Source organism: Pseudomonas sp. NPDC077408 (assembly GCF_050269105.1).
Taxonomy (GTDB): domain Bacteria; phylum Pseudomonadota; class Gammaproteobacteria; order Pseudomonadales; family Pseudomonadaceae; genus Stutzerimonas.
The window spans coordinates 725167-955852 of the sequence record NZ_JBNNHS010000001.1; the positions used below are offsets into that span (position 1 = coordinate 725167).

At 58.7% G+C, this 230686-nt stretch carries 203 protein-coding genes, 3 tRNA genes and 2 pseudogenes (2 of these 208 running past the window's edge); 103 read left to right on the forward strand and 105 right to left on the reverse strand.

What is annotated here, in order from left to right; genetic code table 11:
- From mshL to ACQKEK_RS03745, 12 genes are all read left to right on the forward strand, one after another.
- Window positions 1-1237, forward strand: partial view of a pilus (MSHA type) biogenesis protein MshL gene (mshL, locus tag ACQKEK_RS03690; protein WP_046161867.1) — the 3' portion only. 362 nt of this gene lie to the left of the window's left edge; 1237 of the gene's 1599 nt are visible here — the last part of the coding sequence; its start codon lies beyond the left edge, outside the window; its stop codon occupies window positions 1235-1237.
- Window positions 1238-1245: 8 nt separating this feature from the next.
- A complete protein-coding gene (locus ACQKEK_RS03695) occupies window positions 1246-2178 on the forward strand; it encodes an ExeA family protein (RefSeq protein ID WP_499141075.1) in 933 nt (310 codons plus the stop codon).
- On the forward strand, window positions 2175-3581 hold the full coding sequence (locus tag ACQKEK_RS03700) for a tetratricopeptide repeat protein (RefSeq protein WP_499141077.1): 1407 nt from the start codon (window positions 2175-2177) through the stop codon (window positions 3579-3581). Before ACQKEK_RS03695 ends, ACQKEK_RS03700 begins: the two co-directional genes overlap by 4 nt.
- Window positions 3578-5302, forward strand: a complete 1725-nt coding sequence (locus ACQKEK_RS03705) for a GspE/PulE family protein (protein ID WP_499141078.1) — start codon at window positions 3578-3580, stop codon at window positions 5300-5302. Before ACQKEK_RS03700 ends, ACQKEK_RS03705 begins: the two co-directional genes overlap by 4 nt.
- A 318-nt stretch (window positions 5303-5620) precedes the next feature.
- Window positions 5621-6859 carry a type II secretion system F family protein gene (locus ACQKEK_RS03710; RefSeq protein WP_499141353.1) on the forward strand — a complete coding sequence of 413 codons (1239 nt, stop codon included), beginning with the start codon at window positions 5621-5623 and terminating at the stop codon, window positions 6857-6859.
- Between the two features lie 165 nt (window positions 6860-7024).
- Entirely contained in the window at window positions 7025-7528 is a 504-nt protein-coding gene (locus tag ACQKEK_RS03715; RefSeq protein WP_499141079.1) for a type II secretion system protein, read from the forward strand.
- A 25-nt stretch (window positions 7529-7553) separates the two neighbouring features.
- Window positions 7554-8000, forward strand: a complete 447-nt coding sequence (locus tag ACQKEK_RS03720) for a type II secretion system protein (RefSeq protein WP_064482018.1) — start codon at window positions 7554-7556, stop codon at window positions 7998-8000.
- A gap of 126 nt (window positions 8001-8126) precedes the next feature.
- Window positions 8127-8573 carry a pilus assembly FimT family protein gene (locus ACQKEK_RS03725; protein ID WP_499141080.1) on the forward strand — a complete coding sequence of 149 codons (447 nt, stop codon included), beginning with the start codon at window positions 8127-8129 and terminating at the stop codon, window positions 8571-8573.
- The gene (locus ACQKEK_RS03730; RefSeq protein ID WP_499141081.1) at window positions 8570-9043 is read left to right on the forward strand and encodes a prepilin-type N-terminal cleavage/methylation domain-containing protein; all 474 of its coding nucleotides are present in this window, start codon (window positions 8570-8572) and stop codon (window positions 9041-9043) included. Before ACQKEK_RS03725 ends, ACQKEK_RS03730 begins: the two co-directional genes overlap by 4 nt.
- The gene (locus ACQKEK_RS03735; RefSeq protein ID WP_499141082.1) at window positions 9034-9915 is read left to right on the forward strand and encodes a PilW family protein; all 882 of its coding nucleotides are present in this window, start codon (window positions 9034-9036) and stop codon (window positions 9913-9915) included. The genes ACQKEK_RS03730 and ACQKEK_RS03735 overlap by 10 nt, the downstream gene beginning before the upstream one ends.
- Window positions 9905-10333, forward strand: coding sequence for a pilus assembly PilX family protein (locus ACQKEK_RS03740; RefSeq protein ID WP_499141083.1), 429 nt, complete (start codon window positions 9905-9907; stop codon window positions 10331-10333). The genes ACQKEK_RS03735 and ACQKEK_RS03740 overlap by 11 nt, the downstream gene beginning before the upstream one ends.
- Window positions 10333-14730 carry a LamG-like jellyroll fold domain-containing protein gene (locus ACQKEK_RS03745; protein ID WP_499141084.1) on the forward strand — a complete coding sequence of 1466 codons (4398 nt, stop codon included), beginning with the start codon at window positions 10333-10335 and terminating at the stop codon, window positions 14728-14730. The genes ACQKEK_RS03740 and ACQKEK_RS03745 overlap by 1 nt, the downstream gene beginning before the upstream one ends.
- A 366-nt stretch (window positions 14731-15096) precedes the next feature.
- On the opposite strand, the gene ACQKEK_RS03750 is transcribed toward ACQKEK_RS03745, so the two are convergent.
- The 8 genes from ACQKEK_RS03750 to ACQKEK_RS03785 all read right to left on the reverse strand — a co-directional run bounded on the left by ACQKEK_RS03750 (window position 15097) and on the right by ACQKEK_RS03785 (window position 21455).
- Window positions 15097-15498: an META domain-containing protein gene (locus ACQKEK_RS03750; protein WP_499141085.1), complete on the reverse strand. Its 402-nt coding sequence runs from the start codon at window positions 15496-15498 to the stop codon at window positions 15097-15099.
- Complete coding sequence (locus ACQKEK_RS03755; protein WP_499141087.1) at window positions 15495-15932, reverse strand: hypothetical protein; 438 nt, start codon at window positions 15930-15932, stop codon at window positions 15495-15497. Before ACQKEK_RS03755 ends, ACQKEK_RS03750 begins: the two co-directional genes overlap by 4 nt.
- A gap of 396 nt (window positions 15933-16328) precedes the next feature.
- Window positions 16329-17126 carry a dienelactone hydrolase family protein gene (locus tag ACQKEK_RS03760; protein ID WP_499141088.1) on the reverse strand — a complete coding sequence of 266 codons (798 nt, stop codon included), beginning with the start codon at window positions 17124-17126 and terminating at the stop codon, window positions 16329-16331.
- 222 nt (window positions 17127-17348) lie between these two features.
- Window positions 17349-17945, reverse strand: a complete 597-nt coding sequence (locus ACQKEK_RS03765) for a cytochrome c3 family protein (RefSeq protein WP_045428556.1) — start codon at window positions 17943-17945, stop codon at window positions 17349-17351.
- Between the two features lie 10 nt (window positions 17946-17955).
- A complete protein-coding gene (locus ACQKEK_RS03770) occupies window positions 17956-18438 on the reverse strand; it encodes a nitrate reductase cytochrome c-type subunit (protein WP_499141089.1) in 483 nt (160 codons plus the stop codon).
- Window positions 18439-18449: 11 nt separating this feature from the next.
- Window positions 18450-20954 carry a nitrate reductase catalytic subunit NapA gene (gene napA, locus ACQKEK_RS03775; protein ID WP_045428552.1) on the reverse strand — a complete coding sequence of 835 codons (2505 nt, stop codon included), beginning with the start codon at window positions 20952-20954 and terminating at the stop codon, window positions 18450-18452.
- Complete coding sequence (locus tag ACQKEK_RS03780; protein WP_045428550.1) at window positions 20951-21211, reverse strand: chaperone NapD; 261 nt, start codon at window positions 21209-21211, stop codon at window positions 20951-20953. The genes napA and ACQKEK_RS03780 overlap by 4 nt, the downstream gene beginning before the upstream one ends.
- Window positions 21212-21284: 73 nt before the next feature.
- Window positions 21285-21455 carry a nitrate reductase gene (locus ACQKEK_RS03785; protein WP_081262905.1) on the reverse strand — a complete coding sequence of 57 codons (171 nt, stop codon included), beginning with the start codon at window positions 21453-21455 and terminating at the stop codon, window positions 21285-21287.
- Between the two features lie 286 nt (window positions 21456-21741).
- Between ACQKEK_RS03785 and ACQKEK_RS03790 the strand changes: the two genes are divergently transcribed.
- Window positions 21742-22926: an MFS transporter gene (locus ACQKEK_RS03790; RefSeq protein WP_499141090.1), complete on the forward strand. Its 1185-nt coding sequence runs from the start codon at window positions 21742-21744 to the stop codon at window positions 22924-22926.
- Between the two features lie 16 nt (window positions 22927-22942).
- On the opposite strand, the gene ACQKEK_RS03795 is transcribed toward ACQKEK_RS03790, so the two are convergent.
- The 4 genes from ACQKEK_RS03795 to ACQKEK_RS03810 form a co-directional block, all read right to left on the reverse strand.
- Window positions 22943-23437: a SprT family zinc-dependent metalloprotease gene (locus ACQKEK_RS03795; protein ID WP_499141091.1), complete on the reverse strand. Its 495-nt coding sequence runs from the start codon at window positions 23435-23437 to the stop codon at window positions 22943-22945.
- A 55-nt stretch (window positions 23438-23492) separates the two neighbouring features.
- Window positions 23493-24158 carry a Yip1 family protein gene (locus ACQKEK_RS03800; RefSeq protein ID WP_045428544.1) on the reverse strand — a complete coding sequence of 222 codons (666 nt, stop codon included), beginning with the start codon at window positions 24156-24158 and terminating at the stop codon, window positions 23493-23495.
- A 140-nt stretch (window positions 24159-24298) separates the two neighbouring features.
- Window positions 24299-24898 carry a Yip1 family protein gene (locus ACQKEK_RS03805; RefSeq protein ID WP_045428541.1) on the reverse strand — a complete coding sequence of 200 codons (600 nt, stop codon included), beginning with the start codon at window positions 24896-24898 and terminating at the stop codon, window positions 24299-24301.
- 138 nt (window positions 24899-25036) lie between these two features.
- Window positions 25037-25666: a DNA-J related domain-containing protein gene (locus ACQKEK_RS03810; RefSeq protein ID WP_499141092.1), complete on the reverse strand. Its 630-nt coding sequence runs from the start codon at window positions 25664-25666 to the stop codon at window positions 25037-25039.
- Window positions 25667-25778: 112 nt separating this feature from the next.
- On the opposite strand from ACQKEK_RS03810, the gene ttcA reads away from it, so the two are divergent.
- Window positions 25779-26603, forward strand: a complete 825-nt coding sequence (gene ttcA / locus ACQKEK_RS03815) for a tRNA 2-thiocytidine(32) synthetase TtcA (RefSeq protein ID WP_064482797.1) — start codon at window positions 25779-25781, stop codon at window positions 26601-26603.
- A 205-nt stretch (window positions 26604-26808) separates the two neighbouring features.
- Here ttcA and ACQKEK_RS03820 read toward each other — a convergent pair whose 3' ends face one another.
- On the reverse strand, window positions 26809-28158 hold the full coding sequence (locus tag ACQKEK_RS03820; RefSeq protein ID WP_499141093.1) for a class II 3-deoxy-7-phosphoheptulonate synthase: 1350 nt from the start codon (window positions 28156-28158) through the stop codon (window positions 26809-26811).
- A gap of 117 nt (window positions 28159-28275) precedes the next feature.
- On the opposite strand from ACQKEK_RS03820, the gene ACQKEK_RS03825 reads away from it, so the two are divergent.
- Both ACQKEK_RS03825 and ACQKEK_RS03830 read left to right on the forward strand, forming a co-directional pair.
- Complete coding sequence (locus ACQKEK_RS03825) at window positions 28276-29025, forward strand: spermidine synthase (protein WP_499141094.1); 750 nt, start codon at window positions 28276-28278, stop codon at window positions 29023-29025.
- Window positions 29026-29647: 622 nt separating this feature from the next.
- The gene (locus tag ACQKEK_RS03830) at window positions 29648-31309 is read left to right on the forward strand and encodes a DEAD/DEAH box helicase (RefSeq protein ID WP_128119312.1); all 1662 of its coding nucleotides are present in this window, start codon (window positions 29648-29650) and stop codon (window positions 31307-31309) included.
- Window positions 31310-31770: 461 nt separating this feature from the next.
- Here the strand turns inward: ACQKEK_RS03830 and ACQKEK_RS03835 are convergent, their stop codons facing one another.
- Window positions 31771-32217, reverse strand: coding sequence for an REP-associated tyrosine transposase (locus ACQKEK_RS03835; protein ID WP_499141095.1), 447 nt, complete (start codon window positions 32215-32217; stop codon window positions 31771-31773).
- A 526-nt stretch (window positions 32218-32743) separates the two neighbouring features.
- On the opposite strand from ACQKEK_RS03835, the gene ihfB reads away from it, so the two are divergent.
- From ihfB to ACQKEK_RS03955, 24 genes are all read left to right on the forward strand, one after another.
- A complete protein-coding gene (gene ihfB / locus ACQKEK_RS03840) occupies window positions 32744-33028 on the forward strand; it encodes an integration host factor subunit beta (protein ID WP_019340642.1) in 285 nt (94 codons plus the stop codon).
- A gap of 186 nt (window positions 33029-33214) precedes the next feature.
- Complete coding sequence (locus tag ACQKEK_RS03845; protein WP_499141096.1) at window positions 33215-34684, forward strand: MBL fold metallo-hydrolase RNA specificity domain-containing protein; 1470 nt, start codon at window positions 33215-33217, stop codon at window positions 34682-34684.
- 33 nt (window positions 34685-34717) lie between these two features.
- Window positions 34718-35851 carry a non-hydrolyzing UDP-N-acetylglucosamine 2-epimerase gene (gene wecB / locus ACQKEK_RS03850; RefSeq protein WP_499141097.1) on the forward strand — a complete coding sequence of 378 codons (1134 nt, stop codon included), beginning with the start codon at window positions 34718-34720 and terminating at the stop codon, window positions 35849-35851.
- Window positions 35852-37120: a UDP-N-acetyl-D-mannosamine dehydrogenase gene (gene wecC, locus ACQKEK_RS03855; RefSeq protein ID WP_499141098.1), complete on the forward strand. Its 1269-nt coding sequence runs from the start codon at window positions 35852-35854 to the stop codon at window positions 37118-37120.
- Window positions 37121-37162: 42 nt separating this feature from the next.
- Window positions 37163-38467 (forward strand): nucleotide sugar dehydrogenase, encoded by a 1305-nt coding sequence (locus ACQKEK_RS03860; protein WP_499141099.1) that lies wholly within the window; start codon window positions 37163-37165, stop codon window positions 38465-38467.
- A 15-nt stretch (window positions 38468-38482) separates the two neighbouring features.
- Entirely contained in the window at window positions 38483-39481 is a 999-nt protein-coding gene (gene pseB / locus ACQKEK_RS03865; RefSeq protein WP_499141100.1) for a UDP-N-acetylglucosamine 4,6-dehydratase (inverting), read from the forward strand.
- Window positions 39482-39484: 3 nt separating this feature from the next.
- Window positions 39485-40645 carry a UDP-4-amino-4,6-dideoxy-N-acetyl-beta-L-altrosamine transaminase gene (gene pseC, locus ACQKEK_RS03870; protein WP_499141101.1) on the forward strand — a complete coding sequence of 387 codons (1161 nt, stop codon included), beginning with the start codon at window positions 39485-39487 and terminating at the stop codon, window positions 40643-40645.
- On the forward strand, window positions 40642-41337 hold the full coding sequence (gene pseF / locus ACQKEK_RS03875; protein ID WP_499141102.1) for a pseudaminic acid cytidylyltransferase: 696 nt from the start codon (window positions 40642-40644) through the stop codon (window positions 41335-41337). The genes pseC and pseF overlap by 4 nt, the downstream gene beginning before the upstream one ends.
- A 4-nt stretch (window positions 41338-41341) precedes the next feature.
- Window positions 41342-42466: a UDP-2,4-diacetamido-2,4,6-trideoxy-beta-L-altropyranose hydrolase gene (pseG, locus tag ACQKEK_RS03880; protein WP_499141103.1), complete on the forward strand. Its 1125-nt coding sequence runs from the start codon at window positions 41342-41344 to the stop codon at window positions 42464-42466.
- On the forward strand, window positions 42453-42968 hold the full coding sequence (pseH, locus tag ACQKEK_RS03885) for a UDP-4-amino-4,6-dideoxy-N-acetyl-beta-L-altrosamine N-acetyltransferase (RefSeq protein ID WP_499141105.1): 516 nt from the start codon (window positions 42453-42455) through the stop codon (window positions 42966-42968). Before pseG ends, pseH begins: the two co-directional genes overlap by 14 nt.
- Before the next feature lie 11 nt (window positions 42969-42979).
- Complete coding sequence (gene pseI / locus ACQKEK_RS03890; protein WP_499141106.1) at window positions 42980-44035, forward strand: pseudaminic acid synthase; 1056 nt, start codon at window positions 42980-42982, stop codon at window positions 44033-44035.
- A 32-nt stretch (window positions 44036-44067) separates the two neighbouring features.
- Window positions 44068-45183 (forward strand): polysaccharide pyruvyl transferase family protein, encoded by a 1116-nt coding sequence (locus ACQKEK_RS03895; protein ID WP_499141108.1) that lies wholly within the window; start codon window positions 44068-44070, stop codon window positions 45181-45183.
- A 17-nt stretch (window positions 45184-45200) separates the two neighbouring features.
- On the forward strand, window positions 45201-47504 hold the full coding sequence (locus ACQKEK_RS03900; protein WP_499141109.1) for a hypothetical protein: 2304 nt from the start codon (window positions 45201-45203) through the stop codon (window positions 47502-47504).
- Entirely contained in the window at window positions 47501-49099 is a 1599-nt protein-coding gene (locus ACQKEK_RS03905) for a hypothetical protein (protein ID WP_499141110.1), read from the forward strand. The genes ACQKEK_RS03900 and ACQKEK_RS03905 overlap by 4 nt, the downstream gene beginning before the upstream one ends.
- On the forward strand, window positions 49096-50370 hold the full coding sequence (locus ACQKEK_RS03910; RefSeq protein ID WP_499141111.1) for a hypothetical protein: 1275 nt from the start codon (window positions 49096-49098) through the stop codon (window positions 50368-50370). The genes ACQKEK_RS03905 and ACQKEK_RS03910 overlap by 4 nt, the downstream gene beginning before the upstream one ends.
- Before the next feature lie 12 nt (window positions 50371-50382).
- Window positions 50383-51498: a glycosyltransferase family protein gene (locus ACQKEK_RS03915; protein WP_499141113.1), complete on the forward strand. Its 1116-nt coding sequence runs from the start codon at window positions 50383-50385 to the stop codon at window positions 51496-51498.
- A 30-nt stretch (window positions 51499-51528) separates the two neighbouring features.
- Window positions 51529-53247, forward strand: coding sequence for a hypothetical protein (locus ACQKEK_RS03920; RefSeq protein ID WP_499141114.1), 1719 nt, complete (start codon window positions 51529-51531; stop codon window positions 53245-53247).
- A 278-nt stretch (window positions 53248-53525) separates the two neighbouring features.
- Entirely contained in the window at window positions 53526-54632 is a 1107-nt protein-coding gene (locus ACQKEK_RS03925; RefSeq protein ID WP_499141115.1) for a hypothetical protein, read from the forward strand.
- Complete coding sequence (cysC, locus tag ACQKEK_RS03930) at window positions 54562-55098, forward strand: adenylyl-sulfate kinase (RefSeq protein WP_332822988.1); 537 nt, start codon at window positions 54562-54564, stop codon at window positions 55096-55098. Before ACQKEK_RS03925 ends, cysC begins: the two co-directional genes overlap by 71 nt.
- 198 nt (window positions 55099-55296) lie before the next feature.
- Window positions 55297-56568 carry a glycosyltransferase family 4 protein gene (locus tag ACQKEK_RS03935; protein WP_499141116.1) on the forward strand — a complete coding sequence of 424 codons (1272 nt, stop codon included), beginning with the start codon at window positions 55297-55299 and terminating at the stop codon, window positions 56566-56568.
- 12 nt (window positions 56569-56580) lie between these two features.
- A complete protein-coding gene (locus tag ACQKEK_RS03940; RefSeq protein WP_499141118.1) occupies window positions 56581-57771 on the forward strand; it encodes a glycosyltransferase family 4 protein in 1191 nt (396 codons plus the stop codon).
- Window positions 57771-58745, forward strand: a complete 975-nt coding sequence (locus tag ACQKEK_RS03945) for a UDP-glucose 4-epimerase family protein (protein ID WP_499141120.1) — start codon at window positions 57771-57773, stop codon at window positions 58743-58745. The genes ACQKEK_RS03940 and ACQKEK_RS03945 overlap by 1 nt, the downstream gene beginning before the upstream one ends.
- A 141-nt stretch (window positions 58746-58886) precedes the next feature.
- Window positions 58887-59918, forward strand: a complete 1032-nt coding sequence (locus ACQKEK_RS03950) for an MraY family glycosyltransferase (protein ID WP_499141121.1) — start codon at window positions 58887-58889, stop codon at window positions 59916-59918.
- 75 nt (window positions 59919-59993) lie between these two features.
- Window positions 59994-61997: a polysaccharide biosynthesis protein gene (locus ACQKEK_RS03955; RefSeq protein WP_499141354.1), complete on the forward strand. Its 2004-nt coding sequence runs from the start codon at window positions 59994-59996 to the stop codon at window positions 61995-61997.
- Window positions 61998-62347: 350 nt separating this feature from the next.
- Here the strand turns inward: ACQKEK_RS03955 and ACQKEK_RS03960 are convergent, their stop codons facing one another.
- From ACQKEK_RS03960 to ACQKEK_RS03970, 3 genes are all read right to left on the reverse strand, one after another.
- Window positions 62348-62530, reverse strand: coding sequence for a hypothetical protein (locus ACQKEK_RS03960; protein ID WP_499141123.1), 183 nt, complete (start codon window positions 62528-62530; stop codon window positions 62348-62350).
- A 165-nt stretch (window positions 62531-62695) separates the two neighbouring features.
- Window positions 62696-63898: a CaiB/BaiF CoA transferase family protein gene (locus tag ACQKEK_RS03965; protein ID WP_499141124.1), complete on the reverse strand. Its 1203-nt coding sequence runs from the start codon at window positions 63896-63898 to the stop codon at window positions 62696-62698.
- Between the two features lie 373 nt (window positions 63899-64271).
- Entirely contained in the window at window positions 64272-65612 is a 1341-nt protein-coding gene (locus ACQKEK_RS03970) for a DUF2254 domain-containing protein (RefSeq protein WP_499141125.1), read from the reverse strand.
- A 244-nt stretch (window positions 65613-65856) separates the two neighbouring features.
- On the opposite strand from ACQKEK_RS03970, the gene acs reads away from it, so the two are divergent.
- Window positions 65857-67815 carry an acetate--CoA ligase gene (gene acs, locus ACQKEK_RS03975; protein ID WP_499141126.1) on the forward strand — a complete coding sequence of 653 codons (1959 nt, stop codon included), beginning with the start codon at window positions 65857-65859 and terminating at the stop codon, window positions 67813-67815.
- A gap of 45 nt (window positions 67816-67860) precedes the next feature.
- On the opposite strand, the gene ACQKEK_RS03980 is transcribed toward acs, so the two are convergent.
- The 3 genes from ACQKEK_RS03980 to ACQKEK_RS03990 form a co-directional block, all read right to left on the reverse strand.
- Window positions 67861-68982 (reverse strand): mechanosensitive ion channel family protein, encoded by a 1122-nt coding sequence (locus ACQKEK_RS03980; protein WP_499141127.1) that lies wholly within the window; start codon window positions 68980-68982, stop codon window positions 67861-67863.
- 135 nt (window positions 68983-69117) lie between these two features.
- Window positions 69118-69486 (reverse strand): rhodanese-like domain-containing protein, encoded by a 369-nt coding sequence (locus tag ACQKEK_RS03985; RefSeq protein WP_499141129.1) that lies wholly within the window; start codon window positions 69484-69486, stop codon window positions 69118-69120.
- A 700-nt stretch (window positions 69487-70186) separates the two neighbouring features.
- Window positions 70187-70276: transfer RNA gene (locus ACQKEK_RS03990), tRNA-Ser, on the reverse strand.
- A gap of 224 nt (window positions 70277-70500) precedes the next feature.
- Between ACQKEK_RS03990 and ACQKEK_RS03995 the strand changes: the two genes are divergently transcribed.
- From ACQKEK_RS03995 to ACQKEK_RS04015, 5 genes are all read left to right on the forward strand, one after another.
- Window positions 70501-71805, forward strand: coding sequence for an HD-GYP domain-containing protein (locus ACQKEK_RS03995; protein WP_499141131.1), 1305 nt, complete (start codon window positions 70501-70503; stop codon window positions 71803-71805).
- Window positions 71806-71935: 130 nt separating this feature from the next.
- Window positions 71936-72631: a crotonase/enoyl-CoA hydratase family protein gene (locus tag ACQKEK_RS04000; RefSeq protein WP_499141133.1), complete on the forward strand. Its 696-nt coding sequence runs from the start codon at window positions 71936-71938 to the stop codon at window positions 72629-72631.
- 118 nt (window positions 72632-72749) lie between these two features.
- A complete protein-coding gene (locus tag ACQKEK_RS04005; protein WP_499141135.1) occupies window positions 72750-73970 on the forward strand; it encodes an aspartate aminotransferase family protein in 1221 nt (406 codons plus the stop codon).
- Window positions 73971-74038: 68 nt separating this feature from the next.
- Window positions 74039-74326 (forward strand): topoisomerase II, encoded by a 288-nt coding sequence (locus ACQKEK_RS04010; protein WP_073301579.1) that lies wholly within the window; start codon window positions 74039-74041, stop codon window positions 74324-74326.
- A 10-nt stretch (window positions 74327-74336) separates the two neighbouring features.
- Window positions 74337-75329 carry a succinylglutamate desuccinylase gene (locus ACQKEK_RS04015; protein ID WP_499141356.1) on the forward strand — a complete coding sequence of 331 codons (993 nt, stop codon included), beginning with the start codon at window positions 74337-74339 and terminating at the stop codon, window positions 75327-75329.
- A gap of 637 nt (window positions 75330-75966) precedes the next feature.
- On the opposite strand, the gene ACQKEK_RS04020 is transcribed toward ACQKEK_RS04015, so the two are convergent.
- Both ACQKEK_RS04020 and ACQKEK_RS04025 read right to left on the reverse strand, forming a co-directional pair.
- Complete coding sequence (locus tag ACQKEK_RS04020; RefSeq protein WP_128120505.1) at window positions 75967-76329, reverse strand: YgaP-like transmembrane domain; 363 nt, start codon at window positions 76327-76329, stop codon at window positions 75967-75969.
- A 134-nt stretch (window positions 76330-76463) separates the two neighbouring features.
- Window positions 76464-78497: a S9 family peptidase gene (locus ACQKEK_RS04025; RefSeq protein ID WP_499141136.1), complete on the reverse strand. Its 2034-nt coding sequence runs from the start codon at window positions 78495-78497 to the stop codon at window positions 76464-76466.
- Between the two features lie 449 nt (window positions 78498-78946).
- Between ACQKEK_RS04025 and fadB the strand changes: the two genes are divergently transcribed.
- The 5 genes from fadB (at window position 78947) to ACQKEK_RS04050 (ending at window position 86106) form a co-directional block, all read left to right on the forward strand.
- Window positions 78947-81094 carry a fatty acid oxidation complex subunit alpha FadB gene (gene fadB / locus ACQKEK_RS04030; protein ID WP_045428432.1) on the forward strand — a complete coding sequence of 716 codons (2148 nt, stop codon included), beginning with the start codon at window positions 78947-78949 and terminating at the stop codon, window positions 81092-81094.
- 17 nt (window positions 81095-81111) lie between these two features.
- Complete coding sequence (gene fadA, locus ACQKEK_RS04035; protein WP_073301589.1) at window positions 81112-82287, forward strand: acetyl-CoA C-acyltransferase FadA; 1176 nt, start codon at window positions 81112-81114, stop codon at window positions 82285-82287.
- Between the two features lie 80 nt (window positions 82288-82367).
- Window positions 82368-82595, forward strand: coding sequence for a DUF1653 domain-containing protein (locus tag ACQKEK_RS04040; protein WP_499141358.1), 228 nt, complete (start codon window positions 82368-82370; stop codon window positions 82593-82595).
- A gap of 303 nt (window positions 82596-82898) precedes the next feature.
- The gene (gene topA, locus ACQKEK_RS04045) at window positions 82899-85511 is read left to right on the forward strand and encodes a type I DNA topoisomerase (RefSeq protein ID WP_499141138.1); all 2613 of its coding nucleotides are present in this window, start codon (window positions 82899-82901) and stop codon (window positions 85509-85511) included.
- Window positions 85512-85587: 76 nt separating this feature from the next.
- Window positions 85588-86106: a DUF6586 family protein gene (locus ACQKEK_RS04050; RefSeq protein ID WP_499141139.1), complete on the forward strand. Its 519-nt coding sequence runs from the start codon at window positions 85588-85590 to the stop codon at window positions 86104-86106.
- Between the two features lie 37 nt (window positions 86107-86143).
- On the opposite strand, the gene ACQKEK_RS04055 is transcribed toward ACQKEK_RS04050, so the two are convergent.
- Window positions 86144-86983 (reverse strand): DMT family transporter, encoded by an 840-nt coding sequence (locus ACQKEK_RS04055; RefSeq protein ID WP_499141140.1) that lies wholly within the window; start codon window positions 86981-86983, stop codon window positions 86144-86146.
- 177 nt (window positions 86984-87160) lie between these two features.
- Here ACQKEK_RS04055 and ACQKEK_RS04060 point away from each other — a divergent pair, with 177 nt between their 5' ends.
- Window positions 87161-87397: a hypothetical protein gene (locus ACQKEK_RS04060; RefSeq protein WP_045428419.1), complete on the forward strand. Its 237-nt coding sequence runs from the start codon at window positions 87161-87163 to the stop codon at window positions 87395-87397.
- A gap of 76 nt (window positions 87398-87473) precedes the next feature.
- Here the strand turns inward: ACQKEK_RS04060 and sulA are convergent, their stop codons facing one another.
- Together sulA and lexA are read right to left on the reverse strand one after the other, a co-directional pair.
- Entirely contained in the window at window positions 87474-87953 is a 480-nt protein-coding gene (gene sulA, locus ACQKEK_RS04065) for an SOS-induced cell division inhibitor SulA (RefSeq protein ID WP_046163814.1), read from the reverse strand.
- Between the two features lie 10 nt (window positions 87954-87963).
- Window positions 87964-88572, reverse strand: a complete 609-nt coding sequence (lexA, locus tag ACQKEK_RS04070; protein ID WP_499141142.1) for a transcriptional repressor LexA — start codon at window positions 88570-88572, stop codon at window positions 87964-87966.
- A gap of 197 nt (window positions 88573-88769) precedes the next feature.
- Between lexA and ACQKEK_RS04075 the strand changes: the two genes are divergently transcribed.
- The 8 genes from ACQKEK_RS04075 to ACQKEK_RS04110 all read left to right on the forward strand — a co-directional run bounded on the left by ACQKEK_RS04075 (window position 88770) and on the right by ACQKEK_RS04110 (window position 95769).
- The gene (locus ACQKEK_RS04075) at window positions 88770-89477 is read left to right on the forward strand and encodes a TetR/AcrR family transcriptional regulator (RefSeq protein ID WP_128120513.1); all 708 of its coding nucleotides are present in this window, start codon (window positions 88770-88772) and stop codon (window positions 89475-89477) included.
- A gap of 39 nt (window positions 89478-89516) precedes the next feature.
- Entirely contained in the window at window positions 89517-90041 is a 525-nt protein-coding gene (locus ACQKEK_RS04080) for a L,D-transpeptidase family protein (protein WP_499141144.1), read from the forward strand.
- A 16-nt stretch (window positions 90042-90057) separates the two neighbouring features.
- The gene (gene nagZ / locus ACQKEK_RS04085) at window positions 90058-91056 is read left to right on the forward strand and encodes a beta-N-acetylhexosaminidase (RefSeq protein ID WP_128120515.1); all 999 of its coding nucleotides are present in this window, start codon (window positions 90058-90060) and stop codon (window positions 91054-91056) included.
- A 14-nt stretch (window positions 91057-91070) separates the two neighbouring features.
- Window positions 91071-91808: an S-methyl-5'-thioinosine phosphorylase gene (locus tag ACQKEK_RS04090; RefSeq protein WP_499141145.1), complete on the forward strand. Its 738-nt coding sequence runs from the start codon at window positions 91071-91073 to the stop codon at window positions 91806-91808.
- A gap of 187 nt (window positions 91809-91995) precedes the next feature.
- Window positions 91996-92493: an LEA/WHy family protein gene (locus ACQKEK_RS04095; protein ID WP_045428403.1), complete on the forward strand. Its 498-nt coding sequence runs from the start codon at window positions 91996-91998 to the stop codon at window positions 92491-92493.
- Window positions 92494-92501: 8 nt separating this feature from the next.
- Entirely contained in the window at window positions 92502-92699 is a 198-nt protein-coding gene (locus ACQKEK_RS04100) for an SEC-C metal-binding domain-containing protein (RefSeq protein WP_045428401.1), read from the forward strand.
- 7 nt (window positions 92700-92706) lie between these two features.
- Window positions 92707-93171, forward strand: a complete 465-nt coding sequence (locus ACQKEK_RS04105) for a DUF2489 domain-containing protein (protein ID WP_499141146.1) — start codon at window positions 92707-92709, stop codon at window positions 93169-93171.
- A gap of 60 nt (window positions 93172-93231) precedes the next feature.
- Complete coding sequence (locus tag ACQKEK_RS04110; RefSeq protein ID WP_499141147.1) at window positions 93232-95769, forward strand: penicillin acylase family protein; 2538 nt, start codon at window positions 93232-93234, stop codon at window positions 95767-95769.
- A gap of 42 nt (window positions 95770-95811) precedes the next feature.
- Here ACQKEK_RS04110 and ACQKEK_RS04115 read toward each other — a convergent pair whose 3' ends face one another.
- Both ACQKEK_RS04115 and tsaA read right to left on the reverse strand, forming a co-directional pair.
- The gene (locus tag ACQKEK_RS04115; RefSeq protein ID WP_499141148.1) at window positions 95812-96411 is read right to left on the reverse strand and encodes a DJ-1/PfpI family protein; all 600 of its coding nucleotides are present in this window, start codon (window positions 96409-96411) and stop codon (window positions 95812-95814) included.
- Between the two features lie 95 nt (window positions 96412-96506).
- Window positions 96507-97205: a tRNA (N6-threonylcarbamoyladenosine(37)-N6)-methyltransferase TrmO gene (gene tsaA / locus ACQKEK_RS04120; protein WP_499141149.1), complete on the reverse strand. Its 699-nt coding sequence runs from the start codon at window positions 97203-97205 to the stop codon at window positions 96507-96509.
- Window positions 97206-97620: 415 nt separating this feature from the next.
- Between tsaA and betT the strand changes: the two genes are divergently transcribed.
- The 3 genes from betT to betA all read left to right on the forward strand — a co-directional run bounded on the left by betT (window position 97621) and on the right by betA (window position 102988).
- On the forward strand, window positions 97621-99687 hold the full coding sequence (betT, locus tag ACQKEK_RS04125; protein ID WP_499141150.1) for a choline BCCT transporter BetT: 2067 nt from the start codon (window positions 97621-97623) through the stop codon (window positions 99685-99687).
- A 96-nt stretch (window positions 99688-99783) separates the two neighbouring features.
- Entirely contained in the window at window positions 99784-101256 is a 1473-nt protein-coding gene (gene betB, locus ACQKEK_RS04130) for a betaine-aldehyde dehydrogenase (protein ID WP_499141151.1), read from the forward strand.
- A 55-nt stretch (window positions 101257-101311) separates the two neighbouring features.
- Window positions 101312-102988, forward strand: a complete 1677-nt coding sequence (betA, locus tag ACQKEK_RS04135) for a choline dehydrogenase (protein ID WP_499141152.1) — start codon at window positions 101312-101314, stop codon at window positions 102986-102988.
- Between the two features lie 118 nt (window positions 102989-103106).
- Here betA and ACQKEK_RS04140 read toward each other — a convergent pair whose 3' ends face one another.
- From ACQKEK_RS04140 to ACQKEK_RS04150, 3 genes are all read right to left on the reverse strand, one after another.
- Window positions 103107-104081 carry a 2-oxoglutarate and iron-dependent oxygenase domain-containing protein gene (locus ACQKEK_RS04140; protein WP_499141153.1) on the reverse strand — a complete coding sequence of 325 codons (975 nt, stop codon included), beginning with the start codon at window positions 104079-104081 and terminating at the stop codon, window positions 103107-103109.
- A 153-nt stretch (window positions 104082-104234) separates the two neighbouring features.
- Window positions 104235-105326 carry a BMP family ABC transporter substrate-binding protein gene (locus tag ACQKEK_RS04145; protein ID WP_127838959.1) on the reverse strand — a complete coding sequence of 364 codons (1092 nt, stop codon included), beginning with the start codon at window positions 105324-105326 and terminating at the stop codon, window positions 104235-104237.
- A gap of 266 nt (window positions 105327-105592) precedes the next feature.
- Window positions 105593-106273 carry an SDR family oxidoreductase gene (locus ACQKEK_RS04150; protein ID WP_499141155.1) on the reverse strand — a complete coding sequence of 227 codons (681 nt, stop codon included), beginning with the start codon at window positions 106271-106273 and terminating at the stop codon, window positions 105593-105595.
- A gap of 201 nt (window positions 106274-106474) precedes the next feature.
- On the opposite strand from ACQKEK_RS04150, the gene ACQKEK_RS04155 reads away from it, so the two are divergent.
- Window positions 106475-109189 carry a cation-transporting P-type ATPase gene (locus tag ACQKEK_RS04155; protein ID WP_499141157.1) on the forward strand — a complete coding sequence of 905 codons (2715 nt, stop codon included), beginning with the start codon at window positions 106475-106477 and terminating at the stop codon, window positions 109187-109189.
- Between the two features lie 84 nt (window positions 109190-109273).
- On the opposite strand, the gene ACQKEK_RS04160 is transcribed toward ACQKEK_RS04155, so the two are convergent.
- The 16 genes from ACQKEK_RS04160 to ACQKEK_RS04235 all read right to left on the reverse strand — a co-directional run bounded on the left by ACQKEK_RS04160 (window position 109274) and on the right by ACQKEK_RS04235 (window position 125867).
- A complete protein-coding gene (locus tag ACQKEK_RS04160) occupies window positions 109274-110200 on the reverse strand; it encodes an ABC transporter permease (protein WP_045428370.1) in 927 nt (308 codons plus the stop codon).
- A 55-nt stretch (window positions 110201-110255) separates the two neighbouring features.
- On the reverse strand, window positions 110256-111362 hold the full coding sequence (locus ACQKEK_RS04165) for an ABC transporter permease (protein WP_499141158.1): 1107 nt from the start codon (window positions 111360-111362) through the stop codon (window positions 110256-110258).
- Between the two features lie 10 nt (window positions 111363-111372).
- Window positions 111373-112917: an ABC transporter ATP-binding protein gene (locus ACQKEK_RS04170; protein ID WP_499141159.1), complete on the reverse strand. Its 1545-nt coding sequence runs from the start codon at window positions 112915-112917 to the stop codon at window positions 111373-111375.
- 243 nt (window positions 112918-113160) lie between these two features.
- On the reverse strand, window positions 113161-113616 hold the full coding sequence (locus tag ACQKEK_RS04175; protein WP_499141160.1) for a carboxymuconolactone decarboxylase family protein: 456 nt from the start codon (window positions 113614-113616) through the stop codon (window positions 113161-113163).
- Window positions 113617-113626: 10 nt separating this feature from the next.
- Window positions 113627-114364: an SDR family oxidoreductase gene (locus tag ACQKEK_RS04180; protein WP_499141161.1), complete on the reverse strand. Its 738-nt coding sequence runs from the start codon at window positions 114362-114364 to the stop codon at window positions 113627-113629.
- Between the two features lie 125 nt (window positions 114365-114489).
- Window positions 114490-114960: a nucleoside deaminase gene (locus ACQKEK_RS04185; RefSeq protein WP_255959209.1), complete on the reverse strand. Its 471-nt coding sequence runs from the start codon at window positions 114958-114960 to the stop codon at window positions 114490-114492.
- Window positions 114961-115037: 77 nt separating this feature from the next.
- Window positions 115038-115811: an ABC transporter permease gene (locus tag ACQKEK_RS04190; protein WP_241509152.1), complete on the reverse strand. Its 774-nt coding sequence runs from the start codon at window positions 115809-115811 to the stop codon at window positions 115038-115040.
- Window positions 115801-116601: an ABC transporter ATP-binding protein gene (locus ACQKEK_RS04195; protein WP_128120532.1), complete on the reverse strand. Its 801-nt coding sequence runs from the start codon at window positions 116599-116601 to the stop codon at window positions 115801-115803. Before ACQKEK_RS04195 ends, ACQKEK_RS04190 begins: the two co-directional genes overlap by 11 nt.
- 4 nt (window positions 116602-116605) lie before the next feature.
- Window positions 116606-117586 (reverse strand): ABC transporter substrate-binding protein, encoded by a 981-nt coding sequence (locus tag ACQKEK_RS04200; protein WP_499141162.1) that lies wholly within the window; start codon window positions 117584-117586, stop codon window positions 116606-116608.
- Between the two features lie 40 nt (window positions 117587-117626).
- Window positions 117627-118388, reverse strand: coding sequence for an alpha/beta fold hydrolase (locus ACQKEK_RS04205; RefSeq protein WP_499141163.1), 762 nt, complete (start codon window positions 118386-118388; stop codon window positions 117627-117629).
- Window positions 118381-119361, reverse strand: a complete 981-nt coding sequence (locus ACQKEK_RS04210) for an isopenicillin N synthase family dioxygenase (protein WP_499141164.1) — start codon at window positions 119359-119361, stop codon at window positions 118381-118383. The genes ACQKEK_RS04205 and ACQKEK_RS04210 overlap by 8 nt, the downstream gene beginning before the upstream one ends.
- 379 nt (window positions 119362-119740) lie before the next feature.
- Window positions 119741-120685, reverse strand: coding sequence for a LysR family transcriptional regulator (locus ACQKEK_RS04215; RefSeq protein WP_499141165.1), 945 nt, complete (start codon window positions 120683-120685; stop codon window positions 119741-119743).
- Window positions 120686-120727: 42 nt separating this feature from the next.
- The gene (locus ACQKEK_RS04220; RefSeq protein WP_499141166.1) at window positions 120728-121393 is read right to left on the reverse strand and encodes a TetR/AcrR family transcriptional regulator; all 666 of its coding nucleotides are present in this window, start codon (window positions 121391-121393) and stop codon (window positions 120728-120730) included.
- Window positions 121394-121618: 225 nt separating this feature from the next.
- Complete coding sequence (locus ACQKEK_RS04225; RefSeq protein WP_499141168.1) at window positions 121619-122425, reverse strand: outer membrane protein OmpK; 807 nt, start codon at window positions 122423-122425, stop codon at window positions 121619-121621.
- 392 nt (window positions 122426-122817) lie between these two features.
- Window positions 122818-124140 carry a 30S ribosomal protein S12 methylthiotransferase RimO gene (rimO, locus tag ACQKEK_RS04230; protein ID WP_499141169.1) on the reverse strand — a complete coding sequence of 441 codons (1323 nt, stop codon included), beginning with the start codon at window positions 124138-124140 and terminating at the stop codon, window positions 122818-122820.
- A 122-nt stretch (window positions 124141-124262) separates the two neighbouring features.
- The gene (locus ACQKEK_RS04235; RefSeq protein ID WP_499141171.1) at window positions 124263-125867 is read right to left on the reverse strand and encodes a sensor domain-containing diguanylate cyclase; all 1605 of its coding nucleotides are present in this window, start codon (window positions 125865-125867) and stop codon (window positions 124263-124265) included.
- Window positions 125868-126159: 292 nt separating this feature from the next.
- Between ACQKEK_RS04235 and ACQKEK_RS04240 the strand changes: the two genes are divergently transcribed.
- Window positions 126160-127638: an ATPase domain-containing protein gene (locus ACQKEK_RS04240; protein ID WP_499141172.1), complete on the forward strand. Its 1479-nt coding sequence runs from the start codon at window positions 126160-126162 to the stop codon at window positions 127636-127638.
- Window positions 127631-128041 carry a response regulator gene (locus ACQKEK_RS04245; protein ID WP_499141173.1) on the forward strand — a complete coding sequence of 137 codons (411 nt, stop codon included), beginning with the start codon at window positions 127631-127633 and terminating at the stop codon, window positions 128039-128041. Before ACQKEK_RS04240 ends, ACQKEK_RS04245 begins: the two co-directional genes overlap by 8 nt.
- A gap of 24 nt (window positions 128042-128065) precedes the next feature.
- Here the strand turns inward: ACQKEK_RS04245 and ACQKEK_RS04250 are convergent, their stop codons facing one another.
- From ACQKEK_RS04250 to ACQKEK_RS04330, 17 genes are all read right to left on the reverse strand, one after another.
- The gene (locus ACQKEK_RS04250; RefSeq protein ID WP_499141174.1) at window positions 128066-129136 is read right to left on the reverse strand and encodes an acyltransferase family protein; all 1071 of its coding nucleotides are present in this window, start codon (window positions 129134-129136) and stop codon (window positions 128066-128068) included.
- 45 nt (window positions 129137-129181) lie between these two features.
- Entirely contained in the window at window positions 129182-130180 is a 999-nt protein-coding gene (locus ACQKEK_RS04255) for a glycosyltransferase (RefSeq protein WP_499141175.1), read from the reverse strand.
- 124 nt (window positions 130181-130304) lie between these two features.
- Window positions 130305-130526, reverse strand: a complete 222-nt coding sequence (locus ACQKEK_RS04260; RefSeq protein ID WP_128120544.1) for a hypothetical protein — start codon at window positions 130524-130526, stop codon at window positions 130305-130307.
- A gap of 384 nt (window positions 130527-130910) precedes the next feature.
- Entirely contained in the window at window positions 130911-132128 is a 1218-nt protein-coding gene (locus tag ACQKEK_RS04265; protein ID WP_499141177.1) for a glycosyltransferase family 4 protein, read from the reverse strand.
- A 153-nt stretch (window positions 132129-132281) separates the two neighbouring features.
- The gene (locus ACQKEK_RS04270; protein ID WP_499141178.1) at window positions 132282-133400 is read right to left on the reverse strand and encodes a glycosyltransferase family 4 protein; all 1119 of its coding nucleotides are present in this window, start codon (window positions 133398-133400) and stop codon (window positions 132282-132284) included.
- A 16-nt stretch (window positions 133401-133416) separates the two neighbouring features.
- Window positions 133417-134754: a hypothetical protein gene (locus ACQKEK_RS04275; protein WP_499141179.1), complete on the reverse strand. Its 1338-nt coding sequence runs from the start codon at window positions 134752-134754 to the stop codon at window positions 133417-133419.
- Window positions 134751-136070, reverse strand: a complete 1320-nt coding sequence (locus ACQKEK_RS04280; protein WP_499141180.1) for a hypothetical protein — start codon at window positions 136068-136070, stop codon at window positions 134751-134753. The genes ACQKEK_RS04275 and ACQKEK_RS04280 overlap by 4 nt, the downstream gene beginning before the upstream one ends.
- A complete protein-coding gene (locus ACQKEK_RS04285) occupies window positions 136015-137274 on the reverse strand; it encodes a glycosyltransferase family 4 protein (RefSeq protein WP_499141182.1) in 1260 nt (419 codons plus the stop codon). Before ACQKEK_RS04285 ends, ACQKEK_RS04280 begins: the two co-directional genes overlap by 56 nt.
- A gap of 21 nt (window positions 137275-137295) precedes the next feature.
- A complete protein-coding gene (rfaH, locus tag ACQKEK_RS04290; protein WP_499141183.1) occupies window positions 137296-137820 on the reverse strand; it encodes a transcription/translation regulatory transformer protein RfaH in 525 nt (174 codons plus the stop codon).
- A 47-nt stretch (window positions 137821-137867) separates the two neighbouring features.
- Window positions 137868-138611, reverse strand: a complete 744-nt coding sequence (locus tag ACQKEK_RS04295) for a WbqC family protein (protein ID WP_128120551.1) — start codon at window positions 138609-138611, stop codon at window positions 137868-137870.
- Between the two features lie 20 nt (window positions 138612-138631).
- Window positions 138632-140842 (reverse strand): polysaccharide biosynthesis tyrosine autokinase, encoded by a 2211-nt coding sequence (locus ACQKEK_RS04300; RefSeq protein WP_128120552.1) that lies wholly within the window; start codon window positions 140840-140842, stop codon window positions 138632-138634.
- A gap of 64 nt (window positions 140843-140906) precedes the next feature.
- The gene (locus tag ACQKEK_RS04305) at window positions 140907-141836 is read right to left on the reverse strand and encodes a glycosyltransferase family 2 protein (protein ID WP_499141185.1); all 930 of its coding nucleotides are present in this window, start codon (window positions 141834-141836) and stop codon (window positions 140907-140909) included.
- Window position 141837: 1 nt separating this feature from the next.
- Entirely contained in the window at window positions 141838-143364 is a 1527-nt protein-coding gene (locus tag ACQKEK_RS04310) for a lipopolysaccharide biosynthesis protein (RefSeq protein ID WP_499141186.1), read from the reverse strand.
- A gap of 22 nt (window positions 143365-143386) precedes the next feature.
- The gene (locus ACQKEK_RS04315) at window positions 143387-144568 is read right to left on the reverse strand and encodes a DegT/DnrJ/EryC1/StrS family aminotransferase (RefSeq protein ID WP_499141187.1); all 1182 of its coding nucleotides are present in this window, start codon (window positions 144566-144568) and stop codon (window positions 143387-143389) included.
- A 60-nt stretch (window positions 144569-144628) separates the two neighbouring features.
- Entirely contained in the window at window positions 144629-145402 is a 774-nt protein-coding gene (locus ACQKEK_RS04320; RefSeq protein ID WP_499141188.1) for a hypothetical protein, read from the reverse strand.
- 750 nt (window positions 145403-146152) lie between these two features.
- Window positions 146153-146229 (reverse strand) — tRNA-Met (locus ACQKEK_RS04325).
- 182 nt (window positions 146230-146411) lie between these two features.
- A tRNA-Met gene (locus tag ACQKEK_RS04330) sits at window positions 146412-146488 on the reverse strand.
- Window positions 146489-146899: 411 nt separating this feature from the next.
- Between ACQKEK_RS04330 and ACQKEK_RS04335 the strand changes: the two genes are divergently transcribed.
- On the forward strand, window positions 146900-147211 hold the full coding sequence (locus ACQKEK_RS04335; RefSeq protein WP_499141189.1) for a hypothetical protein: 312 nt from the start codon (window positions 146900-146902) through the stop codon (window positions 147209-147211).
- A gap of 309 nt (window positions 147212-147520) precedes the next feature.
- Here ACQKEK_RS04335 and ACQKEK_RS04340 read toward each other — a convergent pair.
- Window positions 147521-148276, reverse strand: a pseudogene (locus ACQKEK_RS04340) (EAL domain-containing protein); the annotation flags it as partial.
- Window positions 148277-148371: 95 nt separating this feature from the next.
- Window positions 148372-150468 (reverse strand): carboxy terminal-processing peptidase, encoded by a 2097-nt coding sequence (locus tag ACQKEK_RS04345; RefSeq protein ID WP_499141191.1) that lies wholly within the window; start codon window positions 150466-150468, stop codon window positions 148372-148374.
- 295 nt (window positions 150469-150763) lie between these two features.
- Between ACQKEK_RS04345 and ACQKEK_RS04350 the strand changes: the two genes are divergently transcribed.
- A complete protein-coding gene (locus ACQKEK_RS04350; RefSeq protein ID WP_499141192.1) occupies window positions 150764-151726 on the forward strand; it encodes an NAD(P)H-quinone oxidoreductase in 963 nt (320 codons plus the stop codon).
- Window positions 151727-151758: 32 nt separating this feature from the next.
- On the opposite strand, the gene ACQKEK_RS04355 is transcribed toward ACQKEK_RS04350, so the two are convergent.
- From ACQKEK_RS04355 to minC, 5 genes are all read right to left on the reverse strand, one after another.
- On the reverse strand, window positions 151759-153048 hold the full coding sequence (locus ACQKEK_RS04355) for a M18 family aminopeptidase (protein WP_499141193.1): 1290 nt from the start codon (window positions 153046-153048) through the stop codon (window positions 151759-151761).
- A gap of 83 nt (window positions 153049-153131) precedes the next feature.
- The gene (locus ACQKEK_RS04360; protein ID WP_499141194.1) at window positions 153132-153767 is read right to left on the reverse strand and encodes an RluA family pseudouridine synthase; all 636 of its coding nucleotides are present in this window, start codon (window positions 153765-153767) and stop codon (window positions 153132-153134) included.
- A gap of 84 nt (window positions 153768-153851) precedes the next feature.
- Complete coding sequence (gene minE / locus ACQKEK_RS04365) at window positions 153852-154109, reverse strand: cell division topological specificity factor MinE (RefSeq protein ID WP_019341568.1); 258 nt, start codon at window positions 154107-154109, stop codon at window positions 153852-153854.
- Window positions 154106-154921 (reverse strand): septum site-determining protein MinD, encoded by an 816-nt coding sequence (minD, locus tag ACQKEK_RS04370; RefSeq protein WP_128120563.1) that lies wholly within the window; start codon window positions 154919-154921, stop codon window positions 154106-154108. The genes minE and minD overlap by 4 nt, the downstream gene beginning before the upstream one ends.
- A gap of 91 nt (window positions 154922-155012) precedes the next feature.
- The gene (gene minC, locus ACQKEK_RS04375; protein ID WP_499141196.1) at window positions 155013-155744 is read right to left on the reverse strand and encodes a septum site-determining protein MinC; all 732 of its coding nucleotides are present in this window, start codon (window positions 155742-155744) and stop codon (window positions 155013-155015) included.
- A 159-nt stretch (window positions 155745-155903) separates the two neighbouring features.
- Here minC and ACQKEK_RS04380 point away from each other — a divergent pair, with 159 nt between their 5' ends.
- Window positions 155904-156854 carry a lipid A biosynthesis lauroyl acyltransferase gene (locus ACQKEK_RS04380; RefSeq protein ID WP_499141197.1) on the forward strand — a complete coding sequence of 317 codons (951 nt, stop codon included), beginning with the start codon at window positions 155904-155906 and terminating at the stop codon, window positions 156852-156854.
- On the opposite strand, the gene ACQKEK_RS04385 is transcribed toward ACQKEK_RS04380, so the two are convergent.
- From ACQKEK_RS04385 to ACQKEK_RS04400, 4 genes are all read right to left on the reverse strand, one after another.
- Window positions 156844-157689 (reverse strand): pirin family protein, encoded by an 846-nt coding sequence (locus ACQKEK_RS04385; protein ID WP_499141199.1) that lies wholly within the window; start codon window positions 157687-157689, stop codon window positions 156844-156846. The two genes, ACQKEK_RS04380 and ACQKEK_RS04385, sit on opposite strands and share 11 nt — an antisense overlap.
- A 91-nt stretch (window positions 157690-157780) precedes the next feature.
- Window positions 157781-158524: an MlaA family lipoprotein gene (locus tag ACQKEK_RS04390; protein WP_101153055.1), complete on the reverse strand. Its 744-nt coding sequence runs from the start codon at window positions 158522-158524 to the stop codon at window positions 157781-157783.
- Between the two features lie 19 nt (window positions 158525-158543).
- Window positions 158544-159836 carry an alpha/beta fold hydrolase family protein gene (locus tag ACQKEK_RS04395; RefSeq protein ID WP_128120566.1) on the reverse strand — a complete coding sequence of 431 codons (1293 nt, stop codon included), beginning with the start codon at window positions 159834-159836 and terminating at the stop codon, window positions 158544-158546.
- A gap of 434 nt (window positions 159837-160270) precedes the next feature.
- Window positions 160271-160498, reverse strand: a complete 228-nt coding sequence (locus ACQKEK_RS04400; RefSeq protein WP_128120567.1) for a DUF2061 domain-containing protein — start codon at window positions 160496-160498, stop codon at window positions 160271-160273.
- Window positions 160499-160766: 268 nt separating this feature from the next.
- Between ACQKEK_RS04400 and ACQKEK_RS04405 the strand changes: the two genes are divergently transcribed.
- From ACQKEK_RS04405 to ACQKEK_RS04425, 5 genes are all read left to right on the forward strand, one after another.
- The gene (locus ACQKEK_RS04405) at window positions 160767-161081 is read left to right on the forward strand and encodes a DUF485 domain-containing protein (protein WP_128120568.1); all 315 of its coding nucleotides are present in this window, start codon (window positions 160767-160769) and stop codon (window positions 161079-161081) included.
- Entirely contained in the window at window positions 161081-162736 is a 1656-nt protein-coding gene (locus ACQKEK_RS04410; protein WP_499141201.1) for a cation acetate symporter, read from the forward strand. The genes ACQKEK_RS04405 and ACQKEK_RS04410 overlap by 1 nt, the downstream gene beginning before the upstream one ends.
- 193 nt (window positions 162737-162929) lie before the next feature.
- Window positions 162930-163736 carry an SDR family oxidoreductase gene (locus ACQKEK_RS04415; RefSeq protein ID WP_499141202.1) on the forward strand — a complete coding sequence of 269 codons (807 nt, stop codon included), beginning with the start codon at window positions 162930-162932 and terminating at the stop codon, window positions 163734-163736.
- A gap of 108 nt (window positions 163737-163844) precedes the next feature.
- Entirely contained in the window at window positions 163845-164990 is a 1146-nt protein-coding gene (locus ACQKEK_RS04420; protein ID WP_499141360.1) for an MFS transporter, read from the forward strand.
- A gap of 131 nt (window positions 164991-165121) precedes the next feature.
- Window positions 165122-165544 (forward strand): hypothetical protein, encoded by a 423-nt coding sequence (locus tag ACQKEK_RS04425; protein WP_046163764.1) that lies wholly within the window; start codon window positions 165122-165124, stop codon window positions 165542-165544.
- Window positions 165545-165547: 3 nt separating this feature from the next.
- Here ACQKEK_RS04425 and ACQKEK_RS04430 read toward each other — a convergent pair whose 3' ends face one another.
- The 5 genes from ACQKEK_RS04430 to ACQKEK_RS04450 all read right to left on the reverse strand — a co-directional run bounded on the left by ACQKEK_RS04430 (window position 165548) and on the right by ACQKEK_RS04450 (window position 173634).
- Window positions 165548-165778: a YheU family protein gene (locus ACQKEK_RS04430; protein WP_046163763.1), complete on the reverse strand. Its 231-nt coding sequence runs from the start codon at window positions 165776-165778 to the stop codon at window positions 165548-165550.
- Between the two features lie 10 nt (window positions 165779-165788).
- Window positions 165789-168554 carry a hybrid sensor histidine kinase/response regulator gene (locus ACQKEK_RS04435; protein ID WP_499141203.1) on the reverse strand — a complete coding sequence of 922 codons (2766 nt, stop codon included), beginning with the start codon at window positions 168552-168554 and terminating at the stop codon, window positions 165789-165791.
- Window positions 168555-168741: 187 nt separating this feature from the next.
- Window positions 168742-169941, reverse strand: coding sequence for an osmoprotectant NAGGN system M42 family peptidase (locus ACQKEK_RS04440; protein WP_045428247.1), 1200 nt, complete (start codon window positions 169939-169941; stop codon window positions 168742-168744).
- A 142-nt stretch (window positions 169942-170083) separates the two neighbouring features.
- A complete protein-coding gene (gene ngg / locus ACQKEK_RS04445; RefSeq protein WP_499141204.1) occupies window positions 170084-171826 on the reverse strand; it encodes an N-acetylglutaminylglutamine synthetase in 1743 nt (580 codons plus the stop codon).
- Between the two features lie 83 nt (window positions 171827-171909).
- Complete coding sequence (locus ACQKEK_RS04450) at window positions 171910-173634, reverse strand: N-acetylglutaminylglutamine amidotransferase (protein WP_499141362.1); 1725 nt, start codon at window positions 173632-173634, stop codon at window positions 171910-171912.
- Between ACQKEK_RS04450 and ACQKEK_RS04455 the strand changes: the two genes are divergently transcribed.
- Window positions 173563-173721, forward strand: a complete 159-nt coding sequence (locus ACQKEK_RS04455; RefSeq protein WP_241509164.1) for a hypothetical protein — start codon at window positions 173563-173565, stop codon at window positions 173719-173721. The genes ACQKEK_RS04450 and ACQKEK_RS04455 overlap by 72 nt on opposite strands.
- Before the next feature lie 182 nt (window positions 173722-173903).
- Complete coding sequence (locus tag ACQKEK_RS04460) at window positions 173904-174377, forward strand: MarR family winged helix-turn-helix transcriptional regulator (RefSeq protein ID WP_499141205.1); 474 nt, start codon at window positions 173904-173906, stop codon at window positions 174375-174377.
- A gap of 28 nt (window positions 174378-174405) precedes the next feature.
- Here the strand turns inward: ACQKEK_RS04460 and ACQKEK_RS04465 are convergent, their stop codons facing one another.
- Window positions 174406-175260 carry a LysR substrate-binding domain-containing protein gene (locus ACQKEK_RS04465; RefSeq protein ID WP_045428240.1) on the reverse strand — a complete coding sequence of 285 codons (855 nt, stop codon included), beginning with the start codon at window positions 175258-175260 and terminating at the stop codon, window positions 174406-174408.
- A gap of 95 nt (window positions 175261-175355) precedes the next feature.
- Here ACQKEK_RS04465 and ACQKEK_RS04470 point away from each other — a divergent pair, with 95 nt between their 5' ends.
- Window positions 175356-175595 carry a DUF1127 domain-containing protein gene (locus ACQKEK_RS04470; protein ID WP_499141207.1) on the forward strand — a complete coding sequence of 80 codons (240 nt, stop codon included), beginning with the start codon at window positions 175356-175358 and terminating at the stop codon, window positions 175593-175595.
- A gap of 52 nt (window positions 175596-175647) precedes the next feature.
- Here the strand turns inward: ACQKEK_RS04470 and mnmC are convergent, their stop codons facing one another.
- A complete protein-coding gene (mnmC, locus tag ACQKEK_RS04475; RefSeq protein WP_499141209.1) occupies window positions 175648-177621 on the reverse strand; it encodes a bifunctional tRNA (5-methylaminomethyl-2-thiouridine)(34)-methyltransferase MnmC2/FAD-dependent 5-carboxymethylaminomethyl-2-thiouridine(34) oxidoreductase MnmC1 in 1974 nt (657 codons plus the stop codon).
- Window positions 177622-177803: 182 nt separating this feature from the next.
- On the opposite strand from mnmC, the gene pap reads away from it, so the two are divergent.
- Together pap and ACQKEK_RS04485 are read left to right on the forward strand one after the other, a co-directional pair.
- Window positions 177804-179285: a polyphosphate:AMP phosphotransferase gene (gene pap / locus ACQKEK_RS04480; protein ID WP_499141211.1), complete on the forward strand. Its 1482-nt coding sequence runs from the start codon at window positions 177804-177806 to the stop codon at window positions 179283-179285.
- Between the two features lie 138 nt (window positions 179286-179423).
- A complete protein-coding gene (locus ACQKEK_RS04485; RefSeq protein WP_128120578.1) occupies window positions 179424-180608 on the forward strand; it encodes a thiolase family protein in 1185 nt (394 codons plus the stop codon).
- 297 nt (window positions 180609-180905) lie between these two features.
- On the opposite strand, the gene ACQKEK_RS04490 is transcribed toward ACQKEK_RS04485, so the two are convergent.
- Window positions 180906-182297, reverse strand: a complete 1392-nt coding sequence (locus ACQKEK_RS04490; protein WP_499141213.1) for a class II fumarate hydratase — start codon at window positions 182295-182297, stop codon at window positions 180906-180908.
- 148 nt (window positions 182298-182445) lie between these two features.
- Between ACQKEK_RS04490 and ACQKEK_RS04495 the strand changes: the two genes are divergently transcribed.
- From ACQKEK_RS04495 to ACQKEK_RS04530, 8 genes and pseudogenes are all read left to right on the forward strand, one after another.
- A complete protein-coding gene (locus tag ACQKEK_RS04495) occupies window positions 182446-182955 on the forward strand; it encodes a DUF2059 domain-containing protein (protein ID WP_499141215.1) in 510 nt (169 codons plus the stop codon).
- Window positions 182956-182969: 14 nt separating this feature from the next.
- Window positions 182970-183269, forward strand: coding sequence for a BolA family protein (locus ACQKEK_RS04500; protein WP_463307394.1), 300 nt, complete (start codon window positions 182970-182972; stop codon window positions 183267-183269).
- A gap of 274 nt (window positions 183270-183543) precedes the next feature.
- Window positions 183544-184479 (forward strand): oxygen-dependent tRNA uridine(34) hydroxylase TrhO, encoded by a 936-nt coding sequence (gene trhO, locus ACQKEK_RS04505; protein WP_499141217.1) that lies wholly within the window; start codon window positions 183544-183546, stop codon window positions 184477-184479.
- A gap of 58 nt (window positions 184480-184537) precedes the next feature.
- Window positions 184538-185170 carry a DsbA family protein gene (locus tag ACQKEK_RS04510; RefSeq protein ID WP_499141219.1) on the forward strand — a complete coding sequence of 211 codons (633 nt, stop codon included), beginning with the start codon at window positions 184538-184540 and terminating at the stop codon, window positions 185168-185170.
- Window positions 185163-186944, forward strand: a complete 1782-nt coding sequence (locus tag ACQKEK_RS04515; RefSeq protein WP_499141221.1) for an ABC transporter ATP-binding protein — start codon at window positions 185163-185165, stop codon at window positions 186942-186944. The genes ACQKEK_RS04510 and ACQKEK_RS04515 overlap by 8 nt, the downstream gene beginning before the upstream one ends.
- Before the next feature lie 301 nt (window positions 186945-187245).
- A pseudogene (locus ACQKEK_RS04520) lies at window positions 187246-188196 on the forward strand (HAMP domain-containing protein); the annotation flags it as partial.
- Between the two features lie 144 nt (window positions 188197-188340).
- The gene (locus ACQKEK_RS04525) at window positions 188341-189054 is read left to right on the forward strand and encodes a methyl-accepting chemotaxis protein (RefSeq protein ID WP_499141363.1); all 714 of its coding nucleotides are present in this window, start codon (window positions 188341-188343) and stop codon (window positions 189052-189054) included.
- 181 nt (window positions 189055-189235) lie between these two features.
- On the forward strand, window positions 189236-190564 hold the full coding sequence (locus ACQKEK_RS04530) for an APC family permease (protein ID WP_499141223.1): 1329 nt from the start codon (window positions 189236-189238) through the stop codon (window positions 190562-190564).
- Here ACQKEK_RS04530 and ACQKEK_RS04535 read toward each other — a convergent pair.
- A complete protein-coding gene (locus ACQKEK_RS04535; protein ID WP_499141225.1) occupies window positions 190551-191591 on the reverse strand; it encodes a metal-dependent hydrolase in 1041 nt (346 codons plus the stop codon). The genes ACQKEK_RS04530 and ACQKEK_RS04535 overlap by 14 nt on opposite strands.
- Window positions 191592-191727: 136 nt before the next feature.
- Between ACQKEK_RS04535 and arfB the strand changes: the two genes are divergently transcribed.
- Entirely contained in the window at window positions 191728-192141 is a 414-nt protein-coding gene (gene arfB, locus ACQKEK_RS04540; RefSeq protein WP_045428199.1) for an alternative ribosome rescue aminoacyl-tRNA hydrolase ArfB, read from the forward strand.
- A 132-nt stretch (window positions 192142-192273) separates the two neighbouring features.
- Here arfB and ACQKEK_RS04545 read toward each other — a convergent pair whose 3' ends face one another.
- The 3 genes from ACQKEK_RS04545 to ACQKEK_RS04555 form a co-directional block, all read right to left on the reverse strand.
- Window positions 192274-193584: an MFS transporter gene (locus ACQKEK_RS04545; protein WP_499141227.1), complete on the reverse strand. Its 1311-nt coding sequence runs from the start codon at window positions 193582-193584 to the stop codon at window positions 192274-192276.
- Window positions 193585-194420: 836 nt separating this feature from the next.
- Window positions 194421-194828, reverse strand: a complete 408-nt coding sequence (locus ACQKEK_RS04550) for a PA2817 family protein (protein WP_499141229.1) — start codon at window positions 194826-194828, stop codon at window positions 194421-194423.
- A 291-nt stretch (window positions 194829-195119) separates the two neighbouring features.
- A complete protein-coding gene (locus ACQKEK_RS04555; RefSeq protein ID WP_499141231.1) occupies window positions 195120-197567 on the reverse strand; it encodes an acyl-CoA dehydrogenase in 2448 nt (815 codons plus the stop codon).
- A 259-nt stretch (window positions 197568-197826) separates the two neighbouring features.
- Here ACQKEK_RS04555 and ACQKEK_RS04560 point away from each other — a divergent pair, with 259 nt between their 5' ends.
- The 3 genes from ACQKEK_RS04560 (at window position 197827) to queF (ending at window position 200471) form a co-directional block, all read left to right on the forward strand.
- The gene (locus ACQKEK_RS04560; protein WP_045428189.1) at window positions 197827-198759 is read left to right on the forward strand and encodes an ABC transporter ATP-binding protein; all 933 of its coding nucleotides are present in this window, start codon (window positions 197827-197829) and stop codon (window positions 198757-198759) included.
- The gene (locus tag ACQKEK_RS04565; RefSeq protein WP_128120591.1) at window positions 198756-199535 is read left to right on the forward strand and encodes an ABC transporter permease; all 780 of its coding nucleotides are present in this window, start codon (window positions 198756-198758) and stop codon (window positions 199533-199535) included. The genes ACQKEK_RS04560 and ACQKEK_RS04565 overlap by 4 nt, the downstream gene beginning before the upstream one ends.
- 105 nt (window positions 199536-199640) lie before the next feature.
- Complete coding sequence (queF, locus tag ACQKEK_RS04570; protein ID WP_499141234.1) at window positions 199641-200471, forward strand: NADPH-dependent 7-cyano-7-deazaguanine reductase QueF; 831 nt, start codon at window positions 199641-199643, stop codon at window positions 200469-200471.
- A 58-nt stretch (window positions 200472-200529) separates the two neighbouring features.
- Here queF and ACQKEK_RS04575 read toward each other — a convergent pair whose 3' ends face one another.
- The gene (locus tag ACQKEK_RS04575) at window positions 200530-200799 is read right to left on the reverse strand and encodes a DUF4404 family protein (RefSeq protein ID WP_499141236.1); all 270 of its coding nucleotides are present in this window, start codon (window positions 200797-200799) and stop codon (window positions 200530-200532) included.
- Window positions 200800-201087: 288 nt separating this feature from the next.
- On the opposite strand from ACQKEK_RS04575, the gene ACQKEK_RS04580 reads away from it, so the two are divergent.
- Window positions 201088-201726 carry an MlaA family lipoprotein gene (locus tag ACQKEK_RS04580; protein ID WP_499141365.1) on the forward strand — a complete coding sequence of 213 codons (639 nt, stop codon included), beginning with the start codon at window positions 201088-201090 and terminating at the stop codon, window positions 201724-201726.
- An 89-nt stretch (window positions 201727-201815) separates the two neighbouring features.
- Here ACQKEK_RS04580 and ACQKEK_RS04585 read toward each other — a convergent pair whose 3' ends face one another.
- Window positions 201816-202115 carry a PilZ domain-containing protein gene (locus ACQKEK_RS04585; RefSeq protein ID WP_499167539.1) on the reverse strand — a complete coding sequence of 100 codons (300 nt, stop codon included), beginning with the start codon at window positions 202113-202115 and terminating at the stop codon, window positions 201816-201818.
- Window positions 202116-202319: 204 nt separating this feature from the next.
- On the opposite strand from ACQKEK_RS04585, the gene rssB reads away from it, so the two are divergent.
- The gene (gene rssB / locus ACQKEK_RS04590) at window positions 202320-203504 is read left to right on the forward strand and encodes a two-component system response regulator RssB (RefSeq protein ID WP_499141238.1); all 1185 of its coding nucleotides are present in this window, start codon (window positions 202320-202322) and stop codon (window positions 203502-203504) included.
- Entirely contained in the window at window positions 203501-203983 is a 483-nt protein-coding gene (gene rssC / locus ACQKEK_RS04595; RefSeq protein WP_216706855.1) for an anti-sigma factor antagonist RssC, read from the forward strand. The genes rssB and rssC overlap by 4 nt, the downstream gene beginning before the upstream one ends.
- Window position 203984: 1 nt before the next feature.
- Here rssC and tal read toward each other — a convergent pair whose 3' ends face one another.
- Window positions 203985-204911, reverse strand: coding sequence for a transaldolase (gene tal / locus ACQKEK_RS04600; RefSeq protein ID WP_499141241.1), 927 nt, complete (start codon window positions 204909-204911; stop codon window positions 203985-203987).
- A 123-nt stretch (window positions 204912-205034) separates the two neighbouring features.
- The gene (dusA, locus tag ACQKEK_RS04605) at window positions 205035-206036 is read right to left on the reverse strand and encodes a tRNA dihydrouridine(20/20a) synthase DusA (RefSeq protein WP_499141243.1); all 1002 of its coding nucleotides are present in this window, start codon (window positions 206034-206036) and stop codon (window positions 205035-205037) included.
- Window positions 206037-206358: 322 nt separating this feature from the next.
- Between dusA and ACQKEK_RS04610 the strand changes: the two genes are divergently transcribed.
- Complete coding sequence (locus tag ACQKEK_RS04610; RefSeq protein WP_499141245.1) at window positions 206359-206562, forward strand: hypothetical protein; 204 nt, start codon at window positions 206359-206361, stop codon at window positions 206560-206562.
- A gap of 118 nt (window positions 206563-206680) precedes the next feature.
- On the opposite strand, the gene ACQKEK_RS04615 is transcribed toward ACQKEK_RS04610, so the two are convergent.
- The 11 genes from ACQKEK_RS04615 to ACQKEK_RS04665 form a co-directional block, all read right to left on the reverse strand.
- Complete coding sequence (locus ACQKEK_RS04615; protein WP_128120599.1) at window positions 206681-207769, reverse strand: polysaccharide biosynthesis/export family protein; 1089 nt, start codon at window positions 207767-207769, stop codon at window positions 206681-206683.
- Window positions 207770-208340: 571 nt separating this feature from the next.
- Entirely contained in the window at window positions 208341-209264 is a 924-nt protein-coding gene (locus ACQKEK_RS04620) for a GDP-mannose 4,6-dehydratase (protein ID WP_499141247.1), read from the reverse strand.
- 285 nt (window positions 209265-209549) lie between these two features.
- Window positions 209550-210581, reverse strand: coding sequence for a GDP-mannose 4,6-dehydratase (gene gmd / locus ACQKEK_RS04625; RefSeq protein ID WP_045428146.1), 1032 nt, complete (start codon window positions 210579-210581; stop codon window positions 209550-209552).
- 160 nt (window positions 210582-210741) lie between these two features.
- Entirely contained in the window at window positions 210742-211503 is a 762-nt protein-coding gene (locus tag ACQKEK_RS04630; RefSeq protein ID WP_499141249.1) for a WecB/TagA/CpsF family glycosyltransferase, read from the reverse strand.
- Window positions 211493-212377: a glycosyltransferase family 2 protein gene (locus ACQKEK_RS04635; protein WP_499141251.1), complete on the reverse strand. Its 885-nt coding sequence runs from the start codon at window positions 212375-212377 to the stop codon at window positions 211493-211495. Before ACQKEK_RS04635 ends, ACQKEK_RS04630 begins: the two co-directional genes overlap by 11 nt.
- Window positions 212337-213593, reverse strand: a complete 1257-nt coding sequence (locus ACQKEK_RS04640) for a hypothetical protein (RefSeq protein ID WP_499141253.1) — start codon at window positions 213591-213593, stop codon at window positions 212337-212339. The genes ACQKEK_RS04635 and ACQKEK_RS04640 overlap by 41 nt, the downstream gene beginning before the upstream one ends.
- A 69-nt stretch (window positions 213594-213662) precedes the next feature.
- Window positions 213663-213905 carry a hypothetical protein gene (locus ACQKEK_RS04645; protein WP_499141255.1) on the reverse strand — a complete coding sequence of 81 codons (243 nt, stop codon included), beginning with the start codon at window positions 213903-213905 and terminating at the stop codon, window positions 213663-213665.
- A gap of 12 nt (window positions 213906-213917) precedes the next feature.
- On the reverse strand, window positions 213918-214976 hold the full coding sequence (locus ACQKEK_RS04650) for a glycoside hydrolase family 5 protein (protein ID WP_499141257.1): 1059 nt from the start codon (window positions 214974-214976) through the stop codon (window positions 213918-213920).
- A 158-nt stretch (window positions 214977-215134) separates the two neighbouring features.
- The gene (locus tag ACQKEK_RS04655) at window positions 215135-217345 is read right to left on the reverse strand and encodes a polysaccharide biosynthesis tyrosine autokinase (protein WP_128120604.1); all 2211 of its coding nucleotides are present in this window, start codon (window positions 217343-217345) and stop codon (window positions 215135-215137) included.
- Between the two features lie 15 nt (window positions 217346-217360).
- Window positions 217361-217798 (reverse strand): low molecular weight protein-tyrosine-phosphatase, encoded by a 438-nt coding sequence (locus ACQKEK_RS04660; protein WP_046164225.1) that lies wholly within the window; start codon window positions 217796-217798, stop codon window positions 217361-217363.
- A gap of 159 nt (window positions 217799-217957) precedes the next feature.
- Entirely contained in the window at window positions 217958-219394 is a 1437-nt protein-coding gene (locus ACQKEK_RS04665; RefSeq protein ID WP_128120606.1) for an undecaprenyl-phosphate glucose phosphotransferase, read from the reverse strand.
- Between the two features lie 375 nt (window positions 219395-219769).
- On the opposite strand from ACQKEK_RS04665, the gene yegS reads away from it, so the two are divergent.
- From yegS to ACQKEK_RS04680, 3 genes are all read left to right on the forward strand, one after another.
- On the forward strand, window positions 219770-220699 hold the full coding sequence (gene yegS / locus ACQKEK_RS04670) for a lipid kinase YegS (protein WP_499141260.1): 930 nt from the start codon (window positions 219770-219772) through the stop codon (window positions 220697-220699).
- A 125-nt stretch (window positions 220700-220824) separates the two neighbouring features.
- Window positions 220825-221757, forward strand: a complete 933-nt coding sequence (locus ACQKEK_RS04675; RefSeq protein ID WP_064482137.1) for a chemotaxis protein CheV — start codon at window positions 220825-220827, stop codon at window positions 221755-221757.
- A 26-nt stretch (window positions 221758-221783) separates the two neighbouring features.
- Complete coding sequence (locus tag ACQKEK_RS04680; protein ID WP_499141262.1) at window positions 221784-222587, forward strand: MOSC domain-containing protein; 804 nt, start codon at window positions 221784-221786, stop codon at window positions 222585-222587.
- Window positions 222588-222693: 106 nt separating this feature from the next.
- On the opposite strand, the gene ACQKEK_RS04685 is transcribed toward ACQKEK_RS04680, so the two are convergent.
- Window positions 222694-224625, reverse strand: a complete 1932-nt coding sequence (locus ACQKEK_RS04685; RefSeq protein WP_499141264.1) for a transglycosylase SLT domain-containing protein — start codon at window positions 224623-224625, stop codon at window positions 222694-222696.
- A 276-nt stretch (window positions 224626-224901) separates the two neighbouring features.
- Here ACQKEK_RS04685 and ACQKEK_RS04690 point away from each other — a divergent pair, with 276 nt between their 5' ends.
- Together ACQKEK_RS04690 and ACQKEK_RS04695 are read left to right on the forward strand one after the other, a co-directional pair.
- Window positions 224902-226818: an ATP-binding cassette domain-containing protein gene (locus ACQKEK_RS04690; protein WP_499141266.1), complete on the forward strand. Its 1917-nt coding sequence runs from the start codon at window positions 224902-224904 to the stop codon at window positions 226816-226818.
- A gap of 127 nt (window positions 226819-226945) precedes the next feature.
- Window positions 226946-227638, forward strand: coding sequence for a DUF6901 family protein (locus ACQKEK_RS04695; protein ID WP_499141268.1), 693 nt, complete (start codon window positions 226946-226948; stop codon window positions 227636-227638).
- Between the two features lie 27 nt (window positions 227639-227665).
- Here the strand turns inward: ACQKEK_RS04695 and ACQKEK_RS04700 are convergent, their stop codons facing one another.
- On the reverse strand, window positions 227666-228106 hold the full coding sequence (locus tag ACQKEK_RS04700; RefSeq protein WP_019341630.1) for a universal stress protein: 441 nt from the start codon (window positions 228104-228106) through the stop codon (window positions 227666-227668).
- A 208-nt stretch (window positions 228107-228314) separates the two neighbouring features.
- On the opposite strand from ACQKEK_RS04700, the gene ACQKEK_RS04705 reads away from it, so the two are divergent.
- Genes ACQKEK_RS04705 through ACQKEK_RS04715 form a run of 3 tightly spaced genes read left to right on the forward strand, consistent with a single transcriptional unit; the run spans window position 228315 to window position 230146 of the window.
- Entirely contained in the window at window positions 228315-228779 is a 465-nt protein-coding gene (locus ACQKEK_RS04705) for an MFS transporter (protein WP_499141270.1), read from the forward strand.
- A gap of 51 nt (window positions 228780-228830) precedes the next feature.
- Entirely contained in the window at window positions 228831-229607 is a 777-nt protein-coding gene (locus ACQKEK_RS04710) for a class II glutamine amidotransferase (RefSeq protein WP_499141272.1), read from the forward strand.
- On the forward strand, window positions 229607-230146 hold the full coding sequence (locus tag ACQKEK_RS04715) for a DUF2937 family protein (protein WP_499141274.1): 540 nt from the start codon (window positions 229607-229609) through the stop codon (window positions 230144-230146). Before ACQKEK_RS04710 ends, ACQKEK_RS04715 begins: the two co-directional genes overlap by 1 nt.
- Here ACQKEK_RS04715 and ACQKEK_RS04720 read toward each other — a convergent pair.
- Window positions 230121-230651, reverse strand: a complete 531-nt coding sequence (locus ACQKEK_RS04720) for a hypothetical protein (protein WP_499141276.1) — start codon at window positions 230649-230651, stop codon at window positions 230121-230123. The genes ACQKEK_RS04715 and ACQKEK_RS04720 overlap by 26 nt on opposite strands.
- Before the next feature lie 34 nt (window positions 230652-230685).
- On the reverse strand, window position 230686 holds a 1-nt sliver of the coding sequence (locus ACQKEK_RS04725) for a vWA domain-containing protein (RefSeq protein WP_064482145.1). It continues 1178 nt past the right edge of the window; just 1 of its 1179 coding nucleotides falls inside the window; its start codon lies beyond the right edge, outside the window — the gene reads right to left on this strand; its stop codon straddles the right edge of the window (only 1 of its three bases is visible, at window position 230686).

The window sequence follows — 230686 nt, forward strand, 5'->3', positions numbered from 1 at the left end:
AACCCTGGCGGCGGTTCGGGATAGCTACGGCTATGACTACCAGCGTACCGCCTACGGCTATCAGATCCAGCCGAACGAGGCGATTACCCGCACGTACGATCTCGACTATCTGAACGTCCAGCGCCAGGGTATGACCGACACCCGCGTAAGCTCGGGCCAGGTCACCAGCAGCGATAGCACCGGCGTCGGCGCGGCGGGCACCACGACCAGCAGTACCTCCTCGACGGTGAATGCCAGCCAGTTGTTGACCACCAGCAACGTGGACTTCTGGAGCGAAGTGCGAGCCGTGATCGAGATGATGATCGGCGGCGAAGAAGGCAATCAGGTCGTCGTGAATCCGCAAAGCGGATTGCTTGTGGTGCGAGCCTCCAGCGCGGATCAGCAGGCTGTAGAGCGCTTTCTGATCCTGGCGCAGCGCAACCTGCAACGTCAGGTCATCCTCGAAACCAAGATCCTCGAAGTGAATCTGTCCGATGGCTTTCAGTCCGGCATCAACTGGGCTCAGCTCGGCAGCATGGGCAATGCCGATTTCAGCCTTGGCGTGCAGGGCGACGCGCTGAGCGGGCCGAACAGCGTCGGCGGTGTGTTCAGTGCTGCGGTGCAGGTCGGTGATTTCAGCGGCGTGCTGCAACTGCTGGAGACCCAAGGCGAGGTACGTGTGCTGTCCAGCCCACGGATTTCGACACTGAACAACCAGAAAGCGGTCATCAAGGTCGGCACGGACGAGTTCTTCGTAACCGATGTTTCGACCACCACGACGTCGCTCGTGGGCGGCACCACTGCACCGGATCTGGACATCACCCTGACTCCGTTCTTCTCCGGCATATCGCTGGATGTCACCCCGCAGATCGATGAGAACGGCCAGGTCACGCTGCACGTGCGGCCGACCGTCAGCCGCGTGCAGGACCAGAACAAGACCATCCAGCTGGGCGGCTCGGACAATGTCTTCAATCTGCCGCTGGCGCTCTCGACTACACGTCAGTCCGATTCCATCGTGCGTGCCCGCAGCGGTCAGGTGGTGGTCATCGGCGGCCTGCTGGAAAACCGCAACACCAATACCGATGCAAACATCCCCTGGGCCTCGAAGCTGCCGATAGTGGGCACGCTGTTTCAGCAACAACGCAAAGCCTTGCTGCAGACCGAGCTGGTGATCCTCATGCGGCCACAAGTGGTGGACGATCAGGTCTGGTTGGATGATCTGCGTAAATCCGCCGAATCCTTCCGGTCGACCAGGTAACCGCCGGTATGTACGAAGCATTTTTCGGCCTGCGCGAGAAGCCATTCGCGCTGACACCGAACACAGGCTTCATGGTTCAGCTGGCGCCGTATCAGGCCTGCCTCAATCTGCTGCGCGTGGCGCTGGGTGAGGGCGAGGGCTTCATCAAGGTCACCGGGGAAGTGGGCACCGGCAAGACACTACTCTGTCGCGCGCTGCTCAACGAACTGGACGCCGCTCTCTATCAGGTCGCCTGGTTGCCGAATCCGACGTTGACGCCAATGGCCTTGCGCCAGGCGCTGGCGCACGAACTGCACATTGCCGAGGCGAGCGAGCTGGACAACCACGGCTTGCTCAACGCCCTCCACGCACGCTTGATCGAGCTGGCCGCGCAGGGCAAGAGCACCGTTCTGCTGATCGACGAAGCCCAGGCGCTGCCGACTGCGACGCTGGAAGCCTTGCGCCTGTTGACCAACCTCGAGACCGAACACGACAAGCTGTTGCAGGTGGTGCTGTTCGGTCAGCCGGAACTGGACGCGACCCTGGCCCGCGAAGACTTTCGTCAGCTGCGTCAGCGCATCACCTTTTCCTACAGCCTGCGCCCGCTGGATGTGAGCGATGCTACGCGCTACCTGCAGGAACGCCTGGCCGTGGCGGGTTATCGGGGCGAGCCGCTGTTCAAGGCTGCGGCGGTACGTTTGCTCGTGCGAGGCAGCGGCGGAATTCCGAGGTTGCTCAACATCCTGGCGAACAAATGCCTGATGGTGGCGTTCGGTGAAGGGGCACGTCAGGTCCTGACTCGGCATGTCCGCCGGGCGTTGGACGATACCGAAGGTACGAAGCCGTTCTGGCGAAACACCTCACGTCTTTTCGGCTGGAAGATGACCGCTGGGTGCCTGTCGCTGGCACTGATCGCCGGTGCCTGGCAATGGCTGGCGCAACTCACCGAGGTGCTGCCGTGAGCCTGGTCAACGACATGCTGCGGGATCTTGAGGCGCGCCGCGCGGCGCCGGCCGAACGTGAGCAGCTGGGTAGCCTTTATGCCGTGGACGAAGCCGCTGCGAAACGGCGTGAGGGCTATGAGCGCTTGCGCCGCGGGTTGCTGATCGTTGCCGCAATCGGGGTGCTGGCCGTTGCGCTGTTCCTGCTCTCCGGGCGCCTGCAACCGGCCGCGCAGCCCATGTCTGCGGCGCCCGTCGTTGTCCCGCCACCGGTCGAAGAAGTTGTGCCGATTCCAGAGCCTGTCGCGCTGACGCGACTGCTGGAGGTGTTGCCACAGAACGATGGGCGGCGTTTCGTCCTGCAGCTGCTACTCGATCGATCCGTCAGCTACCAGCGAATCGATACGAACGGCTCGGTCAGCTTCCGCCTCAGCGATGTGCAGTTCAAGGGCGAGGCCCGCACCGGGCGCATCGAGAAAGAAGGGCAGACGCTGTCTTGGCGCGTCGAGGCGCAGGACGGCAACGTTAATGTGCTGATCATCGGTTTCGGTGATCAGTTGAACGTGGCTGATCGCCTCGAAACGATCGGTGATCGCTCGCAGCTATGGTTGGACGTGTCGTTTGGCAGTGCGGCTGATGCCGATCCGCAGACCGAATCTATGCCGGTTGCCGAGTCGCCGGGTATGGACGAGGCGCAGTTGCCGGACTGGGTGACCCGGGACGTCGAGCCGGCTGAGACGCTCAACGAGTCGACCCGCGCCAAAACGAAACTTGAGCCCAAGGCCGTGCCCCGCGCTGCGGTTGCCGCAGAGCCCGTTGTGCCAGCAGGCGCTGGAAATATCACGATCGGTGCGCATCAGCCCGATGCACTGGCGCAGGCCCGCGACGCGCTGAGTCGGGGTGATCACCTATCGGCTATTCGGCAGCTGCAGGCACTGCACCAGGCACAACCGGATAGCGCGGAGATCAGCCGCTGGCTGGCTCGTGCCTACCTCAGCGCCGGCGATACCACCGCGTTGCTGAAATGGCTGCCGGCTCAGTTGCAGGCCCGCCCGTTCGATGCCGAGCTGCGTGAGTTGCTCGCGCGCGGCCAGTTGCAACTCGGCGATCAAGGCGCAGCCATCGCAACGTTGCAGCAGAACGCGCCGGCACTGCAGCGCAACACCGCGTATCACGCCTTGCTCGCTGCGCTGTACCAACAGGTCGGCGAGTGGTCCGCAAGCGCTGCGACCTACCGTCAGCTAATCGCTATTCAACCAGGGCAGGGCGCATGGCAGCTCGGCCTGGCCATCGCGCTGGAACAACTCGATCAGCCGGCACAGGCCGGTCGGCATTATCGCCAGGCATTGCAAGGGCAGGGCCTGGATGAAAGCGCGCGTCAGTTCGCCACTGAACGTGCCGGTTCCCTCGGAGGGACGCAATGACTCAGGACATCCGCCAGCGCAAGATTCGCCTCGGCGACCTCCTGGTCCAGGCCGGGCTGATCAGTGACGCTCAGTTGCAGCTCGCATTGCAGGACCAGAAGCGGACCGGCTCCAAGCTCGGTCGCACGGTACTGGATCTCGGTTTTATCGATGAAGGACGCCTGCTTCGGGCGCTTTCCGAGCAGTTGCAGATCCCCTTCGTCGAGCTCAAACACTACAAGTTCGACAATCAGCTGACCCAGAGCCTGCCCGAGGCAATGGCACGGCGTTTCCGCGTCATCGTGCTGTCGCGCCAGGCTGAGGGGCTGCTGGTCGGCATGACCGATCCGCTCGACCTCTTCGCCCAGGACGAAATGGAGCGTTTGCTGGGCAAGCGGGTATTCCCAGCGGTAGTCCGTGAAAGCGAGCTGCTGGGCGCCCTCGATCAGCTCTACCGACGCACTAGCGAAATCGCCTCGCTGGCCGGTGAGCTGGAAGGCGAACTGCAAGACAGCGATTTCGACTTGTCGCGCCTCGGTGCTGAGAGCAACAGCGACGCGCCTGTGGTGCGGCTGTTGCAGACGCTGTTCGAAGATGCCGTGCAGATGAAAGCTTCCGACATTCACATCGAACCCGACGAAGGCGTGGTGCGGATCCGTCAGCGTATCGACGGTGTACTCAACGAGCAGGTGATGAAAGAGCATCGCGTTGCTTCGGCGCTGGTCATGCGTTTGAAGATCATGTCCGGCCTGGACATCTCGGAGAAACGTTTGCCGCAGGATGGTCGCTTCAACATCCGGGTGAAGGGCCGCAACATTGATGTGCGTGTGTCGACGATGCCGGTGCAGTTCGGCGAATCGGTGGTGATGCGCCTGCTCGACCAGAGCGGGGCGATGTTTCAGCTCGACGGCACCGGCATGCCGGCGGCGATGCTCGAGCGCTTCCGTCGTCTGCTGCAACGTCCCCACGGCATGGTGCTGGTCACCGGGCCGACCGGCTCGGGTAAAACCACCACGCTCTATGCGGGACTTTCCGAGCTGAACAGCCCGGAGAAGAAAATCATCACCGTGGAAGATCCGGTGGAATACCGCCTGCCGCGGGTCAATCAGGTTCAGGTCAATGCCAAGATCGAGCTGACCTTCGCGCGCGTGCTGCGAGCCGCGCTGCGTCAGGACCCGGACATCGTGCTGGTCGGCGAGATCCGTGACCAGGAGACCGCCGAGATCGGCCTGCGTGCAGCGCTGACCGGTCACCTGGTGCTGTCGACGTTGCACACCAACGATGCCCTGACATCGGCCATGCGCCTGATCGACATGGGCGTGGAACCCTTCCTCGTCGCCACGGCGCTGAACGCGGTGCTGGCCCAGCGCCTCATTCGTCGCGTCTGTGAAAACTGCCAGGAAGAGCACCAGCCGGATCCGCGTCAGCTGGTCTGGCTGGAAACGCTGCACGGCGGGTCGCTGGCCGACAAGCGTTTCCGTCGCGGCAGCGGCTGCCACCAGTGCCACAACAGTGGTTACAGCGGCCGGATCGGTGTCTATGAGTTGCTCGAACTCGACGAACCGATGATCGCCGCGCTGCGTCGTGGTGATCCGCAAGGCTTCGCCGAAGCCGCGCGCAAGCAACCGCATTACCGGCCGCTGGCTGAATGTGCATTGGATTACGCCATTGCTGGCATCACCAGCGTCGATGAAGTGCTCAAGGTGTGCGCCACCCTGGTGGATGACGAGGTGACGGTGTGAACGCCCAGGCTGCGCCACGCCGCGCCGCTCCGGTAGGAGCCAGCTTGCTGGCGATCCGCAGCTGCTCGGACACCAGCGCCTATACCAATCCCGCCGAATGGGTTAGCGACCAACGCCCCAGTGGCGGGTCGCGTTCTCCCGGTGCCCCCAATCGCCGCGAGGGCGCGCCTCCTACAGGGTTCGGTGTGCACCGGCTGCTCTGGTGGGAGGCCCGACCTCGGGGCGATGCTTTTGGCGTCGCAGGGCGGTTGGAACCCGCGCGGCCATTGTTCATGTGCAGAATCGCGCCGGCCGGTGGCGACAGGGGGGGGCGTGCCTATGCCTAGCTTCCGCTACACCGGCCGCAACGCCCAAGGCGTCAAAGTTAGCGGCGCGCTCGAGGGTGCCAGCGCCGATACCGTCGCGGGCGAATTGCTGTCACGGCAAATCACCCCGCTGACAATCGAAGCCGGCGAGGCTCAAGCAGGCAGCGGTGATGCGTTGGCCATGCTGCGCGAAAAGCTCCGGCGCAAACGCGTCGATCTCGATGAGCTGATCATCTTCAGCCGCCAAATGTTCAGCCTGAGCAAGGCCGGTGTGCCGATCATCCGCGCTATCGGCGGTCTGGCAGAGTCGAACCGAAACCTGTTCTTCCGGCAGATCCTGCAGGACGTGCGCGCCAGCCTGGAGAGCGGTCAATCCATGGCCGTAGCGCTGAATGCCCATCCCAAAGTGTTCAACAACCTGTTCGTCAGCATGGTCAGTGTTGGCGAAAACACCGGCCAGCTCGACCAGGCCTTCAAACAGCTGTCGGCCTACCTCGAGCTGGAGCGCGAAACCCGCAAGCGCATCAAGCAGGCGACCCGTTATCCCATCTTTGTCATGGTCGCCATGGGCGTCGCGCTCGCAGTGATCAACCTACTGGTGATCCCGGCTTTCGCTAAGGTCTTCGCCCAGTTCCATGCCCAGTTGCCGTGGGCCACCCGCGTGCTGATCGGCACCTCCAATTTCATGCGCGATTATTGGTGGCTGTTGCTACTGGGCATCGTTGGCGGGCTCTACGCCTTCTTCAAATGGATCGAGACCGATGCCGGACGGCTCCAATGGGACCGCATCAAACTGCGCCTGCCCATTGTCGGCGGCATCTTCGAACGCATCGCCCTGGCGCGCTTCACCCGTACCTTCGCGATGATGTACCGCGCCGGCGTGCCGTTGCTGCAGACCCTCTCGATCAACAGCGCCAGCGTCGGCAACCAGCATATCGGCCAGGCGATTCTCGGCATCCGCGAAAGCGTCGAACGCGGCGAAGCGCTGACTCGCTCGGCCCACAACTCCGGCCTGTTCACCCCGCTTGTGCTGCAGATGATGGCCGTCGGTGAAGAAACCGGCGCGTTGGACGACCTCTTTATCGAAGTGGCTGATTTCTACGAACAGGAAGTCGACTACGACCTCAAGCAATTGGCCGACGCCATCGAGCCGATTCTTATCGTCTGCATGGGCGTGATGGTGCTGGTGCTGGCGCTCGGTGTGTTTTTGCCGATGTGGGAACTGGGCAGTGCGGCGCAGGGGAGGGGGTGAGACAACTGGCCGAAAGCTTGCTAAGGCCATGCACCGGCGGGTTTACCGTCAATCACTTGGCGTGACGTGCAAAAGAACGCTGACAGCTCAGGGAAGACGTGTCGGCACAGACAAAACGGTTCGGCTACGGAAAGGCCGCGTTGACCGGCAAAACGAGGAGCAGCAATGAGCAGGAACAAGGGTTTCACGATGATCGAGCTGGTGGTGGTAATCGCCATCCTCGGTATCCTGGCGGCGGTTGCGCTGCCGCGTTTTATCGATGTCGCAGATGATGCTCATGAGGCGTCCGTGCGAGGCGTCGGCGGTGCGCTGGCATCTGCCGTCATGCTCGCGCGTGCACAGTGGGAAGTTAACCGGGGCAAGGGCATAACGTCGAACGATAACGTTGTGGGCTTTGGCGCTGGCAACGTCGACGTCAATACCAGTGGCTGGCCGGTAGGTATCGATGGCGGTAACACCCTTGGTTCGGTTGCCGACTGTCAGGCGCTCTGGATCAACTTGCTGCAAGGGTCAGCGCCGACCATCACGGGAACTTCGCCGAACTACGTTGCCACAATGGCCGGCGGCACCGGTCAGGCCTGCACCTACACCTACCAGGGCCAAGACAAGAACGACACGATCGTTTACGACTCGGTGCTCGGTACGGTCGTCACCACTTTCAAACCGTAATACCAACTGCCTCGGGGGCATAGAAATGAAGAAACAACAAAGTGGTTTTACCATGATTGAACTGATTATGGTGATTGTAATTCTGGGGATCCTGGCGGCGTTTGCTTTGCCGAAGTTTGTCGACCTTGGGGGAGATGCCCGTGCGGCTACATTGCAGGCAGCCTACGGCTCGATGAAGTCGGCGTCAGCTATGGCCCATTCGTCTTGGTTGGCAAAGAATGGTAGTACCGATGTTGTCTCCGTGGAGGGCACGGATTACACAATGGCTAACGGGTACCCTGCCGCGGCAGATATCGCAGTGCTTGCTGGCATGTCAGTCGGAACGACATCCGATTTTGAACAGGTTGGAACCACGGGTGCTGTTTACAAGCCACGAGGAGCAACTTCCGATACTACTTGTATCGTGACCTATGTCGCGGCTACAGATACCGCCGCGCCACAGATTTCCATCGTTGCTTCGGACTGCAACTAAGTTCAGCGGCATATCAGGCTCAGTCGAGCAGCGAAACCGTGATACCGACATTCGTTGGAAGTTCCGGTAGTTGCTTTCACTCGCCCTGCGTGACCGATACCGTACTAGATTGCGCTTTGAGCTTCCATGACTGATCAGCATGGCTTCACCCTAGTAGAGCTGATACTGACGTTAGTCATAATCGGCATCCTCGCCGCTGTGGTGGGGCCGCGCTTCTTCGATCGAAAAGTGTTTGACGAGCGCCTTTTCTTCGAAGAAACGGTCTCGGCTGTGCGCTATGCGCAGAAGCTGGCGTTGGCCAGTGGCTGCCTGACCCAGGTCAGTCTTGACGATAAAAACGGCTACCGCTTGCGTCGAGCGGCCAACTGCGCGTCCGGTGAATACGTCGCTGAGGTGCAGGGGCCGGACGGCCAGATTCCATTCGCCAATACCGAGGTGCCAGCAGGCGTTTCGGTGTCGGCGACCAATTTTCCGGTGGTGTTCGACTCGCTGGGGCGTCCCTCCAGCGCGGCGAGTGCCACCATCGGTGCGTTCAGCTTCAGCGTGACCGCCGAAACCGGGCTGGTGCAATGAAGCGCCAGCAGGGTATGACGCTGATCGAGCTGGTGATCAGCATCGTGATCATCGGTATCGCAGCCGCAGCGCTGTTCACTGCCATGGCCTCGATAACGGCACGTTCTGCCGATCCGCTGCTGCGCCAGCAGAGCCTGGCGATTGCCGAGGCATATCTGGAAGAAATCGAGTTGCAGGCGTTTACCACGCAAGCGAACGCCGCGTGCAGCCCGGTGCGTGCCTGTTTCAACGACGTTCGCGACTACGCGGGGTTGTCCGAGGCGCCGCATGATGCCGTCGGTACCGCGATTGCTGACTTGGCAGCCTATGACGTTGCCGTTTCGGTGAACGGCCCAGATGCCTGGAGCGGCGTTCAGGCGCTACGCATTGACGTCACCGTAACGGACCCGGCCGGCGCCCCATTGCAGCTGAGTGGCTACCGTACGTGCTACGGCGAAACGGACCCATCGGGGGCGAGCCTATGCCCCTAAAGTTGCGCGGATTCACCCTGGTGGAGCTGGTTATGGTCATCGCATTGGCCGGGCTGGTGGCTGTGATGATTTCAACGGTGGTGGGTCGGCCAATGGAAAGCTTCACGGCGCAGAGTCGTCGTGCCGAGCTAGTAGACCTTGGTGCTGGCGCTATGCAGCGTATGGTGCGCGATGTGCGGCTCGCAGTGCCCAACTCGCTGCGGGTTGCAGCGGACGGCCAAGCCTTCGAGTTGCTGCTAATTCATAGCGCGGCGCGCTACAGGCCCAATCGCAACGACAGCGACGGTTTGCGCTTTGGCGAGGCCGCGACCAATTGCGGGAGCACCACAGCTGATAGTTCCTGTGATTCCGTGCAGGTCCTGACGCCTTCGCTCGATCTGTCCGGTGCACGCTGGCTGGTGCTCTACAACGTTGGCGCGCAATCGGGCACGACTCCCGTCGTAGGGGCAAATCTCTGGGCGGGCGGGAACCCCGGCGTGATTACGCCGACCGGCACGACCTTTACGCTGCGCAGCGGTGCGCCGACGAACGAGTCTCTCATCGCCCTCGGCAACCTGCCCACCGGTGGCTTTCGTTTCGCCTTCGCTTCGCCGCAGCGACGCCTGTATCTGGCTGAGCGTGTGGTGGGTTATCGCTGCCAGAATGGGCAGTTGATGCGCTACAGCTATAACCAACTGCTGGCGAGCCTGCCTTCGTCACCGCCGCCCGGGTCCGTGCCCCAATTACTTGCCAGTGATGTCAGCCAGTGCGAGTTCAGCTACCGAGCCGGCACAGCGCAGCGCGGTGGACTGCTGAGCCTCTCGCTTGGCATGACCCAGGCTGGCGAAACCCTTCGGTTGAATCAGCAGGTCCATGTAAACAATGTCCCTTGATCGCCCCTTCCCTGGACGCTCGGCCGGCTTCGGGCTGGTCGCGGCGCTGTTTCTGATGGTGATCGTAACTCTGATCATCCTAACGATGGCTCGACTGTCGACAGCCCAACACGGGACTATTAGCCTCGCCATTCAACAGACTCGTGCCTATCAGGCAGCTAACGCAGGACTCGAGTGGGGAATAGCGCGAGCGCTCGAAACCGGCGTTTGCGATCCGAACGCCTCTCCGCCGCTTAATGGCAGTGGTCTTGATGACTTCTTCCTGCGCGTCGAATGCGACTGGGACGATTACCCGGAAGCCGACGGAGGAAGCATTACCCTGTATCGCCTCGTTGCGACGGCACAAAACGGACAGCCTGGCGCGAAGCCGGACTACGCCTACCGACAACTGAGTGCCGTGGTGGAAAGGAAGCCCTGATGAAGAGAGCCGTGCGTAACGTCTTGCTCGCCTTTTTCGCCCTGGTTTGCTCTGGGCTGGCTTGGAGCGCGGACCTGGGAATCTGCTCGGAGAACTTCCCTGATGGCGTGCAGAGTCACAGCCGTGGTCAGATCTCTTTTGACGGCTTCGCCCAATTGCAAGGTAGTCCTGATGGTTTGCTACATGCCGGGACAATCTATCGACATTGGCTTTGGTCGTTGTTAGCACCAACCTGTTCGACGATGCAGTGCCAAGCCAGCGGCACTAACGGCCCGTCGCAGTCGGCAGGCAGTTTCCCAAGTTTCGTTGGTCAGAAGAACGTGCTTGTTAGTCCAAACCGGGTAGAGCGGCTGGACGCTGATTCGAGCAATCGCTATGGAGCCTGGGATATTAAGAGGCGTGGGCGTTTGGCTATCAGCAGCAACGGCCAAAAATTTTATATCGAAGAGGTGCGGATGGCGGATGACGCCATCCTTGAACTTTCGGCTGGCGATTATTGGATCGGGTCGATCAATACCGGCAAGGCTTCGCAGATCCAGGTCGTTGGCAACGGAAGGGTACGACTGTTCGTTCGTGACTCGGCTAGCTTTGGCGAACGCTCATTGCTCAATTCGCCCGCGAACGAGAGCACCGGGGCTCCGAGCAAGCTTTTCTTCTACGGCTACAAGAATGTCGGTTTTGGCACTAACTCGACCATTAGCGGTTATTTATACAGTGAGCAAAACGTCACTCTTGGGGACACATCATCGCTCTACGGCGCCGTGACAGCTGCGAACATTTCACTAGGTTCGAATGCGACCGTTGTGTATATGGCACCAACTGGTAGCTGTGCCAAGCCCACTGAGCTTCGGTTGAGCTGGTTGCTCGATGAAGGGAGCTGGACCGGGGCGCTCGGTGAGGTCAAGGATGCATCAGGAAACGGACTTGCGGGTCGGTCAGTTAACGGTGCCATGACTGACTTTGCCGAGCCTGCGTTAAAAGAGGTGGGTAATCTTGGTACCTGTGGATATGGGCGCTTCCGATCTGCTTCACAACAGTATGTTCAAACGCCCCACAATGATCTGTTGACTCTGCAAGATAGTTTCACGATCGGGTTATGGGTTAAGCCCAGAAGCCTTCCTCCTACTGATCTCATGTCGATCCTTTCAAAAGACGAGAACTACGAATTTCATCTGAACCCCGACGGTACGGTGAACTGGTGGTGGCGGACCACCGGGCCGACTTCAGCGGTCCATTTCAACAGCAACAAAGCGCTAAAAGTCGGGGAGTGGAGTCATGTTCTGATCCGTTACACGCCTGGTGATCAGCGGATTTTCATTAACGGTGCCGAGGCTGGGAGAGCGAAGTTTTCTGGAACACCGGTGGCCAACACCGATCCGTTGCAACTGGGGTGGGACCAGTTGGCTGGCCGCTATTTCAACGGTGAACTGGATGAGCTCCGCATTTATGACGGCGCTCTCAGCGATAGGGAGGTTGCCGCGTTGGCAGCGGAACGACACGCTTGCTCGCGTCGGCTCCAATGCTTCGGCGATACCTTCGATGACGCGCTCAGTAACGATTGGGTAGCTTCCAGCCGTGGCAGGACGGCCTTCACGCCAGCTGTTTACGACGAGCGCCTCCGGTTGACCAGTAACGCTACTAACGTAGCTACGGCCACAGCTCTGCAAAAGCTCTTCCCCGCACAGGGAAACTTCATCCAGGTCGAGTTCGATTATTACGCTTACAACGGCACCGGTGCCGATGGCATAGCGGTCATCTTGTCCGATGCTACTCAGACCCCTCAGCCGGGTGGATTCGGGGGCTCACTAGGGTATGCGCAACTCAACGACAACGCGAATAAGGTCAGCGGTTTTGCGGGCGGATGGCTCGGGATCGCTCTAGACGAGTACGGTAACTTCTCTACCCGGGGCGAAGGGCGCGAGGGGGGGCGAACCGACCGGATACCAGACTCAGTAAGCATGCGGGGCGCGGGCAATGGGCTCGTTGGCTATCGTTACCTGGCCGGCACGGAAAGCTCGCTCCGCCTGGGCGTTGACGATGCGAGGAGTAAAAGTGCAGCGCCCGGGCATCGGTATAGGATTACTGTCGATGCACGGAATGAAGGCCAGGCACTAGTTACGGTAGAACGCAAAACGGACTCAGGATTCGAAGTGCTGCCCAACCTGAACAAGTACAACGTTATGGCTAGTGTCAACGGCCAGCCGCCGATGCCAGATCGGTTCTTCCTGTCCTTTACAGGCTCCACTGGCGCGTCGACCAACATCCACGAAATCGACAACCTGAATGTCTGTGCGACTGAAATCGAGGCCATCGGCCAGCAGATTCATCATTTCGACTTGCGCTATTCCCCAACTTCGCTGACCTGCAATCCGCAAGACGTGACGGTGACTGCCTGCCTGAATGCTGACTGCTCACAGGTCTACATCGACGCTGTAACGGCGACTCTTACCGCCGAAGATGCAGTATGGAAGGGCGGTAACCAGCTGAGTTTTTCCGGCGGGACTGCAAAAGCTATGGTTCAAGTAACCCGCCCTGGGGATGCGACAATTGGGGTCGGCGGATCCACGCCCCCGGCTCTGTCCTTCGGCGAAACCACCTGCTCCACGGGTGGGTGCAAACTGGTAGGCGTGGAGAGCGGATTTATCGTCGACGTACCAACACTCATCGCCAACCGTCCTCAATCCAATGTCTGGTTACGTGCAGTGAAGGCCGATGCAAAGGACCCGCAAAAGTGCGTGGCTGGGTTTGGCGGCGGGAGCAAAAGTATCGGCTTTAATGCCACCTACGATTCGCCGAGTACCGGCAGCCGGGCGGTTAGCATCAACGACACGCCAATCAGTACGACGCCAACTGGTTCGGCAGCCGAGTTCACGCCGCTGACGTTGACTTTCAATGACGAGGCCACAGCCCCTTTGACAGTCAGCTATTCCGATGCGGGGCGGATAAACTTCAACGTCCGGTATGCGCCCACCGAGGGAGATGAGCGCGGGCTGGTCATGGTGGCGGCAGATCAGTTCGTCAGCAAACCTTACGGAATCCACATCGAGACCGATATCGACAAGCGCCCAGCGAACAAGCGCTGCAATGGAGCCACGATAGATGAATGTCGAGAAGTCTTCGTCGCCGCAGGAGAGCCGTTTCCGGTGCGCTTCAGGGCGGTCGGGTGGGACGGCTCTGATAGCGAGCCGCGGACTGCACAAGCGCTGGCGGATAACATCACCACACCTAACTTTGTACTGAGTGCCGCGAGCGGTGCTGTCAGGTTGGAGCATACGCTGATGGCGCCAGCCGACGGCGATCTCGGGGCTCTTGGCGTGACGTCCTATAACCATGCACCAGGCGAAATGACTACTGTGGAGGCACAAAGCATTTCCGAGGTTGGGATCTTCCAGCTCACTGCCAGTCCGAACCGAGGCGTCAGTTACCTCGGTGAGTCCGTCGAAGGGGGAGTCAGCAACTTCATTGGTCGTCTTATCCCGGCTCGTCTTGGGGTAGTTGCGGCTGCCAGTCTTACTCCAAGTTGCGGCGCGTTCAGCTATCAGGGGCAACCTATCGACTTCGCCTCGGGTCTTGAGCCGCAGGTAACGGTGACTGGTTACAACAGCGCCGGGTCGGTCACGAAAAACTATGATCGCGAACCGTTCTGGCGGCTGGGCTCGCCGACTCGTGAGGCCTATCGATCAATCGTCGGCAAGAACGCGCTGGATGATCGTCTGATAACGTTGGGTTCTCCAGATGAGGTAATCGAAGGTATCAACGACGGTAATGGTTCACGGAAGTTTCGTTGGTCCGGCGAGCAGCTTATCTACGAACCGGGTGGCGCGCCTTCGCCAGATGATCTTCCCTTCGTTGCTGTCGTGGAACAGACACTCCCGGCAGCAGGCCTAACGGATCTGGATGGAGCCTGTCACTCAACAGCTGGCTTTGGTTGCCAGTCATACACTTACGAATTTACGCAGAGTCCTGGCAGCGAAATACGACTTGGCCGGCTATCACTCGGCAACGCTCACGGTTCGGAGCTGCAGGGACTGGATATGCCGGTAACTATCGAAACTTGGCAGGCACTTGGGACGGTCCTCGGCTTCCGGCCGGAGGACGATCAATGCACAGTTTCTGCAACGGTAGGCGAGCCGTCGCTGCAGGCATTCAATGGTGGTCTTTCGCAGGGGGAAACTTCGGCGACGGTGAGCATACTGCCTGGCGGCAAAGGTGCCTTGGGGCTGAGCGCGCCGGGGCAGGGCAATCAAGGTGGCGTTAAGGTTGCACTTCCATTCATGCCTGAATGGCTCAAGTACGACTGGGCCGGGAAAGGGAGGGAATCTGCAACCGGGCTGGCAAGCTTTGGCATCTACCGCGGCTCACCACCGCTTATCTTCCGCCGCGAACTGTATCGCTAGCAACGCCGAAGGGCCGCTATTGCCGCCCTTCGGCTGAGAGATAAAAGAGGGGAATCCCTGGCCTGCCTGTACCAGGGTCCCCAAAACTGGTTACCTGGGTTATTGCAGAGGGCGTGCCAATTCCGCCAACTATGGCAGCGGTCTCAACCGGTCACACACAGAACCAGTCCCGAGGTTTTGCTGAGTGCCCTAGGTTGCAGTGGCTATGCGGGTTTCAGTTGGGTTTGCCGGGTCTGGATGAAAGCGCCTCGAGCGGTACGCCTGATTCCTGATGCGGGTCGTGGGCTATACGATGCTGGCTACGGCTGAGGCTTTACGCGTGCTGAAGGGGCACACCATAGCTGGCGTGCCCATCTTTGGCGCAGCTCAGTTCTGTTCCGGCCAAACTCGCAGGGGAGCGCCTTCGGTGGGCCAGAAGCGCAGTTGGTCGATCTTGGATACGTCCCAACGTTCGATTTGCGAGAGCAGTTCGAGGAAGTGCTGTTCCTGCTTCATGATGTGTTCGGCGCACATCTTGCGCGTGCTGCCGATTTCGCTGAAGCGCAGCTGCTGGCCGTCGAGCTGGTAGCTGGCGAACCAGTGGTTACAACCGGCGTTGCCGTAGGCGCGGTCTTCGCTGAAGGTCAGCGACACAGGGTTACGGCCTACCACGGGCTCGTCACCGATCCACTCGGCGATATAGGTGACTTCGTTCTGCAGGGTTAAGGGTTCGACCGAGCAACCGGTTACGGACAAGAAGAACAAGCCGGCCAGGATAGTTTTTTTCATGACTTTGCCCTCTGGCAGGCTGGGCAGAGGTGTCGGCCGGTGTCGTTCGTCCAGCCCAGTTCGACGATCCGTGCCTCGGCTGCTGGCGCGCGCGCGGCTTCGCCCTTGGCGGCGTCTACGGCGAACTCGAAATCCAGTTGCTTACCGCAACCGTCGCAGTCGACCTGCCAGTTGATGATCGCCAGCTCCTTGAACACCGGTCCGTTCGCCACGGCCATCCACTGGCCTGGCGGGTTGATCAGGTGGCGAACCTTGTCGACGGTCAGGCGCTGGGAGAGGTCTCGGCTGCCTTTAAGCGTGACGATAAGGACGTCGCCTGAGCGAACATTGCCACCGTTGCCGGTGACCTGGTAACGGCCCGGCGCCAAGGCTCGGCATTCGGTCAGGGTGTGTCCGGGGTTGAGCAGTGTATAGCGAAAATCGTGTTCGGCCATGACTCGCGATCGATTCGGAATGGGGGGAGTTGCGGTGGGCCGTAATGCTAGCACGGGAGCCGGGCAGAGGCTGCTCTGGGAGGCGGAACACCGGAAGAAGTAAAAGAAGCCAGCGGCTTGCGCGGGGTGCTTGGATGGCGGTGTTCGCCAGCCGTCACCCCAGCCTCTCCCCAAACGGGAGAGGACGGACCGTTAGACAGCTACGGTTGTTGACGGGGGCCACGAAGGGCGCCCGTCAACGTGAAGCATCAACGAACCCAAGCCACCAAGCGGTTCCTTACGCCACAGCACCAAAACACGCCTGCTTATCTAGCGTGTTCATGGCGTTTCGAACATCCCGGGCAACAGAAGCATCCAGCCCCTTCGCAACCATGGCCGGCGTATCAAGCCATTGGGTTAAGGGCGGCTGCTGTCGAACGTTTCGTCGAGGAAGCGTTGCATGTCATTCCATGAGCGCTCGTCGGCGGCTTTGTTGTAGGCCACATCGACGCCTTTTTCCTGAAACTTGTCAGCCCCTGGATTGGTGAAGCCGTGTTTGGCGTCTGGCAGGTTGACGAATTGATAGTCGGCGCCGGCCTTGACCATTTCGGCGCTCAGGGCGGCGACGTCTTCGGCACTGACCATACTGTCGGCGCTGCCGTGTTCGACCAGTACGCGCGCTTTGACGCTCCCCGGCGCTGCGCGGGTTTCGGTGGCCAAGGCGCCGTGAAAGCTGACAACGCCTTCGAGTGGTACGCCCTGGCGGGCCATGTCCAACACGACCTTGCCGCCGAAGCAGTAGCCAACGGCGGCGAGTTTGGCGGCGTCGGTCTGCTGTTGCTGTTTGAGCAGATCCACACCGGCGTTGAAGCGGGCTTTGGCTGCGTCGGCGTCGGCCAGCGCGGCTTTCATGAAGCTCATCGCATCCTTCGGATGCTCGGTGTTCTTGCCCTCGCCATACATATCGATTGCCAGGGCGCTGTAACCCAGTCCGGCCAGGTCACGGGCGCGGCTTTTGGCGTAGTCATTGAGGCCCCACCATTCATGGACCACCACGACTCCTGGGCGCTGGCCTTCGATAGCGTCGTCGTAGGCGTAGTAGCCAACCATCTTGGTGCCGTCGGCGGCGGTGTAGGGGATTTCCTGAGTCTGGATCTCAGCGTGAGCGACGGCGCTGACTGCCATCAGGGCTGCACCGAACAGTTGATAACGCATGGTGGACTCCTTGTTGTCGTTGGTATCGAGACGTTCCGATAATTAGCCGGAGTTCGACACAGGTGCAACAAGGTTGTTCAGCGGGTAAAGCGCGGGCAGGAGCCGGAAGCGTTTCGGGGGGGATGTGAATCAAGGCGGTCTGGGTACCTGAGCCCGTCCCTGGGCCCAGGTCTATCGAAGATTATTCGGCGCTGCCCATCAGGATCAGCGCCGCCCGGACAGTTACCAGCCCGGCACGCCGTGCATGTCTGGCAGTCGGTGGGCGATGCCCTTGTGACAGTCGATGCAGGTCGCTTCGCCTTTGCCTAGTGCTTTGGAGTGGAACTCGGCGGCGCGTTTGCTCTGGCGAGTGAAATCCATGAACTCGTAGTTGTGGCAGTTGCGGCACTCTAACGAGTCATTGGCCTTCAGACGACGCCATTCACGCTCGGCCATTTCCCGGCGCATGCCGAGGAATTTTTCCCGCGTGCTGATGGTGCCGAAGATCTTTCCCCAGACCTCTTTCGAAGCCTGCATTTTGCGCGCGATTTTGTCTGTCCATTCGTGTGGCACGTGGCAATCTGGACAGGTCGCGCGGACGCCGGAGCGGTTGGTGTAGTGGATGGTGTCCTTGATCTCCATGTATACGTTGTCTTCCATCTCGTGACAGGAAATGCAGAAGGCTTCGGTATTGGTCGCCTCCAGCGCGGTATTGAACCCGCCCCAGAAGATGATGCCAGCAAGAAACCCCCCGAGCGTCAGGACGCCCAGGCTGTAGTGCACGCTTGGGCGGCGCAGAACGGTCCAGTAGCGCTTGAGGAACGACAGTATCGACTTCATCCAGGCGTCCTCACTGTTCGTTCTGCTGGTTTTCGTGATAGAGCAGGTCGTCGATGTTCTCGAAGTCGTTCTCTACCAGCGGTTTCACGTCGTGCTGCACCACATGGCACTGGGTGCAAAAGTAGCGACGCGGGGCAACAGCGCCGAGCGTCTGGCTATCGCGGTCGGTGAAGTGGGTGATGCTGATCATTGGCGCTTGAGTACGAGCACTGTTGGCACGGCTGTGGCAGGACAAGCACTTGTTGCCGTTTATATCGACCTGATAACCGCGAATGGTGTGCGGAATAGTCGGTGGCTGCTCCGGATAGTTGCGCTCGCGCTTCAGATCCTTGTTTTCCTCATCCTTGAGCGGAGGCGGGGTGAACTCCTGGGTGATGGTGCCGCCCGGCCGGCGACCATCCGGGGCGGGCGCATCCAGTGGGTAATCGGGCCCGGCTGCGACGGCCACGCCAAATACCGCGAGGAGCATCAAAGGCAGTAAACGAAATTTCATGGTGACTCTCCTCAGGCGATGCTGACCACTTCGATCTTCACGGCACACTTCTTGAAGTCGGTTTGCTTGGAGATCGGGTCGGTAGCGTCGAGGGTGACCTTGTTGATCAGTTTGTTGGCATCGAAGAAGGGCACGAAGATCAGCCCCTTCGGTGGCTTGTTGCGGCCTCGGGTTTCGATGCGAGCCTGCATTTCACCGCGTCGACTGATGACCTTGACCACGCTGCCGCGGCGGGCCTTGAGCTCGCGCGCATCGTCCGGATGCATGTACACCAGCGCATCTGGCACAGCCTGGTGTAGCTCGTCGACACGCTGGGTCATGCTGCCGGTGTGCCAATGCTCCAGCACGCGGCCGGTACTGAGCCAGAACGGATATTCTTCATCCGGCATCTCTGCAGGTGCCTCATAAGGCAGTGCGAAGATGATCGCCCGCTTGTCCGGATAACCGTAGAACTGTACCTCTGAGCCTTTCTCGACATAGGGGTCATGGCCTTCACGGTAACGCCAGAGGGTCTCCTTGCCGTCTACAACCGGCCAGCGCAGGCCGCGCTCCTGATGGTAACGGTCGAAATCGGCGAGGTCGTGACCATGACCGCGACCAAACTGGGCGTATTCCTCGAACAGGCCTTTCTGAACGTAGAAGCCATAGTCCTCCGACTCTTGGTTCCGGTAGCCTTCTTCGATATCCGAAACGGGGAAGGTGTCGACCTGGCCGTTTTTGAAAAGCACTTCGAACAGCGTCTTGCCCTTCAGCTCCGGTGATTTGGCCAGCAACTCGGCAGGCCAGACTTCATCGGTGGTAAAGCGTTTGGAGAATTCCATCAATTGCCAGAGATCCGAGCGCGCTTCACCTGGCGGGCTGACCAGCTGGTGCCAGAAATGGGTGCGACGCTCGGCATTGCCGTAGGCACCTTCCTTCTCCACCCACATCGCAGCGGGAAGGATGAGGTCTGCAGCCTGGGCCGAGACCGTGGGATACACGTCAGAAACAACGATGAAGGTTTCCGGGTTGCGCCAACCGGGCAGTACCTCCTGCATGATGTTGGGGCCGGCCTGCATGTTGTTCGTCGCCTGGGTCCAGTAGACCCTCAGGCCACCGTCCTTGAGCTCGCGGCTTTGTTGCACGGCATGGAAGCCGGGCTTTTCCGGGATGGTGCCTTCGGGCAGTTTCCAGATCTTCTCGGTGACGGCCCGATGCTTGGGGTTGGTGACGACCATGTCCGCAGGCAAACGGTGCGAAAAAGTGCCGACCTCGCGTGCCGTGCCGCAGGCCGATGGTTGCCCGGTAAGCGAGAAGGGGCTGTTGCCGGGTTCGCTGATTTTCCCGGTAAGCAGATGAATGTTATAGATCATGTTGTTCGCCCAGACCCCGCGGGTGTGCTGGTTGAAACCCATGGTCCAGAACGACATCACTTTTGTTTTCGGATCGGCATAGAGTTCCGCCAGCATCTGCAGGCGCTCTTCCGGAACACCTGATTCGCGAGCCGCGCGCTCCAGGGTGTATGGCTTGAGGAATTCGGCATAGTCTTCAAAGCTGATGTCGGTCCAGCCGCCTGCCGCAGCGGCATTCTCGGCCTTCATCTCCCGTGGATCGGTTGCTCGTAGGCCATAGCCGATGTTGGTGTTGCCCTTGGCGAACTTGGTGTGATTCTTGATGAAGTCCTGATTGACCGCGCCACTCTCGATGATGTGGTTGGCGATGTAGTTGAGGATCACCAGGTCGGTCTGCGGCGTGAACACCATCGGTATGTCCGCAAGATCGAAGCTGCGGTGCTCGAAGGTCGACATCACAGCGACTTTCACATGCGGCGCGCTAAGGCGGCGGTCGGTCACGCGGGTCCAGAGCACGGGATGCATCTCGGCCATGTTCGAGCCCCAAAGCACGAATGCGTCCGCGGCTTCGATATCGTCGTAGCAGCCCATGGGCTCGTCCATGCCAAAGGTGCGCATGAAGCCGACAGCGGCAGACGCCATGCAGTGCCGCGCGTTCGGGTCGAGGTTGTTGGAACGAAAACCTGCCTTCATCAGCTTGCTGGCCGCATAGCCTTCCCACACGGTCCACTGGCCGGAACCGAACATGCCTACGGCAGTGGGGCCGTGGTCCTTCATCGCGGTCTTGTATTTCTCTTCCATGATGTCGAAGGCCTGCTCCCAACTTACAGGTTGAAACTCGCCCTGTTTGTCGTACTTGCCATCCTTCATCCGCAACAGCGGCTCAGTCAGACGGTCGGAGCCGTACATGATCTTCGACAGAAAATAGCCTTTGACGCAGTTGATACCGCGATTGACCTCGGCCTTGACATCGCCATGCGTGGCGACCACGCGGTCGCCGCTGGTGGCGACCATCACGCCGCAGCCGGTGCCACAGAACCGGCACGGCGCCTTGTGCCACTTGAGCGCCGTCGCCTGCGGATCAGTAACGAGATTGCTAGCACTGGTAGCGATAGGCATGCCAGCCACGCTGGCTGCGATGGCCGCGGCGTTGGCTTTGGCGAATTGACGTCGTGTGAGGCTCATTCAGGCTCTCCTTCGGGGCTGAGGAGTTCGTGGTAAATCAGGGCAGCGTTGAGGACGCCAGGCAGTTGTTGGATGTGGCTGATGGTGTCGAGAATGCGGCTTTCATGCTCCGCCTCAAGAACCACCACTACTTTTCCGGCGGCGCTTTCCTGATGAAGCTCCGTGCCGGGCAATAGCAGCAGGTTCTGTTTCACCGCATCGAGTAGTTCGGGGCGGCAGTGCACGAGCAGGCTCGCGATATGCAAGGCATTGGTCATTTTTTCTTATGAAGCTCCGCCTGCCCTGAAACGAGCAAGCAATGAATGGAGGGGGTCTTCCGATCTCGAGCAATCAGCTCGGCGGGCCGGGTGGGCCAAAGAACAGCTGGCTTATCCAGACGATGAAGCCATAGCCGGATACGGTCAGGACGCTTAGAAGGGGAAACAGGAAAACCAGCAGAAAGACAAATAGCCGTGTTTCTTCCGGCTTTCCCACAGGTGCGGGGTCGGTATGGTGCGGCACTACGTTCACCTTTAATCCGAGTGGCGTAGTGGGAGTCTAGTAAGCGTTCCCAGCTTAATCAAAGTCAGCTGTCTATTTGACTAAGGGCTATAGGGGCTAAAACCACTTATATTGATCTGGCGCAATGAACTGGCTCGTGCTGGATGTGTTTCGTCCATCGCGCCGATAGCCGATTGCCTGGGTACGAGGCTCTGGGACGGTATGCAGGCAGCTTGCTGATACCTAGGTTGTGCTAGCCTGTGAGGCTTTTTTGGGCCCGTGTTGCGCGGGCGTAGAGATTGTTTTCATGTCTTGTGACTCGCTTGATTCCCACCTGAAACGCGGCACGACCGCATACCGCCGAGCAACGCTGGCCCTGTTCTGCGCAGGGTTCGCAACCTTTGCCATGCTCTATTGCGTACAGCCATTGCTGCCGCTGTTGGCCTCGCATTTCTCCGTGTCGGCCGCCACCAGCAGCTTGGCCCTGTCATTGACCACGCTGTCACTGGCGTTCTGCCTGTTGATTTCAGGCGGCTTGGCAGAAAGCTGGGGGCGCAAGCGGGTCATGGCGCTAGCGCTTATGCTGGCTGGGCTGCTTGGTCTTGCCTGTGCAATGGTCGAATCCTGGACCCTGTTGCTTGTATTGCGGGCGTTGTTGGGGCTTGCACTCAGTGGCTTGCCGGCTTTAGCGATGGCCTACGTGGGGGAGGAGTTCGATCCTGAGTCGTTGCCTGCGGCGATGGGGTTGTATATCGGCGGAACGGCCCTCGGTGGCCTCCTGGGCAGACTGTTGTCGGGCCTGCTGAGCGATCTTGGCGGTTGGCAACTGGCGCTGGGCGGAATTGCCGGTTTAGGTCTGGTGGCGTTGGGGGCCTTCGTCTGGCTGCTTCCAGCGTCCCGCCATTTCAAGCCGCAACCGCTGTCTCTGCGCGGACTGCTGAGCAACTTTGCTGAGCATCTGAGCAACCCGATCCTGCGCAATCTTTTCCTTCAGGCATTTCTGCTGATGGGCGGCTTCGTCGCGTTGTTCAACTACATCGGCTTTCGTCTGGCCGGCGCGCCGTTCGGCCTTTCCTCAACGGTTATCGGTCTGCTGTTCACTGTTTACCTGGCCGGCATATTCAGTGCGGGTTGGGCCGGGCGGCTGGTGCCACGCCTGGGTGCGAGAAGCGTACTGCAAGGCGGTATCGCGCTGATGCTGTTAGGCGTAGGGCTGTGTTCGACGCCCTGGCTGATAGCAATCGTGATTGGGCTGGCGTTATTCACCTTGGGCTTCTTTGCTGCACATGCCGTGGCCAGCGGGCAGGTCGGCGTGCATGCCAAGGGCGCCAAGGCGCAGGCGTCGGCGCTCTACCTGTGTGCCTATTATCTCGGGTCGAGTGTGGTCGGCTACGCCGCCGGCTACGTATGGGAGCATGCGGGATGGCTGCCTTTGATGGCGGTGCTCGCTGCGCTGTTCGTGATCGCAGCCTGGCGCGCCAGACGGCTATAACGCGGCGGCCAGTCGGTCAGTCGATTCGCTGCTCGCCACTGAAGTCCAGGGTGGCGCGGCAGGTGCGGCAGAAGTAGCGACGGCCTTTGCGGACCAATGCGTGGCGCTGGGCGGTAAAGGGAAAATCTCGCTCGGGACAGGCACACCGGTAGATGTAAGCACTCGTCTGACGCCGGGTGATCTCGTAGCTGTGGCAGCGATCAGGGGTCAGCTCGTATACGCCGCGCATGATCAATTGCCACTCTTCACCATGGGGGCGAATCCGGCCGCCGAACATCTGGTGAGCGACCAAATGCGCCACCTCGTGAGCCACGGTCTGCTTGAGGAAGTGCTCGCGGTTTTCCTGATACAGCTGCGGGTTGAAGCGCAGCAGGTTGGTGTTCAGATGCGCAACGCCGGCTTTCTGCCCGCGCAATTTGAAGCTGACTTTCGGGCGTTCGAAGCGCTTGTTGAAAAAAGCCTCGGCCTGTTCATAGCAGGCCTCGACTCGGGCGTGTAGCTGGTCGGGCATAGGGGCCTCCGAAGAAGCCCCGAATTATGCCGCAATCCGCCAGGCTGACAATCGTTCAGAGACCGCCGGGCTCCTCCTGAGGTCGTTCTTCCTGGGTGCCGTAGCTCTGGTTCGCTTGCACGGTGCGTTCGTAATTGGGTTGCAGAAATTGAGACCAGAACAGAATCATGGATACCAACACCGTCACCATCACCAGCAGCGCCACACCCCAGATCGAACTGGCATAGAGAAAGCTTTGCGAGCTGCGCTGGCGCATGAAGGCTGGTAGGCCAGTGAATAACAGGTAAGTGGAGTAGATGCCTGCTATGAGCAGAACGATCGCTGCGAACCAGCGATTCGGGTATAGCCCGGTCACGCCGGCGAGCAGGAACGGGGTGATGACGTAAGCGATGAAACCAATGCACTGGTTCAGATTCGGGCGTACTTCAAACGCGCGCGCCATCCACCTTACGAAAAACCCCATGATCACTGTGCCGACGATGATGGTGATGTACAGCAACAGGCACAGCTGAAAAGCGCTGGCAAAATCGAGTCGGACACGTTCGGCGTCCACCAGGCTCCATCCTACAAAGGTGACACCTATGAACAGGCATACGGCAGGAATCAGCGCCAGCAGCAGCAAATGCATCAGGTAATGCAGGCTGTGGGCGTCTTCCTTCTGACGGATCGTTTCCCAGGCGCGGTCGGGCCGGGTGAACAAGCTGATGAATTCTGGGGTCATGGGGGCCTCCTAATGCCGATGCTTGAGCGCAGGTCTTGCTGGTATAGACGCTCAAGCGCGACAGGGATTCAACGCCACCATGTCGCAGGCAAAAACGGGCCGACGCGGAGGTCACCGCGTCGGCCCGTATCGTGGCAAGGCTAGCGTACGTAGATCGGGCCAACCCCCATGCCCCACATGATCACTGACAGCGCGAGGATCGCCACCAGCACAACCAGCCCGACAGCCAACACTGAACTCGAGAACAGGAAGCCCTCGTCGGAAGGGATGTTCATGAATGTTGGTAGGCCAACGTAGAGCAGGTAGGTCGTGTAGCAAATTGCCGCCGTGCCCACGATCATGCCCAGCCAGATGTGTGGATAGAGCGCGGCCAGGCCGCCGACGAACAGTGGCGTGGCGGTATATGCAGCGAACACGATGCACTGCACCAGCGTCGGGTTTGCGTCATAGGTGCGTGACATCCAGTGGATAAAAGCGCCCATCACGGCCACACCACACAACATGGCGAGGTAGGACAGCAAAGTGAGTTGCAATGCACTGCTTTCGGTGAGCTTTACCGCCTCGCCACCGCCAATGCTCCAACCGACCTGGGTGGTTCCGATGAACGCCGATATCGCCGGTATCGCTGCGAGTACCAACACCTCTCCCAAGTGCAAATGCCCGACCTCACGCTCCTCTCCAGTGATTTCCTGCCATTCCTGGCCCGGGTGTGCAAACAGTCCCCAAACGTGATTGATCATGCCAGCGTCTCCTCAGTTTTGGAGGGTCGCTTCGCCTGGCTTTCCGTCGGTGTGACGGGCGTGCGACCTTAAGTCGCAGTATAGGGAGCGGACGGTACGGCGCACTGGGCTCGATTAGAGCAATTGGAAGCTATGAACCTATCGGTAATAGCGTTGCAGTATTTCCATCGCCAGATTGATTGACTGGAGACGGGTCGTACTGCCGCCACGGTCGGGGTGGTGAATGCTGACTAACTGGCGATAGCGCCGTTTAATGGTTTGCAGGCTGAGCGAAGAGGTCTCCTGGTCCAGCTCGAACAGCTCCAAGGCTGCGCGTTTCTGCTCCGGATCCCAAGTTTCGTTGCGTTCGCCAAGGTAATCGCCGCGCATACGCGACCAGAAGCTCGCCAACAGGCGTTCCACTTCCTGTTCGTCGGTGTCGCGCAGATTGCTCATGTCCAGGTAGTAGTCGCGCAACGGATCGTTCTCGGCGACTCCGCTGGCCCCAGGCACATAGGGTTGAAGTTGCACGTTTAACGGCGAAATCTGGAGGTTGTAGCGGCTCTCGCCCCAGAGTTGGTCGCGCAACTGGTAGAGAGCGTTGAATACCAGGAAATGGGTGCGAAACAGCACCAGCTTGTCGAGTAGCGGCAGGTTGGGGATATGGGTGCTGTGCCGGGCCTTGAGTTGTTGAATCAGCTGGTATTCGCTGCAACCTTCCGGTTGTTCGCGCAGCAGCACGAATATTTGCTCGGCCAGGTCCATTTCGGGTTCGAGATCATCGTTCATGTCGCAAAGCCTAGCACAAGGCCAGCGTTACAAACGGCTGGATGGATGGGGTGGGGCGCCGGTGCATTTTGCGCGTAAAATGCGCGCCTTTCGCATCTCACCGGACTCTGAAATGGGCAACCTCTCGGTCAACCAGAACAAACTGCAGAAGCGTCTGCGTCGCCTCGCCGGCGAGGCAGTCACTGATTTCAACATGATCGAGGAAGGCGACAAGGTGATGGTTTGCCTGTCTGGCGGCAAAGACAGCTACACGATGCTCGACGTCTTGCTGTATCTGCAGAAAGTGGCTCCGGTCAAATTCGAAATTGTCGCCGTCAACATGGACCAAAAGCAGCCGGGCTTTCCCGAGCACGTGCTGCCCGAGTACCTGAAGTCCATTGGCGTCGACTATCACATCGTCGAGAAGGACACCTATTCGGTCGTCAAAGAAAAAATTCCGGAAGGCAAGACCACCTGCTCGCTGTGTTCGCGTCTGCGTCGCGGCACGCTCTACACCTTCGCCGACGAGATCGGTGCAACCAAGATGGCGCTCGGTCACCATCGCGACGACATCCTCGAGACGTTCTTCCTCAACATGTTTTACGGCGGCACGCTCAAAGCCATGCCGCCCAAGCTGCTGTCTGACGACGGCCGCAATGTGGTGATCCGGCCGCTGGCCTATTGCAGCGAGGCAGACATCGAAGCCTATTCGCAGATGAAGGGGTTTCCGATCATCCCCTGCAACCTCTGCGGTTCGCAGGAAAATCTGCAGCGCCAGGTGGTCAAGGAAATGCTGCAGGAATGGGAGCGCAAATCGCCCGGTCGTACCGAGATCATGTTTCGCGCCTTGCAGAACGTGGTGCCCTCGCAGTTGGCCGACCGCAACCTGTTCGACTTCACCAGCCTGCGCATCGACAACGACGCGACGCCGCGCTTCCTCGATGTGATGAGTTTGTAGCGGCAGCCGTAGGCCACAACCATAAATCGCATACGAACGCTGTAGGGTGGGCTTCAGCCCACCACGCCAGTTGTAACTTGGTAACGGTCGGATAGCGCTCCGCTTCAGCTCCGTACTTCTGACACCAGCGATTTACGCTGTCGTTTGAAGTGAGGTATGCCCCGGCTCGCCAACCGAGCCAGGGCTTAACCCATCGCAGCTGGTATCAGCTCGGCCGAACCTGCTTCAGCGTTTCAGCGATCATGAACGCCATTTCCAGCGACTGGTCGGCGTTGAGCCGGGGATCGCAGTGGGTGTGGTAGCGGTCGGAAAGCCCGTCCTCGGTAATAGGGCGCGACCCGCCGATGCACTCGGTGACGTTCTGCCCAGTCATTTCGATATGAATGCCGCCGGGGTAGCTGCCTTCGGCGCGGTGCACGTCGAAGAACTGCCGCACCTCGGCCAGCACCTTGGCGAAATCGCGGGTCTTGTAACCGCTGGACGCTTTCATGGTGTTGCCGTGCATCGGGTCGGAGCTCCACAGCACCTGACGACCTTCCTGTTGCACGGCCTGGATCAGGCGCGGCAAGCCTTCCTCTACCTTGTCGGCGCCCATGCGCACGATAAGATTCAAACGACCCGGATCGTTCTCAGGATTGAGGATGTCGAGCAGGCGGATCAGCTCGTCGCTGGCCATGCTCGGTCCAACTTTCACGCCGATCGGGTTGCCCACGCCGCGCAGGAATTCAACGTGTGCCCCATCCAGCTGCCGCGTGCGGTCGCCAATCCAGAGCATATGGGCAGAGCAGTCGTACCAGCCGCCGCTGAGGCTGTCCTGGCGCACGAATGCCTGTTCGTAGTTCAGCAGCAGCGCCTCGTGGGCAGTGAAGAAGCTGGTTTCGCGCAATTGCGGCGCGTTGTCCATACCGCATGCGCGCATGAACCGTAGCGCCTGGTCGATCCGTGCGCCTAGCTGGTGATATTTCTCAGCCATCTGCGAGTTGGCGATGAAATCCAGATTCCACTGATGCACCTGATGCAAGTCGGCAAAACCACCTTGGGCGAAGGCGCGTAAGAGGTTCAGGCTGGAGGTCGATTGGTGATAAGCCTGCAGCAGCCGCTCCGGGTCCGGCACGCGGCTTTTTTCATCGAAACCGATGCCGTTGACGATGTCGCCGCGGTACGCCGGCAGGGTGACGCCATCGATAGTCTCGTCGCCGGATGAGCGTGGTTTGGCGAACTGCCCGGCCATGCGGCCGACCTTCACTACAGGACATCCAGCGGCGAACGTCATCACGATCGCCATCTGCAACAGCACCTTGAAGGTGTCGCGGATCTTCGGTGCGGAAAACTCGGCGAAGCTTTCGGCGCAGTCACCGCCTTGCAGCAGGAACGCGCGGCCTTGCGTCACCTCGGAAAATTGCCGGCGCAGCTCCCGTGCCTCGCCAGCGAATACCAGCGGTGGAAGGCTCGCCAATGTGCCCTCGACCTGCTTCAGATGTTCGGCATCGGGGTATACGGGCTGCTGCTGGATGGGTTTGGTTCTCCAGCTAGTGGGGCTCCAGGCGTGGCTCATGGAAATTGATTCCGTCCGCAAAAAAGTGCCCGGATTTTACCTGATGTGCCGGTTCGGCGCTTATAGCCCTTACCAATCGGGCTGTTAAGATGCACTGTCAGGTTTGGGAGAAGCGCAGTGGACAAGCAGGAAGTGTTGCTGGCCGAGGTGCATGACGCGTTCGGTCTGATCCGTGTGCTGGAAGTGGGGGATTATCGGTTTCTCGAGTTTGGCGCTGCGGTCGAGCAAAGCTGTACGTTCACCCGCGACCCGAGTTGGCTTGAGTATGACTACACGCGTGCCATGTTGATGGGCGGTCTGCTGCACGCGGCGCCGGAAACAGCCCTGTTCCTCGGGCTAGGCGCCGGGACCCTGACCCAGGCATGCCTTGAATTCCTGCCGCTGGAGGACGTCGAGGCCATCGAGCTGCGTCCGGACGTGCCTGAACTGGCGATGCGTTATATGGGCCTGCAGAACGATTCGCGGCTGTACATCCGCATTGGCGATGCGGTGGAACTGCTCGATTCGGCCGAGACCGCTGATCTGATCTTCGTCGACCTTTACACAGACGTGGGCCCGGCCGCCGCGCATCTGGCGTGGCGTTTTCTTGAGCGCTGCCAGCAGAAGCTGAATCCGGATGGTTGGCTGATCATCAACCAGTGGGGCACCGACGAGGACAAGCCGCTGGGTGCGGCGCTGCTTCGTGGCCTGTTTCACCGTCACTATTGGGAGTGCCCGGTAAAGGAGGGCAACGTCGTCTTGTTCGTGCCTGCGGATCTGGATCAGCTACTCGACGAGGCGAGCCTGCGCGAGCGCGCCTCAGCGCTGGCTCCGCGAATGGGCTACACGCTGGACTCGCTGATCAATGCGCTACGACCGGCGAGCTGAGCTCAGGCGATTTCCGGGCGCCCCAACAGCCAAAAGCTTCGCCCCGGCTCGGGCCTCCCAAAAAAGCCAACGCTGCACCGCGAACCTGTGGGAGGCGCGCCCCGCGGCGAATGGGCACTACCTGCCGGCTCAACAACCAAAAGCTTCGCCCCAGGTCGGGCCTCCCACAAAAGCCAACGCTGCACCCAGAACCTGTAGGAGGCGCGCCCCGCGGCGAAAGGGAGCTGCCTGCCAGCTCAACAACCAAAAGCTTCGCCCCGGGTCGGGCCTCCCACAAAAAGCCAAGCCGAGCCAGGCCAGCCAATCCAAGCAGAGGGTCGGGCTTCCATATGGCAGCTCTTCGCCGGCCTCTTACGAACCTAACTCGCAAGACAAATTACACGCACAGATTCACAGAATTCCGGTATAGTACGCGCCGGCTGAAACTCAGCTTGCGTTAGGTACTGCAACACACGAAGCGCTGCTTCGGCTGCTGTCCGCTTCTCGCGGCTGTCCTTGACGATTCATCATTCATTACGTTTTCGCAAACCCCGCCGACCAGGCTGCCAGGGTGACCTTCGGGTTTTGCATGGCATGCGCAGCTTCGGAACATGGGTCTTTGCGGAGCATCAGGAAAAGACCCATGACCCAGGAAATCGGCAGCTTTGCTGCACTCGGTATTCATCCCTCCGTACTCGCCGCTGTTACCGCAGTGGGCTACGAAGAGCCTTCGGCCATCCAGAGCCAGGCTATCCCGGTAATTCTCGGCGGCCACGACATGATCGGTCAGGCCCAGACCGGCACCGGCAAGACCGCAGCCTTCGCGCTGCCCATCCTGTCGAAAATCGATCCCGCTCGTAAAGAAGTGCAGGCGCTGATTCTCGCGCCAACCCGCGAACTGGCACTGCAGGTTGCCACCGCGTTCGAAACCTATGCCAAGCAGATGCCTGGCCTGACCGTGGTCGCCGTCTACGGCGGTGCTCCGATGGGTCCGCAGCTCAAGGCCATTCGCCAGGGCGCGCAGGTCATCGTCGCTACACCTGGCCGTCTGGTCGACCACTTGAGCCGCAACAGCGCGCTGCTGGGCACCATCCAGTACCTTGTACTCGACGAAGCTGACGAAATGCTCAAGCTGGGCTTCATGGACGACCTCGAAGTCATCTTCGAAGCCATGCCGGAAAGCCGTCAGACCGTGCTGTTCTCCGCGACCCTGCCGCACTCGATTCGCGCCATCGCCGAGAAGCACTTGCGCGAGCCGCAGCACATCAAGGTCGCTACCAAGACCCAGACAGTGACCGCCATCGAGCAGGCACACCTGATGGTTCATGCCGACCAGAAGATCGCAGCCGTCCTGCGCCTCCTGGAAGTCGAAGACTTCGATGCACTGATCGCTTTCGTGCGGACCAAGCAGGCCACCCTCGATCTCGCCGCCGCGCTGGAAGCCAAGGGCTACAAAGCTGCCGCACTGAACGGCGACATCGCCCAGAACCAGCGTGAGCGCGTCATCGAGTCGCTCAAAGACGGTCGCCTGGATATCGTTGTCGCCACCGACGTGGCCGCTCGCGGCCTCGATGTGTCGCGTATCACCCACGTGTTCAACGTCGACATGCCCTACGATCCTGAGTCCTACGTTCACCGCATCGGCCGTACAGGCCGTGCTGGTCGTGAAGGCCGCGCGCTGCTGCTGGTCACGCCGCGTGAGCGTCGCATGCTGCAAGTCATCGAGCGCGTCACCAACCAGAAGGTTGCCGAAGCCCGCCTGCCGAACGGCCAGCAAGTACTTGAGGCGCGCATCAAGAAGCTGACCAACAGCCTGGCTCCGCTCGTGGCCGACGCCGAAGCCAGTCATGGCGAATTGCTCGATAAGCTAGTTGCCGACACCGGCTGCAGCCTGCGTGCACTGGCCGCCGCCTTGTTGCGTAAAGCCACTAACGGTCAGGCGCTGACCCTGGCAGAAGTCGAAAAAGAGCAACCGTTGGTTCCGACCAGCAGCCCGCGCGAGCGCTCCGATCGTCCTGAGCGTAGCGGCGACCGCGAGCGTCGTGCACCGATCCCGTTGGCCGAAGGCCGCGCCCGCTGCCGCACTGCGCTCGGCGCCCGCGACGGCATCGCCGCTCGTAACCTGCTCGGCGCCATCCTCAACGAAGGCGGCCTGGCCCGTGAAGATATCGGCCGCATCCAGGTGCGCGACAGCTTCAGCCTGGTCGAGCTGCCGGAAGAAGGCCTCGAGCGCCTGCTCGGCAAACTCAAGGACACCCGCGTCGGCGGCAAGCAGCTCAAGCTGCGTCGCTATCGCGAGGATTGATCGTCCTAGGGTGAATTGAAAGGGTGGGCTTGATAGCCCACCCTTTTTCGTTTCGGTGTTGTTCCGCCCTGCTTTTTGTAGGAGGCGCGCCCCACGGCGAAAGCGAACCCCGCGCCCGCTCTCAAATCAACAGCTTCGCCCCGAGTCGGGCCTCCCACAAAGCCAAATCCCGCACCGCCCTGCTTTTCGTGGGAGGCGCGCCCCGCGGCGAAAGCGAACCCCGCGCCAGCTCACAAAGCAACAGCTTCGCCCCCCAGTCGGGCCTCCCACAAAGCCAAATCCCGCACCGCCCTGCTTTTCGTGGGAGGCCCGCCCCGCTGCGAAAGCGAACCCCGCGCCAGCTCACAAAGCAACGACTTCGCCCCGAGTCGGGCCTCCCACAAAGCCAAATCCCGCACCGCCCTGCTTTTTGTGGGAGGCGCGCCCCGCGGCGAAGCGCGCCGAAGGTGCGAACAACAAAGTCACAACCAAACCGCATCCCAGTGCGGATAATCGCCGATCCGTTCCACCAGCCCTGCCCGTAGCGGATTAGCCACCACATACCGAGCCATTGCCCGGAGATCCTCCTCCTTGCGCAACGCACGGTCATGAAACCCATCCTGCCAAACCCTGCGACCGATCCGCTTCGCGCAGATCGACTTCACTCGCCCTACAAGTTGCGACAAAGATCCGTTTCGTAACTCCAACAGCCAATGAAGGTGATCCGGCATCACCACAAACGCCAACATCCTATGTGAGTCCCGTGCCTCATCGGCTCGCATTACACGTATCAACTCACGGGCGGCAAAGAGATCGTGGAAAACCGGCTGGCGTAGTTTAGTTACCGTGGTAACCAAATAAATCTGCCCCTCGCCAGACCAACGCCCCGCACGTAATCGGTTTGACGAAAAACGAGCATCCTTGCTCATGAAGTTCCTCCTGTTTAACTCAGCAGCCTAACGCCAAAAGCTTCGCCTCGAGGTCGAGCCTCCCACAAATCCCAACCGCTACACGGCTTCTGCTCTCGTGGGAGGCGCGTCCCGTGGCGAATGCAGGTCGCAGGGCTGCCAGCTTCAAAAACTTCGCCCCGAGGTCGGGCCTCCCACCAAACCCCGGAGCAGCCGCGCCGCTTCTAGTGGGAGGCGCGCCCCGCGGCGAATGCAGGTCGCAGACCTGCCAGCTTCTAAAACTTCCGAGGTCGGGCCTCCCACCAAACCCCAAGGCAACCGCGCCGCTTTCGTGGGAGGCGCGCCTCGCGGCGAACGCAAGGCCCAGGCCTGCCAAGCGTCACAGCCTCGCCCTCTAAGTCGGGCTTCCTCCGCACCAAACCCCAGCCGCATCGACCACTCCCACAAAAAACCTGACCTAAACGTTCAGGCTGTTCAAACTCTGAACAACATGCTACAAACGAGCGCAACCTAATTGATCTAGCCGCTTGAAAACGAAGGGAAAACCATGACCAAGTCGGAGTTGATCGAACGTATCGTCACCCAACAAGGCCTTCTTTCGTCCAAGGATGTTGAGCTGGCCATCAAAACAATGCTCGAACAGATGGCCCAGGCACTGGCCACCGGCGACCGCATCGAAATCCGCGGCTTCGGCAGTTTTTCCCTCCATTACCGCGCCCCGCGCGTTGGCCGAAATCCCAAGACTGGCCAATCCGTCCCCCTCGACGGCAAGTTCGTGCCGCATTTCAAGCCAGGCAAGGAGTTGCGGGATCGGGTGAATGAGGACGAGTAAGCACCTGTTCGATGCTTACAGTTGATGACGTATTGCACTACCCAAAGCGCTGCCGAAGTCTCTAGTCGAAAAGTTCCCTAGCAAAGTGGCGTTTTTCAAGCCCGCACTTGGTGTGAGGTTAAGCGCATGGCAAAATGCGCCGCTTTTGCGAAGCCGCTCACATCGCCAGGTTAAGGGAACTAACCGATGTCGTATCCACAGATCAGTCATCACGGCGCCGTTAACGGCGTGACCGGCTCATGCCATGAGTTGCATGCCGATACCGCCCACAGCTACTTGATCGACTGCGGCCTATTCCAAGGGGCCGATATTTCCAAAGATGGAAAATCGGGGCAGGGCAGCCTTGATATCGAATTCCCGCTGGATAGCGTCCGGGCACTAATCGCAACGCATGTGCACATTGACCACGTCGGCCGCATACCTTACTTGCTTGCCGCTGGTTTCGACGGTCCGATCCTTTGCAGCGAACCCTCAGCAAAACTCCTGCCCATCGTCCTTGAAGATGCTTTCAAACTTGGCGTCAGCCGCGACCAGAAGCAGGTCGAGCGCTATATAGCGCTAGTTGAGCAACGCATCATCGCGCTGCCTTACAACACCTGGTTCACCTTGCGCGACGCGGAAGATCTCGTTTGCCGTATTCGCTTGCAGCGAGCAGGGCATATCCTCGGCTCGGCCTATGTCGAGTTCGACCTCGCTTATCCAAAGGCTGGCGAAAAGAAGCGGGTTGTGTTCTCCGGTGACCTCGGTGCGCCACACGCTCCGTTATTACCAGCACCCAAGTCTCCATACGGTGCGGACATTCTTGTCATCGAAAGTACGTACGGTGATCGCCAGCACGAAGATCGCCGCACTCGCCGGCAGCGCCTCGAAGCTGTAATAGAAAAAGCGTTGAAGGACCAAGGCACGGTTCTAATCCCAGCCTTCAGCATCGGCCGCACCCAGGAATTGCTCTACGAGCTGGAAGCGATCATTCACAGCAAGACCAAGCGGCTTCCAGCTGTAGGAGCGAGCTTGCTCGCGAATAGCCCTGGTGACGCGACAAATACAGTGAACTGGCCCGAGCTCCCCATCATCCTAGACTCGCCATTGGCCAGCCGCTTTACTGCAGCTTATCGAGAACTCCAGCCCTTCTGGAATCAGGAGGCGCTCAAGCGTGTACAATCCGGCCGCCGTCCACTGGGCTTCGAGCAACTAATAACTGTCGATAGCCACAGCGCCCATATGCGCATGGTCCAGCATCTTGCGCGTACCGCTCGTCCGGCCATTGTGATTGCCGGCAATGGTATGTGCTCAAGTGGAAGGATTGTTAACTATCTGAAGGCGATGCTGGAAGATTCAAGGCACAACGTGCTGTTCGTCGGTTACCAGGCTGCGGGAACGCCTGGTCGGGCCATTCAAACCTATAGCTCGGACGGTGGTTATGTTGATCTCGACGGCGAGCGGCTCGATATCAAAGCAGGCGTCGCGAGCATTGGGGGCTATTCGGCGCATGCTGACCAGGAAGGCTTGGTGAAATTTGTAACCAGCATGCGCCGATGGCCATCTCACATACGCATCGTGCACGGCGAATCAAAAGCAAAGCAAGCACTGGCCGCAAGGCTCTCCGTGATATATCGGGACAAGCAACAACCGTTGCAGCTAGAAATTCCGCAATAAGGCCCTCGCGCCGGCTCAAGCTATGGATATGGTATGACAGTCAAAACCCTATGCGTCTTCGGGACACGGCCGGAAGCGATCAAGATGGCCCCTCTGGCCCTCGCTCTAAATGCCGACCCGCGTTTTGACGCAAAGGTCTGTGTTACCGGGCAGCATAGACAGATGCTTGATCAGGTACTCGACCTGTTCGATCTGATCCCTGATTTCGATCTGAACATCATGAAGCCCGGCCAGGACCTGTCAGATGTCACTAGCGCAATTCTTAAGGGCATGAAGCAGGTATTTTCCGACTTCAAGCCCGACGTGGTGCTGGTCCATGGAGATACCGCCACGACTTTTGCCAGCACTCTTGCCGCCTACTATCACCAGATACCCGTTGCTCATGTCGAGGCTGGGCTGCGAACTGGCAATATGTATTCGCCCTGGCCGGAAGAGGGCAACCGCAAGCTGACAGGCGCGCTCGCCACGCTGCATTTTGCACCCACCGAAACCTCCCGCCAGAATCTGCTGCGCGAGGGCATTACGAATGGCATCGAGGTGACGGGTAATACCGTCATCGATGCGCTGTTGCAGGTGGTGACGAAGCTGCAGAAGGACGCGACATTGCAGCAGAGCCTCGACCGGCAATTCGTTTTTCTTCGCCCGGGTAGCCGCTTGGTTCTGGTCACCGGGCATCGACGCGAAAGCTTTGGTGGTGGGTTTGAGCGAATCTGCCAAGCGCTAGCCGAAACGGCGACGGCTTTTCCGGATATCGAGATTGTCTACCCGGTCCACCTGAATCCGAACGTGAGCGAGCCCGTAAACCGTCTGCTTGCAGGCATCGACAATATCCATTTGATCGAGCCGCTGGATTACCTGCCTTTCGTCTACCTGATGAACCGCGCCTATCTGATTCTTACCGACTCAGGTGGCATACAAGAAGAAGCCCCCTCGCTGGGCAAGCCTGTTCTGGTCATGCGTGACACCACTGAACGACCCGAAGCGGTCGCAGCCGGTACCGTAAAGCTCGTGGGTACGGATGTGGCAGCCATAACTAGCGGGTTACGTACCCTGCTGACTGATGAGCGCACATATCAATCCATGGCCTACGCTCATAACCCGTATGGGAATGGCAAGGCGTGCTTGCGGATCATCGACACACTCAATTCCGTGATTAAGAGACCATAAATGACTTTTGGCACCATTGCTGTGGTCGGGCTTGGTTACATCGGCCTGCCCACGGCAGCTGTATTTGCGTCCCGCAAGCGCAAGGTGATTGGCATCGACGTCAACACCCACGCTGTTGAGACGATAAACCGCGGAGAGGTGCATATCGTCGAGCCTGACCTCGACATGCTCGTGCACGCAGCCGTGACCGAAGGGTATCTGCGCGCCACTACGGTGGCAGAACCCGCAGATGCATTCCTAATTGCTGTGCCTACGCCTTTTAACGCCAATCACGAGCCTGACCTTTCCTACATCGAATCGGCCAGCAAGGCGATCGCTCCTGTATTGAAAGCTGGGGATCTGGTGGTTCTTGAGTCTACGTCTCCGGTAGGGGCCACTGAGCGGATGGCGGCCTGGCTCGCTGAAGCGCGCCCCGATCTGACGTTTCCTCAAACGGCTGGCGAAACCTCGGATATTCGGATTGCTCATTGCCCCGAGCGGGTGTTGCCTGGGCACGTACTGAGCGAGCTGGTGCATAACGACCGGGTGATTGGCGGGATGACGCCGCGCTGTTCGGAAGTGGCGACGAGCCTTTACAAGATATTCGTCGAAGGCGAGTGCGTGATCACCAATGCGCGCACTGCCGAGATGTGCAAGCTGACCGAGAACAGCTTTCGCGACGTAAACATCGCCTTCGCCAACGAGCTGTCGATGGTCTGCGACAAGCTTGATGTGGACGTCTGGGAACTGATCCGTCTTGCCAATCGGCATCCTCGCGTCAACATCTTGCAGCCCGGCCCTGGGGTCGGCGGGCACTGCATCGCGGTCGATCCGTGGTTCATCGTCAGTCAGGCGCCGGAGCAATCCCGCCTGATCCGTACGGCCCGCGAGGTAAACGACAGCAAGCCCGCGTGGGTACTCGCCAAGGTAAGAAGCCACATCGATGATCTGATCGCTTCCACAGGCAAAACCCGCAGCTCGATACGTATTGCCTGCTTGGGCCTGGCCTTCAAGGCGAATATTGATGACTTGCGTGAAAGTCCGGCGCTGGCCATCACTGCTGCGATAGCCCAAGAGTTTCCGGGGCAAGTGGTGGCTGTGGAGCCTCATATCGATGCTGTTCCGCCAAACCTTCGCCAAGCTGATGTCCAGCTAGTCGACATGACGGAGGCTCTTTTTGCCGATGTTCTCGTACTGCTGGTAGATCATAAAGATCTGATCGCGCATCCGTTGCGCTTACTTGCGAATCAGCGGCTGCTGGATACCCGAGGCGCTCTCCAGCTTCGCTAATTTTCTAACGGGCAACGGCTCGCGTTGATTTAAAGGTGGATCATGAAACAACAACTTTTGCAGCGGCTGAATGACAGGACCGCCATTATCGGTGTGGTAGGCCTTGGTTATGTTGGGCTGCCGCTGGTTCTACGCTATGCCGAAGTCGGCTACAAAGTTATCGGTCTGGATATCGATCAAGCGAAAGTCGACCTACTTCTGCAAGGCAAGAGCTATATAGAACACATCACTGAAAGCGCTATTCAGCTAGCTGTTGATCGGGGCTTTGAGGCAACAACTGATTTTGCGCGTGCCGAGCAAATTGACGCTTTGATACTGTGCGTGCCGACCCCGCTGAACAAATACCGCGAACCAGATCTTAGCTTTGTACTCGATACGACGGATTCACTGATCCCTCACCTTCGTCCGGGGCAGGTAATGTCGCTTGAGAGTACTACTTACCCAGGCACAACCGATGAGGAGCTGTTGCCTCGTATCGAGTCTCGCGGTTTCGAAGTCGGGGAGGACGTGTTCCTCGTCTATTCGCCGGAGCGTGAAGATCCAGGTAACCCGAACTTCACGACGCGCACTATTCCCAAGGTATGTGGCGGCCACACGCAGGCGTGCCAGGAAGTTGGCGTGGCACTCTATGGCCAAGTCATCGACCGCGTTGTGCCGGTTTCCAGCACCCGCGCTGCTGAAATGACAAAACTGCTGGAAAATATCCACCGTGCAGTCAACATTGGCTTGGTCAACGAGATGAAAATCGTTGCCGACAAGATGGGCATCGATATTCACGAGGTCATTCGTGCGGCGGCTACCAAGCCATTCGGCTTCGTACCCTACTACCCAGGCCCTGGCCTGGGCGGCCACTGCATTCCGATTGACCCCTTTTACCTCACCTGGAAGGCTCGTGAATATGGATTGCACACGCGCTTTATTGAGCTTGCGGGCGAAGTCAATTCCGCGATGCCTGACTACGTCATTGGTAAGCTGGCCGCAGCGCTCAACCAGCGAAAGAAATCGGTAAACGGAAGCCGGATTCTAGTGCTTGGAATTGCCTATAAGAAAAATGTCGATGATATGCGCGAGTCGCCCTCCGTTTTTATGATGGAAAAGCTTCGCGATCTGGGTGCCGATGTGCAGTACTGCGACCCGCACGTCCCTGTGTTTCCCAAGATGCGAGAACACCATTTCGATCTGAAAAGTGTCGAGTTGAATGCGTCGGTGATATCCAAATTCGATTGCGTTTTGCTTGCTACCGATCACGATAAATTTGATTTTTCACTAATTAAACAAAATGCCCAATTGATTGTTGATGCTCGCGGTAAATACCTCATGCGTGCTGATCATATCGTCAAAGCTTAATCGGAGAAATTTACTATGTTGACTGGTCAAACTATATTGGTAACGGGTGGTACTGGCTCGTTTGGTAATACTTTTGTGCCAATGACCTTGGCAAAATACAACCCAAAAAAAATTATTATTTTTTCTCGCGACGAAATGAAGCAGTGGGACATGGCCAAGAAGTTCGACGGTGATCCCCGCGTTCGTTTCTTTATCGGTGATGTCCGCGACAAGGATCGGCTGTACCGCGCCCTTGACGGCGTCGACTACGTGGTGCACGCCGCGGCAACCAAGATCGTTCCAACCGCCGAATATAATCCCTTCGAATGCATCAAGACCAATGTCGATGGCGCAATGAACCTTATCGATGCCTGCATCGATAAAGGCGTCAAGCGAGTCGTTGCGTTATCTACTGATAAGGCGAGCAGCCCCATCAACCTTTACGGCGCTACGAAGCTGGCCTCCGACAAGCTGTTCGTTGCCAGCAACTCCTACGCCGGTGGGCATGACACCCGTTTCGCTGTGGTCCGCTATGGCAACGTGATGGGCTCGCGTGGTTCAGTTATCCCGTTCTTCATGTCCATCAAGGACAAGGGCGTGCTGCCTATTACCGACGAGCGCATGACGCGCTTCATGATTTCGCTGGAAGAGGGCGTTGAACTCGTTTGGCACGCCTTCGATGACATGGAGGGCGGCGAAATCTATGTGAAGAAAATTCCTTCCATGAAAGTTACTGACCTGGCCCGAGTGGTAGCGCCCGAAGCAAAGCAGGAAGTCATTGGCATCCGCCCTGGAGAGAAACTTCACGAGCAGATGATCAGTGCGGAAGATGCCTACTACACATACGAATATCCGGAGCATTTCAAGATTCTGCCGACCATTAATAACTGGGCTACTTGCTCTAAGCGCATCAAGGACGGCAAGAAAGTGCCGGAAGGCTTCGTCTATGCCAGCGACAACAATACCGAATGGATGAGCGACGACGTGCTGCAAGCTTGGATCGACACCAACCGCGAAAAGATCGGGAGCATCTAAGCCATGATTCCCTACGGACGTCAGGACATCACCCAAGCTGATATCGACGCGGTTGTGGCTGTACTGGAATCCGACTTTCTGACACAGGGACCTGTCGTGCCACGCTTCGAACAGCATGTGGCACAGCATGTCGGAGCCCGACATGCCCTGGCGGTGAACAGCGCTACTTCCGCGTTGCACATCGCCTGTCTGGCTTTGGGTCTAGGGAACGGTGACTGGCTGTGGACGACGCCAATCACCTTTGTTGCATCAGCGAACTGTGGGCTCTATTGCGGCGCGAAGGTGGATTTCGTCGATATCGATCCGCGTACCTACAACCTCTGCCCACAATCTCTCGCGCGCAAGCTCGAGCGGGCAGAGCGTGAGGACAAGCTGCCCAAAGTTGTGGTGGCAGTACATCTATGTGGCCAGCCCTGCGATATGCAAGCGATCCATGAGCTGGCCCAGCGTTATGGCTTCAAGGTCATCGAGGACGCCTCTCACGCGATCGGAGGCAAGTACAAAGGTGAGTTCATCGGTAATGGTCGATTCAGTGACATCACGGTATTCAGCTTTCACCCGGTGAAGATCATCACTACCGCCGAAGGTGGCATGGTGCTGACTAACAGTACCGAACTGGCCGACAAGATGTCCCTGTTGCGCAGCCATGGCATCACGCGTGACCCGGCTCAGATGACGCACGAAGCTGACGGTCCCTGGTACTACCAGCAAATCGATCTAGGGTTCAACTACCGGATGACCGAGATGCAAGCGGCGCTGGGCGTTACTCAGATGGAGCGTCTCGACAAGTACGTGGCGCGACGTCACCAGCTGGCGCAACGCTATGACGACTTGTTGAGCGACTTGCCCATCACCAGACCGTGGCAGCATCCAGACAGCTACTCCGGCCTGCATCTGTATGTGGTCCGCCTGCAACTGGACAAGATCGCCAAAAGCCACCGTCAGGTATTCGATGCCCTGCGTGAACTTGGCATTGGTGTCAATCTGCACTATATCCCTGTGCATACGCAGCCTTACTATCAGCGCATGGGCTTTGCCGCGGGCGATTTTCCCGAGGCTCAGCGTTACTACGCCGAAGCCATTAGTTTGCCGATGTTTCAAACCATGACTGAAGCCCAGCAGGATGAAGTCATCGCAGCAATAGGTAAGGCGCTCGCGGTATGAAACTGGCGATCATCCCAGCTCGCGGCGGTAGCAAGCGCATTCCGCGCAAGAACATCAAGCCGTTCTGCGGCAAGCCGATGATTGCATGGTCCATCGAGGCGGCGCTGCAAAGCCGCTGTTTCGATCGGGTCATCGTCTCCACTGATGATGACGAGATTGCCAGGGTTGCGCGCCAGCATGGCGCCGAAGTACCGTTCGTGCGTCCGGCCGAACTATCTGACGATCACACCGGCACCATCCCGGTGATTCGGCATGCGATCGATTGGTGCAATCAACAGGGATACAGCGTCCGGCAGGCATGCTGTCTATATGCTACTGCGCCGTTCGTCACGGCCGAGGATCTAGGTCGTGGCTTGGCGACTCTGCAGTCCAATAGCTGTGATTATGCATTTTCGGTCACCAGCTACCCTTTTCCGATCCAGCGCGCCATTCGTATCAATGGGGATGGCCGTGTTGAAATGTTCAGCCCTGAGCATTTCAACACCCGCTCACAGGATCTGGAAGAAGCCTTTCACGATGCCGGACAGTTCTACTGGGGCAGGGCGGAAGCTTGGCTGCAGGGCAAGCCGATTTTTTGCCCGGATGCACTCCCGGTAGCGTTGCCACGCCACCGGGTACAGGACATTGACACGGAAGAAGACTGGGTACGTGCCGAATGGCTGTTCAAAGCCATGCGAGCACAGGAAGGTTGACGCCTTGAAAGTCGTCTTTCGCGCCGATGCTTCTCTGCAGATCGGTACAGGCCATGTAATGCGCTGCCTGACGCTAGCCGACGCGCTTACGGCGCAGGGGAGCGACTGTCAGTTCATCTGCCGTGAGCATCAGGGCAACCTGATCGAACTTATACGCAGCAAGGGATATATCACCCATGTCCTGCCTGCCCGAGCTGAATCCATATATGTGAAAGCGCCTGCGCTCGGCGCCCGGAAGAGCTTGCCACCTCACGCTCAATGGCTTGGAACCAGCCAGGAAGAAGACGCAAAGGCTTGCGAGCAAATTCTTATCGAGCTATGCCCCGATTGGCTGGTCGTCGATCACTATGCCCTGAATGCTCGCTGGGAGGTGGCGCTCAAGCCGCACTACGCGAAGTTGTTAGTGATAGATGACCTCGCTGATCGCCCCCATGACTGTGATGTTTTACTCGACCAAACACTAGGACGCATTGGCGATGAGTATGAAGCATTGGTACCCGCCAATTGCCAAAAGCTCTGCGGCTCGCAATATGCACTTCTGCGCCCAGAATTTGCTGCTCTGCGCGATTACAGCCTGGGGCGTCGCGTTGAACCCGCTGTACGACAATTGCTGATCACATTGGGTGGCGTAGACAAAGACAACGCCACGGGCGATGTGCTGGAGTCTCTGCGAGACTGTCGTCTCCCGGCTGATTGCAACATCACGGTAATTCTGGGCCCGACCGCGCCTTGGCTGGCCGAAGTTGAACGAAAGTCGCAGCAGTTGCCCTGGGCGACCAAGGTTCTGGTCGGTGTTACCGATATGGCCCGACTGATGGCTGACAGTGACCTGGCCATCGGCGCCGCAGGTTCAACCGCTTGGGAGCGCTGCTGCCTCGGATTGCCTACCGTCATGCTGGTGCTGGCAGACAATCAACGTGGCGTGGCGTTGGGTCTCGCTCAAGCCAAGGCTGCAGAGGTCATCGCGGAGCCACAGGCTATACGTGCGCGATTGCCTGAGCTACTAAACAGGCTGATTGCAAACGCTGACGCGCTTACTTCGATGAGCAAAGCTGCCTTGAGCGTCGTCGATGGGCGAGGGGTTGAGGCTATTTCAGAAATAATGGAGAGCACTCGTGCAACCAACTGAATCGTCGCGTATTCGCAAGATGAACCACGCCGACCTCGAGAACGTATTGGCATGGCGTAACGATCCTGAAGTGCGTCGTTACATGTATACGCAGCACGAAATACCCATGTATGAACACGTGCGATGGTTTGAGCGCGCATCCACGGACCCCGAACGACATCTGCTGATATTCGAGCGCGATGCGACGCCTACGGGGTTCATCAACTTTCAAGTAATCGCCTCCGGTGGCATAGCAAACTGGGGATTCTATGTGGCTCCGGATGCGCCTAAGGGCACCGGCCGGTTGCTGGGCCAAGCTGCACTGGAATACGCATTCACTGACGCGAAGTTGCACAAGATCTGCGGCCAGGCGTTGGCTTTCAATGAGCGCTCGATTCGCTTTCATCAAAGCTTGGGCTTTAGTAAGGAAGGCAATCTGCGCCATCAGCATTACGACGGGCAGAACTACCACGACGTGGTGTGCTTTGGGCTGCTTGCCAGCGAATGGCAACCGAACAACTAAAGGAACTTTGTATGGCAAATAATCCAAGTATCAGCATCGACGGCCGCCGAATCGGTTTGGATGCTCCCCCGTATGTCATAGCTGAGCTGTCTGCAAATCACAATGGCAAGCTCGAGACCGCGCTGAAGATCATCGAAGAAGCCAAGAAGGCCGGTGCCGATGCGGTAAAGCTGCAAACCTATACTGCCGATACGATCACCCTTGACTGCGATTCCGAGGACTTCCAGATTCACGGGGGGCTCTGGGACGGGAAGACCCTGTACCAGCTCTATCAGGAAGCCCATATGCCATGGGAGTGGCACAAGCCTCTGTTCGAACATGCTCGCAACCACGACATCACCATTTTCAGCTCCCCCTTCGACAACACTGCCGTAGATCTGCTGGAAGACCTCAACACGCCCGCCTACAAGATTGCTTCGTTCGAAGCGATCGATCTGCCGCTTATCAAATATGTGGCAGGCACGGGCAAGCCGATGATCATTTCCACCGGAATGGCTGATGCCCAGGAAATCCAGGAGGCAATCGATGCGGCACGCGAAGGGGGCTGTGTTGAGCTTGCTGTTCTTCATTGCGTGAGCGGTTACCCGGCTCCAGCGCACGAGTACAACCTGAGAACCATCCCCGCGATGATTGAGCGCTATGGGCTGGTCACCGGCCTATCAGACCATACCCTGGACAATACGACCGCGATTACAAGCGTCGCGTTGGGTGCCTCGATTATCGAAAAGCACTTCACCCTTAATCGCAATGGAGGCGGGCCCGACGACAGTTTTTCTCTGGAACCAGATGATCTCAAGGCGCTTTGCGCGCAGGCAAGAACGGCGTGGTCGGCATTGGGAAAAATAAAGACAGAACGCACTGAAAGTGAAAAGGGTAACGCTCAGTTCCGACGGTCATTATATGTTTGCAAGGAAATCAAGCGTGGTGAATTGATCACTAGGGATAACGTTAGAAGTGTGAGGCCTGGATTTGGGCTCGCGCCTAAGTTCTTTGAAGAAGTTTTAGGCAAGAAGGCCGTCAGTAATTTAAGCCCTGGGGCGCCACTCGCATGGAATGTGATTGAGTGAAGCGCGCGTAAAAGTTTTTAATAGAAGAAATTATGTTTTCAAAAAAGAAAAGTAAGACGGGTCTGGACGTTCTGCTTACAACTTACCCTGAGCAGGGGTCTAGAAATGTAGGGGATAAATTAATATCAGCTTCAGCCATTAAGTTGATTCGCTATAGAGTTAAAGACTACGACCCGGTAATGGTTTTTCGTGAAGAGCCGCTGGAGCGTTTTGATAATATAAGTCTGAGAACGATACTGGCACCAGGGTTTTCAGTGAACGATGCTACTTATCCTACCTTGTTCCGACTATATGAAAATATCCAAAATCTCCCAGATACATTTTTCCCGGTAGGCTGTTCCTTTCAGCATTTAGTTCCTAAAAAGGACACCTACGATCAATACAATTACTCAGATACGACCTTGAGTATTTTCGAGTCTATTGTGGAGCGGAGTGGCCCCTTGCCCTGCCGCGATGAGCTAATAGTCAAAATGTTAAATCGCAATGGTGTTCCGGCATTTTACTGCGGCGACTTGGCACTGTATGACGATGATGTAATAGGTTCAAAGTTTGTGCCGCCCACCACTATAAAATCTCTGGTCTTTACCGTACAGCATAAGCCGAAGTATATGCAGCAATCATTTGCTATGTTGGATCTTATAAAGAAAGAATTTCCCGCTGCTAGTCTCTATGTGGTGCACCATAGCAAAATAAATAAATATTCTAAGCAAGTTTCGGAGTATGCAAAGTCGGTTGGATTTATAGAAAAGGACCTTTCTGGAGAAGTCAGTAATCTAGAGTTTTACGATAAGATAGACTTGCATATAGGCTACAGGTTGCACGGGCATATATCTTTTCTTCGAAGAAGAAAGCCTAGTTGTTTGCTAATCGAGGATTCGCGATCTTTTGGTGTGGCTAACACTGAAGGTTTGAATTACGGGGCTTTTAATGCGTTAAAGAATGATGGGGTTAATGTAGATGAAGAAGCCCCTGCAAAGCTAATCCAATATGTTAAAAAACAAGTTGAAAACGGTTTCAAAGACTATTTACATGTTTTTCGATTTATCGATAAAAGTTATAGATCAGTAGTGCGGCCATATTTTGACCAGTTGGCGTGTAAGCTTGGTTGGAATAAGTATAGTATTCGGCGTTTGCTAGATTATAAATAATTTTATTGGGGTCGAATATGTTGAGAAATATAATAAAGCGAAAAATCGTGGGGGGGATTAGAAGAAGCAAATTCCTATTGCGTCTAGCTTCCCGAATTGCAGGCAAGCCGAACGCGCCAATAAAAAAAAGCCAAGAATTAACTGGGTTAAATTCTCGTCGGTGTATGGTTGAGAAGATAGAGAGCGAAGAGTTATATGGGGGGTTTCTTTCATTATATAAGTTGAGGAACTATGCAAGCGCGGCTTTGGTGGCTAAAAGCTTAGATAAAGAAAAGCTAGGTGCAAAAGAAAAGCTAAATATTGCCCGTTGTTTCCTTTCCAGTAATTATGGTTTGGAGGCTGATAACATATTAGATCAATTGGTCGATCAGGTGATGAGCAAAGGCACGACCGACCCTTCTTTGCTACTGAATTTTGCGAGTGTCTTATCTATATCGGGCTTTGACCATAATAAAAAAATTAGATTGATTAAAGAGTTGGCCAGTATCCTAGAAAGCGGCTTTTCTGATAGAAAAGAATATAAACTGAATTTGAATTGGCTGATTTTTAAATTAGAGTGTGAGGTGGAGGCTACAGTTGATCCGCTAGATTATTTTGACCTCTCCGATAAGGCCGTTAGGTCTTTTCCAATACTTGTTAAATTTATGTCTGCGCTACGGTCTTATGGCCACGACGAAATAGTTAACGACTATTTAGAAAAAAGTTATGAGGAGGAGGGGTTTGGTTCTTTACCAGTATTAAAGTCATTCATAATTTGCTGGCCTGAATGGTTTCAAGCGAAGACCATACTTTCAAAAATACCTGAAAGATATTTAAGTGATTTGTCACTATTGTCGCTTTTGCATGTACAAAAAGAATTATGTTTAGATCTGGCTGATGTTTACGAAAATTGCTTGTCTAAGCAGAAGCATGAATATGAAAAGGTCAATCTTCATAAGAAAAGCTCAATACTTCGCACGCTATTGTTTTTGAACTTGGTTGACTCTGTACTACAGATGGCAAGCCAAGATCATCTACCAAGCTCTGTTCTTCCTATAAAAGTAGCGAAAGGCTACAAGTACTTCGAAGCAAATGACTTTCACTCGGCACGCGATTGCTTTTTAAGAGTATTAGAGGAAGACCCGGCTGATGATATGGCTGCCGCTGGGTTAAGGCTAGCCTTGCCTCGAACCGGAAATAATATGCGATCCATGCTTACGGTTAGAAACCGTATAGGTTATGGAATAAAAAGCGCTGGACGACCAGGGATCCGCTATTTAGGCAGTGAATTAACATCATCGTTACTTATGAGCGGGGATTATCTTAAGGGGCAATATACGATCAGGCATTCACCCAATTGGTTGAGCCTAAAGCGATTCTATCAAGAGCGATTTTTAAATTGCGAGTTGTTGCTTCTAAGCAGAGCTAAAGAAAAAAGCATATTCATTATAGGTGACTCCGGGGTAGGTGATGAAATTAGAGCCTCTCAGTTTTATGGACGGGTCGCTAGCATGTTCATGGATGTTACGATTTCTTGTGATCCGCGACTATATCGTATCTTTACTAAATCATTTCCAAGTATCAAATTTATACCTGTGCCTAGATATAGGAAGGGTGTATCAACACGTAGCGTCCAAAAAGGTGAAAAGAGGATAATTGGATTTGATGAAAAAGTTTCTAATTACCTCACGGAAGGCTGTAGGGAGTATATGGAATCGTCGGACTATATAACATATAGTCAAAATTTATATTTTAATTACTTCGCTGGGACTCTCTCTAGACCACCAATAGGTCCTTACCTTAGCTGCGGACTAAATTTATCATTGCCTAAAACGGAAAAGCTTCGGGTAGGCTTGTTGTGGCGAAGTCATTTTCGGGCTGGTTCGCGCAGATATATGTATCTTGAGTTGGAAGACTTTCTACCCCTAACGAAGATGCAAGGTTTGGAATTGTGGTCCGTTCAACATTGCATTGACGATGAGGAGGTAGAGTTCTGCCACGAACATAGTATAAACCTTATACAGGATGTGGACTTGTATAACGACTTCGAAGGGATGTCTGGTTATCTAAAGAACATGGATGTTCTAATTGGAATAAGCTCAGTTCCAATTGAATTAGCCGCGGCGCTTGGAGTTGAGGTTTGGATGCTAGGATTTTCGCCGGAAAACTACTATCTAAGAACCGAAGGAGGCAAGGATGCGTATGACCGTTATACGATGAACTCCACCGTTATTGCACCGCCCTGGATCGATTTTTCCGAACCACGAGATGAGTGCGTCCGGCAAGTGTTTGGCGAAGTACGCAGAAGGCTGAATGATAAAATAGCGAGCTGGCAAGCGTGACGCTTAGCGCTGAAAATAAGCTCAAAAAGATCATAGTCTGGTCAAAGCTGCGCTTGAGGAAGTTTATTGTTAAAAGCTTGAAGCGCTATGTTCCGGGAGTCGCCGCAGAGCTAGGTAAAAGCGCCCTAAATGACGATTATGCGGTTATTGCTCATGCTGTGGCGAATGCGGCGGATCCTCTAGGCTCATTGAATTATTTTTCAGAAAATTTGAGGGTTTCGGAAAAAACCCTTTGGGCTGCACTGTGCATTATTCAAGAGGCCCGTGCCCCCGCGTTTGACCAAATCATTCACAAGGCTCTTCTTGTATCCTCTGCGGAAGTTCGACTCCAGTTAGTTATCCGTAAAACTAGTTTGGCGCATGGAGCCGTACGTGTTAAGGGCCTTAATGATCTGCTAGACGAATACAATGGGTTACGCATGCGGCTGGCGAACCCGAAAGGGGTCGGCGCTACACTGGCGTCGCTGTTTATTGATAAAGCTCCTGTTGAGGAAATAGAAGCGCTCTTGGAGCGCGCTAAAATAGACGTCTTTTCCCTTTCTGAATTTCAAAAATTAAAACTCCTGAGTCGTTTGGCTAGCGCTAAGGATCTGCATCGTTTTACTGCTTGGGAAAGCCAGTTATTGCCTGTCCTAAGTCAGCCCGCCAAAATAAAAGTCAATCTCATGCGTTATGGGTTGTCCGGGGAGGAGAAAGGTTTTTTCAAGCTTGAAGCGGCGTTTTGCAACATTCAATACGATATCGCAAAGATATATTCTTCTCGATTTAAGTCGATATTTGATTCGATTGCAGTGAGCAATAATTACCTGAATGCAAGATTTGAAGCCTTACTAATAGATGAAGTGCAGGCCGTCATTTTGCAAAAAATAAAGAGCCGGCAACCTTTTGCCTACATGCGTTTAGGTGACGGCGAAAGCTATGGCTTTGCTGACGGTCAATATATCGATACAGTAGGAGAGTCGCGGCAGGAATTGCATTGGTGGGGCGAAGAGCTAAGCGAGCCGCTGAGGCGAGAGCTTCAAGTTCAGTTCAAGGCTTCGTTGGCTTATGCGAACCTGCTGGGTGTGCCCAGCGTGTTGAGATTGATAAGGGATTTCAATCTTTCAAAGCGGGATGAGTACCCATCGAATTCTCTCATGGCAAGATTGTTTTGCGTGATGCGAGGCGTTGAGCCATACCTGGATTCAAAGCTCATCGTTGAAGATCAAAGTAATCTATTCTTGTTTGATGCGAATTTCGTAAGCGAGATATTTCGTTCAGCCAGAAAGGTGTACGTGGTTTCAGGGTTGGATTCCAATCAGGTTAAGCGCTGGAGTCCTGACAACGGTACGTTTGAGCATATTGAAGTGCCTACGCATCGTCTTCTGCGGCGCTCGGATATCGGTGCATCCATTTCAGGCATATTCCCGAATGTATATCGTGATTATATCGCTGAACTATCAGCGCGTGCTGAGCCGGGTGTCGTGTTCCTGTTCTCCGCAGGCTTTATAGGGAAAATCTTAATAGCCGAAGTAGCAAAAAAAGGTGCTGTCGCGTTAGATGTGGGCCAAGCGCTAGTTTCGCAAGTGGTAGAAAAAAATAGGGAGCGGGTGTGAATCTCATAAGGTTGACGAGACTGTTCTTCAAAGGGCTTGAGCGAAATTTTAAAATAATTCGTTATGGTGACGTGCCTGCGGTATACAACAATCCTGTACTACTTGAGAGGTATGCGTTCGCCGATGGCAGCTTCAGGGCGTACGTCTTGTCAATTCGTGAACTGGCCAAGCATCTGCTTCGACGCTCTGTAAAAATCTATTCCATACCTGACAGTGGCGTGATGTTCTGCGGCGGATCCAGTAATAATGAGCGCGAATTCGAATTTTTTACGAGAATTATGAATGATCAGGTCTCCTGCACTCGATATGAGCAAGCTTTGAATCTGTCTTTCGTTGATGCCGCGGAAAAGAGCAAGCTAATTTCAGATAAGTTGCTTTCGATTATATTTTTTCTGTTTTGTGTTTGCTATCTTTCTAGAATAAAGCTCGGTCCCATTTCGCTTAAGTATTTGATTGCCTACTCAAAGATCTTCTTGCAGGTTGTTTCCAGTTATCAGCGGTATCCGCTACGTACTCGACTTATGGTTGTTGCGAACGATCATACGGATTTTCCCGTAGCGACGGCCATGGTAATGCAGTACTACCGAGTTCCAGTTGTCTATCTTCAGCACGCAGAGGTTTCTTCGAGTTTTCCTCCGCTTGATTTCGATATTTCCATTTTGCGAAACGAGAAGAGCTTGGAGAAGTACGCGGAGATCGGCAAGGTCAGGGGCGATGTATTTATAGTTCCACGTGCCATGTCATCGAATATACAACGCGTTTTTCAGGCACGGGCTCAAGAGCAGGTTGCGGTGGTTTTATACCTGAGCTCGGTTTACAAATTTGCAGAAGTCCAAAAATGTATTTTAGCTTTGCTTTCCAACAAAAATGTTTCGATGGTAGGAATAAAGCCCCATCCACGAGCTGATATAGAGCCGCTGAAGGGGTTGGAGGGAGTGAGTATCTATAGCTGCATTCCGGAGTTTGAACACATCGCTATCGTCCCCAATTCTTCCGTTCTAGTTGAATTGTTTGAGAAGGGTATTCTGGTGTTTCAATACTTTGAGCTTGATGATGTTGCTCCAGATTATTATGGGTTTGTTCGCGACAGTATAGCTCGTCAAGTGTCCTCCGGCGATCTAGTGGATGCTTTCTGGATAACCGATTTCTATGGGGCTGACTGGCTGTATAGGTTTCGGAAGTACAGTCCTGCTGCTGACGATTCCTGGCGCACTTCGTTGCCCGTTCTGATGGGAAAGATTGACAGTTATCTTCATGCCGAACATTTGTGATGGAAGCTTTGTGTGATTTCACTATTGAAGTACATTTGGACACACCTGCCAGCTTGGCGGGCGCTATTTTATCGGCCGCGCAAGCAGACCTATGTGTTTCTTCCTATCAATGGCGCGGGGTTGGGCCATCTAACCCGCTCTCTGGCCATAGCCAAGCGCCTTCAAAGGCTGGAGCCTTCCGCAGAAATCATATTCCTTACTACGAGTATTGGCGTTACGCTCGTTCATCGGGCGGGGTTTGCGTGCCATCACGTAACGCCGGCAGCCTTGGTGAAAGCAGGCGCACTGGAATGGAATACGCTTTTTTTTTCAACGATTGAAAATGTATTGCGTCTTCATAAGCCTGCGACCTTGGTATTCGATGGCACCATTCCATATCTGGGGCTTCAACGTGTAATGCATAATTACAGAAGTCTCAAATATGTTTGGGTGAAGCGGGGGCTGTATAAAACCGAAGTTGACCAACGAAATGTGAGTGATTACTGGCAGAGGTTCAATATTGTGATCTCTCCCGGTGAGCTTTTTTCTTCTGAAATCGCTAGCCAATCAGCAGTCGCCAAGCTCAATATGGTAGAGCCAATTTCATTGCTTGATAAAGATGATCTCTTGGAGCGCGACGTTGCCCGGCGGCTGCTCCGGCTGGATGTTAACCGCCCTTGTGCATATGTCCAGCTTGGTGCGGGAAATATAAACGGTATAACAAACATGCAAGATCGCGTGATTTCATACTTGAAAAGCCAAGGCATCCAAGTTGTCCTCGCGCAATCACCCATCTCGCTTCGCGCTGATCCGAATATGAATGCGGATAGCGTAGTGGTCGACTATCCTAACAGTAGATACTTCGCGGCATTTGATTTCGCAGTGTTAGCTGGTGGCTATAATTCTGTTTGCGAAGCTGTTTCTTTGGGGCTGCCGGCGATATTTTTGCCTAACGCTGCAACAGGCGCGGACGATCAGGTGGAGCGAGTGCGTCAGGTTAGTCAGTTTGGTTCGTATGAATATCTACTGGATTTTAACGAGGATGCTTTCGCTCAAGCAGTAGGGAAACTTCTCTCGCCTATAGAAGTTGCTTCGCGTGATCAAAGAAATGGCGCGCTTACCGCAGCCGAACTTATTCTACATGCGTAGCGTGCTACGCGTTTCTCACTTGGCTTTATTATGAAGCTTAACGTTTTATACGGTGTTGCGCGGGCAGTGCGCTGGTCGGTATCCCTCGGCGGTAAGCTCTTTCGAGTGGTGCCTGGCTTTACCTTGGGCTCTATTGTCGCAACTGTTTTAGCCCAGTTATTTCTTCTTATCGGTTTTTTACTACCACTCAAGGTCGTGCTGTTGCTGGGAAGTGACCACGTACCAGGGTATTTCCCTGCTTTTCTGCGGGAGTGGGGGCGGGACTGGCTTATAGTTACTTTAAGTGCAGCGTCTGTTCTTTTCTATTTGCTGCACCTGCTTTCCGGAAAATTGGTTGAGATCAGCTCAGTAGCAGCGAGCAAGCGCTTGCTTTTGAAAAGCAAGAAAATGGCTCTATTTGATAACCAAGACGAGATTGCCTCCAAGGGATATCAACGGTATACACAGAGCCTCGCCGGCGTTTGCTTTGTTTCTATCTGCCTTGCCGGGATGTTGTTTTTCTATTCCAAGCTGGCGGTGGTCATTGTTTTATATATGGCGCTTGGTTTTGTATCGGTCGTCGTTTGTTTATCGGTTTTATCGTCTTTAGCAGAGAGATTTACTCGCTCATTGGGTACCTTGCCCAAGGTAATTAGCAGCGTTGGTTTTCTGGTCGCATTCGGCTTTATCGTATTCGATCATCTGGGCGGTGCAGCGCCTGGATTATTGACATCCGTTGTATCACTTATTTTAGCTAGGCAGCTGTACGGGCGAGCGTCCGGGGTAATAGGAGATATCCATGGTCTGTACAGTCAAAAAGCGCAGTTGTCCGCGTTGTTTTTCCACGGCCAAGTATTTCATCCTCAGATAAAAAGCGAGCAGAGAGGCATTTGGAGCCTGCTAGAGCCAAGCGCTCGAAAAGCTTGGCTACAGGCGTTGCTTCAGGAAGTTGCAGGCCGTCCGGTTCAGAATCTTCGTATGGAGTGGTGCGATATCGGGGTGCCCGACGTGTACTGTTTTCTAGCATCTGGGCAGGCCGAATGTTTCGAAAAGACATTTCTAATCAAGCTGTTTAACCTCAACAGAAGTGCGTGGGCCAAGCATGAAGCAACACTGCTCACAGCGGAACCCCAGCTGCCGTCTCTCCCGCTCGTTTCTGTTACGGTCGTTGATGGGTTGAGCTGTCACATTTTCGACGCGACGGGCTACTCTATTTGTGAAAAGGCGGAGACATCTAGGGTATTAGCTGATTTTCGTACTGATTTGTCGGGGTGCATGCCCTCTTCAGACTTGGTGGCTGCTTACATTAGGAGCAGGCCTCTCGTCTGGCAACGTCTGAATGGCTCCATGATTTTGCGTGTTCGGTATTTACTGGATGACAACGTGGACGGGGAGTTGGTGGAGAAGTTGATAAATGCTCTGCCGTCCATTGAAATGGAGTTAAGAGCGCTTCCCTTAGCTGTAAGCCTTCCGAATGTTCGACCGGGAATGCTCTGGAAGAGCCCAGACGGGCATTATGTTGTATCCCACTGGTCACGCTGGGATCTAGAGCCGCTCGGATCACGATGGCCTTTCACGGACAATAGGGAAGAGCGTATTGAGGCAGATCTACGACGTGTGAAAATCGAGCGGTCAGACTGTGGATCTGTCACTGTTTCTCAGGTTCGACTGTCTGCATTGTTTACCGAGCTAGAAGTGCGTATTCAAAGAGGGCAATACGCCGAGGCCTACCTTTTGATGTCGCCTATATTATTGCGCCTGCAGGAGTGAACTCCGGCATTCATCAACTCACTTCTTGATGCTTAACGAGAAAGCTGGAAACGGCTCCTGATGTTGGCAAGAAAGCTGCTGGCCGCCGGCGAGCTTTTAACGTGACGAAGATTTGGTTGCGCCATGGTTAGTGAGCAAAATTGGTATTGTGGTAAGAAGCAGATTAAAAGCGCTAATAACTTGATTCGCCCGTATCTTTCATAGACTACGTCAGGTCAGTTCTAAGATGGCAGGCTGAGTCGCTGCCAATAAATAGAAGCTGTGAGTTAGAGATAAAAATGGCCAAGAAGGTTTATTTGCATATAGGTGCCCATAAGTCGGCATCAACTACAATACAGGCTAACACCAGGGCTAGTAAGGATTTTTTGAAAACTGAATATGGAATTTCCTCTCTACTGCCTGAGGATATTTCCGGAACTAAATTTGCCGAGCATTTTCAGGGCATTACAGGTAGGGAGCGTGTATTAGGTGCCAAGGAGTACCATAAAAGTCTTCAGTCTGCAAAACTTTGTATGGTCGAAATGATCGAGAGTTGCACGACTGAAGATGTATTCATCTCATGGGAGGGGGTGCTAGGGCACTGTAGTCTCGATCTGTATGGCGGAATTTATACGCACTCGAAATTGGTCGCTGAATCTTTAGGTGCAGTGTTTCAAGCGTATCCCACCAAGGTAATCATGCTCATCAGAAAGCAAGATACCTTCATAGAGTCATGCTACCTACAGCAGATCAAGGCGGGTCGGTTTTTATCTTTTGATGAGTTCACGAGCGGCATTGATGTGGCGAGGATGTCTTGGGTAGATATTTCCAATGACTTGGCAGAGATCTTTGGGAAATCACTGCTTATTGTTCCTTTTGAGGTTATCAAAGATTTAGGCACTGCTATTTTTGTAGAAAGTACGCTTTCCTATCTGACTGGCAGGACTTTAACTCTGGATAGAACGAAAGTTACGGACCGGGCTAACGAAAGCATGTCGAGCTATGGTGTGGAGATTGCCAGGGAGTTATTCCCGCATCTAAGCGACTCCAATCGCAATGCGTTGAGAAAAATTATATTCACTGAGTTTAGTGGATCCAAATTTGGAAGGGCTGTTTATTTTAATAGCTTTTCCAGACGTTTGATTGGTGAGGCAACCAAGGCGGACAACACTAATCTTTACCAAAATTATCTAGGTAAGTTTATTTCTTTCTCAGGCTTGGATGCGGATAGATATAAGGAGGTATGGCTATCTCCTGAACCAAGAGAATTAAAGGGCGAGGCGAATGAACATATCGCACCAGAGGTACAGTACAGGCAGGCAGGATCGAGAGGAGATGAAGGATCAAAAGGCTTGCTGCATATGGCTAACTGGCCTTTCTGGCGCAGGAAAAAGCACGATCGCTGAATTACTTGAAGTGTTGCTTAAGCGTGAAGGGCGGCACACGTACATTCTGGATGGTGACAACGTAAGAGCGAATCTGAACTCCGACCTCGGGTTTTCAATAGGGGATCGAGAGGAAAATATTCGGCGTATGGCGGCCGTTGCGCACCTGATGGTTGATGCTGGATTGATAGTCATAGTGGCGTGCATTGCACCGCTGAAAGGTCAGAGGGAGAAGGCGAGGCTGCTATTCGAAAGCGAGCAGTTCTTCGAGGTCTTTGTGGATGCGCCTATAGATATATGCGAATCTCGCGATACAAAAGGTCTTTACAAAAAAGCAAGGGAAGGGCTGATCATCAATTTCACCGGTATAGATAGTCCTTATGAAATTCCTGAAAAGCCAGACATTCGAATAGACACTAGCCTTTGTACGCCTAGCGAATCAGCAATGCATGTTTTTAGAGAGATTCAGGGTTATTGCACGAGCTGAGCGCGTCCTGGGTAGTTAGTATAATGCGGAGCATTACACCGCATAGCCATAGGTGCATGCATCATTTCCAGCAGTTTGATAGGGCATTTAAAGTCTTTGCGCATGCACGGTCTACCACCAACAGCTTCGATGGGCACAGTGCTCTACTGCTATGGATCGGGGCATCATCCTTCCTAGTTGTAGTGAAGGTATACTCCGGTGATTCGGGGGGCTATTTACAGCTTCCTCCAATCTTGTTCATACGGTTACGGGGCATATGTGAGAAAAATTTCGATGGTTGTCTGGAATGACTTCCGTAACGATGCGCGCGTTCTGAAAGAGGCGGAGAGCCTTACGGCTGCAGGGTATTGCGTCACGGTTTTCGCTGTGCATAGCCCTGGTTTAACCCCGTTACGGGAGCGGGTTTCCAATGGTGTTGCGGTCGTCCGTGTTCCTCGGCACCCGCTCTGGCGGATTCACGCATCACGAGGACGCACAGCCAACGTAGTGACGCCGATCCAACGTGGCGCGATCGGCTTGGCCATGCTGGTTCTGAGTCGCGTTTGGGCTCACCTGATGTTGCTCTGGATGATTGCCAGACAGCGTGCGGATGTTGTCCATGCTCATGATGTGAATACCCTGCCCACGGCCTGGCTCGCTGCAAAGCTGTCGGGCGCTCAGGTGGTATACGACGCCCATGAGATCAGCACCAGCCGCGAGGGATATACGAGGGTCCGCAAGCTGGTGGGTTGGATCGAGCGTACCTTGATGCCGCGTGTGCAAGGCACCATTACCACTACCGAGGCGCGGGCAAAGTATTTTGCGCGCGCTTATGGCGTCGCGCGACCAGTAGTGCTGCAGAATCGGCCGAGGGAACAGCAGGCGATGCGGTCCGATCGGATTCGTGCAGAGCTTGAACTGGCCCAGCCTTGGCCGATTATTCTTTATCAGGGCGGCGTGCAGCAGGGTAGGGGCTTGGAGCGTCTGGCTCGCGTCGCCGCTGATGTTCCGAATGCGTACTTCGTTTTCATTGGCGGCGGGAGGCTCGATAGCAGTTTGCGCCGCATTGTTGAAGAGCTGCAGCTGGAGCAACGGGTTCGTTTTATCCCGACCGTGGCTCTGGCCGAGTTACCAAACTATACGGCATCGGCAGACATCGGCGTCCAGCCCATCGAGAACACCTGCCTCAATCACTACACGACCGACTCCAATAAACTGTTCGAGTACGTTCAGGCGGGCCTTCCGGTCGTTGCGTCCGATCTGCCTGAGATACGGCGTGTTGTGAGAGAGCATGACCTGGGCGTGCTCGTGCCTGAAGGCGATAGCGTGGCGCTGGCTGCAGCGTTACGCGACCTGGTTGGGGATGAGGGCAAGCGCCAGTACTACGCTGCACAGTCGCGGAAGGCGGCAAGCGTTCTTAACTGGGAAAGCCAGGAGCATGAACTGCTCGCATTGTACGAGCGGGTGTTGTCCAATCGCGCCTCGACCTGATCTGTGCTCCTGATGCGTAAACGAGTTCTGCTGCTTAGCTTTTTCTACCCTCCCGATCTCTCCGCTGGTTCTTTTCGCGCCAAAGCATTGGTTGATGCACTTTGCGAGCGGGCTGCCGGGGAAGTAGATATTGACGTGCTGACCACGCAGCCCAATCGCTACCACTCCCACGCCAGTGAGACGCTAGCGGTCGAGGAACAAGGTTGCGTGCGCATCCGGCGCGTCCAGCTGCCAGTGCATAAAAGCGGCTTTGTCGATCAGGCAAAGGCGTTCGCCGCTTTTGCTTTGCAGGCCAATCGAATTGCTGGCGAAGGTCACTATGACGTTGTGGTCGCGACCTCATCGAGGTTAATGACGGCTGTATTGGGAAGCTGGATCGCTCGTTGCCAGCGTGCGCGGCTGTATCTGGACATTCGTGACATATTTGCGGAGAACTTGGGCGAATTGTTTCCTTCACCGTTTGGCAGGGCTATTGCCTTGGCGTTCGGTGCATTGGAGCGCTGGTCCGTCAGGCGGGCGGATAAGGTGAACCTGGTAGCCGCTGGGTTCCTGGGCTACTTTCAGCCGAAATATCCCCAACAGCAGTTTTCGGTCTACACCAACGGTGTTGATGACGACTTTGTTGATCTTCCTTTAACTTCGTCTGGAGATAGCAATGCTGACCAGCCGTTGCGCATTCTGTATGCGGGAAATATCGGGGACGGGCAGGGATTGCATCTGATCATCCCGGCGCTTGCGCAGCGTCTGGGCGCCCAAGTTCATTTCAGTATCGTAGGAGCAGGCGGACGCCTGCAGGCTCTGAGAGATGCTGTGGCTGAAAGTGGTGTTGAGAATGTGGAACTGCTTGCGCCGGTTTCACGTGACCGGTTGCTCGCTGTCTATCAACAGGCGGATGTTCTGTTTCTGCATCTCAACGATTTCAAAGCCTTTCGGCGGGTGCTGCCATCCAAGCTGTTTGAGTATGCAGCTACTGGCAAGCCTATTCTGGCAGGCGTAGCTGGCTATGCCTCCGACTTTGTTAAAGCGGAGATCACCAACGCAGCTGTTTTCCAGCCCTGCGATATAGACGGTGCAGTGGATGCGTTGGCTCGGTTGAGTCTTGAGCTGATTCCGCGTCCGGTGTTCGTAGAGCGTTTCGCTCGTAAGCGGATCATGCACTCCATGGCAGATGATGTGCTTGAACTTGTCCGGGAAGCGGTTTGATGCGCGTACTTATCACCGGCGCGGATGGCTTCGTAGGGCGGGCTCTAGTGGAGCGGATGGCGATGCAACCGGAGTGTTCCGTTGTTGCGGCAGTGCGACGGCGTCGATGTGTCGAGCGGGACACTTCCGAGCGCGAAGGCACGGTTCAGTGGCTGGAGCTTGGCGACCTCGCAACTACTCACCTGCGGTCCGATGTATTTAGCGGTGTAGATGTGGTCGTCCACTGCGCGGCTCGGGTTCATGTGATGGATGATCTCCATGCTGACCCACTTGCTGCTTTTCGGGCGATAAATCTCACCGGCACGCTGAACTTGGCGCGTGCTGCGGCGCGGTCTGGTACCAAGCGATTCGTGTTCCTCAGTTCGGTAAAGGTTCACGGTGAATCCACTCCATTCGGCCAGCCCTTTACCGCCGATACCGCGCTATATCCGGCTGATCCCTATGCGGTGTCCAAAATGGATGCTGAAAGGGAGTTACTGGCACTCTCGGGCGAAACCGGTTTGGAGGTCGTTATCATCAGGCCGCCCTTGGTATATGGACCGGGTGTCAAAGCGAATTTCTATAGCATGATGAAGTGGCTGGATATGAGAATTCCGCTTCCGCTCGGCGCGATACGAAACCGCCGCAGCCTCGTTGCACTGGGCAATCTGGCCGATTTGGTCACGTGTTGTCTAGCGCATCCGAACGCTGCGGGGCAGGCGTTTTTGGTCAGTGATGATGAAGACCTTTCAACTACCGAACTGCTTTGGCGACTCGGGGAAGCGCTTGGTAAGCCGGCTCGGCTAATCCCTGTTCCACCTCGGTTATTGGAGGCGACAGGTGTTTTGCTTGGCAAGCGGGCCGTGATGGAACGTATATGCGGGTCGTTGCAGGTCGATATCGAAAAAACCAAAGCGCTCCTAGGGTGGAGCCCACCGATAAGTGTGCGCGAGGCCCTTGCGTTGACGGCGGTTGGTTTTAGGGACCGGAGTTGAGCCGGTGCTTATGGGCCGTTTAGTCGTTCGGGCTAGGCTGCGAGACCGGGCATTGGTTCGCCGCGGGGCGCGCCTCCTACAAAAAAGCCAGTATCTGTCGGCTCTGCCCAAGCGAGAAAGCTGCCGTCTAGGGAGTAGGTGATGGGGGCGATATTTTGGTTATTGCCATTAGTGTTTGGTGCTTCTTTCGTATTCACTTGGGTGCTGAGAAGGTACGCATTGCACAGCGACCTTATTGACGTACCCAATGCCCGCAGCTCGCATACTTTGCCGACGCCCCGCGGCGGCGGGGTAGCAATAGTCATTAGTCTGCTATTTGCCCTTCCAGTTATGGCGTGGTTAGGGCTGGTCCCGTGGGGCGAAGTGTGGGGTTTTTTGGGCGCCGGTTGTGCTGTTGCTATGGTCGGCTTCCTTGATGACCATGGTCATATCGCTGCGCGTTGGCGCCTGCTCGGGCATTTCTTGGCGGCGGCTTGGGTACTGTTCTGGCTCGGTGGGCTTCCACCGCTCGTGTTGTTCGGGGCGACAGTCAATTTCGGGTGGTGGGGGCATGTGCTTGCTGCTATCTGGCTCGTCTGGCATCTCAACCTCTACAACTTTATGGACGGTATCGATGGAATCGCTAGTGTTGAAGCGGTGACCGTTTGTCTGGGCGCGACGGTGGTTTATGCATTGGTGGGGTTTGCGGACGCTACGCTTGTGCCTGTTCTGCTGACTGCGGCCGTAGCGGGATTTCTAGTATGGAACTGGCCACCCGCGCGAATATTCATGGGTGACGCCGGGAGTGGGTTTCTCGGTGTGACGATTGGTGCACTTTCGATACACGCAGGCTGGTTGGCGCCGCAATTGCTTTGGTGCTGGTTGATCCTGCTTGGCGTCTTTATTGTGGATACCACTTGGACCTTGATGCGGCGACTGTTGCGGGGTGTGAAAGTTTACGAGGCTCACCGCAGCCACGGCTACCAGATCGCTTCTCGCCGTTTAGGTTCACATCGGCCGGTGACGCTCGGCGTTTTGGCTGTGAACATTCTTTGGTTATTGCCCATCGGCATGGCAGTGGGGTTGCACTGGTTGGATGGGGTGGTGGGGCTGGTGATCGCCTATGCGCCACTGGTTTGGGTTGTGGCATGGCTTAAAGCTGGTCAGCCTGAGAAATCTGCTGTCCAAGATTAAGCATTTAAATACATCCGCTCGTTCGTCGGCAGAGGTTGCTGAATAGGGAAGGCTTGAGGTGATATTTTGTTGAGATTGGCCGAGGGGCTGCGCGGGCGACTCGTCCGGCTGCCCAGGCGTTACAAGCGGCTCATCCAGGTTCTGACGGATATCGTTCTGGTGTGGGCTGCGTTGTGGCTTTCATTCGTGGTTCGGTTGGGCGACGCGAAGACCATTGATCCTTTCGGCGTACACGCCTGGCTGTTCGCTGTCGCGCCGTTGATTGCAATTCCTTTGTTCATCCGTATCGGTATGTACCGTGCGGTCATGCGCTATTTCGGCAACGATGCCTTGATGGCAATCGTCAAGGCAGTGACGCTGTCCTCGCTCATGCTTTCGCTAGCTGTGTATTGGTATCAGGGCGCACCCAAGGTCATTCCCCGTTCGTTGGTTTTGAATTATTGGTGGCTCAGTCTGATGCTCATCGGCGGGCTGCGGCTGATCATGCGGCAATATTTTATGGGGCACTGGTTCGCGGCCGGCCAGACGCTGAACTTCAAGCGAGCGGACGCGGGGCTTGCGCGGGTGGCGATTTACGGGGCGGGCGCGGCAGGTAATCAGTTGGTTGCTGCATTGCGAATGGGGCGTACGATGCGTCCGGTCGCCTTCATCGACGATGATCCCGCCATTGCGAACAGGACCATTTCAGGCCTGCGCGTATACAAGCCAAAGCACATTCAGCAGCTGATCAACGAGACCGCTGTCCAGCAAATTCTTCTGGCGATTCCCTCTGCGTCTCGTGCGCGAAGGCGCGAGGTCCTGGAAAGTCTGGAACCGTATCCACTACATGTCCGAAGTGTGCCGGCTGTCATGGACTTGGCGAGCGGCCGAGTAAAGGTCGAGGATCTTCAGGAGGTCGATATTGCGGACCTTCTCGGGCGTGACGCGGTCCCCGCACGACAGGAGCTATTCGAGCGGTGCATCCGCGATCAGATCGTGCTGGTGACAGGGGCTGGTGGCTCTATCGGTAGCGAGCTATGTCGTCAAATTATTACCACCAAACCACGGACCCTGCTCCTTTTTGAGCATTGCGAGTTCAATCTCTACCGGATTCACAGTGAGTTGGAGGGCCGGGTGGAGCGTGAGTCGCTCTCGGTGCGGCTGGTCCCGATTCTAGGCTCGATTCGAAACGGTGCCCGTATCGTCGATGTTATGCGTACTTGGAAGGTCAACTCCGTTTATCACGCGGCAGCTTATAAGCACGTTCCGATGGTCGAGCACAACATCGCTGAAGGGGTGCTGAATAATACCTTTGGGACACTCTTTACCGCACAGGCCGCAATTCAGGCCGGTGTCTCGAACTTCGTGCTTATCTCCACCGACAAGGCAGTTCGGCCCACAAATGTGATGGGCAGTACTAAGCGCGTTGCTGAAATGATTTTGCAGGCACTAAGCCGCGAAACTGCCCCTGTTCTTTTTTCCGCTAAAGAGGGCGTTCACCACGTTAACAAGACCCGCTTTACGATGGTTCGCTTCGGAAATGTGCTGGGCTCGTCTGGTTCGGTCATTCCCCGTTTTTACGAGCAAATTCGTGCTGGAGGGCCCGTTACTGTTACTCATCCCAAGATCACGCGTTATTTCATGACAATTCCAGAGGCCGCACAATTGGTAATCCAGGCGGGCTCCATGGGACAAGGCGGCGACGTTTTCGTGCTGGACATGGGCCAACCGGTGCTGATCGCTCAGCTGGCCGAGAAGCTGATCCGTTTATCTGGCCTGAGTATTCAGTCGGAGAAGTGCCCGCATGGCGATATCGAAATCGAGTTCACGGGTTTGCGCCCTGGTGAGAAGTTATATGAAGAGTTGCTGATCGGCGACAACGTAAGCCCCACCGAACATCCGATGATCATGCGGGCCGATGAGGAATACTTTACCTGGGACGCGCTGCGCGGCATGTTGACGAAGCTGCTTAAGGCCGTGGAGCAGGATGATTATCCGCAGGTGCGGGTCTTGCTGCGTGAAGTGGTGAGTGGGTATGTGCCCGAGGGTGAGATTGTTGATTTGATTTACCAGCAGCGCAGGGTTGCGCCGACGGAATAGGTGGCAGTTTCGGTTGGTGGGAGCTGTGCTTGGTGATTGGTTGTTAAAATCTGAAAAGCCGAAGCTTCGCCCCGGGGCGGGCCTCCCACGAAGGCGCTTGGGTCTAAGTTGCTTCTGTAGGAGGCGCCCCCGCGGCGAAGGGTCGGTCGCCTGCCGACGTCTGTCTCTAAACGCCTCGCCCCGGGTCGAGCCTCCCACAAAAGGCACTAGGGTCTGAGTTGCGTCTGTAGGAGGCGCGCCCCGCGGCGAATGGGGCCGGTGAAATGTTGGAAGCCCAAAGCTTTGCCCCGAGGGCGGCCTCCTACAAAAAGTTTCTGCATGCCGCTGCCTTTACTGGAGCAGCGGGCCAGTTAATGCGCTAGTTCATTGTCTTGTAAAACGATTCCCCGACTCGGGCGATGTGATGATGAGCTTCGGATTGTCGAGCTGGTGATGCGGGAAAGATCAATCTTGTAAGGCAGGAGCAGGTCATCCAGTGCCAGCTCGATATCGAGTAGGTCTAGGTGAGAGTGTTCGTTGCCCTTCAGGATCAAATCGATATCTGAACCGGGACGGTAGTTTCCTTTCGCGCGGGAGCCCTAGAGGATTGCTTCGCTAAGAGCATGGGAACCCACTGTTGGTTACCGCTTGGCCATAGCAGTTGTAAGGCTGTCACGGTGGATGAAAAAAGCGCCGTCTACCCTACGACGGTCCGCGTGTTAGATGATTCCCCGCTCGCGAAGCCCCTGAACCTGTTCATCACTCAGCCCAAGTCCAGCCAGGACGTCATCGGTGTGCTCCCCCAATTGCGGGCCGCCGGTGCCGATGCGGCCGGGGGTGCGGCTGAGTTTGGGGAGGATGCCGGGGACTTTCAGCGGGCCGGCGAAGGTCTGGACCTGTTCGATCATTTGCCGCGCCAGGTAGTGTGGGTCTTTGACGATATCGGCAGCGGTGTAGGGATAGCCGGCCGGAACGTGCGCTTCCTTGAGCGCCTCGATCACTTCTGCACGGCTGTGTCTAATCGTCCATTCGCCAATCGCCGCGTCGATAAGTTCGGCCTGCTGGGCGCGGCCGTCGTTGTGAGCAAAGCGAGGATCGTCGGCCAGGTCCTGACGGCCGATTAGGTTCATCAGGCGCTTGTAGATGCTGTCGCCGTTGCCGGCAATCAGGACGTATGCGCCGTCCTTGCACAGATAGGAGTTGGATGGCGTGATGCCGGGCAGAGCGCTACCGGCCGGCTCGCGGACATAGCCGAAGGCGTCGTATTCCGGCACCAGGCTTTCCATCATGCCGAACACCGATTCATAGAGTGCTACGTCGATTTCCTGCCCCTTGCCGCTGCGGTTGCGCTCCTGCAGGGCGAGTAGCACGCCAATCACCCCATACAGCGATGAAAGCGAGTCGCCAATGCTCACGCCCACGCGCACGGGCGGTTGGCCCGGATACCCGGTTAGATGGCGAAGGCCGCCCATGGCTTCGCCAATGACCCCAAAGCCGGGCAGGTCACGGTAGGGGCCGGTTTGGCCGTAGCCGGAGATGCGTAGCATGATCAGGCGCGGATTGAGTGCGGACAATTCATCCCAGCCCAGGCCCCACTCTTCGAGGGTGCCAGGGCGGAAGTTCTCCACTACCACATCGGCTTCGGCGACTAGCTGACGGACGATCTCCTGGGCTTCGGCGGCTTTCAGATCCAGCGTCAGGGACTGTTTGTTGCGCGATTGGACGTGCCACCAGAGTGACGTCCCGTCCTTGAGTTTGCGCCATTTGCGCAGCGGGTCGCCAACACCCGGCGGCTCGATCTTGATCACCTCGGCGCCGAACTCGCCGAGCATCTTGCTGGCGAAGGGGCCGGCGATCAGCTGGCCCATTTCTATGACCTTAAGGCCATGAAGGGGCAAGCTGTTCTCATTCTGCTCGTTCATCACAACACCTGTTACGGGACGGCCAACGAGCGCGAGGATGACTGAGCCGTGGCGGTTCGACAATGACCGTATCGCCAAGGCTGGTTTGGTGAGGACAAAAAAATGCTGCTCTGCTAGGGCGAGGCACAGAGCCTTCAACATGGCGCTGGAAGGCCAATGTGCATCGTATCGGTTGCCGAATGCGCTGTCGTTTGCTCCATGCATCATCAAACGAGCGCAGCTGCGGTACTCATGAACATCGACGGCTGTGAAAGCCGGCTTAACACAGCTTATCGATTCCTTAGATCTATCGGAGCGGAGGGCTCAGACAGAGCTCGCAAACCTTGCCTGATAACGGCGCGATTCGCTCAGTATTGTCGTCGATCTCTGCAAATCAGCACACGGTCGGCTCCTTGCAGTCGATTGGGAGCAATTGCACGCATGGATGCTTGCGTCCGTCGAGCTTTAACAGTCGCTCGATGGCGTCGTTGACGGCATGACGGTCCCGCCAATTCTCGACCTTGGCGTCTGCCTGGTCGCGTAATGCCCGGATCTCGTCATGAATCGCCTGGACCTGTTCGGCGCTTGGGCTGTCGTGCAGCGCGTTCTTCATGCATTGCAGCAACGTGATCATCACCAGCGGGTCATGACTGGCATAAACCCGGATGGGCGCGATCACGGTTTCCAGCATGCGTTGCATGGCCAGTTGCGGGGAGAAGAGGCGCGGTTGCCCATGGTCGAAACAGCCGACGTCGAACGGCGGCACACCACCAATCCGTTGCAGCAACACGCCGATCAGGTTGATAGCCCGCATTGCGGTGCCGGGATCGTTGATCGCTGGGCTGATTGCCTTTACGGCGATCTCTGCTATCTGGCGCATGCCATAGGACACGTTAGCGCTGGCGAACTCGTTGTTCTGAAAGTCGAAGCAGTCGACTGCCACCGCTCTGTCCTCGTCGCTCAAGGGCTCACTGAAGCGAATCAGTGGATGGCCTTCAACCAGAAAGAAGCCTGGCTCAACCTGAACTACCGCTAACAGGTTGCGCTTGCTCAGCAACTCGCCCAGCCGCCGCTCGTTAACCGCACGCAGGTAACCGGGGCGTGACGCTGGAAGACACCACCAATTTGTATCATCCGGCATGGTTTTGCCCGCTGCCAGGCGTTGCTTGCGCTTTTCAAGGTTGGCGTAAGCACCGCTGTACAGCTGGCTCAGTACCCAGTCGACCTGAATCGACTGTGACACCGAGCGAATGAACACTACGAACATCGCCAAGTTGAGGACGCCCGTCAGCAGCGCGAGTAAAACGCCGACCGCTGGGATGTCGGTTGGTTGGTTCTTGTTGATGGTGCTGATCAGCAGCAAGTAGTACAGGACGCTGCCCAGGTATATGCCGAGAATGACTCGGTTGCGCGTGTCACTGATCAACCCTGGTAGCACCCGTGGAGTCAGGCGAGCCGCTGCACCGTTAAGCACGACCATCACCATCGAAAAGCTGAATACGGTCAGCGAGACGATGCTGGTAATTAGAGTGCTGAGAATGTCGCGGGCGTTATCCGGGTCGGTCAACCCGGACGGTAAATGGGGATGTAGCGAGGAGGCCATGGATGTCGTCTCGAAAGCGAGCATGGTGACCGCCAGGATGGCGTAGAACGCCGCAATCAGAATGGGATAAAAGGCGATGCTTTCGGAAATTCTTTTGGCCAGGCGGAAGACGGCGTTGGAAGGCGTTGACATAGGCAGGCGGGTCCGGCTTGGCGAACGGTGATCTCGATAGTGTTATGACAACGTCGGCGCGGAAAGTACCTGATCCTGTAACGGTCTATGCTCAGTAGAGGCCAGAAGCATTGGCCGGCGGAACGCTGTAGCCCCGCATAGCTCGATAGTGATGTCTGACAGGCGCTTGGTTCGATTCGTAGGGTTCGCCTGTAGGACAGGGGTTATTCGAAAGATAACGAGACCGACGAGTGAGGTAATGCCCATGAGCGCTGCGTCCCTGTATCCCGTGAGCCCTGAGGTGGCGGCCCGTTCGCTGACCGATGAAGCCACTTACAAAGCCATGTATCAACAGTCGGTGGTCAATCCTGACGGGTTCTGGCGCGAGCAGGCCGAGCGCATCAACTGGATCAAGCCGTTTACCCGAGTCAAACAGACGTCCTTTGACGACCACCATGTCGATATCAAATGGTTCGCCGACGGCACGCTGAACGTTTCGGCCAATTGCCTGGACCGCCACCTCGACACTCGGGGCGATGAGATCGCGATCATCTGGGAGGGCGATGATCCGGCAGATCACCGCGAAATTACCTACCGCGAGCTGCATCACGAAGTGAGCAAGTTCGCTAACGCGTTACGCGGACAGGATGTGCATCGGGGTGATGTGGTCACCCTGTACATGCCGATGGTTCCGGAGGTGGCCGTGGCGATGCTGGCTTGCGCGCGCATCGGCGCCATCCACTCGGTGGTCTTTGGTGGTTTCTCGCCGGAAGCCCTAGCCGGAAGGATTATCGACGGCAATTCCAAAGTAGTGATCACGGCCGATGAAGGGCTCCGTGGTGGGAAAAAGGTGCCGCTGAAGGCCAACGTTGATGAGGCGTTGACCAACCCGCAGATGCACTGCGTGCAGAAGATCATTGTGGTGCGGCGCACTGGCGGCGACATCCGCTGGCACCCGCATCGCGACATCTGGTACGAGGACCTGATGCGCGTGGCTGGGGATGTTTGTGCACCGAAGGAAATGGGCGCGGAAGAACCCCTGTTCATCCTGTACACCTCGGGTTCCACCGGTAAGCCAAAGGGCGTGCTGCATACCACCGGTGGCTATTTGCTCTACGCGGCCCTGACCCACGAGCGGGTATTCGATTACCGCCCTGGTGAGGTCTATTGGTGTACCGCCGACGTCGGTTGGATCACCGGGCACAGTTACATCATCTACGGTCCACTGGCCAACGGCGCCACCACCCTGATCTATGAGGGTGTACCCAACTATCCGGATGTCACGCGGATCGCCAGGATCATCGACAAGCATCAGGTAAATATCCTCTACACCGCGCCGACTGCGATTCGTTCGATGATGGCCGAAGGCCCGGCTGCGATGGAGGGGGCTGATGGGTCGAGCCTGCGCTTGCTCGGTACTGTGGGGGAACCGATAAACCCTGAGGCCTGGCATTGGTATCACGAGACGGTCGGAAAATCGCGTTGTCCGATCGTCGACACCTGGTGGCAAACCGAGACGGGCGGCATTCTGATCAGTCCGCTGCCAGGCGCGACCGCGCTGAAACCAGGCTCCGCAACGCGCCCCTTCTTCGGCGTAGTGCCCGGCCTGGTGGACAATCTTGGCAACCTGCTCGAAGGGGCGACCGAGGGCAATCTGGTCATCCTTGATTCCTGGCCTGGGCAGATGCGCAGCATCTATCGAGACCACGATCGCTTCGTCGACACCTACTTCAAGACCTTTCGCGGCATGTATTTCACTGGCGACGGTGCCCGCCGCGATGAGGACGGCTACTACTGGATTACCGGGCGGGTCGATGATGTGCTGAACGTTTCCGGACATCGCATGGGCACCGCTGAAATCGAAAGCGCGATGGTCGCCCACCGCAAAGTGGCCGAGGCAGCGGTGGTTGGTGTGCCGCATCCGCTCAAGGGGCAAGGCATCTATGTGTACGTGACGCTGGTGGCGGGAGAGGAGGCTTCGGATCAGTTGCGCCAGGAATTACAACAGTGGGTCCGTAAGGAAATCGGGCCGATTGCGGTGCCCGATGTCATCCAGTGGGCGCCGGGCTTACCCAAGACGCGTTCAGGCAAGATCATGCGCCGCATCCTGCGCAAGATCGCCACAGACGAACACGACGCATTGGGGGATATTTCGACCTTGGCTGATCCGGGCGTAGTGCCGCAGCTGATCGAAACTCACAAGCAAATGCGTCCGATGAGTTGAGCGGTCGGCGGCGATCAGCTCTCGGCTGGTCGCCGCTACCGACTGTCAGCCGTTTGTCAGCGAGCGTTCTGGCTCTTGGTTGGCGGCCGGTTTTTCCTTCGGAACCCCAGCCACAGTCAGCTCTGGAAAACTGCCGCCGATGAACTCGACACTGCGGGTCGGGAAGGCAAATTGCACACCCATCTCACGGATGCCGTCGAGCAGCTGCAGGTTGATCTCTTGCTGGGCGTCCATGTAGGCGTTGTAGTCCGAGACCTGCATGATGTACACGACTTCGAACGTCAGCTGGCTGTCATCGAAGGCAAGGAAGTGCGCCCGGTCGAAGTTGGCATTTTCCACACCGTCGATGATCCGTTTCATCATCGCCGAGACTTCGCGCACCTTGTCCGATGGCGTGTTGTAGGTGATGCCGAACTTGAACACGATCCGGCGCGTGTTCATGCGCTTGTAGTTATGCAGGATCTGCTTGAGCAGATCGGCATTGGCACAGACGATCTGTTCGCCGCTGAGGGCGCGAATCCGCGTCGTCTTTAGCCCGATGTGCTCGATATTTCCCGCGACTCCGCTAAAGACGACGAAATCGCCGATCTCGAAAGGCTTGTCCACGCCGATCGACAGCGAAGCAAAGATATCGCTGAGCAGCGTCTGTACCGCAAGGGCAATGGCAATACCGCCGACGCCAAGACTGGCGACCATCGCCGTGATGTCGACGCCCAGGTTCGCTAGGATCGAGAGCAGCATCATCGTCCAGATCACAATCCGGATCATGATCCCGATGATGGTCGTGGTGACCGGGTTTCGAGCTTTGCCGTCGTGAGTCAGGCTTTCCATCCACAGGCGAACGGCCGTATCCATCCACAGTGCAATCTGGAACGCCAGCGCGATGAACCAGCCATGTGACATCGCTGTTTCCCAGCGCTCTGGCAGTTCAACGACCTTCAGCGCAATCAGCAGCGACAGGGCTATCAGCAGTATGTGGCTGGTGCGACTTAGCATTTCCGCGGCGATGCCAACGAAACCGCTTCTCGAACCTTTCGCCATCTTGCGAAGGCGGTTGGTGATGATCCGCAGGATGGTCTGCAGGATGAGATAGCTGGCAATCGTGATGCCGGCAATTACGGCGATGTTGATCCAAAGTCCTTCGTCCAACACCACATCCCAATTCATCAAGTGGTTTCCTCCCGGTATGCGCGACCAAGCGCTTAAGCAGTGGCTCCTTTTTCAGTAGCCACTGCAGCGCATTAGTTCCCACGATAGGGGGTAGGCGAAACGAGGATGGGGCGCGGTGAGGGGCGCGTGCTTTCAGCGAAGCGGCACGAGCCCGTTCAGATCCTGATACCCGCCAGCGTTGATCACTTGGCTGTAGCCCAGCCCCTGAAGTAGCTCTTGCGCGGCTGACGCTCGGCGGCCGCTACGGCAGTAGAGCACTACGGGAGCATCTTTGTCCGGGGCAATCGCGGTGATGCGCTCGGCAAGATTCTCTGTCTCGATACGTGTTGCACCGGGTAGGGCACCTTCGGCGAACTCCAGTTCGGTGCGCACGTCGATCAAGACGGTGTTGGTGCGCAGCAAGGCTTTCAACGCGGCAGACTGATCGACCTGGGCAGCAATGGCTGCAGTGGTCGTTACCGTTGCCATCAACGCAATCAACAGTCGGTACAGGTTTTTCATTGGTTCCCTCATTCTTGCAGTCTTAGCTGATCAGTCGAGTGAGGTTCGGTAGGATCAGAATTACCGCGGTGGCGAACAGGATCATCGTAGCCTGCCTGACCTTTTTGTGCTTAAACATGATGGCGGCCTTTTGATTTTTCTGGTTGTTCTGGCGGAGCAACTTAGCTGTTCCAGAGCGGACGCTAGCTTGGCGAGTCCTGGTCTAAGCTTCAGCGTAAACAAAGCAATATGTGGGCCACGGAATGTCTTGGTGATTTGCCGAAGCCCGCGACTTGGCGTAGTGCTTCGCTTGCAAGCGGGCTGCAGTCGAATTTCTTCGCTAGCTGAGCCTTTTGCTAGAGCGCTTTGTTTCGAACCCCGGGCGGCTGGTCTGGCTTTAGCTATGCCCTTATATGCGAGGTCCATGCTCGGGACGAGGTTTTTGCACCATGGCCAGTCCCAAGTCGCTCGGTGTCTTTTAACGCTACATCGCTAAATCCAATGGCCTGATGGCTCGATTGGAAACGTTCACACCTTTGCAGCTGCCCATGCGGGTGGAATCGAAACATCAATTGTGGCGGAGGAACCGCGGCGCTGCGCCTATCCTTGAATAACTGGTAGGGCATATGCCTAGCATTCGAGCTTAATGCGCGACGCCTTCTTGGAATGGCTTACGACAGAAACGACAAAGCCCCGCTAAACGGGGCTTTGTCGTTTGATCTGGCGGTGAGGGTGGGATTCGAACCCACGATACGATTTCTCGTATACACACTTTCCAGGCGTGCTCCTTCAACCGCTCGGACACCTCACCGGGTCTCGAAGGACGCGATGTCCTTCGAGGCGCGCTAATGTAGCGGAAGAGCATGCAGATGGCAAAAACTTTTTTAGTTTTTTCATGCGCTTAAGGGCTTGTTGGAAATCCCGATAGGCGCGCGTGGCAATGAACCTATCGTTGTTCTAGGGTTCGAACTACAAAGAAATGCTGTGCCTGTGCGCAATCTTGCGTGGTGAATATGAGAGCCAGGAAAGGCTTTGATGAAGTTATTCAAAACAAAGCGTAAACGGCCGGAGGTGGTAGAGATCGCCACCAAGCGTCGTCTGCACGTCAGCCACTTGGAGCTCGGGATGTATATCTGCGAGCTGGATCGTCCGTGGCGGCAGACAGACTTTCTCTTTCAAGGTTTCCCCCTGCTTAAGCTGGAGCATATCCAGGCGGTGCGCGAACGCTGTGATTACGTGTTCGTCGACGATACTCGTCGCGTGCTGATCGATCAGGGGCAGATGATTGTACCTTCGGCGACGCCGCTGCGCGTGACGCGCAAGATGGCCCGCATTCCCCTCTCCCTAGAGGTACAGGAAGCGCGCGAGGCTTATCTCAGCAGTACCCTGGTTCTGGATCAGGTTCTACTGGACGTCCAGCAGGGTCGGGCTATCGATACCAAGGCCTGTCAGGCATTGGTGAAGCGAAACCTCGAGAGCATGCTACGTAACGAAAGCGCCATGCTCTGGTTGACGCGTCTGAAGTCTCAGGATCTCTATACAAGTCTGCACTGCCTATCTGTGTCCATCCTAGCAATGGGGTTCGGAACGCACCTCGGGTTGGCCGACGATAAGATAGAGCTACTGGGCATCGCCGGGCTGCTGCATGACGTAGGCAAGATGAAGATCGACCCGGCGATCCTAAACAAGCCGGGCAAGCTGACCGAGGAAGAATTCCAGCACATCAAGCTGCACCCGACGTTTGGCTATCAAGCCCTGTGTAGCCAGGAAGACATTCCTGCCGCTGCGATTCACGCGGCGCACGGCCATCATGAGCGGCTGGATGGAAAGGGCTATCCGCAAGGGCTCGACCATTACCAGATCCCGTTCACGACCCGGGTGATCACCATAGTCGACGCCTTTGACGCGATAACCAGCCACCGTGCCTATGACGACGCACGCCCGATCCAGACTGCGTACGACGTGTTGCGCAGCAGCGCCGGCCAGCAGTTCGATGAAGCACTGGTACATGAATTCATTCGCTGGCTCGGCGTGTTTCCAGTCGGTACGTTGGTGGAACTGCACACTGGGGAGGTGGGGTTGGTGCTGGAGAAACACGCGCACTTGCATCTTAGGCCAAAGGTGGTCGTCCTACGCGGCGCTAACAAGTTGCCTTGTGAACCTCGTTATCTGGATCTGTCTCAGTTGACGGTCGATGCCGACGGAACCCCCTACAGGATCAGCAGTGGGATACCGGATGGGTCCTACGGCCTGTTCATTGCTGATCCCCAATTGCAGACGATCCTGCATCCCGAACTGCTTGCCGTCCTTGAGCTCGAGCCGGAGCCGGTCGAGGGCTAGGCCTCTTCGCTTTCCTTCCGACGCCTGTCGAGCGCCGGACGCAAACCATGACCTGTCGGTCAGTCACGATGCTTTACCTCTTGGGTTCTGCTGGGTAACGTCTGCGAACTTTTAACAAGGAATATTCGTCATGAGTGATCTGGTTTCCTACGAACTCGAAGACGGCATCGCCACGCTGACGCTGAATAACGGCAAGGTCAACGCACTGTCTCCGGCCATGTTCGACGCGCTCAATGCGGCATTCGATCGCGCTGAGCAGGACCGTGCCGTGGTGATCCTCACGGGGCAGCCGGGCATTCTGTCCGGTGGCTATGATCTCAAGGTGATGACCTCAGGGCCGGAAAACGCCATTGCGTTGGTGACCACGGGCTCGAAGTTCACGCTGCGAATGCTGGCTCATCCTTTCCCGATCGTTGCGGCCTGTCCGGGCCATGCGATTGCCAAAGGCGCCTTTCTGCTGCTCTCGTCCGATTACCGCATTGGTGTCGAAGGCGCGTTCAACATCGGTCTCAATGAAGTTCAGATCGGCATGACCATGCACCATTCGGGTATCGAACTGGCTCGGGACCGTTTGACCAAGCCTGCTTTCCAGCGATCGGTGATCAACGGTGAGATCTTCAATCCGCAGGCTGCAGTCGAGGCGGGTTTCCTCGACAAAATTGTCCCTGCTGCTGAGCTCATGGATGCCGCCAAGGCGGCGGCGGCTCAGTTGAAGAAGATCAACATGACCGCACACAAGAACACCAAGCTGAAGGCACGCAAGGCCCTGCTAGAAACCTTGGAGCGGGCCATTGAGCTCGACCAGCAACATTCGGTCGTATCCTGAAGAGAATTTTCGCCGGGCCGCCCATTGCTGGCGGGCCTGCGTTTAAACTGCGCATGCAACGCCCCGCTACGGCGGGGCGTTTTATTTCCTATTCGTGTCGCCTCCCAGGAGAGTCCTGATGTCCGCCCCGCACACCCCGGTAGAACGCGCTGATTTCGACCAGGTCATTGTTCCCACTTTCGCACCCGCCGCTTTCATTCCCGTGCGTGGCCAGGGTTCACGAGTCTGGGATCAGAGCGGGCGAGAGCTGATCGACTTTACCGGTGGCATTGCTGTCAATGTGCTCGGTCACGCCCATCCGGCGCTGGTAGCAGCGCTGACCGAACAGGCTGGCAAGCTCTGGCACATCTCCAACATCTTCACCAATGAGCCGGCGTTGCGTCTGGCAAAAAAGCTCACTGCTGCGACCTTTGCTGATCGAGCTTTTTTCTGCAACTCGGGCGCCGAGGCCAACGAGGCGGCTTTCAAATTGGCGCGCCGCTTCGCGCATGACAACCACGGGCCGGAGAAATACGAGATTATCTCCGCAGTTAACAGCTTCCACGGCCGGACCTTGTTCACCGTGACGGTGGGCGGTCAACCCAAGTACTCCGACGGCTTCGGGCCGAAAATACAGGGTATCAGCCACGTCCCCTATAACGATCTCGATGCACTCGCCGCGATGATTTCGGACAAGACCTGCGCCGTGGTATTGGAACCGATTCAGGGCGAAAGCGGTGTTCTGCCCGCTGACCAGACTTACCTGGAAGGGGCCCGCAAACTATGTGACCAGCACAACGCCCTGCTGATCTTCGATGAAGTCCAGACCGGCATGGGCCGTACCGGCGAGCTGTATGCCTACATGAACTACGGTGTAACACCGGACATTCTGACCAATGCCAAGAGCCTTGGCGGTGGTTTTCCGATTGGTTTGATGCTGACCACGGATGAAATCGCTGCGCATTTCAGCGTTGGGACCCACGGCACCACCTATGGTGGTAACCCGCTGGCCTGTGCAGTAGCCGAGGCGGTGGTCGACATCGTCAATACGCCGGAGGTGCTGGACGGCGTGAAGGAACGGCACGAGCGATTCAAGCGCGGGCTGCTGGAGATCGGTCAGCGTCACGGGCTGTTCAGCCAGGTCCGCGGAATGGGCATGCTGATTGGCTGTGTACTTGATGATGCATGGAAAGGCCGCGCGCGGGAGATCTTCGATGCGGCTGAGCGTGAAGCCTTGATGATTCTGCAGGCCGGCCCCGATGTGATCCGCCTGGCCCCAAGCTTGATTATTGAAGAAACCGACATTGCTGAAGGGCTAGCCCGCTTCGAGCGCGCTGCGGCAAAGCTGAGCCAGGCCTGAGGCATAGTCTTTGAAACCGGCAGGGCAGTGATGTGTCCTGCCTCTTTTCCTTATCGAGAGTTCTGAGTATGAGCGACAGCCTGCAATTGATCCTTGAGGACGTAGACGGCACCCAGCTTGAGACGTCGTGCACCCGTTTTGCCGTGATGTGGCAGGGTCGGGAGGTCTGGATCCAGCAAGTCGGCAACAACCAGCTGATGATCGGCGTCGACGTGGAGGACGGCGACACCGAGTACGCCAATCTGCTGCTGCGTCCGCTGGCGACCAATTTGGTCAGCCTTGAGCTTGAGATGGAGCCGGTTGAGTCCGGCGAGGATGATCACGTTCATGGTCCAGACTGTAACCACGACCACTGACAGCTCCGAAATGCCGACGCTGGGTCGGCTGTTGGCGCTGACGGTTTCCGGTCAGGTGCCGGCTGAGAGCGTCCAGTTCACTGACGGCGGTGCCCAGCTGCGATGGCTGGGAGAGGGTGCCTTAGAGGTTACTCCGGCGCGCGGTCAGGATCTGGGGCTTGATCTGGTGCTATCGGCGGGCGTGCATGGCTGTGAAGTCATTCCGATTGAGCTACTGGATCGCTTGATATGGGCGATCGCGCGCAACGAGATCCTCCCCCGCGCTCGGCTGTTGTTGCTCTTCTGCAACCCGCCCGCCATGCGGCAGGGCGTGCGTCGTTTAGGCCAGGATCTGAACCGGCTTTTTTGTGGCAAGCACACCGCGAGCGAGCCTGGCGACGAGACGCGCCGCGCGGCGCAGCTGGAGGAGTGGGTTGCAGCGTTCTTCCAAGAGCCTGGCCGTCGGCGCTGGCATTACGACCTGCATTCGGCCATGCGTGCGTCGGTGCTGCCGCAGTTCGCCGTCTGCCCCTGGATGGATGGTCGGCAGACGTCGTCTGAAAGTCTGATGCGGCTTCGGCACGCCGCGGTCGATGCGCTGCTGTTGCAGGAAAAACCCTCCGGGACCTTCAGTGCTCACACCGCGACTCGCCACGGTGCTGAGGCCTTTACTTTGGAAATGGCGGAAGCGCCCGGCGGCGCCTGGCCTGATTGCCTCGATGAGTTTCTCCAGGCCGCACGACGCTGGATCGAGGCACGAGAGCCTGCGCAGCCAAACCCGGCGCTACGACCCTTGCGGGAGTTTCGGTTGGCGCGCGAGATCGTCAAGCGCAGTGAGAAGTTCGTTCTGCAGCTGCCGGCGGATATCGAGAATTTCACTCCGCTGCCGCTCGGTACCTTGCTCGCCGAAGATGACGGCGGCGTTCGCTGGGTAGTAGAGGAGCAGGGCGCGCGGATACTGTTTCCGCTGGCTGACATTGCGATAGGCGAGCGCGCCGGTCTCATCGTCGTACCGAGAGACTGAGGCAGCGATCGCTATTGATCTTGACCTTGCGCGAGGCCCGCGCCCGGGTTGGTGCCGCGCTTGATTTTGAAGGAGGCCTGCCTCGGGGCGAAGCTCTTGCTTTTTTACTGGCCGGAAATCCGCTTTCGCCGCGGGGCGCGCCTCCTACACGTGCCCTGGGGCTTGTGCTGCGCTTGGTTCTGTAGGAGGCCCGCCTCGGGGCGAAGCTTTTGCTTTTTTACGGGCTGGAGTTCGCATTCGCCGCGGGGCGCGCCTCCTACACGTGCACTGGGGCTTGTGCTGCGCTTGGTTCTGTAGGACGCCCGCCTCGGGGCGAAGCTTTTGCTTTTACTGGCTGGAAATCCGCTTTCGCCGCGGGGCGCGCCTCCTACACGTGCACTGGGGCTTGTGCTGCGCTTGGTTTTGTAGGAGGCCCGCCTCGGGGCGAGGCTTTTGCTTTTTTACTGGCTGGAGATCCGCTTTCGCCGCGGGGCGCGCCTCCTACACGCGCACTGGGGCTTGTGCTGCGCTTGGTTCTGTAGGAGGCCCGCCTCGGGGTGAAGCTTTTGCTTTTTTACGGGCTGGAGTTCGCATTCGCCGCGATGGCGCGCCTCTAAAGACCGGATTTGCGCCCGCCATCGCTGCGCTGCCGTCTAGCTCATACGCCGGCCGGCGGATTACTCAACGAGTCGTTTCCAGTAACGGTGGCAGTTCCGGTGGCCGCCTGAGCGTTAGCTTTCAGGCGTTCGTTTTCGGCTTCGCTGCGCTCCAACGGCATGCTTCGAGAGTTGCCTTCGGCCATTTTGGCCTGCTCATTGACGTCGCAAAGCACGCGTTTGGCTTCGCAGTGGCCGGTCACGCCCCGTGCCAGGGCCATGCCGCCCATCGCCAGCTGCAGGAGACCGCCCAAGCCGCCGCGCCCGAGGCCCTTGCCTAGGAAGTACAGCCCGCCGGCGATCGACGCGGCGCGTTCCCAGCCATGCACGTTTTGTGAAGCCTGATTTGAGGGTGTCCTGGTCATGGGTATCACTCCGCAACAGTAGTGTGATAATTGACCCCGACGAGCATGCCCCGTTCCGACCGCAAGTCGGCAAACATGCACCGCCGAAGCCAGCACAGGATACGTCCGCTGCGCGCCCCTGACAGCAGCCGTCCTTAGCGAGTCGCCATCTGGAACACCTTGAGCACAAAGGCATATTCCAGCGCCACGTCCTTCAACGCCTGATAACGACCGCTCATGCCGCCGTGTCCGGCACCGAATTCGGTTTTCAGTAGCAGTAGGTTGGCGTCAGTCTTTTGGGCGCGCAGCTTGGCGACCCATTTGGCAGCTTCCCAGTACTGCACGCGGCTGTCGTTGTAACCAGCTACCGCAAGGATCGCCGGGTAAGGCTGGCTGCGTACGTTCTCATAGGGCGCATAGGCCTTGATGCGCGCATGCACCTCGGGCTGATTCGGGTCGCCCCATTCGTCGTACTCGGTCACCGTCAGTGGCAGATCCGCATTGAGCATGGTGTTCAGCACGTCGGCGAAGGGCACTTCGGCAATTGCGGCGCCGAACAGCTCAGGTCGCAAGTTAAGCACCGCGCCGATTAACAACCCACCGGCGCTGCCACCGCTGACGGCGAGTCGAGCCGGTTCGGTGTAGCCGTCGGTTATCAGTTTCTCGGTGCAGGCAATGAAATCGCTGAAGGTGTTCGGCTTGTGCTCCAGCTTGCCGGCCCGGTACCAGGCCTCACCAAGGTCGCCCCCGCCTCGGACATGGGCAATGGCGAAGATAAAGCCGCGATCTAGCAGTGACAGACGGGCATGGGAAAACCAGGGGTCCAGGCTGTGGCCGTAGGCGCCGTATCCATAAAGATACAGGGGCGCGGGTTTGCCGAATTGCTCTCGACGACCGACCAGGCTGATCGGCACCTGAGTGCCATCGTCGGCTGTTGCCCAGATACGTCGGCTCTCATAGGCATCGGCGTCAAAGGGGCCTTCGACCGGAGTCTCCTTGAGGACCTCCTGCTTACCGTCGGAGAGGTTCAGCTGGCGAATCTGAGCCGGGCGGTTCAGTGCTTCGTAGCGCAGCCGGATAACCGGGCTATCGAATTCAAGCGTGTTGTGTACATGGAGGCTGTAGGCTGCATCCGGCAGTTGCAGCCGGTAGGGCGCCCCGGTTGATGGGCGAACTTCGATGATAGGAAGCCCGGCCTCGCGCAGGCTCAGGGTGACCGCGCCGGCGTTCAGGCTGATGTCTTCCAGCATTACCGAGTCGCTGTGGCCGATCAGCTCGTTCCAGTGTTCGCGCTGCGGCGTGCACTCCGGAGCCTGATACAGCGCGAAATTGATGCCTGCCTGGTTGCTGCGAATCAACCAGCTCCACTCGTCATCGAGAAGGCCGTGGTCGGGGTAGTACTCGTGGTCGTCTTGGCGCGGAGCAAGACAAATCCAGTTTCCCTCGGGCTCATCCGCTGACAGCACCCAGGCTTCGCTGGTTGTCTTGCTGTTCGAAAGGATCACCAGTTGGCGTTCGGAGCTGGTCCGGTAGCAGTGCACGAAATAGCGCCCGTCCGGATCGTGGTAGACCTCCGTGCGCTCCTTGTCGCCCAGCCGGTGGCGGTAGATCTTATGGGGGCGATGGGTGTCGTCCAGCTCGCCGAAGAACAAAGTGCAGCTATCGTTGGCCCAGGTCATGCTGCCGTCACAGTCATCAAAGGGCAGGGCGGTCACTTCGCCTGTGCTTAGATCCTTGACGAACAGTTGATAGATCTCGTCGCCCTGAGTATCGAGGCTGTAGGCCAGTTTGCAGTGATCTTGGCTGACACTGAACGCACCTAGTGAGAGGAAGCCACCTGCGGCCAGTTCGTTGGGATCAAGCAGCAATTGCTCCTGATTTTCATCGACGGTGAATGAGCCATCTGCCGGCCGTGTGCATCGGTAATGACGCGGGTACTCATCGCCGGCAGTGGTGCGCTGGTAATACAGCCAAGGGCCCCAGGGAGACGGCAATGAAAGGTCGGTCTCACGGATACGGCCTTTAACCTCTTGAAACAGCGATTCACGCAGTTGAGCTTGGTCAGCCAACTGTTCTTCTAGATAGGCATTCTCTGCCCTCAGGTGTTCCAGCACCTCGGGTGCGTCGCGGTTTTCCAGCCATTTGTACGGGTCCAGGCCTTTATCGACGCGGGCAATGGGGGCGGACATGCATAACTCCTGACGCGCCTGCGAACTGGCGCAGCTGTACGAAATTTGGGTAAGAGCACCGAGTGTACAAGGTGCCCAGACAGTTGTGACGGTGCTGAAGGCCGTGGTTTATCAACGATGTGGCTGGCGATCAGCTGCATGAATGACCTTCCATGCAATAAAAGCTGTGCCTGGTGGCCGCGCTAGGGCTTGGTCTTGGCTAGGCTTATTGGTCTTGGACCGGGCGAAGCGTCTTCGCGGCTTGGCCTGTCGATTGACATTCCGGTGCTTTTCAAAGAAGGTGTGCTCACCCAAATCAAACGGGCGTATGAATCGAGCGTTTGCCACGCAAATGCCGTCAGCCCGGTTTATCGTGTCGGTGGGTGTCGTTTCACCGGTAACGGTGGCGGTCTTCGGACCGATGACGTGCGACACGTAACGTTCAGCTTCCATACCGTGGAGATCAGTTGATGATTTACGAAGGTAAAGCCATCACGGTTAAGGCTCTTGAGAGCGGCATCGTCGAATTGAATTTCGACCTCAAGGGTGAGTCCGTCAACAAGTTCAATCGCCTCACCCTCAACGACCTTCGCCAGGCAGTCGACGCCATCAAGGCCGACGCTTCGGTCAAGGGCGTCATCGTTACCAGCGGCAAGGATGTATTCATTGTCGGTGCGGACATCACCGAATTCGTCGATAACTTCAAGATGTCCGATGAGGAGCTGGTCGCCGGTAACCTCGAAGCGAACAAGATCTTCAGCGATTTCGAAGACCTCGGTGTCCCGACCGTCGCGGCCATCAACGGCATCGCGTTGGGTGGTGGATTCGAGATGTGCATGGCCGCTGACTACCGCGTCATGTCCACTGTTGCCAAGGTCGGCCTGCCAGAAGTGAAGCTGGGCATCTACCCAGGCTTCGGCGGTACCGTTCGTCTGCCGCGTCTGATCGGCGTGGACAACGCTGTTGAGTGGATTGCGTCCGGTAAGGAAAACCGTGCTGAAGATGCGCTCAAGGTTCGCGCCGTAGATGCCGTGGTTGCCCCCGAGCAGCTGCAGGCCGCCGCGTTGGATCTGGTCAAGCGTGCCATTTCTGGTGAGCTGGACTACAAGGCCAAGCGTCAACCAAAGCTGGACAAGCTCAAGCTCAACGCTATTGAGCAGATGATGGCTTTCGAAACCTCCAAGGGTTTCGTGGCCGGTCAGGCGGGCCCGAATTATCCGGCGCCGGTCGAAGCGATCAAGACCATTCAGAAAGCCGCCAACTTCGGCCGCGACAAGGCGATCGAAGTCGAGGCCGCTGGCTTCGTCAAGCTTGCCAAGACCTCTGTTGCGCAGAGCCTGGTCGGTCTGTTCCTGAGCGATCAGGAACTGAAGAAGAAGGCCAAGGCGTATGACAAGCAAGCCCGTGACGTGAAACTGGCTGCCGTTCTCGGCGCCGGTATCATGGGTGGCGGTATCGCCTATCAGTCGGCTGTCAAAGGCACGCCGATCCTGATGAAGGATATCCGCGAAGAAGGCATCCAGATGGGGCTGAACGAGGCCTCCAAGCTGCTCGGCAAGCGCGTCGAAAAAGGTCGCCTGACTCCGGCGAAGATGGCCGAAGCCCTCAACGCCATTCGTCCCACCATGTCCTACGGCGACTTCGGTCACGTCGACATCGTTGTCGAAGCTGTTGTCGAAAATCCGAAGATCAAGCAGTCGGTTCTTGCTGAGGTCGAAGGTCTGGTGCGTGATGACGCGATCATCGCTTCCAACACTTCCACTATTTCCATCAGTCTGCTGGCCCAGGCGCTCAAGCGTCCGGAAAACTTCTGCGGCATGCACTTTTTCAACCCGGTACACATGATGCCGCTGGTGGAAGTGATTCGTGGCGAGAAGACCAGCGAAACCGCGATCGCCACCACCGTTGCCTACGCCAAGAAAATGGGCAAGAGCCCGGTCGTGGTTAACGATTGCCCGGGCTTCCTGGTCAACCGCGTGCTGTTCCCGTACTTCGGCGGCTTCGCCCGCGCCATCGCCCACGGTGTGGACTTCGTCCGTGCTGACAAGGTGATGGAAAAGTTCGGCTGGCCCATGGGCCCGGCGTATCTGATGGACGTCGTCGGCATGGACACTGGCCACCACGGCCGTGACGTGATGGCTGAAGGTTTCCCGGATCGCATGAAGGACGACACCCGCACGGCCGTCGACGTCATGTATGACGCCAACCGCCTCGGCCAGAAGAACGGCAAAGGCTTCTACGTCTACGAGATGGACAAGAAGGGCAAGCCGAAGAAGGTGGTCGACCCGCAGTCCTACGAGCTGCTCAAGCCGGTGGTCAGCGAGACTCGCGAGCTGTCCGACGAGGACATCATCAACTACATGATGATCCCGCTGTGCCTGGAAACGGTCCGCTGCCTGGAAGACAACATCGTCGAAACCGCTGCCGAAGCTGACATGGGTTTGATCTACGGCATCGGTTTCCCTCCCTTCCGTGGTGGTGCACTGCGCTACATCGATTCGATCGGTGTCGCCGAGTTCGTGGCTTTGGCCGACAAGTACGCCGACCTGGGCCCGCTGTACCAGCCGACTGCGAAGCTGCGTGAAATGGCTGCCAACGGCCAGAGCTTCTACGGTTAATTGAGGAATAAAGAGATATGAGCCTTAATCCGAGAGACGTCGTCATTGTCGACTTCGGCCGTACCCCGATGGGTCGTTCCAAGGGCGGCATGCACCGCAATACCCGCGCCGAGACCATGTCCGCGCACCTGATCGATGGCTTACTGGCACGCAACTCCAAGGTCGACCCGGCCGAAGTGGAAGATGTGATCTGGGGCTGCGTCAACCAGACCCTTGAGCAGGGCTGGAACGTGGCCCGCATGGCCTCGCTGCTGACCCGCATCCCGCACACCAGTGCCGCGCAAACCGTCAGCCGCCTGTGCGGCTCCTCCATGAGCGCATTGCACACCGCCGCTCAGGCGATCATGACCGGTAACGGTGATGTCTTCGTCGTGGGTGGTGTCGAGCACATGGGCCACGTCGGCATGATGCATGGTGTCGATCCGAATCCGCAGCTGTCGCTGTACGCTGCCAAGGCGTCGGGCATGATGGGCCTGACCGCTGAAATGCTGGGCAAGATGCATGGCATTACTCGCGAGCAGCAGGATGCTTTCGGCGAGCGCTCGCATCGTCTGGCCCACAAGGCTACCGTCGACGGCATGTTCAAGGATGAAATCATCCCGATGGAAGGCTACGACGAAAACGGTTTCCTCAAGGTCTTCGACTACGATGAAACCATTCGTCCCGAGACCACCCTCGAAAGCCTGGCGGCACTCAAGCCGGCCTTCAACCCGAAGGGCGGTACCGTGACTGCGGGCACGTCTTCGCAGATCACTGACGGTGCGTCGTGCATGATCGTCATGTCCGCTCAGCGCGCACAGGATCTGGGCATCCAGCCGATGGCTGTGATTCGCTCCATGGCCCTGGCCGGTGTGGATCCGGCGATCATGGGTTACGGACCGGTACCGGCCACTCAGAAGGCGCTCAAGCGTGCTGGTCTGACCATGGACGACATTGATTTCGTCGAGCTCAACGAAGCCTTCGCCGCTCAGGCGCTGCCGGTGCTGAAGGATCTCAAGCTGCTCGACAAGATGGAGCAGAAGGTCAACCTGCATGGCGGCGCCATCGCGCTGGGTCACCCGTTCGGTTGCTCGGGCGCTCGTATTTCGGGCACCCTGTTGAACGTGATGAAGCAGAACGGCGGTACGCTGGGCGTTTCCACAATGTGTATCGGCCTTGGTCAAGGCATCACCACAGTGTTCGAACGCGTCTAAACTAGTTGGCGACACGGAAACCGGGGCCTCGTGCCCCGGTTTTCATTTTGATGAGCGATTTTTTTTCAGAGGCAGCCGCGATGCAGGTCACGCCAGGCCGTTACCGCCATTACAAAGGCCCCGAGTACCGCGTATATGCAGTGGCTCGGCACTCCGAAACGGAAGAGTCGCTAGTCTTCTACCAGGCGCTATACGGGGATTACGGCTTATGGGTGCGCCCGCTTTCGATGTTCACCGAAACGGTTGAAGTCGACGGTGAAACGCTTCCCCGTTTCGCCCTGATCGAAGCCGAGCCCAGCCGTTTTTAGGCGTCGTCCGGACGAGCTGGCTTAAGCCCTGCGCTTGACCTCGGCTCTATCGCCACTATATATAGCGGTGCTTTCGAACCGAGTGAAGATGGCTCCCCTCGGTTTCGGACGATAAAACCCCTGCCAGGCAGTTAGGCTGCCATTGGATTTGGGTACGGATGATTTCTGGAGCGATTGATTGCTCTTCGCAGGCTGGCTAGGCTGCTTCGCTTCTTAACCGGCAGGCCGGGTGGCGTTTCGACGTCGGGCTGCGGCCGGTTCAACACTCTCAGTTCACCTCTCGATTCAGGAACTCTCCTCTCCATGGGTAAATCGCTGGTCATCGTGGAATCACCGGCCAAGGCCAAGACAATCAACAAGTATTTGGGCAACCAATACGTGGTGAAGTCGAGTATCGGCCACATCCGCGACCTTCCCACCAGCGGCTCTGCCAACAAGGAGCCGGTCAAGCGCGGTAAGGCCGCAGCGGCCGAAGCCCCGGCGCTTTCGCCGAAGGAGAAAGCCAAGCGTCAGCTTTTTACCCGGATGGGCATCGATCCCGAGCACGGCTGGAAGGCGAAGTACGAAATCCTGCCTGGCAAAGAAAAGGTCATCGATGAGCTTCGTCGCCTGGCCAAGGAAGCCGACACTATCTACCTCGCGACCGACTTGGATAGAGAAGGGGAGGCCATCGCTTGGCACCTGCGTGAATCAATTGGTGGCGATGACAGCCGTTACAAGCGCGTGGTGTTCAACGAGATCACCAAAAAGGCGATCCAGGAGGCCTTCTCCAAGCCGGGCGATCTGGACATCAATAGGGTCAATGCGCAACAGGCGCGGCGCTTTCTCGACCGGGTGGTGGGCTACATGGTTTCCCCGCTGCTCTGGGCAAAGATCGCTCGCGGGCTCTCTGCAGGACGCGTGCAATCGGTTGCGGTGAAGTTGGTAGTCGAGCGCGAGCGCGAGATCCGTGCGTTCGTGCCCGAAGAATATTGGGAAGTACACGCCGACCTCAATACGAGCGGCAATGCCAAGGTCCGCTTTGAGGTTGCCCGCGAAAATGGCGAAGCCTTCAAGCCGCTCAACGAAGCGCATGCAATGGCCGCGCTTGAGCAGCTCAAGGATTCCAGTTACAGCGTCACCAAGCGTGAAGACAAGCCGACCAGCAGTAAGCCGTCCGCGCCGTTTATCACATCGACCCTGCAGCAGGCCGCAAGTAACCGCCTCGGCTTCGGCGTGAAGAAAACCATGATGATGGCGCAGCGGCTTTACGAAGCCGGCTACATCACTTACATGCGTACCGACTCGACCAACCTCTCGGCGGATGCCCTGAGCATGGTGCGCAGCTTCATTGAAGATGAATTCGGCAACAAGTACCTGCCGGAAAAGCCGAACTTCTACTCCAGCAAGGAAGGCGCCCAGGAAGCTCACGAAGCGATTCGTCCTTCCGACGTCAATCTTCGTCCGGCTCAGCTGTCAGGAATGGAGCGCGACGCCGAGCGACTCTATGACCTTATCTGGCGTCAGTTCGTCGCGTGCCAGATGCCGCCTGCGCAGTATCTGTCGACCAGTGTTACCGTTGCCGCGGTCAACTTCGAGCTGCGCGCCAAGGGTCGGATCCTCAAGTTCGACGGCTACACCAAGGTCATGCCGCAGCAGAGCAAGAGCGGCGAAGACGACGTGCTGCCGGAGATGAATAAGGGCGACGGGATGAAGCTGATCAAGCTCGACCCGAGCCAGCACTTCACCAAGCCACCTGCGCGCTTCTCCGAAGCGAGCCTGGTCAAGGAGATGGAAAAGCGCGGAATTGGCCGGCCGTCGACCTATGCGGCGATCATCTCGACGATCCAGGATCGCGGCTATGTCTCTCTGCATAACCGCCGCTTCTATTCCGAGAAGATGGGCGACATCGTTACCGAGCGCCTCTCGGAAAGCTTCAACAACCTGATGGACTATGGCTTCACTGCCGGCATGGAAGAGAATCTCGACGATGTCGCACAGGGTGAGCGCGAGTGGAAGCACGTACTCGACGAGTTCTACGGTGACTTCAAAAAGAAGCTGGAGGTCGCTGAGGCGAGCGAGAACGGGATGCGTGCCAACCAGCCCACGCTGACCGATATTCCGTGCAAGGTCTGCGGACGTCCGATGATGATTCGCACAGCCTCCACTGGGGTCTTTCTCGGGTGCTCCGGCTACAGCCTGCCGCCTAAAGAGCGCTGCAAGTCCACCGTCAACCTGATTCCGGGCGATGAGATTGCCGCTGATGACGAAGGGGAGTCCGAATCTCGCGTGCTGTTGGGCAAACATCGATGCCCGATCTGCAGCACGGCGATGGATGCCTACCTGCTCGACGAAACCCATAAGCTGCATATCTGTGGCAACAACCCCGATTGCACAGGTTACGAGATCGAAGAGGGCCAGTACCGCATCAAGGGCTACGAGGGGCCGAGTCTGGAGTGCGACAAGTGCGGCAGTGAAATGCAGCTCAAAACGGGCCGTTTCGGCAAGTTCTTCGGTTGCACCAACGGCGAGTGTAAGAACACGCGTAAATTGCTCAGAAGCGGTGAGGCGGCTCCGCCGAAGATGGATGCGGTGAAGATGCCTGAGCTTAAATGCGAAAAGGTCGACGACACCTATGTGCTGCGCGATGGCGCTTCCGGTTTGTTCCTGGCCGCCAGCCAGTTTCCGAAAAATCGCGAGACCCGGGCACCGTTAGTACTGGAGTTGATTCCTCACAAGGATGAGATCGACCCGAAGTATCACTTTCTGCTCAAGGCGCCTCAGAAGGATCCGGAAGGCCGCCCAGCTGTGATCCGCTTCAGCCGCAAGACCAAGGAGCAGTACGTACAAACCGAGGTCAACGGCAAGCCGACTGGCTGGAAAGCCTTCTTCGATGGCAGCAAGTGGAAGGTAGAGGACAAGAGCACCGGTAAGTAACTGGCAGCCTCGGGTCGGAGCCAGCTTTGTCGCGGGCTTCGACCTGTAGCGTTCCAAGTCTTGGGAGATCGTCGCCATGGCTCATGAGCTGTACACCCGTACCAACCAGAAAATTTACTTCGCCGGACTCGCACTTGAGAATTGGAGGCGGGCCGAGGAGAAAGGCGCGCTGAATGCGCCAGGCCTGATCCAGGCCGAGCGCGAGGCTAGCCTTTTTCATCTATATGGCGCGTTGCTGGGGCTATGTCACGAGATTGCTGGCTATTACCGCCTGCCTGGTGCTAGCGCACCGCGTCCAGAGCTATTGCTGATGCCATCAGTGCAGGGCTCGTCATCGAGCCCGGAGCTCGCCGAGCTGATTGAGTTGGCCGAGCATCCTGAAACCTGGCTGGCACAACTGCTGAAAGCGTACTCAGCACTCTTCGAGCCGCCTCGTGCGCCTGCTAAGACCAAAACCGATCCAACCATGCCGTTAATCGAGGCGGTCAGTGTGGATGCGCAGGTGTCGGCGCTGGCGCGTGAAGAGCTGGAGGCTTGGCGAAGCAGCTTGAAAGAGCTGGCCCTACGCTTTCGCGAGTCGCTTACCGAGTGGTAAGCGACTAGACGTGCAATGTTGCTGTGTCTGTACTTGATCAAGTACTTGGTCTAAGACGCATGACCAATGCAATGCCTCCAAGAATCGCAAGGCCGGCGGCCAGCAACTTCCCGGTCAAGGGCTCCCCAAGCAGCAGGCTCCCCGCCAAGGCGGTAAGAAGTGGCACGCTCAGTTGCACGCTGGCCGCCTGGATGGCCCCTAGGCCGGGGAGCGCTGCGTACCAGATGGCGTAACCGATGCCAGAGGCCAAACCGCCAGACAGCAGTGCATAGATCAATCCGGCGCTGTCCCACTCCAGCGTGTTCAACGCAAGCAGGCATAACAGGACGGCGATTGGCAGGGTGCGAATGAAATTGCCCGCAGTAGCGGCAAGTGAGTCCTGCGTCCCTTTACCCAGTATCGAATAGGCTCCCCACGCCGCTCCTGCCAGCATCATCAGAAGTGATGCCGATAGCGGCGGTGTGTTTGTTCCTGGCAGCAGAAGCACAAGCAGCCCTGCTCCTGCCAGGAGCATCCCGGCTGTCTGCCCCCGATGCAAGCGTTCACCTTGCAGCATCCCCCAGGTGATCATGCTTATCTGCACGGCCCCGAACAGCAGCAGCGCGCCGGCGCCTGCGTCAAGGTCGAGGTAGGCATAAGAGAACGAGGCCGCATAGGCGAAGAGTGCGAGGGCGCCCCGCCAGCTGCCTGAGTTAGAAGAAGACTTCCCACGCAGGCACAACAAAAGCCACAACACCAGTGCACCGGCACATAGGCGCAGCGCAGTGAAGCTGGCCGGATCGATCTGGCTGTCCCGCAGAGCTGCGCGACAAAGCAGCGAATTGCCGGCGAAGGCGAGCATGGCCAGCGCGGTCAGTAGCAAGGTTCTTATGGTCATCCTGCGGTCCGGTCTCAATAGGCAGCCATCCTACTGTGCCGTCGCGTTACTGCACATCTGCTTCCTGCCTGCGCGAGACTGAGCAGCAGTTCAGCATCCTGTTTTGGCAGCTAAACCCAAAGGCTGCCGCCTGGGCGGTCGGCTGTTACAATGCGCGGTTTCAAGGGGAGCATGCCAATGCCAACGTCTTTTCTGGAAATCGTCGAGCTACCCGACGGCAGCATTGTGCTGCGTCGTGCCGAGGACGAAGGCGTGTTGGTCACGCTGGATTTTTCTGATGATGCCAAGGCGTTCCTGCAAGGTCAGCATGTTGAAGTCGCTAAGGCCATGTTCAACATTGGCGTGCAGATGGCGGGGCGCGTATCGGAGGGTGATTTCGAGCGGGAGGAAGAAGGGCCGCGAGTGTTGCATTGAGGGGTAAAGACGCCTGGTCGCCTTTGCGGCTCCTGGCGGGTTTCGGCACATCCTTATGCCAACCGGTTGGGGCGTATTAGCTACCCAGACGTATGTTCAAGCTCTGTGCATTGCCCTGGGCTGCCGCCACGCGCAGCTTCAGGCGGCCCGCCTTGTCGATGCGTGGGAACCAGGTAATGACCGTGTGGCTGCAGCCTGATACCAACGCCTTGCATGCCAGCTCAAGCGCAGTCTGGCTATCGCGGGCCTGGAGCAACAGAATGCGGTCACGATTCAGTCCGGTTTCTCGCAGCCAACTCTGTGAAAGCGATACAGGCGGTGCGATCAACGTGAGCCAGCGAGTATCCGCTGCCTCACTGAGCTCGCGCAGCATGGGAGCCAGCAACTGACGGCAGTGATCCCCGCTACCGGTCAGGGTCATTTCACTCAGGCAGTCGTCGGCTGGCTGTGGGGCGTGCGTTATCTCTGCGAAGGGTGTCAGGCGATGCGCGATCAGCCCTTCGAACAAGGAAAGCTGCGGTGGTTTGCCTGCGGTGGGTTGGGGATGGTACTGCATGAACCTCTCCTTAGCGGCGTATTACGCCGACGCTCAAACCTTCGATAACCAACTCTTGCTGTTCAAGATCAACTTCAATCGGCGCAAACTCGGCGTTTTCGGCAAGCAGCCAGACCTTGCTGCCTTCACGTTTAAAACGTTTAACAGTTACTTCGTCATCGATTCGGGCCACGACTATCTGTCCATTCCGTGCTTCACGCGTGGTATGGACCGCTAGCAGGTCCCCATCAAATATGCCGACATCCTTCATGCTCATACCGTGGACGCGCAGTAGGTAATCAGCCTTCGGCTGGAAAAATGAAGGATTGATCTGGCAAGATTCTTCGACATGTTGCTGCGCCAGAATTGGCGCACCGGCAGCAACCCGTCCGATTACCGGAAGGCCGTTGTCCTCGGTAGCCGGTTCGAAGCCTGGAATACGTATCCCGCGAGAGGCGCCGGGCGTCATTTCGATGGCGCCTTTGCGAGCCAAAGCCTTGAGGTGCTCCTCTGCGGCGTTGGGCGATTTGAAACCCAGCTCCTGAGCGATCTCGGCGCGTGTCGGCGGGTAGCCGTTGTCTTCAAGGCAACGCTTGATGAAGGCGAGGATTTCCGACTGGCGAGGGGTCAGTTTGATCATCAAAAGGGTCTCTGTTCTTTTATACAGTGACTGGGATTATATACAGTGCCGAGTGCTTGGCAATCGTTGTTTGATTGGGCGGCAGGTAGGCTCTGAGCGCGCAGTAAAGGGCCGCCGAAGCATTTCGGCGCTATGTCGGTTGACTTGGTGTAGGTTGAAACGTAAGTTTCAAACAGATGTTTGTCGGGGGAGAGGGCATGGCGCAGTCCGAAACAGTCGAGCGTATCCTGGATGCGGCGGAGCAGCTATTCGCTGAGAAGGGGTTCGCCGAGACGTCGTTGCGTCTGATCACCAGCAGAGCCGGCGTCAACCTGGCCGCAGTGAACTATCACTTCGGTTCGAAAAAGGCACTTATTCAGGCAGTTTTCTCGCGTTTTCTAGGGCCATTCTGCATCAGCCTTGAGCGGGAGCTGGATAGGCGCGAAGCGCAGTCTGACAGGAAGGAAAGCCTCGAAGAGTTGCTAGAGATCCTGGTCGAGCAAGCGCTGGCAGTGACGCCGCGCAGCGGCGATGATCTGTCCATCTTCATGCGTCTGCTGGGGCTTTCCTTCAGTCAGAGCCAGGGGCATCTACGTCGCTATCTCGAGGACATGTACGGCAAGGTGTTTCGCCGTTACATGCACCGGGTACACGAGGCCGCGCCGTCGATCCCGCCGATCGAGTTGTTCTGGCGTGTGCATTTCATGCTGGGCGCTGCGGCTTTCAGCATGTCGGGTATCAAAGCGCTAAGGGCTATCGCCGAGAACGATTTCGGCGCAAGAACCTCGATTGAGCAGGTCATGCGCATGATGGTCCCGTTTCTTGCAGCGGGTATGCGGGCCGACTCGGGTGTCGCAGATCCAGGGCTGGCGCAGGCCCATCCGATTGCCCGGCGCAACGCCTTGGCAATGCCAGCCAAGGGCTAGGGTGCATCCTCAAGGGGCGATCGGCTAAGCTAGCCGCCCATGAATGACCTCGATTTCCTCCATATCTCGATCGCTGACCAGACGCTCTACGGGTTTGCCAATTCCTGCCTGCGCCTTCGTTTCCCTGTTTCTACCGCGCGTAATGGTGCTGGTGAACGCAATGGCACCGGTTGTACGCCACGAGGCCGTCATCAGGTGCGCGCACGCATTGGTGAGGGCCTGCCTTCGGGAGCCGTTTTGCGCGGACGGCGTTGGACCGGGGAGGTATGGGATGCCGATCTGCATGAGCGTTTTCCTGGCCGTGACTGGATCCTGACGCGGATTCTCTGGCTCAGTGGTTGCGAGCCGGGGTACAACCGGATGGGGCCAGTCGATACTTTTCGCCGCTACATCTATCTGCATGGCACGCCGGATTCGGAGCCTATGGGAATACCGCTCTCCCACGGCTGCATCAGGTTACGCAATGCCGACCTGCTCGAACTCTTCCCCCGTGTGCCCGCTGGCTGTGCCGTGTATATCGGCGAAGCTGCATGCCCGGATTGGTCAAGCGCAACGCTGATATAAGGATTCGCTCACTAACATGCATGGCTCTTTGATGTTGGATATTGCCGGTACTTGGCTGACCGCCGAGGACCGACAATTGCTACGCCAACCGGAAGTAGGCGGGCTTATTTTATTTGCCCGGAATATCGAAAACCTGACTCAGGTCCAAGAGCTTTGCCGAGCGATTCGAGCGGTGCGGCCTGATCTGCTGCTGGCGGTCGACCAGGAAGGGGGGCGCGTCCAGCGGCTGAGGCGTGACTTCGTCCGGCTACCGGCGATGCGCGAATTCGCCTCGCGTCCCAATGCGCAGGAGCTGGCAGAAATTTGCGGGTGGGTGATGGCGACTGAAGTGCTCGCAGTCGGTCTCGATTTCAGTTTCGCGCCAGTCCTGGATCTCGATTACCAGCGCAGCGCTGTGGTTGGTTCGCGTGCATTCGAGGGTGATCCACTACGGGCAAGCGAGCTGGCCGGCGCTTTCATCAGGGGCATGCACAGCGCCGGAATGGCGGCCACTGGCAAGCACTTCCCTGGTCATGGCTGGGCCGAAGCGGATTCTCATGTCGCAATACCGGTCGATGAACGCGGGCTGGATGAGTTGCGCGGTCGGGATCTTGTCCCTTTCCGCAAGCTGGCCGCCGAGCTTGATGCCGTGATGCCCGCCCATGTTATCTACCCGCAAATAGACGACAGGCCCGCTGGTTTTTCCCGGCGTTGGTTGCAGGATGTGCTTCGCGATGAGTTGGGATTCCGCGGCTTGATTTTCAGTGATGACCTATCGATGGCTGGTGCGCATGTCGCCGGTGATGCGGCGAGCCGCATCGAGGCGGCGCTGACGGCGGGTTGCGATATGGGGTTGGTGTGTAATGATCGCGGGGCTGCTGAGCTTGCACTGTCGGCGCTGCAGCGGCTCGGGGCACAGCCATCACCGGCTTTGGGCAGAATGCGCAACCGGGCTTGCGGCTCACTGGAATACAAACAGGATCCGCGCTGGCGCGCATCCGTCGCTGCACTCAAAGCTGCCGAACTGATCGCTTGACCAAGGAAACACAGATGTCTGTCCATGCCATTATCGGCGGCACGGGGCTTACCGAGCTGCCTGGGCTGACCCTGCTCGAAGCGATACCCATGCAAACGCCATACGGTCCGCCGTCGGCCGATATTGTGCGTGGAGAGTATGCCGGTCGCGAAGTGCTGTTTCTCGCTCGGCATGGTCACCCGCACCGGGTTCCGCCACATCAGGTCAACTATCGCGCCAATCTGTGGGCGCTGAAGCGTGCCGGCGCGCAGGCCGTTATCGCAGTGAATGCAGTCGGAGGCATCCATTCGACCATGGGGGCCGGTCACCTCTGCGTGCCGCATCAGTTGATCGACTACACCTACGGTCGCGAGCACACGTTCTTCGAAGGCGACGTCGAGCATGTCACCCATGTCGACTTCAGCTATCCCTATGACGAGCCCTTGCGCCAGCGCCTGATCGCCGGTCTGGCAGCTGAACGTTACCTGTTCAGCAGTCATGGTGTGTATGGCTGCACTCAGGGGCCGCGGCTGGAGACGGTCGCTGAAATCGCCAGGATGGAGCGCGATGGTTGCGACATCGTCGGGATGACCGGTATGCCCGAGGCGGTGCTGGCGCGTGAACTGGAGCTGCCCTACGCCTGTCTGGCGCTGGTGGTCAATCCGGCTGCGGGCAAAAGCAGTGGGATCATCACCATGGCGGAAATCGAGGCTGCGCTGGCTGAAGGAATTGTGAAGGTACGTGCGGTGCTGGCTCGCGCGTTGGCTGGTTGAGAGCAGTCCCGCCAGCGAGTGCCGTGGCTAGTAGCCAGTGGCATGCTGGCGATAACGGCGTTGATGGCTTCGCCAGGAGCCGTCAGAACGGTCGCAAAGACGTAGCACGTTGCTGCTAGTTTCGCCAAACAACCCATTGCGGGCGATCCGCTGCTTGCTACACTTGGCCGTCCTTTGGAGTACCGGAATGCTTTGCCACGCACCCATAAGAAGAATATCCAGAACGGTGATGTTGTTGAGTCTGCTGGCCGGCCTTGCAGGCTGTTCCACCTGGTTCAGCAGTGATTTCCGGGATCCCCGCGTCCAACTTAAAAACGTCGAAATCATCAAAGCCAGGCTGCTCGAACAGGAGTTCATGCTGCGCTTTCGCATCGACAATCCCAACGAGCAGAGCCTGCCGGTTCGCGGTTTGGTGTATACCGTCCACCTCAACGACATCGAGCTGGCGAGCGGAGAGTCCAGCGGCTGGACAACCGTTCCCGGAAACGGCTTCGAGTATTACGAGGTGCCGATACATACCAATCTCTGGCGGCACATGAAGTACATTGTGCGTCTGCTGGAAAAGCCGGATCGCCCGATTGCCTATCGTCTGGATGGTGAGTTGAAAACCGGTCTAATGCTCGGACGGCGCGTGCACATCTCAACCAATGGCGAGATAATCCCCGGCAACTTTATCCCGGAGTAGCAGTACCGATGAACCACGAAACACACGTGCACGGTCCCGATTGCAATCATGATCACGACCATGCTCACCAGGACCACGGACATGTACACGGCCCGCATTGCAACCACAGCCACGATCCGGTGCGTAATCCGCTGAAGGATGTCGGTCGGAACGATCCCTGCCCATGCGGCAGCCAGAAAAAGTTTAAGAAGTGCCACGGAGCCTGATCCGCGCATGACACCCTTCGCCATAGTGTTGCTCATAGCTGCCCTGCTGCTGATCGCGGCCCTGGCGGGATACGCCCTGCATCTATGGCGCAGGGTATGGCGCAGAGAGCAACAGCTAGCGGATATGCAGGCGCAGCAGCACGCAGCGCTTGCCGCAGACCTACGCGTGCTCGCGAGCAGCCTGCTCGAAGAACAGGTCCCTCTGATCGAAGGTGCTATCCGGATCAAGGTGCTGCTGGATAACTTCGATTCCGCGCTGGGTCAGGACCCGCGCTGTCAGGTTTTTCAAGTGCTCTTCGAGGAGACCTCGCAAGTCCCCACTCATGACGCCTGGAAAGCGCTGGATCGTTCTGAGCGTCGCCATCATGAGGCTCGCTTCAGTGCGCTCGAACTGCAGCACAAGGCCGAGGCGCGCCGCTCCGCCCGCTGGCTGCTTGATGAAGCACTGCCAAAGAATCACCAAGCCGCCTGAGCGCGACGGCAGACCACATCCTTTTCATATCCGTACTGCCCTGCCCGCAAGGAGCCGATGATGCCACTGCGCCTGCCGTTTTTTCTGGTTCGCCTGACGTTGGGCGCCGTATTTGTGGGTGGAGCCCTTAGCGGCTGCCAGGCCTATCTGGATAGTCGCTACAGCGACAGCCTGCCGCCAGCCCAGGGCGTCCAGGCGATTACGGGGCTGGACAAAAGCGTAAGCATCCGTCGCAACACGCTGGGTATGCCGCTGATTGAAACGGCGAACTTTCATGATGCACTGTTCGGATTGGGTTACGTACATGCCACTGACCGCCTGAGCCAGATGGTCAGCATGCGGCTCATGGCCGAAGGGCGCTTGGCTGAAATGGCCGGGCCTGGAGTGCTTGAGGTCGACCGCTTCATGCGTGCGGTAAACCTTCGGCAAAGCGCTGCGGTGCTGTATCGGGAAAGCTCGCCGCGGATGAAGCGCTTCTTCGAGGTGTATGCCAGAGGCGTTAACGCCTACCTGTTCCGTCATCGCGACAAGTTGCCGATGGATCTTGCCGTCACAGGCTATACGCCTGAGTACTGGAAGGCTGAAGATTCGGCACTGGTGTTCTGTCTGTTGAACTTCGGCCTGGCGGTCAATCTTCAGGAAGAAATCGCATCACTGGTCATGGCGCAGAAAGTCGGTGCGGACAAGGTCGCCTGGCTGCTGCCCACCTACCCAGACGAAGCGTTGCCGTTTGAGGAGGCCGACAAGCTCAAAGGCTTGAAGCTGAGCGGCGATATTGCTGGGCTTGCAGCGCTTGAGAGCGCAGCCGCCCAAGTTGCCTCGCTCAACATGCTGGGGGTCGCCGCTTCGAACAATTGGGCCATTTCCGGCAGCAATACGCGCAGTGGCAAGCCGATCCTGGCCAATGACACGCACTTGCCGCTGTCCATGCCGTCGTACTGGAACTTCGTGCAGATTCGCTCGCCGAAGTTTCAGGCTGCAGGCGTGACGATTGCTGGCGTGCCTGCTGTGGTCGCAGGCTTCAACGGCAAGCTGGGCTGGGGCATGACCATGGTCATGGGCGATACCCAGGACCTCTTTCTCGAGCAGGTGCGGCGCGAGGGTAGCCGCTTGCTGTATCTGGCCGATGGCAAGTGGGTGCCGGCTCGCGAACGAAATGAGACCTTCTTTATCAAGGGCGGGCGACCTGTCCGAGAAACGATTTACGAGACACGCAACGGGCCGCTGCTCAATAGCGTTCTAGGCGAGCGCAAACATCCGTTGCAGCCGCTGCAGTTGAGCAGTGGTTACGGGTTGGCTCTGAAGACCAACCAGTTCGAGGCTGATCAAACGCTGGATGCGTTTTTTGACCTGACCCGTGCGCAATCCGTCGACCAGGCGTTCGAGGCGACCCGCGACATCCGTGCCGTGGCGCTGAACATCGTGTTTGCCGACCAGCAAAGTACTGGCTGGCAGGTCACCGGACGCTATCCGAACCGGCGCGAGGGGTTGGGCCTGCTTCCGTCGCCGGGTTGGGAAGGGCGTTATGACTGGGACGGTTACGCCGATCCCATGCTTCACCCCTATGATCAGGATCCGGTGCAAGGCTGGCTGGGGACCGCCAATCATCGCACCGTGCCTAAGGGCTATGGCATGCAGCTGTCCAATTCCTGGTACTACCCGGAGCGTGCCGAGCGTATTGCCGAGCTGCTTGGTCGGGGTAAGCAGGACACCCGCAGTGTGATCGCAATGCAGTATGACCAGACGACAACCTTTGCGGCCAAGCTGCAGACCATGCTGCAGGCGCCGGGAATGGCGGAGCCGCTGAAAGCCGCCATCGATACGCTTGCCGAGCCTGAGCGGCGCCGGGCACGTGAAGCGCTTTCAACCCTGCTGCGCTTCGATGGGAAGCTCGCTGCTGGCTCTGCGGACGCAGCGCTGTATGAAACCTTCCTGATGGAGGCTGCACGCCAGACCTTTCTCGACGAGCTGGGGCCGGAGGGTAGCGCCGCTTGGAAGGCCCTGGTCGAGGCCGCAAACGCCTCCTATTCGGCACAGGCCGATCATCTGCTCGGCCGGGACGACAGCCCGTTCTGGGACGATATCGGTACGCCCCAACAGGAAGACAAGCCGGCCATTCTGGCGCGCTCACTTGCCGCTTCGGTCAGTCGTATGGAAACTGCCCTGGGTGCTGACCGAAGTGCCTGGCAGTGGGGGCAGCTGCATACCTACACCTGGAAGAGCGGCACTACGCAACTGGCGCCTTACATGTCGCCCAGCCAGCGCGCCGGCATCAATGCGATCAGCGGCTATCTGGATCGGGGGCCGGTAGCGGCTGGTGGCGATCACAGCACGCTGAACGTGTCGGCCTACCGCTGGGGTGACAATTTCGATACCTGGCTGATCCCGGCGATGCGGATCGTTGTCGACTTCGGTCGTGATGAGCCGATGATCGGGCTAAACAGCACCGGTCAGTCCGGCAACCCGGCCAGCCCCCACTACGCAGATGGCATCGAGGCCTGGTTGAAAGGCGGCTACATGAGCTTCCCATTCAAATCGGAGAACCTCGACAAGGTCTACGGCACCCAGCGATTGCTGCTCACGCCAGCGCCTAAATAGCTTACTGATCGGTGGGCGAAGCAGTATTGGTGCTGTTTTGGGTCAGCTGTTCTTGCGCCAGTCGAAATCCATCTGTCGCGCGGTGGCTTCGGCCAGTTCGCGGCCTGCGATACGCTCGACCAAGTGCAGGCTCATGTCGATACCGGCCGAAATACCTGCCGAGGTTACGTAGCGGCCGGTATCAACCCAGCGGCAGCCTTCGACCACTTTGAGCAGCGGGAACATCGCTTTCAGTTCGCTGATATCTTCCCAGTGCGTGGTCACCTTATGCGCGTACAGCACGTTGGCTTTCGCCAGCAGGAATGCGCCGGTGCACACCGAGGCGGTGAGTCCGGCCTGCGCGGCTGTTTTCTCGATCCACCGCACCACCTCGGGGTTCTCCAGTTCGTTGGTGACCACTCCGCCCGGAACGATCAGCAAGTCGATGGTGGGGTGGTTGGCAAAGTTGTAGTTGGGTTGGACGACCAGACCCGCCCTGGCGCGCACGAGCCCCTTGCGCGCAGCGATGGTCGACGTTGAGAAGGGCGGTGCCTGACCGTCGCGCAGCGCCAGCCGCGTCGCGGTGGTGAACACCTCGTAAGGCCCCGTAAAATCGAGCACCTCGACGTCGGGGTAAACGTAGATACCGACGAATGTGGGCATGACGGGCACCTGTCGTATGCGCTGAGCTTAAGAGGCGATTACTCGAGCCGGTATGCAGGATATTGCTGAATGGTCTTGCGAAGGTCTAGGTCAGCCTAGCTGGCTGCTCGTGTCACTTCCAATACCGTGATGGTTGATGGCTCTGGGTAGTGCCATCGGACCTCGACATCCCAGAGCCGGGTGCCGTAGCGGCGTTCCGGTGCTGGCGTCTGATAGGCCGGTCGCGGGTCTTGTGCCAGGCACTGTTCGATCAAGGCTTGCAGCGGCTCGCCCAGCCGTGCCGCTTCGCAGTGCGCCTGTTGCAGGCTGGCCTCGGTCCAGCGCACTGCAATGAGGTTGGGTGCATCCTCGGCCAAGCCGTTATGGGCATCTGTGACCACGTCGGCATAGGGGACATAAGGCTTGATGTCCAGCACCGGTGTCCCATCGAGCAGATCGATTCCCGACACATAGAGACGGCCAGGCTCGATCTGGTCCAGTTTCACAACCGACTGTCCGATGCCGTTGGGCCGGTGCGTCGCCCGTGTCGCGAATACGCCAACCATTCGGTTGCCACCTAGACGTGGCGGCCGTACTCGCAGACGGGGTTCGGCCTCCAAGGCTTGATGAAAAAGAAACAGCAGCCAGACATGGCTCACCTGTTCCAGTCCCTCCAGCGCATGAACCTGATCGAACGGTGCGACCAGTTCCAGTACGCCTCGAGCGGCGGGTGCCAGTTGCGGCTGGCGTGGAATGGCGAACTTTTCCTTGAAGCAGGAGCGGACGAAGCCGATGGGGGAAACTGAGTAGGACATGGTGATTAGCCCGGCGCGGAGGGGCGTCATCTTACCCGTTGGGGTGGTGGATCGCGCCTACGCTCAAGGCTGGCGGGCAATTTGCAATAGCTTCAGAGCCCGAGCGGTGCGTACGCATGAGCCCCTTTGCGCCAGCACGCTATCTGCGTGCCCCATGCAGGGTTTCGATAATTCGTGTAGGATAGCCGCCCTTTTTTCGAACATAGGCTACGTTTGTTTTACGGCTGTACGCTTCACTCTTTTCCAGTGCCGCGCTCGCCAGAGCTTTACGGCAGTTTTTGGCGCGTCGCCCCTGACGCAGCCCCGCATACAGGCAGCAGCAGTGCAGCCGCTTTGGCAGTCGCAAAACGTGGCAGCCGCATTTCGTCGCGTCGCGATGTCCTAAAAGCCAGAACAAGTTCAGGAGATAGAACTGATGAACGAGGCTGAGCTCTCACCCAGTCACACTGACCCAACCCGAGATCGCATCAATCCGGTCGTTTTCTACAGTTCGGCGGTTGCCATCGTACTGTTTGCGATCTGGACGATGTTTTTCACGGAGCCCTCCCTGACGGTCATCAATACCGTCCTAGGCTGGATTTCAAACACCTTTGGCTGGTTCTACTTTCTAGCCGTACTGGTATACCTACTGTTCGTGATTGTCATTGCAACCACGCGCTACGGCAAAATCAGGCTAGGCCCTGATCATTCGAAACCGGAATTCAATGTCGTTACCTGGGCGGCGATGCTGTTCTCCGCCGGTATCGGCATCGACTTGCTGTTTTTCTGTATCGCTGAACCGATCACCCAGTATCTGGAACCGCCGATAGGCGTAGGCGGCACCGCGCAGGCGGCGCGGCATGCCATGGAGCTGACGTTCCTGCACTGGGGGCTGTCTGGCTGGGGTGTCTACACCCTGGTGGGCATGTCGCTGGCTTACTTCAGCTTTCGCCAAGGGCTTCCCCTTTCGATCCGCTCGTCGCTGTACCCGATTTTCGGCAAGGCCATCTACGGCCCCATCGGGCATACCGTGGACACGGCCGCGGTGCTAGGCACCGTGTTCGGAATCGCTACAAGCCTCGGCATTGGCATCATTCAGCTCAATTTCGGCCTCAACTACATTTTCGGCGTGCCTGAAAGCACGCTGACCCAGTCGGTGTTGGTCGTGTTGATCGTGGTGTTCTCCGCGATATCGGCGGCGACCGGGGTGGAGCGGGGCATCCGTCGGCTCTCCGAGTTCAACATGCTCCTCGCAGTGTTGCTGCTGCTATTCGTGTTGTTCGCCGGCAAGACCACCTTTCTGCTCAACGCGTTGGTGATGAACATTGGCGACTACTTCTCCAATTTCATCAGCCTGTCGTTCGATACCTACGCTTATGACCAGCCCACCGATTGGCTGAATGCCTGGACGGTATTTTTCTGGGCCTGGTGGATTGCATGGGGGCCCTTCGTCGGGCTGTTCCTGGCGCGTATCTCGCGGGGGCGCACTATCCGTGAGTTCGTGATTGGGACGTTGCTGTTGCCGCTGGCTTTCATGATGGCGTGGATGTCGATCATGGGTAACAGCGCTATCGACATGGTCATGAACGGTGCCGTTGAGTTCGGCGCGCAGGCGGTGAGTAATCCGGGTTCTTCGATCTACCTGTTCCTGCAGAGCCTGCCCTGGGCCGGCCTGACGACTGCCGTGGCGACCATCCTTGCCATTGTGTTCTTCGTGACGTCCGGTGATTCGGGCTCGCTGGTGCTGTCCAATTTCACCTCGATTCTCAAGGACGCCAATAGCGATGCGCCGGTCTGGATGCGCATACTCTGGGCCGCGATTATCGGCGTGCTGACCCTGGCACTGCTGATTGCCGGCGGGCTGAGTGCGCTGCAGGGCACCGTGGTCATCATGGGGCTGCCGTTCTCCATTGTGCTTCTGTTCATGATGGTGGGCCTGTTCAAGGCGCTGCACGTCGAAGGCGTGATGGCGGACAGTTATCAAAAGAGCCTCTCAGGACAGCTGTCCGGCCGTGCGACGCTTGAACATGCCCACATGAACTGGAGTCAGCGGCTCTCGCGGGCGATGAGTTTCCCGAGCCTGTCGCAGATCCGCCGCTACCTGAAAGAGACATGCCGGCCAGCGATGGAGGAGATCCAGAAAGCGCTCGGCGAGAAAGGCGTGCCGGTGGAAATCATCGAAGGCGAGGCGGGCAACGAGCACCTGATCCTCAACGTGAATCTTGGCAGCGAAATGGACTTCACCTACCAGATCTGGCCTGTTCGCAGCTCGATGCCGTCTTTCGCGGTGCGCACATCGAGCAGCAGTGCGCACTATTACCGGCTTGAAGTGCACCTGCGACAGGGGAGCCTTGGTTACGACCTGATGGGCTACTCGAAGCGCCAGCTGATCGAAGACATCCTCGATCACTACGAGCACCACATGCAGTTCCTGCACTTGCAGCGCGAGAAAGGCAGCCTGGCGGACGGCTCGTCCGAACCCGGTACCGCAAGCGCCACCTGACTGCGACCACGACGGACCTACAGGTCCGTCGTGGTACCTGAAACGTGGCAGTGGCCTATCCGGTCGTTGCCACCTGGACATTCGAAGAGGTAAATCATGGCCCGTTATCCACGGCAACAACTCTATATCGATGGCGCTTACGTCGACGCCAGCGGTGGAGACGTCTTCGAGAGCGTCAACCCGGCCAACGGCGAGGTTCTCGCTGAAGTGGCGCAGGCCTCGCGTACCGATCTTGAGCGTGCGGTGGTCAGCGCTGAGAAAGGTCAGAAGATCTGGGCAGCACTGACCGGCATGGAGCGCTCGCGTGTGCTGCGCAAAGCGGTCGACATCCTGCGTGAGCGTAACGACGAGCTGGCATTGCTGGAAACCCTCGATACCGGCAAACCGCTGATGGAGACCCGTAGCGTCGATATTGTCACCGGTGCTGACGTGCTCGAGTACTACGCAGGCCTGGCGCCGGCCATCGAAGGCGAGCAGATTCCACTGCGCGACACGAGCTTCGTCTATACCCGCCGTGAGCCGTTGGGTGTGGTGGCCGGGATCGGCGCCTGGAACTATCCGATCCAGATCGCATTGTGGAAAGCCGCACCCGCTCTGGCTGCCGGCAATGCCATGATCTTCAAACCGAGCGAAGTGACCTCACTGAGTGCGCTCAAGCTGGCAGAGATCTTTACCGAAGCCGGCTTGCCGGCGGGTGTGTTCAACGTGCTGACCGGCACCGGGGCGGAGATCGGTGCGTTGCTGACCGAGCATCCGCGCATCGCCAAGGTGTCCTTTACTGGCGGTGTGACAACGGGCAAAAAAGTCATGGCCAGTGCTGCCAGCTCATCGCTCAAGGACGTGACCATGGAACTGGGTGGCAAGTCGCCGTTGATCGTCTGTGACGATGCCGACCTGGACCGCGCCGCCGATATCGCTGTCATGGCCAACTTCTTCAGCTCCGGTCAGGTCTGCACTAACGGCACCCGCGTTTTCGTGCCGCGGGCCCTGTTGAGCGAGTTCGAAGCGAAGCTGCTCGAGCGGGTCAAACGCATCCGCATGGGCGATCCGCAAGATGAGCAGACCACCTTCGGCCCCATGGTCAGCTTTGCCCACATGCAGAACGTGCTCGGTTATATCGCCAAGGGCAAGGCGCAGGGCGCACGTCTGCTCTGCGGCGGTGAGCGCGCCACCACTGGCGAGTTCGGCCGTGGCGCCTACATCGAGCCGACCATCTTCAGCGACTGTACTGACGACATGATCATCGCCCGTGAAGAGATCTTCGGCCCGGTGCTCAGTCTGCTGGCCTACGACGATGAAGACGAGGCAGTGCGCCGTGCCAACGACAGCGATTACGGTCTGGCTGCTGGTGTTGTCACCCGGGATCTGGCGCGCGCCCACCGCATCATTCATCAGATGGAAGCCGGAATTTGCTGGATCAACACCTGGGGTGAATCCGCCGCGCAGATGCCCGTCGGCGGCTACAAGCAGTCCGGGATTGGCCGCGAAAATGGTATCTCGTCGCTGGCGCATTACACGCGGCTGAAGTCCGTACAGGTAGAACTGGGCGAGTTCGCGTCGGTTTTCTAAGCGAGCAGGCTGAGACGAGCGCAGGACAGCGCTCGCCAACGCGACAGGAGGATTCATGGAATACGACTACATCATCATCGGTGCCGGCTCTGCGGGTAATACGCTGGCTGCACGCCTGACCGAGGACGCGGATGTCAGTGTCCTGCTGCTGGAAGCCGGCGGTCCTGACTATCGCCTCGATTTCCGCACTCAGATGCCTGCAGCACTGGCCTACCCGCTGCAAGGCACGCGCTATAACTGGGCTTACAAGACCGACCCAGAACCCCACATGAACAACCGCCGCATGGACTGTGGCCGCGGCAAGGGTTTGGGCGGCTCGTCGCTGATCAACGGCATGTGCTACATCCGAGGTAATGCGATGGACTACGACAACTGGGCGACCATGCCCGGTCTCGAGGACTGGTCCTACTTGGATTGCCTGCCATATTTCCGCAAGGCCGAAACCCGCGACATCGGCCCCAACGACTATCACGGTGGCGATGGGCCGGTCAGCGTGACCACGCCCAAGCCCGGCAACAATATCCTGTTCCATGCCATGGTGGAGGCGGGCGTACAAGCCGGCTACCCCAAGACCGAGGATCTGAACGGCTACCAGCAGGAAGGCTTCGGCCCGATGGATCGCACCGTCACGCCCAATGGCCGTCGTGCCAGCACGGCACGTGGCTACCTTGACCAGGCCAAGGATCGCCCGAACCTGACCATCGTCACTCACGCCGTGACGGACCGCGTGCTGTTCGAAAGCAAGCGCGCTGTCGGCGTGAAATACCTGCGCGGCCGTGAGCAGGCGACCACTGCACGAGCGCGCCGCGAGGTGCTGCTCTGCGGCGGTGCCATTGCCTCGCCTCAGGTGCTGCAGCGCTCCGGCGTCGGTCCGGCAGCATTACTCAAGGGGCTTGGTATCGAGGTGGTTCACGACTTGCCTGGCGTCGGCCAAAACCTGCAGGACCATCTCGAGATGTACCTGCAGTACGAATGCAAGCAACCGGTTTCGCTGTATCCCGCTTTGAAATGGTGGAATCAGCCGGCAATCGGCGCTCAGTGGCTGTTCGGTGGCACGGGCATTGGCGCCAGCAATCAGTTCGAGGCGGGCGGTTTTATTCGCAGTCGTGATGAGTTCGAGTGGCCGAACATCCAGTTCCACTTTCTGCCCGTTGCGGTCAGCTACAACGGCAGCAATGCACATGACGGGCACAGTTTCCAGGCGCACGTCGGTTCGATGCGCTCGCCCAGTCGCGGCCGGGTCCAGATTCGTTCGACTGACCCGAACGTCGATCCCAGCATCCTCTTCAATTACATGGCCCACGAGCAGGACTGGCAGGAGTTTCGTGATGGCATTCGCCTGACCCGCGAGATCATCAATCAGCCGGCGCTCGATCCCTTCCGTGGCAAGGAGCTGAGCCCTGGCATTGATGCTCAGAGCGATGCGGATCTGGATACTTTCGTCCGTGAGCATGCGGAGACGGCTTATCACCCGTCCTGTTCCTGCAAGATGGGCACGGACGATATGGCCGTCGTCGATGGGCAGGGCCGAGTGCACGGCGTGGAAGGCTTGCGTGTAGTGGATGCGTCGATCATGCCGCAGATCATTACCGGCAACCTCAATGCCACCACCATCATGATCGCCGAGAAAATCGCTGACCGCATTCGTGGCCGGCAGCCATTGCCGCGCAGCACGGCGGCTTACTACGTCGCCAAGGATGCACCGGTGCGCAAGGCGCCTGTGCGGGGCTGACTATCGCCTGAGTCGATACGAGCTGGCGGGTACATGATGTGCCCGCCAGTTCTTTGCTGACCCTTGAACGGCGTTCTGCCAAGGATGCTCGCGGCTCAACTCCCTTGGTGCAGGGCGGTCAATTCACTGCAGCTGAAGCTTCCCGGCGATAGGCGTAGGTCTCGGCGAAACGCGAAAGCATATAGGCGCTACAGGTTGTGTCCGGATACTTGCGCGGATTGTCCTGGCTCTGGCAGCCGGGCAGGCAGCTAATGATCGTGTCCGGATTCGGTTCGGCAAAGAAGGGCATCGAGTAGCGATCGACGCCCAGTGGGCTGATCACTCGATGCGGCGTTGACTTGTACCGGTCGTTACTCCAGCGGGCCATCATGTCGCCGATGTTGACGACGAAGGTGCCCTCGATTGGCGGCGCATCGATCCATTCTCCGCGCACGTTCTGCACCTGCAAGCCGCCAGCCTGATCCTGGTAGAGCAGCGTGATACAGCCGTAATCGGTATGAGCGCCGGCACCTTGTTGCTCTGGCGCCGTTGCGGTCTGGCGTGGCGGATAGTGGATCATGCGGAACACGCTGATCGGCTCGATGAAGCGCTCATCGAAAAAGCCTGACTCGACGCCTAGTGCGTTGGCCACGGCGCGAAGAAGGGTGCAGGCCAGCGCATGCATGTCTTGGTAGTGCTGTTCGAACAGCGCCTGCCATCCTTCGATCTCGGGATGGCGATTCGGCCCCCGCAACGGCTTGCCGGCCAGCGCCTCCGGGGATTCGGGTGGCATATGGAAACCCATATCGAAGGTTTCCTTGAGGTCGCTTGGCTTGGCGGGGTCGAGTTGTTCGGTCGCAATCGCTCCGTAACCGCGGTGATGGGTGCTCTTGGTGATATCGATCTGTAGTTTCTGCTCGACGGGCAGTCCGAAGAACTGTTCGGCAGCACCTTTCAGCTGGGCGATACGCTCCGCGCTGATCGGATGGTTGCGGATATAGAAAAAACCCCAGTCACGGCAAGCCGTGTCGATCTGACGGGCCACTTCGTGCCAGCCCTTAACATCCGAGGCGTAGAGCGGCGCGATGTCAATAATGGGGAGTGGTGTGTGCATGGATAGCTCCGAGGAATGCTCGCTGCGGTCTTCTCGTACCGTCAGCCATATAGGGGTTCACCCCTTGCCAGCGGTTCTCCGGAAGGAGGGACGGCACGGCAAATTCCAGGTGCCGCGCCTGTGCTGGCGCGGCTTGCGCAGCGGCCGCTGGTGTTACTTCGGCAGATCGGCAGTGATGCCGTTGACGTAGTAGTTCATCGAGGCCAACTCGCCGTTGCTGGCGGTGGCACCCTCGGCGATACGCACGGTGCCGGTCTGATCCTTGATCGGGCCGGTGAATGGATGAAACGCCCCGCTGCGGATGCTTGCAATGATGTCTTCTGCCTCGGTTTTCACCTCAGCGGGTACCAGATCGCTGATCGGCAGGCTGATGGTTTCCTCTGCCAGACCACCCCAGAAGTCCTGCGGCTTCCAGCTGCCGTCGACGACTGCCTTTGCCGATTTGCTGTAGTGCGGGCCCCAGTCGTTGACGATGGACGTCAGCACGGCCTTTGGGCCGAAGTGGGACATGTCCGATGCATAGCCGACCGAATAGACGCCTCGGCGCTCGGCAGCCTGAATCGGCGCCGGGCTGTCGGTGTGCTGGAAGACCACATCGACGCCCTGGTCGATCAGTGCGTTGGCAGCATCCGCCTCCTTGCCTGGATCGAACCAGGAGTTCACCCACACCACCTTGATTTCGGTGCCGGGGTTGTACTTATCGAGCGCTAACTGGATGGCGTTGATGTCGCGGATCACTTCAGGAATCGGGAAGGAGGCGATGTAGCCGATCTTCTTGCTCTTGGTCATCTTCGCCGCGAGGAAGCCGCCTACGTAGCGACCTTCATAGGAGCGGGAGAGGTAAGTGCCGAGGTTTTTGTCCTGCTTGTAGCCGGTGGCGTGTTCGAAGGTCACCTTGGGAAATTGCTTGGCAACCTTCAGCGTTGGGTTCATGTAGCCGAAGGATGTGGTGAAGATCAGGTCATAGCCGCCCTTGGCCATGTTGCGGATCACCCGCTCGGCGTCGGCGCCCTCGGCAACGTTTTCAACGAAGGTGGTCTCGACCTGCTCGCCGAGCTCTTTTTCCAGATACTGGCGGCCCATCTCATGCTGGTAAGTCCAGCCGTGGTCGCCGATCGGGCCTACGTAGACAAAGCCGACCTTCAGCGGATCAGCGGCGAAGGCTGCGCCAGTGGAAAGGGCGCTGGTGAAGCCGATGGCAACGGCAAGGCTGCGCAGCAAGGCGCTCCGTGGTTTCTTCTGCATGTGAATGACGCTCCTGTGTGTCATGACGCGAGGGCCGTAGCGGCTGCCAGTCCGATTGCAAAAAGCTGACCAGATGGACAGATCGCCGTGTTGCCGGCTCTCGGATTTCAGGAAGTGCCCAAAAAAGCTGTGCACTGGAGCGCTAGTGGTGCGTCATTCGTTCGGGCTGCCCCAGGGCAGTGCACTGCTTGCTCGGCAGGGGCTGGCAGCCCTCATGCGTCAGCCTCGGCTCTGATGGAAGTAGAGCAGCCGGGCACCTTGTTGCATTACCAAGGCAGCGGTTCGCCCTGGTAGTCGAGATAGAGATGTCCGCCGTGGCCGACGGCGCGGGTGACCTGCTCGACCATTCCGCGCGTACTGGTTTCGACGTCCAGGGGCGCCTGGTCACCGCCCATGTCGGTCTTCACCCAACCGGGGTGCATGGACAAGACGGTCAACCCGGTCTCGCCCAGCTCGGATACGAAAGTGCGGGTCATATGGTTGAGCGCGGCCTTGCTCGCGCCGTAAAGCGACATGCCCATGCCGGGACCGGTCTCGACGCTGCCAAGAACGGAGCTCATGAAAACGATCACGCCTCGCTCGGGGTTGACCGCCGGTCGCAGCTGTTCCGCCAGGCGCAACGGCGCGACGGCATTGGTGAAAAACAGTTGGCCGACTTCCGCCTCGCTCACTTGGGTGGCGGGCTTGTTCTGCGGTCCGGCGACGCCGGCATTAACGAACAACACATCCAGCTGCGTGCCCTCGAGACGCTTGGCCAGTGCGTCAACGCTTGCTGCATCGGTCATGTCGAGGGTTTCCACACGCACCTGTGGAATCTGGTTGAGCACGTCAGCCTGTTGCGAGTTGCGAACCGTGGCAATGACCTGCCAGCCTTCGCTGGAAAATTGCTTGGCGAGGCCTAGGCCCAGACCGCGGGAAGCGCCAATCACGAGTACGGTTTTTTGCATGAGAGATCCTTGGGGTGGAAGGGGGGTTCAAGCATAGCGCGGCGCAACGACACCAGCGCGAGCGGGGCGGCTGCGACATTCGACCGCTGCCTCTGTGTTGCAACGCGTGTCCCCGCGATAGCTATGTTGATCTTTATTCGGCTCTCATGAGACCACTGCGTTGCCGGATTCGGCACCGCAAATCAACACCAGGGGGATCCAATGCCCGAACAGCAAATCCAATCGCGCCGCTGGCATGCCTGCCAGGCTGACGAGACGTTGCGTGAGCTTGAATCTTCGGCTGCCGGGCTCAGCCGCAAAAGCGTAGAGGAACGGCTCTCTCGATACGGAGCGAACCGTCTCGACGAAGCCAAACCTGCAAGCGTGCTGCAACGGCTGATGCGTCATCTCAACAACGTGCTGCTGTACGTGCTGATTGCCGCCGCGGTCGTGACCGGATTGATGGGGCACTGGGTCGATACCTTCGTGATCCTGGTGGTGGTAGTGCTCAACGTAGCCATCGGGTTCGGGCAGGAAGGCAAGGCGGAAAAGGCGCTTCAGGCGATCCGCCACCTCCTTGCGCCACATGCGGTTGTGCTGCGCGATGGCCGTCAGCAGGACATCGACGCCGCTGAACTGGTACCCGGCGATGTTGTGCTGCTGGCCTCGGGCGATAGCCTGCCGGCGGACGTGCGACTGCTGCAGGCGCGCAACCTGCGCATCGACGAGGCAGCGCTCACCGGTGAATCCGTCCCGGTGGACAAGCAGGTCGACGCCGTGGCCGATGATGCGTCTATCGGCGATCGTCTCTGCATCGGGTACGCCGGCACGCTGGTGACCCAGGGGCAGGCGCGCGCAGTGGTCGTCGCCACGGGGGCGGCCACCGAGATCGGTCGCATCGGCCGCATGCTTGAGTCGGTCGAACATGGCACCACGCCGCTGCTGCGCAAGATGGATGAGTTCGGCCGCATTCTGACGATGGTGATTTTGGCCACCAGCGCAGTGCTGTTCCTGTTTGGGACACTGGTACGCGGCATGGGCGCTGGCGAAATGTTCATTGCGGCGGTGGGGCTTGCGGTAGCTGCCATCCCGGAGGGGCTGCCGGCCATCATGACCATCACCCTCGCCATCGGCGTGCAGCGCATGGCGACACGCAACGCGGTGATCCGGCGTTTGCCTGCGGTGGAGACACTCGGCTCGGTCACGGTGATCTGCTCTGACAAGACCGGCACCCTGACGCGCAACGAGATGACCGTGCAGGAGGTGATCTGCGCCGGCCAATCGCTGGAGGTCGAAGGTGCCGGCTATGCACCGCATGGCGCGCTGCTGGTCGATGCTGTGCCCATCGAGCCGGCTGCGTTGCTGGCCCGATCGCCAGCGGTCAATGCACTGATGCACGCGGCGGCGTTGTGCAACGACGCCAGCCTGCACGAGAAGGATCAGGTGTGGACGCTGGCCGGCGATCCCACCGAGGGCGCACTGCTGACCCTTGCAATGAAAGCGGGGTTGTCACCGACCAATCTCCATGTCGATCACCCTCGGCTGGATGTGATCCCCTTCGAGTCCGAGCACCGCTTCATGGCGACGTTGCACGCTACCGATAGCGGCAGCGAGGTGCTGGTCAAGGGTGCGCCGGAGCGAATTCTGGGCATGTGCTCACATCAGCTTATGGCCGATGGCGAGGAGCTGTCGCTTGAACAGGCTCAGTGGCATGAGCAGGTCGAGGCGCAGGCGCAAGCCGGTCGCCGCGTTCTGGCGCTCGCTCGGCGCCAATTGCCCGCCGACAAGGACATGCTCGAGCACGCCGATGTCGCCAACGGACTCACCCTGCTCGGACTGGTCGCCATCATCGACCCGCCGCGCGAGGAGGCGATACGCGCAGTTGCGGAGTGTCGCGCTGCCGGAATTCGGGTGGTGATGATTACCGGTGACCACGGCGTCACCGCGAGTGCTATTGCCAGACAGCTCGGGATGGGGGATGACATCAAGGCCATCACCGGACCTGAGCTGGAACGGATGGACGAAACGGCGATGCGTCAGGCTGTTGCCGAAGCCCGCGTGTTCGCCCGTGCCAGCCCGGAGCACAAGCTGCGCCTGGTGCGGGCGTTGCAGGCCAATGGCGAAGTAGTCGCGATGACCGGCGATGGCGTCAACGACGCGCCGGCGCTGAAGCAGGCGGATGTGGGCGTCGCCATGGGCATGAAGGGGACCGAGGCGGCCAAGCAGGCCGGTGCGATCGTGCTGGCGGACGATAACTTCGCCTCGATCGCGCATGCCGTGGAAGAAGGCCGCACCGTTTATGACAACCTGCGCAAGACGGTGACCTTCCTTCTGCCCATCAATGGCGGCGAGTCGTTGTCGTTGCTGCTGGCCGTACTGCTCGGCATCGCCTTGCCGATCACGCCGGTGCAGGTGCTGTGGGTGAACATGGTCAGCTCGGTGGCGCTGGCGATGGTTTTGGCGTTCGAACCCACCGAGGCGGATGTCATGCAGCGCCCGCCGCGCCGGCCGGACGAGCCGATGCTGTCGCGATTCGTTATCTGGCGGATCTTCTTCGTCTCCGCGCTGTTCCTGGCGGGCATTTTCGGCATGTTCGAGTGGATGCGCGCTCAAGGCGCAACGGTTGAGGCAGCGCGTACCGTGGCGGTCAACACGCTGGTCTGCATGGAAGTGTTCTACCTGTTCAGCGTGCGCTACCTGAAGGCGCCCTCGTTCACTGCGGAAGGCGTGAAGGGCACGCCGCGGGTGCTGATGGCAGTATTCGGCGTTTTCCTCCTACAACTGATGTTTACCTATGCGCCGTTCATGCAGTCGCTGTTCGCCTCCGAGGCGTTGTCGCTGATCACTGGCATGTTCGTGGTGCTTGCAGGGGTGGCGGTACTGGTCATTCTGGAGATCGAAAAGGCGTTGTTACGGCGTTTGGGCCTCGGCCTGTAGGGACGGCGTATTGCGCACGGAGCGCATGGAAACGAATGGCCGCAGATGGAAAGCGAGGCCTGGAAGGCCCGCTTTCCTGGCCGATCAATGACCGGCTTTCCAAGGTTGCCCCAGCGACACCGGTGCATACAGGCGGGTGCGAATCGCGTCGCGTGAGAGCAGCACCAGCACGACGATGGTTGCCACATACGGCAGCATCGCCAGCAGGTTGCCGGGGATCGACAAGCCGATCCCTTGAGCCACCAGATGCAGGATGCTGGCAAGGCCGAACAGATAGGCGCCAAGTAGCACACGCCCTACACGCCAGCTGGCGAATACCACTAGCGCCAGGGCGATCCAGCCGCGCCCGGCAGTCATATTCTCGGCCCACATCGGGGTATAGGCGAGCGACAGATAACCACCTGCCAACCCGGCCATGGCGCCTCCGAACAGTACCGCCAACGCCCGAACCCGCAGGACCGGCAGGCCCATGGCGCTAGCCGCGTTGGGGTTCTCACCGACTGCTTGAATGATCAGGCCGACCCGGCTTTTCAGCAGCACCCAGGCGACCAGGGCGAAGAGCGCAAAGGACAGGTAGACCAGCAGGTCCTGGGCAAACAACATGCGACCGATCAACGGAATGTCGCTCAGAAAAGGAATGGCGATCGGTTCGAAACCGGCCAGCGGCTTGCCGACCCAGCCGGCACCGATGAATGAGGACAGGCCGACTCCAAAGATGGTCAGCGCCAGGCCGGTAGCCACCTGGTTGGCATTGAAGCCCAGCGCCACCAACGCGAACAGCTGCGACAGCAGCATGCCGCCCAGGCAGGCAAACACCACGCCCAGCCAGAGGTTGCCAGTGGCAAAGGCGGCGATGAACCCGGCCACAGCGCCGAACAGCATCATGCCTTCCTGGCCGAGATTGAGGACGCCGGACTTTTCACAGACCAGCTCGCCGAGCGCGACCAGCAGCAAAGGCGTGCCGGTCCGGATCATGGCGTAGAAGATGTTGGTGAGTAGGTCGATATCCATCAAATCAGCCCTCGAGCTGTAAGCGGCAAAGCAAAGGAGAAGTGGGGCATTAAGGTCATGCGGCGGGCTCCGGCTCGAGCGCCGAAGTGTGCGGCTTTCGGCTCCAGCTCTTCAGGCGCGGCCGATAGAGAATCAACACATCGCAGGCCAGCAGGAAGAACAGCACCATGCCCTGAAACAGTTGAGTGATCGATTGGGGCAGGTTGGCGGCCATCTGGGCGTTCTCGCCGCCGAGATAAAGCAGCGCCATCAGCAGGCTGGCAAAGACGATCCCGATGGGGTTGAGGCGGCCGAGAAAGGCTACTGTGATCGCTGCATAGCCATAGCCGGGCGACACCTGGGGCACCAACTGGCCGATGGGACCGACGACCTCCGCAACGCCGGCGAGGCCCGCCAGGCCTCCGCTGATCAGCAGCGCGATCCAGATCAGCCGCTTCTCGCGAAAGCCGACAAAGCCCGCCGCACGCTTGTCGAGTCCCAGCACCTTGATCTGAAAACCTAGAAAGCTCTTCTGCAACAACACCCACACCACGACCAGCGCCAGCAGCGCGAAGTAGAAGCCGCCGTGCACGCGCAGGTCTTCGAACAGCTGCGGCAGCCGCGTGGCGTCGCCGAACATGGCCGATTCGGGAAAGTTGAAGCCTTCCGGGTCCTTGAGCGGCCCGTGCACGGCGAACAGCAGCAGATTCAGCGCAATGTAGTTGAGCATGATGCTGGTAAGGATTTCGTTGGCGTTGAACTGCGTGCGCAGCCAGGCACAGAGACCCGCCCAGGCGGCGCCGCCGAGCGTACCGATGAGCAGGCTGAGTACCAGCGCCCAGCGCGAATCCCACCCGATTACGTTTACCGCCACGGCGCTGCCCGCCAGCGCGCCGATGAGCAGCTGGCCCTCCGCGCCGATGTTCCAGATTCGGGCGCTATAGACGACGGCCAGGCCCAAGGCGCAAAGCAGGATCGGCAGCGCTTTGACCAGCAGCTCGGATACGCCATAGAGGTCGCTGATCGGATCGATCAGCAGCACCCGTAGCGTTTCCAGTGGTGGATGGCCCAGTGCGGCGAATAGCAGCGCGCCGCTTATAAGGGTCAGCAGCGCAGCAAGTACTGGCGAGAACCAGAGCATCGGGCGTGATTCATAGCCGCGGGGTTCGAGGGATAACAACATGATGGGGCTCTCAGGCGGCAGTGGGCGTGGTGTGATCGAATTGTCCCGCCATCCAGCGGCCGACATCCGTGGTGGTGGTCTGCGCGGTCGCTTGCAGCGAAGACAGGCGGCCGTGGCTCAGGGCGGCGATTCGGTCGCTGATCTGGAACAGCTCTTCGAGGTCTTCGGATATCACCAGGATGGCGGCGCCGGCGTCGCGCAGCTCGATCAGTGCGCGGTGGATCGCGGCCGCGGCTCCGACATCGACGCCCCAGGTCGGATGCGCGGCGATCAGCAGCTTCGGTTGCTGGAGGATTTCGCGGCCGAGAATGAATTTCTGCAGATTGCCGCCGGACAGGCTGCGAGCCGGGGTGTGGCTGCTTGGGGTCTTCACTGCGAATGTCTCGATGATGCGTCGCGCGAACGCCTCGACGCGGCTGTGCCGGATCAGGCCACCTCGCACCATTCCGTCCTGCTGGAAACCGGTGAGCAATGCGTTGTCGGCCAGGCTCAGTTCAGGCACCGCACCATGGCCGAGCCGCTCGGCCGGAACGAAGGTCATGCCATGACGGCGTCGCGCATCGGGCCGCAGATGCGCCACCGGAGCGTCGAGAAAGCGGATGTGCTGACCCTGCTGTCGGCTCAGCCGCTGCTCGCCGCTCAGCAGGGCCAGCAGCTCATCCTGACCATTGCCAGCGACACCAGCGATGCCCACGATCTCCCCGGCACAGACTTCCAACATCAAGTCCTGCAGCGAGACCCCGAACGGATCGGCGTTGTGCCAGGACAGCGACTCGACACGCAGGAACGGCGTGCCACCGCGGGCTTTCGGGTACTCCGCTTCAAGCCCCTCGGCATCGCCTACCATCAGCCGCGCCAAGTCCAGATCGGTGCACTGCGCCGGTACGCAATCGCCGGAGACACGGCCGCCACGCAGCACCGTCGCGTTCTCACAGAGCGCGCGCACCTCGTTGAGCTTGTGGCTGATGAACAGGATGCTGCAGCCTTCGGCAGCAAGCCGGCGCAGCACGACGAACAGATCGTCGGCCTCTTGCGGCGTGAGGACCGACGTCGGCTCATCGAGAATCAACAGCTTGATGTCCTGCATCAGGCAGCGGACGATCTCGACCCGTTGGCGTTCGCCGATCGACAGGCTGTGCACCAGCCGCTGCGGCTCCAGCGGCATGCCGTAGCGCTGCGACACCTCGCGGATTTTCGGCTCCAGCTGTCTTGGCGTCCCCGCGCCGGTGCCCAGTGCCAGGGCAATGTTCTCGGCCACGCTCAGGGTTTCGAACAGCGAAAAGTGCTGGAATACCATGCCGATACCCCGGTCGCGCGCCTGCGCCGGGTCGCGCATGATCACCGGCTGGCCTTCCCAGCAGATCCTGCCGGCGTCGGGTTGCGTAACGCCGTAGATGATCTTCATCAGCGTGCTTTTGCCTGCGCCGTTTTCGCCGAGCAGGGCGTGGATCTCGCCGGCCTGGATCGAAAGGTCAATGCGGTCGTTGGCCAGGCAACCTGGGTACGCTTTGGTGATACCGGTCAGTTGCAGGCGTGCGGTCTGTGGTTCGGGCATGTCGGCGTCCGCTGAAATTCTCATGGCATGCCAGTAGCAAAAAGCTGGCCAGGCAGTCAGGAAATGCCGAGAAGAACGGGGTAGCGCAGATGCGCCGCGGGAAGTTGTTCAACCGAGCGCTGTGGGTGCTTCGCTTTGGTGCTTGCTTGTCGGATGGGTCTGGCATGTGCACCGTTGCGGGGCGTCGCAATCGGATGCACGGATCGTGAAGCATGCCGCGCCGGCAGGCGCGGCGTTTGCGTGCTATGGCGCGACTGGGTCGGGCACCTCGCGTAACGCCTGCGCCGCATCGATGGCTCGAGGAAAGCCTGCGGTGACAGTGGTCAGATACACCACCTCCTTCAGCTCTTCGCGGGTAACGCCAAGACGCAGCGCGTAACCGGCGTGGACCTTCATGTAGGGCAGATTGCCCTGCGCGGCGAAGGCGGCGACCACGGCCAGCTGGCGGGTTCGATCATCCAGGCCGCTGCGCCCCCAGACATCGCCCAGCGCATATCGGGTGATACCGTCGGCGAGAAACGGATAGTCCTCGCGCAGCGCCTCGAGTACCGGTTGACCAGCACCGCCAGACAAGTGATCCATGACCTCGACGCCGCGCGCGTGGCGCTCGTTGCCGACCGCTTCCAGCGAGGCGAATGTCAGCGAGCCGAGCAGCCCCAGGCAGGCTGCGCTCAACGTGTTACCGGTGAGTAGGGTCATCACGGCGTCCTCAGTAGGGGCTGGCGGTCGGGCGAACCACCAGCTCGCTGACATCAACATCGGCCGGCTGCTCGACGGCATAGGTGATGGCGCGGGCGATGGCTTCGGCGGGGATGGCAATACGGCGGAAGTCATTCATGGCAGCCCGCGCGCCCTCATCGGAAATGCTCTCGGCCAGTTCCGACTCGGTGACGCCGGGCGACACCAGGGTGACTCGGATGTCGCCGCCGACCTCCTGGCGCAGCCCTTCGGAAATGGCGCGAACCGCGTATTTCGTGGCGCAGTAAACGGCGGCGGTGGGGCTGACGGCGTAAGCGCCGATGGAGGCGATGTTGATGAACTGGCCGGAGCGCTGGCGCTGCATCAGTGGCAGCCCGGCTGCGATGCCGTGCAGCACGCCACGGATGTTCACGTCGATCATCCGGTCCCATTCGTCGACCTTCAGGGCATCGAGGCGCGACAAGGGCATTACCCCGGCGTTGTTGATGATCACGTCGACCCGACCAAAGCGCTGTTCGGCGAAATCGACGAAGGCCTGAGTATCCTCACGGCTGGTGACGTCCAACGCACGGCAGGCCGCAACGCCGCCTGTATCGGTGATGCTGGCGACGAGCGTTTCCAGCCTATCGAGGCGCCGTGCACCCAGTACGACCGTGGCGCCTCTGGCGGCCAGCAGCCGTGCCGTCGCTTCGCCGATACCGCTGCTGGCGCCAGTGATGAGTACAATTTTTCCGTTGACGTTCGACATGTTCAGGTTCTCCGCTTAGCCATCATTCGGCGCTCATGCGCCGTGGAATGAATGCTAGGCGGGGGTTGCTACCTGGCGTTATGTCGATCCTGCCGCGGGCTTGCCTGATTCTGGCAGGGTGCGAATCACCATATGCCCTCGTGCAGGGCGGCCGCTTCGTCTTCGAGCAACGGGCCAATCACCTCGACCTTGCGCTGTCCGGCTTCGAACACCACACGGCAGGGCAGGTCCAGCGTCGGGTTTTCCGGATGATTGCCGGTGATGGTTTTCAAGCTGCGCTCGGAAAGGCCATATACCACTCGACCAAGTCCCACCCAGTACGCGGCGCCGGCGCACATGGCGCAGGGCTCGGCGGAGGTGTACATGGTGCAGCGGGAGAGGAATTCCGGTGTGTAGCGGGTCGAGGCGCGGGTCATCAGAACCCGCTCGGCATGGCCGGTCATGTCGTGATCCGGCATGTAGGCATTGCCCTGTTCCAGTAGGGTTTCACCATCGGGGCCGACCAGGATGGCGCCGAAAGGGTGTGTTCCTTCGGCCAGGGCGCGGCGGGCCACGTCGAAGCTTTTGCGTAGTAAAGCGGCGTCGTCTAGAGGCATATCCATGTCCCAGATAGATGGGTTCGTGAAGGCGGGCGCAGCAGGGTATTGCGCCGCACCTGCCTGTTTGGATGTGTTCAGTGTTCGTTCTTCGGCAGGCTCCAGGCGAAGCACAGGCGCTGCACCAGGCCGACCAGTTGGAACAGGCCCAGGCTGATGATCACCAGCATCATCAAGGCGGCGAACGCTTGCGGGACCTGGAACATCGAGGTCGAGAAGTTGATGAAGTAACCGAGGCCTTTGTCCGCCGCGACGAACTCAGCCACCACAGCTCCGATCACGGCCAGGGTGATGGAGATCCGTAGCGCCGAGAACAGGTGCGGAATGGCGAAGGGCAGGCGGATGTTGCGAAACTCCCGCGTCCGCGAGGCGCCCAAAGAACGGGACAGCTCGATCAGCTCCGGTGGGGTCGCAAGCAGCCCGGTTACGGTGGACACGACGATCGGGAAAAACGCGATCAAAAAGGTGATGAACACCCGCGGCATGTCCCCGGCGCCCATCACCACCACGATAATTGGCGCGACCGCGACGATTGGCGTCGACTGCACGATCACCAGAAGCGGATAGAGCGTGCGCGACAATAGCCTTGAGGACGCCAGCGCGATGGCCAGCGGAATGCCGATCAGAATCGAGAGCCCGTAGCCAAGCAAGGTCACGCGCAAGGTCGCGAAAATGTGCTCGGCCCAGATCGTCGGGTCGAGTTTCCAGGTGGCGCTGAGGATAGCGCTCGGGGAGGGCAGGACGAACGCTGGCAGGCGGAACGCCCAGCAGGCCGCTTCCCACAGCAGTAACAGGCCGAGCAGCGCCAGCCCGGGGGCGAAGCGCTCGCCTAATGCGCGATCAAAGGCCATGGCGACTGAACACCTTGCGACGAATATGGTTGGCGAGCTCGTTGAAGCGGGGCTCGGTAAGGGTATCCAGCGACCGTGGCCGTGGCAGGTCGACGTCGATGATTTCGGTTATCCGGCCCGGGCGCGCTGACATCACCAGGATGCGGTCAGCCAGTAGCAAGGCTTCGGGGATCGAATGGGTGATGAACAACACCGTCTTCGGACGCTGGGTCCAGATATTCAGCAGTTCCAGACTGAGCTCGTCGCGCGTCAGAGCATCGAGCGCCGAGAAAGGCTCGTCCATCAGCAGGATTTCAGGGTCGTGTAGCAGCGCGCGGGCGATTCCGGCGCGTTGCTGCATACCGCCGGAAAGTTCGTCCGGACGCTTCCCGCCGAATTCCTTCAGGCCGACCAGATCAAGCAGTTCCTCGCCGCGCTCACGTTCTTGCTGCGTGACCCGGCCGTATTTGTGCTTCATTGGAAAGGTCAGGTTGTCGCGAATCGTCAGCCAGGGCAGCAGCGTCGGCTTCTGGAAGACGATGCCGATCTCGTCACGCGGGCCATCGAGTTTCTTGCCGTAGATGCTCACCTGGCCGCTAGTGGGGCGAATGAGGCCGGCGAGGATGCGCAGCAACGTCGACTTGCCGCAGCCCGAAGGGCCGATCACCGCGATGAACTCGTGGCGATCGATGGCGAAGCTGGTGTCATCGAGGGCGACTACTTCGCTGCCGTCCGAGGAGGTGAATACCTGTCGGACCTGCTCGAAGACGATGCTCGGCCGCACGGCCGAGCGGGTTTCGGTCTGGTTCATGGCCTTACTCGACGAAGCCGTTGGCAATGACCTGAGCCGGGTCGAGGCTGTCGCTCGGCAGGTTCTGTGCGCGGGCGACCCATTGCCAGGTGGTCTCCAGGCGCTTGGCATCGAACTTCGCAGTGCCCTCGGCTTCACTGATCTCGTTCTGCATCAGCGGGACCGATGCCTCGAACTGTTCCACGGCCTGCTGCTCGTCGATCTCCGGGACCATTTTCTTCAGCGCGGCGGCCGCTGCAGCCGGGTCGGCGATGGCCATCTCCTGCGCTTGGCGGTAGGCCTTGATGAATTTCTTCGCAACCTCTGGCTGATCCTTCAGGAAGCGCTCCGAGGCGATCAGCGACAGGCCGTAGCCATCGAAGCCGTAGTCCGACCACGGGATGACCTTGAGCTGTTTCCCGGCTTCCTGCATCGAACGGGCAAAACCGGGCGCGACGGTGACCCAGTTGATGGTCGCGTCGACCTTGCCGGTGGCCAGCATGGGCGCCAGCGCGCCAGGGTCCAGCTTGAGCAGCTTCACCCCATCGCGAGCGATGCCGTTGGCTTCCAGGACCAGCGGAAACACCACATTCGAGGCGGAGAAGGTCGGAGTCGCGACGGTTTTGCCGGCGATGTCCTTGAACTGATCGATGCCCGAGCCCTCTGCGGTGAAGAAGGCGTCCGGTTGTTTGTTGTAGATCGGCGCCACGGCGACCACCGGTACAGGCCCTTGCGCTCTCGCCTGCAGCACCGAGGCCAGCCCGGCGCTGCCAAAGTCAGCGCTGGCGGTTGCCAGCTTGGTGACCACATCGCTGCCGCCGCGAGCGCTGGCGATTTCCACTTCGATGTCTTGCTCGGCGAACAGGCCCTTGTCGACACCGAGATAGATCACCGCCTTGTCGCCAGCGGGTAGCCAGTCATTCAACCAGCGCACGGTATCGGCCGCCATCGCGGCTTGGGAGAACAGGGCCAGCAGCGAACTGGCGATCAGGGTTTTCTTGAACATGGGGCGTCGCTCCTTGATAGGCGTCACGAGAGGGTGTCGATCAGAAAACGGGGTTGGCATGGCGCGAAAAGAACGGCAGCAGGCAAGCGAGCAATGCGTCGGGCTTGGAAAGTTGGGGTGCATGGCCGCAATCGAGCGTGACGCGCTCGGCGCCCGGCACCAGCTCCTGCATCCAGCTTTGCACCGCAGGCACCACCGAGCGGTCGGCACTGCATTCGATATACAGGCGCGGCAGACGGCCGAAGCGTTCGGGCGTCCAGCGAGCGGCCACAGAGCGTCCGCCATCGGGTTGTGCGCCCAGGCGCTGAGCAGCGGCCAGTGCCCGCGGCAGGGGTACGTCATGAAAGAACAGGGCGCAGGCGATCTCGGCCGGGACGCGTGTGCCCAAGCCGTCGGCGCTGCGCTGCAGGAAAGGGCCGACACCGGAGACTTCCGGCGCCGTGCTTACCAGTTCCGCACAGGCTTCGGCGAACGGCAGGCCGCTGGGGAGCATCATGCCGGCGACATAGGCGACGCCGGCGATACGCTCGGCACGCTGCTCGGCGACGGCGGTAGCCGTCAATCCGCCGCCTGAGTGGGCGACCAGCTGCACGGGGCCGTCGAGCGTATCGATCAGACTGGCAACGTGCGCTGCATACAGGTCGAGGCTCACTGCTGCTGGTGATGTGTCGTCGCTGCCATTGCCGGGCAGGTCAACGGCATGTGGCATGTAACCAGCGGCACGCAGACCTTCGAGTATGTCGTCCCATACCCAGCTGCCGGCCCAGGCACCGTGAATCAGCACTACGTGGCGATCAGGCATAGGTCCTCCGGTACATTTCGCGGTAATGCGCTTCAACGGTGACGCTGGGATAACGCGGCGCTTCGCCAGATTCGAGGCAGGTCGGAATGCAGCTCACCAGGTGGTCAGGATTGCCGCCGTAGAAGAAGGGCACGCTGTAGCGCTCATGCCCGGACAGATTCACCACGCGATGCAAGGTCGAGCGGTAACGGTCGTTGGTCCAGCGGGCAATCATGTCGCCGAGATTGACCACGTAGGTGCCGGGCAAGGGCGGTGCGTCCACCCAGTCCTGAGCGTGGTGATTCCAGACCTGCAGGCCGGGGTTCTCGTCCTGCAGTAATAACGTCAAGCCGCCGAAGTCGGTGTGCGCACCGCACCCCTTCTCGCCAGGCGCTGCCATTGCGGGCTGCGGTGGATAGTGCAGCAGGCGCAGGGTAGCCATGGCTTGATGACAGAAGCCGGCGAAGTAGGTCTCCGGCAACTCGAGCGATAGCGCCAGGCCTGCCATCAGCCGCTCGGCGAGATCGGTCATGGCGGTGTGATAACGCTCCATGGCGGGGCGGAAACCGGGCAGCGACGCTGGCCACTGGTTCGGCCCGTGATTGAAGCGCCCGGCTTGCACACGCGGATCGTCTGCCGGAAGGTCGCGGCCAAGGTAGAAGCCTTCCTTCAAGTCAGCCGGCGCGCCAGGTTCCAGGCACTGGCCGCGTAGGGCTTCATAGCCGCGGTTGGCTGGTGACGTGGCTTTGTCGAGCGCTCGTTTGGCCTCGTCAGGCAGGTCGAATAACTGCCGCGTCTGCTCGAACACGGCCGCTTGTAACCTCGCATCGATGCCATGCTTGTAAATGTAGAAGAATCCCCACTCACGGCAGGCCTGTCCGATCTGCCCGGCGACGGCATTGCGTTGCTGTGAATCGCTGCTGAGCAATCCGGTCAGGTCGATCAGCGGCAGGTAGCACGCTTGGGCCGGGTCTGGACTGAATGGGTAGCTCATGAATGACACCTGCGACGGTGGGCGGGGACCCGTTGTGGCGCAGTATCCGGTGCGTCAGCTGTACGCAAAAGCAGAGAATATCGAGCATCCCGATGCCGTTTCGGCATCGGTTGTTACTGCCTCTTTTGAGGGCGGTAAGCGCTCTAATACGGGGCTTACGGCACCCTGCGCCGGCGTTGGGTTGGGCCACTCTGCGTCATGCTTGGCGAGGCGCTGCGCCCCGGAATGGCGCACTCAGGGTGCTTTCCAATGAGGTTAAAAAATTTCACATGCCAGGGTTGGCGCGTTGAGTACAGAGCGCGCGGGCGACCGAAGTCTGAGTTTGCAGAGCGATAAGGCGAGGAGGGGGATAGGACGATGCACGGAGGTGAAGAGGGGGTCAGGTGCGCTCGGTCTCGGCGCGCTCGTATTGTTCGCGGCGGGTGATTTCCTCGCAGAGCGCGCGAACGAACGCGTCCACCGCCACCGGGAGGTAGCGCGAGCTGCGCACGTACACACCGAGATCACTGAGCACCTGACCATTGTCGTTTAGTGGCAAGTGCACAAGCGTGCCGGTGAACAGTTCCGCTTCGATGCCGATGCGCGTCTGGAACGCGATGCCAGCGCCACGTTTGGCCATTTGCGCTGCAAGCTCCACCGAGCTCGTTTCCAGCGCCGCTTTCTGCGGCGAGCGGGTGCGCGCCAATACCGGGGCGAGCAGGTGATGAATCGAGAGGTCGCTTTTTGCCAGGATCAGGCGGTGTTCGGCGCAGGTTGAAAAGCTCACTTCGCGGCGTCCCGCCAACGGATGATCGGCAGACACGATGGCGCCGAGGCGAAAGTGGCCGACGCCCAGCTGCTGCAAATCAGCGGTTCGCCGCAGCGCAAAGGCGATCCCGATATCAGCCTGTCCGCTGGTAACCGCCTCGGGAATGGCTTGCGAGCCCAAGCTGGTCACTCCCACGGTAATGTGCGGATAGCGCGCAGTCATGTTTTCGAGCACCGAAGGCAGCAAGTCGACCGTGACGCCCGAGACCGTTGCAATCTCCACATGGCCGGTGCGCAGCCCCTGCAATGCGTCCAGCTCGGAGCTGGCCCGCGCAGCGTCCTGCAAGACCACGAGCACGTGGCGAGCGAATACCTCACCTGCAGCGGTCAGACGCAGCCCAGCCGGCAGGCGCTCGAACAGCGGTGAACCTATCTCGGCCTCGAGTTTCAAGATCTGCCGGTTTACGGCAGAGGAGGCCACGTTGAGCCGGCGCGCGGCTTCCCGGATCGACTGACAGCGTCGCACCATGTCGAAGTAATGGATCGCGGGGGAATGAATGCGCAGACGACGGGACATACAGATTGAAGGCTCGGGGTGGGCGGCGGAATGGCGCTGGGATCAGCGCGGCGGCGTCAGGCCACAGCCTTTGAGAATCACCCTGATCAGCGTCTCGGTGCCACGTTCGAAATCGTCCTTGGTGATGCGGCGCTGGCCAGTGATGCGCCGTATCTGGTCGGAGAAATCGGCGTAGTGCTGAGTGCTGCTCCAGATCAGGAAGATCAGATGCATAGGGTCGATCGGGTCCATCTTGCCGGCATCGCTCCAGCCCTGCAGCACGGCGGCGCGGCCTCGAAACCACTCGCGATAATCCTCGTTGAAGTGTGCGGACAGGCATTCGCAACCGCTGATGACTTCCATGGCAAAGATCTTCGAGGCCTGTGGCTGCTTGCGAGAGAACTCCATCTTGGTGCGGATGTAGTCCGCCAGCGCAACGGCTGGGTCGTCTTCCACGGTCAGATGGTCGAACGCGTTATCCCAGAGCTCGAGGATATGGCGCATCACTTCGACGTAGAGGCCGAGCTTGTTGGTGAAGTAGTAATGCAGGTTGGCCTTTGGCAGTCCGGCGCGAAGCGCAATCGCGTTCATGCTGGTGCCCTTGTAGCCGTGGCGGGCGAATTCTTCGGCTGCGGCTGAAAGGATCAGCTCCTCGTTCTTCTGACGAATCCGTCCGGTGGGTTTACCGTCGGTAGGCGTCTGCGGCAGCAAAGCGTCGAAAGTAGTCATAAGGTCCTTTCCCTGTGTCGGCGGCATCAGGCCCGATGCGCTATCGAATGCTAGCCTACGCGGGCTATGGAGAAGGTGGCTACAGACCTACGGACGGGTCGTGCACCCACGCCGAACTGAAGCGGGGATCGGGAGAGCACAACGGCGGCACCGTTTGGGCGCCGCTGCTGGTGAACAAGACCGTTCAAGACGGCATGCCGCCCGTGGAACGAGCGGCTGTGCATATTAGAAATGCACCTTCACGATGGCGTTCCAGGCGCTCTGGTCGGTCGGGCCGACAAAGTTTTCGCTGACGAAGCCGCCATCTTTGATGCCGTACTTGTTCGACCAGTAGTCATATTCGATACCGACATAGAGCTGACCGGCCTTCTGATACACGGCCTTGCCGAGGTCGTATTTAACCTGCGGGTTGATGTGCAGGTTCTTCGATTGGAAGTCGTCCGAGCCTTCATTGCCGGCGTCATTGACCACCCAGTCGATATAGCCATCGATGAGAATGTCCGAATTGCCGACGGGAATGGTGATGGCCCAGGTCGGGGTAATCTGCCACTGGCCGGAGGCCTTGTTACGAATGCCGTCAGGCTTGCGGTAATAGGTGTTGATGGCCAGACGGTCGAAGCCCGGGACTGCCAGATCAACGGCGGGGCCGAGCAGGTAGTTCTGCACTTCGTTCTCGCCGCGCTCGTAGGTGAAGGCCACCAGCACATCCTTGATCGGGCCGTACGAGAAATCCATTCCGGTGGTCTTGCCGAGCGACAGACGCGGGCTGAACTCGCCGTAGTAGGTGCGTGCGGCCTCGCTGTCGTCCTGGCTTTCATTCCACTTGTAGTCGACGAACAGGAACACGTCGCCATAGGTCCAGCCACTGGCATGTTCGAAGGTCAGGGTGTGCTGAGTATCGGGGTCGACCTTGAAATCGTTCCCGTACAGATAGGTCAGGCTGTTATTTTGCCAGAGCATCGGTGCGGCGATTGCCTGGCCAGCGAGCATCATGCTGCTTGCGAGTGCGGCAGTGGTCAGTATGGATTTCATGTAGCGCTCCTGTTGCGTTATGTGTGCTTTTTCTTGGCCGAACGGTCAGATGAATCTGACATAGCAAGTCTTGAGCCAAATGCTATGGGATCACCGTATGTTCTGCTTAGTTGTTATTTTTCAATCAGTTGCGATTATCGGTCGGCGGCGATTCCGGCATCGTCTGCTCTCCGCGTATGGTCCTGCCCCAGAAAGAACCTGACCGAACGGACAATGCTCCATCTCGATGCAAGCCTTTCGCCATCCGCCCGGCTCGGGCGAGCTGGCATTCCGTAACGAGCTGCCATGTTGAACGTGTCGTTAGGGCCATCTAGAAGTGCCGGGACGGTGGCGAGTTGCTGAACACAAAAAAGCCCCGCGGGTACGGGGCTTCACGTTTCGGGCGGTAATGATCAGATCACTTCGGCCCAGAGGTCGTATTCGTCGGCGTTGGTCACCCGGACGCGGACCTTTTCGCCAGCCTGAAGAGGACGCTCGCTGTCGACATAGACCATGCCGTCAATCTCGGGAGCATCGGCCCACGAGCGACCGATGGCGCCGTCTTCGTCCACTTCGTCGATGAGCACATCCAGCTCCTGGCCAATCTTGCGTTCCAGGCGCGCCGCGCTGATGGCCTGTTGGTGGGCCATGAAGCGGTCCCAGCGGTCCTGCTTGACGTCGTCCGGTACGGCTTCAAGGTCCATGGCTTCAGCAGGTGCACCCTCGACCGGCGAGTACTGGAAGCAGCCAACACGGTCGAGCTGGGCTTCGGTCAGCCAGTCGAGCAGGTACTGGAAGTCCTCTTCGGTCTCGCCGGGAAAGCCGACGATGAAGGTGGAGCGGATGGTCAGCTCCGGGCAGATTTCCCGCCACTTCTTGATCCGGGCCAGGGTCTTGTCTTCGAAGGCCGGGCGCTTCATGGCCTTGAGCACCTTCGGACTGGCGTGCTGGAAGGGGATGTCCAGGTACGGCAGGATCTTGCCCGCAGCCATCAGCGGGATCACATCGTCGACGTTCGGGTAGGGATACACGTAGTGCAGTCGCACCCACACGCCCATGCTCGACAGCGCCTGGCACAGCTCGAGCATGCGCGTCTTGACCGGCTGGCCATTCCAGAAGTCGGTTTTGTACTTGACGTCCACACCATAGGCGCTGGTGTCCTGGGAGATCACCAGAATCTCCTTCACGCCTGCTTTGACCAAGCGCTCGGCCTCGCTGAGCACGTCGCCCACCGGCCGGCTGACCAGCTTGCCGCGCATGGAGGGGATGATGCAGAAGCTGCAGGTGTGGTTGCAGCCTTCAGAAATCTTCAGATAGGCATAGTGACGCGGGGTCAGCTTGATGCCCTGCGGCGGCACCAGATCGACGAAGGGATCGTGATCAATGTTTGGCGGCACCACTTGGTGTACGGCGTTGACCACCTGCTCGTACTGCTGTGGGCCGGTTACGGCCAGAACGCTGGGGTGCACGCTACGGATATTGTCTTCAGCAACGCCCATGCAGCCAGTGACGATCACCTTGCCGTTCTCGGCGATGGCTTCACCGATGGCATCCAGGGACTCGGCCTTGGCGCTGTCAATGAAGCCGCAGGTGTTGACCACCACGACGTCGGCGTCCTCGTAGGACGCCACAATCTGGTAACCCTCCATGCGCAGCTGGGTGAGGATGCGTTCAGAGTCGACCGTTGCCTTGGGGCAACCCAGGCTGACGAACCCGACTGTTGGCGTTTTGCTCATCGACTTTGAACCTCGAAAACCGCAGCTGAAAAAGGCGCGCGAGTATACAAAGCTGAGTATTTTTTAGCCATGTCTGCCGTCGCCCGGCCGAGGCCTGAATGCCATCAGGAGCGAGCCGAGGATCAGGCGTCCGGTTTGGAATCTTCCGGTGAATACTGATCGGGCTCAGCGATTTCCGAGCGATTTCGGCCGTTTTGCTTGGCGCGGTACAGCGCGGCATCGGCCAGCTTCAGGACGCGTTCGATGTTGCTGGCGTGCATGGGCCAGACTGCGATTCCCAGCGAAACGGTGATGTTGCCGACCACGGGGATTTGCTCCAGCTCGACGCTGGTGCGCAGACGCTCGGCTACCAGCAACGCCGAATCGAGGGTGGTGTTGGGCAGCAGCATCAAGAACTCTTCGCCGCCGCTGCGACAGAGAATGTCAGCGTCCCGTGAGCAGGTCGTCATCAGTCCAGCCATCTGGCGGATGACGGTATCGCCCACGTCATGGCCGTGAGTGTCGTTGATGCGCTTGAAATGGTCGATATCCAGCGCTATGACCGCAAAAGACCGGCCCTCGCTGGCGAGCATCTCGAGGGCCAGTGTGAGGCCGCGACGGTTGTGCAGCCCGGTCAGCGGATCGGTTTGAGCGTCCAGGTTGAGCTTGCCGATGCGCTGATGCAGCAGGCTGATGCCCAATTGCATGGCGCGCTTGAGTTGCGCCGCTTCGAAATACCAGGAGCGGATACGCTGAATGCGCTCAGCGCTGTTGGGGGCATCCATTTCGCTTGCGCGCTGGGCCAGCTGAGAAAGCGGTCGCGTTATCAACGTCGCCAGTCCCCAGATGCAAAGCAGCGTCAGCAGAGCGAGCGGTGCCGTCTGACGGATGACTTTGAGCATCAGATCATCGAGCGGCTGCAGTGTGTCGGCGGTTGGTCGCTGGGCCACGATGCCCCAGCCTGCTGCCGGGGAGGCCGCATAGCCAGCCAGCATATCCACGCCTTGACTGTTGATCACTCGAAGGCTGCCGGACTCCCCTTGCAGCACCCTGTCGATGACTTCGTTCTCGGCCACTACTGTACCCAGGCGTTTCGGCTGCGGGTGATAGAGGAGCCTTCGTGACTGGTCGACGGCATAGAGGTAGGAGCCGTCCTGATAGAAGTGCTCGCCCAACATGCTATGGAGGATGTTGCGCTCGCGCAGAGAAATCACCCCGCCTATATAGCCGAGGTAGGTACCGTCACTGGCGACGATAGGATGCGAAATAAGGATTACCAACGTACCTAGTGCCGAAGTGTACGGGCTGCTGATCAGCGGCTCGCGTTTAGCCAAGGCTCGGAGAGCACCCGGTGAGTTCAGCTTTTGCCCAACCAATAGGCCGGTATTCGGAGCGGTCGCCAGCACTTCGCCCTGTGCGCTGGTAATGACGATGGCATTGAAGCTGTCTGTCTGTCGCCGCAGCCGTCTGGCTTCCTCGTTCAGTACATCGTTGTCAGAAAACTGGGCAGCAATATTCTCAGCGCTGACGGCCAATTGCTGCTGGGCAGAGTGAAAGAACAATTCTGTCCCGTCTGCCAGTTTTGCCGCATATGCGCGGTTGGCAGCCAGCGTGCTGCCGATCAGCGAGTCACGCTGGACCTTATAGCTGGCGTAGAAGCCGATACCGAGCGTGATCAAGCCACTCAGCATTGCCAACAGGATGATCAGTCGGCGCAAGTCCAAGCGAGGTAGGCGAGCGGTTTGCATAATTCCAGTTGTAATCAGTCTCGGTAACGGCGCGATGTAGAGATTGTGTTTGCCTGCAGCAATGACGGCAATCAGTCGACAATAGGGCTGACTGCCCCTGGCTCAAGGGGTAACTCGCGAGACCCTAACACGGTCATCAAGCAGGCAAAGCAGATTATTGACTGCGTCCCCTCGTTGCCGTGGACAAAACATGAACAACCGGGCGCGGCAGGTGACCAATGTGCACCGGCGAGTCATTAGGTCCGGATCCCCTTTGCTACCATGCGCTCACTGATCGAAACGGAAAGCTGCTGTGACCGACAACTCTACCTACTCGCCAACCGCGCCGACTCATGTTCCGACCGGCGTACCAGGGTTGGACGCTGTTCTCAAAGGAGGGCTGCTACCCCGGGCGGTCTATATCGTTCAGGGTGGACCGGGCGAAGGAAAGACCATTCTTGCCAATCAGATCTGTTACAGCTGGGCGGCTCGTGGCGAGCGCTCTCTGTACGTGACCTTGTTGGCTGAAACCCATCATCGTCTGCTTCGTCATTTGCAGAATATGCGATTCATGGACAACCAATTCGCCGGCACTTCGGTGGTCTATGAAAGTGCTTTCGATATTCTGCGTACCGACGGGTTGGAAGGCATCCTTCGCTACCTCACGCGCAACGGCAAGCGCCAGCAGGCTTCGCTGATCGTGATTGACGGCCTGTTCGCGCTGGAAGAAAACGCCGCCTCGGAGCGAGCGTTCCGTGAGTTCATCAACGACTTGTCGATCTACGCTGACGTGGTTGGGTGCACCATTCTGTTGCTGACCAACAGCAAGCGCGACTCCGGTAGCCCTGAGTTCACCATGGTTGATGGTTGGTTGCACCTGGGGAGCGACGAGGATCAGTTCCGCACCTACCGCTATGTTCAGGTGCGCAAGTTCCGCGGCAGTGACTTCATCTCCGGTCGGCACATGAGTTCGATCACCAGCGACGGTTTTCGCGTGTTTCCACGGCTCGAGGCGGTCACTGGCGATCTACAGTCGGCAAACATGCGCGACGAACGCTTGAGCACGGGCGTCGCCGGGCTCGACGACATCATTCAGGGCGGCATTCCTTTTTCCTCGACAACCCTGCTGGTAGGCCCGACAGGGGTGGGCAAGACCACCTTGGGATTGAGCTTCATCTGCGATAGCAGTGAAGCCGAGCCCGGGCTCATTTTCGGCTTCTACGAGGACGCGCACAGACTCCGACGTCGTGCGAAAGCGCTCGGGCTTGAGCTAGGCGCGATGATCGACAGCGGCGTGGTGGAGGTGGTCCATCACTCCCCGACGGAGCTGTTACAAGATCAGCTCGCCGAAGAAATCATCGAGGCGGTTCGCCGCCGGGGCGTCAAACGGCTGTTCATCGACGGCATTGACGCATTCAAGCAGGCGGCGGTGAACGAGCAGCGGCTGGGCCGTTTTGTCAGCACCCTCACCGCTATCCTCCGCTGCGAGGGTGTTACGACAGTGTTCACTGCTGAGCTGGCCGAGATCGTCGGTGGCGAACATGGGCTGCAGTTCGCGGCGGTCTCGGCAATCGCGGAGAACATCATCCTGCTGCGGTACGCGGAACTCGAGTCGAGGCTCTACCGTACGCTGGCCATTTTGAAGATGCGCGAAAGCGGCTTCGATCCCTACGTATACGAGTTCTATCTGGGCGAGGGAGGGTTCAAGCTCGGAGGGAGGATGGAGCGTACCGAGGGGGTCGTGACGGGGCAGCCCCACCGTCAGACCGTAACGGGAGGGCGGGATGCGTGACGAGCAGCCGCAAAAGCTCGACCCGCTCGTGTTGCTGGTCGAGGATGAGCTCGGCCTCAGCAAGCTGATGGTGATGATTCTCGAGGACGAGGGCTACCGAGTCGTCGAAGCGGCAAATGGCGCGCAGGGCTTGGTCAAGCTTGAGCAGGAAAAGCCGGCGCTGATCATCACCGATTACATGATGCCCGAGCTCAATGGCTACGAAATGATTTGCACGATACGCAAGAACCCGGCATTCGAAGACGTGCCGATTCTGATGATGAGTGCTGCATTGCCTCAGCAGTTGCCGGTCGACGATCTTGTCGATCATTTTCTGCCCAAGGGCACCGGGCTTGAGAAGCTGGTGACTACCATTCGCCATCTCATCGAGACTGGCGGCAAGCGTTCAGAGCCGACTCCCTAATGGCCGGCCGGCCGGCTGCTGCGCTCAGGGCGCCGGGGTTAGGCCCGCACCGCTGATACCTGGGCGATTGCTTGGCAGGAAGCGCTTGAGGCGCAACGCTGGCGATTCGATCAGATGCCAGGACAATGCAGCGATGGCGATGCTCGCTGCCAGGCTGATCGCCATGAAAGCCGGTAACGAGAGGTGCGGGTCCAGCCAATGCATCAACAGCTGCTGCACTGGGAAACTGAAAATGTAGATGCCGTACGAAAAGTCACCGTATCGGCCGAAGCGTGACAGTCGCGGAATTCTCAGGTGGGCCAGGTAAATGGTCAGGTAGGGCAATGTCAGCACATGAACGAGGAACCACCACTCGGTCCTCGCGCTGATCAGCGAAAGCGTTAGCAGCACTACCGCGATCTTCCAGTTCCAGGGCAGGATCTTGCGATACAGATAGAGCGCTGATCCGAGAAAGAAAAACATGCCCAGGCGAGTCACCTTGCGCAGCATGTCGCTCTCCAGTCCAAGGTTAGGCGCCAAGTGGAAATGGATGAACATAAGCGCGATCGGCACAGCCAGTACGGCGATTCGTCCGAGCAGTTTGAGCAGCCCCAGCAGCAACAACATCGTGTACATCAGCACTTCATAAGGCAGCGTCCAGACTGATCCATTGACCGTCTCGGGGAATGGGTTTTCGGTGAACACGCCAGGCAGGTGGAACTGGGTGAACAGCGCCACATTCGTGAGATAGCGGACGGTCTGGCTATTGAGCAGGTACTCGCTCAGCGACAGTTCGGTGGCCAGCGGGCCGACGATGAAAGCCGTGAACAGCGTCGATACCGCCAGCGCCGGAAATATTCGCAGCGCTCGTTTGCCGGCGAAGTCCAGGCTGCTGCGGCTGTGAATCCAAGATGCGGCAATCAGAAAACCGCTCATGACGAAGAATAGATTCACCGCTATGTCGGCCGTATCCATGGAACCTGTGAACAGCCGCACCGGTTCGACAGCGCCCAGTCCCGATAGCCAATAACAATGGCCAAGCACCACTGCGGATGCAGCGAAGAAGCGTAGAAAGTCAAAGTTGTTTTCGTCGCGTTGCATTGATGCGATATCCATCCACGTCTCCTAATCGTGTCCGCCGAAACGCCTGAGGCGGCCACGTCAACGCAGTGGGAAGACTTTGCTCATGCCTAACGCACCATTTTCGCCGTCGTGGATGGCCTGCTCGAGAAGCGCCAGGCGCTCCCGGCTGTTACGCAAGCGCGCAAAGAGGCGCAACAGGGTGAGAAAGACCGCTCGGTTGAGCCAATGGAGCCGGGGCGAAGCGGCCCAGACGTTTTTGTCGAACCATGCTTGATTGCGCGCGGTGTAGTAGGCGCGGAAATCGGATTCACCGAGCAGGAAGGTTTCGTAGATGTTGCTGGTGCGCTCCTTGATGTTCCAGGACTGCTCCAGCTCCTCGATCACGGCTTCGGTAAAGAGATACAGTCGTCCACCGCTGGCGGTAATACGCCGGGTGTACTCGGTATCGTCAACGTAGAGGACCAGTTCCTTGAGCGGCAGACCTATCCGTTCATACAGGCTGCGATGCGCGAGCAGGCCGCCGTAGGGGGCGAATGGCAGGCTGATGCTCGTGGGTGGCCTACTGGGCCGCTTGCCCCAGGGCAGTCGACGCCAGAGTTTGTAAGGCAGCTGGGCGATATGAAAACCGAAGTAACTGGAGCGCGGCTGGCGGATGTACCGCGCGGGCACGCCTTGCGCAACGTCGGCTTGTTGCGTTGCCCGATAGCCCAGCACCGCGACCCGATCCTTGCCGAGCAGGCCAGTGAGGCGCGCAAGCTCGTGGTGCAGAATCGACACCGCGGCAGCCGTGGGTGCGTTGTCGTCGTCCATCATCCAAATGTAATCGGCATCCGCAGCCAAGGCGGCCTGGATGCCCACCGCGTAGCCATTGGCCGAACCGGTGTTTTCTGTCAGCTCGATCAGGCGGACCTGGTCCGGCCAGCGCTCCGCCAACTGATCGAGGGGTGCCAGCGCCGCGTTGCTTACCACCACCACATCGCTGATGGCGGTAAAGCTCAGGGCCCGTTCGATCAATTGCTGGAGATAGGGCAGCCGGTCGCCGTAGGTCACGGTAACCACAGTGGTTTTCGAAGTCATGGTTGTCTCGGCGTGAAACCTGAGGGTGCCCGCTACCTTGATAGCGTGGCTCATCTGGCAAGGCCCTTGCGGCAATGCGGTGGGAGCGATAGCGGGAACTCGTTGAGCGCGGTCTACAACTGAATCAACCGATCTTGCCGGATGCGTTGCTGGCTGAATACGTTCCATTGGCCGATCGATCGGCGGAACAAGGGCTCTCGTCCTCTGCGGTAAAGAACGCGTGGAAGATAGTGATCAATGGGCTATTACCGGGCATCCCGGCGATTGCCGGAGCCTGGAAAATTTCCGTATAGGAATACCCGTCTGCATACACCAGCGTTTGCTTGGTTTGGTCTGCACTGTCCATGGCGTCTCCAAATAGGTCGCGGGTTAAAACGAGTAACGAATGCTTTCGCCTGAGCGGATGTACTGGCTACCGGAAAGCGGCTTCGCCAAGCGAATCGGGGCAGGAGATGGTGTTTCGGCGTGGTTTACGCCGATGCATGGGCTAACGCTCTGGCCTCGCCCGAGGTTGTAGATGTTTTTTCCAGCCGTACAGTGGGACGTGCCCTGCGCAGCACTTTCATACTCGTGCAGGTGCTGCTCATCGTATGCTGAGCCGGCTTTGTGGCTGGCGTTTGTCGTCCCGCTGATCAGCAGCGCGAGGCTTAAAGCCGATAGGGTCTGAATGCGTTGTGTTGCGGTGGTTGTGCTCATCCTTGAAGCCTCGCAATGGGGAATGAGGGCTCGGTCAGGCGTGCTTCATCGGTACAGCCGTCGGGTAAATCTGAGCCACGCTCAGAGGGGTTACCGTTGGTCGATGCAACAGCGCGTCCTGCCCTTGAAGCAACGAAACCTCTCGAACCTTAGTATCAACGAACGCCTTAATCTCCTGCCTGAATCGTTCGGTTGAAAATCGCTCTGCGCTGGTGCGGCAAGTCTCAGGCAGGATCAGATGCGCTTGCGCCTCGAATTGCCCCACAGCGGCTATCAGTGACTCCGGCGTCTGTTCGGTATAGAACACGCCCGTCGGCTCGGGGTGGTCGATTCCTCGTACGGTTTCCAGTACACCCCCTCTGCCAAAGGCGATAACGGGCGTGCCGCATGCCTGGGCTTCGATGGGTGCTATGCCGAAGTCTTCCTCCGCTGCAAAGACGAAGGCGCGGGCGCGCTGCATGTGGTGCAGCAGCACCGCGAAGCTCTGATACCCCATCAGCGTTACGTTCGACGTGGCGAGCTCCTTGGCCTTTTCCATCTCAGGTCCGCTGCCGATCACGACCAGCTTCTTGTCCGGCATCCGCGAAAACGCCTCGACGATCATCGGAATGCGCTTATAGGGCACCATTCGCGAGGCGGTCAGGTAGTAATCCTCCTTCTCCGCGTGGAGCGTGAACTGGCGCGTGTCGACCGGCGGGTAGATCACCGTGGATTCGCGTCGGTAGCTCTTGTTGATTCGCCGGCCAATGAAGTGCGAGTTGGCGACGAAGTCATCCACACCGCTGGCGGTGCGCTGATCCCACATGCGCATGTAGTGCAGCAGCATGCGTGCCAGCTTGGCCTTGAAACCATGGTCCAGGCTCGCTTCGTGCAGGTATTGATGTTGCAGATCCCAGGCATAGCGAATCGGCGAGTGCACATAGCTGATATGCAGTTGGTTGGGGCCGGTCAACACGCCTTTGGCGACGGCGTGACTGCTGGAAATCACCAGGTCATAACCCGACATGTCCAGCTGCTCGATGGCCAGTGGCATCAGCGGCAAATACTTCTGGTAGTGCGTCTTCGCCTTCGGCAGTTGCTGAATGAAGGTCGTGGTGGCGCGCTTGCCGCCGAGGTTGGCGCGGTCCTCGTCAGAGAGAAAGTCGATCACGGAATACAGGTCGGCTTCCGGCCAGACGTCCAGCAATCCGGAAAGTACCCTCTCAGCACCGGCGTAGGTCACTAGCCAGTCATGAATTATGGCGATTTTCATTGCGATGGCCTTTTTGTAGGTTGGGGAGTGGCGGCCGTCACCTCAGTTGCCGTGACGGAAATCGCAGTCGCAGTCGCAGCCGATGGCGTTAATGCTGTACTCGCCGGCTGGGTGGTGTGTCGGGACAGTCAGGTCGCGGACCTGGGCCTCGGGCTAATGCTTTGGCTGGCTGAATGGCAACGAATTGATGCCCGCAACATTGGCATTGCGTGCTCCAGTGAACGCTTGGTCGATGAGCCTGGAAACCTGACGAGCCGAGGTGTTCCAGCAATACCGCGCGACGTTAGCCTTGCCTCGTCGCCGCAGGTCCTGCCGTAAGGCGGCGTCGTTGAGGATTCGCTGCATGCTCTGTGCGATGTCCTCGACGTTCAGGGGGTCGAAGTACAGTGCGCTGTCGCCCAGAACCTCCGGAATAGATGCGGCGCGCGCAGCGATGACTGGGCAACCGCAGGCCTGGGCTTCGAGCGGCGGAATGCCGAACCCTTCATAGAGCGAAGGGAACACGAAGGCGGTCGCACCCTGATAGGCCTCGACCAGTTCCTCATCGGTTAGCCTGCCCAGCATGCGAATGCGCCGACTGCCTGGCACATCGTGAAGGCTGCCCGAGAAGATCCGGTTCGAGTCGCCAATGATGCGGAGCTCGACTTCATTCTGTCCGTCCATGCTCAGAAATGCCGCCACCATCCTGGCGAAATTCTTGTGTGCACTGGGTGACGACACCGCCAGCAGGTAAGGCGCCGCCTCGCGTGGGCATTGCTCTGCACAGAACGGTTGGAAACGCCCATCCACGGCGTTTGGCACCACGCAGATGCTGCTTGCTGGATAACCGTAATGGCCGGCTATTTCCTTTTTGGAAAAATCGCTGACGGTGATCAACGCCTTGGTTCGGCCAAGCAGCAAAGGGGTCAGGTTTCGGTACATGGCTCTGAATGTCCTGGAATAGCTTTCCGGGTGCCTGATGTAGGTGATGTCGTGGTGCGTTGCGATCTGGTTGCCATAGAACAGAGGGGCGGTGTTGCACAGCGAGACCAGGGGGGGGTAGCCGTTGCGTGCCAGCCACAGTGGGAGGTCCAGCTGCTCCCAAAGATGCCCTCGGTGTCGACCAATACGCCGGACTTGCAATTGCTCCGCGCTTTCGTGCAGGCGTATGTCTTCGGGTGCGACGAAGACCAAGTCGTCGCGCAGGTCCTTCAACTGCAGGGAAATCTGTTCAGCGAACCGCTGTACGCCCCGCATGTCCTGAGTCAGGAAGCGAGCATTGATCACGATCATCTTGAGTTCCTTCTGTTCAACGAGTCGAGATGGGTAGCAAGGGCTCGGATCCGACCGCATCAGGCCCGAGGCTGAGGATTTTCGGAAACGCGCTGAGTTCGATGCGGGCGGCGCAGTGCTCCGCGTTGCTCGGACATTGCCAGGCGATAGCGGTGGTCCATCCCTTGTCGGGCTGAGCGGTATCCAGCAGTTTCAGGTTGCTGGCTGACTTGCCTGCCGAGGTGATGGTGACGGGGCGGGGCTGGTCTGTAGTACTCCAGGCCACCAGAAGCTGTTCTTTGTCGTTGCCGAAGCGCAGCAGAACGCTGTTTCTGGATTCCTCGACGCGCCCCAGGAACTGGTAATCCTTGATGATCGGACTGATCGCTTCGAGCACCCGGTACGCAGGTTTTGGCGAATAGTCCTGCCTGAGCAGGCCGAAGTTGTGTTCCCGTTCGCGCTTGTCGGTGCCGTCGTTGCGCAAGTCGTACCACCAGTATCCGCGCACGTTGGCTAATGTCCTGGCGAGGAAAAAGCTCCGAGCCAGATAGGCTGCCTGTAGGGTTTCGTCGATGCCGCAGGCACCCTGATGCGCAGGCCAGGCCATTTCCGTCAGGTAAAGTGGCACCGGCTGATTGGCGGCACGGGACAGTTCCATGTCGACGCCGGCGAGCCATTCGATCCAGGCTTCCGGTGTGTTCTCCCCGCGACTACGGCAATGAACGTAGGGGTGCAACGAGAGGCCATCGACCGATTGCATGATTCCGGCTTCGATCAGGCGCAGCGCGAAACCGGATTCGATGCCCTTCGTCGTCACTGCACCGGCCAGTACCTTGGCGTCCGGGTCATGCTGGCGGATGATGCCCGCGGCATCGGTGATCAGCCGGGCGTAGTCCGCGGTGAACTGCGGATCGACCGGGTCCTCGACGTCCCATTCGTTCCAGATCTCGTAGTGCTTGATGCGGCCGCGAAACTGCTCGGCGGTGAACGCCACGTAGCGGTTGAATGCGGTGCGTACCGGTTCGCTGCGTGGCTTCTCGCCGTCGCCGTGAAAGCGATTGCCGTAGCCAAGAATGAACAGGCTGTCGATCCCCTGCGCTTCGTTGCCGGCAAGATACTTAGGCCAGTGCGGTTCCACCTTGAGCTGATCGCGCCTGCGCTCGAGGAAGGCCCAGTGGGCATCGGTGCGCACGGACTCGATGCCAGCTTGTTTCAGCAGCTGCACGCCCTTGCTGGTGCTGTCGCGCAGGTGCAGGTCATGCGAGCAGACCCCTAGGATGAACGGGGCCTCAGCTGGCTGTGCCGGTGCCTGCATGGCAAGGACGGTCACAGCGGCGGCAAGTGCCAAACGGTGCAATGGATGGCGACATTTCATGACCGGTCGTCCCTGGTTTTTCGCTTGTCGAGTTCAAGGCCGTAGCGCGTTGAAACCGCAGCAATCGGGTGGTGACGCTCGCGTGGCGTCAGGGCATGTGCGATGGCCATGCCGAGGAATAGGGTCGCCGTGGTGACTTCCAGTACGTCGGTTGCCCAGCCAATTAGGATGGTGCAGAAAACGATCCCTAGCAGCGCGTCGCGAATGCGCGGGCCACGGTCATGCAGGCGCAGCAGCAACGGAAACAGCAGCAGATACAGCAGTACACCGAATACGCCGAGCATTCCCCATAGGTACAGCGCTGTGTTGTCGGCGATGCTCAGCAACTCCAGCCAGGCCAATGGAAAGGCTGCCGCGCTGCTGCCTACTGCACCGAAACCCGCTCCCCACCAGCCCCAGCCTTCATTGGTCACGACGTCGATGAAATTCGGCCAGCTGTGAATCAATCGGTCGTTGAAGGACGCCAGCAGGCTGGCGCTATAGGCCTCGCTCTGTGGAATGTTCAATAGCAGGCTGGCGATCGGCAATGCCATTCCGGTCAGCACGGCTATGAAAAACGCCGTGGCGCTGGGCAGGCGATAGCCGGCCAGAAACAACATCATCAGGGTCAGCAGGTAAGCCGCCGCGGTGGACTTATTGGTCGTCAGAAAGATTGCGCCGAAGGCCACCGGGTACAGCGCCATCCGTAACAGCCGCGACTGCAGGAACGCCGCCAGGAACAGGCTGTACAAGGCGATCATCACGGCCAAGTTGGTCGACATCCTGGCGAACCCGGCGAGACGGTCGGTACTGCCAAAGGCCCATGATTTGTTAGCGGTCAACTCGACGTCGCCCATCATGTAGCTATAGCCCTTCCACGGCACGCTGGTGAACATGTCCAGCGCAATGCCGAGCAGGGACGCGACCAGGCACAGGCCGATTACCCAGCTGAGCAGGCGGGTTCTCTGTTCCAGGTAGCCGCCGCAGAATAAGCCGAACAGCAGCGGAATGTAGATGAATAGACTGAAGCCGACATTGCCGAGTGTGGCGCCGTGCAGCAGCGCGAACAGGCTCGAGACCAGCACAGCAAACAGCACCAGCCACACGCCGGGTTTGCTTTGCGCCCTGGGTAACTCCAGTGCAACCGCAGCGATGCACGCCAGCTTTGGCAGGTAGAGCAGGGCGGACACGCCGGCAACATCCAGGTAGTAGCGAAGTGCGCCGGCAAAGGTTTCGCTGATCAGCAGCGAGGCCGCGATCAGCGTGAGCACGGTGGGTTTGTCAATCGCCAGCGGTCTCGACCTGCGGTGCGAAATGGTCAGCAAACTCGGGTTCATCTTGGGCGCTCCGGCCGTGCAGCGTGGAATGCAGGATCGACTGGTACTGATCGAGCATTCGTTCCGTATCTAAGAAGGCGGCGACGCTATCGCGTGCCTGGCTGGACAATCGATGGCGCAGGCCGCTGTCCAGGTAGAGCTTGAGCATGGCCCTGCCGAGGGAGTCGAGATCTGCTGGTGTGCACAGCAGTCCGTTCAGGTTGTCCTGAATGATCTCCGGCAGACCGCCCATATTCGTTGCGATGATGGGCAGATGTTGTGCGCAGCCCTCTACGGCGACGAGCCCGAAAGGCTCAGCCCAGATTGACGGTACGACCAGTACATCGATCCCCTGCATGAAGCGTTCTGAAGGCTGATAGCCGACGAACCTCACTTTGGAAGGGTCGGCCAGCTCGTTGAGTTTCGCTTCGTAATCCAGCTTGCCGCGACCGGCGATTTCCAGCGTGGCGTTGATGGACAGCGCCTGGAACTGTTCGATCAGCCAGCCCACCCCCTTGTTTTCAGACAGCGTGCCGATGTAACCGAAGCGCAGTAGGCCGCTGTGACGTGGGCGTGGGTTGGCCGAATGGCTGTGGCTGGAATCGACGCTGTTGTGCACGACATGCTGGCTGGCCCGGCTGAAGTAGCCCTCGGCGGTGATTCTGTCCAGGACGAAGCGGCTCACGCCGATCACGGCTGCAACTTGAGCCGAGGCGGCCGCATGCGGCCGCCGAAAGGCCGAACACATGCCGCACTGGCGCTCGCAGCTGCGGCCCTTGTCGAACATGGTGTCCTTTGGGCATAGCAGATAAAGGTCGTGCAGCACCTGAACGATTGGCAGCCCGGCCGCGCTGATCTCATCCCAGGCCGATATCGACCACCCGGTGAGGTTGTTACACACCACAACGTCGGGCCGTTCATGCTCGATGACCTGGCGCACATGCCGCCGCATGCTTCGGTTGTAACGGTCTCGATAGTGCCAACCGAGCCGCAACAGTCGGCTGGGACGGGACTGGGTGAAATGCCAATAGAAGTTATTCAGCCCGGCTCGGTAGATCCGCACGCCGTCGAGCTCTTCTTCGTGCAGCCCGACCTCTGGTCCGGTCGCCAGGACGACGGTGTCGCAGCCGCGACGCTTGAGTCCTTCGGCTATCTGGCGAACGACGATTTCAGCGCCGCCGCCGATATGGGGCGCATACAAACTGTGTAGAACTAGAACTTTCATGGTGTGCCCCTCGATGAGCCCTCAATCCGCTCGACAGGCCGGCGCTAGGCCAGGATGGGCGGTGCTGCAGAGGTAGCGCGTGGGCACACGGACCTTTTGTTCACGCTGCAACAGGTTCAGCAAGATCACCGAACGCTTCTCGCCGTCAGCGCTGACAAAGATCGCCTCGAGCTCGTTGAAGCTGCCGCCGTGCAGCTGCACCTTTTCACCGGGTTCGAACTGCGGCTTCTGGGACGGGGCCGCCAGGCGTTGGCGCAACTGCTCGATCAGCTCGTCTCTGACCGGCGTCGGCTCGCTACCGAAGGCCACCACTCGGGCGACGCCGCGAGTGGAGCGGATCGGATACCAGTTATCCAGCTTCCGATCGAGACGGATGAATAGGTAGCCCGGAAAGAGCGCTTCGTCCGCCTTTCCGTTCCCTGCGGCGTTTGGCTTTACTGGCCGGTAGCACTCGAAGTGCTGACGTCGAAGATTGTCTTCGGCGCGGCTTTCCTGGCGGGGTTTGGTCTGGATCAGGTACCAGCGAGCGATGCTGAGCGAGGTCATATGAACTGCCTTCCGTAGTGAAAATTTCAATGTCCGTTCTGTCGACGTCACGCGCCTTGCAACGTGGCCGACTGCTCTATTCCTTCGACCAGGGAGAAGCGTTTGAGCAGTGCCTGCGCTTCGCTTCGGCTGTTGAACATCAATACGTCGATGATCGACAGCGAGGGCACGAAGGGATGGTTGAACTGCGGATAGCTCAGGTCATCCATGCGCAAAAAACGCAGCACCAGCCCGTTCGATCTGAAGTAGGCAGGACAGTAGAGCGCCGTGCCGCCAATGGGGTTGATGTATAGCTCGGCGTTCATCTTGTGGGCGATGGTGACGACGCGTTCCTGCTTGTCCATGCGTGCCGGCAAGCCCAACTCCGAGCCGATGCGGATAGGCGTTGCGATCTGCAGATAGGCACAGATCCGCCGAATGGAGTTTTCGATGAAGCGCGCTAGGTTGCGCTCCGGATGAGCCAGAATCTGGCGCACCAGCGTTATCACCTCGGCCTTGTGTGGCGCGCGTGAGTAGCCCAGCTCCAGTGTTTTCAACAGTTTCTGAGCTTCCTGCTCGAACTCGTCGGATAGCCAGCGCTGGTTGATCGGGGAGAACTGGCTGGCTTTGCGCAACGGGAACGTGATCAGTTTTGGCTGCCCGTTCGCCAGCACTCGGTTGCGGTTAATCCAGGAGCCCTTGACGTACTGAAGGTCGTCGCCCAGCACAAAGACATCGCTGCGCGCGATCAGCTGGAAATAGCCAAGGTAGGGGAACAGATAGGGCTGCATCATCGAGACGGTTCTGAGCACGGGCTTATCCCTCGCGTGTGTCAGGCTTTTTGAGAATAGCTGTAGTAACCGTAGGCACCGGTCTCGTAGGCGGAGCTCGAGGCCCTGCGTTTGACGCCATTGAGGATGGCCCCCTTGAGCAGTACGCCGTTCTGCGCCAAGCGTCGTTTGGAGGCTTCGACCTGGGCGGCAGTGCTCAGCCCATAACGGGCCACCAACAGGCAGGTGCCGGCCTGTTGTGCAACCAGGACGGCATCCGTTACCGCCAACACCGGTGGTGTATCGACGATCACGAAGTCGTATTCACGCTCGGCTTCTTTCAGCAAACGGGCGAAGTTCTCATGCATCAAGAGTTCTGAGGGGTTGGGCGCGGAATGCCCGCTGGCGATGAAATGCAGGTTGGCCTGATCGGTTTTGTTGACTACGGCGGCGAGCTGCAAACCGCTGGCCAAGGCGTCTGACAAACCGTTGCGCGGCGCTAGGCCGAACATGCCGGCCAGATAGCCGCGCCGCATGTCGGCATCGATCAGCAGTACGCGCTGACCAGCCTGAGCGATGACCGAGGCCAGATTGCTGGCGACGAAGGATTTGCCCACCGAGGGAGTAGGGCTGGTGATGACCAGCACCTGATTGCGTGCCTCGAGCATGGCGAACTTAAGGCTGGTGCGCAGGCTACGGAGAGATTCGATCGCCAGGTCGGCCGGATCGGCGCGACCCAGCAGCTTGCTTCGGCCATCGCGGATTTTCCGCAACCGGTACAGGTGCTCCTGTTTCGGCGAGAAGGGCAGCGCCGCATACACGGGTGTGCCCAGATGTTCGATGGTTTCGGGGCTTTCAATACCGCGATAGAACACCTGTCGTAGCAAGATCACCATCGCCGACACCAGCAGCCCGACGAAGATCGCAACCAGTACCACCAGGGGCTTGATGGGTTTGGCCGGTTTTTCCACCACCGCGTAGGCACTGTCGATGATGCGCACGTTGCCGATGGTGCCCGCACGCAGGATGTCCTGCTCCTGTGCCTTGTCCAACAGCAGCGTGTAGGTGCGCGTGGTGACCTGCATGTCGCGGTTCAGACGCAGGAGTTCCTGCTGCGTCATCGGCAGGGTGTCGATTTTCCCCATCAGCGCGGCTTTCTGCGCCTGCAACTGGCCGATCTTCTTCATCAGCGTCTGGTAGGTCGGGTGTTCCGGCGTGTAGAGCTGGTTGTATTCAGTGCGCTTGAGGTTGTGCTCCGAGATCTGGGATTCGAGCGCGACGATTTGATCGAGCACGCCCTTGGTCTCAATACTGATATCCACCGACTGGGCGCTGGTCTGATAGTCATTGAGGGCGGCTTCAGCTTTTTCCAGTTCCTTGCGCACCAATGGCACCTGTGTCCGCAGGAACTCCAGGCGCTGGGCTGCTTCGGCGGAACTGCGTTCGATGTTCTGCAGCACGTACAGGCGACTGATCTTATCGAGCACGCGATTGGCTTTCTCCGAATCCGGGTCCTCGAGCGTGAGGTAGATAATTCCGGAGTCCTTGCCGGCTTCCCCCACTTTCAGTCGCTTCTGGTAGTCCAGCGCGGTGGTCTGCGGGCGGCTGCGCACGACGATGAACTCGGTGCCGGGGCGAGCCTTGAGTTCGGCGACCTGTACCCGAAAACCGTCGTGCTGCACGGCTTCGTTGATCTTGCCGGTCAGCAGCAACTTTTCATCAGCGTCGTACAGCCGGTATGAGCCGGCAGTGCCTGCACGCAGCAGCATTTTTTCGCCCAGGTAGGCTTCCGGCACGTCCAGCTGGAAGATGTCCAGCTTTTCTCCGCCCCAAGCGTAGCTGTCCATTCCCAGTAACGGCGCAGCCAGCTCGCCGTCTTTTACGGGGTCGTGTTGGCGGGCCAGGTAGCTGCCAAGCAGCGGGACGTACTTGGGCCGTGCGGTGATGTACAACTTCAGATCATTGACCGTGCTGCCCAGCACAGCACGGGATTTGATCAGTTCTATTTCGGTGATCGCCTGGGATACCGAGTTCGGCCGGGGCACGGCTTCTGGAATGCCGGTGATGCCCGCCTTCTTCGGTTCAATCTGGATCATCGCCGTGGCTTCGTAGATGGGCGTGGCGACGATGGCATAGGCGACGCCGAGCAGCGCGAAGAGGGTGGTGATGGTGAAAATAAGACGCTTGTGATCGAACGCCACGCGCAGAATGCGCGCCAGATCGATTCGGTTATCGCCGTCGTAGTCCAGCGAAGAGCGGGCCATTGCAGTCATTGCGGGTTCCTTCCTTGAGTGTTGCGCCATCGGTGTAGCAGCGGGCGTGACGGCCAGGCGTTCGTCAGACACCTGGGGTCAGCCTGCGCAAAAGATTGATGCTGATGTTCTGGAAGACCTGGCCCAGCGCCTGGAGCTTGCTGAGGGGGGAGATCGAAGCGAGTACCTGAGCGAACACCTGGATCATGAAGTACTCGTAAAGCGATGAATCGCCGATGCGCTGGTAGTAACGCGCGAGGTTGTAATAGGCGTGCGTGGTCATCTGGATGCGTTGCTTGCTGCTGCGCATTGAGAAGATGCCGCCTTCGTGCACCCGGTAGGCCGCAGGTTTGATCTCTCCGATGAACTTGCCCTTGCCATGAGCACCAAGCAACGACCACCAACAGATGTCCAGAACCTCGACACCGTGCAGCTCCGGCGGCAGCTCATGCACCAGATTGCGGAAACAGACGGTCAGGGTTGAAATCGGGCGCGCCTGTTTCAGCTGTAGAGCGCTCGCGTCCTTCCGATACTTGCCGGTCAGATGAGGGGTACGGACCACGCCCTGGCTGTTGAACATGAATGCATCGTGATAGGTCATCACGTAGTCGCGATGTTTTTCGAGGAAGTCCACCTGGATCTGCAGCTTGCGTGGATCCGTCCAGTAGTCATCCCCTTCGCAATAGGCGATGTACCTGCCGCTGGCCTGAGCGAACAGGCGCGTGCTGAACGGCACCCCTAGGCTGTACTGGTTCTCCCGCTGATAGATCGGCTTGATCAGGTTCGGATAGCGCGCGGCGTATTCACGGATGATTGCTGTGGTGCTGTCGGTCGAGGCGTCGTCATGGACGATCACCTCGAATGGGAAATCGGTTTTCTGCCGGATGAATCCTTCCAGCGTTTCCTTTATGAACGCTGCATGGTTGTAGGTCAGGCAGATGATGCTCAGCAGGGGAGATCGTTGATCGCCCCACGCTGCCATGACGTCCTGTTCGGTTTTCGATTGGGTATCCATTTCAAACGCTCGACTTGGTCATCATTACGTAAAGCCGCATCACTACCGGCCTGGAGGTGAAGGCCACCAGCGTCAGGCAGATCAGCCCGCTGACGGCCAGCCCTAGAAGAATGTCGAATCGGTTTTCGCTGGCGATGGCGGCGAACACCGGTTCGCCGATCAGCAGACCCAGGCCGGTCATGGCCGTGATACGCAACAGATCTTGTAGCCAGGGTCGATGCAGGCCGGCACCGAAGCGCTTGTGCACCATCGACGGCCAGACCAGAAAGGTCAGCATGCGTAGCCCGAACCACGCCAGCGCTGCGCCGTACACGCCATGCTCAAGGGTTGCGTAAATGACCACGGGAATGCTCAGCACTGCGCTGACCACGCTGAACCACACATGAAGGCGCAGCTGGCCGTAGGCGTACTGCAGATAGAACTGAAAGGCGGTGACGGCCATGATCGCGCTGCCGACCACGTACCAAGGCAGTATCTGGCGGCTCCAGTTAGCTGCTTCTGCGTCACCGGTCCAGGCGAAAACCAGATCGGCGGCGTGAAACGCGATCACTCCCGCCAACGGGAACAATAGGCTGCAGACGAACCGGGTCGCGTTCAGGTAGAGCGCCTGCATATCGGCGATCCGGTCTTCAGCGACGAGCATCGTCATCCGCGGCAGCAGCGTCTGCACCAATGGATTGGTCAGCGTCATGATGCCGGTCGCAATCAGCGCGACCAGCGAGAAATAGCCGTACTCTTTAAGCGGCAGCACGTTGGACAGCAGCACCTTGTCCAGCTGCGTCAGGACGATCCACAGCACCGAGGTCAGCGAAATGCCAGCGGCGAAGGGCAGAACCGGCTTGACCACTGCCCAGTTGAAGCCGGTCAGCAGCTTCGGATTGGGCATCAAACTGTACGCCTTGACGGCGAAGATAAGCGTTTCGAGCAGTCCGACAGCGGCCTGGAAGACAAAGAAGTCCTGAGGGTTCTGGCTGATATTGGCCACCAGAAACAGCCCACCGAAATAGCGCAGCGTGGCGACGATGACATTTGCGCTGTTCAGCCATGCATGTAGCTCAAGGCCTTGCAGACCACTCTTGTAGAGCGTGGCGTAGAGCTTGAGGCCGATCATCAAGCCCATGAGGCTGATGCAATGGACGATCGTGGCGCTGCTTAGCTCCTCTGCCTGCAACCATTGGTGAGCGATCCAACCACTGGCGAAATGGATGCTGAGCGCGGTGAGCAGAGCCAACGGCAGGAAGATGAGTTCGAACGAACGCAGCAGTTGTCCCGGTTCGTAGCGTTGCGCCGCGGAGCCGTTACGACCGCGAAAATGCGCTATTTGACGAACCAACGAAGGGGACAGGCCGGCGTCCAGCAGCTGCAGCCAGGCCTGCAGTACTGCGAAAAAGCCGATCAGGCCATAGGCCTCGGCGCCCAGGTGCCCGAGATAGAAAGGCAGGATAAGAATGCCGATGAGCATGGCGTACGCTTGGCCTGCGTAACTAAGGCCGGTGTTGCGAAGCATCGATAGATTTCGATCGGACATGTCGTCAGCCGTTCTGATTGAGTCAGTAAATGCGCTTGTACGCTGGGGCTGGCGGGCTTAAACGGTCTTCCAGCAACAGACTGGCAGCGACCTGAGGCCAGATGCGTTCGGTGGCCAGGTGGCTGCCCTGGGATGACTGACTCAATAGCGTCTCGATAACCGTGTTCTGAACGTGCCGTGGCAGGCCCGGGTAGATCGGCAGGCACAGCACCCGGCGACTCAGGGCGCGAGACTCGGTTTGTGGGATCTGCGGCTGCACGTAGCTGAGCGTGTCCAAAGAGGGGTAGAAGTAGCGCCTCGGGTTGATGCCCTTGTTCTTAAGCGCCGCCCGGCACTGCAGCAGTTGCTTTTCATCCGTCAGGGCTATCGGGAAGTAGCTGTGGTTGCGCTGTGAGTACGGCTGCTGGCGCTGCAAGTCGAAGTGATCACCGAGCTGTTGTTCGTAGCGGCTGGCGATTTCCTCGCGCTGCTCCAGAATCAACGCCATGTCGTCGAGGATGCACAGGCCCATTGCGGCGGCAAATTCGTTGAGTTTGGCGTTGATGCCAATGCCGTCGATGATGTCGGTGTCGACAATGCCGAAGTTGCAGAGCAAACGAATCCTCTCCGCCAAGGCGTCATCATTGGTGACGATGGCGCCGCCCTCGATGGTGTGGAACAGCTTGGTTGCGTGAAAGCTGAGCGTGCTGATGTCGCCCCAGTTGAATACCGACTGGTCTTTGTAGCGGACGCTGAACGCGTGGGCGCCGTCGTAGATCACCTTCAGGCGATGCCGCTGCGCAACCTGCGCGATAGTCTCGACGTCGCACGCATTGCCGAAGACATGGGTGGCCACGATCGCTTGGGTGTCGGCCTCTATCCTCGCTTCGATCTGCTGGGGATCCATGTTCCAGGTGGCCTTGTCGATGTCGGCGAATATCGGCCGGACGCCCTCCCACTGCAGCGAGCTGGTGGTGGCGACGAAGCTGAACGGAGTGGTAATGGCGCTGCCGCTGAGGTTCAGTGCCCGATAAGCGATCTGCAGCGCCAAGGTCCCGTTGTTGGTCAGGATGATATTTCTGACGCCTAGGTAATCGCGCAGCCGCTCCTCCAGCTCAGTTACCAGCGGACCATGATTGGTCAACCAACCGGATGCGTAGATGCTGTCGACGTAGCCCAAGAATTTGGTTTTATTGCCCAGATACGATTTGGTGACATTGATCATCTCGATGTCCTTATCGGTCGTCACATCGGATAGCAGACGCAAAAAAGTGCGTCTGTCAGATCACGCAGTAGGTTGCGTACCTAGGGCTGTTGCGCGTCGTGCCCGACGCTGGTTCAGCTTGAGGATCATGCGGGTCGCGAAGCTACCGGCGTGCGGATCGCCATAGTGGAAAATGGCTGTTGCGCGGCGGTGGGAGGGATCGCAGGGTTCGTTCGCATGCAGTGTGCGGTAGCCCCAGAACAGATAGAGATTGCCTGGGACAAGTTGAAGCTTTTCGGGGCGTAAAAGTTTGTGGCGGATGGCAGCGCTGATCAATTTCCGACTCAGTGCGTTCTGCAATATCGCTTTTTCCACAACGTTAATCAGGACATTGGAGCGTATGCGGCGACCATTGGGGAATAGGATGAGATCACCCCGATCGACCCCGTCTTGGGGAATTTCGATGGGCAGCAGTGCGGTGACCAGACTGGCGTCGTAGTGAAAGCAATTGGACTCGCGCCGGCCTGAGGTCCCCTGCACACAGCGCAGGACTTTAAGTATTTCATCGCTATAAGCGGCTTGCCCTGCGCCAGCCTGATAGACACTTGCCAACATATTCCGAAACTCTGTCGAAGCGCCTAGCGCGCCCAACAGACAACTCTCTATTTCGACGCCACCATGATGCGCGAAATAACTTCCTTTATGTTTTTCGGCCTCGACCCGGACGCTTTCTTGAAGCAATGACAATTGTTCGTTTGATAGGAAGTTGGCAATGCAGGAACTTCCTTTGTTGTTCATTTCGTTGGTAACGAGCTGAAGAGCTGACGCTTCCAAGTTGCGAAAAGATGTATTCACGATGCACTCCAGTTGGATAATACAGTCGAGTAAGCGTTTTAGTCAGGTATTTAGGGCAGTCAAATCTGCTCGACAACGGTATTGGCAGGTGCAGGTGGCATTACCGTTTAAAAAACTACGAGCCCAAGTAGCGCTGCATAGGCTTTTCGCTAACGTAATTCGTTCTGGCAAAGCTACCGCCACCAGCCGCTTAGGTGGCCCGTGGGCCCTGTCTGCATTGCTGTTGAACCAGAGTTGCTGGCTCCGCAGTGGGCTTCAGACAGAGCTACCGCACTCGGCTAGAATTCGAGATAAGCTTCAAAGTATTTATTGTCGCAGGCAGCCCAGCTGCAACTGGGGAAAACGCCATCCGTGTGCATCAGCGCAGTACCGGCTTCTTTTTTGGTTTGCCGCTCTAAATGAACTGCCGCTGATTTATGTGATGTAGTTAACATTCAGAACCTGGCGGCAGTCAAGATCCGAAACAAAAAAATAAGCGCACAAATGAGGTGCTTTATCTCAATCCATTGATAGCAAAGGGAGTTCTTACTCTAATAGGCAGGCGAAAGCCGCGAGGGGCTTAATTTGGCTCAATCTTCGGAACTAATCCGTTTGATCTACGACCATTTGCGCAGTAAATAGATGCGCGCTGAAAGCTTCTTCATTTATTCCGAAAAATTAAAAGAAGGGGCGGTTTTATATGCGAGACAAGTTCTTTCTGAGAAAAAGCGAACAGCAAAAAAAGGCCACTCAATGAGTGGCCTTTCTATTTGGTTGCGGGAGCCGGATTTGAACCGACGACCTTCGGGTTATGAGCCCGACGAGCTACCAGACTGCTCCATCCCGCGTCTGTGGGCGGCATTCTACAGGCTGACGAACCCGTGTCAACCTTCCGCGGCGATAAAGCGTTTTATTTTCAGGTGGTTAGCCAGGTTGGCTGGCTTGGCACAACGAGCTGAGCGTATCCACTCAGGCCTCATACGGCGATACAAACGAAAAAGGCCACTCGATTGAGTGGCCTTTCCGTATTTGGTTGCGGGAGCCGGATTTGAACCGACGACCTTCGGGTTATGAGCCCGACGAGCTACCAGACTGCTCCATCCCGCGTCTGTGGGCGGCATTCTACATCTTTCGGTTGATCTGTCACGGTTTTATTGCCAAACGGACAATCTTTCGTCAGGCAGTTAGCGAAACATGCGCGGCGTGGGGCTCGGCCGAGGGGGGCTGGTGTCGAGCCGGTCGTGCGCCAGGGGACGCTTTGTGATGGTGACGCGCGATTCGCAGCATGCCCCAAAGCATCGCCAGGGCGGCTGCACTCCAGCCAATCACTATCATAAGAATTACCAGTGGCGGTGTGATCATCGTTGGATTCCTTTCTAACCAGACATCATCAGCTCTCGCTGTAGTGGACCGCGAAATGCAAACAACGGTTCCGCTTGCCATCTGTCGGCAACGTGGACCTATGCCGGCAGCCGGCTGCCTAAACTGCTGGGAGCGACTCGAATAGAGGAGAAGGGTATGCGGAGCTATTTGCCTATCGCGCTGGCAGCGGCGCTTGCAGCTACAGCTACAGTCACGGCAACAGCTGGCGTAACAACGCCAGGAACCGTTCAGCTGGCGCAGAACTCGGGCTCGGTCGATCGAACCCTAGGTAATGGGTCCATGGGCACCGGTGCGGGTATCGAGCGACTACCGGAACAGTCTGATAAGGATCGCAAAGTACCCGACCAGCGAACGCAGCAGGCTTACGAGCAATCCAACCATGGCGACACGGATACCGATATGGAGCATCGCCCGCGCCGGACATTGGGCGATCGAGATCAGGATTGATCGAACCCGCTCTATGAGCCCGTAATGGCGAAAGGAGAATACCCTCGCCCCGATGCTGCCTCCACGGCTGCTAGCTTCGACGAGATCTTCCATCGTCAGTGGTGGCGCTGCTGTGACAGATCGCCGGACAGCAGCTTTGCTTACGTTGAAGACCGCTTGCGTGTCGCCCTGCAACGTTCAAAATTGCCTGTTGATGGAACAGTTACAACAGGCTGCCCGGATGGAAGGAAAGGAGCGCGCCTTGCTTGAATGCCAGAGCGTCCAAGCTGGGTGGTCGTCCCCTAGCGGCTTGCCATGATTTGCAAAATTGGGCAGACGAAGGCTAGCGCTGGCGCTTGGCTCCTCCTCAGGTCGCCCCAGCAGATAGCCCTGGACCAGGTCGATGCCCATGTCTGAAAGGATGTGCAGTTCTTCACTCAGCTCGATGCCTTCCGCGATGACCTGAGCCTGTGACGCTCTGGCAATCTTCATGATCGACTCGACAAACTCGCGCTTCACGGCGTCGCGGTGAAGACCGTCTATGAAGTAGCGGTCAATCTTGACGTAATCCGGGCGCAGCTCCGACCACATGCGCAGGCTGGAATAGCCAGCACCGAGGTCGTCCAGGGCGATGGAGAAGCCCATGTCACGGTAGTGATGCAAGGCGGCACGAAGCAGCTCGAAATCGTCGGTGGGCGTCTGCTCCGTAAGTTCGATCACGACCTTGTCGGCAGAGATGCCGTATTGATGCAGTAACTCTAGAGTGCGGCCCGGCTTGTGCTTAGCATCCAATAACGTTTCGGGCGAAACGTTGAGGAATAGTTTGCTCTGCAGCTGCTGCTGGCTGTAGCGACGACAGGCATTCTCGCGACAGGTCATCTCCAGCTCATTCAGTCGGCCGGCATGTCGAGCCGCTGCGAGCAGGTTGATAGGGGAGTGTAGCGAGGTGTTTGATGGCCCTCGTGTCAGCGCTTCGTAGCCGAGGATGAGTCGTTCGGAAAGCGACACGATGGGCTGGAACAGGCTGGTAACGCTGCCGTGAGCAAGGATGGAATCCAGCGTGCTCAACTGCTCGGTAACGGTCATGATGGTCTCGTGCGGCCTTAAAATGCGAAGGGCCGCACAATGGCGGCCCTTCGCATTTCACGACACTACGATGTCATTTTGATGACATCTGTTGTTTAGCGCTCGACAGGCTGGTTCTTAGCCATCGTCTCTTGCATGCCCAGGTAATCCAGCAGGATTCTGCCGCTTTCTGACAGATAGGCATCGTCCTCGGGTTTGATTTTTTTATCTTCAACGTGCGGTGTCGTCTCGTCTTCTTTTTCGAGCTTGGCCAGTGGCTCTTCGCCCTTGGCCTTGCGCAAGGTGTTTTCCAGTGTCAGCTGACGCTTCTCGATCCGCTCCTGCTGCGCCCGGCGCTTTTCCTCGTTGAGACTAATAGTCGTCTCGTGAGTAAGCTCCTGCGTCAGTGCGAGGCGATCCCGAGTAAATACAAAGTCTGGATTCTCATTGGTCCGCCCCTCATGACGAGCCTTGAGTTCGGCGAGGAACGGCTTGAACGGATTCATGTCCGGGCTGACCGCTGCGCGAATGCTGTCCCATGGCATTGCTTCAGGCAGAGCGCTTTCGCCAATTTCCTTGGTATCAACTTCGGCGGGGTAGGAGATGTCCGGGATGACGCCTTGATGCTGAGTGCTTTGTCCGGAGACTCGGTAGAACTTGGCGAGCGTCAGCTTGAGTTCGCCGTGATTAAGCGGTTGGACAGTTTGTACGGTGCCTTTGCCGAATGTCTGTCCACCGACGATCAGTGCGCGGTGGTAATCCTGCATGGCGCCGGCGAAGATCTCCGAGGCCGATGCGGACAGTCGATTAACCAGCACCGCCAGCGGGCCCTTATAAAACGCGCCTTGCTGCTCGTCAGCCAGAACGTCGACGCGGCCATCGCTATTGCGGACCAGAACCGTAGGGCCTTGATCGATGAACAGACCGGTCAGTTCAGTGGCTTCCTGAAGGGAACCGCCGCCATTGTTACGCAAGTCGATGACGACTCCGTCGACGTTTTCCTTCTCCAGCTCCGTGAGCAGTTTTTTCACATCTCGGGTCGTGCTCTTGTATTCCTTGTCGCCGGCACGCAGGGCCTTGAAATCGAGATAGAACGCCGGAATTTCGATGACCCCGAGCTTGTAGTCACGACCGCCCTGATTGAGTTTAAGCACCGACTTCTTCGCCGCCTGCTCCTCAAGCTTGACCGCTTCGCGGGTGATTGCGACGACTTTGCTGCTCTGGTCGTTTGGCGCGTTGCTCGCCGGGATGACTTCGAGTCGGACAACTGATCCTTTGGGGCCGCGGATCAGTTTGACGACTTCGTCGAGCCGCCAGCCGATCACATCGACCATCTCTTCGTTACTCTGACCAACGCCGACGATCTTGTCGGCAGGCGCGATCTGCTTGCTCTTCTCAGCAGGGCCAGCCGGGACAAGGCGGACCACCTTCACGTGCTCGTTGTCGCTCTGCAGTACAGCCCCGATCCCTTCCAGAGAAAGACTCATGTTGATGTCGAAGTTCTCCGCATTGTCAGGAGACAGATACTGGGTGTGCGGATCGTAGGACTGCGCGAAGGCATTGATATAAGTCTGGAACACGTCTTCGCCACGAGTCTGCTCAAGGCGCGACAGCTGATTCTTGTAACGTTTGGTGAGCAGTTCCTCGATGGCCTTGGGTTCCTTGCCGGCGATCTTCAACCGCAGCACCTCATCCTTTACGCGCTTGCGCCAGAGGTCATCCAGTTCCTGTTCGTTCTCGGGACGCGCTGCATTTTCGCGATCGATCAACAGCTCCTCGTCAACGGTGAAGTCAAAACTGTCGACGCCTTGCTCCAGCAGGCTCAGCGCATATTGCAGCCGGCTCTGCAGTCGCTCCAGATGAACCTTATAGATGATGAACCCAGGTTCAAGGTTGCCATTCTTCAGGAAGTCATCGAACTGGTTGCGCCAGGCTTCGAATTCGGCAACGTCCCCTGCAGTGAAATAGCTGCGCGAAGGGTCGAGCATCTCGAGGTAGCTGTCGAAGATCTTCGCCGAGCGGGCGTCGTTCAGCGGGGGTTTGTTGTAGTGATGGCGCTTGAGCAGCTCAACTACGTTGAGGCTGGCAATCACCTGATCACGGTCAGGCTGCAGGTAGTCCCATGCATTTGGGTCGGCAGGTTTGGCGAAGGTGGCAGTGGCCTGAAGGCCAACCAGCAGGGCTAGAAAGCCTGCGGTCAATGATCGTTTCATATCGAAGGAGCGACGCGAGGCTGAGTAATAACGCATATTAGGCCATCAAATCAGGCGCCGGGACGGAATCCGCTCGGCGGGAAAAACACAGCCCGATGGTATCTGGCGGCTGGCACGCCGCGATTCAGATCTCACCGAGGGGCAGAGCGGTTCGCTGCACCGGAGGATACCGAAAAGGCATTCCACGGTTTTAGACCGGCGTATCGCTATTTGGCCTCGGCAGAACTCAATCAACGGCCTGCACTGCCGGAGTCACGGTTTAGCGGGCGCAGGTATGAACCACTATGGAGGCAGCATGAAGGCATTGCAAGGCGTCGAGGGACAGGTGGAGTGGGTGGAGCGTACCGCGGCGAAGTGCGGTGATGGAGAGGTCAGGATTCAAGTAGCCGCTGCAGGTCTGAACCGTGCTGATTTGCTGCAACGGGCGGGGCACTATCCGCCGCCCCCCGGCGTGACCGATATCCTTGGTCTGGAATGCTCCGGAGTGATCAGCGAGGTTGGTGCTGGCGCTTCCTACCAGATTGGTGACCGTGTATGTGCTCTATTGGCGGGTGGCGGCATGGCCGAGGAGGTTGTGGTCGATAGCCGCCATGTTCTTCCGGTACCGCAAGGCCTGTCGTTGCCAGAGGCGGCGGTTATCCCCGAGGTATATGCCACGGCATGGCTCAATCTGTTCCGCCTGGGTGTGCTGCAGCCCGGCGAGAAGGTGCTCTTGCACGCCGGTGCCAGTGGTGTGGGATCGGCTGCAATTCAATTGTGCAAAGCCTTTGGCAACCCATGCTGGGTCAGCGTCGGTTCGACCGATCGTCTGGCCTATTGCGAGTCGCTGGGTGCCCAGGCCGGCGTGCTTCGGGGTGAGTCACTGGAAGCGCTTCGCGATTTCGGACCCTTTGATCTGATTCTCGATCCGGTTGGTGCAAAGTATGTAGCGCTCAACACTCAGCTGCTAGCGACGGACGGACGTTGGGTAATGATTGGCCTGATGGGCGGACGCAAAGCCGAGGTTGATCTGGGGTTGCTATTGGCTAAACGAATCCAGCTGATTGGTTCTACGTTGCGTAGCCGCGGGGCTGATGACAAGGCCGATTTACTGGCTGACATGCAGAATAAAATCTGGCCGCTCTTCGCCAACCAGACTCTTTCGCCGCGATTGGAACGCAGTTTCCCGGCGCGCGACGTGGAAGCGGCATTTGCTGCCCTGGCAAGCAACCGGGTGTCCGGGAAGGTTGCGTTGGTTATCGACGACAGTCTGGCCTAAACAATCCAGGCGCATGCGCCTGGAGACCAGAGTTAAGGCAGCTCGGCGCTCGAATAGAATGCACTGAGTACCTTCACCAGATGCGCCAGATCCTGGCTGCCGGCCAGCTCGCGGATCGAGTGCATACCAAAGGTCGGCAAGCCAATATCCACCGTGCGCACGCCCAGCTGGCTGGCGGTGATTGGGCCGATGGTCGAGCCGCAGCCCATGTCGCTGCGGGTGACGAAGCTCTGCACCGAGACTTCGTTTTCCAGGCAGAGATGGCGAAAGAAGCCGGCGGTTTCGCTACTCGTCGCGTATCGCTGGTTGCTGTTGACCTTGATCACCGGCCCAGCATTGAGTTTCGGGCCATGGTTGCCGTCATGTTTGTCGCTGTAGTTAGGATGCACCGCGTGAGCATTATCGGCCGAGATCATCAGTGAGCGGTTGATGCTGCGCTGGAAGGATTCACCTTCAGGCAATACGCGGCGCAACACTTGCTCGAGAAACGGCCCGTCCGCACCACACATCGACGTAGAACCGACTTCTTCATGATCGGTGCAGACCAGTACACAGGATTCCTCAGTGCCCGCACGCAATAGGGCCTGTAGGCCCGCGTAGCACGACAGCAGGTTATCCAGGCGGGCTCCAGCGATAAAGTCGCCATTCAGGCCGATCACTGCAGCGCTTTGGGTATCGTAGAAACTCAGCTCGAAATCGAGTACGACGTCCGCAACCAGACCATGTTCGCGGCTGAGTTGGTCCGCCAGCAGCGCCCTGAAATCTGGGCTGTCTTCGCTGGCGACTTGCGCCAGGATCGGTGGTAGTTCGTTCTGTGGGTTGATTGTCCAGCCCTGATTGGCTTCCCGATTCAGGTGGATCGCAAGGCTTGGAATCACCGCAATGGGCAGCTTGAAATCGATGAGCTGGCTTTCGATTCGACCGTCGCGGCTATAGGTCACGCGTCCAGCCAAGGACAAGTCGCGGTCGAACCACGGAGCAAGCAGCGCGCCGCCGTAGACTTCTACGCCAAGCTGCCAGAAGCCTTGGCGCTGCAGTTCGGGCTGCGGCTTGACGCGCAGGCAGGGGCTATCGGTGTGCGCACCGACCAGGCGCATGCCCTGTTCGATGACCGAGTGGCTACCCAGTTGGAAAGCGACGATCGCTGAATCGTTACGGGTGACGTAGTAGCGACCGCCCGGTTCGGTGTGCCAAGTCTCGCTTTCATCCAGGGGCTTGTAGCCAGAGGCCTGCAGGGCCTGGGCAAGGCTGGCAGTGGCATGAAATGGGGTAGGGGAGGCCTTGAGGTAATCGATCAGACCCTGGTTGAGTTCTTCGCGCATGGTTGGCTCCGGACGGCAATGGCTCGGAGTTTATCGCGGAATCAGGTGCAAGCTACAGGCCGCACAGCCTGTAGCCACTCCTTTTAGAACGGCGCCGGACACTCGAATCGCATACGTTCGCCAGTTTGAGGATGGGTCAGGGCAAGCATGCTGGCGTGCAGGCAGAGCCGGTCATGCGCGGTGAGCGCCTTTTCGTGCGCATAGAGGCGATCTCCTAAGAGGGGATGGCCGATCGAGAGCATGTGGACACGCAGCTGATGGGAGCGGCCGGTGATCGGGGTGAGCTCGACCCGGCTGTAATCACCGCAGCGCTCCAGGACTCGCCAATACGTTAGCGCATGCTTGCCCAGCTCATGGTCGACCACATGTCGCGGTTTGGTCGGCGGGTCGTAGCGCAGCGGCAGTTCAATGCTTCCACTGTCCTGTTCGGGCTCGCCCCAGCATAGGGCGGTGTACGCTTTTTCTGTCTCGCGGTCGTGGAACTGTCGCGACAATTCGCGGTGGCTGTCCGCGTCACGTGCAAGCACGATCAGGCCGGAGGTTTCCCAGTCCAGGCGATGAACGATGCGCGCCTCGGGGTAGCCGTTTTCCTGTAGTCGGGTGACCAGACAATCCTTGTTGTCATCGGCGCGACCGGGCACCGACAGCAGCAGAGTAGGTTTGTTGATGACCAGCAGAGCGGCATCTTGGTGAACGAACTGGATGTGACTGAGGGGCATTTTCGAATTCCGCAAACGACATCGGCGACCGAAGTCGCCGATGAATCTGTCGCTACACTAGGGTGCTGGCGACTACCTGGTCGATCAACGATCGGGCAAGGTGATGTTCAGCTCAAGGATCGAACAGCTTCCCTGATCTTCCAGGGCGACCTGAACCTGATCGCTGTCGATGTTGACGTACTTGCGAATCACCTCGACCAGCTCTTTCTGCAGCGCCGGCAGGTAGTCCGGCTGGGTGCGCTGGCCGCGCTCGTGGGCGACGATGATCTGCAGACGTTCCTTGGCGATGTTAGCTGGCGTTTCCTTCTTCTTGCGTTCACGAAAGAAGTCGAGAAGGTTCATTCGCGGCCTCCAAACAAGCGTTGCAGGAAGCCCTGCTTCTTGACGTCGAGGAAGCGATGGTTCACTTCCTTGCCGAGCAGTCGATCCACGGCGTCGCTGTAGGCCTGGCCGGCGTCGCTCTGGTCATCGAGGATGACCGGCACGCCCTGGTTGGAGGCTTTAAGTACGGCTTGGGATTCTGGGATGACGCCGAGCAGACGAATCGACAGAATTTCCTCGACGTCCTCGACACCGAGCATTTCGCCCTTGACCACCCGCTCGGGGTTGTAGCGGGTCAACAGCAGATGTTCCTTGATCGGCTCATCGCCGTTTTCGGCGCGGCGGGATTTGCTGGCCAGCAGGCCCAGCATGCGGTCCGAGTCGCGAACAGAGGAGACTTCCGGATTGGTTACGACAATGGCTTCGTCGGCGAAATACATGGCCAGGTGCGCGCCTTTCTCGATGCCGGCCGGCGAGTCGCAGATGACGAACTCGAAGTTTTTGGCCAATTCGTCGATGACTTTTCCGACGCCTTCAAGCGTCAGCGCATCCTTGTCGCGGGTCTGGCTGGCCGCGAGGACGTAGAGGTTTTCGAGACGCTTGTCCTTGATCAGTGCCTGGGTCAGGGTGGCATCACCCTGAATGACATTGACGAAGTCATACACCACGCGACGCTCGCAGCCCATGATCAGGTCCAGGTTACGCAGACCGACGTCGAAGTCGACGATGACGGTCTTGTGGCCGCGCAAGGCGAGGCCGGTACCGATGGCGGCGCTGGAAGTGGTTTTACCGACGCCACCCTTGCCGGAAGTGACTACGAGGATCTTGGCCAAGGTGATTCACCCTAAATATGAAGTCGGGACCGTAGCCGAGTCGGCTTACAGTACGCCCGTTTTGGTGCTTGAAAATTCGCGGCAGTATCCGTTAAAGGCGGGTGATGTTCAACACGTCGCCGGATAGCTTCATTTGCACGGCTTCGGCCCACAAAGGGTCGCGTCTAAGGTCTTCGGCGACCTTGTAATGCCCGGCAATCGAGACCATTTCAGCAGCTAGCTGCTGACAGAAAATACGTGCATTGGCGTCGCCCTTGATGCCTGCCAGCGCACGCCCGCGCAGCGGGCCGTACACATGGATGTTCCCATCGGCGAGAAGTTCCGCGCCGGGGCTCACCGCGGCCAGCACGATCAGATCGCCACCCTGGGCATAGACCTGCTGGCCGCCGCGGATGGGAGTGGTGATCACGCGGGTGGGGCGGTAGGCGGGCTCTGCCGGTTTGGCGGGTTCGCTTGGGGCCTTGCTGGTGACGTCGAGCTTGCGTTCACGAGCGCCCGACGGCGGTAGCACGGGCAAATCGAGCCGGCCGGCGGCGTCGACGATTTGCGGGTCGCCTGAACGCAACGCAAGGGTACGCAAGCCATGCTTTCGGCAGATCGCGATAAGGGCAGGCAGGTCGAGGTTGCAATCGCTGGGAAGTTTGTCCAGCGCCAGCACCAGGGGCGTGTTATTGAAAAAGTCCGGGGCCTGTTCGACCTTGACGGCGAGCTGCTGATCCAGACGCTGCAGGTCGTTCTGTGTCAGCTCCAGCACGGTGATGGCGAGCATGCTGCCCTTGAGCTGGAATACGGGGGCTTGGTCGGTAAGATCGGCTTGGCTCATGGTCTGCCTGCTGCGGTAAATGGCGAGGACTTATAGCGGGGCGAACTGCCGCCTGCAAGTCTCGCCCACACTCTCGGACGGGTGCCGTGCATCGCAACGCTGCCGCATTGGCGGATGATTTATCGCTAGAATGCGCGCTTTTATCGGTTCGGACTGCCAATGGATCGTCCTCGTTTTCGCGCATCATTTCTTCATCCTCGTTTCTGGCTGCTGTGGCTTGGCCTCGGTCTACTGTGGCTGGTGGTGCAGTTGCCCTATCGGGTTTTGCTGTGGCTGGGGCGCGGTCTTGGTGCATTGATGTACCGGGTAGCACGGTCGAGACGGCAGATTGCCCGGCGCAACCTGCAGCTGTGCTTTCCGGAGTTGAGCGAAAAGGAGCGTGAACGACTGCTGCGCGAGAACTTTATCTCGACCGGGATTGCCTTCTTCGAAATGGCCATGAGCTGGTGGTGGCCCAAGTCGCGTTTGCAGCGACTGGCGCAAATCCAAGGGCTTGAGCATCTGCAGCAGGCGCAGGCAGAAGGGCAGGGCGTGATCCTGATGACGCTGCATTTCACAACGCTAGAAATCGGCGGAGCGCTGCTCGGCCAGTGGCACACCATCGATGGAATGTACCGTGAGCACAAGAATCCGGTGTTCGATTACGTGCAGCGGCGTGGCCGAGAGCGACACAACCTGGATGCGACAGCGATAGAGCGTGAAGATGTGCGTGCCATGCTCAAAGTTCTGCGTGCGGGCCGGGCAATCTGGTATGCGCCAGACCAGGATTACGGCCGCAAGCAAAGCATCTTCGTACCCTGGTTCGGTATTCAGGCGGCAACCGTGACCGCAACGACCAAGTTCGCACGCCTTGGTAGGGCTAGGGTGATCCCTTACACGCTGGAACGCCTGCCTGAAGGAAGAGGCTACAGCCTGGTGGTGCATCCGCCATTGGACGATTTCCCCGGCGAAAGCGAGGAGGCTGATTGTCGCCGCATCAACGAGTGGATTGAAGACGCGGTCAGGCAGCACCCTGAGCAGTACCTGTGGGCCCACCGGCGCTTCAAGACCCGACCGGAGGGGGAGTCGAGTCTGTACCGCAAGCGGCCGAAGAAGCCGGTTAGTGTGTAAACACACCGTCGCGGAAATCACGCAGCGCCTGTTCGATCTCTTCGCGGCTGTTCATCACGAACGGGCCGTACTGCACAATCGGCTCGTTGATCGGGCGGCCTGCCAGAAAAAGGACGCGGGCGCCGCTGCTGGTTGAAAGCTCCAGTTCTCCTTGTCCAGAGAGTCGGGCAAGCTGATTCTTTGCAAGGCGTTGCCCACCCACCGTCAGCTCGCCGTCAAACACATACAAGATGACTCGCTGCCCGTCGGACACCTGCGGCGTCAGCCGCGTGCCGGCTGGAAGGCAAAGATCGAACAGCTGCGGCTCGGTATTCGGGCGTTGCACAGCGCCGGCTTGTGTGACGCCTTCGGCGCAGAGCTGGCCGGCAATCACCACCGCTTCGACACCGCTCGGCAGTGTTATTCGGGGGATTTCGGCGGGAGAGAAGTCGCGGTAACTTGGTTCGTCCAGCTTGTTTTTCGCCGGCAGGTTGAGCCACAGCTGAAACCCGCGCATCGCGCCGTGTTCTTGCTGAGGCATCTCGCTGTGAATGACGCCGCGTGCTGCGGTCATCCATTGCACACCGCCGCTCTCTAGCAGGCCGACATTGCCGAGGTGATCTTCGTGGCGCATGCGACCTTCAAGCATGTAAGTGATGGTCTCGAAGCCACGGTGCGGATGCGCCGGGAAGCCGGCGATGTACTCGTCCGGGTTGTCCGAGCCGAACTCATCGAGCATCAGAAAGGGATCGAAGCGCTCCGGCGCGGCGCCGCCGAACAGCCGCGTCAGGCTGACGCCAGCGCCATCGGAGGTGGCGCGGCCGGTGCTGACAGATAGGACTTCACGCGTGGTCATAGCATCGCTCCTAGAACAGATGGGCTAAGACTACGGCCGGCAACTCGATGCGCTAATGCGAAATTCGAACCTGTCGTATCGATTCAGCCGATCATTCCTCGATCTGCAGTTCCCGCGCGCGGGTGTAGACGTAGCGGACCTTCTCGTATTCAAACGGCGAATTGAGTTGGCCGTAGCGCAGGGGCGTCGTGTGACGGATATCGATCAATCGCAGCGCGGTGAGACCGAATTCACCACCGCTGGCTTCGGCATAGCTGAAGTAGTCGACCTGTCGCTCAACGCCAAAATCCACTGCCTGGCCAGCGGTGTCCCGCAGGTTCGACGGGCCGAGTGCGGGCAGGATCAGATACGGGCCGTGAGGTACGCCATAGAAGCCGAGGGTTTGGCCGAAATCCTCATTGTAGCGGGGCAAGCCCATACGCGTTGCAGGGTCCCAAACACCACCGACGCCGAGAATCGTGTTGAACAGCAGGCGCGCGGTCGTGGTCATGGCCCGCTCGCCCTTAAGTTGCGCGATGCTGTTAAAAAGCGTCGGGATTTCACCGAGGTTATCGAAGAAATTACTGACGCCGGTCCTCACGATCTTGGGCGTTACATAACGGTACCCGCGGACGGCAGGCAGCATCACAAACTGATCCAGACGGTAGTTGAAGTAGTACATGCGCCGGTTCAGCGACTCCCAGGGGTCATAAATGTTCAGCGCGTCGAAGGTGGCGCGTTCAAATTCGCGCTGGTCGAGACCGGGGTTGAACTCCAGGTTGCGCAGCGGATGGGTGAAACCATCCTCATCGACAGTCCCCGTCTGGGCATGGGTCACGCTGCTGATTAGCAGCATGACGGCAAGCAAAGCGCGTTTAGCCACGGAAGAACTCCAACATATCGTGGGCGTTGACCCGGTAGGTGAGGTTGCCGCAGTGGCCACCGCGAGGATAGAGCGTCATGCGATCACCGAAGGTGCGGCGAAGGAACCCCAGATCTCCAGCGCCGAGAATGATGTCGTCGGCGTTATGCATGACGGCGATTTTCGGACTGTTGCGCATGTAATCCTCGAGCGCATACAGGCTCACCTGTTGCACCAGTTGCGCCATGCTGCCGCCGTCCTGCTGCGCGCGCCACATGGGGATCAGCTGCTCGGTGATATAACAATCGAAATCACAGAGCAGCGCGCGGCGGAAGAACGGCTCGAGACTGGTGCCTTCATCGATTGGATATTTCGGTGGCACGATCAGGCCGCGTCGGTTGATCAGGTCGGAGGTGAAGGCAATATCGGCCGCGGAGAAGCGGAATACCGAGCCGATCAGCATGGCCATCTGCTCATCGGTAAGTCGCAGCGCCGATTGCTGGAAGTCAAACAGCATCGCCTCGTCCAGGTTGATCGTGCCTTGCTGCCGGTAGTAGCGCGTGAGCTTTTCCAGGACGACTTCGTAAAAGGTGGTGGTGCTGTCGATGGCATCAACCTGTGTCTGCACCAGCTTGTCGAGGTTGCTGATCGAGGTGTAAAGGTTCACCGGGGGGTTGATCATCAGCACGCGCTTGAAGTTGAAACTCTGTCGCGTCTCGTCGAGCTTGCTGACGAATGCAGCGTTAAGCGCGCCCAGGCTATAACCGACCAGGTTGAACTCAGTGACCGGCAGCTCATGCTGCTGCGCGCGAACGGCTTGCATTACCCGATAGAGGTCTTTGGCGTCACCCGGACTGTAGCCTGGCGTTGCGTAGCGCGAGGCAGCGGCGATGAAGTCGAAGCTGGTGGGAGAGGACAGTTGCACCACGTGATAGCCGGCCCCGTAGAACAACCGCTTCAGCGACTCGGTCTTGCCGGCTGAGTAGCTCGCACCGGTGCCAGAGATGATGAACATCAGCGGCGCTGGACCAGGCTGTTTTGCTAGCCGATATGTGAGTCGTTTTACCGCCCAGAAGTTATCAGGCAGGGTGAACTCCCGCTCGGGACGTAGCCGCAGGCTGTAGTCCGCCTGATCGATGTCGTCATCTTCAGGCAAGTCGGCGCGAAATGGCGCCGGTGTCGTGGCTATCGTCGCCTCGAATGGGTTGCTTAAGGGATAGCCATATTGCTCGACGCTGATGTCTGCCGCGTGGGCAGGCGTAACGACCAGTGCAAGCAGTGCGCTCAGGCACAGCAGCAATCGCATATGAGGTGATCTCCGGTGACTACGGTGGGGTTTGGCTGGTTGATATTCAGTTTTCAGGGGCCGGCGGCGGGGCCGTGGTCCGTTCGGTGCACTCGACGATAATTGGGACACCGGTGGGGGTGTCGGCATCGAGTTTGGTCTGATCGCCGTGACCATGAATTTTCGCGCTCAGATGATGCCTGGAATTGCCTGCCCTATGTCGTTTCGCTAAGCATTGACCGCAATTAAGCCGGCAGGTTGCGTCGCTTTTAAGCGGTGATAGCAAAAAGCCGGTTGCGAGCTGGCCAGTGTGGATTGGTGACCGGCTGGTCACCGCTCGGCAGGCGCAGACGTTTGAGTTGAGTGTCGTTGCTCGAACGCTTGCTAACACGCTTCTTAACGGCACAGGTGCTTCGTGGGATTGCAGTGGTAGCGCTGGATGAGAGCGGTAGCGCTTACGCCTGGTGATGTAGCCAGGCGTGAGCGGGGATGCGCTTCTCGGCAGCAGTTTGACGCTTGTCCAGACGCTGCCAGACCTTCTCGTGAAAGTAAAAGCCCACCGAGTTGCACAGGGGTTCGATAGCGGCAACCAAGCCACCGGCTGCTGCGCTGCCGGTCAAGGCGTAGGTGACCGAGAACGCGATGCAAAAGTGCATCAGGGTAAAGGTAACGGTCTTGGTCATGGTCGATTCTCCGCAGCGATCGAGAATTATTCTCTGTTGCGGTGGAGTGTGCTTGTGCCTGCGTAGCGTAGGAAATCACCGTGTTCGATGGACCAGATAGGCCAGCGCTATAGCCTTCCGTTTGCGTAGGTCTGATAGGCGCCAACGCGTCTGGCACGGGCCTCTCACTAAATAAAAACAAGACCATGGTCGAGTGGCGTTAAGACGGGCCGGCCCTAAAGTAGCCGCCCTGCCTTCATGTGTGGGCAGAGACCGTGTGGAGACCCCAATGAACAACGAGACAGTAATTCAGCAGATCAATGCTGATCCACGATTCCACGAGCTGGTTGCCAAGCGTGGTCGTTTCGCCTGGATGCTGGCGACCATCATGCTGACCGCTTACTTCGCATTTATTCTTGTCATCGCGTTTGACCCTGCGGTGCTGGGAACACCTCTGAGCACTGGCTCCGTCACCACCTGGGGTATCCCGGCGGGTCTGGGCCTGATTTTCCTGTCGTTCGTGCTGACCGGAATCTACGTGCAACGCGCCAATGGCGAGTTCGATCGTATCACCCAGGACATTCTCGACGAGGCCCAGAAATAATGTTCGCTCGCCTGCTGACTGCAGCTGCTCTGATGGCAGTTGCTCCGGCGCTGTTTGCTGACGCCCTAACCGGCGATGTACAGAAACAGGCCACCAACTGGACCGCCATTTCCATGTTCATCGTATTCATCGTGTTCACGATGGGTATCACCAAGTGGGCGGCCAAGCGCAACACCTCCACTTCTGACTACTACACCGCTGGCGGCAGCATCACTGGTTTCCAGAACGGCCTGGCGATCGCGGGTGACTTTATGTCGGCTGCCTCGTTCCTCGGAATATCCGCGCTGGTCTTTACCAGCGGCTACGACGGCTTGATCTATTCGATCGGCTTCTTGGTGGGCTGGCCGATCATTCTGTTTCTGATGGCCGAGCGACTGCGCAACCTGGGTAAATTTACCTTCTCCGACGTAGCCTCCTACCGCCTGGGACAGACTCAGATCCGTATCCTATCTGCGTGCGGTTCGCTGATCGTGGTTGCCTTCTACCTGATCGCGCAGATGGTCGGTGCCGGCAAGCTGATCCAGTTGCTGTTCGGCCTGGACTATCTGGTCGCGGTGGTGATGGTCGGCGTGCTGATGGTCATGTACGTGATGTTCGGCGGTATGCTGGCGACCACCTGGGTGCAGATCATCAAGGCTGTGCTGCTGCTGTCTGGTGCAACCTTCATGGCGGTCATGGTGATGTACAACGTCGGCTTCGATTTCAGCCGTCTGTTCTCCGAGGCGGTGGCGCTGCATCCGAGCCATCAGGCGATCATGAGCCCGGGCGGCCTGGTTTCCGACCCGATTTCCGCGATCTCGCTGGGTCTGGCATTGATGTTCGGCACGGCTGGCCTGCCGCACATCCTGATGCGCTTCTTTACCGTTGCTGATGCCAAAGAAGCGCGCAAGAGCGTGTTCTATGCGACCGGCTTCATCGGCTACTTCTATATCCTGACGTTCATTATCGGTTTTGGCGCGATCCTGCTGGTCAGCACCAACCCGAGCTTCAAGGACGCCACGGGCGCCATCGTCGGCGGCACCAACATGGTCGCCATCCACTTGGCTTCGGCAGTCGGCGGCAATCTGTTCCTGGGCTTCATCTCCGCGGTGGCCTTTGCCACCATCCTCGCGGTGGTTTCGGGCCTGGCGCTGGCGGGTGCTTCCGCTGTCGCCCATGACCTCTATGCCTGCGTGATCAAGAAGGGCAAGGCCAAGGAAGAGGACGAGATGAAGGTGACCAAGCGCACCACGCTGGCCCTGGGCGTGCTGGCCATCCTTCTTGGTGTGGCTTTCGAGAACCAGAATATTGCCTTCATGGTGGGCCTGGCGTTCTCGGTTGCCGCGAGCTGCAACTTCCCGATTCTGTTCCTTTCGATGTACTGGAAGAACTTGACTACCCGCGGTGCGCTGATCGGTGGCGCGATGGGCCTGGGCACGGCGTTGCTGCTGACAATTCTCAGTCCGACGGTATGGGTCGATGTGCTGCACTTCGAGAAGGCCATCTTCCCGTACAAGTACCCGGCACTGTTCGCCATGATCGCGTCGTTCGCGGGTCTATGGTTCTTCTCGGTTACCGACAAGTCGAAAGCGGCTGCCGAAGAGCGCGCACGTTTCTTCCCGCAATTCATCCGTTCGCAGACCGGTCTGGGCTCGAGTGGTGCGGTCGCACACTGACCTCACACCTCAGCTGAAAAAAGAGCAGCCTTCGGGCTGCTTTTTTTATGCGCCACCGCAGGTTTATGGGTAACTCAGAGCCCGGTCAATCGGGTGCGAGGTATGCCAGTCATTCAGCATTTCGATAGAGGCCGGAGCCTGCAGCGGCTTTCGCTAGACTCGTGGCAACTCCACGAACAAAAGGTTACAAACGATGCAAAATCGGATGATGGTCACAGGGGGCGGTTCCGGCCTGGGTCGCGAAATTGCGTTGCGCTGGGCGCGCGAGGGTTGGCAGCTGGCATTGTCGGATGTCAACGAGGCCGGCCTGGCCGAAACTCTGAAGATGGTCCGTGAGGCGGGCGGCGATGGTTTCACTCAGCGCTGTGACGTGCGCGACTACAGCCAGCTAACGGCGCTGGCACAGGCTTGCGAGAGCAATTTTGGCGGCATCGATGTAGTGGTTAACAACGCTGGCGTCGCTTCGGGTGGCTTTTTCGAAGAACTGTCGCTGGAGGACTGGGACTGGCAGATCGCGATCAACCTGATGGGCGTGGTCAAGGGCTGCAAGGCGTTCCTGCCTTTGGTGCAGAAGAGCCAGGGCAAGATCATTAACATCGCGTCCATGGCGGCTCTGATGCAAGCGCCAGGAATGAGCAACTACAACGTGGCCAAGGCCGGCGTAGTGGCGTTGTCCGAAAGCCTGCTGGTGGAGCTGAAGCAGCAGGAAGTCGGGGTTCATGTGGTCTGTCCGTCGTTCTTCCAGACCAATCTGATGGATTCCTATCGTGGGCCGACGCCCAACATGAAAGCGCAGATCAGCAAGCTGCTCGAAGCGTCGCCTATTTCTGCTGCCGACATCGCCGACTACATATACCGTCAGGTTGCCGAGGGCGTGTTTATGATCCTGCCGCATGACGAAGGCCGGACGGCTTGGAAAATCAAGCAGCAGAACCCTCAGGCTATCTATGACGAGATGGCGCTGCTGGCGGAGAAGAAACGTAGCAAGAGCAAAACCTGACCAGTCGGTCCGTTTTGCTTGCCCTGATCCAGGGGCGGGAGTAGGGTTGCCGGTCCTACCCAGTCTGCCTCTGGACTCACTGTGAAAAATCCGTCTCGCTGGCTGCTCATGCTGGCTCTGGTGCTGGCCGCGATCAATCTTCGTCCCGGTATTACCTCGTTTGCACCCCTGATCGAACGCATCGCCGAGGAGCTCAGTCTCAGCCGCAGCGTTATCAGCCTTACTACCGCCTTGCCGGTGCTGCTGATGGGGTTGCTCGCGCCGTTGGCGCCACGTCTGGCGGTGCGTTTCGGACTGGAGCGCACCATCAGCCTGTGCCTTGGCTTGATCGGCCTGGCGCTATTACTGCGTCTGTTCGGTAAAAGCGCGCCGGTATTGATTGGCACGGCGGCCATGGTGGGTGCCGGAATCGCGGTCGCCGGGCCGCTGTTGTCAGGCTTCATCAAGCGTTATTTCCTCGAGCAGATGGGTAAGACGGCCGCCTACTATTCGTTGAGCATGGCTGTTGGCGGCACCATCGGCGTGGTGCTTACCGCACCGGCGGCCGAGCTGCTGGGCGATCGCTGGACCTGGGGGCTGGCGTTGTGGGCTATTCCTGCAGTGCTGGCGCTGTTGATCTGGTGGCGCCTGCCGAACCAGCCGGAGCCGGCGGTCGAGAGCCGCACCGGTCTGCCGTGGCGTGAGCCACGCGCCTGGTTGGTGAGCATCTATTTCGCCTTGCAGGCCGGTCTGTTCTACGCACTGGCGACTTGGCTGGTGGCGCGTTACCACGAGGTCGGCTTCAGCCTGCTACAGAGCAATGCATTTTTCAGTGGCTTCATGCTGATCGGTTTACCCAGCGCGTTCATCATGCCTTGGCTGGCGCAGCGCTTCGGTCGGCGGCACCTGCTGATGGCTTGCTGCGGCGTACTGGCGACGGTGTGTCTGTTGGTCATTGCCTGGCTTCCTCAGGTCAACCCCTTGCTGGTCTGCATGCTGCTGGGTGTGGCCTTGAACGGAACCTTTTCGATGTCACTGGTATTGCCCATGTACGAAGCGAACTCGCCGCTTGCGGTCAGCCGCCTGACGGCGATGATGCTTTGCACCGGTTATTGCCTGGCCTGTTTCACGCCAGTGCTGACCGGTTTGGGCCGCGATATCGCCGGTGATTACCGAGAACCCTTCCTCGTACTCGCGACCATGTCAGCGGCAATGTCGCTGCTCGCCTTGCGGCTGGCGCCCCGCCGAGATCTGTCTGCTGCGACGACGCCCTGAAGGTGCCGCTATTACCTTAGGTTGTGGTCTGCGTCACCTCTGCGACTCGCGCGCGGGCCATGTCCGCACGGGGCGCTGGAAGGCCGAGCGGAATTGGTCGAACATGTCGGACTTTCGCCTGGAGTGTTCCTGTGGAGCCGGAATCCATCGTCTACGGCAGCATTCGTGACTGGCCTTCGACCGACCCCGAGCAGTGTCGGCTGCGCCGTGCAGTCAACCGCCGTGCGCTGTACAGCTTGCCGCAAGGTGAGGGTTGGCCTTTTCTCGGAAGAGAAATGTTTTCCTGCTGCATGGATGAAGGCGTGTATCAGACCCAGATCATTCACTTCGGCGCCAGCTACCGCGCGGTCGAATATGAATGGGCGCTCTGGGTACGTCACTTCGAGGCGCTACTGAACGAACTCTACTGGACCAGCGCGGTGGTTCACCTGGAGACCGAACTCAACGGCATTCATACCTTCCGCTGGGAAACCGAAAGCGGTTCGCACAGCCCCCACCAGCGCGATTTGCGTATGCGTTGTGCCTGGGAGCGTGACGGCGGGGTATTCAGCTGAAATCTAGTCTTCCAGCCATTCCTTCGGCACCTCGCGCCTGAGCGCGAGCTGGCACTGCTGATGATCAACATCGAACACGATGACCGCGGTGCCTTTGCGCAATGCCTGGCGTACCCGCTCGACGCGGGTTTCCTGCGGCGTCTCGTCGCCATTATCGGTGCCCTCGCGGGTCACGAAGTCTTCGATGAGGCGGGTCAGGGTGTCAGGTTCGAGCTGGTCGTAAGGGATGAGCATCGGCGTCGGATCAAGTGGGATGGTGCAGGTCAGGTTCGCTGATCGGCGCGTTGAGGAACCGATCCAGGTAAGCATACAGCTGCTCGCTGTCCAATGGCTTGCCAATGAAATCGTCCATTCCGGCCTCGCTGCCAGCGCGGCGATGCTCCTCGAGCACATGGGCGGTCAGTGCGATGATCGGCACGGGTCGCAGCTGCAATTGTGCTTCGAGTCGGCGGATCTGTCGGCTGGCCTCGAATCCGTCCATTTCCGGCATCTCGCAGTCCATCAAAATCAGCTGCACAGCGGCCGGGTTGTCGCTGTATGCACTGACTGCCCTGTGCCCGTTTTCAGCAACCATGACCTCATAGCCGCGTTTGCGCAGCAGGCTGGACACGACCATCTGGCTGACCGGGTTGTCCTCGACTACTAGGATGAGCGGCTTGCGGCCTGTCAGGTTGTCGGCGGCTACCATCGCAGTGCCATTAGGCGTTCGGGTTCCCTGATAGAGACGATGCAGTGCTTCGCGCAAGGGGTCGAGCAGCAGGGGCAACGGCAGGCTTGCCAGGTGCAACGATGACGACGCAGGTGAGGGCTCGCTTTGTGGCGGGTAGAGCAGCATGACGCGTTGATTCGGTTCGAGCTGGTCGGCCACCGCGTTGAGCCATGCCTGTGGTTTGCCAGGCCAGGGTGCCATTATCACCAGCAGCGGGGCGGAAGCCTGATCGTCGAGGTAGCGGCGCAGTCGTTGCGGCTCTTCGCAACGGACGATTCGCATGCCCCAACGGTGGAGCAGATTGCCCATCGCATCCAGTGCACAGATATCCCGAGACGCGATCACGGCGGTTCGGCCTTCGAGCAAGGTTGTGAGTGGATCAGAGTTATCGCTCGCCTCCCGCAGCGGAATGTCGAAGCTGAATTGGCTGCCCTGGCCAGGCGTGCTCTGCACTTCGATCTGGCCGCCCATCATTTCCACCAGTTCCTTGCTGATGACCAAGCCCAGGCCGCTGCCACCGTAGCGTCGGGTTGTACTGGAATCACCTTGTGCGAAGGACTCGAACAGCTGGGCCAGTACCTCGGCGCGCATGCCGATGCCGCTGTCGGTGATCGAAAAGACCAGGCTGCGGCCGCCCTCCGGCCCCTGACAGACGACCTGCAGCACCACGCAACCCTGCTCGGTGAACTTCAACGAATTGCTCAGCAGGTTCATCAGCACTTGCTTGAGACGGGTCGGGTCTCCGCGAAGACGGCGTGGCACGCCGGGCGCAAGGCTGAGATGCAGATTCAGCTGCTTCTGCAGCGCTTGGGCCGTGAACAGGCTGATGGTTTCGGAGGCCAGCGCCTCCAGGTCAAACTCGATGTCCTCCAAGACCAGTTTGCCGGCGCCGATCCGTGCGTAATCGAGGATGTCGTTAATGACCGTCATCAGCGAGTTGCTGGAGCTGGCCACCGTATCGAGGTAGAAGCGCTGGTTACGATCCAGCGGGGTTTCACGCAGCAATTGCAGCATGCCCAATACGCCATTCAATGGCGTGCGGATCTCGTGGCTCATTTTCGCCAGAAAGCGACTTTTTGCCTGGTTCTCGCTTTCTGCCCGCTCGGCTGCCTGGCGCGAACGGAAGCCTTCTTCCTTAAGCAGGTTGATACGGTCGGCGAGCCCGATCGACAGGGTGATCAACTCGAAGGCGATGCCAACTTTGACAATCGACGCGCCATACAGGCCCAACAGGTTGAAGCCCAGCGAACCGGCTGTGACGATAACGAACGTCGCCAGCAGGACGCCCCAGGCCAGCGTGTAATAAAGGCCATAGCGCACGCCGCGGCTCCAAACGAAAGCGCCGGTCAGCAACAGACCGATCGAAGAGCCGATGACCATCACACTGGCGAGCACGCTCCAGACCTGCGTTTCCAGAACGAATCCGGACAGCAGCGCACCCATCGACAGGATCAGCGCCACACGCAGGGCGAAGTCCAGGCGCGGGAAGTACTCGCGGGTATGCAGAAAATGGCGGCTGAATTGGACCGACACCAGGCAATGGCTGAGCATCAACGCATAGATGCCCAACGCGACGACGCCGCCTGCATCGTTCAGCCATTTGACCAGCAAGCCATCGAAGCTGAGTGCGAACAGGCCCACGTTGAGGTTGTAGATCAGATACCAGAAATACGCTGGCTCACGCAGCGAGAGGAACAGGAAGAAGTTGTAGCAGAACATCGCAAACAGCACGCCATAGAAGGCCCCAGCCAAGCCCATCGAGTCTTCGGTTGCTTCGGCGTTAGCTGCGTAGGTGCTGAAATACAGTGGGACGTACAGGGTGCTGGTGCTTTGCACACGCAACAGCAAGGTCGAGGTGCCGGGCGCGAGCTCTACAGGAAACAAGAAGTTGCTGACCCTGACCGAGCGCTCACTGAACGGATGGTTGTCTCCCGAGTGCTGTCGGCTGATACGACCGTCCGGGTGACGGAGATACAGCTGGATATCGTCAAGCAGCGGGTAGTTGATTTCGACGAAGCCGCCGAGAGGGTTGTGGAGTTGGTTGTCCAGCTCGACACGGAACCACCAGACCGAATCGTTCTTCCCCTTATTGGGGTGTAGGCCTGACACTGGCTCGAAGGTTTTCTCGGGTAGCGCGAACACCTCGGCCACGCTCAGTTCGGCGGCAGGGTCTCTCAGAAAGTAACTTGAGCTGCCCAGTGCTTGGCGAAAATGCTGTGAATCCACAGGCACGGGCTCAAAGGCCGATGCCTGAGCGGTCAGACAGAATAGGAAGACGGCCAGAAAAAGACGCGGCAGCATGTTATTGACCCAAGGCGTGCAAACTCGCAAAACGCAGTTTCCAGTCGCGCGAAGGACAAATTCCTTCGATTCATGCCTGACTGGCCAAGCATCCATATATTTCAGAGGTTTGCGACTTTGCCCGGATCAGCGCCGCCCCGCAATCGGCAAATGCCTCAAGTTGGCGGCGCATCATGAAACGTGGCCATCAACCGGACGAATCATCGGTTTGTTTGTCGAAGATCGAATCGACTGCCGGCACGCGCGTGTCGTTCTCCATTTGGGTCACGTGTTCGAGTTGATGGCTGAAGTTTTCCAGTGAGTCTTTGCTCGTATGGGCGTCACTGGTGAAGACCGGTGGGCTCAGCAAGTAGGCTGAAATCAAGCGGCTCATGGCTGCCAGGCTGTCGATGTGGGTGCGCTCATAGCCATGCGTCGCGTCGCAACCAAAGGCCAGCAAAGCGGTGCGGATGTCGTGACCGGCTGCAATCGCCGACTGCGCATCGCTGTGGTAATAGCGGAACAGATCGCGACGCACCGGCACCTCATTGGCTTCCGCCAGTTTCAGCAGGTGCCGCGACAGGTGGAAATCATAAGGCCCGCCTGAATCCTGCATGGCTACGGTGACCGCATGCTCGCTGGATTCCTGTCCCTTGGCCGTCGGCGCGATGTCGATGCCGACGAACTCGCTGACATCCCAGGGCAGGGCGCCGGCTGCACCAGAACCGGTTTCCTCGGTAATGGTAAACAGCGGATGGCAGTCGATCGGAGGCTCACGGCCGCTTTCAACCACGGCTTTGAGCGACGCCAGCAAGGCTGCCACTCCCGCCTTGTCGTCCAGATGGCGGGAGCTGATGTACCCGCTGTCGGTAAACTCGGGCATCGGGTCGAACGCGACGAAATCGCCCACATTGATTCCTAGCGCAAGCGTGTCGGCGCGGCCCGCGGTGTACCCGTCCAGGCGCAGCTCGACGTGGTTCCAGCTAATCGGCATCTCGTCGACCGCTGTATTGAATGCATGTCCCGAGGCCAGAAGCGGCAGCACGCTGCCCCGGACCACGCCGGTGTCGGTGAACACGCTGACGCGGCTGCCTTCGGCGAAACGACTCGACCAGCAGCCCACCGGGGACAAGCCAAGTCGGCCATTGTCCTGGATCTCCCGGACGCTGGCGCCAATGGTATCCAGGTGTGCGGCGATGGCTCGATCCGGGCTGTACCGACGGCCCTTGAGTGTGGCGCGGATGGTCCCGCGACGGGTCAGCTCGAAAGGAATGCCAAGCTCTTTTAGCCGCTCCGCCACGTAGCGAACAATGGTGTCGGTGAAGCCGGTGGGGCTGGGAATGGCGAGCATTTCCAGCAGCACACGCTGCAGGTAGTTGAGGTCTGGTTCTGGAAGCTTGGCAGTCATGATCATTCCTTAGCGGCGAAAAACGGGCTGCCGCCATTCAGGTGAGTGAAGTTGAGCTGCGGTAGTGCCGCAAGCGAGGCGGCTGGGCCATTCCGGCACCTGAGGGTGCCGGAGCCAGGCCATCAACGGCCTGGTTGCCCCGCTAATGGGTGCCGTAGCTGAGTGGAAAGAGCAGGTCGACGAAGCGTTCGGCGGTCGGCTGCGGATGATGATTGGCCAGGCCGACTCGCTCATTCGCTTCGATGAAAACGTACTCAGGCTGGTCAGCCGCCGGCACTAACAGATCGAGACCAACCACCGGGATATCCAGCGCACGGGCCGCGCGGACGGCAGCGTCGATCAGCACGGGGTGCAACTGATCGGTTACATCGTCGAGCGTGCCGCCAGTATGCAGATTGGCCGTACGACGAACCGTCAAATGCTGGCCACGTGGCAGCACGCTGTCATAATCGAAGCCGGCTTCACTGATGCACCGATGGGTTTCCTCATCCATCGGGATTTTGCTTTCGCCACCCGTCGCGGCCTGGCGACGGCGACTCTGGGTTTCGATCAGTTCTTGGATGGAGTGGCTGCCGTCGCCAACCACTTCAGCCGGACGTCGAATTGCCGCAGCGACCACCTCATAGCCGATCACCACGATGCGTAGATCAAGGCCGGGATGGAAGCTTTCGAGCAAGACGCGTTGATCGAAGTGGCGTGCTCGGGTAATCGCTTCTTCCACGTCCACCGGGCTACGCAGATCGACCGAGACCCCGTGGCCCTGTTCGCCATCGAGCGGTTTGACCACGACACTGCCATGCTTTTCCAGAAACGCCTCGTTATCCTCCGGAGTCCCTGCGAGCTGCTGCGCTGGCAATTTGAGCCCAGCGCGGGCGAGGGTGCGGTGCGTCAGGCTCTTGTCCTGGCACAACGTCATGCTCACCGCTGAGGTGAGGTCCGACAATGATTCGCGGCAGCGAACCTTTCGGCCGCCCTGGGTCAGCGTGAACAGGCCCGCTTCGGTGTCGTCGATGGTGATTTCGATGCCGCGGCGCCGTGCCTCGTCGACGATGATCTTGGCATAGGGGTTCAGCTCGGCTTCCGGGCCAGGCCCTAGAAACAAGGGCTGGTTGAAGGTGTTCTTGCGTTTGACCGTGAAGGTCTGCAGGTCACGGAAACCGAGTTTGGCGTAGAGCGCCTTGGCCTGCTTGTTGTCGTGCAGCACCGACAAATCGAGGTAGGCCAGCCCGCGCCCCATGTAGTGTTCAATCAAATGGCGAACCAGCGCTTCGCCGACGCCAGGGCGGGTGCAGGTTGGCGCGACCGCCAGACACCAAAGGCTGGAGCCGTTCTCCGGATCGTTGAAAGCCTTGTGGTGATTGATGCCCATGACACTGCCAATGATCTGGCCGGAGTCGTCGTCCTCGGCCAGCCAATAAACCGGACCACCTTGCTCTCGTGGAGTGCACAGCTCCGGGTTGACGGGCAGCATATGGCGCGACTGGTACAGGCTATTGATCGCCTTCCAGTCCTCCTCACTCTGGGCGCGCCGAATGCCGAAACCGCGGAAGCTGCGGCGGGCCGGGCGGTAATCGGTGAACCAGATGCGAGAGGTGTCCGAGGGGTCAAGGAACAGCTGCTGCGGCGCATAGGCGAGCACTTGGTGCGGCGCGGCAACGTACAGCGCAATGTCCCGCTCCCCGGCCTGTTCATGGAGCAGGTCGGCAGCGAGCTTTTCAGGGTCGGAATAGGTATGGCCGATCAGGATGCGGCCCCAGCCACAGTGCAGAGTTACAGGCGACTGACGTTCCGCCTGGCCATCCTCCGCGAGTCGTTGCTGCAGGCGCTCGTAGGTCGGTGTCTGGCCGCGTAACAGCCGCTGTCCATAGGCTTGAGACTTCTGCATGGTACGTTCCTTGGAGCTTGTCAAGACGTCACGGCGTTTGTCGTATCAACTGGCCTTGGCGCCGTGCCGTCATGATCGGGTTCTTAGAGGCCTTGTTCGCTCAACCATAGATTGACCGCTGCCAGCTGCCACAATTTCGAGCCGCGCAGGGGCGTCAGTTGGCCCTCAGGGTCGTTGAACAGCTTGTCCAGCATTGCCGGGTTGTACAGCCCGCGATCCTGGCTCGGGTCCGTCAGTAGCTCGCGCACCCAGTTCAGCGTGTCACCCTGCAGATGCTTGAGGCCCGGCACCGGAAAATAGCCCTTGGGGCGGTCAATAACCGCGGCCGGGATAACCTTGCGCGCAGCTTCCTTGAGCACATACTTGCCGCCATCGGGCAGCTTGTACTTCGCAGGAATTCGTGCGGAAAGCTCGGCCACGTTGTGATCGAGAAACGGCACCCGTGCCTCGAGGCCCCAGGCCATGGTCATGTTGTCGACGCGCTTGACCGGGTCGTCGACCAGCATCACCGTACTGTCGATTCGCAGGGCCTTGTCGACGGCCGCATCGGCGCCCGGCTGAGCGAAGTGCTGACGAACGAAATCACCGGAGAAGTCGCCCTTGACCCACTGCTGCTGCACGGTGTCGGCGTACTCCTCGAAGCTGCGGTCGCGAAAGGCGTTGAGATAAGCCTCGACAGGGTCCTCGGCACCGTCCACCTGCGGATACCAGTGATAGCCAGCGAACAGCTCATCGGCACCTTGACCGCTCTGAACCACCTTGCAGTGCTTGGACACTTCCCGTGAGAGCAGGTAGAAGGCGATGCAGTCGTGGCTGACCATCGGTTCGCTCATCGCGCGAAAGGCAGCAGGCAGCTGTTCGAGGATTTCCTTCTCCTGAATCCGCAGCTGGTGATGGCGCGTCCCGTAATGCTGCGCAATCAGATCCGAATACTTGAATTCGTCGCCACGCTCGCCGCCGGCATCCTGAAAGCCGATGGAGAAGGTCTGCAAGTTATCCGCAGCGCCTGCTTCGCGAAGCAGACCGACCAGTAAGCTGGAGTCGACGCCACCGGACAGCAGGACGCCCACGTCGACCGCTGCCCGATGGCGCAAGGCGACTGACTCGCGCAAGGTTGTCAGGGTGCGCTCCTGCCAGTCTTCGAAGCTGTAGCCTTGCTCCTCTTCTGACGCCCCGAACTCCAGCGTCCACCAGCGGTGTTGGCTGGTCTTGCCGTTGGCATCAATACGCATGAAGGTGGCGGGAGGCAGTTTCTCGATGCCGGCAATCAGAGTGTCCGGCGCCGGCACCACAGCATGGAAGCTCATATAGTGGTTCAGTGCCACCGGGTTCAGTACACCAGCGATGTCACCGCCCTTGAGCAACGCCGGGAGCGTCGAGGCAAAGCGCAGGCGCTCGCCAGTGCGTGACAGATAGAGCGGCTTGATGCCGAGGCGATCACGGGCGATGAACAGTTCCTGTACGTCGCGCTGCCAGATGGCGAAGGCGAACATGCCGTTGAGGCGCGGCAATAAGGCTTCGCCCCAGGCATGAAAGCCCTTGAGCAACACTTCAGTGTCACCCTCGGAGAAGAAGCGATAGCCCAGCGCCTCGAGCTCGGCGCGCAATTCCGGATAGTTGTAGATGGCGCCGTTGAACACCATCGACAAACCGAGTGCCGAGTCGACCATTGGCTGACCCGAGGCCTCGCACAGGTCCATGATTTTCAAGCGTCGATGACCGAGCGCGAGAGGGCCTTGGCTGTTGAAGCCACAGGCGTCTGGGCCTCGAGCAGTCAGGGATTGAGTGATGCGTTCAACCGCGGCCAGATCGGCCGGTTGATTATCGAAGCGAAGTTCGCCAGCTATGCCGCACATAAGATCCTTACCGGTGTTGCCGTTGGGGAGTGTGACTGATGCTGGGATCGCGAAGTTCAGGTTTTCAGACCAGCGTATACCGCTCTGGCTCGCCAGCTGCGGTGATCGTTCAGGTGCGTCCCCCGCAGGCTGAACCGCGCCCTGCTGCGTCAGTCAGGTTTTACAGGGAAACAAAGACAGTGCTTTCATGTCAAACTGTGGCCCAGCTGATTATGTTGTTTATGAACGAAGAAAATATTCGAGCTGAAACTATCGAAAAGTCGGAGAGCAGCCTTGAACTGTCGCTGTTTCAGGCTCTGCGCCGGTTGCAGCAGGACGCCGAAATGCATGCCAAGCGGCTCGCACGTTACGGTGGACTGAGCCCGGTGCAGCTAATGATTCTGCAAGTGCTTGCGAGCGAGCGACAGCTCACGGCCAGTGCGCTGAGCAAGCGCGTCAGCCTCACGCCTGCAACCCTATCCGGGCAGCTCGACCGGCTCGCCGAACGCGGGCTGCTGTCGCGCCAGCGCGATGATCAGGACCGCCGCCGCCAATGGTTGCATTTGACTGAAGAGGGTCGTGCACTGCAGCAACAGGCCCCGTCTTTGCTGCCGCCGGAGTTCGTTGCACGTTTCGCCGCGTTGCCGGAATGGGAGCAGCATGGAATCACTGCGGCGCTGCTTCGCGCCGCCTCGATATGTGGTTCGAAGGAATAGTCAGCAGCCCGGCTGAGCCTGCCGTCTGCTATAGGCGAAAGCCTTCGACGATATGCTCGGCCAGTGTTTCGCTGACTTGCGACTGACTACGTTCGTTGCGCAGCAGGACAATGCTGCTCAAGGGCAGCTCCGGCATGCCCTCGGCTTCGCCCAGCAAGCGCATGTCGGCCGTGACCAGGCTCTGCAGCTGCGCGGTCACTGCGAGCCCTGCGTTAACCACGGCCATCAGCGCTGAGAGGCTCGGGCTGGTATAGGCAACCCGGTAGGGAACGTCCAGGCTGTCGAGTGCGTTGCAGGCCCATGCCCGGCAGAAGCAATCGGTATTGAACATGGCCAGTGGCATGGGCCGTTGTTCATGGGTGTTGAAGCCCGGCGCTTCGGCCCAGACGAAGCGTTCGCGCCGCAGCAGCTGTCCGATCTCGGTACCTGGCTCGCGGGTGACGATGGACAGATCCAGGTCGCGTCGCTGCAGCAGCTGGTAAGACGGTTCGCAATGCACCTCCACCTGCACCAGCGGATAGGCCTGAGCGAAGCGCGACAGGATGCCCGGTAGGAATCGCATCACATAATCGTCTGGAGTGCCGATGCGCACCGAGCCGACCATGTGCGGCTCACGCAAGGTGGTCAGCACCTCGCCGTGCAGCTTGAGAATTCTTCGCGCGTAACCGAGCAGGATCTGGCCCTCTGCGGTGAGCTTGACCTGGCGCCCGTCGCGCTCGAAGACCGAACGCTGCAGCACATCCTCTTCAAGCCGCTTCATCTGCATGCTGATTGCCGACTGCGTGCGATTGACGGCTTCCGCAGCACGGGTGAAGCCGCCGTGATCGGCAATTGCCACAAAGCTGCGCAGCAGCTCGGCATCGATACTCGGGTAGTTGGCCATTCATCAATCTCCGAGATGGACATCATCATAAACATTCGTTGGATTGATCATAAGCCCGGCGGGACACTGGCGCCATCCACTCGGAGGTGTACCCGATGAAAAGCCATGCTGAGTTTGTTCAATCTTGCGCCCGGAGCGGAGCGCCCCATTTCTCGCTCGGACGGTGGCTGCGTGCGGCCTGGCAGCGGTTCGGTTGCTGGCACGCGCTGTATCGCCAGCGCCAGCAACTGGCCTCGCTAAGTGACGAGATGCTCAAGGACATCGGTTTGAGCCGGGCCGATATCGAAACCGAAATCACCCGGCCATTTTGGGATGAGCCGTTTCGCCGAGGCTAACGCTTGGCAGCTTGGCCACGAGGCTCGAATAGGCAGGCGCTCGATGAGACGCTCAGTCAATCCGTCGAATGAGCTTGCGCAGCAGGAATCGATTGGGGTGGCAGGCTTCGGCGATGGCGCGCGGTACGGGCAGCGGTTCGTCATTCAGCCACGCGGCGAGCAGCTCGCCCGACAGTGGCGCGGTGATCAGGCCGCGCGAGCCGTGTGCGGTATTGACGTACAGCCCATCAAGCCAAGGGCAGGGCGTATCAGGCACTTGCCTAGCATCCTTCGCCAGCACGGCATAGGCTTCGGCGAAGCGTGCTGGATCGGCCAGCGCGCCGATGATGGGTAGATAGTCGGGGCTGGTGCAGCGGAACGCGACGCGTCCATGCAGTTGATCGATATCGACGGTGTCGGCCTCGAGGCGCTGATGCAGATCAGCGGAAATCTCCGCGAGCATCCCCAGGTTGGAATGGTGTTCCGCTGCGCTCGGAGCCGGGTCGGTTTCGGCGAAATTGAAGCTCGCCCCTAACGTGTGCTGACCCTCACGGGGCGGGGCGACGTAGCCCTTGGCGCAGAGCACGGTGCGCAACGCGCTGCTTTGTTCGGTCACCGGCAGGGCGGTGATCTGCCCGCGGATTCGCTTGAGCGGCAGCCAGGCACTTTGGCTGAACCGCGCAGCGTCGGAGGCGCCAGCCAGAATCACTACCGGCGCCTCGGCTAGCAGCTCGTCGCCGATCAACGCCTGCCACTGCTCGCCGGCGCGACGCAGCTCGACCGGGTGCCGGTGGCGAAGCAGCTCGATGGCGGGGTGCGCGATCAGCCAGCGACACAGCGCTGGCGGGTGCGCCCAACCCGCGTCCGGATAGAACAGCCCGCCATGGCCCAGCGCAACGCCCGCCAGCTGCTCAGCTTCTTCGCGCTGCACCGCGCGCAGCAGACTGGGCGGAAAGGCATCGGACAGTGCTGCTTGGCGGGCGCTTTCCTTGTGGTCGAAGGCGAGCTGCAGCACGCCACAGGCATCCCAGTCCTGGCCTTGCTGCAGGTTCTGCAACAACCGACGGGTGTAGCCAAAGCCACTGGCGACAAGCTGCGAAAGCGCGGTGCCGTGCGCTGACAGCTTCAGATAGAGCACACCCTGTGGATTGCCGGAACCCTCTTGGGCGACGTCGTCATGCCGCTCCAGCAGTGTCACCTGCCAGCCGCGCGCCGCCAGGCTGGCGGCGCTGGCGCAACCCGCCAGACCTGCGCCGATGACCAGTGCCTTGCGCTGCGTTGGTTGATGCGACGGGCGCGCGAACCACGGGCTCTCCAAGGCTTTTGGCGATGCGGCAAGGTGGCCCTGGAGGTTTTCCCACTTCTGGCCGAAGCCCGGTATCCGCTTGATCTCAAAGCCCGCCTCCTTGAGGGCTCGTCGCACACTGCCGGCGCTGCTGAAGGTCGCCAGCGTGGCGCCCGGGGCGGATAGCCGCGCCACCTGCTCAAATAGCTCGGGCTGCCACATGTCCGGGTTCTTCGGCGGTGCGAAACCATCGAGAAACCAGGCGTCAACCTGGGCATCCAGTTCTTTCAGCCGGTCGAGTGCATCGCCTACCAATAGCGTCAGCGTCACCTGGCCGAAACGAAACTGCTGGAATCCCGGATTGATCGCCACATACTGATCCAGCAACTGGCGCGCCTGCAGCTGCAGCTCGGGCCACAACGTCAGCGCTCGCTGCAGGTCGTCGCGCGTGAGTGGATGCTTTTCAACACTGACGAAGTGCAGGGCGCTATTGGCAGGCGCTGTGCGCTCGAACAGCGCCCAGGCGCAAAGAAAACTGAGGCCAGTACCAAAGCCCGTTTCGCCAATTACGAGGCGTTCCCCAGCCTGAAGCGTGGCGAAACGTTCGGCCAATCGGTTGGGTTGCAGAAATACGTGGGTGGTTTCGGCCATGCCTGAGCCACGAGAAAAATATACGTCGCCATAGCGCCGCGATTGCGGTTGGCCGTTCTCGTCCCAGTCGAGCTCGGCATGTTCAAAACCGGTTGGGACCGCGGCGGACATCGACGTTTCCTGGGGGAAAAAACGCGATTCTAGCAGCAGCGCGAAACCTGCTGCGGGCGCGCTTTGTCGCATCGGTAAGCGCGCAGGCCAGCGCACCAAGCGCTAACAGGCGGAGCTGCATCAGTACTGCAGCTACCTTGGCCTGCTAGGGTTCATCACAGCATCCATTGTTGGAGTACACGATGTTCGAGTCCGCAGAAATCGGCCACACCATCGACAAGGACACCTACAACAAAGAAGTGCCCGTTCTGCGTGAAGCGTTGCTGCAAGCGCAGTACCGCCTCAGAGAGCAGGCGCGGTTTCCAGTGCTCATCCTGATTAATGGCATCGAGGGTGCCGGAAAAGGCGAAACGATCAAGCTGCTCAGCGAGTGGATGGACCCGCGGCTAATCCGGGTCGACAGCTTCGATGTGCCGACCGACGAAGAACTCTCGCGTCCGCCCGCTTGGCGTTACTGGCGTCGCCTGCCGCCGAAAGGGCAGACCGGCATCTTCTTCGGCAACTGGTACAGCAAGTTGCTGGAGGACCGGGTCCATGGGCGCATCAAGAAAGCCGAGCTGGAGCTGGCTATCGACCGTGCTCAGCGTTTCGAACGCATGCTCTGTGCTGAGGGCACACTGATCTTCAAATTCTGGTTTCACCTGTCCAAGGACCGCATGCTGCAGCGCCTTGAGTCGCTAAAGGATGATCCGCTGCATAGCTGGCGCATCAGCCCGCTGGATTGGCAGCAGTCGAAAACCTACGACCGGTTCGTTAAGCACGGTGAATTGATCCTGCGCCGCAGCAGCCGGGACTTTGCGCCCTGGTACGTCATCGAGGGCAGCGACGAACGATACCGCAGCCTGACCGCCGGCCGGTTGCTGCTCGAGGGGCTCAATGCTGCGCTGGACGCTGCGGACCAACCGCTCTCGCAGCCGCACACGGCGACGATCGAGCCGAAGCTCGATCAGGCGAGCCTGCTAGGCAGTCTCGATATGCAGCAATCGCTCAGCAAGGACCATTACAAGGAACAGCTGGGGCATGAACAGGCAAGGCTGAGCCAGCTGCTGCGTGATCCGCGGTTGCGCAAGCGTGGGGTACTTGCCCTCTTCGAGGGCCACGACGCAGCGGGCAAGGGCAGCGCCATTCGCCGGGTCACGGGCGCGCTGGATCCGCGGCTGTATCGCACCATACAAATCGCCGCGCCCAGCGAGGACGAACTGGCGCAACCCTGGTTGTGGCGCTTCTGGCGCAACGTTCCGGCGCGCGGGCAGTTCATCATTTTCGATCGATCCTGGTACGGCCGCGTGCTGGTTGAACGTGTCGAGGGCTTCTGCTCGCCAGACGAGTGGCTGCGGGCCTATACCGAGATAAACGAGTTCGAGGAACAGCTGGTCGACGCAGGCGTGGTGGTGGTCAAGTTCTGGCTCTCCATCGACAAACAAACGCAGCTGGAGCGCTTCAAGGAGCGGGAAGATACGCCGCACAAGCGCTTCAAGATCACCGAGGAAGACTGGCGCAATCGCGAAAAATGGGACGACTACAGCAATGCCGTGGCGGACATGGTCGATCGCACCAGCACCGAAATTGCGCCCTGGACGTTGGTTGAGGCCAACGACAAGCGCTTTGCCCGGGTCAAGGTATTGCGCACGCTCAACGACGCGCTGGAAGAAGCGATCAGCTGAGTTTCAAGGGACGGCGGACAATGGCCAGCCATATCCCTGCTGAATGTTCGTCGCCTTTGGTGAAGGGCCGGAACTATGCTCGGTCCATCGTCAACAGGCCGGCCGCCGCAGCGGCCGCCCAACCATTCGAGGTATGCCATGCGTGAAGTAGTGATCGTCGACAGCGTACGGACCGGCCTGGCCAAGTCCTTCCGCGGCAAGTTCAACATGACCCGTCCTGACGATATGGCGGCTCATTGCGTCAACGCGCTGCTGTCGCGTAACGGGCTGGACCCCAAGCTGGTCGAGGACTGCATCGTCGGTGCCGGCTCCAACGAGGGCGCACAGGGCTACAACATCGGTCGTAACGTGGCGGTGCTGTCGAACTTGGGCATCCAGTGCGCGGGCATGACACTCAATCGCTTCTGCTCGTCCGGCTTGCAGTCCATCGCCATCGCGGCCAATCAGATCGCGTCCGGCTGCAGCGACATCATCGTTGCCGGTGGCGTCGAGTCGATCACCATGACGGCCAAGAGCCGCAACAGCGACAACCTCTTCAATCCAGTCCTGCAGGAGCGCGTTCCTGGGCTGTATCACAGCATGGGCCAGACCGCCGAGCTGGTTGCGCGCCGCTACAACGTCACCCGCGAGCAGCAGGACGCCTATTCCCTGCAGAGTCAGCAGCGTACCGCGCGGGCCCAGGCTGAGGGTTTGTTCCAGGACGAGATCGTGCCGATGAACGTCCGCTACTTCACCGAGGACAAGAACACCGGCGAGCGCACCGAGCATGAAGGCGTGGTCGACCGTGACGACTGCAACCGCCCGGATACCACGCTGGAAAGCCTGTCGGGCCTCAAACCGGTGTTTGCCGATGATGGCTCGGTGACCGCGGGCAATGCCTCACAGCTCTCCGATGGCGCCTCGATGACCTTGGTCATGAGCCTGGACAAGGCACTCGAGCTCGGCCTCAAGCCACGGGCCTTCTTCCGCGGATTCACCGTGGCCGGGTGCGAGCCGGAAGAAATGGGCATCGGCCCCGTCTTTTCGGTTCCGCGCCTGCTCAAGGCCCGCGGGCTGCAGGTCAGCGACATCGACCTCTGGGAGCTCAACGAGGCCTTCGCCTCGCAGTGCCTGTATTGCCGCGATACGCTGGAAATCGACAATGAGAAGTTCAACGTCAATGGCGGCTCGATTTCCATCGGCCACCCATTCGGCATGACCGGTTCGCGTACCGCGGGCCATCTGGTTCGCGAGCTGCAACGCCGGAATCTGCGTTACGGAGTCGTGACCATGTGCGTTGGCGGCGGCATGGGTGCGTCTGGGCTGTTCGAAGCGGTGCGCTGATCAGTCTCGCAGGGACGACTAAAAGAAACCCGCGCCAGATGGCGCGGGTTTTTCATGCCTGATCATTATTTGGTCGCTCCTTGGCTGGGCTTCAGCTCGTGCGCCAGGCTATCCGGTCTGCGTCTGGCTCCAGGCTAGTGATGCAAAGGTGCGACATGTGCCAGAGACGACTGAGTTGCTCTGCTATGAAGTTTCCGGTGGGCTGAAGCCCACCCTACGAGCGTAACTTGGCCTGTAGGGTGGGCTTCAGCCCACCGGATATATGGCACGGCACGAGCAGCAAAAACTCTCCTCCGATCAGCTGCGGCTGGACTCCAGCATGGTTTCAGGTCGCACCCACTGGTCGAACTCCTCATCGGTCAAATAGCCGAGCGCCAGTGCCGCTTCGCGCAAGGTAGTGCCTTCGGCGTAGGCCTTCTTGGCGATCTCGGCCGCCTTGTCGTAACCGATGTGCGGGTTCAGTGCTGTCACCAGCATCAGCCCACGCTCCAGATGCTCGGCCATGCGGGCCGCGTCCGGTTCGAGGCCGACGATGCAGTGGGTGTTGAAGTTGCGGCAACCATCGGCCAGCAGTCGGATCGATTCGAGCATGTTGTGCACGATCACCGGCTTGAACACATTGAGCTGTAGATGGCCCTGGCTCGCGGCGAAGCCGACCGTCACGTCGTTGCCCATCACCTGGCAGGCAAGCATGGACAATGCCTCGCACTGCGTCGGGTTGACCTTGCCTGGCATGATCGAGCTGCCCGGCTCATTGGCTGGCAAACGCACTTCGGCGAAACCCCCGCGCGGGCCCGAGCCGAGCAGGCGCAGGTCGTTGGCGATTTTCATCAGCGCCGTGGCCAGTGTTTTCAGGGCGCCGGAGAGTGCGACCAGCGGCTCATGGCCGGAAAGGGCGGCAAACTTGTTCGGCGCAGACACGAACGGAAGACCGGAGAGGGCCGCCAGTTCAGCAGCAATCGCTTCGGCGAAGCCATGCGGGGCGTTGAGACCAGTGCCCACTGCGGTGCCGCCCTGGGCCAGTTCGTAAACGGCGGGCAGGGAATGTCGAATCGCCTGTTCCGCGATATCCAGCTGGGCCACGAAGGCCGACAACTCCTGGCCGAAGGTAACGGGGGTTGCATCCATCATGTGGGTGCGCCCGGTTTTGACCAGCTGACCATAGCGTGCCGCCTTTTCAGCGATGCCGCCAGACAGCTCGGCGATGGCAGGCAACAGATCGTCTTGGATTGCTCGCGCAACGGCGATGTGCATGGCGGTGGGGAAGCAATCGTTGGAGCTCTGTGCGCGGTTGACGTGGTCGTTGGGGTGTACCGGGCTCTTGCCGCCACGTGCCCCGCCGGCCAGTTCATTAGCGCGCCCGGCAATGACCTCGTTGACGTTCATGTTGCTCTGGGTGCCGCTGCCCGTCTGCCAGACCACCAGAGGAAACTGATCGTCGTGCTGGCCGTGGAGTATTTCGTCGGCGGCCTGTTCGATCAGACGGGCGATGTCCGGCGGTAGATCGCCTATGCGGTCGTTGACTCGCGCCGCGGCTTTCTTGATCAGCGCCAGCGCATGGCAGACGGCAAGGGGCATGCGCTGGTCGCCGATGGCGAAATTGATCAGCGAGCGCTGTGTCTGGGCGCCCCAGTAAGCCTGTTCCGGGACTTCCACTGGACCCAGGCTGTCGGTTTCGGTGCGTGTCATGCCGTGCTCCATCGATGAGGTATCCCTGTTAGGTTGCTGGCTGTGGGCACAGGTTCAATCTGGCCTGCAGCTGTTCCTTGAGCGCCGGGAACTCCGCGCGCAGAATGTGTCCATTGAGGCTCACTTAACGATCGCCAAGGATCATCTCATGCACATTCTTCGTACATTCGGCCTTTGTAGCGTTCTGTCGATGGCGCTCCTCAGCGGCCAGGCCAACGCTGACAGCTCGGGTCATAAGGCCCAGGCCGAGCGTTTCCTGGAGCTGGTCAACGCTGATCGGCTCGCTGTGCCGGTGTATGCCCAGGTGCAGCAGATGTTCGCCGAGCGCTTCGAGCAGACCCAAGCGCCCGCGAGCAAGCGCGCACTGCTCGAACGCTACCAATCGAAGGCCGATGCTGCGTTGGACAAGGCCATCGGCTGGGAGCAGGTCAAGCCGGACCTGATCAAGCTTTACACCGAAACCTTCACCGAGCAGGAACTCAGCCAGTTGAACGACTTCTACGAGTCGGCGCTTGGCAAGAAGATGCTGACCAAACTGCCGGAGCTGAATGCGCGTTCGGCGCAGGTTACCCAGGCCAAGCTGCAAAGCGCCGTGCCCCAGGTCAACAAGCTGCTGGCAGAGATGACTGCCGAACTCGATACTCAGAAAAAGCCCTAGACGGAGCCGCCCGGATGTCCAAACTTGAATCCATCGAACAGACGCTGCAAAGCGCACTGCAACCTCAGCATCTGCAAGTGCTGGACGAAAGCCACATGCACAGCCGCGGCCAGGAAACCCATTACAAGGCGGTGATCGTCAGCGAGCAGTTCGCCGGCCTGAATGCGGTCAAGCGCCACCAGCGCGCCTACGCTGCAATGGGCGATCTCATGCAACAGATTCACGCCCTGGCACTGCACACCTACACCCCGGAAGAGTGGGCCGAGCAGGGCGTCGCGCCTGCGTCGCCGGTCTGTGCTGGGGGGCACAAATAACAAGCTGCCTGGCGGCTTTAGGCCTGATCAAGATTTGTTGCTAGAATGCGCACCGCGCCGGCTCACGCCGGCGTTGTCGTTTTCGCATTCCCGGTCCGCCCTTGGACAGGCCGTTGAAAAACGTAGGCGAGGCAGGCAAGACAAGGCGAAACGGCACGAGGAAGCGGAGTTTACGCTTGTAAATGAGCATTCCGAGGGTCGTTTCAACGCAGGATTGCCCACGCAGGTAGTTTTTCAACGGCCTGTTGGGTGACCACTGGAGGAAGTATCCCGCATGACCCAGAAGATCGTCGTTGCGGCGCTGTACAAGTTCGTCTCTCTGCCGGACTACGTCGCGTTGCGTGAACCCCTGCTCGAAACCCTCGATGCCAACGGCATCAAAGGCACGCTTTTGCTGGCCGAAGAAGGCATCAACGGCACCGTGTCCGGTAGCCGTGAAGGGATCGATGCCTTGCTCGCCTGGTTCGGGACTGATGCACGCCTGGCCGATATCGATCACAAGGAATCCTACTGCGACGAGCAGCCCTTCTACCGCACCAAGGTCAAGCTGAAGAAGGAAATCGTCACCCTGGGTGTGCCCGGCGTCGATCCCAACCAGCGCGTCGGCACCTATGTCGATCCGAAGGATTGGAATGCCCTGATCGAAGATCCGGAAGTGCTGTTGATCGATACCCGCAATGACTACGAAGTGGCCATCGGTACCTTCGAAGGCGCTATCGACCCGCAAACCAAATCCTTCCGCGAGTTTCCCGAATACATCAAGGCGCACTACGACCCGGCCAAGCACAAGAAGGTCGCGATGTTCTGCACCGGTGGTATCCGCTGCGAGAAGGCTTCCAGCTACATGCTTGGCGAAGGGTTCGAGGAGGTTTATCACCTCAAGGGCGGCATCCTGAAATACCTCGAACAAGTGCCGCAAGAAGAAACGCGCTGGCGCGGCGACTGTTTCGTGTTCGACAACAGGGTGACCGTCCGTCATGACCTCACCGAGGGCGACTTCGACCAATGCCACGCCTGTCGTACACCGATCTCGCTGGAGGACCGCCAATCGGAGCACTACGCTCCAGGCATCAGCTGCCCCCACTGCTGGGATAACCTCAGCGAGAAGACGCGCCATAGTGCGCGTGAGCGGCAGAAGCAGATCGAATTGGCGCTCGAGCGCAACCAGCCACACCCCATTGGCTACAACTATCGCAAGGCGGGTGTGTAACCGAGTACAGCCATGAAGCGCGCTACACGCGCTTCAACCTGATAGAACCGGAGCGTTGATGAGCAGCCGACTGATCTATGTGATGGACCCGATGTGCTCATGGTGCTGGGGCTTCGCGCCGGTCGTGCAGGCGCTGATCGAACAGGCCCAGGCGCGTGGGGTGGGTTCGGATCTAGTGGCCGGTGGACTGCGTCAGGAACGTACCGCGATGGATCAGGCCGCCCGTGACCGCACTGCCTCCTACTGGCACGCAGTACATGAGGCGAGCGGCCAGCCTTTCAACTTCGAGGCGGGCTTGCCCGACGGCCTGGTCTACGATACCGAGCCGGCTTGCCGTGCGCTGGTTGCTGCACGTGATCTCGACAGCCAAGCCGCGTGGCGACTCGCTGGGCTGATCCAGCAGGCCTTCTACGTCGAGGGGCGCAACGTCACGCTGCCGCCGGAACTTGTCGAGCTGGCCGAGACCGCTGGAATTCCGCGTATCGAGTTCGCCGACCGCTTCGATTCCCAAGCCGCACGCGATGCCACCGTTGCGGACTTCGAGTGGTCGCGCAATCTTGGCATTGCGGGATTTCCTACCTTGCTGGCTGAACACGATGGCCAGCTGGCATTGGTGACGAACGGATTCCAACCGCTCGAAGCGCTATCACCGCTGCTGGCGCGCTGGCTGGATCACAATATCAATGCCTGATCAGCTCAGCTGGGCCGAAATCCGCCGCCTCGCACTTCACCATCGCAAAGCATTGGTGCTGGCCAATCTGGTCGCGGTGCTGGCGACGCTGTGCAGCGTGCCGATTCCCTTGCTGTTGCCGTTGCTGGTCGACGAGGTGCTGTTGCAGCAGGGCGACGCAGCGCTTGAGGTCATGAACAACTTTCTTCCGGTGGAGTGGCAGACCGCCGTCGGCTATATCGGCCTGATGCTTTGCATAACGCTGTTCTTGCGCGCATCGGCTCTGATTTTCAACGTTCTGCAGGCGCGTCTGTTTGCCCGATTATCGAAGGATTTGGTCTATCGCATCCGAGTACGGCTGATCGAGCGGCTCAAGCGTATTGCGCTGAGCGAGTACGAAAGCCTGGGTGGCGGGACCGTTGCGGCACATCTGGTCACTGATCTTGAGACTATCGATAAATTCATCGGCGAGACCCTCAGCCGGTTGTTGGTCGCCGTGTTGTCCATTGCCGGTACGGCGGCGATCCTGCTGTGGATGCATTGGCAGCTGGCGCTCCTGATCCTGCTGTTCAATCCTCTGGTGATCTACGCCACGGTGCAGCTGGGCAAGCGCGTCAAACACCTGAAGAAGCTGGAGAACGACAGCACGTCGTTATTCACCCAGGCGCTCACCGAAACGCTAGATGCGATTCAGGAAGTGCGCGCTGGTAACCGCCAGGGTTTCTTTCTCGGACGCCTCGGCCTGCGGGCGCGGGAAGTGCGCGATTTCGCGGTGGCCTCGCAGTGGAAGACAGACGCCTCCAACCGCGCCAGTGGCCTGTTGTTCCAGTTCGGTATCGACATCTTCCGTGCCGCGGCCATGCTCACGGTGCTGTTTTCGGACCTGTCTATCGGACAGATGCTCGCGGTGTTCAGCTACCTGTGGTTCATGATCGGCCCGGTGGAGCAGCTGCTCAATCTGCAGTACGCCTTCTACGCGGCGGGCGGTGCGCTAAGCCGCATCAACCAGCTGCTGGCGCGTGCCGACGAGCCGCAGTATCCCGGTGGTCAGGATCCGTTCGTTGGCCGCGATACCGTCGACATTCAAGTCCAGGGGCTGCGTTTCTCCTATCAGGATGAGCCGGTCCTGGAAGGGCTGGATTTGTCCATCGCGGCCGGTGAGAAGGTGGCCATCGTCGGTGCCAGCGGCGGCGGCAAGAGCACCCTGGTGCAGTTGCTGCTGGGGCTCTATCAGCCGCAGGCCGGACATATTCGCTATGCAGGGGTCGAGGTGCAGGATATCGGGCTGCCAACGGTTCGCGACAACGTCGCCGTAGTGCTGCAGCATCCGGCCCTGTTCAACGACACGGTGCGCGCCAATCTACTGATGGGGCGCGAGCGGGACGATCAGGCATGCTGGCGTGCGCTGGAAATAGCTCAATTGGCCGACACGATCCGGCAGCTGCCAGCCGGACTGGACAGCATCGTTGGTCGTTCCGGTGTTCGCCTCTCAGGAGGACAACGACAACGACTGGCGGTGGCGCGCATGGTGCTGGCCGAGCCCAAAGTGGTCATCCTTGATGAAGCTACGTCGGCTCTGGATGCCGCCACCGAGTATGCCTTGCATCAGGGACTCAACCGTTTCCTGCAAGGGCGCACGACGCTGATCATCGCTCACCGTTTGTCGGCGGTGAAACAGGCTGATCGGGTGCTCGTTTTCGATGGCGGACGCATCGCGGAACAGGGTGATCACCAGCAGCTGATCGCTGACGGCGGGCTCTACGCCAAGCTTTACGGGCACCTTCAGCAACATTGAGCCGGGCATCGGGCACAACCCTGAGCGCGCAGTTCCAGTCGGCTCGGTGTGGTGCTGGCAAATTGACGTCAATTCCTGATTAAATTGCGCCGCTTTCGTATTCAACTTTAGTCGCGACCTGCCGACTCCATAAGCGCGCTTACTTTTTAGGGATTCTCTGATGCAGTCCGTCGATTTTTTCGCCAACCTTTCCGTCGGCAAGAAGCTGCTGCTTGGCTTCGCCATGGTCCTGCTGCTGACTTTGGGAGTCGCCGGGACCGGCTTTTACGCCGTGGACTCGATCCTGAATCGCTCATATCAGATGAATCAGCTGTTACGGATTAACGCTGCCATTCTGGAGGCTCGTGGCCTGGAGCGCGACTTTGCGCTGACTCGCAGTGACGAATCCGCCGCGGCCTTGCGCAGCACCCTGGCCAAGCTCAATCAAGAGCTGGATGAGCTTGCGCAAAGCTCGTCTGAAGAAGACCAGCAGAAGCTGCAGCAGATTCGCAGCGATGCGGCCGTCTATGCCGATAACTTCACTCAGTACGGTGAGCTGATCAGCAAAGGTGTGGCGCTTCGCGAGCGTATGGCCGATGCCGCACAAAAAAGCCGTGAAGAGTTCGAGTACATCGAACTGGATATGTACGATGCGGTGCGCGTATTGCGTTTGGAAGGTGACCATTTGAAGGGCAGCGACCCGCTGACTATCGCTGAAGCGGCGTCCGGGCTGACCAAGCGCATCCTCGATCTGCGTACCTTCGAAAGCATGTTCATCGCCCATAGCGCGCAAGCCGCGGTGGACAGCTGGAACGAGTCCTATGCGGACGTGACCACCATCGGCAGCAGTCTGAAAACCTGGCTCAACGACGAGCAGAAAGCCACCATGGATGGTGCGCTCACTGCTCTAGCGGCCTATCAGCAGGCGTTTGGTGAGTTCCGCAACAACCGCGCCGAGCGCATCGCGCTCGAGCAAGCGATGGTGGGCCAGGCTCAGCGCATCCTGGATACAGCCGATCAGGCATTGACGGGTGCCACCGAGGCCATGCAGGAGCAGCGCCGCAGCGCCTACACGTGGCTCGGAATCATCAGCGTTCTGGCCGTGGTTATAGGCCTGGTGGCCGCGACGGCGATCTCCCGCATGATCGTCGTACCGCTGCGCTACACCGTACAGCTAGCGCAGCGCGTGGCCGACGGTGACCTGACTCAGTCGCAGAAAGTGACCCGTCGCGACGAACTCGGCCAGCTGCAGAAAGCGATGTCCGACATGACTGAGAGCCTGCGCACCTTGATCGGCCGCATCGGTGGTGGCGTCGGTCAGATTGCTACCGCCGCGGAGCAGTTATCCTCGGTGACGGCGCAGACCAGTGCTGGCGTCCAGAAGCAGCGGGTCGAGACTGAACAGGTTGCTACCGCCATGCACGAAATGGCAGCCACCGTTCAAGAAGTCGCACAAAACGCGGAGCAGGCATCGCATGCAGCCCGCGAGGCCGACCAGCAGGCGCGCCAGGGCGACCGCGTCGTTCAGGAGGCTATCGGTCAGATCGGCAGCTTGTCTGGCGAGGTCGAACATTCGGCTCATGCCATCGAAGAGCTGAATACCGAAAGCGGCCGTATCGGCACCGTGCTGGAGGTGATTCGTGCGGTGGCTGAACAGACCAACCTGCTCGCTCTCAACGCGGCGATCGAAGCCGCCCGCGCCGGTGAACAGGGCCGCGGTTTCGCCGTGGTGGCTGATGAAGTCCGCGCCCTGGCTCGCCGCACGCACGACTCCACCGAGGAAATCGAAGGCCTGATCGCCAACCTGCAGCGCGTGGCGCAAAAGGCCGTTGAGCAAATGCAGACCAGCCGTAACCTGACCCAACGCACCGTCGACCTGGCCAGCGAAGCTGGCATCGCGCTGGGTCGCATCACCGAGTCGGTTTCGACCATCGAGCAGATGAACCAGCAGATCGCGGCGGCAGCTGAGCAGCAGAGCGCCGTCGCTGAGAACATCTCCGAGAGCGTGACCCGTGTTCGCGACATTGGGGAGCAAAGCGCCAGCGGCAGCGAGCAGACCGCCGCGGCCAGTGCTGAGCTGGCGCGCCTGGGCATCGAACTGCAAGGGCTGGTGGCGCGCTTCCGCACCTGAGTTTTTCTCTGCAGCAGCGAAGCCCCGGCTTTTGCCGGGGCTTTGTCGTTTATGGCGCTGAACTCCGGCGAGACTCCACCTATCTAGAAAGGTGACGCGGCTGCGGCTGCATGTTCGGGAGAAGAAGATTGAACGCTTTGTCGCTCGCCGGTTTCTGCCTCGCAATCGAGGCTACCCAACGATGAAAACCAACGTATTCGCTGCGGGCGAGTCTCGGCTGAAGCAAGCGATCACTGGCCCCGCGCTGTTTCTGTTCATCCTCGGTGACGTGCTGGGTGCCGGCGTGTATGCGCTGGTCGGCAAGATTGCTGGTGAAGCGGGCGGGGCGGTCTGGGTGCCGCTGCTGGTCGCGCTGGGTTTCGCCATGCTCACCGCGGCGTCTTACGCAGAGCTGGTCACTAAATATCCAAAGGCCGGTGGCGCGGCGGTATTTGCCGAGCGGGCATTTGGCAAGCCATTGGTGTCCTTTCTGGTGGGCTTTTGCATGTTGGCTGCTGGTGTGACAAGCGCGGCGGGATTGTCCCTGGCCTTTGCTGGCGATTACCTCGGTGCCTTTCTCGACACCCCGGCGGTGCCGACTGCGCTGGTGTTTCTGGCGATCGTTGCGCTGCTGAACGCTCGTGGCATCAAGGAGTCGCTAGGCGCCAACGCGGTAATGACAGTGATCGAAGTGTCCGGCCTGTTGTTCGTGGTGGTGCTGGCCGCACGCTTCCTTATGAGCGGGCAGGGCGACCCGTCGCGGGTATTGGAATTCGCGCCTGGCGTCTCGCCTGCGATCGCCGTGCTTGGCGCGGCGCTGATCGCTTTCTATTCATTTGTCGGTTTCGAGGTGTCAGCCAACGTGGCCGAAGAGGTCAAAGATGTGCGCCGCAACTACCCGCGCGCGCTGTTCGGTGCTCTGTTGGTGGCGGGGCTGATCTACGTGGGCGTTGGTGTTGCAGCCACGGCGATACTTCCGCCAGCGGCCTTGGCGGAATCATCCGCGCCCTTGCTCGACGTGGTGCGTGCCACCGGTTATGCCGTGCCGCACTGGCTATTCGCGGCGGTAGCGCTAGTGGCGGTCGCCAATGGCGCGCTGCTCACCATGATCATGTCCAGCCGATTGGCCTACGGAATGGCCGACGCGGGGCTGCTGCCCACTGTTCTGACCCGCGTACTACCTGAACGGCGCACGCCTTGGCTGGCAATCGTGCTGACCACATTGTTAGCGATGATTCTGACCGTAACCGGTACGCTAACAGCCCTGGCGGAGACGGTAGTGCTATTGCTGTTGTTCGTATTCATGAGCACCAATGTCGCGGTGCTGGTGTTGCGCAAGGACAAGATCGACGCGCCGCATTTTCGCACGCCGACCCTTCTGCCTGTCCTGGCGATCCTCTCCTGTCTGGTGTTGCTGTCCCAGCAAGGCGCCGGCACCTGGTTGCGTGCCGGGCTGTTGATGGCGCTGGGTGCCTTGCTCTATGGAATCGGGCATTGGCGTAAAGGGCGCGCGGCGGCTAGCGGCGATTGAGTTCAGCGGCCCATTCAGCCAAGGGCAGCTCCGGCTGTTGATGCCAGATGCGCTGCCAGATCTGCTTAAGTCGGCTCATGTCGCCGCGTTCGGCTGGGAGTCGGTCGACAAAAGGGATCAGCCTCCATTCAGCGCTGTTTCGCTCGGCCAATGCGAAGCGGAAGGGGTGGAACCCGGTCATGCCGAGGCGCACGTCGGTCACCAACAGCTGGCCCGCAACTTCGTCGTAGCGCAACACGCCGCCGGTAAACCATTGCAAACGAGCATGCTGCGGCGACTCGCTCAGTACCGCGGCAAGCTGTTTGCCACGTGGAATGGCTACCAGTTCGGGTGGCCGGTCATCGAACCAGCTCACCAGCGCTTCATGGTAGCGATCATCGTCGATGACGATGACCCGCCATAGCAGGCTGTTGAACGGCGTCGGTGTGCTGAATATCTGACTCGCCTGAATGCCTTGCTCCGCCATCACCGTTTCGACGCGCTGCTCGGCCATTTGCTTGCCTGCCAGGGTGAAGCCGAGATACACCGTCGACAACGCCAGCGCGACACCCGCCAAACGGGGGCTGCGACCCTTCAACCCCGCAATGGCACCGACCAACACCGCCAGCAGCAACGGGATGCTGTAGAGAGGGTCAATGATAAATACGCTGGACCAGGCCACCGGCGGTGTGGTCAGCGGCCAGAATAGCTGGGTGCCATAACTGGTAAAGGCGTCCAGCAACACATGCGTCACCAGCACCAGCCAGACCGTGAGGAACAGGCGCATGCCGCTGTAAGCTGGATCAGGTCGTATTCGTCGCGCCAGCCAGGCCAACACAACGGCCAGCGTGCTGAGAACGAAGAGTGAGTGGCTGAAGCCTCGGTGATAGGTCATGTCGGCGATTGCATCGCCATAATCGATGACCACATCAAGATCGGGCAGCGTGCCGAGCACTGCACCATAGAGCAGGGCCTTGCGGCCTTGCCAACGGCCCAACAGCGACGCCTGAACCGTGGCGCCGAGAAGGGCTTGGGTTATCGAGTCCATGCAGGGTTCCATCTGTTTCGAGTGCGCTACGGTAGCCGAACCGGCTGATCCGTAGCGGCTCCAAATCATATAAAAACATGTCCGCAACGCTCCTGTTGTGGACAATGGCCTTTCCATCCCGATTGTTGAAGGACCGATGCTCGACATATCCAGCAATGTGCAGCTAGCCGACAGCGAGATCGAACTGACTGCCATCCGCGCCCAGGGTGCCGGTGGGCAGAACGTCAACAAGGTGTCCAGTGCGCTGCACTTGCGCTTTGATATCAACGCGTCGTCATTGCCACCGTTCTACAAGGAGCGCTTGCTGGCGCTGCGCGACAGTCGCATCACCAGTGACGGTGTAATCGTGATCAAGGCGCAGCAGTACCGGACTCAGGAGCAGAATCGCGCCGATGCCTTGGAACGTCTGGCCGAGATCATCCGTAGCGTGACGAAAGTGGAAAAAGCGCGTCGCCCAACGCGTCCTACGCTTGGCTCGAAAAAACGGCGCCTGGAAGGCAAGACCAAGCGCGGTGCGATCAAGGCTGGGCGTGGCAAAGTGGATTTCTGAGACCTGCTAGCGGCATTGCACCGCTGGCAGACACGACTCGCCTGGTTCGGGCTTGCTCTGCAAACCTGTAATCGCGAGTCGCTAAGAGCTCAACGACGTAGCGAACGCCAGGATCAGCCCAGCATCGCCCGCCTAAGAATGCGTGCCGGTCCGCGGTTCGACGGCCTCTTCTTGCTCGACGGGCTGCTGGCCTTCGTCGAGGATGTCCGCCTCGGCGATTTCGCCCTCCGGCGTATCAGGCATTAGCTCGAGCACGGTATGGCTGGTGCGCAACATTGGTGTGAAATGGCCGTGCGGCTCGGTTACCAGATCGAATACGCGGCGCGAGCGGAAGTAGGAATATAGGGCCAGAAACGCCAGGGTGACCGCGAAGAACACCGGCAGCGCCTTGGGTCCGAAAAAACTCATCAGGCCGCCAGCTATCACCGGGCCAAAGGCAGCGCCGAAACCGTTTGCCAGCAACAGGCCGCTGGAGCCCGACAGGATCTCGTCCGGGTGCAGCTGGTCAACCATCTGAGCCACGGCGATCGAGTAGATCGAAAACGCCAGCCCCCCCCAGACGAACATCATCCCCAGCAGCAGGGGGCCGGAGGTCAGGGGGGTAATCAGACCGCCAATCACCGCAGCGATTGCCACAACCCAGAGCAAGACCAGTCGACGATCATGCTTATCGGAAAACAGCCCGATGGGCCATTGCAGAACGGCACCCCCGAGAATGGTGATACTCATCAGCAGACCTACGCCCGAGGCGTCGAAACCGCTCTGCGATGCGTAGACCGGCGCCAGCCCCCAGAATCCTCCAAGCGTCAGGCCAGAGATCCCGGCGGCCATCAGCGGCAGCGGGGCGATTCGAGCCAACTGCAACAGGTCGGTAGCCGGCATGTCGGGCTGCGCGGGTTGTGCCTGGCGTGTCAGGGTAATCGGCATCAGCGCGGCGCAGATCAAGATTGCAGCCAGCGCAAAAAGCGTGAAGTTCATGGGGCTGTCCAGGCTCAGCAATTGCTGAGCGGCGGCCAGCGAGCCAAGGTTGACGGCCATGTACAGCGCAAACACCTGACCGCGTTTTTCTCCACTGACCTGCGCGTTGAGCCAGCTTTCGATAACCATGTACAGCGTGACCAGGGCGACGCCATACATCACGCGCAGCACCAACCACACCCATGGATTCACGATCAGCACGTGAAGCAGCACGGCGATCGAGGCGAGGGCGGCATAGAAGGCGAAGGTCCGGATGTGGCCGATGCGCCGAATAAGCGAAGGCGCCAGCCAAGTGCCGACGAGAAACCCGGCGAAGTAGCCGGACATCAGCAGGCCGATCAACCCAGTGGAGTAGCCTTCTTCGATGCCGCGCAGCGTCAGCAGCGTGTTCAGCAATCCATGGCCGAGCAGGAGAAATGCAACTCCACCCAGCAGCGAGCTGATGGGGGCTAGTAACGACGTCATAACAAAACAACCTTGAGCAAATTTATCCGTGAAGGCAGGCTGCCATGTCGCGGGCGGCGTGCCGTTATATCCATAAGTGACTGAATCACTTGAGTATCTGATTGTCGACGCATTGGCCTATGCAGCTTGGGCAGCATCTTTGGCCGAGGATTCAAAACGAAGCGGAATTTCCTTGAAGCGCCCGTGTCGGCTGCTCGTCCAGCCTGAAACCGGTATCCCCGGCCGTGCTGAGTCACGCTCTGGTCAGCCAAACACAAACGCTGAGCTGCAAGCTTGGCCCAAAGTTTCCGTTTTGTCCCGGCATCATCCTCGCGCTCAATGCCCCCGCATCACCGGGCGGGGCGTCCCGGGGGACGCACAATAATTCGACAGGCTGTTCACAAGCGTCACGCCGTCCAGCGTTGGCTGGGTCGATCCATTTCGTAAATCGGAATGCTGCGCTCGCGAACTGCCCAGGGGTAGCCCCGCGTCACCAACGCTGCTGCATGGTACGGCTATGCCGGAGTACAGCCGATTCGGGATGCTGCTGACGCCGGCTTCGATCACCCGCCACACGACTTCGAAACTTGAAAGCTAGATGCGCAGCGGTAACTGGCGGCGTCTGGCAAGACCGAAACTACCACAGCAGAGCGGAGTGGCGCCGTGGCCGATGTGGAGAGCGTCTGGGGTGAATCCGGTGCAGATCCGAACTTGGCTGCCGTGGCCGCCAACCCGCTTTGACCAACTCGGGTTGAGCCCTTTGAACCGCAGCTGGGAAGGGTGTGCCACGGGGGCGCTACCCCTTCCCCGCAGTAGTAGACCTCCGTCTTACGGGACGCCGAACGACTGCTAGCAATTCAGTGCCGTAGGCTCTCTTCCGGCATGCTCATGAGTTGTCTTTCCATATTCCAGTCGAACGGCTCGTCGTTCTGCTCCGCTTCATAGCGACGCTCTTCCAGCCGCTGGAAGATTTCGATCTCTTCGTCCGGCATGAAGTGAAGGCAGTCGCCGCCGAAGTACCAGAGCAGATCACGCGGAACCAGATGTGCAATCTGCGGGTAGCGGTGGAAGACCTGGCAGATCATGTCTTGGCCCATGTGCCGTTCTTCCGGCACGTTCTGAAGGTTCATGATCAGCTCGTCGAACCGCTCGAGAAACAGCGCATGGCTTTCTTCCGAAACCTGTTCGGTTTCACCCATGGCAAGCAGGATGCCACGCAGATGGGCCAGAAGCGCCAGGTTGTGATCGTGATAAGGGTTGGCCATGGTTCACCTGAGTCGATTTGGCGCGCGATTATAGAGGTGCGCGGGTTAATTGGGGACGTGTCTAGTTGACTCGAGTCGTAGGACTGGGTTCGGTACGCAGGTCGGATTGCTGCGGCGGGGTCACGTGCCTTGAAGAAGGCGGGGCGCTCTCACGTGGAGCAGGCATTAGCTGACGGTGCTGCCTGCAGGGCGAAAGACATCGGTTGGAAAGGTGGCTTGCCAAGCGCCGGGTGTTGCGCGCGACGCTTGGCAGAACCATCGGGTTGGTAGTAAACGAGTCGCCAGCAGCTGCTAGCGAACCTTGCCTTCGGTTAGCTCCAACGGCTCCTTGTCGAAATCATCCACGCTGATGACCTTGCGGCGCGCCGCCTCTGCAGCGGTGAGCTGCTGCGCTTCGGCGGCATCCAGTACGCCAGCCGCGAGGGCGGCGCTGATTGGATCCTCGCCTGCAGTGGGCTTGAAATCGCCCGCCTTGAGCGCTTTGTGCAGCTTCTTCTGCAGTGGCTGGGCGGCCGCCAGGGTGTCGAACGCGTCTCGCAGCGCACCCAAAGCTTCGTTGCTGCCATGTGGACGGTAGACGCCCTCCAGGATTTGCTCCAAGGCGGGATCGCCTTCCGGACGCCCGAGAATGCCAGCGACTTCGGTATCCAGCTCATCTGACGGCCCTTTGTGGCGAGCGCCAAAGGGAAACACCAATACCTTCAATAGGCCGCCAAGCAGGCGGTTGGGGAAGTTGGCCAGCGTGTCGGCGAGGGCTTGCTCGGCTTTGCACAGGCAGTCTTCCATTGCCCAGCGCAGCAGCGGCGCTTGCTCAGCCGGATGACCAAGGTCGTGGTAACGCTTGAGCGCTGCCGACGCCAGATACAGGTGGCTGAGGACATCGCCCAGGCGCGCTGAGAGCCGTTCACGGCGCTTGAGCTCGCCGCCGAGCAACATCATGGACAGGTCGGCGAGCATGGCGAATGCCGCTGCAATTCGATCCAAGGACCTGAAATACGGTCGGGTCAGTTCGTTGCCTGGCGCCTTCCCAAACAGACCGAAGGTCAGGCCAAGTACCAGCGTGCTAGCCGTGTTGCTGACGGCGAAACCGATATGCTGCATCAGCAGCGTATCGAACTTCTTGATGGCAGCATCGCGGTCAGGCTCATGAACCAGTTCCATTTCGCGAAGCACGAATGGATGGCAGCGGATCGCGCCTTGGCCGAAGATCATCAGGTTGCGCGAGAGAATGTTCGCCCCTTCGACCGTGATCGAAATGGGCGCCGACAACCACATGCGGCCGAGGTAGTTGTTCGGTCCCATGATGATGCCCTTGCCGCCGTGGATATCCATGGCGTCGGTGATGCACTCGCGGCCGCGCTCGGTGAGGTGATATTTGAGGATGGCCGAAAGCACCGACGGCTTTTCTCCCAGGTCGACCGCATTGGCGGTCAGAATCCGCGCGCTGTCCATCAACCAGGCATTGCCGCCGATTCGCGCAAGCGGTTCCTGGATACCTTCGAATGCCGACAGCGGTACGTTGAATTGCTCGCGAATCTGTGCGTATCGCCCGCTGACGTAGCTGCAGGTTTTGGCCGAACTGGCACCGGTAGCGGGTAGTGAAATCGAACGCCCGACCGAGAGGCAGTTCATCAGCATCATCCAGCCTTTGCCGATCATGTCGCGCCCGCCAATGATCGCTTCCAGAGGCACGAACACATCTTTACCCCAGTTCGGGCCGTTCATGAACGCGGCGCCAAGGGGCAGGTGACGACGACCGATTTCGACGCCAGCGGTATCGGTCGGAATCAGCGCCAGACTGATGCCCAGCTCTTCCTCGTCCCCTAGCAGGTGATCGGGGTCGTAGGTCTTGAAGGCGACACCGAGCAGGGTGGCGACCGGGCCGAGGGTTATGTAGCGCTTCTCCCAGTTCAGACGCAGCCCGAGCACTTCTTCGCCTTCCCATTGGCCGCGACAGATCACGCCACTGTCGTTCATCGCGCCGGCGTCGGAGCCGGCGTAGGGCCCGGTCAGGGCGAAGCAGGGTATGTCCGTGCCATTGGCCAGACGTGGCAGGTAATGGTTGCGCTGCTCGTCGGTGCCGTAGTGCATCAACAGCTCGGCCGGGCCGAGGGAGTTGGGCACCATCACGGTGGTCGCCAGGTCGCCGCTGCGGGTGGCCAGCTTCATGACGATCTGTGAGTGGGCGTAGGCTGAAAAGCCTTTGCCGCCGTATTCCTTGGGGATGATGAGCGCAAAGAAGCCTTCTGCCTTGATGTAATTCCATGCCTCCTGAGGGAGATCCATGCGCTGACCGATCTCCCAGTCGCTGACCATGGCGCATAGCGTTTCCGTCGGGCCATCAACAAAGGCTTGTTCCTCCTCGGTAAGCACAGCCTTTGGGTAGGCGAGCAGGACATCCCAATCCGGTTTGCCGCTGAACAATTGTCCGTCCCACCAGACCGTGCCAGCATCAATGGCATCACGCTCGGTGTCGGAGATAGGCGGCAGGACCTTTTTGAACCAGTCGAACATAGGGCCGCTGAAATACTTGATACGCAGATCGGCCACCAGTAAAGGCACCGCGAAGGCAATCAGCACCAGCCAGAGGATTACCATCAGCCAGGCCGGCGTCTCTTCGGCCGCGCCCATAAGAACCAGATAAGCCGCAACGATAGCCAGCGCGGGGACGGGGGAAACCCGTAAGTGAGCAATCACGGCGATGCCGATGAGTAACACGAGCAGCCAGAGCAGGGTCATGAGGTTTTCCTTGTCAGTCGAATGGCGTCCTTCTTGAGCATAGGCTTTCGAGGAGTGCAGGGTGAAGGGACAGGACGACGCGTTTGGTTTCAGATAATGACCGGACTGCAACAGGGGAGTTCGAATGTGACCGCTCCGCGGGACCCTGTTTATTCGCCAGTGCGCATTGGCTACCAGCCGCCGTTTTGGTTTCGGCGTTGCAATTACCCCGGTGTGCCCTTATCTATTCTGAATCTCTCTGCGTTGTGTGCATTCTTATATGACTACTGCTCTGTCCATTCGGCAGTTGACCAAGGTTTACGGAAACGGCTTCGAGGCCCTCAAGGGCATTGACCTGGACGTGGCTGAAGGCGATTTTTTTGCCTTGCTGGGCCCCAACGGCGCTGGCAAGTCCACCACTATCGGCATCCTGTCCACGCTGGTGAACAAGACCGGCGGCACAGTCAACGTGTTCGGTCACGACCTTGACCGCGATCCGTCCGGGCTCAAGCGTTGCCTGGGTGTGGTGCCACAGGAATTCAACTTCAACCAGTTCGAGAAGGCATTCGACATTCTCGTCACCCAGGCCGGTTACTACGGCATTCCGGCAAAAGTCGCCAAGGAACGCGCCGAGCAGTACCTCAACCAGCTGGGCCTGTGGGACAAGCGCGACGTGTCTTCGCGCATGCTGTCTGGCGGCATGAAGCGGCGCCTGATGATTGCTCGCGCGCTAATCCACCGGCCACGGCTGCTGATTCTCGACGAGCCGACTGCGGGAGTCGATATCGAGCTGCGCCGCTCGATGTGGTCGTTCCTCACCGAACTGAACCGTGAAGGCATCACCATCATCCTCACCACACATTATCTGGAAGAGGCCGAGCAGCTGTGCCGCAACATCGGCATCATCGACCGCGGCAATATTGTCAGGAACACCAGCATGCGCGAGCTGCTCAAGCAGCTGCATGTTGAGACCTTCCTGCTCGATCTAAAAGAGTCGCAGCTGGTGCCGCCAGAGCTGGGCAATTACCCGGCGCGGCTGGTCGATCATCACACCCTGGAGGTACAGGTGGACAAGAGCCAGGGCGTGACCGATCTATTCCGCATGCTGTCGGCGCAGGGCATCGAAGTGCTGAGCTTGCGCAACAAGACCAATCGTCTTGAAGAGTTGTTCGTTTCGATGGTCGAAAACAACCTGCCGCAGGGGGCCAAATGAACGCAGAATTCCGGCCCAATCTGGTTGCTCTTCAAACCATCGTCCATCGGGAAATACGCCGCTACACACGCATCTGGCCGCAGACCTTGTTACCCCCGGCGATCACCATGGTCCTGTACTTCGTCATCTTTGGAAATCTCATCGGCGCGCGAATCGGCGAGATGGATGGCTTCACGTACATGGAGTACATCGTGCCGGGGCTGATCATGATGTCGGTGATCACCAACTCTTACAGCAACGTGGTTTCCAGCTTTTTCAGCAGCAAGTTCCAGCGATCCATCGAAGAGCTGTTGGTTTCGCCGGTGTCACCTCACGTGATTCTGATCGGCTTCGCCCTCGGCGGCATTACCCGCGGGCTAGCGGTTGCGTTCATCGTGACGCTGCTGTCGATGTTCTTCACCGACCTGCAGGTCCATCACCTTGGCGTCACGCTTCTCGTAATCACGCTGACCTCGACGATCTTCGCGCTGGGTGGCTTCATCAATGCGGTGTTCGCGCGCAACTTCGATGACATTTCGATCATTCCAACCTTCGTGCTGACTCCGCTGACCTATCTGGGCGGCGTGTTCTATTCGATCAACCTGCTGTCGCCGTTCTGGCAGACGCTGTCGCTGGCCAACCCTATCCTGCACATGGTCAACGCGTTCCGTTACGGCATCCTGGGCGTCTCTGATATCCGTATCGGGATCGCCATCAGTTTCATGGCTGTGGCGGCAGTATGCATGTACCTGTGGTGCATTCACTTGCTCAAGAGCGGCCGAGGCATGCGCCAATAGTTTTAGGTTAAACGGCCGACAGTTCGGGGCCGAACGGCGGCCGGGCCATGATAAACCGGGCGGGAACCGATACACTTGCGGCCGTTTTTCGCACAGGTTTCCGCCATGCAGCACCCCGCCGAACTATCTCCGCTGGGCAAATCCAGCGCCTATGTTGCGACCTACAGTCCTGAGCAGCTCTTTCCCATCCCTCGCGCACCGAAGTGGGCCGAGCTGGGGCTGACAGCCGAGACCTTGCCCTATGGTGGCGTCGATATCTGGAACTGCTACGAGCTGTCCTGGCTGTTGCCGTCTGGCAAACCGGTGGTGGCCATTGGTGAGTTCTGCATTCCTGCTGACTCGCCCAATATCATCGAATCCAAGTCTTTCAAGCTCTATCTGAACTCACTGAACCAGTCGGTATTTCAGAGCAGCCAAGCGCTCATGGACGTTATGACGCGGGATTTGTCAGCCGCTGCGGGTAAACCCGTCGGCGTTCGCCTGCGGACGCTGGACGAAGTGGCTGAAGAGGGGATTGCGGCGCTAGACGGGCTCTGTATCGATGATCTGGATGTCACCATCGAAGACTATGATTCACCGCGCCCCGAGCTACTACGCAGCGACTCTGGGCGCCAGGTCGAAGAGCGCGTCTACAGCCACCTGCTGAAATCTAACTGCCCCGTCACCGGACAACCGGACTGGGGCACAGTGGTGATCGAATATCGGGGCGCTGCGCTGGACCACGGCAGCCTGCTAGCCTATCTGGTGAGCTTTCGCCAACACGCGGACTTTCACGAACAGTGCGTTGAGCGGATCTTCCTCGACTTGCAGCGCGTGCTGACACCCGATCGATTGAGCGTTCATGCACGCTATGTGCGTCGCGGCGGGCTGGATATCAATCCGTACCGCAGCACTCACGACGTATTCCCAGACAATGGCCGGCAGGTTCGACAATAAACGCTGCGGTCGGAGAGCGTGGACCCGTCCACGCTCTGATAGCTCGAGCAGGTTTCGCTCAGATACCCATGTTCGCTAATGTTTGCATGATGTTGCGCAGCGTCATGGCGGTATTGGGATGGCTAACTTCGAAACGTTCGACCGCCAGGTTGACGCCATCGACCAGTGAGTCGTTCTGGTGATCGACTACGCCCTGGTTGGCCAGGCGCAGCTCTATGTCCTGAGCAATCAGCTGGAGCGACGCGCGTTCGTCTTCCGTAAGCGGAGCGTCCGAAGCTAGTTGACTACGCAGCTCCGCAAGCTGTGACTGCAGATCATGTTCCGGCATATTTCATCCCTCTGTGATTTTTTCGGGGCCAGCTTCCGCCAAGGCACGATGAGATTAGGTTAAACCAGCGGCCCAGCCTTGTCGTTGATTTGATTGGGTAGAGTGCGGTGAAGTTCGCCGCTACTGATCCGCATGTCTGCCTGCTGCCGGGAGCGGTGTGATTAGATTTATACTGCTGCGCTTTGATGGGCAGCCACCCGCATACGAATAAAGGAGAAGCCTGCGATGCGATTGATCAGCAAGGATTGGGTAGAGAACTTCACTGTTGCCTTCGTCGTTGTGCTGGGGATGTTCGGCGCTTCATCGGTGCAGGCAGCCGAGGAGGATCCCTGGGAAGGTGTCAACCGGGCGATCTTCACCTTCAATGACAAGGTCGATACCTATACGCTCAAGCCGCTTGCGCAGGGCTATCAGAAGATCACGCCAAACGTCCTCGAGGATGGCATTGGCAACATATTCAGCAATCTAGGCGACGTCGTGGTGCTGACCAATGACCTGCTGCAGGGCAAGGTCCGTGACGCAGGGATCGATACCAGCCGCATCCTTTTCAACAGTACCTTCGGCGTACTGGGTTTCTTTGACGTCGCGACCCGTATGGGCTTGCAGAAGAATGATGAGGACTTTGGACAGACGCTGGGCGTCTGGGGGCTGGGCAGTGGGCCGTATGTGGTGTTGCCCCTGCTGGGGCCGAGCACTGTGCGCGATGCGGCAGGACGCGTGCCCGATTCGATGCTGCAGCCATATCCGTACATCGACCATGTGCCGACACGCAATGTGACGCGAGCCGTCAACGTTGTCGACCTGCGTGCCGATTTGCTCTCGGCAGAAAAAATGATCACTGGCGACCGGTATATCTTCGTGCGCAACGCTTATCTGCAGAACCGAGAATTCCGCACGCAGGATGGTCAGGTCGAAGACGACTTCTAACCCTCGCTCGGACCGCATTGGCTCGGCCACTGCGGTCCGTCCGCCTCGTCACGCCACGGCCATGCCAAGGCGTTCGCGTCAAACAATTCTCAGCTCATCGAAAGGATGGCCAAGCCTAGACTTTGCCGTCCATCCTCCTGCATGCCGACCCGCACCACTTCTGTTTCAGCGTCCAGGCCCTTCAGTTCGCTGTGCTCCGAGGGGATGTGCACATGGACTTTGTCACCCATCTGCAAGCGGGTCGCTGCGACCACCTGCATCCCCGTGCTGGAAAGGTCCAGGCAGGTTGCCTCGTAGTGCTGGTCACCCTGCGTCAGGGTGATTGCGGTCTCGACATTCATGCGAATGAAGTCGCGTTTTTCATTGTAGTCTCGATCTCGCTGAGTCATTGTTTCGTCCTCTGAGTTCTTGTTTCGTCGGTTCTTATAACGCCCGTCAATTCCGCCTGTAAAGGACAGACGCAGGGACCGCGCCTGGCTTGAAACACAGATCGTATGGGAGTACCGTCTGCGCCTTGAAAAGATCCCATGCCCAGCGCGCGCGCAGGGCCGATGCTTTCGCCAATCATCCTGGCGATACCGCCTGGTAGGAACATGCATAACCCAAGCGCGACGCTGCTGATCATAGATGACGACGATGTGGTACGAGCCAGCCTGGCTGCCTATCTGGATGACAGCGGTTTCAAGGTCTTGCAGGCGCCTAACGGACCGCGTGGCGTGGAGCTGTTCGACGCGGAACACCCTGACCTGGTGATTTGCGATCTGCGCATGCCGCAAATGGATGGTCTTGAGCTGATCCGGCTGATCAGTGAGCGCCAGGCTGACCTTCCGGTAATCGTGGTCTCAGGTGCAGGTGTGATGAGCGATGCCGTCGAGGCTCTGCGATTGGGCGCAGCTGATTATTTGATCAAGCCCCTCGAAGATCTGGCGATGCTCGAACACTCTGTCCGTCGAGCGCTCGATCGTTCGCGCTTGCGTCTGGAGAACAGGCGCTACCGCGAGCAGCTGGAAACGGCTAACCGCGACCTGCAGGCGAGCTTACATCTGTTGCAGGAAGATCAAGATGCCGGCCGCCAGGTGCAGATGAACATGCTGCCGGTCACGCCCTGCAACCTCGACGAATTTCAGTTCGCCCATCAGATCATTCCCTCGCTCTACCTCTCAGGCGATTTCGTCGACTACTTTCGCGTCGACGAGCACCGCATTGGCTTCTATCTGGCGGATGTGTCCGGCCATGGCGCCTCCTCTGCATTCGTCACGGTCCTGTTGAAGTTCATGACCACGCGCCTGCTCTACGAATCCCGGCGGGGCAGAGCGCTGCGCGCATTCAAGCCGTCCGAGGTGCTTGACCACATCAATCGTGGGCTGATCAATTGCAAACTCGGCAAGCACGTCACGATGCTGGGCGGCGTGATCGACCAGGAACGCAACCTGCTGCATTACAGTATCGGTGGCCACCTTCCGATGCCGGTGATATACGCCGACGGCGTCGCCAGGTATCTCGAAGGAAAAGGTCTACCGGTCGGTTTGTTTGTCGAAGCGACCTACGATAATTACGAGATAGAGTTGCCTGAATCTTTCAGCCTGACGCTACTTTCCGATGGCATTTTGGACCTTTTGCCAGGTGATACCCTCAAAGAGAAAGAGGCTGGGCTACCCGGGTTGATTCGCGAAGCAGGCGGCACGCTGGGCGGGCTACAGCGGATGTTGGGCCTAGCCGATCTAGAGGATATGCCCGATGACATCGCGTTGTTGGTACTGAGCAGGAACCTTGCATGAGCGCTGGTAAAATCCAGTTTGCTGAGCAGAACGGTACATTCGTTCTTAAGTTTGTCGGTGAGATCCGCCTGACACTTTGCTCGGCGCTGGACGCAACGATCGAGAAGATCTTTTCGTCACGCAATTTCTCATCGATCGTTATCGATCTTACCGAAAGCCGTAGCATCGATAGCACGACGCTGGGCCTGCTCGCCAAACTTTCAATACTTTCGCGGCAGAAGGTCGGCATGCTGCCGACGTTGGTTACCACCCATGCAGACATTACGCGTCTTCTGCAATCAATGGGCTTCGATCAGGTCTTCAACATTGTCGACCAGCCGCTGCCGTCGCCTGAGCAACTGGCCGACCTGCCAAGCCAGGATCAGTCTGAGGAAGTCGTGAAAGACAAGGTACTTGAGGCGCACCGGATTCTGATGAGCCTCAACGAATCCAACCGCGAGGCCTTTCGCGACCTCGTGACGGCGTTGGAGCGGTCCTGAACTATAGCTTCGTTGGTAGGAGCGCTTCGAGCTTTTCCTGATCCCTTGCGAACTGCCGAATCCCCTCGGCCAGCTTCTCAGTCGCCATTGGATCTTCGTTCAACCCCCAGCGGAAGCTGCGTTCGTCCAGCGTAATGCGTGGCTCGGATTTGCGGCCCGGTGACAGCTTGCGCTCCAGAGTGCCTTCCTCCTGCGCCAGCTGGCTCAGCAGCTCGGGACTGATGGTCAGTCGATCACAGCCGGCAAGCGCTTCGATCTGCCCCGCGTTGCGAAAGCTGGCGCCCATCACGACGGTCTCGTAACCGTGTGCCTTGTAGTAGTCGTAAATCCGGCTGACCGACTGTACGCCTGGATCTTCGTCACCGACGTAGTCACGACCTTCGGACTTTTTGTACCAGTCATAGATGCGGCCGACGAAGGGTGAAATTAGATATACACCAGCCTCGGCACAGGCGACAGCCTGGGTGAAAGAGAACAGCAGCGTCAGGTTGGTCTGGATTCCCGATTTTTCTAGCTGCTCAGCGGCACGAATGCCCTCCCAGGTCGAGGCCAGTTTGATCAATACGCGGTCGCGGGATACGCCGGCCTGCTCGTACAGGCCGATCAGGCGTTCGCCGCGCTGAACCATGGCCTGTGAATCGAAGGAAAGCCTCGCATCGACTTCCGTGGAGATCCGGCCCGGGATCAACTTGAGCACTTCTTGACCAACCGCGACGGCGAACAGATCGCAGCCCAGGCCGATGTCGCCGTTGCAGTTAGACATGGCCGCCTGAAGGTGATCGGCGTAGCGGGGCAGGGCGGCGGCTTTGAGCAGAAGCGATGGGTTGGTGGTCGCATCAACCGGTTGGAGGCGGGCGATGGCGTCGAGGTCGCCGGTGTCGGCAACCACGGTGGTGAATTGCTTGAGTTGTTCCAGCTTGGACGTCATATGGGCGCTCTATCCTTTGGTTGACGTAACTTGAATCCGTGGCCATCGCGCTATTTGGATCGGATGGTCAGGGTGGGGCAGCTGTTGGATCAAAAATGCGGTCGTGTGTTCCCGATAACTGAATCAGTGTCCTTCGAGCAGCATGGTCGCTTGATCGAGCAGCGCCAGTGGCTCCTTGGTTTTGTGGATGTCGACCGATAGCAACTGGCGAAAGCGTCTAGCTCCTGGGAAACCCTGGCCCAGGCCTAGAACATGACGGGTAACGTGATGCATCGAGCCGCCGCTATCAAGATGATTCTGAATATAAGGGCGCATCCGTCGCAGTGCATCGGCGCGGGTGATAATCGGCTCTTGGCTGCCAAACAGCCTGGCATCAACCTGCGCTAGCAGGTAAGGATTGTGATAGGCCTCGCGGCCGAGCATTACCCCATCGAACTGCTCAAGGTGGGCTTCACATTGGTCCAACGTCTTGATGCCGCCGTTGAGGATGATTTCCAGATCCGGAAAGTCGCGCTTCAATTGCTGCGCAACGTCATAGCGAAGGGGCGGAACCTCCCGATTCTCCTTCGGTGAGAGTCCTTCCAGAATCGCAATACGGGCATGGACGGTAAAACTGCGGCAGCCTGCTTCTCGGACCTGTCCAACGAAATCGCAAAGTTCGGCATAGCTGTCGCGTCCGTTGATACCGATGCGGTGCTTGACTGTTACATCGATATCCACCGCATCTCGCATCGCTTTCACGCAATCGGCGACCAGTGCCGGATAGCCCATCAGGCACGCGCCGATCAGGTTGTTCTGCACGCGGTCGCTGGGGCATCCGACGTTGAGATTCACCTCGTCATAACCAGCCGCTTCGGCCATCTTTGAGCAAATGGCAAGATCACCGGGCACGCTGCCGCCAAGCTGTAGCGCCAACGGATGCTCCGCTTCATCATGACGGAGGAAGCGATCGGCATCGCCGTTGATCAATGCGCCGGTGGTGACCATCTCGGTATAGAGCAGGGCGTGCCTAGAAAGCTGGCGCAGAAAATACCGACAGTGCCTGTCAGTCCAGTCCATCATCGGGGCGACGGAGAACCGGCGCGATAGTTGTGGCCTGGTAACGGGCTTGTGGCTAGCGTTCATGCGGCTTTCCGGCTGAGTGTTTCGGACGCGCTCTAGCTGTTTCAACACGTTTATGCCGGTTGGCTGTGGCGAAATAGCGACCATCAGAGCGCCTTGCAGACCGACTGGAGCGGTTGCTCAACCAGTCGCCTCGAAAAAAAGCTGGCAAGTTTATCAGGAGAGCAAGGGCTCCGTGCGCCAGACCGGCATGCGGGTTTCTGCACTGCGCCAGCACCTTTAGAACGTTACGCAGCCGCTGGTGGGTCCGACTGGCGGACACGCACGATCCGCGCTCGCATGGCTCGAATCTCTAGGTCACTGGCGGCCGGTAGCGAGGTGAGTCATGCGAGACGAAATGTTGTGGGGAACACAGGGCAATATTGGAAGGCTAGTAGCTGCGAATGATGCGAGCAGCGACGAGCCCCTTCCGGGCGATCCGGACGGCGCTAGTATCAACGATGCGCCGATGTCCGATCCAGAAGAAACGGAAGTCATCGATGAAGACATCGATGTGTTCGAAGACGACCCGACGATCCCTACTGAGTAGTTGAAGGAGGGTTAGGTATGGCGGCTCGGGCGGGTTCGATAGCGTAAAAAAAACCGCAGTCGCTCTGGGGCTGACTGCGGTTTTGATCAGGCCGATTCAGACCTGATGATTACTTGTGTTAGCGGTTGAACGCAGCGCCGGTACCGATGACGCTAGCCGACGGCAGCAGCTGGCTGATGAAGCGGTTCCAGCGAGTGATACCGGCCGGTCCAACGAACACGACGTCCTGCGGTTGCAGTGGGAAGTGTTGAGCCAGAGCGAAGGCCGCTGGGGATTCGGCATTCAGCTGGAACACTGTGGCTTTTTCAGTGGCGATATTCTCTGCGCCACGAATAACGTAAACCGCTTCGCCATCTGCGGTGTCCTGACGGATACCGCCTGCGGTGCCGATAGCATCCATCAAGTTGAGACTGGTTGCCTTGAATGTCATGGCTTGCGGATTTACCACCTCGCCCAGAACGTAGACCTTCTTCTGATCGTTGTACGGCAGATGGAGCTGGTCGCCGTCCTTCAGATAAACCTTGTGCAGCCAGGAGTCGGGACGGTTCAGGTCGTCGAGATCGAGCATGTACTCACGGCCGTCACGCTTGAGCATCAGGCCGGACAGATCCGCCGTATCGGTATCGACACCGGCCTGACCAATAGCCTGCATGATGGTCATCGGAGCGGTAGTCACTTCGACTTCGCCAGCCGTATTGAATGCCCCGGAGAGCACGATGCGCTGGCTACCGAAACGCAGCAGGCTGACGTCGACTTGAGGGCTGTCGATGTAATTGGCCAGCCTTTTGGAAATATCGGAGCGAAGTTGCTCGATGGTTTTGCCTGCTGCTTCGATGTTCCCGATGTAGGGGTAGAACAGGGTGCCGTCCGGACGAACCAGGCGACCGTTAGCATCCAGCTGCTGTTGCGGGCCCGAAGGAGCGGTCAGTTCAGGATGGTCCCAGACGGTGATGTAGAGAAGGTCGTTGGCGCCGATGCGGTAAGCCTCGGGCTTGAAGCTCAGTAGCTCTTGCTTGCTGGAGGTGCCTTGGTCGGAAGAGACTTCGCCCTTGAGCATTTCAGGGGTAATGCGCATCAGCTGGACGGTGCCATCTTCCGTTTCTGCGCCGTCTTTGAACTGACCGGGATCCAGGTGCTGACCAGGAGAGAATACGCATCCCTGCAACACCAGCACGGAAGAGAAAGCGAGAGCAAATAGTGGTTTCATGGTTTCTTCATCCTTGACGGAATAGTTGTTTTTACGAAGTGAAACAGCGCAATTCACCTTTAGCTGAAGGAGCGAGCCGACACTGACTCGTCTATCGACAATCGCCGAAGCTCTTTCGGCGGTGCAACAAACGCATCCAATCTCTGCTGTTCCTGATGCCGCTACTGCAAGCTCTGAGAGGTATACCTCCAGACTCGGTGTGAGATCGGTGCTGGATGAGCCACTGAATAGGTTCCGCTCAACCTTGGGTTAGCGTCTTTCCCGTATAGGAAGAAGGCGCTGCGTTGCTCACAGTAGCCATAGACCGCTCCGTTTCTCTGCGGTTCACGACGGATGTACATAAAAGAGGCGGGCTGCAACGCTGCTGCCTCCAGGCAACATGGAAATAAAAAAACAACCGAGTGACCGTTTTGGCGACTGTTATTGACCGGCCGGATCAGGTTAATTGACTCCACTAAGCACGGCAGGTCGCCGAGCGAGGCACTTTTGAACTCACTGTTTTGTGCAATTAGGGGTGATTACCGCCATAGACCGAGATCCGCACCTCGGTGCTGGGAGTAAAGCTGATAAGTCATGCGCTCGCTGCGGAGGGATGCTCGATCATCCAGCGCAGCGTCTCCTTCAATTCGATCCGGGACATGTCGCCAATCAACGAGTCCAGCTTGGCTCGGCTGCCGAACAGGTTCTTCACATCCGCGCTGCGCACGAACGCTGGGTTGACCCGGACCACCATGCGGTGACCGGAGATGGCCGCTGCCTGTTCGAGTACGTACTCAAGCGTATAGGCTGATCCAGAACAGATATTGACGGTTTGGCCAATCGCAGCCGGTGTTTCGAGCAAGCGTCGATAGGCTTGGACAACCTGACGGACATCGCAGAAATCGCGGGCGATATCCAAGTTGCCGAGCTCGATGACCGCGGCCCGACGGCGCGTGTGCGTCACGATTTTCGGGATGAGAAACTGCTCCGCCTGTCCAACGCCCGTGTAATTGAACGGGCGGCTGACTATCAGCGGCAAACGATCCTGGTAAAGCCTTGCGAGGAACTCCATGGCAGCTTTGCTCACAGCGTAATCATTGGCCGGAGCAAAGGGCGACGACTCATCCAGGACGCCTTCGGTAGCGTTTCCATAGACGTTTGCACTGCTGGCTAGCAGCACGCCTTCGAGCTCGGTGGCAGCGGTGGTACGTAACGCTTCCAGAAGATGGCGAGTGCCGAGCAGGTTGGCTGTGTAGATGGCATCCGCATCGCTGTGGGCGACGAACGAGACCGCCGCCAAGTGCACAACATAGGTTGGGCGTATTTCCGTCAGCAAGGCTCGTAGCAGCTCTGCATTGTTCAGTGCGCAGCAATGGACGGCTGAAATAGCCGCGGGCAGTTCGCCGACAGGTTGACGATAGCTGAGGCCATGGACCTCGTAGCCGCAGCCTGCGAGCTCTTCTGCCATGTAGCGGCCGGTAAAACCGGTGGCGCCGGTAATCAGCACTTTACGCATGATCTTCCCGATAGGATGAAATTCCAGTTTCTACGGCGATGCAAAGCCTTGGTATAAGTGTGGGATATGGCGTTACGGTTACCCTCAACGGCTCCATTAGGGCGAGCGGTGCCGTAACGCCAACGCGGGCTCGGTGTGCCAGCAGAGCCGGCCCCAACCGCAGGGACCACGAACAGGCCGCTCCGGATCAGGTATCGGCTGGCTATCCTGCGTGGCTACCCCACCTGGGTAACCTGATCTCAGCCAAGTGCCTGATCAAGAGCGGTAAGCCGCCGGTCGAACGCGCTAGAACGAAAAGCCCTGCTGATTGCGGCGCATATCGGCGTCAACCATCATGCGGCACAGTTGCTCGAGTGTCGTTTTAGGCTCCCAGCCCAGCACGTCCTTGGCCTTCTGCGGATCGCCGATCAGAAGGTCGACTTCCGCCGGGCGATAGAACTTCGGATTGACCCGTACAACGACCTTGCCGGTTGCTGCGTCGGTGGCTTGCTCCTGTTCGCCGGAGCCTTCCCATTGAAGTTCGACATCAACCGCCTTGAATGCCAGTGTCACGAAATCACGCACTGTTTCGGTTCGGTTGGTTGCAAGCACGAAAACATCGGGTTCGTCCGCCTGCAGCATGCGCCACATGCCTTCGACATATTCCTTGGCGAAGCCCCAATCACGCTTCGCATCGATGTTGCCGAGCTCTAGCACGTCGAGTTTGCCCAGTTTGATCTTGGCCACCGAATCGGTAATTTTCCGAGTCACGAACTCACGTCCGCGCAGTGGAGATTCATGATTGAACAAGATGCCGCTGCAGCCGAATATTCCGTATGACTCGCGGTAGTTGATTGTCATCCAGTGCGCATAGAGCTTGGCAACGCCATAAGGGCTACGGGGATAGAACGGTGTGGTTTCGGCTTGCGGAATGGCCTGCACCTTGCCGAACATTTCCGAGGTCGACGCTTGGTAGAAGCGGATCTTAGGATTGACGATCCTAATGGCTTCCAGCAGGTTCACGGCGCCCGCACCGGTGATGTCTAGAGTGGTCAGCGGCTGTTCGAAGGAAACCCCTACGAAGCTCTGGGCGGCGAGGTTGTACACCTCGGTTGCGCCAGTGTTCTGAAGCAACCGGATGCTGGAAGACAAGTCGGTCAGGTCATACTCAACAAGATGCAGGTTGGGGTGCTTGTCGATGCCCAACTCTTCGATTCGCCAGAAATTGACTGAACTGGTGCGACGAAACGTGCCGTAGACGGTATAGCCTTTTTCCAGCAGAAGTTCTGCCAGGTAGGCGCCGTCTTGTCCTGTGATACCCGTGATGATTGCTTTCATTTTCTTCCTTGTTCGAAGATAGGTTTTCTTAAATGCTCTTGTTTCGTTCCTGCCTGGCACGTGGCGCTGAACGGCAGCGAAGTTTTTCAATAATCTTCAAGAACCGACGACCACTGCATTCAGTGACCGGTGTGTCCGGAAGTTGGCTTGCAAATATTGGTCAAGACTCCTGTTTTGCTGGGCTGCCTTTTTGCCTGGCGCTTTTTTCCCGCAAAAATGCTGGCACGATATACACCGCATCCGCCCAATAGCGTTTGGCGAGCCTGCGCGGTTCCATGCACATGCGATGAAGCCATTCGAGTTTGTATTCGCGCATCCACTTCGGGGCCCGCTTGATGGTCCCCGTCGCAAAAGAAATGGAGGCGCCGATACTGAAGCCCATACCCGTGCGCTCATAGGGCTGAGTGGCTGCGGCCAGGACTTCTCCGCGCGGCGTACCCACGGCATACAGAACCAGCTCCGATGGATTTTCACGAATGAACTGCAGGCAACGCTGCACTTCTTCCGGCTTCTTTATGAAGCCCATCGGCGGGTTGTAGTGATAGAGGGAAATGCCGGGATAAAGGACTCTGAGTTTGTCGGCTTCGGATGCTGCCGAACCGATCAGTACAATTCGCAGCCGATCCCGGTCCGCCCATTTGAGCAGATCAAGCGTCAAATCACTGCCGGGAATAGCTTCATCCAGATGCACGCCCAGGCGACTTAACAGCGACAGAAGAATCCGGCTGTCGCAGACTCTCCAGCGCGCTTTGAAATAAGCATCACGCAGCTGTGCGTCATGTTCCAGTTGAACGAGGTGGTCAACGTTCGGCGTCACCACAAACGAATAGGGTTGCTTGACTCCCTCGCGTATGCAGGTCAATAAAGTTTTCTTATTGCCGGAAAAGAAATCTATTCCGAACGCATTAGTATCACTCGACACTCATTGCTACTCCCTTAAAGGCGCCCTTGATACCTGACCAGGCGAGGGTGGGATTTTTGTATTCCTTGACAGTTGTAACGGCCGAAAGCAGGAACGCGGAGACAATCGCGAATGCCGGGCCGTAGAAGCGCTTGTTGAAACGGGTGGCTGCTCGGTTGCGGTAGTAGTGATAAAACGCTGAGCGGTTGCCCAGACTGAGTGAGCCGTAGTGGTATAGGCGGCTTTCAGGGATCACTTTCGTCGAAACACCAAAGCGTTTCGCACGGTATTGCCAATCCACTTCTTCGAAATACATGAAGTACTCTTCATCCATCAAACCGATTTCTTCAGTCAACGCGGCCGAAAACGCCAGGCTGCAGCCCATGATGTAGTCTGGAACGTGCTGAGGATTCTGTCGCTGAGACGCTTCGATGCTCTGGTCTTTTCCGAGTAATCGAGCCTTGCCAAGAATCGGATAGAGCTTTCCGCCGCCGTAGCATTCCAGTCGGCCTGTGTCTGCGCTCAATACGAGCGAGCCGACAAACTGGCGATCATTTCGCTGCAATGCTTCCAATAGCGGTGAGAAGGCGTCACTGTCTACATAGGTATCGTTATTGATAACCCAGAAATACTCGGGCTGCAGGTGCTCCATTGCCCAGCGCAACCCGTAATTGTTGCCACCCGCATAACCGCTGTTGTCTGGATTACAAAGCAAAGTCACATTTGAATAAGCTTTTTCATCCAGCCAATTTTGAAGGGCGATCGCGGAACCGTCCTGCGAATCATTGTCGATGATGACTATATGGCCAATCGTCGTGCAATGCTCGAGCAGGCTTTCAGCGCAGCTGATCGTCTCAGTAGCAGCTTTGTAGTTGAGAATAAGTGCGACGTTCATGTACTCGTTCCTTGCTGCGAAGATGGCGTGCCCTTAGAGCATGTAATACGAAAAGCATACAAATAACTGGTTGGGTATATTCGAATAGACCGTTAAGTGGCCATATCACGAAGAAGGCAAGCATCACAGCGTAGGTGAACTCCATTTCGGTATTGATAGTGCGGGCGATCCATCGGTAGACAAACAATGTCAGGGGGACCAGCAAAAAAGTGAGAAAACCGAACCGAAACAGCGTGCCGATGATGCCAATATCGGACAGGAAGAAGTGCTCACCAAAATAGGGGATGAAGCCGTCCTGCCACATCAGCGATAACGATCCGCTGGGCAGCCAGTTAACCAGGCTCAAATGACTGAAGACGGATGCGATCGTATGGGGGCGCACGCCATCCTCCACGTCGCCGTCTAGGCTGTTCTCATAGAACTCGATGTTTAAACCGAGGACTTCAAGGAGCTCCGGATAGAAAAACAGCGGCGATAACAGCACGCAAAGCGAGGCAGCCCAGATAATTGCCTTGGCCCTCAATGAGAACAACGTGAATGCTAGGCATAGCACAATCAATTGACGCGTTTGAGTGGCGAAGACCAGGGTCAGCAACAGTACGGCGGCAATGAGGAGGTACAGTTTTCGATGCCGTTGTTCGCCATTGATAGGCGACTTGCCTTTTGCCCATACCTGAATGCAGTAGAAATAGGCGAAACAGATCAGGAACGGCCCAATGGATGAGCGGTCCGGGCGGTCCCAGGATGTTTGCTCCTCGCGCAGATCCGGGACCAGTCCGAACTTGAAACACCAAGAAAGGATCACAGCAATCAGTGCCGCGTAGATTAGTGCATGCTCGAACTGGCGGGTGCTGATGTGCTTGGCAAGCAATAGCAGCGGTACGAAGCCAAATGTAAAAAGAATCCGACGTTCTTCGATCAGGCCGTAGGTGATTGGCTGGCCAAAGGTATAGAACGAGAAGATTGCAGGCAGCACGGTGAACACGAAAACGCTGTAAAAAGCGTAATACATCAGGATGCGAAATTCTCTGGAAGCTTCCTCGGTACTGGCGAGAATTAACAGGAGCGAAAGACCTAGGCACACAGCCAAATAGGCTTCGTTGAGGAACTTGAAGCCGATCGGGTTATGCGTGCTGTCACCAAATACCGAAAAGTGCAGGACGATTGCCAGCACGGCCAACGGCAAAAAGAAAAATTTCGAGCTGATGTTTGTCATCACCTGGGTCCTTAGGTGCATTTCCATTCCAAATTAACTACGCCGCAACAAACTCAAGCTTCAGGATCGTCACATCAATTGCTTCGGTGCGCCGCCACCTTTCGTACCGCTGAGCGGTGGTAGGCCAACTGGCTCCAACAATGGTTCAGTATCCAAACTGATTGGATTGCGCAGGGGTATTTGAGTTCCGCCCGCATTAAGCCGCTCGATGTAAGGTTGAATTTGGACAAGCGAGGGATGGCAGGGTTGCGTGTGATTTTCAGGTTTCGCTGAAAACTTTCTGAACGGCGTCACACCATTCGCCGCGAACATGCCACAAGCCTGTCAAGGCTGCGGGGTAGGGCCATACTCCTTGCAGCTATTGGGAATGTGCTTTTGCAGGACATCCATCTGAGGCCTGTCCTTGCCGTTGAGCGGTTCAATGGCCAAAACATATTTGCCCCAGCCTGGGCCGGCGGCCCAGTAGGCGCTGGGCATGCAGTTTTCGTTGAGGTAGCCGAGCAGGTTGTCCATGGCGACCAGCATCGATTCGGAATGGCCAGGCACACCGTACTCGCCGAGAAAACCCTTCAGGTTGTTTTCCTTCAGCCACTCTACGAACGGCCGAACGCGCTCCACCCCTAACATTGGATCGACCACCTCGTCCTTCGCGTAGCGCCCGGAAAAATCCTTGTCGAGGTACAGGTGTCCCTCGTAAATGATCTTGTCTGCCGGATCTTCGATCAGAAAATCCTCATTGACGTAGCGCCAGTGAAAGGTGCTCGCCCAGCGGTCACCTTCGACGAATATCAAGCTGTCCATATCCACCTTGCGGATGGCATCGACCGCTGCCTGTGCTGCTCCAGGCCACAATCCATCGGTGGAGTGGGGTTCGTTCATGATGTCGTAGCCCAACAATGCGGGGTGGTCCTTGAATTCTTCGGCAAGCTTGCGCCAAACAGTTGCGTAAGCTTCGTAGGGTACGTGTGGCGAACCGATCAGCTTGCCCTTGTACCGCCCATAGTTGTGCATATCCAGAATGACCTTCTGGTTATGTTGGGCGGCGAAGTCGAGCGTTCTTTTGAGTAGCCGCATCTGATCGAAATTGACGCCTTTGTATAGATCATGTTGCAGGCGCTCCCAGATGAAGGGGAACCGAATCAAGCGAATGTTCTTGTCCGCGTAATATTTGAAGTATTTCTCTTCAGGATAAAAATAATTGGTGCCCAGTTTTCCAGGCGTGATATGCGGAGCGAAGTTTGCGCCAGACATATTGATGCCGATCAGGTCGATGCCCTTATCTTCGCTGGGCTGCGCTTGCACAAACGACACGCATCCGGCAATCGTCAGGCCGGCTATCAACCTTGCGGTGCGAAACAATAGAGAAAGGGGGCGACGTTCCATGATGACCTTTATCTCCAGAGGGCTACTGTCAACTCGACGGCCCTGTTGATGTTCAGCTAAGCACTCGATGCGAACCGCTCTCCTTGATAATCAGGAGAGCGGTTCGGATAGCATCAATTGGGTAATGTGCCCGGGACTTGCTTAAAACCAGAGAGGCATTACTTGCTCTGGTATTCGTACTGGTAATAACCGTACTCGCTATAAGTCGACGCCTTGCGCACCACGGCATTGAAGATAACGCCTTTGACCAGAAGTCCGTTCTGCTCAAGGCGGCGCTTGGCGAACTCAATTTCCTTCACGCCGTTCAGCCCGTAACGCGTCACCATTAGGGTGGTGCCGGCCTGGCTGCCGACCAGTGCAGCGTCGGTGACGGCCAGGATAGGCGGAGTATCGAAGATCACCAGGTCGTACATGCTGCTGATCTCTTTGACGAAGCGCGAGAAGTTCTCGTGCATCAGCAGTTCCGATGGGTTAGGCGGTAGCTGACCGTGGGTGATCACGTGCAGGTTATTCAGCTGGGTTTTCTGAATTGCATCGAACAGCGTGATACGGCCAGACAGGATGTCGGATAGGCCTTTTTCACCCTGGCAGCGCATGACCTTGTGCAGATACCCCTTGCGCATGTCGGCGTCGATCAGCAGCACTTTCTTGCCGGACTGCGCGATAACTGCGGCGAGGTTGCTGGTCACGAACGACTTGCCCACCGCCGGGCTCGGGCCGGTGATCATCAGAATGTTGTTCTTCGCCTCGATCATCGCGAAGTGCAAGCTGGTGCGCAGACTGCGCATCGCTTCGGTCGCCAGATCGGCGGGATCATTGATCGAGAGTAGATACGAAGCGCTGCTCTTGTCCCGCTTGAAATTGGCCAGGCGCTTTTCCAGCAGGCCCTGCTTCTCGCTGAACGGAATCGCCGCGTACACCGGAATGCCAACGCGCTCGATCTCTTCTGGATTTTCCACGCCACGCTTGAGTGCTTCACGAACATATACGAAGGCGACCGCAAGAATCCCGCCAAGCAGCGTGGCGACGATGACAATCAACGGCTTGTTCGGCTTGATTGGCTCATCGATGTCTGCCGCAGCGTGGTCAACGATGCGCACGTTGCCCACGGTCCCGGCACGAATGATGTCCAGCTCCTGAGTCTTGTTCAGCAGCATCGAGTAGGTTTCAGAAGAAACCTCTACATCGCGGTTAAGGCGCAGCAACTCCTGCTGAGTAGACGGCAGGGTTCCGATCTGCTTTTCCAGTTCAGTCTTTTGCGCTTGCAGCTGATTGATCTGGTTCATCAGCGCCTGGAAATTAGGGTGCTGACGGGTGAAGCGGCTTTCCATCTCGGTGCGTTTGAGGTTCTGCTCGGAAATCTGGCTCTCCAGATCAACGATGCGATCGAGCACCGACTGGGTTTCCGCCGAGATATCCACCGAACGATTGCCGGTTTGGAACTCGTTCAGGGCTGTCTGCGCGGCGTCGAGCTTCTTGCGGACCTCCGGCACCTGCTCACTCAAAAATTCGAGGCTCTGAGTCGCTTCCGCCGCGTTACGCGCAATGTTCTGGTCGACGTAGCGTTGCGCTACTGCCTCAAGCACCGTGACTGCTTTTTCTGGATCGGTACCCTCCAACGTCACGTTGAGGATGCCCGACTGCTTGCCACGCTCACCGGCATTCAGGCGATTCTGATAGTCCTCGGTGGTGGCGTAGGTGCGGTTCTTGATCACAGTAAAGGTGGTGCCCGGCCGTGCGTTCAGCTCTGCCACGGTGATGCCGTAATCCGGGGTCTCGATGGGCTCGCCGACGACCCCTTGCACGACAACCTCGCCTTCGGGGTCGCGCAGGATGAATCCGTTGTTTTCGGCAGCTTCGAGTGTCAGCTCTTCCCCATGCATTTTGTCTGGCACGATCAGTTGCGTGACGCGCAACGACTCGCCACCCCAGGCGTAGGATTCGAAGCCTTCGGGATACCAGCCCAGCTCACCTTCCTCGGTGGGCTCGAATCGACGGAAGATATAACCACCGAATACCGGGAAGTGGTGAGGCTCGATGATGATGTCGAGGTTCAGGTCCTCGACCGCTCCGCCAACCACCGAGCGCGACTTGAGTAGTGCGATTTCCGTCTGCGCCGGCGAAACGGCTGGGGCGGTGCCAACCACATCGGTAAGGCTTGGCAAGCCACCTTTCGCCTGGATCTGAATCATCGCGCTTGCCAGATATACGGGCGTCGCGAGCAGGGCATAGGCAACGCCCAGAGCGGCGAAGAACCCCGTAATCGTGAGTATCAGCCCTCGGTTATTTAGAAACGTGTCAAAGAGGTGGGCCAGGTCAATGTCCTTGTCCTCTTTTGTTTCATAGATGGGTCGTGGCATGGTGGTCATTGAAGTTCCTTCTTCTTATTTCAGGTAAGGAAGCCAGCTTTCGACGGACTGAGTCAGAAGGCTGTGAACATGTTCGAATGCGGGCTTGGACTGGCGGTAGGGATCAGGGATTTCCGTATCGTCCAGCCATTTACCCAGCAGGAAGGTTTTGCCATGTACTTCGGGTGCGATCTGACGAATGTGCTGGACATGGCTTTGTTCCATCACAAGGATCAGGTCTGCGCGATGCAGCATTTCGCTATCGACCTGACGGGCACGGTGGGACGCGTGTTCCACTCCGTGGTCGTTAAGCACCTCATGTGCAGTCTTGTCCATTGGGTTGCCTACTAGAGCACCTATGCCTGCCGAACTTATCGTCAGGCCTTTGCCTTCAAGTTTGTGGGCTAGCAACGCTTCGGCTGCGGGGCTTCTGCAGATGTTGCCCACACAGACAATCAATATGTTCTGGAACATTTCGCTCAGCCTCGTAGCCCAGGTGTCGTGGGCATACAGGTCTGCCTGTTGCAGAACGCAAATCTGATATTGGCTCGCTTCATTAGTTCAATCTTCCTGCTGCGCTCGCGCATGAATGTGGCTTGTTGCCAGGATGGAGCTAGTCAATGCGTGTGGCAGTCAGTAAACATCCTTGTTGAACAGAAGGGCGGGGATGGTGCGGGCAAGGATGTAGATGTCGAACCAGACCGACCAACGCTCGATGTAATCGAGGTCGTACTCGACGCGCTTCTCGATCTTCTCCAGGGTGTCGGTCTCGCCGCGGTAGCCATTGATTTGCGCCCAGCCGGTGATGCCCGGCTTGACGCGATGCCGTGCGGAATATTCCGATACTGCGTCTTCGAACAGCACGCCTGCAGCCTTGGTCGCGGTTGCATGGGGGCGCGGACCGACCATGGACATGCTGCCAAGGAATACGTTGAGCAGTTGTGGCAGCTCGTCGAGGCTGGTTTTGCGAATGAAACGACCCACTCGGGTGATGCGGTCATCGTTGCGCGTCGTTTGCTGTTCGGCGTTGGCATCCGACTTGGCGTGGTACATCGAGCGGAACTTGAACACTTCGATCAGCCGGTTGTTGTAGCCGTAGCGCTTCTGCTTGAACAACACAGGGCCGGGCGAGTCGAGCTTGATCGCCAGCGCGAGGAGGAGCATGACCGGGGCAGCCGCCAGCAGAGCGAGGCTGGAGAGCACGATGTCTTCGATGCGCTTGAACATTGGCGACCAGCCACGCAGCGGCAGGTCCGAGGCAATCAGCGTCGGCAGTCCACCGACTTCGGTAATGCGCTTGTTGGCATGGCGGAAAGCGACCATGTCCGGTACCAGCAGAACGTTGACGGGGAGTCTGCGCAACTCGTTGATCAGCTGACCGATGCGGCTGTCAGCGAACCAGGGCAGCGCGACCAGTACCTGGGTGACCTTTTCCTCACGGATCATCTGTTCCAGGTCGCGGGTGTTGCCCAGGAGCGGCAGGTCGGCCAACGTCTTCGGCAGGCGCTCGAGGCGGTCGTCAATGAAACCGAGCACACCGGTGCGTATATCGCGGTGATGAGCCAGATACTCGGCAACGCGCACGCCGTTGTCGGTGCCACCAAGGATTACGGCATTTTGCAGGTACACGCCTTTCGCCATCAGACGACGGAACAGCGCGAGCATCATCAGTCGCTCGGCGCCGAACAGGATGCCACTGGTGACGAACCAGAAGGTCAGATGTTTGGCTTCGAGGTAGCCGAACATGCCTAGGCCCTGGTGCATGAAAATCATCAAGCTGAAAGCCGCGGCCCAGGCAACGAGCATGGTGCGAAAGCGCAGCAACGTGCTGAACACTTCCTCGCTGTAGATGCCTACCGACTGAAAGATAACCACGCTAATCACGCCGAAAAACATCAGGAAGGTGCTGAACGTGCCTCCGCCTGCGGGCAGGTCAAGGGGCAGAAACAGCAACAGCAGAACGCCCGGCAGCACAGAGGTCAGCCCGTGAATCAGGCGAATGCTGGCAAGAAAGTAATCGACGAAACTGGGGTGGGCGTACTCAAGGGTTCCAACGGACTGTAAGCGCATACAAGGCTCCTTCCTACGGCTATTGCTAGCTCAATACTCGTTTTGATCGCCGCGATCCGCGGTTCTGATGGAAGGCCGCTATCGCAACCCTCACCTGGACAAGTGCTCCGACCGCCCTTCAAGAAATGAGTTCACCGGAATCGTGGAAAGAGCCAATTGCCCGGAAAGAATTAAATGCACTGCGCAACTGGTTGATATCTAAGTGATAAAGCGATCAAAGCTGTCGGCTTTCGGGCTTTTTGCGCATCTTTCGCTGACCGATGGTCAGTGTTTTGCGTGGCCGGCTTAAGCCTGTAGAAAGGAACCTTTCACAACTTTATGCGCCTGGAGCGTGTCTATCTGCGCATACTGAAACGGATGACTGGAACGACCTGCATGAATGAACCCAAGGCATTGCTCGTCCTTCATGGGAAGCAAGGGCTCAACGAAGAACTTAGAGCAGCCGTAACCGAATGGCGTCAGCTGGGTAACGAGCTCGCCGTCCGGGTGACGTGGGAGCCGGGGGACACCGCGCGCCTGGTCAAGGAAGCGCTGGCGGCAGGTTATCGGACCCTGGTATCAGGAGGCGGTGACGGGACCTTACGGGAGATGGCGCAGGCTTTGATAGACAGCGGCGTTGACGCGAGTTTGGCGTTGTTGCCGCTGGGCACCGCCAATGACTTTGCCCATGCGGCAGAAATACCGCTGGAACCCTTTGATGCGCTCACCTTGCTCAATCGCGAACCCGTCTGGGTCGACGTCGGTGAAATGAACGGCGAGCTTTTCATGAACATGGCGACGGGTGGTTTCGGCTCTAAAGTGACAGCTACCACTTCGTCAGAACTGAAACGGGTTCTGGGCGGGAGTGCCTATCTCCTGACCGGCTTGTCGCGCTTCAGTGAGTTGCGGGCTACCTGGGGACGCTTTGTGGCGCCCGAGTTTGCCTGGGAGGGTGAATTTCTGGCGCTGGGCATTGGCAACGGTCGCCAGTCGGGTGGCGGCCAGCAGCTCTGCCCTCAGGCCTCGATCGTCGACGGGTTGCTCGATATCTGTATCGTTCCTGCGCCGGCCGATGCGGTCGGGACGCTCGGGACCTTGCTGAGTGGCGGATTGCTGGGCATCGATACGGTTTCGGTAAAAGCCCGTGCGCCATGGTTCGAGGTAGAGGCGCCCGAAGAAATCAGCATTAATCTTGACGGCGAACCGGTCTCCGCAAAGCAGATGCGTTTCTCCGTGAAACGCCGAGCTCTGCGGTTGCATCTACCTGCGGACAGCCCGCTGCTGCGTGACGAGCCACTGATCGAGCACGATGATCCATCCGCTTGATCCTTTGCGGTTCAGATACGAGCGCAACGAGCGGGCCGGGCTGACAAAATCTATCGCCAGTGGATAAAGCATAGGCACTTGCGGCCGATAGCTCCTAAGTCCCTTATTCGCCAAAGGAGCCCGCAATGGCCGGCATTCTGGAGTCAGTCGATCAACGCACCCGTTTGGTGGGGCAGAATCGCCTGGAAATTCTCATGTTCCGTCTGTCCGGACGGCAGCAGTTCGCGATCAACGTGTTCAAGGTGCAGGAAGTCGTGCAGCTGCCGAAGATGACGCTGATGCCGCACCGGCACGGCTCGGTATGCGGCGTGGTCAACCTGCGCGGCCAGACGCTGCCGGTCATCGACCTGTCGCGTGCCATTGGCTTGCGACCTTTGGTCCCGGATGAGCGCAGCACCATCATCGTGACTGAATACAATCGCTCGATCCAGGCGTTTCTGGTCGGCGGCGTGGACCGCATCCTCAACCTGAACTGGGAGGAAGTGTTGCCCCCGCCGACCACCGCGGGACGGCAGCACTACCTCACAGCGATCACCAAGGTCGAGGACAGGCTGGTCGAAGTCATTGACGTGGAAAAGGTCTTGGCTGAGATCGTGCCCTACAACACGAGCATCGCGCCGGAGCGCTTGACTGACCCGGTGCTCGAGCGCGCCAGGGGGCGTGAAGTGCTATGCGTCGACGACTCGACCGTTGCCCTGGCGCAGCTGCGAGAAACCTTGAGCCAGCTGGGTATCACCGTGCACTCCGCCAGCGATGGCATGAAGGGCTTGAACAAACTGAAGGCCTGGGCAGATAGTGGGGAGGTGCTCACTGATCGCCTGCTCATGGTGTTCACCGATGCCGAAATGCCGGAGATGGACGGCTACCGGCTCACGACGGAGATCCGCAACGATCCGCGCCTGCGTGATCTCTACGTGGTGTTGCATACCTCCCTCTCTGGGAGCTTCAACTTGGCAATGGTGCAGAAAGTTGGCTGTGACAACTTCCTTTCCAAGTTTCAGCCGGAGAAACTGGTGGACGTCGTCCGCGAGCGTTTGTTGCTGGACGAAACACGCTGACCTGACCAATCGCTCGAGGGCCCCGCATGCACCTTTCCTCGTTGTATCGTTTTCCGCTCAAGTCCGGTTCGGCAGAGCTTCTGCAGCAGGAACGATGTGACGAGCTTGGCTTGTGTGGTGACCGGCGCTGGATGGTGGTCGACGCCGCAAGCGGAAAATTCCTGACCCAGCGAATGCTGCCCGGCATGGCGTTGCTGAACGCTCGTTGGCAAGGTGACGCCGAGCTACTGTTGACGGCACCGGGGATGGATGCGTTGGCTGTTGCGGTTCCGGAGGAGGGTGGCGTTGAGCGTGGCGTGCTGATCTGGCGCGAAAGTCTACAGGTGCCCGATGCTGGCGACGCTGCAGCTGAGTGGCTGACACGCCTGCTTGGTCGTCCTTGTCGACTGGTTCATCTGCCCACGTCTCGGGGCATCCAGGTCGATCAGGATTATGCCCGGCCAGGCGAACGCACGGCATTCAGCGATGGATTTCCGTTTCTGTTGATCGGCCAGCGATCACTCGATGATCTTTCGGCCCGGGTTGGGCACATACTCGATGTGCGCCGGTTTCGGCCCAATCTAGTGATCGCCGGGGCGGCGCCCTACGCCGAGGATGGCTGGCGGCGCATTCGCATCGGTGATCTGGCTTTCCGCGTGGTGAAGCCTTGCTCACGTTGCATCATCCCGACTATCGATCCGCTGAGCGGTGACAGGAGCCCCGTCCGCGAGCCACTGGCTACGCTGATGAACTACCGGAAGGGCGATGGCGGCGTATTCTTCGGTCAGAATCTCATCGCCGAAGGCACAGGCCTCTTGCAGATTGGCATGCCTGTTGAAGTGCTCGAGTAACCTCGGCTGTGGGCACGCCACCGCACCTGGAACGGTGCCGCAACTAAGCCTTTTCCACGCCTGCTGCGGCGCCAAACCTACGCCGCAGCTCATCAATCCTTACGCCTTATCGCTGATTATCGAAGTAGCGCTCGTGCCATTCCACCAGTGGTTGTGGCGCGTTGAGCTTTTGCCCGTAAATGACCGAATAGGTCAGTACGTTCTGCACGTACTGGCGGGTTTCATCGAACGGGATATTCTCGACCCACACGTCAAACGGAAGGTGGTCTGCATTCTTCAGCCATTGGCGAACCCGCCCGGGTCCGGCGTTGTAAGCGGCCGAGGCTAGCACTCGGTTACCGTTGAACTGACCGTAAATCTGGCTGAGATAGGCAGCACCTAGCTGAATGTTGACGTTGGGGTTGAGCACTTGCTGGGGCGACGACAACGGAATGCCAAAGCGCTTGGCCGTTTCTTTCGCCGTAGCCGGCATCAACTGCATCAGGCCTGTGGCGCCCACATGGGAGCGAGCGTCGGCCATGAATGCGCTTTCCTGGCGAGTGATCGCAAACACCCAGCTGGGGTGGATTTCACGCGCTTTCGCGGCGTTCACCAGGCTGCTGCGATGGGCCATGGGGAAGCGGATGTCCAAGTCGTCCCAATACTTCGCCTGGCTAATGGTACGAATTGCAGGGAAGTACCATTCCATTTCATAGGCCAGTCGCGCCTGAGCGACCAGCTCGTCGCGGCTGAACAACCTGCTGACGTGATACCACTCGCGGCGCCCATCAACGATTTGCCCGCGAGCATGGAATTCCATGGCGCGGCGAATCCCAGCGGTATTGCGGACCTTCTGGATCAGCTTTGGGTCAAGCGCGAGGGGCTGATGGTTGAGCTTGTAGGGCGCCTGGATGCGGTCAGCCGAAAGGAAACCGTAAAAGTCGCGCTCGCCAGCGACCGGTTGGTAGAGCTGGACGGCTCGCTCATCTTTGGGCTTGGCCAGTTCCAGGCTGCGCGCTTTCCAGTACCGCCAGCGATTGGTGTTGGCGAGCTCTTCGGGGAATCGCTGAGTCAGCGCATAGACGTCATCCCAGCGGCCCAGGCGGAGCAACAAGCGAGCCCGCCATTCACTGACCGTGTCATCACGCAGCTCTGGGTCGTATTCAGCCATGACTTTCAGTGCGCGGGGGTCGAAACGCTTGGCCAGGGTGAGGCCGATCTGACGTGCGATGGAGACCTTTTCTTCCGCCGAAAAGGACATCCGCCTGGCGTAGCTGTCGAGCAGTCCAAGGGCTTGCTCCGGGTTTGCTCGGGCCAACCGACGTAAGCCGATCGAGACGACATCACCCATGGTCTCGGTGGCTGGCGAGAAGCGTTCAGGCTGGCTGAGCAGCTGTGGCTTCTGGGCGACATCGAGCAGAAGCTCGCCCTGTGCTTTCAGCGTCGGCAGGCTTTTGACCAAGAACTTGGCCAGGCCATAGTCGCCGTTCTCGACTGCCAGCTTGGCCCGTTTCCAGCGTAGAGCCTCGGTAAGCTGCCCTGCGTCGTCCCAACGTTCGAACAGGGCATCGCAAGCGTTGTGCTGGGACTTGCCCACCAGCCAGAGCTTTTCGGCGGTGGCATAGCCCTGTTCCTTCTGACCGCTTATGAGCTGGTATTGACCATACAGGCAGTCAAGTTCGGTGAAGTTCATCTTTGGGTCGTAGTGAGCGACGAAGGGCCGCCAGTCGCCGCGTGCCGCCAGCCGCCGCAGCCAGCGCAACTTCATCCAGCTCGCCTGTGGCAAATCACCATGCTCGGCGAGAAATTTCTCCACTTCGTCATTGCTGGCAGTTTTCAAGCGTGCGGTCAGATCGTCATATGCCAGATAGGGCTCGAGCGGATAGTCACGCAGGGCGCTGGCATGGCGTCGGTATGGTCCGCTATCGCCCTTGGCCAAGGCCCGCTTGGCTTCGTCGTAAAACTGACGCTGCTGCTGCAAACTCGCAGCTTGGGTGGTTTCAAGGGTGATGATGGAGAGAAACAGACACAAACAAATACTGGAGAGTCGACCGCGCATGAGACTTCCGAAAACGGGGGGGAGGTACGGGAATTTCTGCGGCTAGCTTAGCTTGGCCGGTCAAGCAGTTAAACGAGGATTAAGCGCTTGAAAGGCTCAAAGCGAAACTTCCGACGAGCGTCATGCCCGTGCCAGGTCCGGGTTGTCTTGGTCCGCTCGGGCAGAAGCTGACGAACCGACGGGAATTTATCGTCAAACAGGCCGCCAGGCGTCCGCTGCAGCCCGGCGGGGCGATGCCTTCTGTTAGAATGCGCGCCCTGTTTTCCGGAGATAGTCATGACCCTGCTCAAGTTGACCGATGTGTCCCTCGCCTATGGCAACAATCCATTGCTTGATGGAGTGTCCTGGCAGATTGCGCGGGGTGAGCGGGTTTGTATTATCGGGCGTAACGGCACCGGCAAATCCAGCATGCTCAGCCTGGTCAAGGGCAGCCAGCTACCGGATGACGGCGAAATCTGGCGAGCGCCAGGGTTGAAGATTGGCGAGTTGCCGCAGGAATTGCCAATTGCCGATGAGCGTACCGTCTTCGATGTGGTGGCTGAGGGGCTGGCCGGGGTAGGGCAGCTGCTTGCCGAATATCATCATCTGAGCCAGAACATCCAGAACGAAGCCGATCTCGATAAGCTCATGCATGTCCAGCAGGCGCTCGAAGCCAAGGATGGATGGCGCCTGCAGCAATTGGTGGACAGCACCTTGAGCCGCTTGCAGTTGCCGGCCGATAAAACCCTCGCCGAGTTGTCCGGTGGTTGGCGACGGCGCGTGCTGCTGGCCCAGGCGCTGGTGTCAGAGCCCGATCTGCTGTTGCTCGACGAGCCCACCAACCACCTGGATATCGGCGCTATCGCCTGGCTGGAAGAAGCGCTCACCGGGTTCAACGGTGCGGTGCTGTTCATCACTCACGACCGCGCGTTCCTGCAGAACCTGGCAACCCGCATTCTTGAGCTTGATCGCGGCCATATGATCGACTGGAACGGCGACTACGCCAGCTTCCTGGTGCACAAGGAGCAGCAGCTGGCAGCCGAAGAGACGGCCAATGCGCTGTTCGACAAGAAGCTGGCTCAGGAAGAAGTGTGGATTCGCCAGGGCATCAAGGCGCGGCGTACCCGCAATGAAGGGCGCGTGCGAGCGCTGAAAGCCCTGCGTGCTGAACGTAGCGAACGACGCGAGCACCAGGGTAAGGCCAACATTCAGATCGATGCGGCTGAGAAGTCTGGCAAGCAGGTCATCGTTGTCGAGCATGCGAGCTTCGGACATCCGGGGGGCGAGTTGTTGATTCGCGACTTCTCGACGGTGTTGCAGCGTGGCGACCGTATCGGCTTGCTCGGCGCTAACGGTACCGGCAAGACCACGTTGCTCAAGCTTCTACTTGGCGATTTGCAACCAACCAGCGGCACGGTAGAAGCCGGCACCAAGCTGGAAGTGGCATATTTCGACCAACTGCGTCACCAGCTAGAACTGGAAAAGACCGTCATAGACAACGTTGCCGAGGGACGCGATTTCATAACCATCGACGGCCAGAACCGACATGTCCTGAGCTACCTCGGAGACTTCCTGTTCAGTCCCCAGCGCGCCCGTACGCCGGTTAAGGCGCTCTCCGGCGGAGAGCGGGCACGGCTCTTGCTGGCCAAGCTGTTCAGCAAGCCCGCCAACCTGCTGGTCCTCGATGAGCCCACCAACGATCTCGATGTGGAAACCCTCGAGCTGTTGGAGGAAGTCCTGCTGAGTTTCCAGGGCACGGTTCTGATGGTGAGCCACGACCGGGCATTTCTCGATAACGTAGTGACCAGCACGCTGGTATTCGAAGGCAATGGCGTGGTCCGTGAGTACGTCGGCGGCTATCAGGATTGGCTGCGTCAAGGCGGCTCGGTAAAGTTGCTCGGCGTCGGTGAAGGCAAGGAGAGCAAAGAGGCGAAGGCCGAGGCGGCGCAGGCCAAGTCGGCTGCACAGCAAGCGTCTGCGGAGCCGACCCCGGCGAAAAAAAAGCTCAGTTACAAGGTTCAGCGCGAGCTGGAAGCACTGCCGGGCAAGATTGACGCAGTGGAAAAGGGCATCGCTGCGCTGCAAGAGGAGATGGCACAGCCGGCGTTCTATCAGCAGAGTGCTGAGCGGACCGGCGAAACCATCGCCAAGCTCGACGCGATGCAGCTGGAGCTCGATGCGCTGCTCGAGCGCTGGGCCGAGTTGGAGGGCTGAGCCGTCCGCAACGACGTGACCCCGGCCTGCAAGACCCGCACGTTCGCCGATAGAGCGTGCGACTTACGAGCCTGCGTTGAGCGGGACTTTGTGAAGATAACGATATCTGCCAGCAGACGGAGCATAGATGGCAATCGAATACCGAATCACCCTCGATGACGAGCATGAGTTCAGCTACCGGATCGAGCCGGACCGTGTCTTTGATCACGAGACTGCGAAGCTGGCGCCGAGATGGACGCGCCTGGATCATCAGCAGTGCAACAATTGCCCGTTGAGTCGTAACGAGTTCAGCCATTGCCCGGCGGCGGTCGACCTGCATCGAGTCATCGAGGATTTCCAAGGTCTGCCCGCCATTCGTAAAGCGCAGGTGCATGTCCGTACCCCTGAGCGGGAGTACAACAAGCTGGTCGGGCTGGAAGAAGGATTGCGCGCGCTTCTGGGTGTGATCATGGCCACCAGTGCATGTCCGATACTTGGCCGGCTCAAGCCGATGGCCCATCAGCATTTGCCGTTCGCGAGCAATCAGGAGTTTGTACTTCGGGCGGTATCGCTGTACCTGGCGAGACAGTACTTCAACCTGCGCGAAGGACGGCACGCCGATTGGGAGTTGCGGGGATTGGTGAGGTCGTTCCAGCAGTTGCAGCTGGTCAATCAAGCGTTCTGGCAGCGCATCCACGATACCTGTCACGAGGACTCGAACTTAAAGGCCTTCCTGACCTTCTTCTCCATGGCATCGAGCCTGACCTACTCGTTGGAGACGCAGCTGCAAAAGATTCGGCCACTTGTGATGAGTGCCGGGGACGGAGTCGAAACGGCCTGAACCAGCTGACTCAGGCCGGGCGACGGATCACTCGGGTTTTTTCAGGCGTACGGCGAGCACATCGCAGGGCGCACCATGCAGGATGTCATTGGACGTGGAGCCAAGCAGCAAAGCGAGGCCGTGGCGGCCATGGCTGCCCACCACTACCAGATCACAGCCTTGCTCCTTGGCCAGTCGGTGAACTTCCTGACGAGGCTGACCGTAGGCCAGGTGGCGTTGTTCCGCGGTTAGCCCCGGATAACGATCAGCGAACCCGGCCAAGCGCTCACGGGCTTGGTCGAACTGCTGTTGTTGCAGCATTGAAAGATCCATTGGCACGTCCCCACCGAAGGCCATCGCCATGGGTTCGATGACATGGACCAACGCCAGTTTCGCACCGCTGGCGGTCGCCAGCGCCTGAGCGCGCGCGACCACTGGATGGCAATCGTCGTTCAGGTCGGTGGCGACCAGAATATGCTGGTAGATCATGATGAATCTCCTGAAATGTCGGTTGCTACAAGTATGGCTTCTAGGCACGCGATATGGGCTGCAACGCGTTTTTTTTCAGGGTTTATACGGCGTTGGATGCGCAATGGCCAGCTGCATTGCATCAGTTGGCTAGCCGTGCCGTCGCTCACGACTGTTATCATGCCCGGCGTTAATGCCGGGGCTTCCTCCGGCCTGTACAGAGATCGCCATGTTCCTACCCGCCAATGAATATTTGCTTGCCTGGTCTGCCTACGGTATCGCTGCGCTGGGCTGCTTGCTGGTCTGGTTGCGCATCACCCGTCCCCTGTGGCGCTGGCTGCGCGAGCCGTTGCGGCTGATCATGGCCGTGTTGCTGCTGACGCCGACCATTGTCGATCCCGCCAAGGATCTGTTCGCCCCGGCGGTCGCCATCACAGCTCTGGATCTGTTGTTCAAGGTCGGCAGTAATGCCTGGCGTGCCGTGGCTGACCTCGCGCTCTACGGCTTGATTGCATTCGCCATCTATGCGGTTTTTGTACTTGTACGTTGGCTGATCGAGCGGCGGGCGAAACAGCACCCGAGCGAATCGCGCCATGAGGACCCTCGCACCCTGCGCGAACGACTCGAGGATGACGACGAAGAGGACTACCGTCCGATGAACCGCTACGAGGCGCGGACCGAACCCCGACTCTGACACTGAACCTTTCTCGCCCAAGGCGCAGCAGAACCTATCGGGAGATAGCGCATGTGTGAACTGCTCGGCATGAGCGCCAATGTACCCACCGACATCCACTTCAGCTTTACCGGACTGATGCAACGCGGCGGCCGCACTGGACCACACAAGGACGGCTGGGGTATTGCGTTCTACGAAGGTCGCGGTCTTCGACTGTTCCAAGATCCGGTGGCCAGCTGCGAGTCGGAAGTAGCGAAGATGGTTCAGCATTACCTGATTAAAAGTCATGTGGTGATCGGCCATATCCGTCACGCCAACGTCGGCAAAGTCGCGCTGGTCAATACGCATCCTTTCGTCCGGGAGCTGTGGGGGCAGCATTGGTGTTTTGCCCACAACGGCCAACTAGCGGATTTCAGCCCGGCGCGCGGCTTCTATCAGCCGGTAGGTGATACGGACAGCGAAGCGGCATTCTGCGATTTGCTCAATCTCATACGCGGCGACTTTCCCGAGCGGGTCGCTGCGGAGGATCTGGTCCCGCATCTGCTCGATGCCTGTGCCAGTTACCGTACCAAAGGCGTATTCAACTGCTTGCTCAGTAATGGTGAATGGCTGTTCAGTTTCTGCTCAACCAAGCTGGCGCAGATCACCCGTCGCGCCCCTTTCGGCCCGGCGCAACTGAAAGATGCTGAACTGACGGTGGACTTTAATGCGGAGACGACGCCAAACGACGTCGTGACAGTGCTGGCAACCGAGCCATTAACCGACAACGAGCACTGGGATATTCATCAATCGGGCGAATGGACGCTGTGGCGCCTGGGCGAATGCGTCGCGCGCGGGCAGGTGCAATGATGTTGAGAAGCTATCTGCGGCTGACCTTGTTTGCCCTTGGGTTGCTCATCGGTATTCAGGTGCCGGGCTTCATCAGTGCGTACAGTGCTCACGTCGAGGCGCGTCGGCTGGAGGCGCAGCTGGGTCTGGCCGGGTTCCAGGAAACAGCCGGGCGATTTTTCAAAGGTGATCTGAACGCCTTGGTCAAGCATTACCGAGCCAGCGAAGATGCGGTGTTTCAGAGCGATGCGCGCAGCGTTTCGGCATTGGTCGAGCGCGCCCGTTTGCTTGATCGTGAATGGCGGATCATGGAAGGGCCTTGGTACGCACAGGCCTGGCACGTGTTGGTCGGGGCAAACAGTGAGATAAGACGCCAGGTCTGGAATAGCTACCGCTTTCAGGTACTGCTGGCGCCCGAGGCCATCGCCTGGGGCCTAAGCTGCGCACTGTTGCTTGCATGGATCATTGAAAGCCTCTTCGTCTTGCTTCGCCAGGCTCTGTTTCCACAGCGCTATCGACGCCGTCGTCGTACGGCTAGCCCGCTTCCGTCAAAGCGATAGTCCGGACGCCTTGGGGATGTGTTACTTGCGCGGTGACGCGGTAAGCCCATTCCCCCAAACCTAACTGAAGGATAGGCAAGAAGAGGGTCGACGGGATTAGCCATCTGAGCGAAGAGGCCCCAATGACCAGTAAGGCAGCTTGTACAGGCTCGCCATCGGGTAAGCCTGAAACCTGCTGAAGAATGCCTAAGACAGCCGTCCAGATCACTAGCATCTGGACCAGTATCCAACTACCGAAGGCAGCATTTGCTAGCCTCAACGTGGGTCGGTGAGTCGGCGTGGCCGTTGCGGTTAGCCACCAAATCAGTAGCAGAGCCGAAGCGGCAAGATTCACGATAATGATGGTCTGCTCATAGCCCAACGCAAAGCGGGCTATCGCTGGCGCATTGGCACCGATGCTATGTATGGCACGCTCACCTGATAAGCCAAAGGCTGCTTGTAGCGCACCGGCCATGGAGATGGCCGTCACGGCTGTGACGGCCCAAAGGGCCAATCGTGTTTTCATCGGTGCGTCCCTGCAGCTGAAGGTCGATAGCGACC

Bases quoted from the DNA above. Each gene is read 5' to 3' on its own strand.
- ACQKEK_RS04140 (WP_499141153.1), bottom strand. From the start codon at position 104,081: ATGCACACACCACTCCCCATTATTGACATCGCGCCGCTCTACGCCTCG.
- ACQKEK_RS04465 (WP_045428240.1), bottom strand. From the start codon at position 175,260: ATGGCCAACTACCCGAGTATCGATGCCGAGCTGCTGCGCAGCTTTGTG.
- ACQKEK_RS04080 (WP_499141144.1), top strand. From the start codon at position 89,517: ATGAATGACCTCGATTTCCTCCATATCTCGATCGCTGACCAGACGCTC.
- ACQKEK_RS04715 (WP_499141274.1), top strand. From the start codon at position 229,607: ATGTTGAGAAGCTATCTGCGGCTGACCTTGTTTGCCCTTGGGTTGCTC.
- ACQKEK_RS03725 (WP_499141080.1), top strand. From the start codon at position 8,127: ATGACTGATCAGCATGGCTTCACCCTAGTAGAGCTGATACTGACGTTA.
- ACQKEK_RS03760 (WP_499141088.1), bottom strand. From the start codon at position 17,126: ATGCGTTATCAACTGTTCGGTGCAGCCCTGATGGCAGTCAGCGCCGTC.
- ACQKEK_RS04500 (WP_463307394.1), top strand. From the start codon at position 182,970: ATGTCCAAACTTGAATCCATCGAACAGACGCTGCAAAGCGCACTGCAA.
- queF (WP_499141234.1), top strand. From the start codon at position 199,641: ATGCAGCACCCCGCCGAACTATCTCCGCTGGGCAAATCCAGCGCCTAT.
- acs (WP_499141126.1), top strand. From the start codon at position 65,857: ATGAGCGCTGCGTCCCTGTATCCCGTGAGCCCTGAGGTGGCGGCCCGT.
- ACQKEK_RS04530 (WP_499141223.1), top strand. From the start codon at position 189,236: ATGAAAACCAACGTATTCGCTGCGGGCGAGTCTCGGCTGAAGCAAGCG.
- arfB (WP_045428199.1), top strand. From the start codon at position 191,728: ATGCTCGACATATCCAGCAATGTGCAGCTAGCCGACAGCGAGATCGAA.
- ACQKEK_RS04690 (WP_499141266.1), top strand. From the start codon at position 224,902: ATGACCCTGCTCAAGTTGACCGATGTGTCCCTCGCCTATGGCAACAAT.
- ACQKEK_RS04640 (WP_499141253.1), bottom strand. From the start codon at position 213,593: ATGACAAACATCAGCTCGAAATTTTTCTTTTTGCCGTTGGCCGTGCTG.
- ACQKEK_RS04695 (WP_499141268.1), top strand. From the start codon at position 226,946: ATGGCAATCGAATACCGAATCACCCTCGATGACGAGCATGAGTTCAGC.
- ttcA (WP_064482797.1), top strand. From the start codon at position 25,779: ATGGGCAACCTCTCGGTCAACCAGAACAAACTGCAGAAGCGTCTGCGT.
- ACQKEK_RS03730 (WP_499141081.1), top strand. From the start codon at position 8,570: ATGAAGCGCCAGCAGGGTATGACGCTGATCGAGCTGGTGATCAGCATC.
- ACQKEK_RS04055 (WP_499141140.1), bottom strand. From the start codon at position 86,983: ATGACCATAAGAACCTTGCTACTGACCGCGCTGGCCATGCTCGCCTTC.
- ACQKEK_RS04270 (WP_499141178.1), bottom strand. From the start codon at position 133,400: ATGATCGTGATCAATGCTCGCTTCCTGACTCAGGACATGCGGGGCGTA.
- ACQKEK_RS04175 (WP_499141160.1), bottom strand. From the start codon at position 113,616: ATGACCCTACTCACCGGTAACACGTTGAGCGCAGCCTGCCTGGGGCTG.
- ACQKEK_RS04545 (WP_499141227.1), bottom strand. From the start codon at position 193,584: ATGACGTCGTTACTAGCCCCCATCAGCTCGCTGCTGGGTGGAGTTGCA.
- rssC (WP_216706855.1), top strand. From the start codon at position 203,501: ATGAGCGCTGGTAAAATCCAGTTTGCTGAGCAGAACGGTACATTCGTT.
- ACQKEK_RS03810 (WP_499141092.1), bottom strand. From the start codon at position 25,666: ATGAACGATGATCTCGAACCCGAAATGGACCTGGCCGAGCAAATATTC.
- ACQKEK_RS04345 (WP_499141191.1), bottom strand. From the start codon at position 150,468: ATGAAACGATCATTGACCGCAGGCTTTCTAGCCCTGCTGGTTGGCCTT.
- ACQKEK_RS04210 (WP_499141164.1), bottom strand. From the start codon at position 119,361: ATGAGCTACCCATTCAGTCCAGACCCGGCCCAAGCGTGCTACCTGCCG.
- ACQKEK_RS03740 (WP_499141083.1), top strand. From the start codon at position 9,905: ATGTCCCTTGATCGCCCCTTCCCTGGACGCTCGGCCGGCTTCGGGCTG.
- pseI (WP_499141106.1), top strand. From the start codon at position 42,980: ATGGCAAATAATCCAAGTATCAGCATCGACGGCCGCCGAATCGGTTTG.
- pseC (WP_499141101.1), top strand. From the start codon at position 39,485: ATGATTCCCTACGGACGTCAGGACATCACCCAAGCTGATATCGACGCG.
- ACQKEK_RS04610 (WP_499141245.1), top strand. From the start codon at position 206,359: ATGCGAGACGAAATGTTGTGGGGAACACAGGGCAATATTGGAAGGCTA.
- ACQKEK_RS04265 (WP_499141177.1), bottom strand. From the start codon at position 132,128: ATGAAAATCGCCATAATTCATGACTGGCTAGTGACCTACGCCGGTGCT.
- ACQKEK_RS04510 (WP_499141219.1), top strand. From the start codon at position 184,538: ATGAGCAGCCGACTGATCTATGTGATGGACCCGATGTGCTCATGGTGC.
- ACQKEK_RS04180 (WP_499141161.1), bottom strand. From the start codon at position 114,364: ATGTCGAACGTCAACGGAAAAATTGTACTCATCACTGGCGCCAGCAGC.
- ACQKEK_RS03750 (WP_499141085.1), bottom strand. From the start codon at position 15,498: ATGAAAAAAACTATCCTGGCCGGCTTGTTCTTCTTGTCCGTAACCGGT.
- ACQKEK_RS04705 (WP_499141270.1), top strand. From the start codon at position 228,315: ATGTTCCTACCCGCCAATGAATATTTGCTTGCCTGGTCTGCCTACGGT.
- ACQKEK_RS04000 (WP_499141133.1), top strand. From the start codon at position 71,936: ATGAGTGATCTGGTTTCCTACGAACTCGAAGACGGCATCGCCACGCTG.
- ACQKEK_RS04665 (WP_128120606.1), bottom strand. From the start codon at position 219,394: ATGCGCTTACAGTCCGTTGGAACCCTTGAGTACGCCCACCCCAGTTTC.
- ACQKEK_RS03780 (WP_045428550.1), bottom strand. From the start codon at position 21,211: ATGACCAATGCCTTGCATATCGCGAGCCTGCTCGTGCACTGCCGCCCC.
- ACQKEK_RS04005 (WP_499141135.1), top strand. From the start codon at position 72,750: ATGTCCGCCCCGCACACCCCGGTAGAACGCGCTGATTTCGACCAGGTC.
- fadB (WP_045428432.1), top strand. From the start codon at position 78,947: ATGATTTACGAAGGTAAAGCCATCACGGTTAAGGCTCTTGAGAGCGGC.
- lexA (WP_499141142.1), bottom strand. From the start codon at position 88,572: ATGATCAAACTGACCCCTCGCCAGTCGGAAATCCTCGCCTTCATCAAG.
- ACQKEK_RS04420 (WP_499141360.1), top strand. From the start codon at position 163,845: ATGCTGGCTCTGGTGCTGGCCGCGATCAATCTTCGTCCCGGTATTACC.
- ACQKEK_RS04525 (WP_499141363.1), top strand. From the start codon at position 188,341: ATGCACGAAATGGCAGCCACCGTTCAAGAAGTCGCACAAAACGCGGAG.
- ACQKEK_RS04550 (WP_499141229.1), bottom strand. From the start codon at position 194,828: ATGGCCAACCCTTATCACGATCACAACCTGGCGCTTCTGGCCCATCTG.
- ACQKEK_RS03705 (WP_499141078.1), top strand. From the start codon at position 3,578: ATGACTCAGGACATCCGCCAGCGCAAGATTCGCCTCGGCGACCTCCTG.
- ACQKEK_RS04060 (WP_045428419.1), top strand. From the start codon at position 87,161: ATGCCAACGTCTTTTCTGGAAATCGTCGAGCTACCCGACGGCAGCATT.
- ACQKEK_RS04155 (WP_499141157.1), top strand. From the start codon at position 106,475: ATGCCCGAACAGCAAATCCAATCGCGCCGCTGGCATGCCTGCCAGGCT.
- ACQKEK_RS03925 (WP_499141115.1), top strand. From the start codon at position 53,526: ATGGCCAAGAAGGTTTATTTGCATATAGGTGCCCATAAGTCGGCATCA.
- cysC (WP_332822988.1), top strand. From the start codon at position 54,562: ATGAAGGATCAAAAGGCTTGCTGCATATGGCTAACTGGCCTTTCTGGC.
- ACQKEK_RS04220 (WP_499141166.1), bottom strand. From the start codon at position 121,393: ATGACTACTTTCGACGCTTTGCTGCCGCAGACGCCTACCGACGGTAAA.
- ACQKEK_RS04390 (WP_101153055.1), bottom strand. From the start codon at position 158,524: ATGCTGCTAATCAGCAGCGTGACCCATGCCCAGACGGGGACTGTCGAT.
- ACQKEK_RS03820 (WP_499141093.1), bottom strand. From the start codon at position 28,158: ATGAGCCACGCCTGGAGCCCCACTAGCTGGAGAACCAAACCCATCCAG.
- ACQKEK_RS04620 (WP_499141247.1), bottom strand. From the start codon at position 209,264: ATGCGTAAAGTGCTGATTACCGGCGCCACCGGTTTTACCGGCCGCTAC.
- tal (WP_499141241.1), bottom strand. From the start codon at position 204,911: ATGACGTCCAAGCTGGAACAACTCAAGCAATTCACCACCGTGGTTGCC.
- ACQKEK_RS04415 (WP_499141202.1), top strand. From the start codon at position 162,930: ATGCAAAATCGGATGATGGTCACAGGGGGCGGTTCCGGCCTGGGTCGC.
- betB (WP_499141151.1), top strand. From the start codon at position 99,784: ATGGCCCGTTATCCACGGCAACAACTCTATATCGATGGCGCTTACGTC.
- ACQKEK_RS04380 (WP_499141197.1), top strand. From the start codon at position 155,904: ATGGATCGTCCTCGTTTTCGCGCATCATTTCTTCATCCTCGTTTCTGG.
- ACQKEK_RS03965 (WP_499141124.1), bottom strand. From the start codon at position 63,898: ATGAACGAGCAGAATGAGAACAGCTTGCCCCTTCATGGCCTTAAGGTC.
- ACQKEK_RS04335 (WP_499141189.1), top strand. From the start codon at position 146,900: ATGCGGAGCTATTTGCCTATCGCGCTGGCAGCGGCGCTTGCAGCTACA.
- ACQKEK_RS04115 (WP_499141148.1), bottom strand. From the start codon at position 96,411: ATGCCCACATTCGTCGGTATCTACGTTTACCCCGACGTCGAGGTGCTC.
- pseB (WP_499141100.1), top strand. From the start codon at position 38,483: ATGTTGACTGGTCAAACTATATTGGTAACGGGTGGTACTGGCTCGTTT.
- ACQKEK_RS04710 (WP_499141272.1), top strand. From the start codon at position 228,831: ATGTGTGAACTGCTCGGCATGAGCGCCAATGTACCCACCGACATCCAC.
- dusA (WP_499141243.1), bottom strand. From the start codon at position 206,036: ATGAACGCTAGCCACAAGCCCGTTACCAGGCCACAACTATCGCGCCGG.
- ACQKEK_RS04300 (WP_128120552.1), bottom strand. From the start codon at position 140,842: ATGACTGCAATGGCCCGCTCTTCGCTGGACTACGACGGCGATAACCGA.
- ACQKEK_RS04485 (WP_128120578.1), top strand. From the start codon at position 179,424: ATGCGTGAAGTAGTGATCGTCGACAGCGTACGGACCGGCCTGGCCAAG.
- ACQKEK_RS04235 (WP_499141171.1), bottom strand. From the start codon at position 125,867: ATGCAAACCGCTCGCCTACCTCGCTTGGACTTGCGCCGACTGATCATC.
- tsaA (WP_499141149.1), bottom strand. From the start codon at position 97,205: ATGTCCTACTCAGTTTCCCCCATCGGCTTCGTCCGCTCCTGCTTCAAG.
- ACQKEK_RS04435 (WP_499141203.1), bottom strand. From the start codon at position 168,554: ATGCTGCCGCGTCTTTTTCTGGCCGTCTTCCTATTCTGTCTGACCGCT.
- ACQKEK_RS04560 (WP_045428189.1), top strand. From the start codon at position 197,827: ATGACTACTGCTCTGTCCATTCGGCAGTTGACCAAGGTTTACGGAAAC.
- ACQKEK_RS04105 (WP_499141146.1), top strand. From the start codon at position 92,707: ATGACACCCTTCGCCATAGTGTTGCTCATAGCTGCCCTGCTGCTGATC.
- ACQKEK_RS04585 (WP_499167539.1), bottom strand. From the start codon at position 202,115: ATGACTCAGCGAGATCGAGACTACAATGAAAAACGCGACTTCATTCGC.
- ACQKEK_RS04015 (WP_499141356.1), top strand. From the start codon at position 74,337: ATGCCGACGCTGGGTCGGCTGTTGGCGCTGACGGTTTCCGGTCAGGTG.
- ACQKEK_RS04150 (WP_499141155.1), bottom strand. From the start codon at position 106,273: ATGCAAAAAACCGTACTCGTGATTGGCGCTTCCCGCGGTCTGGGCCTA.
- ACQKEK_RS03995 (WP_499141131.1), top strand. From the start codon at position 70,501: ATGAAGTTATTCAAAACAAAGCGTAAACGGCCGGAGGTGGTAGAGATC.
- ACQKEK_RS04680 (WP_499141262.1), top strand. From the start codon at position 221,784: ATGCACCTTTCCTCGTTGTATCGTTTTCCGCTCAAGTCCGGTTCGGCA.
- ACQKEK_RS04685 (WP_499141264.1), bottom strand. From the start codon at position 224,625: ATGCGCGGTCGACTCTCCAGTATTTGTTTGTGTCTGTTTCTCTCCATC.
- ACQKEK_RS04075 (WP_128120513.1), top strand. From the start codon at position 88,770: ATGGCGCAGTCCGAAACAGTCGAGCGTATCCTGGATGCGGCGGAGCAG.
- ACQKEK_RS04470 (WP_499141207.1), top strand. From the start codon at position 175,356: ATGAAAAGCCATGCTGAGTTTGTTCAATCTTGCGCCCGGAGCGGAGCG.
- ACQKEK_RS04025 (WP_499141136.1), bottom strand. From the start codon at position 78,497: ATGTCCGCCCCCATTGCCCGCGTCGATAAAGGCCTGGACCCGTACAAA.
- ACQKEK_RS04260 (WP_128120544.1), bottom strand. From the start codon at position 130,526: ATGGACAGTGCAGACCAAACCAAGCAAACGCTGGTGTATGCAGACGGG.
- ACQKEK_RS04700 (WP_019341630.1), bottom strand. From the start codon at position 228,106: ATGATCTACCAGCATATTCTGGTCGCCACCGACCTGAACGACGATTGC.
- ACQKEK_RS04315 (WP_499141187.1), bottom strand. From the start codon at position 144,568: ATGATCAATGTCACCAAATCGTATCTGGGCAATAAAACCAAATTCTTG.
- ACQKEK_RS04440 (WP_045428247.1), bottom strand. From the start codon at position 169,941: ATGACTGCCAAGCTTCCAGAACCAGACCTCAACTACCTGCAGCGTGTG.
- ACQKEK_RS04720 (WP_499141276.1), bottom strand. From the start codon at position 230,651: ATGAAAACACGATTGGCCCTTTGGGCCGTCACAGCCGTGACGGCCATC.
- ACQKEK_RS03900 (WP_499141109.1), top strand. From the start codon at position 45,201: ATGTTGAGAAATATAATAAAGCGAAAAATCGTGGGGGGGATTAGAAGA.
- wecC (WP_499141098.1), top strand. From the start codon at position 35,852: ATGACTTTTGGCACCATTGCTGTGGTCGGGCTTGGTTACATCGGCCTG.
- gmd (WP_045428146.1), bottom strand. From the start codon at position 210,581: ATGAAAGCAATCATCACGGGTATCACAGGACAAGACGGCGCCTACCTG.
- ACQKEK_RS03720 (WP_064482018.1), top strand. From the start codon at position 7,554: ATGAAGAAACAACAAAGTGGTTTTACCATGATTGAACTGATTATGGTG.
- ACQKEK_RS03735 (WP_499141082.1), top strand. From the start codon at position 9,034: ATGCCCCTAAAGTTGCGCGGATTCACCCTGGTGGAGCTGGTTATGGTC.
- ACQKEK_RS04160 (WP_045428370.1), bottom strand. From the start codon at position 110,200: ATGGATATCGACCTACTCACCAACATCTTCTACGCCATGATCCGGACC.
- minE (WP_019341568.1), bottom strand. From the start codon at position 154,109: ATGAACCTTCTCGACTTCTTTCGTGAACGCAAGAAGAAGGAAACGCCA.
- topA (WP_499141138.1), top strand. From the start codon at position 82,899: ATGGGTAAATCGCTGGTCATCGTGGAATCACCGGCCAAGGCCAAGACA.
- rssB (WP_499141238.1), top strand. From the start codon at position 202,320: ATGCATAACCCAAGCGCGACGCTGCTGATCATAGATGACGACGATGTG.
- ACQKEK_RS04245 (WP_499141173.1), top strand. From the start codon at position 127,631: ATGCGTGACGAGCAGCCGCAAAAGCTCGACCCGCTCGTGTTGCTGGTC.
- yegS (WP_499141260.1), top strand. From the start codon at position 219,770: ATGAATGAACCCAAGGCATTGCTCGTCCTTCATGGGAAGCAAGGGCTC.
- ACQKEK_RS04400 (WP_128120567.1), bottom strand. From the start codon at position 160,498: ATGACCAAGACCGTTACCTTTACCCTGATGCACTTTTGCATCGCGTTC.
- ACQKEK_RS04565 (WP_128120591.1), top strand. From the start codon at position 198,756: ATGAACGCAGAATTCCGGCCCAATCTGGTTGCTCTTCAAACCATCGTC.
- ACQKEK_RS04495 (WP_499141215.1), top strand. From the start codon at position 182,446: ATGCACATTCTTCGTACATTCGGCCTTTGTAGCGTTCTGTCGATGGCG.
- ACQKEK_RS03770 (WP_499141089.1), bottom strand. From the start codon at position 18,438: ATGAAATTTCGTTTACTGCCTTTGATGCTCCTCGCGGTATTTGGCGTG.
- rimO (WP_499141169.1), bottom strand. From the start codon at position 124,140: ATGAGCAAAACGCCAACAGTCGGGTTCGTCAGCCTGGGTTGCCCCAAG.
- ACQKEK_RS04490 (WP_499141213.1), bottom strand. From the start codon at position 182,297: ATGACACGCACCGAAACCGACAGCCTGGGTCCAGTGGAAGTCCCGGAA.
- ACQKEK_RS04200 (WP_499141162.1), bottom strand. From the start codon at position 117,586: ATGTTCAAGAAAACCCTGATCGCCAGTTCGCTGCTGGCCCTGTTCTCC.
- ACQKEK_RS04360 (WP_499141194.1), bottom strand. From the start codon at position 153,767: ATGCCCCTCAGTCACATCCAGTTCGTTCACCAAGATGCCGCTCTGCTG.
- ACQKEK_RS04145 (WP_127838959.1), bottom strand. From the start codon at position 105,326: ATGCAGAAGAAACCACGGAGCGCCTTGCTGCGCAGCCTTGCCGTTGCC.
- ACQKEK_RS04020 (WP_128120505.1), bottom strand. From the start codon at position 76,329: ATGACCAGGACACCCTCAAATCAGGCTTCACAAAACGTGCATGGCTGG.
- ACQKEK_RS04195 (WP_128120532.1), bottom strand. From the start codon at position 116,601: ATGAACCAGACCGAAACCCGCTCGGCCGTGCGGCCGAGCATCGTCTTC.
- sulA (WP_046163814.1), bottom strand. From the start codon at position 87,953: ATGCAGTACCATCCCCAACCCACCGCAGGCAAACCACCGCAGCTTTCC.
- ACQKEK_RS03845 (WP_499141096.1), top strand. From the start codon at position 33,215: ATGTCGTATCCACAGATCAGTCATCACGGCGCCGTTAACGGCGTGACC.
- napA (WP_045428552.1), bottom strand. From the start codon at position 20,954: ATGAGCCTCACACGACGTCAATTCGCCAAAGCCAACGCCGCGGCCATC.
- ACQKEK_RS04660 (WP_046164225.1), bottom strand. From the start codon at position 217,798: ATGTTCCAGAACATATTGATTGTCTGTGTGGGCAACATCTGCAGAAGC.
- ACQKEK_RS03695 (WP_499141075.1), top strand. From the start codon at position 1,246: ATGTACGAAGCATTTTTCGGCCTGCGCGAGAAGCCATTCGCGCTGACA.
- ACQKEK_RS04275 (WP_499141179.1), bottom strand. From the start codon at position 134,754: ATGAAATGTCGCCATCCATTGCACCGTTTGGCACTTGCCGCCGCTGTG.
- ACQKEK_RS04410 (WP_499141201.1), top strand. From the start codon at position 161,081: ATGTTCGCTCGCCTGCTGACTGCAGCTGCTCTGATGGCAGTTGCTCCG.
- ACQKEK_RS04515 (WP_499141221.1), top strand. From the start codon at position 185,163: ATGCCTGATCAGCTCAGCTGGGCCGAAATCCGCCGCCTCGCACTTCAC.
- ACQKEK_RS04645 (WP_499141255.1), bottom strand. From the start codon at position 213,905: ATGTTCGCGGCGAATGGTGTGACGCCGTTCAGAAAGTTTTCAGCGAAA.
- ACQKEK_RS03745 (WP_499141084.1), top strand. From the start codon at position 10,333: ATGAAGAGAGCCGTGCGTAACGTCTTGCTCGCCTTTTTCGCCCTGGTT.
- wecB (WP_499141097.1), top strand. From the start codon at position 34,718: ATGACAGTCAAAACCCTATGCGTCTTCGGGACACGGCCGGAAGCGATC.
- pseF (WP_499141102.1), top strand. From the start codon at position 40,642: ATGAAACTGGCGATCATCCCAGCTCGCGGCGGTAGCAAGCGCATTCCG.
- ACQKEK_RS03755 (WP_499141087.1), bottom strand. From the start codon at position 15,932: ATGGCCGAACACGATTTTCGCTATACACTGCTCAACCCCGGACACACC.
- ACQKEK_RS04190 (WP_241509152.1), bottom strand. From the start codon at position 115,811: ATGGCCTTTGATCGCGCATTAGGCGAGCGCTTCGCCCCCGGGCTGGCG.
- ACQKEK_RS04010 (WP_073301579.1), top strand. From the start codon at position 74,039: ATGAGCGACAGCCTGCAATTGATCCTTGAGGACGTAGACGGCACCCAG.
- betA (WP_499141152.1), top strand. From the start codon at position 101,312: ATGGAATACGACTACATCATCATCGGTGCCGGCTCTGCGGGTAATACG.
- ACQKEK_RS03765 (WP_045428556.1), bottom strand. From the start codon at position 17,945: ATGAAGTCGATACTGTCGTTCCTCAAGCGCTACTGGACCGTTCTGCGC.
- ACQKEK_RS04250 (WP_499141174.1), bottom strand. From the start codon at position 129,136: ATGGATATCGCATCAATGCAACGCGACGAAAACAACTTTGACTTTCTA.
- nagZ (WP_128120515.1), top strand. From the start codon at position 90,058: ATGCATGGCTCTTTGATGTTGGATATTGCCGGTACTTGGCTGACCGCC.
- ACQKEK_RS04635 (WP_499141251.1), bottom strand. From the start codon at position 212,377: ATGAACGTCGCACTTATTCTCAACTACAAAGCTGCTACTGAGACGATC.
- ACQKEK_RS04090 (WP_499141145.1), top strand. From the start codon at position 91,071: ATGTCTGTCCATGCCATTATCGGCGGCACGGGGCTTACCGAGCTGCCT.
- ACQKEK_RS04555 (WP_499141231.1), bottom strand. From the start codon at position 197,567: ATGACCCTGCTCTGGCTGCTCGTGTTACTCATCGGCATCGCCGTGATT.
- ACQKEK_RS04395 (WP_128120566.1), bottom strand. From the start codon at position 159,836: ATGCGATTGCTGCTGTGCCTGAGCGCACTGCTTGCACTGGTCGTTACG.
- ACQKEK_RS03920 (WP_499141114.1), top strand. From the start codon at position 51,529: ATGAAGCTTAACGTTTTATACGGTGTTGCGCGGGCAGTGCGCTGGTCG.
- mnmC (WP_499141209.1), bottom strand. From the start codon at position 177,621: ATGTCCGCCGCGGTCCCAACCGGTTTTGAACATGCCGAGCTCGACTGG.
- ACQKEK_RS04305 (WP_499141185.1), bottom strand. From the start codon at position 141,836: ATGGATACCCAATCGAAAACCGAACAGGACGTCATGGCAGCGTGGGGC.
- ACQKEK_RS03985 (WP_499141129.1), bottom strand. From the start codon at position 69,486: ATGAAAAACCTGTACCGACTGTTGATTGCGTTGATGGCAACGGTAACG.
- pap (WP_499141211.1), top strand. From the start codon at position 177,804: ATGTTCGAGTCCGCAGAAATCGGCCACACCATCGACAAGGACACCTAC.
- ACQKEK_RS03835 (WP_499141095.1), bottom strand. From the start codon at position 32,217: ATGAGCAAGGATGCTCGTTTTTCGTCAAACCGATTACGTGCGGGGCGT.
- ACQKEK_RS03795 (WP_499141091.1), bottom strand. From the start codon at position 23,437: ATGCCCGACCAGCTACACGCCCGAGTCGAGGCCTGCTATGAACAGGCC.
- ACQKEK_RS04460 (WP_499141205.1), top strand. From the start codon at position 173,904: ATGAACGAAGAAAATATTCGAGCTGAAACTATCGAAAAGTCGGAGAGC.
- ACQKEK_RS04580 (WP_499141365.1), top strand. From the start codon at position 201,088: ATGTTCGGCGCTTCATCGGTGCAGGCAGCCGAGGAGGATCCCTGGGAA.
- ACQKEK_RS04170 (WP_499141159.1), bottom strand. From the start codon at position 112,917: ATGCCCGAACCACAGACCGCACGCCTGCAACTGACCGGTATCACCAAA.
- trhO (WP_499141217.1), top strand. From the start codon at position 183,544: ATGACCCAGAAGATCGTCGTTGCGGCGCTGTACAAGTTCGTCTCTCTG.
- ACQKEK_RS04165 (WP_499141158.1), bottom strand. From the start codon at position 111,362: ATGTTGTTATCCCTCGAACCCCGCGGCTATGAATCACGCCCGATGCTC.
- ACQKEK_RS03790 (WP_499141090.1), top strand. From the start codon at position 21,742: ATGTCTTGTGACTCGCTTGATTCCCACCTGAAACGCGGCACGACCGCA.
- ACQKEK_RS04615 (WP_128120599.1), bottom strand. From the start codon at position 207,769: ATGAAACCACTATTTGCTCTCGCTTTCTCTTCCGTGCTGGTGTTGCAG.
- ACQKEK_RS03895 (WP_499141108.1), top strand. From the start codon at position 44,068: ATGTTTTCAAAAAAGAAAAGTAAGACGGGTCTGGACGTTCTGCTTACA.
- ACQKEK_RS03710 (WP_499141353.1), top strand. From the start codon at position 5,621: ATGCCTAGCTTCCGCTACACCGGCCGCAACGCCCAAGGCGTCAAAGTT.
- ACQKEK_RS04650 (WP_499141257.1), bottom strand. From the start codon at position 214,976: ATGGAACGTCGCCCCCTTTCTCTATTGTTTCGCACCGCAAGGTTGATA.
- ACQKEK_RS03715 (WP_499141079.1), top strand. From the start codon at position 7,025: ATGAGCAGGAACAAGGGTTTCACGATGATCGAGCTGGTGGTGGTAATC.
- ACQKEK_RS03950 (WP_499141121.1), top strand. From the start codon at position 58,887: ATGGGGGCGATATTTTGGTTATTGCCATTAGTGTTTGGTGCTTCTTTC.
- ACQKEK_RS04655 (WP_128120604.1), bottom strand. From the start codon at position 217,345: ATGACCACCATGCCACGACCCATCTATGAAACAAAAGAGGACAAGGAC.
- ACQKEK_RS04310 (WP_499141186.1), bottom strand. From the start codon at position 143,364: ATGTCCGATCGAAATCTATCGATGCTTCGCAACACCGGCCTTAGTTAC.
- ihfB (WP_019340642.1), top strand. From the start codon at position 32,744: ATGACCAAGTCGGAGTTGATCGAACGTATCGTCACCCAACAAGGCCTT.
- ACQKEK_RS03980 (WP_499141127.1), bottom strand. From the start codon at position 68,982: ATGAATTGGGATGTGGTGTTGGACGAAGGACTTTGGATCAACATCGCC.
- ACQKEK_RS04575 (WP_499141236.1), bottom strand. From the start codon at position 200,799: ATGCCGGAACATGATCTGCAGTCACAGCTTGCGGAGCTGCGTAGTCAA.
- ACQKEK_RS03805 (WP_045428541.1), bottom strand. From the start codon at position 24,898: ATGATCAATCACGTTTGGGGACTGTTTGCACACCCGGGCCAGGAATGG.
- ACQKEK_RS04405 (WP_128120568.1), top strand. From the start codon at position 160,767: ATGAACAACGAGACAGTAATTCAGCAGATCAATGCTGATCCACGATTC.
- ACQKEK_RS04675 (WP_064482137.1), top strand. From the start codon at position 220,825: ATGGCCGGCATTCTGGAGTCAGTCGATCAACGCACCCGTTTGGTGGGG.
- ACQKEK_RS04110 (WP_499141147.1), top strand. From the start codon at position 93,232: ATGCCACTGCGCCTGCCGTTTTTTCTGGTTCGCCTGACGTTGGGCGCC.
- ACQKEK_RS04355 (WP_499141193.1), bottom strand. From the start codon at position 153,048: ATGCGCGAAGAACTCAACCAGGGTCTGATCGATTACCTCAAGGCCTCC.
- ACQKEK_RS04255 (WP_499141175.1), bottom strand. From the start codon at position 130,180: ATGACTTCGAAAACCACTGTGGTTACCGTGACCTACGGCGACCGGCTG.
- ACQKEK_RS04285 (WP_499141182.1), bottom strand. From the start codon at position 137,274: ATGAAAGTTCTAGTTCTACACAGTTTGTATGCGCCCCATATCGGCGGC.
- fadA (WP_073301589.1), top strand. From the start codon at position 81,112: ATGAGCCTTAATCCGAGAGACGTCGTCATTGTCGACTTCGGCCGTACC.
- ACQKEK_RS04215 (WP_499141165.1), bottom strand. From the start codon at position 120,685: ATGTCCCGTCGTCTGCGCATTCATTCCCCCGCGATCCATTACTTCGAC.
- betT (WP_499141150.1), top strand. From the start codon at position 97,621: ATGAACGAGGCTGAGCTCTCACCCAGTCACACTGACCCAACCCGAGAT.
- ACQKEK_RS04100 (WP_045428401.1), top strand. From the start codon at position 92,502: ATGAACCACGAAACACACGTGCACGGTCCCGATTGCAATCATGATCAC.
- ACQKEK_RS04350 (WP_499141192.1), top strand. From the start codon at position 150,764: ATGAAGGCATTGCAAGGCGTCGAGGGACAGGTGGAGTGGGTGGAGCGT.
- ACQKEK_RS03970 (WP_499141125.1), bottom strand. From the start codon at position 65,612: ATGTCAACGCCTTCCAACGCCGTCTTCCGCCTGGCCAAAAGAATTTCC.
- ACQKEK_RS04205 (WP_499141163.1), bottom strand. From the start codon at position 118,388: ATGCCTGATCGCCACGTAGTGCTGATTCACGGTGCCTGGGCCGGCAGC.
- rfaH (WP_499141183.1), bottom strand. From the start codon at position 137,820: ATGACCTCGCTCAGCATCGCTCGCTGGTACCTGATCCAGACCAAACCC.
- ACQKEK_RS04280 (WP_499141180.1), bottom strand. From the start codon at position 136,070: ATGAACCCGAGTTTGCTGACCATTTCGCACCGCAGGTCGAGACCGCTG.
- ACQKEK_RS03800 (WP_045428544.1), bottom strand. From the start codon at position 24,158: ATGACCCCAGAATTCATCAGCTTGTTCACCCGGCCCGACCGCGCCTGG.
- ACQKEK_RS04050 (WP_499141139.1), top strand. From the start codon at position 85,588: ATGGCTCATGAGCTGTACACCCGTACCAACCAGAAAATTTACTTCGCC.
- ACQKEK_RS03945 (WP_499141120.1), top strand. From the start codon at position 57,771: ATGCGCGTACTTATCACCGGCGCGGATGGCTTCGTAGGGCGGGCTCTA.
- ACQKEK_RS04430 (WP_046163763.1), bottom strand. From the start codon at position 165,778: ATGCTCATCCCTTACGACCAGCTCGAACCTGACACCCTGACCCGCCTC.
- ACQKEK_RS04385 (WP_499141199.1), bottom strand. From the start codon at position 157,689: ATGACCACGCGTGAAGTCCTATCTGTCAGCACCGGCCGCGCCACCTCC.
- ACQKEK_RS04225 (WP_499141168.1), bottom strand. From the start codon at position 122,425: ATGAAATCCATACTGACCACTGCCGCACTCGCAAGCAGCATGATGCTC.
- ACQKEK_RS03940 (WP_499141118.1), top strand. From the start codon at position 56,581: ATGCGTAAACGAGTTCTGCTGCTTAGCTTTTTCTACCCTCCCGATCTC.
- ACQKEK_RS03830 (WP_128119312.1), top strand. From the start codon at position 29,648: ATGACCCAGGAAATCGGCAGCTTTGCTGCACTCGGTATTCATCCCTCC.
- minC (WP_499141196.1), bottom strand. From the start codon at position 155,744: ATGAGCCAAGCCGATCTTACCGACCAAGCCCCCGTATTCCAGCTCAAG.
- ngg (WP_499141204.1), bottom strand. From the start codon at position 171,826: ATGCAGAAGTCTCAAGCCTATGGACAGCGGCTGTTACGCGGCCAGACA.
- ACQKEK_RS04095 (WP_045428403.1), top strand. From the start codon at position 91,996: ATGCTTTGCCACGCACCCATAAGAAGAATATCCAGAACGGTGATGTTG.
- ACQKEK_RS04535 (WP_499141225.1), bottom strand. From the start codon at position 191,591: ATGGACTCGATAACCCAAGCCCTTCTCGGCGCCACGGTTCAGGCGTCG.
- ACQKEK_RS04040 (WP_499141358.1), top strand. From the start codon at position 82,368: ATGCAGGTCACGCCAGGCCGTTACCGCCATTACAAAGGCCCCGAGTAC.
- ACQKEK_RS04185 (WP_255959209.1), bottom strand. From the start codon at position 114,960: ATGCCTCTAGACGACGCCGCTTTACTACGCAAAAGCTTCGACGTGGCC.
- ACQKEK_RS03860 (WP_499141099.1), top strand. From the start codon at position 37,163: ATGAAACAACAACTTTTGCAGCGGCTGAATGACAGGACCGCCATTATC.